Source organism: Bacteroidota bacterium (genome assembly GCA_018266835.1).
GTDB lineage: Bacteria > Bacteroidota > Ignavibacteria > Tepidaquicellales > Tepidaquicellaceae > JAFDZO01.
On sequence record JAFDZP010000002.1, the window covers coordinates 253,761 to 484,446 of the forward strand.

Annotated in this window: 186 protein-coding genes, 3 tRNA genes and 1 other RNA gene (2 of these 190 only partly in view); 69 read left to right on the forward strand and 121 right to left on the reverse strand. The window is 35.0% G+C overall.

From position 1 onward, the window contains the following. Positions 1-230: the final stretch of a 16S rRNA (guanine(527)-N(7))-methyltransferase RsmG gene (rsmG, locus tag JST55_02990; protein ID MBS1492447.1), read on the forward strand. Its footprint begins 394 nt before the window's first position; the window shows 230 of its 624 coding nt (coding positions 395-624); its start codon lies beyond the left edge, outside the window; the stop codon is at positions 228-230. Positions 231-811: 581 nt separating this feature from the next. Here the strand turns inward: rsmG and JST55_02995 are convergent. Beyond that, positions 812-2,662 carry a T9SS type A sorting domain-containing protein gene (locus JST55_02995; GenBank protein MBS1492448.1) on the reverse strand — a complete coding sequence of 617 codons (1,851 nt, stop codon included), beginning with the start codon at positions 2,660-2,662 and terminating at the stop codon, positions 812-814. Positions 2,663-2,838: 176 nt separating this feature from the next. Continuing rightward, positions 2,839-3,756: a T9SS type A sorting domain-containing protein gene (locus JST55_03000; protein ID MBS1492449.1), complete on the reverse strand. Its 918-nt coding sequence runs from the start codon at positions 3,754-3,756 to the stop codon at positions 2,839-2,841. A 538-nt stretch (positions 3,757-4,294) separates the two neighbouring features. On the opposite strand from JST55_03000, the gene JST55_03005 reads away from it, so the two are divergent. Further along, positions 4,295-6,673 carry a carboxypeptidase-like regulatory domain-containing protein gene (locus JST55_03005; GenBank protein ID MBS1492450.1) on the forward strand — a complete coding sequence of 793 codons (2,379 nt, stop codon included), beginning with the start codon at positions 4,295-4,297 and terminating at the stop codon, positions 6,671-6,673. A 179-nt stretch (positions 6,674-6,852) separates the two neighbouring features. Here the strand turns inward: JST55_03005 and JST55_03010 are convergent, their stop codons facing one another. Continuing rightward, the gene (locus tag JST55_03010) at positions 6,853-8,667 is read right to left on the reverse strand and encodes a M20/M25/M40 family metallo-hydrolase (protein MBS1492451.1); all 1,815 of its coding nucleotides are present in this window, start codon (positions 8,665-8,667) and stop codon (positions 6,853-6,855) included. A gap of 126 nt (positions 8,668-8,793) precedes the next feature. Further along, positions 8,794-10,515 (reverse strand): T9SS type A sorting domain-containing protein, encoded by a 1,722-nt coding sequence (locus tag JST55_03015; GenBank protein MBS1492452.1) that lies wholly within the window; start codon positions 10,513-10,515, stop codon positions 8,794-8,796. Positions 10,516-10,808: 293 nt separating this feature from the next. Here JST55_03015 and JST55_03020 point away from each other — a divergent pair, with 293 nt between their 5' ends. Next, entirely contained in the window at positions 10,809-12,578 is a 1,770-nt protein-coding gene (locus tag JST55_03020; protein MBS1492453.1) for a S8 family peptidase, read from the forward strand. Between the two features lie 87 nt (positions 12,579-12,665). Here JST55_03020 and nuoF read toward each other — a convergent pair whose 3' ends face one another. The 8 genes from nuoF to JST55_03060 all read right to left on the reverse strand — a co-directional run bounded on the left by nuoF (position 12,666) and on the right by JST55_03060 (position 20,166). Further along, a complete protein-coding gene (gene nuoF / locus JST55_03025) occupies positions 12,666-14,060 on the reverse strand; it encodes an NADH-quinone oxidoreductase subunit NuoF (GenBank protein ID MBS1492454.1) in 1,395 nt (464 codons plus the stop codon). Between the two features lie 47 nt (positions 14,061-14,107). Next, positions 14,108-14,617, reverse strand: coding sequence for an NAD(P)H-dependent oxidoreductase subunit E (locus JST55_03030; GenBank protein MBS1492455.1), 510 nt, complete (start codon positions 14,615-14,617; stop codon positions 14,108-14,110). A gap of 64 nt (positions 14,618-14,681) precedes the next feature. Beyond that, positions 14,682-15,959, reverse strand: a complete 1,278-nt coding sequence (nuoD, locus tag JST55_03035; protein ID MBS1492456.1) for an NADH dehydrogenase (quinone) subunit D — start codon at positions 15,957-15,959, stop codon at positions 14,682-14,684. A 61-nt stretch (positions 15,960-16,020) separates the two neighbouring features. After that, positions 16,021-16,497 carry an NADH-quinone oxidoreductase subunit C gene (locus tag JST55_03040; GenBank protein MBS1492457.1) on the reverse strand — a complete coding sequence of 159 codons (477 nt, stop codon included), beginning with the start codon at positions 16,495-16,497 and terminating at the stop codon, positions 16,021-16,023. A gap of 45 nt (positions 16,498-16,542) precedes the next feature. Then, on the reverse strand, positions 16,543-17,487 hold the full coding sequence (locus JST55_03045; protein ID MBS1492458.1) for a T9SS type A sorting domain-containing protein: 945 nt from the start codon (positions 17,485-17,487) through the stop codon (positions 16,543-16,545). Positions 17,488-17,497: 10 nt separating this feature from the next. Next, complete coding sequence (locus tag JST55_03050; GenBank protein ID MBS1492459.1) at positions 17,498-17,986, reverse strand: NADH-quinone oxidoreductase subunit B; 489 nt, start codon at positions 17,984-17,986, stop codon at positions 17,498-17,500. After that, the gene (ndhC, locus tag JST55_03055; protein MBS1492460.1) at positions 17,977-18,345 is read right to left on the reverse strand and encodes an NADH-quinone oxidoreductase subunit A; all 369 of its coding nucleotides are present in this window, start codon (positions 18,343-18,345) and stop codon (positions 17,977-17,979) included. The genes JST55_03050 and ndhC overlap by 10 nt, the downstream gene beginning before the upstream one ends. 63 nt (positions 18,346-18,408) lie before the next feature. After that, positions 18,409-20,166, reverse strand: coding sequence for a long-chain fatty acid--CoA ligase (locus tag JST55_03060; protein MBS1492461.1), 1,758 nt, complete (start codon positions 20,164-20,166; stop codon positions 18,409-18,411). A gap of 229 nt (positions 20,167-20,395) precedes the next feature. Between JST55_03060 and JST55_03065 the strand changes: the two genes are divergently transcribed. Continuing rightward, complete coding sequence (locus JST55_03065) at positions 20,396-22,117, forward strand: GIY-YIG nuclease family protein (GenBank protein MBS1492462.1); 1,722 nt, start codon at positions 20,396-20,398, stop codon at positions 22,115-22,117. 2 nt (positions 22,118-22,119) lie between these two features. Here the strand turns inward: JST55_03065 and JST55_03070 are convergent, their stop codons facing one another. Beyond that, positions 22,120-22,332, reverse strand: a complete 213-nt coding sequence (locus JST55_03070; GenBank protein MBS1492463.1) for a hypothetical protein — start codon at positions 22,330-22,332, stop codon at positions 22,120-22,122. Between the two features lie 134 nt (positions 22,333-22,466). Between JST55_03070 and JST55_03075 the strand changes: the two genes are divergently transcribed. Then, positions 22,467-23,549, forward strand: coding sequence for a serine/threonine-protein phosphatase (locus tag JST55_03075; GenBank protein ID MBS1492464.1), 1,083 nt, complete (start codon positions 22,467-22,469; stop codon positions 23,547-23,549). 42 nt (positions 23,550-23,591) lie between these two features. Here JST55_03075 and JST55_03080 read toward each other — a convergent pair whose 3' ends face one another. From JST55_03080 to JST55_03100, 5 genes are all read right to left on the reverse strand, one after another. Continuing rightward, positions 23,592-26,645 carry a T9SS type A sorting domain-containing protein gene (locus JST55_03080; protein MBS1492465.1) on the reverse strand — a complete coding sequence of 1,018 codons (3,054 nt, stop codon included), beginning with the start codon at positions 26,643-26,645 and terminating at the stop codon, positions 23,592-23,594. 415 nt (positions 26,646-27,060) lie between these two features. After that, entirely contained in the window at positions 27,061-28,113 is a 1,053-nt protein-coding gene (locus JST55_03085) for a methylated-DNA--[protein]-cysteine S-methyltransferase (protein ID MBS1492466.1), read from the reverse strand. Positions 28,114-28,267: 154 nt separating this feature from the next. After that, positions 28,268-30,220 carry a molecular chaperone DnaK gene (gene dnaK, locus JST55_03090; protein ID MBS1492467.1) on the reverse strand — a complete coding sequence of 651 codons (1,953 nt, stop codon included), beginning with the start codon at positions 30,218-30,220 and terminating at the stop codon, positions 28,268-28,270. 116 nt (positions 30,221-30,336) lie between these two features. After that, a complete protein-coding gene (locus tag JST55_03095) occupies positions 30,337-30,618 on the reverse strand; it encodes a hypothetical protein (protein MBS1492468.1) in 282 nt (93 codons plus the stop codon). Between the two features lie 228 nt (positions 30,619-30,846). Beyond that, the gene (locus JST55_03100) at positions 30,847-31,293 is read right to left on the reverse strand and encodes an Hsp20/alpha crystallin family protein (GenBank protein MBS1492469.1); all 447 of its coding nucleotides are present in this window, start codon (positions 31,291-31,293) and stop codon (positions 30,847-30,849) included. A 930-nt stretch (positions 31,294-32,223) separates the two neighbouring features. Here JST55_03100 and JST55_03105 point away from each other — a divergent pair. From JST55_03105 to JST55_03120, 4 genes are all read left to right on the forward strand, one after another. Continuing rightward, positions 32,224-33,276 carry a T9SS type A sorting domain-containing protein gene (locus tag JST55_03105; protein ID MBS1492470.1) on the forward strand — a complete coding sequence of 351 codons (1,053 nt, stop codon included), beginning with the start codon at positions 32,224-32,226 and terminating at the stop codon, positions 33,274-33,276. Positions 33,277-33,498: 222 nt separating this feature from the next. Continuing rightward, positions 33,499-34,311: a T9SS type A sorting domain-containing protein gene (locus tag JST55_03110; GenBank protein MBS1492471.1), complete on the forward strand. Its 813-nt coding sequence runs from the start codon at positions 33,499-33,501 to the stop codon at positions 34,309-34,311. Positions 34,312-34,929: 618 nt separating this feature from the next. Then, complete coding sequence (locus JST55_03115; protein ID MBS1492472.1) at positions 34,930-36,426, forward strand: hypothetical protein; 1,497 nt, start codon at positions 34,930-34,932, stop codon at positions 36,424-36,426. Positions 36,427-36,543: 117 nt separating this feature from the next. Further along, positions 36,544-38,496: a tetratricopeptide repeat protein gene (locus JST55_03120; protein MBS1492473.1), complete on the forward strand. Its 1,953-nt coding sequence runs from the start codon at positions 36,544-36,546 to the stop codon at positions 38,494-38,496. Positions 38,497-38,658: 162 nt separating this feature from the next. On the opposite strand, the gene rseP is transcribed toward JST55_03120, so the two are convergent. The 26 genes from rseP to JST55_03250 form a co-directional block, all read right to left on the reverse strand. Continuing rightward, positions 38,659-40,029 carry an RIP metalloprotease RseP gene (gene rseP, locus JST55_03125; GenBank protein ID MBS1492474.1) on the reverse strand — a complete coding sequence of 457 codons (1,371 nt, stop codon included), beginning with the start codon at positions 40,027-40,029 and terminating at the stop codon, positions 38,659-38,661. 69 nt (positions 40,030-40,098) lie between these two features. Further along, complete coding sequence (locus JST55_03130; protein ID MBS1492475.1) at positions 40,099-41,253, reverse strand: 1-deoxy-D-xylulose-5-phosphate reductoisomerase; 1,155 nt, start codon at positions 41,251-41,253, stop codon at positions 40,099-40,101. 76 nt (positions 41,254-41,329) lie between these two features. Continuing rightward, a complete protein-coding gene (locus tag JST55_03135) occupies positions 41,330-41,959 on the reverse strand; it encodes a TlpA family protein disulfide reductase (GenBank protein ID MBS1492476.1) in 630 nt (209 codons plus the stop codon). A gap of 14 nt (positions 41,960-41,973) precedes the next feature. Further along, the gene (locus JST55_03140; protein ID MBS1492477.1) at positions 41,974-42,852 is read right to left on the reverse strand and encodes a hypothetical protein; all 879 of its coding nucleotides are present in this window, start codon (positions 42,850-42,852) and stop codon (positions 41,974-41,976) included. A 127-nt stretch (positions 42,853-42,979) separates the two neighbouring features. Beyond that, a complete protein-coding gene (locus JST55_03145; protein MBS1492478.1) occupies positions 42,980-43,696 on the reverse strand; it encodes a sigma-70 family RNA polymerase sigma factor in 717 nt (238 codons plus the stop codon). 315 nt (positions 43,697-44,011) lie between these two features. Next, positions 44,012-45,802 carry a zf-HC2 domain-containing protein gene (locus tag JST55_03150; protein MBS1492479.1) on the reverse strand — a complete coding sequence of 597 codons (1,791 nt, stop codon included), beginning with the start codon at positions 45,800-45,802 and terminating at the stop codon, positions 44,012-44,014. Further along, positions 45,799-46,332 (reverse strand): RNA polymerase sigma factor, encoded by a 534-nt coding sequence (locus JST55_03155; GenBank protein ID MBS1492480.1) that lies wholly within the window; start codon positions 46,330-46,332, stop codon positions 45,799-45,801. Before JST55_03155 ends, JST55_03150 begins: the two co-directional genes overlap by 4 nt. A 235-nt stretch (positions 46,333-46,567) precedes the next feature. After that, on the reverse strand, positions 46,568-48,118 hold the full coding sequence (locus tag JST55_03160) for an acyl-CoA carboxylase subunit beta (protein MBS1492481.1): 1,551 nt from the start codon (positions 48,116-48,118) through the stop codon (positions 46,568-46,570). 35 nt (positions 48,119-48,153) lie between these two features. Continuing rightward, a complete protein-coding gene (murA, locus tag JST55_03165) occupies positions 48,154-49,464 on the reverse strand; it encodes a UDP-N-acetylglucosamine 1-carboxyvinyltransferase (protein ID MBS1492482.1) in 1,311 nt (436 codons plus the stop codon). A gap of 599 nt (positions 49,465-50,063) precedes the next feature. Continuing rightward, positions 50,064-51,017: an acetyl-CoA carboxylase carboxyltransferase subunit alpha gene (locus JST55_03170; GenBank protein MBS1492483.1), complete on the reverse strand. Its 954-nt coding sequence runs from the start codon at positions 51,015-51,017 to the stop codon at positions 50,064-50,066. A 14-nt stretch (positions 51,018-51,031) separates the two neighbouring features. Further along, the gene (locus tag JST55_03175; GenBank protein MBS1492484.1) at positions 51,032-52,969 is read right to left on the reverse strand and encodes a glycosyltransferase; all 1,938 of its coding nucleotides are present in this window, start codon (positions 52,967-52,969) and stop codon (positions 51,032-51,034) included. A gap of 20 nt (positions 52,970-52,989) precedes the next feature. Further along, positions 52,990-53,712 (reverse strand): polyprenol monophosphomannose synthase, encoded by a 723-nt coding sequence (locus JST55_03180; GenBank protein ID MBS1492485.1) that lies wholly within the window; start codon positions 53,710-53,712, stop codon positions 52,990-52,992. An 8-nt stretch (positions 53,713-53,720) separates the two neighbouring features. After that, positions 53,721-55,097 carry a sugar transferase gene (locus JST55_03185; GenBank protein MBS1492486.1) on the reverse strand — a complete coding sequence of 459 codons (1,377 nt, stop codon included), beginning with the start codon at positions 55,095-55,097 and terminating at the stop codon, positions 53,721-53,723. Between the two features lie 61 nt (positions 55,098-55,158). Further along, positions 55,159-56,154, reverse strand: coding sequence for a glycosyltransferase family 4 protein (locus JST55_03190; GenBank protein MBS1492487.1), 996 nt, complete (start codon positions 56,152-56,154; stop codon positions 55,159-55,161). Then, on the reverse strand, positions 56,154-57,380 hold the full coding sequence (locus tag JST55_03195) for a glycosyltransferase family 4 protein (protein MBS1492488.1): 1,227 nt from the start codon (positions 57,378-57,380) through the stop codon (positions 56,154-56,156). Before JST55_03195 ends, JST55_03190 begins: the two co-directional genes overlap by 1 nt. Before the next feature lie 70 nt (positions 57,381-57,450). After that, entirely contained in the window at positions 57,451-58,191 is a 741-nt protein-coding gene (locus tag JST55_03200; protein MBS1492489.1) for a class I SAM-dependent methyltransferase, read from the reverse strand. A 12-nt stretch (positions 58,192-58,203) separates the two neighbouring features. Continuing rightward, positions 58,204-59,295 (reverse strand): glycosyltransferase, encoded by a 1,092-nt coding sequence (locus JST55_03205; GenBank protein ID MBS1492490.1) that lies wholly within the window; start codon positions 59,293-59,295, stop codon positions 58,204-58,206. Next, complete coding sequence (locus JST55_03210; GenBank protein MBS1492491.1) at positions 59,292-60,095, reverse strand: glycosyltransferase family 2 protein; 804 nt, start codon at positions 60,093-60,095, stop codon at positions 59,292-59,294. The genes JST55_03205 and JST55_03210 overlap by 4 nt, the downstream gene beginning before the upstream one ends. Before the next feature lie 8 nt (positions 60,096-60,103). After that, the gene (locus JST55_03215; GenBank protein MBS1492492.1) at positions 60,104-61,141 is read right to left on the reverse strand and encodes a glycosyltransferase family 4 protein; all 1,038 of its coding nucleotides are present in this window, start codon (positions 61,139-61,141) and stop codon (positions 60,104-60,106) included. A 60-nt stretch (positions 61,142-61,201) separates the two neighbouring features. Beyond that, positions 61,202-62,677 (reverse strand): oligosaccharide flippase family protein, encoded by a 1,476-nt coding sequence (locus JST55_03220; protein MBS1492493.1) that lies wholly within the window; start codon positions 62,675-62,677, stop codon positions 61,202-61,204. Beyond that, on the reverse strand, positions 62,632-63,519 hold the full coding sequence (locus JST55_03225; GenBank protein ID MBS1492494.1) for a glycosyltransferase: 888 nt from the start codon (positions 63,517-63,519) through the stop codon (positions 62,632-62,634). The genes JST55_03220 and JST55_03225 overlap by 46 nt, the downstream gene beginning before the upstream one ends. Next, positions 63,503-64,717, reverse strand: a complete 1,215-nt coding sequence (locus tag JST55_03230; GenBank protein ID MBS1492495.1) for an O-antigen ligase family protein — start codon at positions 64,715-64,717, stop codon at positions 63,503-63,505. Before JST55_03230 ends, JST55_03225 begins: the two co-directional genes overlap by 17 nt. Positions 64,718-64,728: 11 nt before the next feature. Continuing rightward, complete coding sequence (locus tag JST55_03235; protein ID MBS1492496.1) at positions 64,729-65,865, reverse strand: hypothetical protein; 1,137 nt, start codon at positions 65,863-65,865, stop codon at positions 64,729-64,731. Positions 65,866-65,885: 20 nt separating this feature from the next. Next, the gene (locus tag JST55_03240) at positions 65,886-67,583 is read right to left on the reverse strand and encodes an SLBB domain-containing protein (GenBank protein MBS1492497.1); all 1,698 of its coding nucleotides are present in this window, start codon (positions 67,581-67,583) and stop codon (positions 65,886-65,888) included. A gap of 97 nt (positions 67,584-67,680) precedes the next feature. After that, positions 67,681-69,084, reverse strand: a complete 1,404-nt coding sequence (locus tag JST55_03245; GenBank protein MBS1492498.1) for a phosphoglucomutase/phosphomannomutase family protein — start codon at positions 69,082-69,084, stop codon at positions 67,681-67,683. 26 nt (positions 69,085-69,110) lie between these two features. Continuing rightward, positions 69,111-69,527 carry a cobalamin B12-binding domain-containing protein gene (locus JST55_03250; protein ID MBS1492499.1) on the reverse strand — a complete coding sequence of 139 codons (417 nt, stop codon included), beginning with the start codon at positions 69,525-69,527 and terminating at the stop codon, positions 69,111-69,113. A gap of 354 nt (positions 69,528-69,881) precedes the next feature. On the opposite strand from JST55_03250, the gene JST55_03255 reads away from it, so the two are divergent. From JST55_03255 to JST55_03270, 4 genes are all read left to right on the forward strand, one after another. Next, positions 69,882-70,877, forward strand: coding sequence for a hypothetical protein (locus tag JST55_03255; protein ID MBS1492500.1), 996 nt, complete (start codon positions 69,882-69,884; stop codon positions 70,875-70,877). 137 nt (positions 70,878-71,014) lie between these two features. Then, the gene (locus JST55_03260) at positions 71,015-71,590 is read left to right on the forward strand and encodes a sigma-70 family RNA polymerase sigma factor (GenBank protein MBS1492501.1); all 576 of its coding nucleotides are present in this window, start codon (positions 71,015-71,017) and stop codon (positions 71,588-71,590) included. Between the two features lie 15 nt (positions 71,591-71,605). Next, on the forward strand, positions 71,606-72,340 hold the full coding sequence (locus JST55_03265; GenBank protein ID MBS1492502.1) for a hypothetical protein: 735 nt from the start codon (positions 71,606-71,608) through the stop codon (positions 72,338-72,340). 10 nt (positions 72,341-72,350) lie between these two features. Then, positions 72,351-72,803 (forward strand): hypothetical protein, encoded by a 453-nt coding sequence (locus JST55_03270; protein MBS1492503.1) that lies wholly within the window; start codon positions 72,351-72,353, stop codon positions 72,801-72,803. Between the two features lie 5 nt (positions 72,804-72,808). On the opposite strand, the gene JST55_03275 is transcribed toward JST55_03270, so the two are convergent. Both JST55_03275 and JST55_03280 read right to left on the reverse strand, forming a co-directional pair. Beyond that, a complete protein-coding gene (locus tag JST55_03275; GenBank protein MBS1492504.1) occupies positions 72,809-73,210 on the reverse strand; it encodes a tetratricopeptide repeat protein in 402 nt (133 codons plus the stop codon). Between the two features lie 14 nt (positions 73,211-73,224). Further along, positions 73,225-74,439: a T9SS type A sorting domain-containing protein gene (locus JST55_03280; GenBank protein MBS1492505.1), complete on the reverse strand. Its 1,215-nt coding sequence runs from the start codon at positions 74,437-74,439 to the stop codon at positions 73,225-73,227. A 294-nt stretch (positions 74,440-74,733) separates the two neighbouring features. On the opposite strand from JST55_03280, the gene JST55_03285 reads away from it, so the two are divergent. Genes JST55_03285 through JST55_03295 form a run of 3 tightly spaced genes read left to right on the forward strand, consistent with a single transcriptional unit; the run spans position 74,734 to position 77,281 of the window. After that, positions 74,734-75,369, forward strand: a complete 636-nt coding sequence (locus JST55_03285) for an NAAT family transporter (GenBank protein MBS1492506.1) — start codon at positions 74,734-74,736, stop codon at positions 75,367-75,369. 7 nt (positions 75,370-75,376) lie between these two features. Beyond that, positions 75,377-76,498 carry a CapA family protein gene (locus tag JST55_03290; GenBank protein MBS1492507.1) on the forward strand — a complete coding sequence of 374 codons (1,122 nt, stop codon included), beginning with the start codon at positions 75,377-75,379 and terminating at the stop codon, positions 76,496-76,498. A gap of 33 nt (positions 76,499-76,531) precedes the next feature. Beyond that, positions 76,532-77,281 carry a nucleotidyltransferase domain-containing protein gene (locus JST55_03295; GenBank protein ID MBS1492508.1) on the forward strand — a complete coding sequence of 250 codons (750 nt, stop codon included), beginning with the start codon at positions 76,532-76,534 and terminating at the stop codon, positions 77,279-77,281. 44 nt (positions 77,282-77,325) lie between these two features. Here the strand turns inward: JST55_03295 and JST55_03300 are convergent, their stop codons facing one another. Then, positions 77,326-77,718, reverse strand: a complete 393-nt coding sequence (locus tag JST55_03300; protein MBS1492509.1) for a nuclear transport factor 2 family protein — start codon at positions 77,716-77,718, stop codon at positions 77,326-77,328. 88 nt (positions 77,719-77,806) lie between these two features. After that, on the reverse strand, positions 77,807-79,927 hold the full coding sequence (locus JST55_03305) for a BatA and WFA domain-containing protein (GenBank protein MBS1492510.1): 2,121 nt from the start codon (positions 79,925-79,927) through the stop codon (positions 77,807-77,809). Positions 79,928-80,011: 84 nt separating this feature from the next. On the opposite strand from JST55_03305, the gene JST55_03310 reads away from it, so the two are divergent. The 6 genes from JST55_03310 to JST55_03335 all read left to right on the forward strand — a co-directional run bounded on the left by JST55_03310 (position 80,012) and on the right by JST55_03335 (position 91,320). Continuing rightward, the gene (locus tag JST55_03310; protein ID MBS1492511.1) at positions 80,012-80,644 is read left to right on the forward strand and encodes a thiamine diphosphokinase; all 633 of its coding nucleotides are present in this window, start codon (positions 80,012-80,014) and stop codon (positions 80,642-80,644) included. Between the two features lie 5 nt (positions 80,645-80,649). After that, entirely contained in the window at positions 80,650-82,056 is a 1,407-nt protein-coding gene (locus JST55_03315; GenBank protein ID MBS1492512.1) for a sodium:solute symporter family protein, read from the forward strand. Further along, positions 82,057-84,813, forward strand: a complete 2,757-nt coding sequence (locus JST55_03320) for a patatin-like phospholipase family protein (protein MBS1492513.1) — start codon at positions 82,057-82,059, stop codon at positions 84,811-84,813. A 97-nt stretch (positions 84,814-84,910) separates the two neighbouring features. Then, complete coding sequence (locus tag JST55_03325; GenBank protein ID MBS1492514.1) at positions 84,911-87,421, forward strand: SpoIIE family protein phosphatase; 2,511 nt, start codon at positions 84,911-84,913, stop codon at positions 87,419-87,421. A gap of 56 nt (positions 87,422-87,477) precedes the next feature. Then, on the forward strand, positions 87,478-89,982 hold the full coding sequence (locus JST55_03330; protein MBS1492515.1) for a SpoIIE family protein phosphatase: 2,505 nt from the start codon (positions 87,478-87,480) through the stop codon (positions 89,980-89,982). A gap of 45 nt (positions 89,983-90,027) precedes the next feature. Next, on the forward strand, positions 90,028-91,320 hold the full coding sequence (locus JST55_03335; GenBank protein MBS1492516.1) for an adenylosuccinate lyase: 1,293 nt from the start codon (positions 90,028-90,030) through the stop codon (positions 91,318-91,320). 88 nt (positions 91,321-91,408) lie between these two features. On the opposite strand, the gene lexA is transcribed toward JST55_03335, so the two are convergent. From lexA to JST55_03370, 7 genes are all read right to left on the reverse strand, one after another. Continuing rightward, positions 91,409-92,029: a transcriptional repressor LexA gene (gene lexA, locus JST55_03340; GenBank protein MBS1492517.1), complete on the reverse strand. Its 621-nt coding sequence runs from the start codon at positions 92,027-92,029 to the stop codon at positions 91,409-91,411. Positions 92,030-93,063: 1,034 nt separating this feature from the next. Then, positions 93,064-94,161 (reverse strand): hypothetical protein, encoded by a 1,098-nt coding sequence (locus JST55_03345; GenBank protein MBS1492518.1) that lies wholly within the window; start codon positions 94,159-94,161, stop codon positions 93,064-93,066. Positions 94,162-94,305: 144 nt separating this feature from the next. Next, positions 94,306-95,454: a hypothetical protein gene (locus JST55_03350; GenBank protein MBS1492519.1), complete on the reverse strand. Its 1,149-nt coding sequence runs from the start codon at positions 95,452-95,454 to the stop codon at positions 94,306-94,308. A 16-nt stretch (positions 95,455-95,470) separates the two neighbouring features. After that, positions 95,471-96,553, reverse strand: coding sequence for a hypothetical protein (locus tag JST55_03355; GenBank protein MBS1492520.1), 1,083 nt, complete (start codon positions 96,551-96,553; stop codon positions 95,471-95,473). A 30-nt stretch (positions 96,554-96,583) separates the two neighbouring features. Continuing rightward, positions 96,584-97,678 carry a hypothetical protein gene (locus JST55_03360; GenBank protein MBS1492521.1) on the reverse strand — a complete coding sequence of 365 codons (1,095 nt, stop codon included), beginning with the start codon at positions 97,676-97,678 and terminating at the stop codon, positions 96,584-96,586. Between the two features lie 19 nt (positions 97,679-97,697). Then, entirely contained in the window at positions 97,698-98,045 is a 348-nt protein-coding gene (locus JST55_03365; GenBank protein ID MBS1492522.1) for a hypothetical protein, read from the reverse strand. Positions 98,046-98,071: 26 nt separating this feature from the next. Then, positions 98,072-98,800 carry a hypothetical protein gene (locus JST55_03370; protein MBS1492523.1) on the reverse strand — a complete coding sequence of 243 codons (729 nt, stop codon included), beginning with the start codon at positions 98,798-98,800 and terminating at the stop codon, positions 98,072-98,074. Positions 98,801-99,014: 214 nt separating this feature from the next. Between JST55_03370 and JST55_03375 the strand changes: the two genes are divergently transcribed. From JST55_03375 to JST55_03445, 15 genes are all read left to right on the forward strand, one after another. Continuing rightward, complete coding sequence (locus tag JST55_03375; GenBank protein ID MBS1492524.1) at positions 99,015-99,665, forward strand: TetR/AcrR family transcriptional regulator; 651 nt, start codon at positions 99,015-99,017, stop codon at positions 99,663-99,665. Then, positions 99,652-100,614 (forward strand): efflux RND transporter periplasmic adaptor subunit, encoded by a 963-nt coding sequence (locus JST55_03380; protein MBS1492525.1) that lies wholly within the window; start codon positions 99,652-99,654, stop codon positions 100,612-100,614. The genes JST55_03375 and JST55_03380 overlap by 14 nt, the downstream gene beginning before the upstream one ends. Before the next feature lie 4 nt (positions 100,615-100,618). Then, positions 100,619-101,566: an ABC transporter ATP-binding protein gene (locus JST55_03385; protein ID MBS1492526.1), complete on the forward strand. Its 948-nt coding sequence runs from the start codon at positions 100,619-100,621 to the stop codon at positions 101,564-101,566. Beyond that, on the forward strand, positions 101,553-102,512 hold the full coding sequence (locus tag JST55_03390; protein MBS1492527.1) for an ABC transporter ATP-binding protein: 960 nt from the start codon (positions 101,553-101,555) through the stop codon (positions 102,510-102,512). Before JST55_03385 ends, JST55_03390 begins: the two co-directional genes overlap by 14 nt. Further along, positions 102,512-103,645 (forward strand): ABC transporter permease, encoded by a 1,134-nt coding sequence (locus JST55_03395; GenBank protein MBS1492528.1) that lies wholly within the window; start codon positions 102,512-102,514, stop codon positions 103,643-103,645. Before JST55_03390 ends, JST55_03395 begins: the two co-directional genes overlap by 1 nt. Beyond that, entirely contained in the window at positions 103,645-104,775 is a 1,131-nt protein-coding gene (locus tag JST55_03400) for an ABC transporter permease (protein MBS1492529.1), read from the forward strand. Before JST55_03395 ends, JST55_03400 begins: the two co-directional genes overlap by 1 nt. A gap of 12 nt (positions 104,776-104,787) precedes the next feature. After that, entirely contained in the window at positions 104,788-105,294 is a 507-nt protein-coding gene (locus tag JST55_03405) for a GNAT family N-acetyltransferase (protein MBS1492530.1), read from the forward strand. A 328-nt stretch (positions 105,295-105,622) separates the two neighbouring features. Then, a complete protein-coding gene (raiA, locus tag JST55_03410; GenBank protein MBS1492531.1) occupies positions 105,623-105,964 on the forward strand; it encodes a ribosome-associated translation inhibitor RaiA in 342 nt (113 codons plus the stop codon). A gap of 108 nt (positions 105,965-106,072) precedes the next feature. Beyond that, positions 106,073-107,104, forward strand: a complete 1,032-nt coding sequence (locus JST55_03415) for an HPr kinase/phosphorylase (GenBank protein MBS1492532.1) — start codon at positions 106,073-106,075, stop codon at positions 107,102-107,104. A 67-nt stretch (positions 107,105-107,171) separates the two neighbouring features. Beyond that, complete coding sequence (locus tag JST55_03420; GenBank protein MBS1492533.1) at positions 107,172-108,971, forward strand: hypothetical protein; 1,800 nt, start codon at positions 107,172-107,174, stop codon at positions 108,969-108,971. Positions 108,972-109,264: 293 nt separating this feature from the next. Next, on the forward strand, positions 109,265-110,281 hold the full coding sequence (locus tag JST55_03425; GenBank protein MBS1492534.1) for an ABC transporter permease: 1,017 nt from the start codon (positions 109,265-109,267) through the stop codon (positions 110,279-110,281). Positions 110,282-110,310: 29 nt separating this feature from the next. Further along, the gene (locus JST55_03430) at positions 110,311-111,396 is read left to right on the forward strand and encodes an ABC transporter permease (GenBank protein ID MBS1492535.1); all 1,086 of its coding nucleotides are present in this window, start codon (positions 110,311-110,313) and stop codon (positions 111,394-111,396) included. 156 nt (positions 111,397-111,552) lie between these two features. Beyond that, positions 111,553-111,780, forward strand: coding sequence for a DUF2795 domain-containing protein (locus JST55_03435; GenBank protein ID MBS1492536.1), 228 nt, complete (start codon positions 111,553-111,555; stop codon positions 111,778-111,780). 118 nt (positions 111,781-111,898) lie between these two features. Then, positions 111,899-113,953 carry a BamA/TamA family outer membrane protein gene (locus JST55_03440; GenBank protein ID MBS1492537.1) on the forward strand — a complete coding sequence of 685 codons (2,055 nt, stop codon included), beginning with the start codon at positions 111,899-111,901 and terminating at the stop codon, positions 113,951-113,953. A gap of 18 nt (positions 113,954-113,971) precedes the next feature. Then, entirely contained in the window at positions 113,972-115,111 is a 1,140-nt protein-coding gene (locus JST55_03445) for an AAA family ATPase (GenBank protein ID MBS1492538.1), read from the forward strand. On the opposite strand, the gene JST55_03450 is transcribed toward JST55_03445, so the two are convergent. From JST55_03450 to JST55_03485, 8 genes are all read right to left on the reverse strand, one after another. Beyond that, positions 115,101-116,477, reverse strand: a complete 1,377-nt coding sequence (locus JST55_03450; protein ID MBS1492539.1) for an Ig-like domain-containing protein — start codon at positions 116,475-116,477, stop codon at positions 115,101-115,103. The genes JST55_03445 and JST55_03450 overlap by 11 nt on opposite strands. A gap of 17 nt (positions 116,478-116,494) precedes the next feature. Next, positions 116,495-120,649, reverse strand: coding sequence for a HAMP domain-containing protein (locus JST55_03455; GenBank protein MBS1492540.1), 4,155 nt, complete (start codon positions 120,647-120,649; stop codon positions 116,495-116,497). 9 nt (positions 120,650-120,658) lie between these two features. After that, on the reverse strand, positions 120,659-121,129 hold the full coding sequence (locus tag JST55_03460) for a DUF4783 domain-containing protein (GenBank protein MBS1492541.1): 471 nt from the start codon (positions 121,127-121,129) through the stop codon (positions 120,659-120,661). 151 nt (positions 121,130-121,280) lie between these two features. After that, on the reverse strand, positions 121,281-121,775 hold the full coding sequence (locus tag JST55_03465) for a DUF2202 domain-containing protein (protein MBS1492542.1): 495 nt from the start codon (positions 121,773-121,775) through the stop codon (positions 121,281-121,283). 19 nt (positions 121,776-121,794) lie between these two features. Next, complete coding sequence (locus tag JST55_03470; protein ID MBS1492543.1) at positions 121,795-121,947, reverse strand: hypothetical protein; 153 nt, start codon at positions 121,945-121,947, stop codon at positions 121,795-121,797. A 219-nt stretch (positions 121,948-122,166) separates the two neighbouring features. Next, positions 122,167-123,426 (reverse strand): efflux RND transporter periplasmic adaptor subunit, encoded by a 1,260-nt coding sequence (locus JST55_03475; GenBank protein MBS1492544.1) that lies wholly within the window; start codon positions 123,424-123,426, stop codon positions 122,167-122,169. Continuing rightward, on the reverse strand, positions 123,423-127,766 hold the full coding sequence (locus JST55_03480; GenBank protein MBS1492545.1) for a CusA/CzcA family heavy metal efflux RND transporter: 4,344 nt from the start codon (positions 127,764-127,766) through the stop codon (positions 123,423-123,425). The genes JST55_03475 and JST55_03480 overlap by 4 nt, the downstream gene beginning before the upstream one ends. Positions 127,767-128,229: 463 nt before the next feature. After that, positions 128,230-128,301: transfer RNA gene (locus JST55_03485), tRNA-Arg, on the reverse strand. A gap of 377 nt (positions 128,302-128,678) precedes the next feature. On the opposite strand from JST55_03485, the gene JST55_03490 reads away from it, so the two are divergent. Next, positions 128,679-129,104, forward strand: coding sequence for a hypothetical protein (locus tag JST55_03490; protein MBS1492546.1), 426 nt, complete (start codon positions 128,679-128,681; stop codon positions 129,102-129,104). Positions 129,105-129,364: 260 nt separating this feature from the next. On the opposite strand, the gene JST55_03495 is transcribed toward JST55_03490, so the two are convergent. Both JST55_03495 and JST55_03500 read right to left on the reverse strand, forming a co-directional pair. After that, complete coding sequence (locus tag JST55_03495; protein MBS1492547.1) at positions 129,365-130,822, reverse strand: hypothetical protein; 1,458 nt, start codon at positions 130,820-130,822, stop codon at positions 129,365-129,367. Further along, positions 130,819-132,291 (reverse strand): hypothetical protein, encoded by a 1,473-nt coding sequence (locus JST55_03500; protein MBS1492548.1) that lies wholly within the window; start codon positions 132,289-132,291, stop codon positions 130,819-130,821. Before JST55_03500 ends, JST55_03495 begins: the two co-directional genes overlap by 4 nt. 232 nt (positions 132,292-132,523) lie before the next feature. On the opposite strand from JST55_03500, the gene JST55_03505 reads away from it, so the two are divergent. Beyond that, complete coding sequence (locus JST55_03505) at positions 132,524-132,886, forward strand: leucine-rich repeat domain-containing protein (GenBank protein ID MBS1492549.1); 363 nt, start codon at positions 132,524-132,526, stop codon at positions 132,884-132,886. A 77-nt stretch (positions 132,887-132,963) separates the two neighbouring features. Here JST55_03505 and JST55_03510 read toward each other — a convergent pair whose 3' ends face one another. Further along, positions 132,964-134,415: a hypothetical protein gene (locus JST55_03510; GenBank protein MBS1492550.1), complete on the reverse strand. Its 1,452-nt coding sequence runs from the start codon at positions 134,413-134,415 to the stop codon at positions 132,964-132,966. A 185-nt stretch (positions 134,416-134,600) separates the two neighbouring features. On the opposite strand from JST55_03510, the gene JST55_03515 reads away from it, so the two are divergent. Next, positions 134,601-136,448 carry a T9SS type A sorting domain-containing protein gene (locus tag JST55_03515; protein MBS1492551.1) on the forward strand — a complete coding sequence of 616 codons (1,848 nt, stop codon included), beginning with the start codon at positions 134,601-134,603 and terminating at the stop codon, positions 136,446-136,448. Between the two features lie 83 nt (positions 136,449-136,531). Here the strand turns inward: JST55_03515 and JST55_03520 are convergent, their stop codons facing one another. The 20 genes from JST55_03520 to JST55_03615 form a co-directional block, all read right to left on the reverse strand. Next, the gene (locus tag JST55_03520; protein ID MBS1492552.1) at positions 136,532-137,935 is read right to left on the reverse strand and encodes a T9SS type A sorting domain-containing protein; all 1,404 of its coding nucleotides are present in this window, start codon (positions 137,933-137,935) and stop codon (positions 136,532-136,534) included. Positions 137,936-137,997: 62 nt separating this feature from the next. Beyond that, positions 137,998-138,726 carry a phage tail protein gene (locus JST55_03525; GenBank protein ID MBS1492553.1) on the reverse strand — a complete coding sequence of 243 codons (729 nt, stop codon included), beginning with the start codon at positions 138,724-138,726 and terminating at the stop codon, positions 137,998-138,000. A 38-nt stretch (positions 138,727-138,764) separates the two neighbouring features. Beyond that, positions 138,765-139,463 carry a phage tail protein gene (locus JST55_03530; GenBank protein MBS1492554.1) on the reverse strand — a complete coding sequence of 233 codons (699 nt, stop codon included), beginning with the start codon at positions 139,461-139,463 and terminating at the stop codon, positions 138,765-138,767. A 57-nt stretch (positions 139,464-139,520) separates the two neighbouring features. Then, entirely contained in the window at positions 139,521-140,135 is a 615-nt protein-coding gene (locus tag JST55_03535; protein MBS1492555.1) for a phage tail protein, read from the reverse strand. Positions 140,136-140,571: 436 nt separating this feature from the next. Continuing rightward, complete coding sequence (locus JST55_03540; GenBank protein MBS1492556.1) at positions 140,572-142,020, reverse strand: hypothetical protein; 1,449 nt, start codon at positions 142,018-142,020, stop codon at positions 140,572-140,574. An 86-nt stretch (positions 142,021-142,106) separates the two neighbouring features. Then, complete coding sequence (locus JST55_03545; protein MBS1492557.1) at positions 142,107-142,559, reverse strand: DinB family protein; 453 nt, start codon at positions 142,557-142,559, stop codon at positions 142,107-142,109. A 112-nt stretch (positions 142,560-142,671) separates the two neighbouring features. Continuing rightward, the gene (gene ddlA, locus JST55_03550; protein ID MBS1492558.1) at positions 142,672-143,793 is read right to left on the reverse strand and encodes a D-alanine--D-alanine ligase; all 1,122 of its coding nucleotides are present in this window, start codon (positions 143,791-143,793) and stop codon (positions 142,672-142,674) included. A 150-nt stretch (positions 143,794-143,943) separates the two neighbouring features. Then, complete coding sequence (locus JST55_03555; protein ID MBS1492559.1) at positions 143,944-144,801, reverse strand: RNA polymerase sigma factor RpoD/SigA; 858 nt, start codon at positions 144,799-144,801, stop codon at positions 143,944-143,946. 5 nt (positions 144,802-144,806) lie between these two features. Then, positions 144,807-145,235: a hypothetical protein gene (locus JST55_03560; protein MBS1492560.1), complete on the reverse strand. Its 429-nt coding sequence runs from the start codon at positions 145,233-145,235 to the stop codon at positions 144,807-144,809. 9 nt (positions 145,236-145,244) lie between these two features. Further along, a complete protein-coding gene (locus tag JST55_03565) occupies positions 145,245-145,550 on the reverse strand; it encodes a hypothetical protein (GenBank protein ID MBS1492561.1) in 306 nt (101 codons plus the stop codon). Then, positions 145,534-145,830 carry a 50S ribosomal protein L23 gene (rplW, locus tag JST55_03570; protein MBS1492562.1) on the reverse strand — a complete coding sequence of 99 codons (297 nt, stop codon included), beginning with the start codon at positions 145,828-145,830 and terminating at the stop codon, positions 145,534-145,536. Before rplW ends, JST55_03565 begins: the two co-directional genes overlap by 17 nt. A gap of 30 nt (positions 145,831-145,860) precedes the next feature. Beyond that, positions 145,861-146,487, reverse strand: coding sequence for a 50S ribosomal protein L4 (gene rplD, locus JST55_03575; protein ID MBS1492563.1), 627 nt, complete (start codon positions 146,485-146,487; stop codon positions 145,861-145,863). 34 nt (positions 146,488-146,521) lie between these two features. Continuing rightward, positions 146,522-147,139, reverse strand: a complete 618-nt coding sequence (rplC, locus tag JST55_03580; GenBank protein ID MBS1492564.1) for a 50S ribosomal protein L3 — start codon at positions 147,137-147,139, stop codon at positions 146,522-146,524. Positions 147,140-147,229: 90 nt separating this feature from the next. Continuing rightward, a complete protein-coding gene (gene rpsJ, locus JST55_03585; protein ID MBS1492565.1) occupies positions 147,230-147,538 on the reverse strand; it encodes a 30S ribosomal protein S10 in 309 nt (102 codons plus the stop codon). A 78-nt stretch (positions 147,539-147,616) separates the two neighbouring features. Beyond that, a complete protein-coding gene (gene tuf, locus JST55_03590; protein ID MBS1492566.1) occupies positions 147,617-148,849 on the reverse strand; it encodes an elongation factor Tu in 1,233 nt (410 codons plus the stop codon). Positions 148,850-149,001: 152 nt separating this feature from the next. Further along, positions 149,002-149,241 (reverse strand): GIY-YIG nuclease family protein, encoded by a 240-nt coding sequence (locus tag JST55_03595; GenBank protein MBS1492567.1) that lies wholly within the window; start codon positions 149,239-149,241, stop codon positions 149,002-149,004. Between the two features lie 34 nt (positions 149,242-149,275). Continuing rightward, positions 149,276-149,349: transfer RNA gene (locus JST55_03600), tRNA-Ile, on the reverse strand. 270 nt (positions 149,350-149,619) lie between these two features. Next, positions 149,620-151,713, reverse strand: a complete 2,094-nt coding sequence (gene fusA, locus JST55_03605; protein MBS1492568.1) for an elongation factor G — start codon at positions 151,711-151,713, stop codon at positions 149,620-149,622. A 107-nt stretch (positions 151,714-151,820) separates the two neighbouring features. Further along, the gene (rpsG, locus tag JST55_03610; GenBank protein MBS1492569.1) at positions 151,821-152,291 is read right to left on the reverse strand and encodes a 30S ribosomal protein S7; all 471 of its coding nucleotides are present in this window, start codon (positions 152,289-152,291) and stop codon (positions 151,821-151,823) included. Positions 152,292-152,322: 31 nt separating this feature from the next. Beyond that, on the reverse strand, positions 152,323-152,706 hold the full coding sequence (locus tag JST55_03615) for a 30S ribosomal protein S12 (protein MBS1492570.1): 384 nt from the start codon (positions 152,704-152,706) through the stop codon (positions 152,323-152,325). Between the two features lie 529 nt (positions 152,707-153,235). Between JST55_03615 and JST55_03620 the strand changes: the two genes are divergently transcribed. Continuing rightward, entirely contained in the window at positions 153,236-154,699 is a 1,464-nt protein-coding gene (locus JST55_03620; GenBank protein ID MBS1492571.1) for a T9SS type A sorting domain-containing protein, read from the forward strand. 149 nt (positions 154,700-154,848) lie between these two features. Here JST55_03620 and JST55_03625 read toward each other — a convergent pair whose 3' ends face one another. Together JST55_03625 and JST55_03630 are read right to left on the reverse strand one after the other, a co-directional pair. After that, positions 154,849-155,274, reverse strand: a complete 426-nt coding sequence (locus JST55_03625) for an EVE domain-containing protein (GenBank protein ID MBS1492572.1) — start codon at positions 155,272-155,274, stop codon at positions 154,849-154,851. A 155-nt stretch (positions 155,275-155,429) separates the two neighbouring features. Continuing rightward, entirely contained in the window at positions 155,430-157,115 is a 1,686-nt protein-coding gene (locus JST55_03630; protein MBS1492573.1) for a hypothetical protein, read from the reverse strand. 142 nt (positions 157,116-157,257) lie between these two features. Between JST55_03630 and JST55_03635 the strand changes: the two genes are divergently transcribed. Beyond that, positions 157,258-158,181 (forward strand): radical SAM protein, encoded by a 924-nt coding sequence (locus tag JST55_03635; protein MBS1492574.1) that lies wholly within the window; start codon positions 157,258-157,260, stop codon positions 158,179-158,181. Here the strand turns inward: JST55_03635 and JST55_03640 are convergent. From JST55_03640 to JST55_03650, 3 genes are all read right to left on the reverse strand, one after another. Then, a complete protein-coding gene (locus JST55_03640; protein ID MBS1492575.1) occupies positions 158,171-158,773 on the reverse strand; it encodes a YigZ family protein in 603 nt (200 codons plus the stop codon). The genes JST55_03635 and JST55_03640 overlap by 11 nt on opposite strands. A 79-nt stretch (positions 158,774-158,852) precedes the next feature. After that, positions 158,853-159,503, reverse strand: a complete 651-nt coding sequence (locus JST55_03645) for a protein-L-isoaspartate(D-aspartate) O-methyltransferase (GenBank protein ID MBS1492576.1) — start codon at positions 159,501-159,503, stop codon at positions 158,853-158,855. Further along, entirely contained in the window at positions 159,503-160,372 is an 870-nt protein-coding gene (locus JST55_03650; GenBank protein MBS1492577.1) for a TIGR00159 family protein, read from the reverse strand. Before JST55_03650 ends, JST55_03645 begins: the two co-directional genes overlap by 1 nt. 323 nt (positions 160,373-160,695) lie before the next feature. Here JST55_03650 and JST55_03655 point away from each other — a divergent pair, with 323 nt between their 5' ends. Further along, a complete protein-coding gene (locus JST55_03655) occupies positions 160,696-161,565 on the forward strand; it encodes a site-2 protease family protein (GenBank protein ID MBS1492578.1) in 870 nt (289 codons plus the stop codon). Here JST55_03655 and pgeF read toward each other — a convergent pair whose 3' ends face one another. After that, a complete protein-coding gene (gene pgeF, locus JST55_03660; protein MBS1492579.1) occupies positions 161,566-162,312 on the reverse strand; it encodes a peptidoglycan editing factor PgeF in 747 nt (248 codons plus the stop codon). It lies immediately after the preceding gene. Beyond that, positions 162,302-162,718: an aminoacyl-tRNA hydrolase gene (arfB, locus tag JST55_03665; protein MBS1492580.1), complete on the reverse strand. Its 417-nt coding sequence runs from the start codon at positions 162,716-162,718 to the stop codon at positions 162,302-162,304. Before arfB ends, pgeF begins: the two co-directional genes overlap by 11 nt. 191 nt (positions 162,719-162,909) lie before the next feature. Between arfB and JST55_03670 the strand changes: the two genes are divergently transcribed. From JST55_03670 to JST55_03690, 5 genes are all read left to right on the forward strand, one after another. Beyond that, complete coding sequence (locus JST55_03670; protein ID MBS1492581.1) at positions 162,910-163,887, forward strand: PD40 domain-containing protein; 978 nt, start codon at positions 162,910-162,912, stop codon at positions 163,885-163,887. Positions 163,888-163,893: 6 nt separating this feature from the next. Continuing rightward, positions 163,894-164,844 carry a methylenetetrahydrofolate reductase gene (locus tag JST55_03675; GenBank protein ID MBS1492582.1) on the forward strand — a complete coding sequence of 317 codons (951 nt, stop codon included), beginning with the start codon at positions 163,894-163,896 and terminating at the stop codon, positions 164,842-164,844. A 3-nt stretch (positions 164,845-164,847) separates the two neighbouring features. After that, the gene (locus JST55_03680; GenBank protein ID MBS1492583.1) at positions 164,848-165,945 is read left to right on the forward strand and encodes an alpha-hydroxy-acid oxidizing protein; all 1,098 of its coding nucleotides are present in this window, start codon (positions 164,848-164,850) and stop codon (positions 165,943-165,945) included. Positions 165,946-165,963: 18 nt separating this feature from the next. After that, positions 165,964-166,713: a hypothetical protein gene (locus JST55_03685; GenBank protein MBS1492584.1), complete on the forward strand. Its 750-nt coding sequence runs from the start codon at positions 165,964-165,966 to the stop codon at positions 166,711-166,713. Positions 166,714-166,778: 65 nt separating this feature from the next. Continuing rightward, positions 166,779-168,836 carry a M13 family metallopeptidase gene (locus JST55_03690; protein MBS1492585.1) on the forward strand — a complete coding sequence of 686 codons (2,058 nt, stop codon included), beginning with the start codon at positions 166,779-166,781 and terminating at the stop codon, positions 168,834-168,836. Positions 168,837-169,711: 875 nt separating this feature from the next. Here the strand turns inward: JST55_03690 and uvrA are convergent. Beyond that, complete coding sequence (gene uvrA, locus JST55_03695; GenBank protein ID MBS1492586.1) at positions 169,712-172,573, reverse strand: excinuclease ABC subunit UvrA; 2,862 nt, start codon at positions 172,571-172,573, stop codon at positions 169,712-169,714. Positions 172,574-173,016: 443 nt separating this feature from the next. On the opposite strand from uvrA, the gene JST55_03700 reads away from it, so the two are divergent. From JST55_03700 to JST55_03710, 3 genes are read left to right on the forward strand one after another with little or no spacing between them, the layout of a single operon-like run. Further along, positions 173,017-173,628, forward strand: a complete 612-nt coding sequence (locus tag JST55_03700; protein MBS1492587.1) for a hypothetical protein — start codon at positions 173,017-173,019, stop codon at positions 173,626-173,628. Between the two features lie 11 nt (positions 173,629-173,639). Next, on the forward strand, positions 173,640-174,497 hold the full coding sequence (locus tag JST55_03705; GenBank protein MBS1492588.1) for a hypothetical protein: 858 nt from the start codon (positions 173,640-173,642) through the stop codon (positions 174,495-174,497). 23 nt (positions 174,498-174,520) lie between these two features. Continuing rightward, positions 174,521-174,952 (forward strand): ribonuclease HI family protein, encoded by a 432-nt coding sequence (locus JST55_03710; protein MBS1492589.1) that lies wholly within the window; start codon positions 174,521-174,523, stop codon positions 174,950-174,952. Here JST55_03710 and rnpB read toward each other — a convergent pair. Together rnpB and nadA are read right to left on the reverse strand one after the other, a co-directional pair. Further along, positions 174,952-175,343: RNase P RNA component class A (gene rnpB, locus JST55_03715), an RNA gene on the reverse strand. The genes JST55_03710 and rnpB overlap by 1 nt on opposite strands. Before the next feature lie 92 nt (positions 175,344-175,435). Continuing rightward, on the reverse strand, positions 175,436-176,413 hold the full coding sequence (gene nadA, locus JST55_03720) for a quinolinate synthase NadA (protein MBS1492590.1): 978 nt from the start codon (positions 176,411-176,413) through the stop codon (positions 175,436-175,438). 108 nt (positions 176,414-176,521) lie between these two features. Between nadA and JST55_03725 the strand changes: the two genes are divergently transcribed. Beyond that, positions 176,522-177,184: an NTP transferase domain-containing protein gene (locus tag JST55_03725; protein ID MBS1492591.1), complete on the forward strand. Its 663-nt coding sequence runs from the start codon at positions 176,522-176,524 to the stop codon at positions 177,182-177,184. A gap of 3 nt (positions 177,185-177,187) precedes the next feature. On the opposite strand, the gene JST55_03730 is transcribed toward JST55_03725, so the two are convergent. The 3 genes from JST55_03730 to apbC are packed head-to-tail and all read right to left on the reverse strand — an operon-like array spanning position 177,188 to position 178,957. Then, on the reverse strand, positions 177,188-177,421 hold the full coding sequence (locus JST55_03730; GenBank protein ID MBS1492592.1) for a NifU family protein: 234 nt from the start codon (positions 177,419-177,421) through the stop codon (positions 177,188-177,190). A 23-nt stretch (positions 177,422-177,444) separates the two neighbouring features. Then, positions 177,445-177,864, reverse strand: coding sequence for a DUF4878 domain-containing protein (locus tag JST55_03735; GenBank protein MBS1492593.1), 420 nt, complete (start codon positions 177,862-177,864; stop codon positions 177,445-177,447). Between the two features lie 4 nt (positions 177,865-177,868). Further along, complete coding sequence (gene apbC, locus JST55_03740) at positions 177,869-178,957, reverse strand: iron-sulfur cluster carrier protein ApbC (GenBank protein ID MBS1492594.1); 1,089 nt, start codon at positions 178,955-178,957, stop codon at positions 177,869-177,871. 106 nt (positions 178,958-179,063) lie between these two features. Here apbC and JST55_03745 point away from each other — a divergent pair, with 106 nt between their 5' ends. Then, positions 179,064-179,252: a 2-oxoisovalerate dehydrogenase gene (locus JST55_03745; protein ID MBS1492595.1), complete on the forward strand. Its 189-nt coding sequence runs from the start codon at positions 179,064-179,066 to the stop codon at positions 179,250-179,252. A 23-nt stretch (positions 179,253-179,275) separates the two neighbouring features. On the opposite strand, the gene JST55_03750 is transcribed toward JST55_03745, so the two are convergent. Further along, the gene (locus JST55_03750; GenBank protein ID MBS1492596.1) at positions 179,276-179,413 is read right to left on the reverse strand and encodes a hypothetical protein; all 138 of its coding nucleotides are present in this window, start codon (positions 179,411-179,413) and stop codon (positions 179,276-179,278) included. On the opposite strand from JST55_03750, the gene JST55_03755 reads away from it, so the two are divergent. Genes JST55_03755 through JST55_03770 form a run of 4 tightly spaced genes read left to right on the forward strand, consistent with a single transcriptional unit; the run spans position 179,406 to position 181,880 of the window. Next, a complete protein-coding gene (locus JST55_03755; protein MBS1492597.1) occupies positions 179,406-179,936 on the forward strand; it encodes a hypothetical protein in 531 nt (176 codons plus the stop codon). The genes JST55_03750 and JST55_03755 overlap by 8 nt on opposite strands. Positions 179,937-179,948: 12 nt before the next feature. After that, positions 179,949-180,248: a hypothetical protein gene (locus JST55_03760; protein MBS1492598.1), complete on the forward strand. Its 300-nt coding sequence runs from the start codon at positions 179,949-179,951 to the stop codon at positions 180,246-180,248. Between the two features lie 45 nt (positions 180,249-180,293). After that, positions 180,294-181,079, forward strand: a complete 786-nt coding sequence (locus JST55_03765) for an MBL fold metallo-hydrolase (protein MBS1492599.1) — start codon at positions 180,294-180,296, stop codon at positions 181,077-181,079. A 30-nt stretch (positions 181,080-181,109) separates the two neighbouring features. Next, positions 181,110-181,880 carry an inositol monophosphatase gene (locus JST55_03770; GenBank protein MBS1492600.1) on the forward strand — a complete coding sequence of 257 codons (771 nt, stop codon included), beginning with the start codon at positions 181,110-181,112 and terminating at the stop codon, positions 181,878-181,880. A gap of 1 nt (position 181,881) precedes the next feature. On the opposite strand, the gene JST55_03775 is transcribed toward JST55_03770, so the two are convergent. Beyond that, positions 181,882-182,325, reverse strand: coding sequence for a 6,7-dimethyl-8-ribityllumazine synthase (locus tag JST55_03775; GenBank protein MBS1492601.1), 444 nt, complete (start codon positions 182,323-182,325; stop codon positions 181,882-181,884). A 15-nt stretch (positions 182,326-182,340) separates the two neighbouring features. Then, positions 182,341-183,171, reverse strand: coding sequence for a PHP domain-containing protein (locus JST55_03780; protein ID MBS1492602.1), 831 nt, complete (start codon positions 183,169-183,171; stop codon positions 182,341-182,343). Between the two features lie 490 nt (positions 183,172-183,661). Here JST55_03780 and JST55_03785 point away from each other — a divergent pair, with 490 nt between their 5' ends. The 11 genes from JST55_03785 to JST55_03835 all read left to right on the forward strand — a co-directional run bounded on the left by JST55_03785 (position 183,662) and on the right by JST55_03835 (position 196,399). After that, on the forward strand, positions 183,662-185,365 hold the full coding sequence (locus JST55_03785; GenBank protein ID MBS1492603.1) for a hypothetical protein: 1,704 nt from the start codon (positions 183,662-183,664) through the stop codon (positions 185,363-185,365). Between the two features lie 57 nt (positions 185,366-185,422). Continuing rightward, the gene (locus tag JST55_03790; protein MBS1492604.1) at positions 185,423-186,478 is read left to right on the forward strand and encodes a D-alanine--D-alanine ligase; all 1,056 of its coding nucleotides are present in this window, start codon (positions 185,423-185,425) and stop codon (positions 186,476-186,478) included. 198 nt (positions 186,479-186,676) lie between these two features. After that, positions 186,677-187,015 carry a septum formation initiator family protein gene (locus tag JST55_03795; GenBank protein MBS1492605.1) on the forward strand — a complete coding sequence of 113 codons (339 nt, stop codon included), beginning with the start codon at positions 186,677-186,679 and terminating at the stop codon, positions 187,013-187,015. Beyond that, the gene (locus JST55_03800; protein MBS1492606.1) at positions 187,012-188,022 is read left to right on the forward strand and encodes a M42 family metallopeptidase; all 1,011 of its coding nucleotides are present in this window, start codon (positions 187,012-187,014) and stop codon (positions 188,020-188,022) included. Before JST55_03795 ends, JST55_03800 begins: the two co-directional genes overlap by 4 nt. A gap of 318 nt (positions 188,023-188,340) precedes the next feature. Beyond that, positions 188,341-189,339 carry a tryptophan--tRNA ligase gene (gene trpS / locus JST55_03805; protein ID MBS1492607.1) on the forward strand — a complete coding sequence of 333 codons (999 nt, stop codon included), beginning with the start codon at positions 188,341-188,343 and terminating at the stop codon, positions 189,337-189,339. 223 nt (positions 189,340-189,562) lie between these two features. Continuing rightward, a complete protein-coding gene (locus tag JST55_03810; GenBank protein MBS1492608.1) occupies positions 189,563-190,339 on the forward strand; it encodes an isoprenyl transferase in 777 nt (258 codons plus the stop codon). 10 nt (positions 190,340-190,349) lie between these two features. Further along, positions 190,350-192,731 (forward strand): outer membrane protein assembly factor BamA, encoded by a 2,382-nt coding sequence (gene bamA / locus JST55_03815; GenBank protein ID MBS1492609.1) that lies wholly within the window; start codon positions 190,350-190,352, stop codon positions 192,729-192,731. A gap of 44 nt (positions 192,732-192,775) precedes the next feature. Continuing rightward, positions 192,776-193,342: an OmpH family outer membrane protein gene (locus JST55_03820; GenBank protein MBS1492610.1), complete on the forward strand. Its 567-nt coding sequence runs from the start codon at positions 192,776-192,778 to the stop codon at positions 193,340-193,342. Between the two features lie 49 nt (positions 193,343-193,391). Then, entirely contained in the window at positions 193,392-193,916 is a 525-nt protein-coding gene (locus JST55_03825; GenBank protein MBS1492611.1) for an OmpH family outer membrane protein, read from the forward strand. Positions 193,917-193,954: 38 nt separating this feature from the next. Then, positions 193,955-194,989 (forward strand): UDP-3-O-(3-hydroxymyristoyl)glucosamine N-acyltransferase, encoded by a 1,035-nt coding sequence (lpxD, locus tag JST55_03830; GenBank protein MBS1492612.1) that lies wholly within the window; start codon positions 193,955-193,957, stop codon positions 194,987-194,989. A gap of 3 nt (positions 194,990-194,992) precedes the next feature. Then, positions 194,993-196,399 carry a bifunctional UDP-3-O-[3-hydroxymyristoyl] N-acetylglucosamine deacetylase/3-hydroxyacyl-ACP dehydratase gene (locus JST55_03835; GenBank protein MBS1492613.1) on the forward strand — a complete coding sequence of 469 codons (1,407 nt, stop codon included), beginning with the start codon at positions 194,993-194,995 and terminating at the stop codon, positions 196,397-196,399. 80 nt (positions 196,400-196,479) lie between these two features. On the opposite strand, the gene JST55_03840 is transcribed toward JST55_03835, so the two are convergent. From JST55_03840 to JST55_03890, 11 genes are all read right to left on the reverse strand, one after another. Then, complete coding sequence (locus JST55_03840) at positions 196,480-197,697, reverse strand: phosphoglycerate kinase (GenBank protein MBS1492614.1); 1,218 nt, start codon at positions 197,695-197,697, stop codon at positions 196,480-196,482. Between the two features lie 114 nt (positions 197,698-197,811). Next, a complete protein-coding gene (locus tag JST55_03845; GenBank protein MBS1492615.1) occupies positions 197,812-198,240 on the reverse strand; it encodes a hypothetical protein in 429 nt (142 codons plus the stop codon). Positions 198,241-198,471: 231 nt separating this feature from the next. Beyond that, positions 198,472-200,895 carry a T9SS type A sorting domain-containing protein gene (locus JST55_03850; protein MBS1492616.1) on the reverse strand — a complete coding sequence of 808 codons (2,424 nt, stop codon included), beginning with the start codon at positions 200,893-200,895 and terminating at the stop codon, positions 198,472-198,474. Positions 200,896-201,075: 180 nt separating this feature from the next. Continuing rightward, complete coding sequence (locus tag JST55_03855) at positions 201,076-203,541, reverse strand: T9SS type A sorting domain-containing protein (GenBank protein MBS1492617.1); 2,466 nt, start codon at positions 203,539-203,541, stop codon at positions 201,076-201,078. A gap of 217 nt (positions 203,542-203,758) precedes the next feature. After that, the gene (locus JST55_03860; GenBank protein MBS1492618.1) at positions 203,759-205,654 is read right to left on the reverse strand and encodes a choice-of-anchor J domain-containing protein; all 1,896 of its coding nucleotides are present in this window, start codon (positions 205,652-205,654) and stop codon (positions 203,759-203,761) included. A 175-nt stretch (positions 205,655-205,829) separates the two neighbouring features. Continuing rightward, positions 205,830-206,189, reverse strand: coding sequence for a T9SS type A sorting domain-containing protein (locus JST55_03865; protein MBS1492619.1), 360 nt, complete (start codon positions 206,187-206,189; stop codon positions 205,830-205,832). Positions 206,190-208,088: 1,899 nt separating this feature from the next. Beyond that, complete coding sequence (locus JST55_03870; GenBank protein ID MBS1492620.1) at positions 208,089-210,176, reverse strand: T9SS type A sorting domain-containing protein; 2,088 nt, start codon at positions 210,174-210,176, stop codon at positions 208,089-208,091. Between the two features lie 415 nt (positions 210,177-210,591). Then, on the reverse strand, positions 210,592-212,643 hold the full coding sequence (locus tag JST55_03875; GenBank protein ID MBS1492621.1) for a tungsten formylmethanofuran dehydrogenase: 2,052 nt from the start codon (positions 212,641-212,643) through the stop codon (positions 210,592-210,594). Between the two features lie 49 nt (positions 212,644-212,692). Then, on the reverse strand, positions 212,693-214,096 hold the full coding sequence (locus tag JST55_03880; protein ID MBS1492622.1) for a tetratricopeptide repeat protein: 1,404 nt from the start codon (positions 214,094-214,096) through the stop codon (positions 212,693-212,695). 13 nt (positions 214,097-214,109) lie between these two features. After that, a complete protein-coding gene (locus JST55_03885; protein ID MBS1492623.1) occupies positions 214,110-215,501 on the reverse strand; it encodes a tetratricopeptide repeat protein in 1,392 nt (463 codons plus the stop codon). 11 nt (positions 215,502-215,512) lie between these two features. Beyond that, positions 215,513-217,312, reverse strand: a complete 1,800-nt coding sequence (locus tag JST55_03890; protein MBS1492624.1) for a tetratricopeptide repeat-containing sensor histidine kinase — start codon at positions 217,310-217,312, stop codon at positions 215,513-215,515. Between the two features lie 103 nt (positions 217,313-217,415). On the opposite strand from JST55_03890, the gene JST55_03895 reads away from it, so the two are divergent. After that, complete coding sequence (locus tag JST55_03895) at positions 217,416-218,276, forward strand: hypothetical protein (GenBank protein MBS1492625.1); 861 nt, start codon at positions 217,416-217,418, stop codon at positions 218,274-218,276. Positions 218,277-218,322: 46 nt separating this feature from the next. On the opposite strand, the gene msrB is transcribed toward JST55_03895, so the two are convergent. The 8 genes from msrB to glmS all read right to left on the reverse strand — a co-directional run. Further along, the gene (gene msrB, locus JST55_03900) at positions 218,323-218,913 is read right to left on the reverse strand and encodes a peptide-methionine (R)-S-oxide reductase MsrB (protein MBS1492626.1); all 591 of its coding nucleotides are present in this window, start codon (positions 218,911-218,913) and stop codon (positions 218,323-218,325) included. A 597-nt stretch (positions 218,914-219,510) separates the two neighbouring features. Continuing rightward, the gene (locus tag JST55_03905; protein MBS1492627.1) at positions 219,511-219,942 is read right to left on the reverse strand and encodes a VOC family protein; all 432 of its coding nucleotides are present in this window, start codon (positions 219,940-219,942) and stop codon (positions 219,511-219,513) included. 216 nt (positions 219,943-220,158) lie between these two features. Next, entirely contained in the window at positions 220,159-223,068 is a 2,910-nt protein-coding gene (locus tag JST55_03910; GenBank protein ID MBS1492628.1) for a T9SS type A sorting domain-containing protein, read from the reverse strand. A 237-nt stretch (positions 223,069-223,305) separates the two neighbouring features. After that, the gene (locus JST55_03915) at positions 223,306-226,197 is read right to left on the reverse strand and encodes a T9SS type A sorting domain-containing protein (GenBank protein MBS1492629.1); all 2,892 of its coding nucleotides are present in this window, start codon (positions 226,195-226,197) and stop codon (positions 223,306-223,308) included. Positions 226,198-227,152: 955 nt separating this feature from the next. Further along, a tRNA-Lys gene (locus tag JST55_03920) sits at positions 227,153-227,224 on the reverse strand. A gap of 16 nt (positions 227,225-227,240) precedes the next feature. Beyond that, positions 227,241-227,651: an ATP synthase F1 subunit epsilon gene (gene atpC, locus JST55_03925; GenBank protein MBS1492630.1), complete on the reverse strand. Its 411-nt coding sequence runs from the start codon at positions 227,649-227,651 to the stop codon at positions 227,241-227,243. A 50-nt stretch (positions 227,652-227,701) separates the two neighbouring features. Next, positions 227,702-229,117 (reverse strand): F0F1 ATP synthase subunit beta, encoded by a 1,416-nt coding sequence (gene atpD, locus JST55_03930; GenBank protein MBS1492631.1) that lies wholly within the window; start codon positions 229,115-229,117, stop codon positions 227,702-227,704. A 160-nt stretch (positions 229,118-229,277) separates the two neighbouring features. Continuing rightward, positions 229,278-230,686: the 3' portion of a glutamine--fructose-6-phosphate transaminase (isomerizing) gene (glmS, locus tag JST55_03935; protein ID MBS1492632.1), read on the reverse strand. 433 nt of this gene lie beyond the right edge of the window; only the last 1,409 of its 1,842 coding nucleotides appear in the window; the start codon falls outside the window, past its right edge — the gene reads right to left on this strand; the stop codon is at positions 229,278-229,280.

Consider the following 230,686-nt stretch of genomic DNA (forward strand, 5'->3'; position numbering starts at 1 on the left):
ATTATAAACATCAGTTCGATTACGTTACGGCAAAAGCAGTAGCGCCAATAAAGGAAGTTAAAATTTTCGGAGAGGATTTTTTAAAATCCAACGGCAAATATATTTTAATAAAAGGCGGTGATATCTCTGAAGAAGTCAATGCAATGAGAGATAAGCCGAAGATTATTTTATATGAAGGAATGGAAGAGTACGGAGTAGAAGATAAGAAGCTGGTGGTGATAAAGGCGTAACTTTCAGTTATGAGTTATGAATTACGAGTTATGAATTATGGAAGTCACTCATTCAGTAAAACAAAATTCCTCCCTTGAGGGAGGTGGCGAGCGAAGCGAGACGGTGGGTGTTAGTTCAAAACACCCCTCCCCGACTGCGTCGAGACTCCCCTCAAGGGGAGAGTTTTACTGCCCTCTTAATCCTCCTCCTTGTATAAGGAGATACTTTTGCGTTCCAACGCCGGAGCATTGGAACGAGAACGAAATTGACCTGACAGTTCGCCATGGCGAATTAATCCTGTCAGGTCTTTTACATTTAACTCTGACTTAAACCACCCCCTCAGTCCCCCTCCTTGTAAAGGAGGGGGAAGACATATTTTACGTTCCAACGCTGGAGCATTGGAACGAGAACGTAATTGACCTGACAGGATTGAAAACCTGTCAGGTCGTTTACATTATAGACCACCCCCTCAGTCCCCCTCCTTGTAAAGGAGGGGGAAGACATTCGCGATTAATCTATACTTCTTAAACTAAACAAAAAAGGCGGGGGAATCTTACGATTCTCTCCGCCTTTGTTTTAGGGGTAATGAATTAATTTGAACTTATTTTACAAGAAGCATTTTTCTTATTTCAGAGTAATCGCTTGATGTAATTTTGTAGAAGTATGCACCCGATGTATAACCGTTTGCATTCCATGTTACATTGTGAGCGCCTGCTGTTAGTTGATTATTGATAAGCGTAGCAACTTCTCTTCCAAGCATATCAAAAATCTTTACTGTTACAAAATCTGCTTTAGGCAGATTGAAAGATATAATTGTTGACGGATTAAAAGGATTAGGTGTATTCTGTTTAAGAACCAGCTTATCGCTTTGTGTTTGTCCGCCGCCGACTTGTAAGTCGCCTAAGTCTGATGTTGATTTAATGTGCTGTGCAAATACGTCTTCACCGCTTGAACCAAAATTTCTATCATCAACCCATGCTATTACTGCGCCGCTGTTATCATCGCCGCCCATAGTTACTGTTCTGTTGTTGCACATTGTAACTGAGTGTTTATCACCTGAAGAAGTACAAACGCGCGCACCGTTCGGATGTCCTGATACTCCGGGAGTAGTCGGATGCCATTGATGTGAGCCGCCGTAGTTCATTCTCTGGCAATATACACCAAAGTTATTTAAAGTGTGGCCTGTTGTATCTGAATAACCTAACCATGACAGCATAAATCCGCCTATATCGTCGTTAGCGCAAATCTGTGGGTTGTATCTTGGGTCCTGAGCTTTCACTACATCGCATAATATAGCTGCCTGAACACCGTTATGAGTCCATCTTTTGTTTCCGTTAAAATCTACGTTTTGGCAGTAAAGGTTTACGCCTAATCCTGAATCAGGACCTGCATCATAATTTCTGTAATCCTGCCATACCATGTGTATACCTTCCCATGTATCAGCGATACAATTTGGGTTTGTCTGGTCTGCAGTATCTGTACAAACCGGATTACCGTCTGAGTTCCACATATGGTTTCCGTACCAGTCTAATCTTTCGCAATATATATCGTGATTTGGTCTGCCTGTTACAACGTTAGTATCTCTTCTTCCGTCTTCCCATACAATTTCGCATCCTGCTGCTTCATCTGAACAGAGTCTTGGTTTCTTTTGATGTCCTTCAGATTGGTTACAAACTCTTTTTCCGTGTGATGGTGTTGACCAGTGATTTGAACCGTCAGAATTTAAGTGCTGAGCATAAACTTTATGACCGTGTGAAACTCCGTCCCAGCCGCTCCAGCAAACATGAGCGCCGTTGCCGCCATCGGGACACATTTGAACACCTGTACATGTATTAGCATTGAAACCTGAAGCAACAACTCTTAAATATTGTCCGCTTGATAATCCCCATTCGTAATCACCGAATGCATTAAATTTTAATGCGCAAATTCCTGTAGAGAAATTCATTGCAACAATGCAACCTGAACCTGAATGTTGAATTTCAGGGTAAAGTAAACTGTATGAAATTCCGAGAGCTTCAGGAGATGCGTTTACTCCGTTATCAGCCCACATTATTACCCCGTCTCTTCTTACTCTCTGACAATAAACCTGACCTGAACCTGTTCTGTTATCTGCCCAAGCTATGAATGCACCGCCGTTACCGTCAGTACAAACAACCGGATGTCCCTGGTCACCGCTGGCGCCGCAAACTTTTACACCGCCTGCCTGCCATTGATTGACACCGTGCTTATCTATTAATTGAGCGTAGATATCACTGTTGCCATTTCTGTCATCTTCCCAGCAAATAATACCGCCATCGTCCTGATTGCTGCATGATTTAATGTGAGTCTGATGTCCGGAATTGGTACAAACAGGATTGTTTACAAGTGGGTCGGTTGACCACTGAGAAAAGACTTTACTATGCAGGGAGCATAATATAAGTAAAGACAAGACGAGAAGTATTCTTGTTTTCATAAAATGTTTAGAATTTTAAAATTTGTGCCTATAAACTTATAGCCAATAAACTATATTTATTTTGGAAAATCAAGGCATATACAGATGTATTTTTAGCCTTTTTTGTGCAAAATAAAGTGTTCTTACTACGTTATTTTATATTAATTAGATTAAATATAGATAAAAATTTTTAAAATTTATTTTATAACCGTCAGTTTTTTTGTCTGATGAAAATTGGAAGTTGTAAGACTATAAAAATACGTGCCCGAAGATAATGCTGATGCATCAAAGTTAACCTTATAAGAGCCGGCTTCTAAATTTTCATTTACAAGCAATCCCACTTCTCTGCCAAGCATGTCAAAAACTCTTATTGTGGCAAAAGTATTCTGAGGAATATCGAAAGCAATATTAGTAACAGGGTTAAACGGATTCGGATAATTCTGAGATAGTTTATATGAGCGCGGTATATCTGCAGAAATATTTTGAATGCCTACTGAGCCGCCTACATAAATATCATCAAGCTGTACAAATAAGCCGTTCGCATCCTGAAGATTCATAAAATACCTGAAACCGATTGCAATGTTCTGCCCGGTGAACTGAGAGAGGCTATATCTGTATCTCTGAAATTGACCGTATGTTGAGCCAAGGAGCCATTTAATGGTTCCAAGCTTCACAGTAAAATTTTCAGGCAAAGTGTTGGTTGTATTTACCCAGACCTGCATGCTGTCCACGTATGCTTGAGAGCCACCGGTAGCATAAAAAGAAATTGAATCATTAGATGTTGCAAATCTTGGAGTTACCAGCCACGCATCAGAAATATGCACAATATTATTACCCGTTGAATCTACTGAAGAGTACCATGTTACTCCGATAGAACGCTTCCCGCTTCTTGATTTTGTCTTAAACTGTGAATTTACCTGAAAAACTGTAGAGCCGGAATCCCTTACCGTCCAGTTAGATGCACTATATATAGGGAATGCTGCTCTGTTGTATCTTGTCCAGCCGCTCGGAAGTGAGCCGGGATTAGTGGTTTCAAAATTCTGAGCAAGCTTATACTGGGAAAATGTTACAGAAGTTATTACAAATAGAAATAAAATTGTAATTATTTTTTTCATATTAGAGAAGGTTAATCTGAAATTGGCAATAAATCTAATGATTTTATTAGAAAGTTGAAAGATAGTTCTGATCAGTTTCAAGTTACGAGTTTCAAGTTTCAAATTAAGTCGGATTTTGGTCGGAAAATAGTCGGATTCTGCAAAATGGAATCATCACCCCCTTCTCAACGGTAACTATATATGTGTTGGGACAAACTAATTCTCCCCTTAAGGGGAGTCCGACCGCAGGTCGGGAGGGGTGTTTTAACAAACACCCACCGTCGCGCTTCACGAGCCACCTCCCTCAAGGGAGGAATTTTTGGTTCTTGTCCCAACTAGTATATAGTTACCTTCTCAATTACTCTATATATAATATACATTAGTTAAATATTTATTTCAATTTGTTACTTCCTAATACTACTAATAGGGAGATTATAACTTTTTATCCAAAACGGAGTATACAAGAGTACACATGAGTACAGCTTAATCCGTTTTAAATTTCCTGCAGAAGCCTCATATTGTAAAACTCTTAACCCCAAATTAAATGAATTTATACCAGATGAAATTACTTTCAATAGCATTTCTTTTTCTTTTTTCAGGAATGTCTTTTGCGCAGAGCTATAAGGTTTCCGGAAAAATCGTAGATACTAAAAATAATAAAGGTCTTGAGTACGTAACTATCAAAGTTGCCGATACAACTTACGGAACCATCTCCGATAAAGACGGAAATTACTTTATTGCTTTAAACCCCGGCAAGTATAAAATTATTTATTCTTACATCGGATATAAAACTTCTACGGAAGATGTTGAAGTTTACAATGAAGATATAAAAAAAGATATTTATATGGACCCTTCGGGAGTTTTTACAGAACAGATTGAAGTTCTGGGAGAAGACCCCGCTTATGAAATTATAAGGAAAGTTATCAAAACTAAGAAAAGCTTTCAGGAAAACTTAAAGCAATATGAATACGATGCTTATTCAAAATTCGTTATACGTTCAAACCAAAGTGTGGCAGATAAAAAAAGTGATAAAGTAAATGACACAACAACAGATAAAAAGAAGCTGGGTATATTCGGAATTCTGGAATCGGAAACAAAAGGATATTTCCGCAGACCTGACCAGTACAAAGAAATAGTAAAATCAAAAAGAGAAACGGCGAATATTACACGCGGCTTTGCAATTCCTTTAATTGTAAATTTTTATGATGAGAAACTTGATTTCGATGAGTTCAAAGTCCCCGGACCTGTGGCTGATAATGCCTTCGACAACTACGAATATAAACTGCTCGGAACAACAACTCTGGATACAGCTACTGTTTTCAAAATTGAGATGACTAACAACTCAAACATATTCCCTCAGCTTAAAGGAATTTTATATGTACTTGACGGAGACTTTGCTCTGGTAAAAGTTGATCTGACAAACAATGATGCAGCGAAGCTGAGAGCAATTGATAACATAAGGTTCTTTCAGAAGTTTTCCAACTATAAAGATAAGCAGAATAAATCATATTGGCTGCCGACAGATAATCAGATTGAGTTTGAAGGCTCGTTTCTCGGATTTGTAAAATTTGCTGGGAACGCAAACTCAATCGTCTCAAATTATACTCTGAACGAAAAAATCCCTGACGGAATTTTTAATGAAACGGTCGTTCAAGTATTACCGAATGCAAAAAAGGATTCTGTATATTTCTCTCAGAAGCAGCTGATAAGCTCAACGCCTGAAGAGAATAAAGCGTTCAGAGATATTGAAAAAGATGAGAAGAAAAAAGATAAAGAAGTTTCTTTTCAATTGACTCAGTTAAAATTCGGCAAGCATGTTACTTCGCAGCCGCTGCAATATTATTACTTCAACAGAGTAGAAGGCAGCGCACTGAATTTTAATTTGAACTACCGAAGTGATTTTAACAGAACCGGACTTGACGGAAATTACAGCTACGGCTTCGCAGATAAAAAACAAAAATATGAAATAAGATTTTCACAAAGATTTTTGAAGGACAGGACATTAAGCTTTAATGGTTCAGTATTTCAAAAATTAAAAACAACAAATGTTGAGTACGGCGGGCTCGGGCGATTTTACAATACACTCACAAGTTGGTTTGACAGGAACGACGCAGTGGATTATTATTACTCAACAGGTTATGATTTAGGATTAAACTATCTTCCCATTCCGCAGATAAGAATTGGAGTAAATTTTCTTCAGAGCAAGGAAACAACTGCAAACAAAAATACTGACTGGAGCATAAGAAAGCCTGATGAGTTTTACAGAACGAATCCGCCGATAAACGATGCATTCCAGAGAGTAATAGGAGTTAACTTACGCTTAGACCCGAACAAATATAAATTTATAGATTACGGAGACGGAAATGTTTCGAGATTTACAGATACAAGATTTCCTTATCTTGATTTAGGTTTTCAGTATTCTCCGAAAGACATCGGAAGCACTTATGAATACAGAAAGTTCAAAGCAGTTATCAGCGGAAGTAATTATCTGAACTCGCTATTAAATTTAAAATACAGAGTCGGCGCAGAGTACGGCACAGGAGATATTCCGTATCAGAGCTTAATGTTTTTCAATACTGACCCGGGTTTAGCGGGCGGCGGACTTGGATTCAAAGCGTTAAGATATCAGGAATTTCTCGGAGATAAATCTTATTTCGTAAACATAGAGAACAATTTCGGAAAATTTATTTTCGGCAATGTACCAATTCTGAAAAATTTTGATTTCATTGCATTCGTAAACGCAGACAAGATGGAAATAAGCAATAACAATTATCAGCTGGCTTCGTGGAAGAATTTTCTTCAGACTGATGGTACTTACTTAGAAATCGGAGGAGGCGTTGCAAGAATACTTGATATCTTCAGAGTGAACTTAGCAATGAGACTGAACAATATAAACGACAGCCGCTGGCATATAGATTTCGCGCTGGATAATTTCTAAACCTTTTTCATGTCATTCCCGCGAAAGCGGGAATCCAATTTAAAAAAAAAGACTTGTCAGGATTAAAACCTGACAGGTCTTTCTTTTTATAACCACCCCCTCCCCCCTCCTTAGTAAGGAGGGGGAGGACAAAAATATTTTTGATTAACGACCAACAAATAACAAACAACGACTAACTATTATCGGCTTCCGCACACAACCTTCAACGTAACCGTTTCACCGTTTCTCTTCACAACAATTTCAACTTCTTCGTTAGGTTTGTATTCTGCTAAAGCATAAGTGTAATCATAAACATTTTTTATATCGTGTTTGCCGAATTTTATTATAACATCCTTCGCTTGCAAGCCTCCCTTTTCTGCAGGGCTGCCGGCCTTCACTCCCGTAATTTCCATTCCTTCTGCCTGTGATGAATAATCCGGAATCGTTCCGATATAAACTTTTATTCCACCCATTGTCTTGCCTTCGTTGCTGTTCACAACTTTGATAAAGTCAATCTTGCTCGGATAATTTGCCATAGTCAGAGCAATCGTATATGTCATCTTTGTAATCTGCTCTTCACCGTCTGAATTTATTTTATCCCATTTATCGGATGGTTTGTGATAGTCAGGATGATTTCCAGTGAAGAAAAATAATACAGGAATGTTTTGAGAATAAAACGACGCATGGTCAGAAGGACCAAAGCCGTCCGGAGTTTTATTGAGATTAAAATTGTAAGTCTTGTTTACTGAGTCAATCAGGTTGCTCCATAAAGAAGATGTTCCTGTACCTCCTATGTTAAGCTTGTTATCTGATAATCTTCCAACCATGTCAAGATTTATCATAGCAGTTACATTCATATCCGTGAAGAGTTTTGACTTCGTAAAATATGCCGAGCCTAATAAACCGGCTTCTTCTCCATTAAAAAACATAAACACCATTGTTCTTTTTGTAAGCTCTTTATTCGATGCAAACTTCTGAGCAAGCTCAAGCACTGCGCTTGTTCCTGAAGCATTATCATCTGCTCCGCTGTGAATGAGTCTGTCATTGCCTTCATATAACGAACCGTATTGCGCGCCGTAGCCAAGGTGATCTTTATGCGCGCCGATTAACACAACTTCGTTTTTTAATACTGGGTCTGAGCCTTCTATTTTACCGATGATGTTATTGGTTGTAATTTTTTCCTGAATAACGTCGGTTAGAAATTCTGCGTTTGCTCCTTTGAGAACAAATGAGTTTGGCTTGCCTGATTCGTTAATCCCCTTCTCAACATCTTTTAAATTAATTCCGTTAGCCTGCATTATTCCTTCAATGATACTTCTCTTTGCATTGATGACAGGAATACCGGCTCCGCTGAGCGAGTTATCAAAACGTAACTTAGCAAGCTTGTCATCGGGGTCGCCGTCATATCCGCTTATTAAGATCATACCTGCTGCCCCGCCTTCACGCGCAGGGAGAATTTTAAATCTTGTCTGTTCATATTTTGCAAATGGATTGTTATGCGGGTCGCTCGATGGCGGAGTATATCGCATCATTACAACAATTTTTCCTTTTACGTCAATTACATTTCCGTCTTTATCTTTATAGTCATCGTAACCGAGTTCAGTAGCGGTAATTCCGTATCCGACAAAAACCAATTCGCCGCTTGCGACTTTGCTCTCTGAGAATCCGTAAGGAACATACTCATGCCCTTCCTGATATCTTGTCGTTGCGCCGTTCATTGTAGTGTTGAAATAATTTTTTTCGCCGAGCTTCAGCTCAGTAACCATTTCAAACGGTTCAAGATATCCTTTCTCTCCTGCAGGTTTTATTCCGTAGGATTCAAACTCTTTTAAAATATATTTCTCGGCAAGTTTGTCACCATTTGTGCCCGGGAATCTTCCTTCAAGCTCATCTGATGCAAGATATTTTATATGTTTTATTATATCGTCTTTGGATATTTCAGGATTGGTGCCGTCCCTTGGAACAAATCCGACAAAGATTATAAATGTTAAGAGTAAAAATAATTTTGATTTCATTTTATAATTTTGGATTTCATTTACTTTAATAATATCATTGAACGTATTACTGGGAAATAATTGTGTTCAAACCACCCCCTTCCCCCTCCTTGCTAAGGAGGGGGACTGAGGGGGCGGTCAGTAAATTTATTTAATTAATATCATTGAACGTACTTCTGAAAAATCATTTGAAATTAACTTATAGAAGTAAACTCCGCTTGAAAGTGATGAGCCGTCGAATTTAATTTCATATGCTCCGCTGCTTTGTTTTTCATTAACTAACTGCGCAACTTCACTTCCAAGAACATCATAAATTTTTAGCTGAATGTATGCGGAATTTTTTAATTCGTATTTTATTGTTGTAACCGGATTGAACGGATTCGGGTAATTTTGCTTCAACGAAAAATTATTTACGACTTCATATGAAGAAGAATTCACACCGACAAGTCCCCCGTTATTCAGAATTTTCATTGTGTATAAGTTGTAATCACTAAGTCCTGTACGCGTATCTTCAAAGCATATAATTGCTCCGTCATTTGTTTTAACAATTTTAGGACTGTATTGATTTCCGGCTGCGTTGCTTACGAGAATATCATCTGCGCTCCATAATAAATTTCCGTTCGAATCAATTCTCTGCGCATAAATATCATATATTGATGTGCCGGCTCTTCTGTCATCCCATGTAATTATAGAACCAAAATTTCCATCCGATATTCCCCTGTTATTATTTTGAGATAACGGAGCATCACAGATTTGTTTCCCGTCCGCTGTCCATTTCATATTTCCGAGCGAATCAAATCTCTGAGCATAAATATCAATGTTAAACGGAGACGAAGGTCCGTTTCTGAAATCATTCCAGTTAACAATTACTCCGCCTTTCATATCGGTTACAGGATCAGGTCTGTATTGTGATTCAACAGCTGTACAGATTGCTTTACCGTTTGTTCCGAAAACAGGTGTACCTGTACTGTTCATCCTCTGACAAAATATATCTACGCGGGTTGTAATAGAATCCGAATTTCTGTTATCGTTCCATACTATAAATGCTCCGCCCGAATTATCTGCAATGCATCTTTCGTATTGCTGAGTGTAATTTGATGTGCAGAGCGGTATTCCGTTTACCTGCCATACAGCATTTCCCGATGGACCAATCTTTTGACAGTATAAATCGTTCCATGTAATTTTTGAATTCCGCGGGTCTCCCCATACTACAAAAAATCCGTTATCTGATGTTGTGCATCCTTCTATTTCTGATGCATTTCCGTCCTGCTGCGAAACCCATACTCCGTTAGTCCACATTTTATTTCCGTTGCTGTCTAATCTGTTTGCTTTTACTTCGTAATCTGAAGAGCTAATTTCACTCGTCAGGTACGCTATGTAACATCCGCCTGCGTTATCGGCGCAAATTTTTGCCTGTGATTGTCTGTTGCCGTCGTTTACAATTACTTTGCCTGTATCGCTCCATAATTTTGCGCCAGCGCTGGATATTCTTTGCCCCTTGAGAATTGTTCTAGCTGAAACAATATTATCATCCCAAACTATTATTGCTCCGCCTTTGCCGTCAGTACAGATATCGTAATATCTTTCATCTTCATTTATTTTTACTCCTATAGGAATTCCTGTAGAATCTCCCCAGACTCTTACTCCAAATTTATTTACACGCTGAGCGTAAACATCTCTGTTACCTGAAGACTGTGTTCTGTTATCTTCCCAGACAATAATCATTCCGTCGTTTCCGTCGGAGATACATTTCGCTCCAAGCTGATTAAAAGGAGCAATGACTAACGGATTATTTACCGCTGTATTATTTGACCATTGTGAGAAGGCATTTGTAAATAGAAATAAGAACAGGATGAGATATTTATGCATCTGAAAAAAATTTGATTATTCTAAAAATATCCAAACATAATGGATATATAAAGGGAGATTTTATTCAGTACGCTCGTTATCAATAACTTGTCCCGCACTTGATACGGTACCCGTTCATAACGGAATGAATTCCCAACGGGGACGTTGGGAATCAGGGCTTGCAATATAAATGCAGATTTTAGGAATTATTATCAAATTTTGAAGATTATCATAAATACGTATAAAGGTTTTACTCTATATTAATAGTTTGAATTTTGCAAACAATACGCGTAATTTTAGCAAAACTAATAGAAATGAAAAAGTCGTACCTAATTACATCATTCACCATATTTGTAATTGCCTACATTTTCTTCGGTTTCACAAGCCATAACAATTCAAAAATATCTTTTTTTCTGAATAACGAGCTTGCCGCAAGAAACTCAGGCGAAAAATCCTTAGTATGGATTTACTTCAATGATAAAGGAACAAACACTTTACAGGATGCTAAGAACAGCTTATCAAAAGAATCCTTAGCAAGAAGAGAACTCAGAGGAACTATCAATGAAATGGATATTCCTATTTACAACAATTATCTGCAGCAGGTTTTAAATGCAGGAGTTGAAGTAAAACAAAAATCCGACTGGCTAAATGCAATATCAACTTACCTTACAAGAGAACAAATAGATTTAGTAACAAATTTTGATTTCATAAAAAAAGTTGACCTCGTAGCAAAGTTCAAAAAAAGAGCTGACGATATAGAGTTTCAGAGAAATCAGGAATTACCTGTCGTTGAATATAATCCTAACTTAGATAACGGTAACTCAATGAGCTACGGTTCATCCTTATCTCAGATGCAGTTAATCAATGCAGTTACTGCTCAGGATAGCGGATACAACGGAGCAGGAATTGTAATTGCATCATTTGATGCCGGATTTGATAACTTAGGACATCCCTGTTTTGATTCAATAAGAGCAAGAGGCTTGCATACAAAAGATTTTGTAAACGGTGATACAAATGTAGCTAACGGCGGAACAGGAACAGGCGAACACGGTACACAAACACTTTCACTTATCGGTGGGTATAAGCCGGGTAATTTAATTTCACCTGCATACCGCTCAAGATTTTTACTAGCTAAGACAGAAAATACAGCAAGCGAAACTCCTGCTGAAGAAGATAACTGGATAGCCGCAGTTCAGTGGGCAGACGGCTTAGGTGCTGATATAATCTCAAGTTCACTGGGATATATTGATATGGATCCCGGTTCATCACATACTTATGACTGGACATGGATGAACGGAGACAGCACAGTTATTACCAAGGGAGCAAATCACGCGGCTGATATCGGAATCTGTGTAGTTAACTCAGCCGGTAACGAAGGATTTAATGCAACACACAATACTTTAGGCGCGCCATCTGACGGTAATAAAGTTATCTGCGTTGGTTCGGTAAACTCAGATAAAAAACGTTCTTCATTTTCATCTGTTGGACTTACAACACTCGGAGCTATAAAACCAGATATCTGTGCACTTGGAAATGGTAACTATGTAGCTATGCCAAGTTATGGTTCAGGTTCTCCTACAACATACACGACAGGTTCAGGAACATCATTCTCCTGCCCAATGACTGCAGGTGTATGCGCAATGATATTGCAGGCAAACCATAATTTAACTCCTGCTCAGATAAAAACTATTTTGTGCACAAAAGCGGATTCATCATTTGCTCCCGGAAGACAAAGAGGTTACGGATTAATTAATGCATGGGAATCCATCAAGATGGCAAGAACAATGACGAATGTTACCAACCCTTCATCAATTGTTAATGATTATGCATTGGGACAAAATTATCCTAATCCTTTCAACCCTGTAACAAGAATTGAATTCAGCTTGCCTGTTGATGCAAGTGTAAAAATTGTTGTATTCAACTCGGCAGGAAAAAAAGTTAAAGAATTGGTTAACGAAAGAAGAGGCGCAGGAAATTACAATGTTACATTCGATGCAAGCGCATTGAACAGCGGAGTTTATTTCTATGCTTTATACTCAAACGGAATTTTGCTGAACACAAAGAAAATGGTCTTAGTAAAATAAAGAAACTTAGAACTTATATATAAAAGAAAAGCCATCCTAATTTTATTGGGATGGCTTTTTATTTGTATGAAAAAAATTTGATAAATCTTATCCGGAATATCTAACCGATTCATCATTCAAATCTTCCTGAACTTTACCCATCAATGACACTACAACTTCATTTTCATTATTCTGCTTTAAGATGTTGAACCCGTCAGCTTCGTTTCTTACTCCGTGAACTTTATTCAAAATAGGAATGTGAACTGCGTGCTTTGGAATTTTTGCAGCGAACTCATCTCTGAATTTTCTGATTGTCCATTTTACAGGCCATGCTGCCGCATCACCTAGAGCGCAGATTGTATTTCCTTCGATATTTTCTGCAACTGAAATTAATAAATCAAGATCTTCCTGTCTTCCTTCACCTCTGTCGATTCTATCTAATACTCTGAGCATCCAGCCGCAGCCCTCTCTGCAAGGAGTGCACTGTCCGCATGATTCATGATAATAGAACTTTGTAATTCTTTTTAATACTTTCAGTAAATCCGTATCTTCATCCATTACCATTACACCTGCTGTACCTATAGCAGAGCCGATTGCCTTCAATGATTCGTTATCCATCTTCATTGTAAGACATTCCTCTCTTGTGAGAGGAGGCATTGATGAACCGCCCGGAATAACCATTTTAATTTGCTTGCCGTTTTTAACACCGCCGCAGACATCATTAATGATGGTCATTAAAGGTGTACCGGTTTCAAGTTCATAAACACCCGGTTTATTTACATGACCGCTGACACCGAATAACAATGTTCCAGGATGTGCAGGCGCTCCGATTTTTGAGAACCATTCACCGCCGTTTTTTATAATCTCAGGTATATTTGAAAGTGTTTCAATATTATTGATAATTGTAGGACATCCCCATACACCGATTACTGCAGGGAACGGTGGTTTTACTCTCGGATAAGCGCGTTTGCCTTCAAGTGAGTTCATCATTGAAGATTCCTCGCCGCAGATGTATGCTCCTGCTCCGCTATGTATATGAATGTTAACTGAGAAATCTGTTCCGAAAATATTTTTACCAACATATCCTTTTTTGTAAGCATCTGCTAATGCGACTTCCATCATGTTTATCCATCTCCAGTATTCACCTCTGATGTAAACATATGCATCTTTAACTCCAAGAGCGTATGATGAAATCAAAACTCCTTCTAAAAACTGATGCGGATTCTTTTCAAATATTTCTCTATCCTTAAAGCTGCCCGGCTCTGATTCATCGCCGTTGCAGATAAGATATTTCGGCTTATCGTTCTTTGCGAGGAATGACCATTTTAATCCTGTTGGAAAGCATGCGCCGCCTCTGCCTTTTAAATTCGATTTCTTAACTTCATCAACTATTTCCTGCTGGGACATACCGAGAGCTTTTTTCAAAGTCTGGTAGCCGCCGTTTTTTTCATAAACGTCTATCTTGTGAAAATCAGGAATATCTTTTAATATTAATTTAACCATATTAAACTTTTGTGTAAACTTTTTTGCAAAAAGAAATGATTACGGTATTAGTTTTTTGAAGCTTCGCTTCTGAATTTTGAAATCAGCTCATCTACCTGAGGCAGAGTGAGATTTTCATAATACTCTTTATTATTTACCTGAAGCATAGGAGCTGTTCCGCATGAACCGAGACACTCAACTTCTTCAATAGAAAAAATTCCGTCGGAAGTAACTTCTTTATTTTTTATACCGAGCTTATCGCTTACATATTTGAAAAGTTCAGTTCCGCCGCAAAGCATGCACGACACATTTGTGCATATCTGCAGATGATATTTTCCTACAGGCTTTTTGAAGTACATTGTATAAAATGTAGCAACGCCCATCACGTGCTCATATGGGAGCTCAAGAAGCTGGCCGACGTACTTCATGTTATCGGTTGAAATCCATCCTTCTTTTTCCTGTACCATCCAAAGCACGGGCATGATTGCCGACATCTTTGTAGGGTATTTGGAAATATGCTTTTCTACAGTTTTTAACTCTTCGCTATTGAACAAATGATTTGAAATATTTTCGAACATAAAAATTAATTGTGAGAATTGTAAAATTTATTTATCCGCATTTTTTGCAGAATTTTTTGCAGCATTACTTATCTGCTTCACCCATCACAGGGTCAACACCGCCAATAATAACAACTGTATCTGCAATCATGCAGTCCTTCATCATTACAGGCAATGCCTGTAAGTTACAGAAACTTGGAGCGCGGATCTTTGTACGGAACGGATGTCCGCTGCCGTCGCTGATAAAATAAAATCCGAGTTCACCTTTTGATGCTTCAACTGCGGAGTATGACTCCCCTTTAGGAGGATTCGGTCCGAAGTTGATAATCATAAAGTCATGAATAAGCTCTTCCATCTTAGTATAAATTCTTTCTTTCTTAGGAAGAACTTTTTTTGTAGCGTATGCATTGTATGCGCCTTGCGGAATTTTATCAAGACATTGTTTCACAATCTTTGTTGACTCAACCATTTCTTCTACTCTTACATAATATCTTGCGAGACAGTCGCTATCAGGATATGTTGGAATTCTGAAATCTAACTGGTCATAAACTAAATATGGATTATCTCTTCTTACATCTGCTTCAACACCTGCTGCGCGGAGAGTCGGTCCCGTTATTCCGTAGTTGATAATATCTTCTTTTGACATGTATCCGATACCTTCTGTTCTGTTGATGAAAATTTTATTTCTTTCAACAAGGTCACGGCACTCCTGTAAGTATCCGCTGAATTCATCTATAAATTTTCTTATTCCTCTTAAAGCTTCGTCAGAGATATCCTGCGCAACACCGCCAATACGTGTGTATGAAGTTGTAAATCTTGCTCCGCAAATCAGGTCATACATATCAAGAATTTTTTCTCTTTCTCTGATTGCCCATAGGAACGGAGTTAATGCTCCGATATCCATAACCATCGCGCCGAATGCAAGGAGATGCGATTGAATTCTTGCAAGCTCGGAGATAAGGGTTCTGATATATTTTCCTCTTTCAGGAATTTCAAGGTGGATTAACTTTTCAACAGCCTGCGCATAAGCAACATTGTTTGCCATGGGCTGAAGGTAATCTAATCTGTCTGTATGAGGAATAAACTCATGGTAGGTTGATGCTTCTGCAAGCTTTTCATATCCTCTGTGAAGATAGCCAAGCTCAGGTACGCATTTTTTTACGGTTTCTCCATCGAGACTGAGAAGCAAACGCAATACTCCGTGAGTTGCAGGATGCTGCGGACCCATGTTAAGCACCATTTCATTATCTAACGCATCGTCAAAAGTCGCGCTTAAGTCTTCTGATTCCAACGCCTGTAAAATCTGCGTTTTCTTAATATCTTTTTTCTCGTCTTGTAAATCTTTATAAATCGTGTGAGACATTTATTCAATTAATAATTAGTAATGAATAATTAATAATACTATTCTTGTGTGGACAAGTAAATTATTTGTTAGGTAAAGGTATTGAGCCTTCGATTCCCATCAAAGGAAAATCTTTTCTTAGCGGGAAATATTCATAATCTTCCGGCATATAAACTCTTCTTAAGTCAGGATGTCCTGTGAATTTTATTCCGATCATATCATATGCTTCTCTTTCGTACCAGTTTGTTGAAGCCCAAACTGATGTCAGCGATTGTGATTCGGGATTTTTTCCGTCAATTTCAACTCTGATAAATAGTCTTTCTTTAAAAGGAATAGAATAAAGATTATAAATAATCTCAAATCTGTTCTTTTTAGTGAAGCGGTCAACGCCGACTGCATCTCTGCACTGATCAAATTGTAAATCCTGCTTTAAAATATTGCAGACATCTAGAAGATTTTCATTTGGAATTGTAATGGAAGGCGTTCCATTTACATCGGTGTACTGAAGATTAAAATTACTGAGTTTTTCTTTTAGGGTATTAAGTCTTTGTTCAGTCATATAGAAAAGAAAGCCCGCATATTTCAGCGGGCTTTAGGTGAATAATTATTTTACTAAAGTCATTTTCTTTGTTTCGGTGAAATCACTTGTAATGATTTTATAGAAATAGGTACCACTGGCTAAATTTGAAGCATTGAAATCTACACTATAAGAACCGGCAGATTTGTACTCGTTCATTAAGCTCTTTACTTCCTGACCCATCGAATTGTAAATTATCAACTGAACATTACTTGCTTTTGGTAAGCTGAATTTAATGTTAGTAGTTGGGTTGAAAGGATTAGGATAATTTTGCTCAAGAGCAAATTTATCCGGGACATTTGAATTTGTTGGTGTTACACCAACGTTCGGGCTTCCAATCATAACGTCATCTAAATATACTGCGAAACCGTCAACAGCAGCATCTGTATAATATCTGAAACCTACCCAGGCAGTCTGACCGGCTATGAAGTTTAAGCTATATGCTTTTCTTACAAACTGACCATAAGTCGAGCCGGCAGGGAAAGAAATAGAGGCTAATTTATAACTAGGGAAAAATAGAAAATTTTCAGGCATGGAATCAATAATACATACCCAAACTTGCATACTATCAAGATAAGATGCTGAACCGCCGGATACAAAGAATCTTAACGAATCTCCGGCAGTCACGTCTACTCTTTTTGTTACTAACCATGCATCTGAAACTTCGTAAGTTCCTGCATTGGTATCTATTGCAGCATACCATGTAGCACCCATAGATCTCTTGCCTGAATGTGATTTTGAAAGAGCATTAGATAAACCTGGCATAGAATGACCTGAGTCTCTGACTGTCCAGTTTCCCGTTGGGTCAATAGGAAAATTTGCATGGTTCCAGAGGGACCAGCCGCTTGGAAGAGCGCCCGGAATTGTATCAGTGGTTTCGAAACCTTCCTGCAACTTTATCTGCGCAAACGATGTTTGTGAAAAACTTATTACGAACAACATTAAGAAGAGGGAGTAGAGTGCTTTTTTCATTGTAGTTTTTTTAGTTATAAGAAAATGAACTTGTATCTTTGGAACCGACTTTTTCCTGAATCTTTATTAAAGCGTTCAATAAATTATCAGGTCGTGGGGGGCATCCTGCAACGTACACGTCAACAGGTAAAAACTGATCAATGCCCTGAACTACAGAATATGTTCTGTACATTCCGCCAGAAGATGTACAAGCGCCCATTGCAATAACCCATTTCGGGTCAGGCATCTGGTCGTAAATCTTTCTTACTACTTTTGCCATTTTATATGTTACTGTTCCGGCTACTATCATTACATCAGACTGTCTTGGAGAAAATCTGAATACCTCTGAACCGAATCTTGAAATATCAAATCTTGGACCCGCCACTGCCATCATTTCAATAGCACAGCATGATATACCCATCGGCATTGGCCATAGAGCATTCTTTCTTCCCCATTTAATTAATTCATCTATTTTGGATGTTACAAATCCGTCATTGGAAAGTCTTTCTTCTAATCCCATTTTAAAGCCCCTTTTTTAATAACGTAGAAGTACCCTATAAAAAGTATTACTACGAAAACAATTACACTTATAAAAGAATAAACCATTTTAGCAGGTTCAAAGTTCACGAACGACACAGCCCATGGATACAGAAAAACAACTTCTATATCAAACAATATAAACAGAACAGAAACCATGTAGTACTTCACTGAAAATTTGTCTCTGGCAGAACCAACCGGCTCCATTCCGCTTTCATAAGTTGAAAGTTTTTCTCTGTTAGGACGGGTAGGTCCCACTAACCAGGACATATTAACATTAACAACTGCAAATCCTAATGAAATAAATAGGATTATCATTATTGGAATATAGGATTCAATCATAGTTTACAATATATACTTTTTTTCCAATTTTTTTTAGGCAAAATTACGTTATAGTAATATTTTTTATGAAGTTTTATACATTTTTTCAATCAAATCCTTATACTTTTCTTCAACTATCCTTCTTTTTATCTTTAATGTAGGGGTTAACTCATTATCTTCTATAGTAAATGGTTTCTCCAGCAAAGCAAATTTTCTTACTTTTTCATAAGTTGCTAAGTTTTTTTGGACTGAATTGATATCTTTTTCTATCTCTTTTAAAATTTCTTTATTTGAATGAAGTTCTTTCTCATCTTTAAAATCAACTTTTAATTTTGAAGCCAGCATTTTCAAATGCTCAATCTGCGGGACAATTAAAGATGTCACATACATTCTTTCGTTTCCGATTATAAGAATCTGCTCTATATAATTAAGCTGCTTAAGTATTTCTTCAATTTGTGCAGGAGCAATGTACTTCCCTCCTGAAGTTTTGAACAATTCTTTTTTTCTGTCCGTGATTTTTATATATCCTTCGCTATCCATTACTCCTATATCTCCCGTATGAAGCCAGCCGTCAATAATAGTATCACAAGTCTCTTTCGGATGTTTGTAGTAACCTTCCATGATGGATTCACTCTTTACAAGTATTTCACCGTCATCTGCAATTTTTGTTTCTACTCCGTTTAAAGAGGGACCAACTGTACCGGGCTTATTTTTCTCAGGCGGATTTACTGAAATCACAGGTGAGTGTTCCGTCATTCCGTAACCTTCAATTACGGTTATTCCCATATAAATAAAAAACTCTGAGATATTTTTATTCAGCGCACCGCCGCCCGAGCACATAAGTCTTAATGCTCCTCCTGTCTTAGCAGCAATTTTTGAATAAACTAACTTATATGCAATATTCCATTTAATAGAATGCGGCTTGACTTCACGAAGATGAGCCATATTTATTGCCCATGCAGATATTTTCTTTTTAAATCCGGTTAGTGAATTAGGACTATCTGAAATTTTCACATACATTTTTTCAAGCAGGCGCGGAACGCATATCATTATAGTAGGTTTTACTTCAGGCATCTGTGCTGAAATCGTATCAATGTTTTTTGCAAAGTAAATCTCCGCTCCGCTGAAAAAAGCAAGATAATATCCTGCCGTTCTTTCATACGCATGACAATATGGCAGGAAGGAAAGAAATCTATCCTGCTCATTTATCTGCAATACTTTTGTGCAGGCTTTTATATTTGTATAAACATTTTTGTGTGAGAGCATTACTCCCTTGGGATTTCCTGTAGTACCGGAAGTATATATAATAGTGAGCAATTCATTTTCAGAAATCTGAGAAGAAAGTTTTTTTAAATCCTCATTAGCTGCAAAATTTTTTCTGATTGTTTCATAATTAATTGTATCGGGAGCAATATATTCCTCCGGAAGTTTATTAAATGAAACAACCATTTGTAACGAGGGCACTTCATTTTTAATCTTATTTATCTTATCCAGAAGAAATTTATTCATCACAAAAATTATTTTTACTTCTGCGTCGTTGAGAATATATTTTATCTGTTCGGGATTTAACGAAACGTAAGTCGGGACTGAGATTAGCTCTGAAAACATACATGCAAAATCAACCGATGCCCATTCATATCTGTTATCCGATAGAATAGCAACTTTGTCTCCCCTTTTAAGATTATTAAAACTGAAAAAATGAATAAGCGAGGAAATATTTTCCGTGAAAGCTTTATAATCTATGGAAGAATATGAGCCGTTGTCTTCTTTTGTGAAGAATATTTTTTTATTTGGAGGATACTTTTGAGAATTTTCTAAAAATAGATCTGTTAAAGTCTGCATGCGGAAATTTCAGAAAGATTTTAATTTTAAAAAAGGCATTACGTTATTAACCGCAGAGGACACAGATTTTTTACAAGGAGAACACAGAAATTTTTTAAAAAAAATTTATCCATATTTGAATTTTATCGCTCTGTGTTCTCTGCGATATTTCTCTGTGACATCTGTGGTTAAAACCGAAAGCCAAATTTTTTGGAAATTTTTGTTTACAAATATATTACTATATTTATTTATGGGAACGCCTATATACGATACAACATTTGTAGTCTGCGACGTTGAAACAACGGGTGTATCATCCGATTTTAACCGCATTACTGAAATCGGATTGATAAAAATTTATAACGGAGAAGTTATTGATAAATTTACTTCACTTGTAAATCCCAAACAGCATATACCAAGCCAGATTACATATCTCACCGGTATTACCAATGAAGATGTGATGGATAAGCCGACGTTTGAAGAGCTCTCGCCGAAAATTCATAATTTTATATTTGATAAATCGCACACAACTGACGGCGCAGATTCGACACTCTTGTTCACAGGGCATAATGTAGCATTCGATTATAACTTCATCAGAAAGTCATTTGAAAGAACTGGCAATAATTTTCAATTCAATTTAAAAACAATTTGTACCTGCAAACTTGCCAGAAGGCTTCTTAAAAAACTTAAGAGTAAATCACTTTACAATGTTGCCGAATATTTTGAAATAAAAGCAGATAATTTTCACCGGGCATTTGATGATACCCTTGTAACTTCCAAAATTCTTCTCAGGTTTTTAGATATACTTAATGAAGAGTATGAGCTTGAAACAACTGAGGAAGTGCTGCGATTTCAGAATACAAAAATTTACACATCCGTAAACAAGTCCCCTATTCTTAAAAGGATAAAGGCAAACATAAAAGATTTCCCAAGGTTACCGGGAGTTTATTTTATGAAGAGCAGGCACGATGAAATAATTTATATAGGAAAAGCTAAAAATTTAAGAGAACGACTTTCAACTTATTTGAATTCATCCTCTGATCTTCCGCCTAAAGTAAGAAATATGATTCAGGCAGTGCATGCAATTGAATATGAAGTAACGGATTCCGAACTTTCCGCTTTGATAATGGAATCAAAGATGATTAAAAAGCATAAGCCGAGATTTAATACAGCAATAAAGCGATATAGATTTCATCCATTCTTAAAAATTGATATACAGAATGAATACCCGAAGATTGATAAAGTTTATGAGATAGAAAATGACGGAGCAAATTATTACGGACCGTTTTCAAGCGGAAGGACTGTGAACAGAATTTTAAAACAGATAAATGAAAATTATAAACTTCGTAAATGTGAATACAAATTTTTGAGACCTTCAAAAACTCATTCTACCTGTATGTATTTTGATATAGGAAAATGCAACGCTCCTTGTAATTTAGCCCAGTCAAAAAAGGAATATACCGATGAAGTGAAAAATGTTCATAATTTTATCACAGATGAAGGAGAGGAATCAGTTCAGAAATTTTTTGAAAGGCAGATGATAAGGTTTTCAGAGGAGGAAGATTTTGAGAGGGCTGCTTTTTTACGTGACAGATTGAAAGATATTCAAAGGGTAATGAGCTATCAGAAAGTAATTACTTCAGCTATCAACAATAAAAAAATTATTATAAAGCAGAAGTACGGTGATAAAGAGGAGATATTTTTTATCCATAACGGAAAACTGATGAAGACTTACACTATAAACATTGATGAAGTCGCAGATGAAAATTTAATTCTGGATGATATATTTGAAACAACAGATTACCTCTTTTTTTCCTTATCAAAATTTATTAAGCATCGCTTTACGCCTGAAGAACTTGATGAAATAAAAGTAATTTCAAACTGGCTGGCAGTGAACAGAGATAAAAGTATTGTTCTGGAAATTACAGATTCGATGAGCAAAAACGAAATTATAAAATGGATAATGCAAAATTAATCTCAGGCGAGTGGTCTTCCCGACTTCACAATGTGGTAATGCTCAATACGGCGGGAAAGTTTTGCAAATTCTTCTTTTGCCTCTTCAACAGAATTATAAGTCTTAATCTGTTTCATTTGAGAGCTTTTTAAGTTAAATATAATTTTATTATCCACAAGGGAAATAAAATCAATTCTTCTCACAGATATTTCCTGAGAATCGTCGTCTATAATCATAGGGTATTTGGGAATAGGTTAAATTATAAAAAAGTATCTTTAATTTCTATATAAAATGAGATTATAAAAATTCTTCCCAAAAATTATCAATAACTATTTTAATTAAGTTTGCGTATAACTTTTAAAAATTAAGATTGAACATATTCGAAAAAATATACAACCTTTATACAAGCGACCTTACTTCTGAAGAATTTCAAAAACTGGTTACAAAAGATATTCCGGGGCTCTACAAGTTTTATTCCCGTGATATGAAGAAGCCGGATGAGAGCAAGGATAATTTCAAAAGATGGCTTTTGTTCATCCGTAACTTTATTGTTGCTATTCTCAGGAAACTTACTCCTCTCCGCAGGATTTTGTTCTCAATTGCAATATTTATTTTTGCTGCAGGAGTTGTAACCGATAATCCCCAGTGGTACGGATTTTCTATTTATATTTTAGTTTTACTTTTAGTTCTTGAAGTAGCAGATAAAATTATTGCAAAGGATGAAATTTCTATTGCAAGAGAGGTACAGGACTCTATGATTCCTAAATCCGCTCCTGCATATGAAGGATATGATATTGAATGTCACTGCGAAACTGCAAATGATGTTGGAGGTGACTTTATAGATTTTGTTAACCGCAAAGATGAACTGAATAATAAGCTGCTTATCTCTGTCGGAGATATTTCAGGTAAAGGAATGGGAGCAGCGCTTCACATGGTTCACGTCCGGGCAATAATAAGATATGTCGCCGATATAATTCCTGAACCCAAAGATATTATGAAATCTCTTAACAGAGATATTTTAAAAAATTTTAAGAAGGGTTTATTTCTTACTGCAGTATTAGCTGAAATAGATAAAGATAAAATAAAACTCTGCCGGGGAGGACATCCGCCTATTCTATTTTTTAAAAAATCTGAAAACAGATGCGAAGAATTAAAGCCTGCAGGTTCAGCGCTCGGAATGATGAATGAAGATTTGTTTAATAAAACCATTCAGGATATTGAAGTCACTCTTCAAACCGGTGACGTTATTTTTATTTATACTGACGGAATTTTTGAAGCAATGAATTCAAATAAAGATGAATACGGACTTGCAAAAGTTAAAGAAGTATTAAGCTCAAATGCTTATAAAGATGTATCGGATATAAAAAGAATTTTAGTTGATTCAGTTAATAATTTCAGAGGTTTCCATGAAGTGAACGATGATATTACTTTCGCTATAATAAAAAAGAAATAAATCATGAGTGCTTTCTTAAGCACCCATGATTTATTGTACAATTTATTTTACAAACATCATTTTCTTAATTCCGATAAAACTTCCCGCTTCAAGTCTGTAGAAATAAACTCCGGATGCTAATGTAGAAGCATTGAAATCCACGGTGTAATTTCCGGCGTTTCTGAATTCGTTGTTTATCAGTCTTGCAACTTCTTTTCCTGAAATATCATAGATCTTTAACATCACATTTCCATTAGAAGGCAAACTAAATTCAATTTTCGTAGATGGATTGAAAGGATTCGGATAATTTTGTTTTAGAACAAAAGTACTTGGTAATCCTATACTAACTTCACTTGCCAGATTGTAATATTCAAAGTTACCATTATAATCAGTTTGCTTTAATCTGTACTTGTATTTTCCAGACTGCAAATTGTTATCATTGAACGAATAGTTATGCTGAACATTTGAGTTTCCGTTGCCGTTCACAAAACCAATATTATTCCAATCTTCATTTCCGGTTTTTCTTTGAATGTCAAATCCTCTGTTATTAACTTCGCTTCCGGTGCTCCAGGTTAAAGATACATTCGAGCCTGAAATTTGAGAGTTAAAGGCAAGAAGCTCAACCGGTAATGGCGCAGAAATAACAGTGGAAAAACTTCCTCTGCCGTGTGTTGCTGCTACTAATACATTATCGGAAGAACGATAATCGAACATAACAGTTACAACATTTCCGATTGATGTTACTGCTTCCTGTGTCCAGACTGTTGATGCTCCGTTTATATTTAATGTATAGTAAACACCAACTGATGTTGCAAGAAATACATGCAGCTGACTATCTTTATAGAGTATAGTTGCCCATCTGCAAGAAGGTCCATTTGCGCCTGCCAGGTTTCCATCTATATTAGTCCATGTAGAACCCGCATCTGTAGAATACCAGAGTCTTTGCACATTATAGTTACTGAATACAGCAATAACGTTATTTGAATTTGTGGGGTCAATTGCCAGACATGATACAAATCCTGCAGGCATTGCAACTGAATTGAGATTTGCACTTACAGTTGCTGTTGTATTTGCATTATCTATTCTTCTTATAAAACCGCCATCAGTACCGTAATAAACAACATTAGCAGTGTTGGCTTTAGAAACACTTACAGCTGATACCTGATTTCCGGGTACACCGAAATCTGTTCCTGCAAGGTAACTCCAGCCTACTGTTGCAGTACCATTAATAATATTATTATTTCTCCAGATTCCTGTTGTTGTACCGGATGTACCGCCGCCATAATACACGATTGAAGAATTATTAGGATCTAATATATGCGGATTTATGAATGCAGGATTTCCCAACCCTGTTGGCTTCATTGAAACCATATTACTTCCGTCTCTATTAACTCTGTCTAAATCTCCGTTTTGCGATGTTGAATACAATCTGTCATCTGCAAGCGGTGGAATAGAACAGTAACCACCATCACCACTGTTTATTGAGCCCCATGGGTTTGTTAATAAAGCGCTATTAGTAGCCGATGAACCATTATCCTGAAATCCCCCTGCTATCCAGTTTGAACCATTTTCAGGGTCTAAAGAAATTGCATAAAATTGTGTCACATTAAAACTGCCTGAACGTGAAAACCATGTTACAGGATTATCAATAGATACGTTACCTGCTATATCATCTGTTCTTGAAATACCTCCATCATGACCACTGAAATATACCGAACTGCTACCCGGTTTAAAATATCCTATATGAATATCCGGGTGACTATTGGGATATGTTCCGTTTTGTTCCTGAGGCTGATATCCCCCGATTCTTTTTGTATTTGTACTTGTTGCAAAACCATCAGTAGAACGATAAAGATTTACTCCACCTAAAATTACAAAATTCGGATCTGTAGGACTTACCTGCATCGTCAAATCATAACCTCCTTGTGTATCGAATGGCTCGTTGAAGGTTCCCAAATTACCCTGACCAGCCTGAGGAAGATTACCTCCCAAAGCAGTCCAGATTCCACCTGCACCTGTTCCATCACCGCTTACATATTGGTATTTCCAAAGCTGATGTCCGTTAACAGAGTTTGGTTCAGCATTAGGCACATCATGAACAGCAAAGTAAACTATATTTTGATTTGATGGAGCAATTGCTACAACTATTCTTCCAAATGTTGCCGGAAAAGAACCGGGAGTAATATTTGCCCATGTAACTCCGTCAGCAGAACGGTAAATTCCATTCATTGGTCCGCCAACAATGTAACTTCCAGCCGCATAGACAACTCCTGAAGTTGCGCATTTAACATCCGTGTATTCTGAAACAGTAACTGTATTACCCAGTACAGTAGTCCAGTTTGTTCCTCCGTTAGTAGATCTTTGTATTGAACCGATTGTAGCTGCATAAACTTCATCATCAGTAGCATTTGACGCGTCAGTAGCAACGTTCCAAACGTATTGCCAGTTAGAATTAAAACTGCTTGGAGAGCTGCCTGATGTAGATGCAAGTAGATTCCATGTTAACCCGTTATCGATTGATTTAAAAACTCCGTCACCTGTAAAGGCTCCGGCTGCACCAAACTGTCCTGCAGAATTACCTGCACGTTCACCCGTACCCATATACCACTTTCCTGTATTCCCTGTTCTAATATCCTGAGCTATACAAGTTGTGCTATGCAGCTGGGTTAAAGTAGTTCTTTGAGTCCAGTTTACACCTGAATTAGTTGAACGCCAAATCCCGCCTGAAACACCGCCGGCGATTATTATGTTTGTATCGTTAATATCTCCGAGAACGGCTCTTGTTCTTCCGCCAACGTTACTCGGTCCTCTTTCGCTCCAGGTCAAAGCATCAGGGGCATCACCCATTCTTTTGGGGAGACCTGCTGCAAACTCGAGTTCTTTTTGTCTTATGTTGTCCGGAATTCTATTTGTAACTGGATCACGAAGTTTTTTAAACTCCCAGCTAAATCTCGCCTGAGGGTCATCCTCATCGCCAATTGCATACGGTTTATTAAAAGAATTTTCGTTTTCATCGCTTTCAAGAATATTTTTACTTGTGGAGTTTTGCGATAAAAACAAAAATACATTTAAAAAAATAAATCCGGTAAATAGTAAAACCGTGAATAATTTTTTCATGATAAATTTGTTAAAGATAATTTTGAATTTTAAAATTTTAGTTAATACAAATTAAATGTTTTCTATAATAATCGCAGGAAGATAAATTATAAAATTTCCCAAAAATTTTTTAAATTTTAAAAATAAATTCAGCTATTACTATATGAATAATCAATTAAATAAGAGATTTCAATTTTCCTAAATAATACCTGAAATTTATTTGTAATTATTTCCGGTTTAATATATTATCTTTATCAGACTTGAATGATTAATTATATTTTTGTGATTTTTAAAAAATGAATTTCGAAATAGTATACAAACATTCCAAGGAAGATGGAATCCGGGGTGGATGAAGTTTAGTTTGTACTATTACGAAAATAATTATTTGGTTAAAAAAGTTTCAATCAAATAATTATTCATTGTATATAAAATTCATTTAGAAAAGTTTAGATGTGTTTTGCTCTAAGTCCAGTAAGAATTTTTTGCGGTATAATCCTCCGCCGTAGCCTGTAAGTGTTCCGTCTGAACCGATTACTCTGTGACAAGGAATTATGATGGAGATTTTATTCATGCCGTTTGCATTTGCAACTGCACGGACTGCCTTGGGCATTTTTATATTGTTTGCCTGAGTCTGATATGAAACAGTTTTTCCATAGGGAATATTCATTAATTCCTTCCAGACTTTATTCTGGTATTCGGTTCCGGACGGATCAAGCGGAATGTCGAAATCTTTTCTCTTACCCTCAAAATATTCCTTCAACTGCTTATCAAGCTCCTTGAAGAACGGAGATTTCCCCGGAATTACTTTTGCTTTTAATCTTCTCTCCAGTGAAAGGATCTGATTCTGCAGCATCCTTCTATCGACAAATTCCAATAAACAAATTCCTTTATCGGTCGCCGCTGCAAGCATTGGGCCAAGTGGTGTTACAATTCGTTCGGCTGAAACTATATTTTTATATGAAGATTCCGATGGAGAAAATCCTGTTGTCTTCTTGAAGAAATCAGAGAAGCCGCTGAGAGATTCATAACCTGAATCAAATGCAGTCTCAGTAACTTTTTGCCCTTCACGGAGATTTCCGTAAACTTTGTTTAATCTGTTCATTTTATGATATGCTGAAAATGTCATGTTAAGATTTTTTTTGAACCATCTCGTAAGCGTATGAGGATTTATTCCCATGTCAATTAACTTTCTCTGGTTCAATTTTACAAATGGATCTTTTTCAATTTCACTCAAAACCTTTTTCACAAACTCAGGCTTATCGTAGATGTTCAACGGCTTGCATACTTTACATGGGCGGTATCCGAATTTTAAAGCTTCGTCTGCAGTTTTGTAAAACTCAACATTTTCCTGTTTGGGCTTTTTAGCTGTGCACACTGTACGGCAGAAAATTCCTGTAGTCTTTACTGCAATGAAGAACAGGCCATCGTAAGATGTATCTCTATTCATCAGAGCATTATACATTATTTTTGGTGATGGTAACGTTTGCATGATTTAATACTTCGTTGATTATTTATACTATACAAAGATACTATAAATGATTTGGCAGGACAACCGATTTTTGAACAAGGAATTTTTTATCCTATATAAAACACAAAAGGCGTGTTGCCACGCCTCTTATTTAAACATAATTACTATTTTCTAATTATTTCTTGTCTTTATCATCAACTACTTCAAAGTCTGCATTTTCGACTTTTTCACCCGAAGCTTCCGCTCCTGCATTAGGGTTAGGACCTTGTTGTCCTGCGCCTGCATCAGTGCCGGCTCCCGGGTTTTGTGTTGCCTGTGAATACATCTGTGTAGATGCTTCGTTCCATGCAGCATTAAATTCATCGATTGCAGTTTTAAGTGTTGCAGCGTTATCGGTCTTAGCAGCTTCTTTTAGTCTGTCTATAGAAGATTGTATCTTCGATTTTGTAGCATCATCAAGCTTGGCTTCGAATTCTTTCAATTGTCTTTCGCCCTGGAATATCATTCCGTCAGCCTGATTCTTTAAGTCAATCATTTCTTTCTTCTTCAGGTCATCTGCTTCGTGTTCTTTAGCATCTTTCTTCATCTTTTCAATTTCAGCATCGCTCAATCCTGAAGAGTGAGTTATCTTTATTGACTGAGATTTTCCTGAAGCATTATCTTTTGCAGAAACATTTAAGATACCGTTCGCATCAATATCGAATGTAACTTCAACCTGCGGAACGCCTCTTGGTGCAGGTGGAATTCCTTCTAAATGGAATCTGCCTAATGTTCTGTTATCCTGAGCCATTGGTCTCTCGCCCTGCAGAACGTGAATTTCAACACCGGGCTGATTATCACTTGCTGTTGAGAAGATCTGTGACTTCTTAGTTGGGATAGTTGTATTTGCTTCAATAAGTTTAGTCATTACACCGCCAAGGGTTTCAAGACCTAATGATAAAGGAGTTACGTCAAGCAGTAAAACATCTTTTACATCACCTGCAAGAACACCGCCCTGAATTGCAGCGCCGATTGCAACTACTTCATCAGGATTTACGCCTTTGTTCGGCTCTTTACCGAATAAAGCTTTTACTCTGTCCTGTACCATCGGAATTCTTGTTGAACCGCCGACGAGAATAACTTCATCTATTTCTTCAACTTTATAACCTGAATCTTCAATTGCTTTTTTACATGGACCGACTGTTCTTTCTACTAAATTAGAAATTAATGATTCGAACTTAGCTCTTGTAATGGTTTCAAGTAAGAACTTAGGACCTTCAGCAGTTGCTGTAATGTAAGGAAGATTTACTTCAGTTTGTGAGCTAGAAGATAAAGCTTTCTTAGCAGTTTCAGCAGCATCTTTTAATCTTTGCATTGCCATCGGATCTTTTCTTAAATCGATACCTTCTTTTTTCTTGAACTCTTCGGCTAGATAATCAATCAATACGTGGTCAAAGTCATCACCGCCTAAGTGTCCGTCACCGTTTGTAGCTTTTACTTCGAATACACCGTCACCTAATTCAAGGATTGAGATATCGAATGTACCGCCGCCTAAATCATATACCGCTACTTTTTCATTTGCTTTCTTTTTATCAAGACCGTAAGCAAGCGCTGCTGCTGTAGGTTCGTTGATAATTCTTTTTACATCAAGTCCTGCAATTTTACCTGCATCTTTTGTAGCTTGTCTTTGCGAATCATTGAAGTAAGCAGGAACTGTAATAACAGCTTCTGTTACAGGCTGGCCTAAATAATCTTCAGCAGTCTTCTTCATTTTCTGAAGAATCATTGCAGAGATTTCCGGCGGAGAATAAATTTTGTTTTGATTTGTTGCAGGGTCAGTTATTTCAACTCTGGCAACATCGTTTTCGCCTTTGATAACTTTGTAAGGCACTTTACCGATTTCACTGGTAACCTCATCATATCTTCTTCCCATAAATCTCTTTATAGAGAATACAGTGTTATGAGGATTTGTTACAGCTTGTCTTTTTGCCGGGTCGCCGACTAATCTGTCACCTGTTTTGGTGAAAGCAACTACAGAAGGAGTAGTTCTTGCGCCTTCAGCATTTTGAATAACAACGGGGTCATTGCCTTCCATAACGGCTACGCACGAGTTTGTGGTACCAAGGTCAATTCCGATTATTTTACCCATATATTTTTATATTTCCTTTCTTTTTTCTTTTTTAAAAACGCGAATTTGTAAACTAACTAATTGTAAAGTGAATTTAAATGTAAAACCTTGTCAATTTCTTTAACATAGCATATTCTTTAACCGTTTCCATCGTTTATCCTGACTGATATGTACTTTCCTTTTGATTCCATTTTTCTTGATTCACTCTTTTGAATTGCTTCTGAAAGCTCGTTATTAATCTCAATATTAAAATCAATCTCACCTTCAGTATTACTTAAAACTTGCAGTTGGTTATTGTTTGAATCTTCTTCGATGAATGAAGTTACTTCTTGTTTCGGTACTTCCTTATTTCTTATGTCGTATCTGTGGCTGTTAATGCCGATGCCTATTAATAGAATAAGCGTAAAAATTATTTCCATTCGTGTCTCCGGGGTATTCTGGTTAATTGTAAACTACTTTAAATAATAAAAAGGGTGTTCAATTTTACTCAAACACCCTTCTCTTACCTCTTCATCTTTTATTTATCCAACCAAATCTTTTAATCGATAATCTGAATTAATTTCTTTAACGCGGCAGAATCTCTGTGGGTGATTTCCTGCCTTTCCGACCGGTAGCCGGAAGTTATTTACTTAATGGTGATTATTAAATTACTTAATTGTAATTTCTTTTACGAACGGTTTTGCTTCTTCTACCTTTGGTAATAAGATGTGCAATACACCGTCTTTGTAAGCTGCTTCGATATTGTCTTTTTTAATATCGTTTGTTAAGCTGAAAGTTCTTTTGAACTCTCCGTAATATCTTTCGTTTGTTACTGATGTTTTATCTTTGAAAGTTTCATCTTTCTTTTTAGAACCTGAAATTGTTAATGTGTTTTCTTCAAGATTGATCTTTACATCTTCTTTTGAAACACCCGGTAATTCAACTGAAATGTAGAAATTATCTTTATCTTCTACGATTTCTGACTTTGGTGCAAAACCGAAAGTCTTATCAAAATTAAAAGCTACGTCGGATAAATCTTTCCAGTTGAAAAGCTTATCAAAGCCTTCAAAATTTAAAAAGTCTTTGTTTGGTCTGTTGAATTTTACTATGTTCATTTGTATATCTCCTTTATGTTTTTATGTGGTTTTGCTTTATTATAATACAATAGCCGTGCCAAAGCAAAAACCTTGATTTTGAGCTATTTTTAGCATTTTTCTATAAAAATGGATGCAAAAATCTGCAAATTAATGAAAAGAATTACATATTGAGTGAAGAATATTTCAAATTTGTGAAATAATGAGCTGTAAGTTTTTAAGCTAAAATTAATTAATAAATTTTATAATTTTGATGAATTTTTGACGGATTTTTGAACACAGATAATTATGATAAAATATGATGACACAGATTGTAACATTATTGTCACATTTTCGAAACCACTATTTACCTTTCAACCTTCTTACTATTTAAAAATTAAATTGTCACATTATTGTAACATTCTGAGCAAAGCTCAGTCCAGCTTTAGCGGGATTATTTCCCAAACTTCCCTTTTAACCTTCTTACTATTTAAAAATTACATTGTCACATTATTGTAACATTCTGAGCAAAGCTCAGTCCAGCTTTAGCGGGATTATTTCCCAAACTTCCCTTTTCTAACCTTCTTACTATTTAAAAATTACATTGTCACATTATTGTAACATTCTGTGCGAAACTCAGTCCCGTCTTTCTCGTTTTAAGGATAAATAAAATATTGGATTTTCTAAAGTAATATTTATAATTTATAAAATTAAATAGACGGGGAATTTTTAACTTAATTTAAAAAGGAGTCATCAGTGTTAAATCGATACTTTTTTTTTATTGCTCTTTTCTTACTTTCCTCTTGTTACACCATCGGTATTTACTCTCAAATTGTAACAGAAGATCCGAGAGCAACAACTGTTCTTCCAAATGCCTATTCAGGAATAGGCGGGACGGGAGCTTTTACCGGTCCACTGGGTAATACTGCAAGAACATATCAGTGGTTAATAAATGCAAACCAGCTGACCACTATGGTAGGGAATAATATAGTTTCTCTTTCTATGAGAATCCCAACTTCTTCCGTTGCAAATTGGCCAACCGCTGATGTAACTTACAGTAACTTTGATATATATCTTTCACCAAGCAGACCTCCATCCGCCAGGAGTTTAACATTTGATTCAAATATAACAGGTACGAAAGTTCAGGTCCGTTCAGGCAGTTTATTAGTAACAGCAAACTCTTATACTTTCGGCAGCACTCCGAATGCCTTTGGTCCTGCTATAACTTTCACAACACCTTACTTATATTCCGGAGGTGATTTACTAATTGAGCTAAGGCATAGCGGTTTCACCGGTACAACAAGAACAAATGATGCAATAACTACTTCTACATCCGGTTATGCAACTGACTACAGCGCCTGCTGGACGGGAAGCTACACCGGTACTACGGGTTCCCAGGGAAATTTTTGCGTCATCCAATTAAATGATGCAGTTGCGCCTGTCGAACTTTCATCTTTCACTTCAATTACAGTCAGAAATAATGTATCTATTCATTGGACTACTGAATCAGAACACAATAATCCGGGATTCGATATTGAAAGAAAATCAATTGAACAAAATTCACAAAATGATTGGATAAAAATTGCAAATGTTCAGGGATACGGAAATTCTAATGAACCAAAAAACTATACATATTTTGATAACGGTCTACAGTCAGGAAAATATACTTACCGATTAAAACAGATAGATTACAACGGTGGTTTTGAATATTTTACTTTGACAAACAATGTTGAAGTCGGACTGCCGAATGAGTTCAGGCTTTCTCAGAATTATCCGAATCCGTTCAATCCTGTTACAAAAATTAATTATGAAATTCCTTTTGAGAGCAATGTAAGTTTAAAAGTTTATAACATGCTAGGAAAGGAAGTTGCAAATCTAGTAAACAACAGCTTGCAAAAAGCCGGGTTTTACTCTGTGGAGCTAAATGCAAATAATCTGACAAGCGGAACATATTTTTATAAAATTACTGTGGTGGGAAATACAAAAGATTTTACAGCAACCAAAAAAATGCTTTTAATTAAATAATAATCTTAAAAGTTTTTCTTAAATAATAAAACGGAGTCATCAATGTTAAAACGTTACATTTTTTTTCCTATCTTATTTTTGCTTGTAATTTGTTTTAGTTCAGGTGCTTATTCTCAATTAGCAAGCCCTGAAGCCCTCTTCGTTATTCCGAGTACTTATGCAGGCACAGTCGGCACGGCAACTTTTACGGGACCTACAGGTAACACAGCCCGTACTTATCAGATGATTATAAACGCAAACCAGCTTACTGCTTTGGTGGGAACACATATTACTTCAATTACTTTTAGAAATCTTAGCTCATCAACCACTGCCTGGCCTTCTGCTGATGTTACTTTCTCAAATTATGATATATATCTTGCGCCGGGTGTTCCGCCTGCCGAAAGACATTCAACATTCGATTCCAACATTGTAGGCACAAAGACTCAGGTGCGTTCAGGAAGCCTGGTAATTCCGGCAAACTCATACGGTGTAAACGGCACTGCTCCGCATCCGTTCGGCGATCCTCCGATTAATTTTAATACTTCTTATCTTTATACCGGCGGGCATTTAGTTATTGAAATAAGACATACAGGCTTTACAGGTACATCAAGAGCTAATGATGCAATTGGAACTTCTACATCAGGCTATGCAACTAATTTCACTGCAGGATGGCAGGGAAGCTATACCGGTACGGCAGTTACGCAGGGGAACTTCTGCGTTATTCAGATAAATAATTCACCTGTTGCAACAGGAATTACTCCTGTAACTGGAACACCAACTGAATTTAAGTTAATGCAGAACTATCCTAATCCATTTAATCCCGTTACAAAAATTGAATACGCTCTGCCATATGAGAGCAGCGTAAATTTAGTTGTTTATGATTTGCTGGGACGTGAAGTTTCAAATCTTATAAACAATAAATTACAGCCGGCAGGATTTTATTCTGTTGAGTTCAACGGTTCTAATTTAACAAGCGGGACTTATTTTTTCAGAATGACTGCGCAGGGAAAAGAATCAGATTTCGCAACAACAAAGAAAATGATTCTATCTAAATAAATTTTTAAAATTTTCTAATAAATTGACCTGACAGGTTTTTAATCCTGTCAGGTCTTTTTTTTATTCAAAAAAACTTAACAAAATTATAAAATTTTTATCGGAAATTTCAGATTGTAACAGACCTAATAGGTTAATCCGCAACAATGGACTGCCAAGTCTATGAACAATAATATAGTAAAGGGAATTTTATGTAGAAATACAGCGTTCCCTATTCCTACTAATAGGGAAAAAAAGTGAGAAGAGTTTGGAAGAAAATTTATGGAAGTATTATAGCTTTTTCTGAAAAACTGAAATTTATTGTCATCATTAATTGGGTTAGATTTTTAAAAATCAATTTGGTTTAATATTATTTATTTATTACTTCTTTGAAGAAGATAAATTTAAAACAATTCTTACAACCTGAAAGATTACTGAGAACATTAAAGATGAAACCGGTTTTAAAATTTTTTCCTGCATGATTTTTTATTATTTAAATTTTCTATACAAAGATAGAATTGTGCAGCTTTCGGTTCAAAGAGAAAAATTCAACAAATACCGAAAATATTCAATGGCTTTTCATACAAAAAATGGTTAAAATGGATAAATAACTATTTTTTATTTTCCTGAAATACCGAGATAATGATTCCAATAAATACATTTGAGATCTTAAAAACATTCAAAAAAGCCGATTTTAAAAGCTTTAGTGACTTCATTAACTCACCTTATCACAATTCAAATAAAGTACTAATAAAATTATTCGAAGAAATTAAGAAGTTTTCCCCGGAATACTCACATGAAAAACTGACTTATCAGCTTTTATATAAAAAATTATATCCAGGAAAAACTTTCAGTGAAAGAACAATTAAAAACAGACTGACGGAATTCTCTCAGTTATTAAGAAGTTTTCTGGCAAACGAAAGATTAAAATATGATGAGAATGGATACTACAAATTGTTAATTACTGAACTGCAGAAAAGAAAGTGTTTTTCATTATCCAACAAAGTTGTTCTTTCGAATAAGAAAAAATTATCGGAGTCTAAAATATCTCCTGATTATTTTATGCATATGCACGTCCTTGAAGAAGCATTTCATTACAACTCTTTGCAGCTCAGTGAGGTAGAAGTTTATGAACGCATGGAATTCTCTTCGAGAAAAGCAGAGCCCATTATTTCTCATTTCTTTTCCACCTTCTTTGTTCATTTAAGCGAACACATTACATTTAATGAAACAACGAACTTTAATAACAAAAAGAATAATATCTTAAATGAATTTGTAAAAACAATTAATCCTGATAGTTTTATACAATATCTTGAAAGTACGAACAACAAATATTTTCCTTATCTTAAGGCATATTATTTGACATATAGAATTAAAGTAGATGAAGACACTCTTCCTATTTATAAAGAACTCAAATCCATATTTCTAAAACACGGAGCTGAATTTGAAGAGACAGATACATACATGCTATGGGCAGTGCTTTGCGAGACTCTCTACTTAAAGCTAATTCCTGCAGATCTATCATTTAAAAAAGAGGTCTTCGAACTTAATGATTATTTTCTGAAACTTGGAATTTATCCGAACGCAAATGAAGAGTATTTTGTACCGCAGGTCTTTGAAAATATTTTCAGCGCTGCAGTAATTGAAAAAGAATTCGGATGGGCAGAGAAGTTTATTGAAAAGTACGGACCGACACTTCACCCAAACATACAGAATAATCAGGTAAATTATTGTCTTGGAGTACTGAATTTTAAATTAAAAAAATACGAGAAATCACTGGAGCATATAAGCAAAGTAAATTATTCAGATATAATAATGAAAATAAATTTACGCTTTTATACTCTGCTGAATTATATAGAAATGAAGCATTATGAATCTGCTCTTTCACTGATTGACTCGGCAAAACACTTTACTTCATCAAACGAAAAAATACCGAAATATCTGCATGAACACATGAATACATCTTTAAAAATATTCAAAAAAATTATTTTATCTGAAGCAGAAGTAAAAGAACTGGATTATTCTGTTTTAAAAGAAGCTCAGGAAGCAAAAAGATTTTTCCAGAAATCGTACGCTATTGAAAAAATTAAAAGCATACTGGCAAAGCAGGAACGGAAACCAAAACATACTATAATATAATAAATTATTTTGCAGAAATAGGATTTTTAGCGTTTTGTTTTAACCGATGTAATTAGATATATTTGTAATACAAGTTTAAAGAAATTTTTGTAAAAAAGTTTTCAATAGGGGGGAAACTTGAATACAAGTTTTAAAAAACTCGTTAAAGAGCTCAACGTGGGCATTGACGAGCGCAAAAAACTTGAAGAGTACAAAAAAATCATTGCAGAAAAAGTCCATCAAAATGCAAATGAAGCTCTTCAGGAATGTATCACTGCACTAAAATTAGCTGAAGAAATAAACAGCTCCGACTACATTGCTTACTACACACATCAATTAGGCAACTGTTATCACGCCATTTCAGAATACGATAAAGCTGAGGAAAATATTCTCAAGGCCATTGAATTATATACTGAAAGAAATGATACAAAAAATCTTATTGCCTGCAATCTGAATCTTGCTAATGTTTATATTCATAAGAAAAATTATCGGGCAGGATTAAAATACTTAACAGAGAGTTACCGACTCAATCAGATTGAAAATTCACCACTCATCAAGGCAAGACTTCTGAATAATTTCGGAGTTGTTTACATGGATACTGAAAATTTCAAGAAGGCATTGAAATATTTTCTTGAGTGTATCAAAATATCGAAGGAAATTGATAGTTGGTTTGATCTGCAAAGCTGCTATGTTAATATCGGAATGATTTATAAAAAGCAGAAAGATTACAAGAACTCGCTGAAGTATTTCAGCTCCGCCCTTGAATTAAACGGAAAAATAAAAGATAAATACAGAGAGGGCTATATACTTTATAACTATGCAGAAGTTTATTTTGAACAGGGCGAAATGGATAAGGCTTTGAACTTCTCTGATATGAGTCTCAAAAATTTTGAAGAGATTGGTGATAAATCTATGGTTGCAGCTAATTACGTTTTCAAAGGGAAAGTTTTAAACAAACTGGAAAATTTTGACGATGCATTGATAAACTGTAATCTGGGGTTATTGATTTCTAATCAGCTTAACGATGAACGTTCGATTGCAGAGACAAAATTCATTCTTGCAGAACTTCACTATAAAAGCAAAAATATTGAGAAGGCAATCATCCTTGCATATGATAGCATCTTATCTGCATCGAAAACAAATATGAATGACCTGTTGTACTGCAACTATGAATTTTTAAGCAAAGTTTTTTTAGAAAAAGGTGATTATAAAACCTCCTTAGAATACAAGACAAAACAGTTTGAGAAGTATGAAGAGATTCACAAAAAAGAAATAGACAGAATTTCAAACAACTTAATAATGCAGTTTGAAATTGAGAAGCTTGACTACGAAACAAGTAAATTAAAAGAAGAGAAAAATAAGCTAACGATGCTGAATGAAAAACTGGAATCTCTCAACAAAGAGAAAAATGAATTCATCGGAATACTAGCGCATGACTTACGAAATCCATTGGGAGCAATTTATTCTCTGGCTGAAATTTATTTGGGAGACGGAGATGCACTTGACCCTGACCAGAAAGAAATTATGCAGGAAATAAAAATCAGTTCTGATAAAATGCTCAATCTTATTTCAAATCTACTAAACCTGAATGCAATTGATTCAGGCAAGATGGAAGGGAATATCTCAGAAGTAAATCTATCTGATATCGTATCAAGAATTATAAAAGAGAACAGCAAGTCTGCAAATGCAAAAGGCATCAGCATCAGCGTAAGCAAGCCGCATTATGAAATAAAATTCAGTTCATATAAAATTGCAATTGAGCAGATACTAACAAACATTCTTTCTAATGCAATTAAATATACATTCCCAAACAAAAATGTTTTTATAGGAGTGTATGAAAATAAGGAGAACGAGCCTGTTTGCGAAATCATGGATGAAGGTCCCGGCTTTACTGATAGGGACAAGGAGCTTATGTTCCAGAAATTTGCAAAGCTCAGTGCAAAACCTACGGGCGGAGAAAATTCAGTCGGGCTTGGATTATCTATTGTAAAAAAATTAGCTGACCTGACCGGTGCAAGAATTCATGTGGAAAGCACTCACGGGAAAGGTGCAAAGTTCGTAGTTATATTTAAAAATTTTGTAAATGAGTAAAATTGAAAGGACGGAATTCCTCTGAGCTCTCAGAAGAATTCCGTTAAAAGAATTGAGTACTGCTAGTACAGTAATAACGATACAGAATCAATATTGGATTTACCACAAATAAAAAAAGCGGCTGATGCCGCTTTTTTTTATAAAACTTATACTGTAAGAAAATTATTTTATGGAGATAATATCGTTGTATAAAACGAAAATCATAAAGAGAATGAGTATTGCAAAACCGACGTTCTGAATTACTATCTGAACTTTATGCGGAACAGGTTTGCGGACAATTGCCTCGTAAACCAGCATTATAAAATGACCGCCGTCCAAAGCAGGGAAAGGAAGAATGTTAATCACTGCAAGAGAAATTGAAAGCAATGCAAGAAATCCTATGAAGCTTAAGAAACCGCCCTCTGCAGACTGTGCAGATGCCTGAGCAATTTTTACAGGTCCGCCGATTGCCTTTTTAAATGCAACCTCGCCTTTAAATATTTTATAAATTGTTTTGAAGAATAATTCAACTCCGAGATAATACATATCCCCTACTGCTTTTGGGGCAGCAGTGATAACGTTGTATGATTCTTTTTTAATTGGGCCTGTGTATTTACCTGCAATGATAACACCTATTGTAGAGTCTGCAGATGGTGTGATTTTGCAATCTAAAGTCTTGCCGTCGCGCATCCATTTTACATCTACCTCTCTGTTAGCATTAAATCTAATTAAATCCGTAAGCTGTTGTGAATGAGTAATTGGCGTCCCGGCAAACTCAGTTATCACATCTCCTTTTTGTAAACCGCATTTGGCAGCGGGTTTATCACTGACAACATCGTTAATCTCCGCTGAAACATTTCCAACTGCAATACCAAAGTTTCTTTCAGTTAAGTCCCCGACTTTATCTTTCGTAATGTTAATCGTCTGCTTAGTTCCGTTTCTATCTATAACAAATGAAAGCGCTTCACCTAAATTTTCGAAGTACAAATTACTTTGCACTTCTTCCCATGATGCAACAGGATGATTATTAATTGTAATTATTTTATCACCGGGCAGAAGACCTGAAGTCTTTGCAGGAGAATTATTGGAAACATATCCGATTGTTGTTGAATCGGTTATGGTTTTTCCTTTTATAAGTGTGATGGAATAAAAAATCGCGAAGGCAAGCAGGAAGTTCATAATAACACCCGCTGTAATTACTACCATTCTTCTCCATACAGGTTTTGAACGGTATTCCCATGGCTGCGGTTCGGAATCAATAAAATTCTTATCCATACTTTCATCAATCATACCGGCCACTTTTACATAGCCTCCGATTGGAAATGCGCATAAACGGTAATCGGTGTATTCCCCAAGCTTTACATCTTCAGAAAGTTTTCCGAAAGTAAAACCTGTGACCTTATTATAGCCAAACAATCTGTAACCCATACCGAGAGCAAAAATTTCAGCTCTCATGCCCATAAGGCGCGCAGCAGCAAAGTGTCCGAACTCGTGAATAAATACGAGAATTCCGATGACTATTAAGAAATAAAATATAGTGTTAAATAGCTCCATAGTATAATAAAAACAAATAAAACAATTTGAAAATTACATAATTTAAACCACAAATGATATTGAAAAGTCCTACCGGCTTAATGGTATATTAAGTCTTGTTTTTGCATCTATTTCGAAGATATCATCTAAAGTAAAATTATCTATTGGTTCATGTCCGTCAAGACATCTGCGGATGTGCGAAGGTATATCCGTAAAACCAATTTTTCCCTTCAGGAAATAATCTATTGCCACTTCATTGGCAGCGTTCATTACTACAGGATATGTTTCCCCTGAATTTAAAACATCAAATGCTATCTGAAGGCAGTCAAATTTTTTGAAATCAGGTTCCTCAAATGTAAGTGAAGGGTAATTTCTGAAATCCAGCTTAGGAAAATCTGCTTTAACTCTCTTTGGATATGTTAACGCAAACTGAATAGGAATTTTCATATCAGGAATTCCCATCTGTGCTTTTATGGAAGAATCCTCAAACTCAACCATCGAGTGAATTATAGACTGGGGATGAATGACAACTTTAATTTTATCATAAGGAATATCAAACAGCCACTTAGCTTCAATAACTTCCAGACCTTTATTCATCATAGTAGCTGAGTCAATTGTAATCTTTGCTCCCATCTTCCAGTTAGGATGGTTAAGTGCATCTTCTATAGTTGCCTTTTGCATTTCTTCGTAGGACTTTGTTCTGAATGGTCCGCCGGAAGCTGTTAAAATTATTTTTTCAATCGCATTATCTTTTTCTCCGATAAGGCATTGAAGGATTGCTGAGTGCTCGCTGTCAATCGGCAGCAAATCGGTTTTATATTCTTTTAATAACTGATTTACTATACTGCCTGCAACTACAAGAGTTTCTTTATTTGCTAATGCAATTTTCTTTTTTGATTTAATTGCATTGATAACAGGAGCAAGACCTGAAAATCCTACTAGCGCGCACACAAGTGTATCGTAATCATCACGCTTTGATATTTCATTTAGACCGTCCGTACCTGAGAGCACATCCAGTTTATTGAATGAAAATTTTTCTTTAAACTCTTTTGCTTTATTTTCATTGGAAATTACAACTGCATCGGGTGAGAATTCTTTTACCTGCTCAGCAAGTAAATCAATTTGAGAGTTTGTTGAAAGATATTTAACCTTTACGGGATAATTATTTTTATTGAGATTTTTTACGACCTTGAGTGTATTGCAGCCGATTGATCCTGTGGAACCCAGGATTGCGAGATTGGATATATTGTTCAACTATTCGGGGCTAAATAATAAAAAAGCCGGTATTAAAATCAATCACCGGCTCATTAAAATCAAAATATTAATTCAGATATTTCTTTATTGTAGAAGTAAAAGATGCTTCATCTCTTGCTCCTACTATTGTTTCAACAATGTTTCCTTTTTTATCAACAACAAATGTTGTAGGAACTGCTTCAACTTCGCTCTTAGTAGCATCAGAGAATGCTTTTACGAAATCATCGTTAGCATCTAAAATTGTGTATGGAATCGGATAAGATGTTAAGAAATCACCGAGTGCCGGTGATTTTGGATTCTGGAAAACATTAACACCGATTATCTTTACATTTTTATCTTTCATATCCTGAGAAATTTTTGATAAGTCAGGAATTTCTTTTTTGCAAGGTCCGCACCATGTAGCCCATAAGTTAACAAGTACAACGTTTCCTTTTAAATCTGACATTGACATTTTTTTTCCGTTTTCAGTCCATGTAAAATCAGGAGCAACGTTCTTCGCAGAAGAACCTGTTACTGAAGCTACTTTAAAGAATTTTTCACCGGAGGTTTTAGTATCATTGCTTGTATTTGTTTTCGTTTCGGTATTTGTTTTTGGAGTTGTTGTGTTCTCAGATGTGGTGTTTCCGTCTTTCTTTCCGCAGGAAGAGAGAGCTATTGTGAATACTAATGCTAAAGCGATTAAAATATTTTTTTTCATTTTTATATAATAATTTATTTTTTGTAACTGGTTAACACCGAAGCAATCTGCTGGGGTGCGATTTTAGAAACTGAAGAACATACAACTCCGTCTCTGTACCACACAACAATATTGTCGTCCCCTATCGGTGAACAAGGTGTCCAGTTTTGTCCTTTGACAATATCTTCCTTATGGTGGCCTCTTAAAATTAATTTGTCATCCTTCATTACATCAGTCATGCATCCTTCCATAGTATAGATCAATTTGTTACCGCACTTGTGAACAAAATGTACAAGTTTTTGCCCGTTGATTTCATTAAATACACCTCCGACCAATTCTGCATCTTTGATGTCAGGAATAAAAACATTGAAGTCAACTTTATCTTTGAAGAAAGCTGCAAGCTCTGCAGGATTATTTGTAGCATACTGAAGTTTTATTTCTCCTGCATCTACTTTATCAAAAATTCCTCTGGAGACTTCTATAAAATCTTTATCTTTGGGGATTGCATTATTTATGTAATAGGTATACATAAAAAATATAACGACTAACACTGCCAGACTTCCTGCTGCATAATAATATTTTCTCGAAGGAGAAGATAAATTTATTTTGCTTTGGATTGATACCTGTGGAATGTTGAATTGCGGGGTTAACGAAGGATTCTGCGCAGCAGATTTTGACGATGAGATATACTCATCGATTCCCTTGTTGATATTCTGATAAACGTATAAAGGCGTTTCGATATTTTTCAATCTCGCTGAAAAAAGCTCTACAGTTGATTTTTCTAATATGTAACGCGCTCGGTAATCAGGGTTAGAGTTTATTAGACTCTCTACCTGATTTAACTCTTCCCCTGAAAGACGATTTCCCACATAGTCAGTCAGGAGCTCAAGTTGCTGCTCAGTAAATGTAGCCATTAAGTAAAATTTAGTTCAAATAATAATTTGAATTTGATTTTAAAAATTTTTTTAAAAATTGAATGTATATTTTATAAGTATAGCCTGCTCTGGTGTAATGGAACTACTGTAATAATAAAAATCAAAATTACATCAAATTATTATCTACATCATATCCTTTGTTGCGCGCATAATCTGCAAGTTTCATCTGCAATAATTTTCTTCCTCTGTGAAGGCGGCTTCTTACAGTGCCTACCGGGCAATTTAAGAATTCCGCAATTTCTTCATAGCTCAAACCTTCAAGGTCACACAGTATCACAACAGTTTTAAAGTCATCTTGTAATGAGTTTAATGCTGTTAACAATTCATCGTCTAATAAGTTCGAAAAAACTTTTTGCTGTAAATCATTGGAATCAATTTTCTCAGAACGTATACTGTCAAAAAAGTTTTCGACTTCTTCATAATCAACTTTACCCGGCTCCTTCTGAGCTTTGCGGTAGTTGTTGATATATAAATTCTTCATGATTCTAAACAGCCATGCTTTACAATTAGTTCCGCGTTCGAACTTATGAAAAAATCTGAATGCGCGTAAGTATGTCTCCTGCACCAAATCATCTGCGTCAAGCTGATTATTTGTCATTCTGTAAGCATAGTTATGAAGAAGTTTCATATGAGGCATAGCCTCTTTATTAAATTCTTCCCGTAACTTTTCTAAGTCTTCTTTGGATAATGTATTGCTTTGGTCAGCTTCGGAAAATTCATCTAATTCATTTTCGGAATTATCAGAATAATCATCTTTTTCTGTATCTAATGTTGTAGAACGTGTAGATTTCAAATTATAATAAGAGTTTTTAATCTCGTACATAAATTACCTATTATTTGAATTTAATGGAAGGCTATTTTAAGTGAAGAAAACAACATATTAAAACCTGAATACTTGTGTAGATATGTCTTCATAATTGATGCTTTTAATACAACATGCTATATATATTCAGTCAATTACCATACCAAATGAATGTGTGAATTTATGACACTTTTAATACTTTTAATTAAAATGTTTGACAAAATAGTCAGTGAAGGAATATTGCAGGTTGATTTGGCATGATTTCTATACTTAAATAAAAAGTCCGTCACAATTTGTAACGGACTTCGTTTATTTAAACCGTAACTTTAAAAAAAATTAAATTTCTTCCGAGCTATCATCATCGTTATCTTCCGTATCATCTTTTTTCTTATCTTTTTTATCCTTCTTATGCTTTTTATCATCAAACTTAAAATAGAATTTATGCTTGCCGTTTGCTGTATCTATTTTCATATCGTTAAAATTTTCAAGCTCTTTCAGCTGTTCTAAATCTTCTAATCCTTCAATGTTGATATGTAATGAATCAAAGTTGAAATTAAAATTGAACTTATCCGGCGAAAATTCTTTTTTCCATTCCTCCGCTTCTTTCTTCCATTCTTCACCGTGCTTTTTCCATTCCTCTGCATCTTTCTTCCATTCTTCAGCACTCTTTTTCATCTCTTCATCCATCTTGCCTAAATTTTCCTTGAGCTCGATTTTCATTTTCTCCATATCTTTCTTGAATTCTTCGCTGTTGAATTCTTTCATATAAATTTTCATTTCATTGGTATCGGGCATATAGTCATGCATATCTGCAAGCTCAATTTTAAGGTTCTGCATTTCTCTTTTTATATCCTCTGCCATTTTCTTGCCATCAATTTTAATGTTAATTTTCATTTCAGCAAGATCTCTTGATAACTCTTCCATTTCTTTAGCGAGTTCATCTTTATTGAAATTCAATTCAACTTTTAATTTATTGTGCATATTCTCCTTCATATCTTTAAGAGAATTTTCTATATCTTCATCGTCATATTCATCAAGGCTGTCAATATTTATTGTAGGTATTGCCTGTGGAGCAAGTTTGCTGAGTTTATTATAAACTAAATATTTTGTCTTATCATCTACTCTTGGAATAAGATTTAACAGCGAAGAATAATCCTCGGGCATTGCATTGGCAATTGCATAATAAACTGAAGGTGTACCTCCGTTATTGAAATCATAATTGAAAAGTGCATTTTGAAATTCCGGCTTTGAATCTTTTCTGAATGGAATACCTACTCCGTACTCAGGTTTATACAGACAGAATTTTCCGTCAGTTACCACTGATGATTTATTTCCGGACTCAACATTTGCAATTCCGTTATTTACATATATAACTCCGTTTCCTTTATCATCAACTTTGAATGAATACGAACCGCCCTTATCCTGCACTTTCATATTGCTTGACTGAAGTACAAACTTATCTGCCTGTGATGTGGAAGTATTTACTGTTCCGTAAACGACTTCTATTCTGCTAATATTATTATCGGATTGAATAAATCTTACTTTTGTATTCGGCTCAATGCTTACATCACCTACGTTTGCAATTTTGAGAATTACGGATGATACCGAGTCTGTCTGAATCCAGTCGCCTACATTAACTACATCTGACTTCACACCATTTACAAATGCTCCGCCCTTTAAGCTGACAAGTTTCCAGTTAGACATTTCTTCTACTGAATAAACACTCTTTGATGAAAACTTTGCTATTGAAATAGAAACTATCAGTAAAATTACAGCAGCGGAAGCGAACCAGTACCAGTTTCTTCCCATGAAACCGGCAGGCTGTGTTTTTAAAACTTCTTTTTTGTCCTCGTGAAAATCTATTGTGAGAATATTGTTTGAGAGAGGCGTTATTTTAATATCGTTTTTCATTTTTATCTCGTTTTCGATATTTGCAAAAATTTGTTTAGGCGGCAAAATTTCTTTTCTCAGAGATTTTGCTTTTTCTTTTAAAAGAACAAAAGCGGAGTATTCCGATGCGCATTCTTTGCAATCGTCTAAATGCTTCTGAACCAAATTTTTAGTTTCCGGATTTAATTCATTGCTATAGAATTCGTCGAAATATTCCTGAACCTGAGAGCAGTTCATTTTACTAATTCCTCCCTTAAAATTTTTCTTGCTTTATGTAAGTGGGCTTTTGATGTCCCTTCTTCTATATTAAGCATTTGCGAGATTTCTTTGTGTTTGTAACCTTCTATTTCAAATAAAATAAAAATCAGTTTTGCCTGTGAGGGAAGCTTCTGAATGGCTTTCTCCATATCAAGCGAGAAGTCATCATTTGTGTAAGCAATCATTAATGAATTATTAAAGCTTTCACCAATTTTTTTCTCGTAGTTTTTATCCGTGCGAAGCTTCATCAGAAAGCAGTTAATGCATATCCTGTGAAGCCAAGAATAAAAAGCCGAGTCACCTTTAAAAGAACTGATGCTTTCCCACACCTTTATAAATACATCCTGCGTCAGATCATCTGCAATATCATTACTTCCGCACATACGCAGAGCTAAAGAATAAATACGCCCTGAATATTTATCGTATAATGTTTTGAATGCTGTCGTACTGCCCTGCTTGCATTCGTTTATTAATTCTGTATCGGAAATATTATCTGTGATATTTGCCAAAGACGCGGTGTAAATTAAAATGCTGCATCACCGAGTTTATTAGTAAGATGCAGCATAAAGGAAAAAGGTTTACTAGAAATGAAAAATATATTTAATTAAACGGAAGAGAATTCCATTTGTTACAATATATTTTTAAATCAGACTTCTCCTTGCGAAACCCTTGTTTCGCAAGCTAAAATGCCCAAACAGGGGTTTGGGCATTAGATTAAAAAACTAAAAATATTTTAATATAAAATTACAGCGGAATATTTCCGTGTTTCTTCTTAGGATTAGAATCTACCTTATTTTCAGCGATTTTGAAGTATTTTATAAGTTTTTTACGGGTATCTTTAGGTTCAATTATATCGTCAACAAATCCTCTTTCAGCAGCAAGGTAAGGATTAGCAAATTTTTCCGTGTACTCGGCGACTTTTTCATCTAAAGCTTTTACTTTATCTGAAGCCGCATCTATTTCTTTTTTAAAAATAATTTCAGCAGCGCCTTTTGCACCCATTACTGCAATCTCTGCTGTCGGCCATGCTAAGTTGATATCACCGCGAACGTGCTTTGAGTTCATAACGTCATAAGCCCCGCCGTATGCCTTTCGGACAATAACTGTAAGCTTTGGTACCGTTGCTTCGCAGAATGCATAAAGCAATTTTGCACCGTGGCGGATAACACCTCTCCATTCCTGGTCAGTGCCGGGTAAAAATCCCGGTACATCTTCAAATACAAGAAGAGGAATATTAAATGCATCGCAGAAGCGGACAAATCTTGCGCCTTTAATAGACGAGTTCAAATCAAGCACACCTGCTAAAACCAATGGCTGGTTAGCAACAACACCAATTGAACGTCCTCCGATTCTTGCAAAACCGACTATAATATTTTCAGCATATTCTTTATGTACTTCATAGAAGCTGTCCTCATCCACGACTTTTTCAATCAGCTCTTTCATATCATATGGCTTGTTAACGTTATCAGGCAAGAAAGTATTCAGCTCCGGAATTTCGTTATCTATCGGTCCGTCATAATTATAAACCGGAGCGTTATCCATATTGTTAGACGGAATATAAGAGATAAGTTTTCTTATGCTTTGGAAACATTCAACTTCATTTTCACAGGTAAAATGACTTACACCTGATTTCACAGCATGCGTTGCTGCGCCGCCAAGTTCATCAAATGTAACATCTTCATTGGTAACAGTCTTAACTACATTAGGACCTGTAACAAACATATATGAGATTTTATCTACCATGTAAACAAAATCCGTTATAGCAGGAGAGTAAACTGCGCCGCCTGCGCAAGGACCTACTATGGCAGAAATCTGCGGAACAACTCCGCTTGATAAAGTATTGCGTAAAAATATATCAGCATATCCGCCGAGAGATATAACACCTTCTTGAATACGCGCGCCGCCGCTATCGTTAATACCGATAATAGGAGCACCCATTTTCATAGCAAAGTCCATTATCTTGCAGATCTTTTTTGCATAATATTCTGAAAGTGAACCACCGAGGATTGTAAAGTCCTGAGAGAAAACACATACAAGTCTTCCGTCAATTGTACCTGTACCTGTAATAACTCCGTCAGTGAAATATCTTTGCTCCTGAAGTTCAAAATCGTAGGATTGATGTTTTATAAACATATCAGTCTCTTCAAAGGAATCTTTATCCAGTAATAAATCAATGCGTTCGCGTGCAGTTAGCTTCCCTCTTTTATGCTGCTGGTCAATTCTTTTCTGTCCGCCGCCAAGCATTGCTTCGGCACGTTTCTTTTTTAAGTCGTCTATTTTTTGCTGGTTGTTCATGAGTTTTGAATATTAACATTAATAAATAAATACAACTAAACCCTTTTAATATCTGCCCCTATAGATTTTAATTTTAAATCAATATTTTCATATCCCCTGTCTATATATACGGCTCCGTTGATAATAGATTCACCCTTTGCAATAATTGCCGCTACGAGATACGAAAATCCTGCGCGTAAATCAGGAACATTAATGTTTGCTCCATGCAATGGAGTTGGTCCCTTTATTACTGCGCTGTGTAAATAATTTGATGTTGAAAATCTGCATGGTGTTCCGCCGAGACATTGATTGAACAATTCAATATCGGCACCCATTTTTTTAAGCTCGTGAACATATCCGAACCGCTGCTCATAAACCGTTTCGTGAACAATTGAAATACCCGTTGCCTGAGTCATGAGAATTACAAACGGCTGCTGCCAGTCAGTCATGAAGCCGGGATGGACGTTTGTTTCCAGAGCAATTGATTTGAACGGTCCGTCATAAAAAAATCTTACTCCGTTATCTTTCACTTCAAACTTTCCGCCTATGCGTCTAACGTTATTGAGGAATGTAATTATATCTTCCTGTATTGCATTCTCTATAAAGATATCTCCTTTGGATGCAAGTCCGGCAGATGCAAAAGATGCAACCTGATTTCTATCAGGAATAACTGTGTGCACTGCGCCTTCAAGTCTATCGACACCTTCAATAGTAATTCTCCTGTCAGTGCTGAGTTCAATAATTGCACCCATCTTCTGAAGAAATTTAATGAGGTCAATTATTTCAGGTTCGACTGCAGCATTTGTTAAAATTGTTCTGCCCTTTGCAAGAGTACTTGCAATGATAACGTTCTCTGTTGCACCGACACTCGGATAATCTAAATGTATGTTAGCGCCTTTTAATCCGTCAGTCGTTAAATAATAATAGTCATCTTTTATATCTACTTTTGCTCCGAGCTTTTCAAGAGCATCGATATGAAAATTGACAGGGCGAGCGCCGATTTTACAGCCGCCGGGAATTGGTATTTCCGCTTTGCCCGTTCTGTTAAGCAATGGTCCCGCCATAAGAACTGCTATGCGTGTAAGATTTCCTAAATCTTTAGGAATTAAACTTGTTGTAAATTTTTCAGTGTGAATTTTTAAAGTGTCTTCGTGAATAGAAATTTTTGCGCCTAAGTTTTCAACGATAGTTTTATTTATACTTAGATCACTTATCTTATTCGGAGAATTATGTAAAACAGTAGGTTTATCGGAGAGCATCGAAGCTACCATTAACTTCGGAGCTGCGTTTTTGGAACCGCTTACTTTTATATTACCGTGCAGAGGATTCCCACCCTGAACAATAAATTTTGAATTGGAATCTGACATATTTGAAAACTAATAATTTTAACGATGTGATATAAGTTAAAAATTATGTCCATTTTTGTATTCCGTTACGAAGCAGGAGCTTCGTAACCGGTAGAATGCGTTATAAAAATGGAGGCACTATTTTATTGAAAAAACACATAGCGAAACTTACGCCCCCTCGTAAATTCTATGTTAAACTATTGAAAATACAAATTTGAACTTTTAGAAATTTTTATATGAATTTAAAGAATTCATATTTTCAATTTTGAAAACAAAACTTATCTAAAATAGTAATAATAAATTTTAATGTGAAACTATGTTACCTTATCTGTAGTAATAGGGGAATTTTTTCAAAAGGAGCTTGACATGAAAACTTTCGTAACGAGGAGCGGGCGATGTGGAATTAAATTTTTAAAAAGCAGTTTTAAAGACCTGACAGGTTTTTAATCCTGTCAGGTTGATGAAATCAAAATCTCTTAAGAAGTTGAATCAAAAATTTAGAAGTGTTCCGGCTTTAACTTCAATTTAACTTGAAAGAAAGTAATCCTAATAAACAAAAGACCTGACAGGATTAAAAACCTGTCAGGTCTAAATGAAGTGAAAATTTCTTAGCAATCTATTTAATCTTTAAAAAATCCCATATCACCAAACTTCTTCACCCTGTTATCAAGCAGCTTATCTTTTTTAATTTTAGATACCTGCTCAATCTCTTCAAGCAAAGCAGTTTTTAAAATCTGCGCTGCCTGGTTGTGGTCTCGATGTGCCCCGCCTTCAGGTTCTTCAATTATTCTATCAATAATTTTTAAATCAAGCATATCCTGCGATGTGAGCTTTAATGATTCCGCTGCCTGCTCTTTAAAATCCCAGCTGCGCCATAAAATCTGCGAGCATGACTCAGGGGAAATTACTGAGTACCAGCAATATTGAAGCATAAGAACTCTGTCACCAACTCCCATTCCCAAAGCACCGCCTGATGCACCTTCACCTATAATTACAACAATAATCGGTACCTGCAGCTTTGCCATTTCAAAAATATTTCTTGCAATAGCTTCTGCCTGTCCTCTTTCTTCTGCTTCTATTCCGGGGAATGCGCCGGGAGTATCAATTAAAGTAATGACCGGTTTATTAAATTTTTCTGCAAGCTTCATTAATCGTAATGCTTTTCTGTAGCCTTCGGGGTTCGGCATTCCGAAATTTCTGTAAAGATTTGATTTTGTATCACGACCTTTTTGCTGTCCGATTATCATTACAGTCTGATCATTTAGAGAAGCAAATCCGCCTACCACAGCATTATCATCACCGAAGTGTCTGTCACCGTGAAGCTCTACAAAATTATCAGTCATCAGATAAATATAATCTAAAGTATAAGGTCGTTCAGGATGGCGGGCAAGCTGAACAATCTGCCAAGGTGTAAGAGAACTGAATATTTTTTTTCTGGCTTCTTTCAATCTGACTTCAAGCTTGCTTATTTCAACGGATAAATCAAGTGTATCCGACATTTTGCGAAGTTCATCTATTTTCTGCTCCATTTCAACAATGGGACGTTCAAACTCAAGCATGGTATTTGCAGGCATATATTTTAATTTTATTAATTCTTAAAAATAGAAAAGAATGTTTTTAAAAGTATTTCAACATCCAGAGATATAGATTGATTCTTTGCGTAAAACAGATTGTAATTCAAAAGCTCTTCACCTGAAATATTTTCATAGTAATTTAACTGAACAAGTCCAGTTAATCCTTTTTTACCGACATAATCTTTAGTATGGTAGTTCATCCAGATAGGATTTCCTACAAATGAATATTTCCCCGTAAAGACCTGAGGCAGAAGCAATAATTTTGAAACATATTTTGAAAGTCTAATTTTCAAAATATATTTTAAAATAAGAAGAACAGGATAAACCGTGAATAACAGTATTACGGATAAAATAATATCAAACAATCTCTTTAAAAATATATTCAATTTATTGTTAATATTATATTCAATTTCTATTAAAGCCAGATTATCAAGGGCGTTCAGATTTAATTTGGATAATATAAGTTCTTTATCCGACGGTACAATTTTAAACTTTACATTTCTGTTTCTGAAAGACCACATAAGATTCAGAATTTCCAGATTTGAGAAATTTGTTCCTGAAAATATTACTTCATCAATATTTTTAATCTGTATTATTTCTTCTAATTCATCTACTGTGTTTTTTACTGATAAATCCGAATAATAAATCACATTATATTTCGAAATCAGGTTATCTTCAATATCGGATTGTAATCTGGAATCTGAAACAATGAGAAGATTTACTTTACTAAGCAAAATATTTTTAGATTTAAAAAAACCAACCAATCTTCCTACCAGTCTCCAACCGAGCAAACCCGCTACACTTAAGATTGTAGATGTTAAAATTACTTCTCTTGAAAACGCGTACTCTTTGAAGAAATATGTGATGGATGAATTAACGAAAAAACCGATTATGATTGCATAAAAAGTTTTCGTAAAAGAATAAACATTTTTCTTTAAATAAATTCCTTGAATGGTCAGAAGAAAAAGCCAAATCAATACATAGACTGAAATAATAAAGAAGTACTGCTGGTTAGGAAAAATATTGAAGCGCAGTTTAACAGAAATAATAGCAGCTACAAATAAGAATACAGCATCAATAACAGGAAGAGCAAGAAAAGATAAAATTCTGGTTAAGTATGAAATTCCTGAGCGGTAAAAAATACCAAGCTGTAATATTCCTGAAAGAATACGGGAGTATCCTGTAAAATTTTTACGAACGAAGATACTCATTGCTCCGTAAAAATTATTTACATAGGAGAGATTTGTTTTTTTGGTACTTTCCCCCTTGAAATGAATTGTAGTTACCTCGGGATAATAAAAAATCCTGTATCCTGCTTTTTTGATCCGATAACACAAATCCAGATCTTCACCGTACATAAAATAATCTTCATCGAAATATCCTACTTCATCCAGAACTTTTTTAGGAATAAACATAAATGCTCCGCAGATTGCATCTACTTCGTAAGTTTTATCATCGTCTAAATAAGTGAGATTGTATTTACCAAATGCTTTGCTTTTCGGGAAAAGTTTTGAGAGCCCAAGCATTCTTGGAATAGCAACAGAAGGCACAGGAAAACTTCTGCGGCATGCAGAATCTAATTTCCCGTTAGTAAGAATTAATTTGGATGTGACTGCTCCCGTACCAGGATTTTTATTAAGGAAATCTATCATTTTATCAAATGTAGATTCTTCAAGAACTGTATCGGGATTAAGAATTAAAATATATTTTCCTGATGCCTGTTTAAGAGCAATATTGTTTGCTTTAGAGAAGCCGATGTTCTTTTCGTTCTCTATTACAATTGCATCAGGATATTTTTTTTTTACAAGTTCTGCGCTTTTATCAATTGAGTTATTATCTACAACAAAAATTTCAATTTTGTATTTATCGGAGGCAGCTTTATAGATAGAGGATATACAATTATCAAGAAGATCCCTTACGTTGTAATTGACTATGATTATTGAAATATCCATTGAAAGAATTTTGGGGAACGTTATAATTTACCTAACCAGGAACGAATTTTTAATTTCCATACCATGAAGTAAGCTTCGTATACAACCTTACGTGACATTTTAGAGGAGCCTGCTCTTCTGTCAATAAAAATAATCGGTATTTCGGTAATCTTAAAATTATTAAGAGTATAGCGGAACTTCATTTCAATCTGAAACGAATATCCGTTTGAGCGGATGCTATCCAGATTAATTTGAGAGAGAGTTTCTACACGGTAACACATGAATCCGGCAGTAGTATCTCTTACTTTTAATCCCGTTACTAACCTTGTGTAAATATTCGCATAATAACTCAGGAATAATCTTCCAATCGGCCAGTTTATAACTGATACACCATTTATATATCTGGAACCCACAACTAAATCATATCCTTCTTCTATTTTTTCAATAAATCGTGGAAGATATTTAGGGTCATGAGAGAAATCAGCATCCATTTCAAATACATAATCAAAATTATTTGATATAGCATATTTGAAGCCGAAGACATAAGCTGTTCCAAGTCCGTTCTTTTTTTCCCTTTTTAAAATATAAACATTGTTGCTGGGAAAATCCTCTACAAGCTTAGCTGTTCCGTCAGGCGAGTTATCATCAACAACCAGAACATTATATTCATAATTTTCATCCGTGAATTTGAGAACTTCAGGTATGATGTTAAGAATATTTTCAGCCTCGTTGTAAGTCGGTATTATAACTAAAATCTTTTTCACGAAAAAATTTAATGACCTTTCATTAATAATACAACAATTATTGTATTAATCATTATTTTAAAATCCAATTTAAGAGACATGTTTTCTATATAATAAAAATCATACTGCAGCTTTTCTTTTACATCTTCCAATGACGAATCGTATTTATGCTTTATCTGTGCCCAGCCGGTTATTCCCGGTTTGACTGATAATCTTTTATAGTAATAAGGAATTTCATTTTTTAATTTACTGACAAAAAAAGGTCTTTCGGGTCTTGGTCCTACAATACTCATTTCATTCTTTAACACATTTACCAGCTGAGGAATTTCATCTATATACATCTTTCTAAGAATTTTTCCGATGCCCGTTATCCGTGGGTCATCCTCTCCTGACCATTCAGGACCATACTCTTCAGCATTTTGCACCATCGAGCGGAACTTATACATTGTAAATATTTTTTCATTTCTGCCCACTCTTTCCTGTTTATAAAAGACAGGTCCTTTAGTAGTAAGTTTAATCAAAATCATTGATAAAATCAGAAATGGTGAACACAGGACCAAAAGAAAAACTGATAAAAAAATATCAAATATTCGTTTAAACAACTTTGAGCCTGCCGGCATTATCTCCGGCATTACTTCAATCAATGGCACACCATAAATCTGGTTTGTTCTTGCCATGCCGCTTACAATTTCGTACATGTCGGGCATAATCATCAGGTGCACATCATTGCCGGTGCAAAATTTTATAACATCTACCAGCTTTTCTTTTTGCGCAGGTTCAAGAGCAATAAGAATTTCAGAAATTTCCTTCTGTTTTATTGCTACGGAAATATTTTCAATAGAGTTTAAATATTTTTCATCAGAATCTTTTTCTAATGAAATGAATCCGGAAATTTTATATCCCAACTGCGGATATTTTGTAATCATCTCATACAAATTTTCTGCCTTCTCACCTTCACCAACTATCAAAGTATTTCTGAGCCCGATTCCCTTTTGAAGGAGATTTCTTTGGAAACCCCGGATAATTATTCTGCCCCCGCCCGTCATTAAAATTGTAAGAGCCCAGTATATCAGGATAAGAAATCTTGAAATTATCGGTGCATTATTTATTGTATCATCGATAAATATAAGAAAGAATAAAATAAAACAGCCTATTGAAACTGATTTTACAACTGAAGCAAACTCATCGAAACGTGAACGGACAAACCAATACTGGTAAAGTCCGGTAAATGAAAATATAATAAGCCAATATAAATATATAACTGCTAAAGGTACTAAAAACTGAACAGGGTTTGCGTAAGGTATCCATCCTGTTTCAACACGGATTAAGTAATATGCAATCCATGAAAGATTTATGAAAATAAAATCGGAAAAGAAAAGAAATATTTTTTCTAATGTTTTAGACAATAAATTGTGTTAATTCTTAATAAAATATAAAAATTTTACACACAATATCATTCATAAAATATCAGAGATTATTTATTATATTTTTAATCCCGATTTTTCTCTTCTCATAAGAAAAGAAATTTTTTATCCTTTCCGCTCCTTCCCGGCTCAGTTTGGAATGTAAAGTATCATCTTCCAGAAGTTGAATAATTGCATCAGATATTTCTTGCGGGCTGTTGGGATTTACATATAAAGCCGAATCACCTGCTACTTCAGGAACAGCACCCGCTTTACTTGTAACGACCGGTGTTCCGCAAGCCATGCTCTCCGCAATAGCCATTCCAAATCCTTCATAATCTGTCGGCTGAACATATACTTTAGCTTTATGATACAAATTGATTTTTTCTTCGTCAGAAATGCTTCCCGTTAGTTCAACTGAATCTGAAAGATTTAACTGATTAATTTTATCAAATACACTTTGATAACCGTCATCTTCTTTCCTTCCTACAATTACGAGTTTATAATCAGAAAATTTTTCTTTAACAGCAGAAAATGCTTCAAGAATTTCAAGTACTTTTTTACGCTCAACATTAAGCTTTAGTAATCTGGTTACTGTAAGTATAATTTTCTCACGGGGCTTATCTGAAAAAAAATATTTTTCACCGTCAATACAATGATAAAGAAGTTTCAGATTTTTTGGTTTGAAATACTTTTTTAATTCATCAAACTCTATTTGAGAAGTAGCCAGCTGAACATCAGAGAATTTCAAACAGAAGTTAATAAAAAATTTTATCAACAAGGGTCTCGCATGGTATCCTTGCTGTGATTTATCGGAATAGTGAATGTTGCCAATTGTAATGGAAGGTTTTCGCCTCCCAATAGCTTTTAACAAAGGAACAATTCCTGAGCTCCACCACCAGATAAAGAACAAATCACATTGTGCAGGAATATCTTTTTTGTTGCCTGCTAAAATAACTTCATGCCCCAACTCTTTAAGAATTTTAATATCGTTAGAATAGAAATCAACCTGCTCAAATAATTTATTATCCGGAACCCTTGCATAAAAACAAATTCTCATTACGATAATTTTTTAATTACGTTATAGTATTTATCAACTGCTACATTCAAAGCAAAATTTTCTTCAAAGTATTTTCTTGCATTCATGCCCAATTCTTTTTCAAGTGCCGGGTCATTTTTAATCTTCAGAATATAATTGTAAAACTGCTGAGCATCATTTTTTTCTACAATGAATCCGCACTTTGCTTCTTCAATAATTTTGGCAACTTCCGAATCTTTAGAACATAAAGCAATAACGGGTACGCCGGCAGCAAGAGTTGTATATAATTTACTTGGCATTAGCAGTCCTTCCAGATAACTTTCATAAGTAACAACTGAAACAGATGGAGCCGTAAGTGAAAAAGGTAAATCCTTTTTTAGCTGATAAGGTAAGTATGCTATATTAGTTAGATTATACGAAGAAGCTAAATCCTGCAATTTTTTCTTTTTGACACCATCACCGATAAATAAAAATGCAAATTCATTTTCTTTTGTAAGTCTGGCAGTTTCAATAAGTGCTTCTAAATCGTAAGAGGCTCCGATATTTCCCGAGTACATCACTACAAACTTTCCTGATAAATTATTATTTATAAGAAACGAATTTTGCAATTTTTCGACCGGCTTTATAAAATTTCCATCTGCCCAGTTATGAATTACAAAAATTTTATTATCATGGGAGAGTTCATAATTTTTCATCTTTGTCTCAACAACTTTTTTCATAGCTTCGCTTAATACAATTATTTCTGAAGCATTTGATAAAACTTTCTTGTCAAATGCGCTCCAGATCTTAATAAAAATACTTTTTTCAGATACGTAATTTAATTTATAAGCCTTTTCAGGAAATACATCGTGAATGAGATAAATATAATTAATTTTTTTTAGCTTTTTTATGAAGTATCCTACAATAGGCAGAAAGGGAGGATTAGAAACAATTAATAAAGGAGTCTTTGATGATGAAAATAAGAGGTGAAAAAAAATATTTGTAAAAAATGAAATAGAATTTAATAGTTGACCAATTTTTGTATTTTTATTGAGTTTAGTTGTCCATAGCCTGGAAATATTCACATTATGGAATTTTTCCTTTTTTTTTGCTTCAATTTTATAGCTGTATGAGGGAAGCGCAGTAAGAGCTGAAACTTCCAGTCCTTTATCTGCCAGACCAAAAGCTAATTCTCCTAAAAGCTGTCCTGTACTTGCAACATCCGGATAAAAGTATTGCGTTAGTATTCTTATTCCCTCTTTGCTCAAACCGTAAAGTAATTAAAAACATATAATTTAACCAATAAAAGTGAGAAAATTTAGATAAAAAGGGAGTGTATTATTTATTTTTTTTACAAATAAATCCTAATTGATAGCTATACTTTGCAGGTAACAAAGATACAAAAGGTTTAATTATTTTTTTTATTAAATGGTGTTTTTTGGATGAAGATTGTGGACTTAAAAAATGATTGTTATCTACAAGAATATTTTCCACATTTAATCCGTTTTCACTAAGAAATTTTACCCAGTTCTCTTTGCTCTTCATTTGATTTAGAGGCTGCATTATATCTACCAAATGATCTTCTTCGGGTTTGTATCCAAGAATTTCCATAATGTATTTTTCATTTGGTACAAGAATAAAATATCTGCAGTTTTCTTTTCCGACGCGCACCATTTCTTTAACTGCTTTCGCCATATTGGGAACGTGTTCTAAGGAACCATTACAAGTTACGTAGTCAAAAGTTCCTGTATCAAAAGTCAGATTTTCTGCATCTCCCACAGAAAATTTTACTTGAGGAAATTTTTTCAGTGCTTTTTCAATTGCAGTTTCAGAGAAGTCAATTCCGTAAGTATCTAAACCTTTTGATTGTGAATAACCCGCGAAAGTGCCGTCTCCGCAGCCAACATCCAAAAGTTTTCTATTTCCTGTCTGAACATTTAATAGTTTAAAAATTTTTTCAAACCATTTTATCCAGAATTCTGCTACTTTTTCTTTTGAATCATATACAAACCCTTTTTCTATTTCTTCCTTATCACCGTAATAGACTTTGTTATAATATTCTTTTAAATTTTTATCCATAATTATTAATTTTTAAAAATTGTTATAAACTGATGTTATTTCACTAATCATTTTATCTAAACTGTTTTCTTTTATGCAACTGATTCCGTTTGAACTTATACTGTTGTAAAGATCTTTATTTTCAATTAATTCAATTATTGCTTCAGAAGTTTCAGTATAATTTCCCGAAGGTACAACTAATGAGTTTTTTCTGTTTATTAATAAATCCTGTAATCCACCAACATAAGTTGATATAACGGGAATTCCCATTCCCATAGCTTCCTGCACTGCGTAAGTTACTCCTTCAAATCTGGAAGTTAAAATAAATATATCATTACTATCCAGAAATTCCGGAATTTTATCTGTATAAGGTAATATTTTAACGGAATTATTCAGATTTAATTCATTAATTAATTTCAGCAATTCTTCCTTATCTTCTCCTGTTCCTACAATAGATAGTTTCGCATTTTTATATTTTTTAACAACATGGCTCATGCTCCTGATCATAACTTCCTGGTTTTTCTGATATGTTAGTCTCCCTACCGAACAAATATTGATTTCAGAATTTTTTTCAAAATTATTGAAACGATTTTTTGATAATTTCAGTTTTTGAAAATCAATTCTGTTGGAAACAATTCTTATTTTTCCCGAATTGTAATTAAAATATTTTGTTACAATATTTTTATCATGCGTTGATGTTACTAATGTAATATTTGTAAAATATTGTTTAATTTTCTCTTTGAAAACTTTAGAAAAGGAATAATTTTTTATTTCGTCTTCTAAATACAGCCCATGTTTATTTTCTATTTTCATTTTAACTCCTAATAATAAACCTATAACACATGGGATAATTCCGTTGTTTGCATGTATAATATCAAAACCGCTTATATATATATATTTCAATAAATTGCTTGTACCCTTTAGTGAAAAAAAATCCATCTTGCCGTTATTGTAGACATATTGCGGGATTTGAAGATTGCTTAAGACGGTTGAAATAGGTCCTTCTTCCGGAATTGCAACTGTTACTTCAAATTCATTTTTTGAAATGCCTGAGGCTATATCAATAACATATTTTTCGGTACCGTACACCCGATTATTTCCGAGCACCAATAAAACTTTTTTCAAATTAATTCTCTGTCGATTTTAAAAACCCGCATTATTTTGTTGTAAAAAATCCTCAAAGGGTTAAGGATTTTATATAGAATTTTATCTGCATAATGTTTCTGAATATAGTAATCCAGAGATTTGTAAATATGGTCAGATTTTTTAGCGACAACAGAAGAGTGATGCAGACATTTAACTGATGAATCATAAAATATTTTAGCTCCTTCATTCCTCATACGAAGACATAAATCTTCTTCTTCCTTGAATAGAAAGAATTTTTCATCAAATCCGTTTATCTTCTTAAAATACTTACTGTCAAGAAGCATAAATCCCCCGGAAATCCAGGCTACAAAATCAGGATTTTCCCTGTTTATCCAGTGGCTGGCACCAAGATTGTTTTTAATAGCAGCAATAAAGCCTATTGATTCACCATGGTCTCCGATTTGAGGTTTTTTATCAAACCCAATTAATTTAGGGCCAATAACATCAGCCTTATTTTCAGCCATGCTATTAAATAGTCTCTTTATTGTATCAGGTTCAAAAAATAATAAATCGGGATTCAGTATAAGTAAGTATTTTGACTCCGTCATTTTAAACAAGTAATTATGCCCGCCGCCAAATCCTAAGTTTTTAGGGGAATAAAATACTTTTGTGTTTCTGAATTTTTGTTCAACATCATCCAGATTATCATTAGACGCATTATCTAAAATAAAAATCCTGTACTCTTCATTATAATTTTCCAAATCTATCTGAAGAGATTCAAGACATTTAAGCAAATATTCTCTGGTGTTATAATTTACTATTTGAATAAGAAGATGCATTAAAACAATTAGTTTTTAAGTTCACTCAGGAACATTTTTATTGATTTATCCCATGAAAACTCATGAATATATTCCGTGCCTTTTTTTGAAAGCGCAATCCTTAAATCATTTTTTAAAAGGAGTTTTTCTAAATTTTCATAGAGTGACTGAGCATCTCCCGCTTTAAAAAACAAACATGTTTCATTCTCAATATTATATTCTTTATGCCCGTCAATATCACTTGCCACTAATGTACATCCGCAGGCCATTGCCTCAGCAGGAGGTAAAGGAAAACCTTCTATTAAGCTGGGACTTATAAAAATGCTTGCTGAATTATAAATACTCCTTAATTTTTCAATGGACGGAGTTTGAACATAATCGAACCATTCAGGTAAATTATCAGGCCTTCTTTGGACACCGAAAAGCGTAAATTTAATTTCAGGGAATTTTTTTTTCAATTTACTTACAGCTTCTATTCCAAACCTTGATCCTTTTAATTCCAGTTCATGATAAAGCATCAGCATGGAATATTTATCTCTTTTTTCCGGCTCGTTTATTACATAAAAATTATTAAAATCAAAACCATTGGGAATATAAACAGCTTTTTCTCCGATTTTTTCAGCAAATCTTAAAAGCCATTTGGCTATTACAATTTTCTTAAATGGAAACCTCCATGTATCTACTACTTCAGTCTCAGGTCCGTTCCATGTTTCAAGACTCTGCAAGAAATAGAATTTTTTTGAACTTTCAAGTTTCATTTCATTTAAAGCAATTGCAGTTCTCCACGCCGTTGCAATATTTATATCGGCATCAGGTAAATATTTTTCTTTGAGAAGAGGAACCCATTTAAGTTTTACATTTTGTGCAAATTTAAACCAATTCCCCGGGGTATGTGAATTAGAAATTAGTCTGTAAAAATATTTTAATTTGTTTCTGATGAAGAAATAAATTCCTTTTCTTTCCGGTAAATCTGCCGGATGTATCAAATTAACTTGAATACCGTTCTCACTCAACATATTTGCATACTCATACACAATTTTGAATCCGCCAATTGGTTCTTTCTTCAAAAATGGCAGGAGAAAATTAATAGTCATCAAAAAATTAGATTTTTATTTCTTATTAGATTTTTATTTCTTAAAAAAACTTTTTATCTGTTCAAGATTTAAATTTTTGATATTTATATATATCCATATTAAAAAAGTAAGGCTGAATACAATATACTTTAATTCAATTCCACCTATAGAGCTTACAATAAGTGCAACAATAAAAATTAACGAAAAACACAGCAAAGTTAAATTGACTTTCTGAAATTTAAAATTAAGGCTTTTTCTTATAAACAGTAAATTGATAACTAAATGATTGATATTAATTATTAAATAGGATATGCATACTGCTTTGATTCCAATATCCCAGAAAGTATTAATAATCAGAAAAATACCCATATAACTTAAGCTATATAGAACGTCAAAAATAACCCATTGTTTTATTTTAAGACAAGGTACTAACCATATTCCTAAGCTCCAGCTAATTATTTTAAAAAAATCTCCCAAGAGCTGATAGTCAAGAATTGATTCAGCTGAAATAAATTCTTTTGAATACAGTAAATTAATAATAATGCCTTTGAATGCAATGAACACCAGAATGAGAGGAGTGAAAAATATCAATAAAAATCTTATGAGATTATTTGTTTCAAGAACTATATCATCATTATTTTTAAGAGTTGACATTTTGGGGATTGTATATGTCCCCAGAATTCCAAAGAACAGCCCTATATAATTTGTTGAAATAGAGTAAACGCTTTGAAAAATTCCAAGATTTTGAAGACCGAATTTATCGGTAATAATACTTCGCAAGGCTAGGAGAGATAAATTTTGAAAAATAAGCATTATTATCGATGCAACTCCAATCTTGTAAATGCTTTTAAGGATAGCGGGGTCAATTTTTTCAATTTTTTTGAAATCAGGAAAAAGCTGATATTTTTTAAGAATAATAATTCCGTTAAAAAAATTAAAAACAATACCTGCTCCAAAAGCAATAATTGCACCATGAAGACTCCAGAAAATAACCAAAGGAACAAATGCTGCAAGCAAAATAATTGAATTCAAAGAAACAAAAAGAACGTAAAGATTAATTTTCCTTGTTCCCTTTAAATAAGTATCAATTATATTATTAACTACGAAAAGCGGAATGGAAAGAGAAAATAATTTAATATGTAATTCATAATTCTCATTATTAAATAACATATTAGAGATATTGGAAGAAAAAAGTATGATGAGTGATGTAACTGCTATTGCAATTGGTACATTCACAAATACAAAATACCTTAACAAATAAAATATTTTTTCCTTCTTATCTTCATCAAAATACTGAGAAATGAATTTATTTAGCCCTAAAGAACCGATTGGCAAAATAGCAGTAACTAATGAATACAGATTGAATATGCTTGAATAAACTCCAACACCTGTTGTACCGGTAAGCATTGCCAGAAATTTAGTTCTTACCATTCCTGAAACGATACTGGTAAAGGTAGAAAAAGATATTTTCGATACAGATTTTACTAGCTCTTTAATAAAAGACTCCTTCTGCTTTTGAAAACAAATGATAACTTTTTAAAAAAAACACTCACAACACATAAAGATTCAAATAAGATATTTAACAAATCATTCTTTTTAAGATATATTCGTAATAATTCTTTGTGCAGGTTATAAATTGCGGTTAGAGAATTTTTTTTAATTATGAATTCCTTTTCTGTTTTATAATAATTAGTCAGTAGATCTTTAACGGCATTAAGCATCTTAATTCTTTTGGGAATATTATGTGAGGAACTTTCATGAAACCTGTATTTAATAAGCTTCTCTTTTATATAATAAAATTTGAAAGTTTTTGAAATTCGAATCCAAAGTTCATAGTCTTCAGAAGCAAAAAATTTTTGTTCCTCATTAAAATATCCTGTATCAGTAAAAACTTCTTTCTTTGCCATTAATGTAGAAGTTATCACAGGATTAAAGAGAACAAAGTCTTTAAATTCAAAAATTTGCTTGGAATTAAATCCAAGAATTTCTTTTTTAAGAATTTCGCCGTTGGCATCAATAACTGAAGCATTCGAGCAGATAACACTGTATTCAGGAATTAATTTAAGTTGTTTTTCCATTTTGTCCGGCTGCCATATATCATCATCATCACAAAAGCAGATTATTTCTCCGGAAGAATTTTTTATTCCAAGATTTCTTAATCTGCCAATATTATTTATCTTACCAAAATTAAAATATTTTATACGTGAATCTGATTTATTTTTAATATAGGTTTCAGTTCCATCTTCAGAATTGTCATCGATTACTATAATCTCTAAATTTTCATAAGTTTGCGCAGTAATTGAATTAATACATTCCGTCAAATACTTTAATCTATTATATGTAGGAATAACTACGCTAACCAGTTTTTGCATATATAATTTTAATATATCCTAACATCATTAAAAAAAACGGCATAAGAAAATATTCAGGATATGTAATTAATGCTTCGAAAAAATTTTCAATAAAAAGAGCCAAAACAATTGACATAGCTAGGATGAGCTCATTTGAGTATTCACCCCGGGGATTCGATTTATATTTTTTGCTACCATGATAAAAAATTCTTGCTACAATAATAAATACTGTAATGGGAACTAACATACCAAACTGTATTCCCAGAGTTAAAATCCAGTTATGGGGATCAGGAACAATTTCCAGACTACCTAAAAAAACCTTTTCTGTTTTAAATATTTCAATTGCATCATTGACACCGTATCCCCATAAAAACCTGCTTGTACCTGAACTTATCATTTGTATTGCTGAAACGATCAGTAATATTCGAGGCAACGAACTATCAGTTTTAACCTGTGATACATCCGAGAGAAAAAAGAAAGACATTAAAACTGAAAATAAAAATATAAAGATAAATGTTCTTTTAGACTTAAAAAAGAAAAATGTGAGCAAACCCACTACAAACCCTAAAAAGCCGGCTCTGCTGTATGTTAAAAATAAATTAGAAAAAAATAATATCGAAAATAGAATTAACACCGTTATTGTAATTTTTTTCTCATAATATAAATATAAAATAATCGGAAAAATTATTGTGTATATAAATGCATGAGTATTAGGATGCTTGAAAAGACCCAGTGAGTGTCCGGGAAAAATTGAATTTTGTAAAATACCAGTAGATATTCCTATTAATCCCATTAATGCATTAATAATTGAAAATATTAAAACTACCCATAGAAAACTAACTAAAATACTTTTTTCTAATAATTTTTTGGGGATATAAAAAAAGAAGAAATATATATTAATTGGATAGGAAATTAGTTTTAATGCAGCATCAAATTTTAAATTGGGCTCAAGGTTGATCCAAAAACTTGAAATTAAGAATAATAAAATTAAAATTGAAAAAAGGAAAAAATCCGAATTGAAATTTGGCAATTTCAATTTTATGAGCTGCTCGAAGTTTAAAGAACTAATTGCAAAACACACGAAAATTAAAATTTGTATTTCAAAGATGTGAGTGAATAATATACCTCCAATAAATTCAGGTAAATTTAAAATGATCATTAAATTTACAGAAAAAAAAAGAAAAACAAATAAATCGGAGATAACTAAATTTTTCTTCAATTTTATGGAAATTAAGAAATTTTCAGTTTATACAGATTCCACTTTCTTTTAACAATAAAAAATATTAGTGAAAAGAAAAAAGCAATAAATGAAATTAGTAAAATTGTAACAATTCTTTTAGGTTTTACCTTTTTTTCCGGTAAATTAGGATAATCTAGAATTAATACTGAAGGAGTATTTTTTTTCTCTTCAATTTTTGATTGTTCAAAAATTGGCAAAAGAAAACTCATAATTTTATTTTGTATTTCTACATTTCTCTGCAATCTTAAAAAGTTCATTACAACGTCAGGTTTTCCTTTTAATGTCAAACTTGAATTTACATCATTCGAATTGTTAATATCTGAAAGCTGTTTTCTCAGCGCATTTAATTTTTCTTCTTCTGATTTAATTTCCGGTTGATCCGGTGTTAATATTCGCCTGAGTAAATCTAACTTAACTTCTTCCGATTTAATTTCAACTTCTAATTGTATTTCAGATTGAACGGCAGCTTTTACTAATAAATCTGGGGAAAGACCAAATTTATCCTGATAAATTTTTAAACTGTCTTCTGAATTTTTCAAATCCATTTTAGCAAGTTCAAAACGTGATTGAATAAATTCTCTGTTGTTTTTAGCATTTAAGACATTTAAATCCGAATTTATTTTGTTCAGTTGATTAATCATAAATTCGGCTATTTCTTTAGCTCTCTGCGGGTTTTTATCAAAAATGCCAATTTCCATAGTACCGGCCAGCTTATCTTTTTTTATGTCAAGAACATTAGTTTTAAAGTTCTTTACAGCATCTTCTAAGTACTTATATTCCCATTCATCATTTAACTTAAACTTTATAATTGCTTCTTCTATATTCTTCCTGCTAATTAAAATATTTTCATATAAAGCTAATTCTTTTGAACCTGAACTAACGCCGGCCAAATCCCCTAAATCACCAATATCAGGAATCCCTCCGCTACTTAGCAAACTACCTATACCCGAAGCTTTTGTCGCTGTTTTAATTGTCCCGCTCGAGAAAAAAATTGGATCCATTACAAAAAAAACCACTATCGTTGTTAATAGTGCGGCAATTCCCGTTATAATTAAGAGTTTATTCCTATATTCTAGAATTAGCTTATAATAATCAAATAAAGAAAAACTATTTTCTTGAGATTCCAATAATTTAAATTTAGTTAAGTTTATTTAGTACTGTTTTGTATTAAAATGAAAGATGTAATTACTGTACCAACAATTCCAACTATCGTTCCGATTAATGCCATTGTATCTTTAAATGACTCCCTTTGTTTTTTAGGTACATAAACAAAATCTCCGGATTCTACTTTTGTCTGCTCAGGTTTGTACCAGCCGCGGGAATTGAACTTAATAATTCGTGTTTCGCTTTCATCTGCTCCATTACCAAATCCGCCTGCCTGCTGTATGTAATAATCATAATCTTTGCCTTCTACAAATTTTACATATCCTTCATTGTTTACAGTTCCGTAAACATAAACTACATTTTTATTATCGTTAATATATACAATATCATCATCTTCAAGCACAACATTTTGGCTTAAATCATTTTCATTTAACAATTTATTAAAATCTACTATTACACGTCCTCTTCTTGACTTAATATCAATATCAAAATTTTGTTTATCTCTATCAGTAACAATTAAATCATTCGCCCTTTGATTGATATATATTTCATTGGAATCTTTTGCTGAATATTCTTTATCATATTTACGGAATACAATGCATAATGGCAAATAAGCATTTTCTGTAACACCACCAGCCATCTCTATTAAATCTTTTACCGTCGTTGTTTTAAAAGCAATCGGATAGTAACCGGGACGTGGAACTTCCCCTAAAATTAAAGCTGTTACTTTCTTTCTGTAATCTGTACTGTATTTAACAAAAACTCTGTCAAAGTTTTCAAGCATATAATCTTTATCTTTTGCATATGATAATTTAATAACATCAAAACCTTTATTATTCAAATATGGCCTATAAATAATTATACTGTCCTGCTCGGCATAAGAGTCAAATCCTCGGGCAAGACCTATGGCTGTCTCTAAATTATCTCCTGAAGAATATTCGTAGCTACCTGCTAACTGAACAGCTCCGTTTATTGTAATATAATTTTTATCCAGTTGATTCATGGGGATTTTCAACAAATCTCCCTCTAGGAATTGAGGATTAAATTTACTATCTCCTGTAATAAAATACTTGTATAAATCTACTTTTAAAACAGAGCCGTCCTTTCTTGTCAAAGAAATATTTCTCATGGATGTCTGAGTCTGGAAATAATCTACCTGATTTATTCTTTTATTATAAACACTCGTTACGTTTGTGGTATCATAAAATACCCTGCTTACCAGATCACTAACACGCATTACCGGGCTTACTTCGTAAATACCTTGGGAAAGCCCATTAACTTTAACAAGAAAAGTTCTGGGTTGAGTGAGAGTAAAGCTAACATCACTGGAATAATATCTCTTTTTTACAGCTTTTACAACTTTTTCTTTTGCTTCTTTTAAACTCATATTCGCTACCTGAATTTCACCTACCGTGGGGATAATTACTGAGCCTTCTAATGAAACATATAATGGAATCTGTTGATTTACAAAGCCGTACAATCCCAAACTAAATAAATCATTGGGACCTACTATGTATTCATTTGGTTTTATAATACCTTCTACAGGTGTTGTTTTAGAATGCACATTTGCATCTGAAATAGATCCAAATAACTGAGGTGCATCTGCATTTATTTTAGTAGGTGAAGTTGTTGTAGGAGTTGTAGTCTTACCTTGTAACTTATCGAGTGGATTTTCTTTTTGAGAATAGCTGTAGGAATAGCACAATAATAGTGCAAGAACGATTGCAATCTTTAATTTCAAAGTCTGATAATATTTAATTCAAAAAATATAACCGATAATTTCGGTGCTGAAAAAATGTATAAATTTTATATAAAAATTCTCCGGTTCGTTTTTTAAATTAAAGATTAAATTCTTTGATTGCCCTTGTTAGAATTTCTGAGGTTTCATCTTTACCGGTAGTTTCACAATAGAATCTCAATAATGGCTCTGTTCCTGAAGCGCGAACTATCAGCCAGCCGTCTTCAAACATAAACTTGGTACCATCTAATCCGTCAATTGAAATAATTTTCTTACCTGCAATACTATCGCCGACTTTCATTTCCTTGCATTTTGCAAGTGTTGCCTGTTTCTTCTCTTCTGTAGTGCTTACATCGTTTCTTCTATAATAGTAAGAACCAAATTCGTCTTCAAGTTCTTTTTTTAGTTGTGAAATGCTTTTACCGTAAGCAGCCAGCATTTCAAGATATAACATTCCGTTATAAACTCCGTCTCTTTCAGGTAAATGACCTTTTATCCCGATACCGCCGCTTTCCTCCGCGCCAATCATAACATCTTCATTAATCATCAACTGCGATATGTGTTTAAAACCAATCTGCACTGTTTTTAATTCAATACCGTTTTTATCGCAGAATTTTTTTATTAAATCACTGGTTGAAAATCCTCTTACAACTATGCCTCTCATACCTTTTTTCTCATAAAGATATTTCAGAAGAAGAGCGAAAGTTTTCTGAGCATCTAAAAATTTTCCGGTCTCATCTATAATTGCAATTCTGTCAGCATCACCGTCTGTAACTATTCCAATATCAAATTTATCCTGTTTAACTCTTTCACATACTTCTCCAAGATTTTTTTCAACAGGCTCGGGAGCGCTTTTACCAAACCCCGGATTTATTTCACTGTGAATTTCTGTAACGTTAATTAATCTGCTGATTGTTTTTTGTCCTGCGCCGTACATGCAATCATAAATTACATTAAGCTTTGCTGCATCTATAGCTTTTATATCAATCTTTTCTTTTAAATAATTTATATAGTATGCGTCACCGTCAAAGTATTCTACAATGCCTTCAGATAAAAGAGTATCAAGATTTTTTTTAATTTCAACTTCACCAATGTTTTTTAGTTCCGCTTCAATTTTTACAATTTCATCGGGACTCATTGAGCCGCCAAATTCATCTTTCAGCTTAAATCCGTTATACTTGGAAGGATTATGGGAAGCTGTTATCATAATTCCGAATGCCAGATTCAAATCTCTTGATAATAATGACACAGTAGGCGTAGTAACAAACTTATTTACAAGCTTTGTCTTTATCCCTTCATTACCGAATACTTCTGCAACAGCTGCTGCAAATGCATCAGACTGAAATCTTGTATCATAGCCGATTATTATTCCGCTTTTTATCTTAGGATGGTTTTTGAAAACTCTTGCCGTCGCTAAAGCTGCCCTTCTAACATTTGCAAAAGTATATGTATCGCCGATAACAGCTCTCCAGCCGTCGGTTCCGAATTTTACTGGTTCAGACATTATTATGAATTTTATTAGATTTTCTGCTAGTTAGTTCTGTGAGCACTTACCCATTGCTTAACATACTCTATCGTTTCAAAAGTAGGTGTTCCCGGGGTAAATAACTGACCGACTCCCATTTTTTTCAGCTCTTCGATATCAGCATCAGGAATAATTCCTCCGCCGAATAATAAAACATCGTTCATACCCTTATCATCCATGAGCTTTTTGATCTTCGGGAAAATTGTCATGTGAGCGCCGCTCAAAATACTGATGCCGATTGCATCTGCATCTTCCTGCAATGCTGCTTCAACAATTGTTTCCGGTGTCTGTCTTAGCCCTGTATAAATAACCTCTATTCCTGCATCTCTGAAAGCTGCAGCAATTACTTTGGCACCTCTATCGTGCCCGTCAAGCCCCACTTTACCTATTACAACTCTGATTTTTTTAGTCGAATTTTCCATAAATTTTAAATTATATTATTTATAGAATTACTTCAAGACTAAAAGTTTCGCATAATTTAAAAATGCGAAAATAAATTTCTGTTAATACTACTACTTATTTCGACATTATGTAAAGTTGATTTTATTTCTATGTTTTAACAAGTAAATAATTGAACGAAATCCGGCATTTTTTTATAAAAATCGTTAAATATTAATTTTTTATTTTTATGAGCTATTTCTCCTCATTCATCTGCTTTATTTTCTCTGTAAATTCAAAACCTTCCCTCCTCACTTAAACCTTTATTCATTCTATATGTCTCACTTTTAGACGTCTGAAAATTCAATTTAGATTTTCTAACTAAACCTCTTTGAAATATGGATAAATTGATTAAGTCAATGCGACTCTTATTTTTGCCTGCATTCCTGATTATATTGTTAAACATAACAGGCTGTAATAAAAACGATAATGATATCACTTCTGCAAACTCCGGGACGGAAGACGAATATCTCCAGAATGAAGCTATTCAATCAACTGACAGCTCAAACAATGATGACAATGAACTACTCGGCTCACAAATTTCAGATTACTCAGATGACGGCGCGGTTTTCAATAACTCAAATGAACCTCTTACATCTTATGATTCACTTAGATTTTACGGAAGAAGAGTTACATCCGTAACTGTTACAACAACTTTTACCGTAGATACTGATACATTAAAAACTTTACTTGTAAAAAGAACAATATCCGGTAATTTTATTATAAAAGGATATACCGGCGGAGTTCTTGACTCTATTTCAAAACCTTACACTGAAGTACAAAACAGAACAGCTTCTTTTAAAAGAGTTGCAAGAACTGAAGTTCACAGAAGAAACTGGAGACTCTATCAGGTTTCAGCAGTGGACGGGCAGACAACTTCACCTCAGCAGGGAAAATCCAACATTGTGATGAACAAGGTTGAAATTTATAAAAATGATAACCTGCTGCTTACATTGAACGGACCTGATTTTACATCAAATGTATTTACGACCCGATATTTTAACGGAGAAGGAATTTTTAACTGGGGAAGGAACAATAACATTAAAGTGAAGGTATACTTAACAAGCAATCAGTCTGATACCGACCTTGTAGCATTTCACTGGGCAAGAAATTCATTCGGATTCCACAGAGTTGCATTTACTATGACTTCATCAACACCAAACGGCGGAAATTACGACAGAGTTTATGAAAAATCGTTCAATATATACGGTTCACACAGATTTGGAATATTTAACTCGTATATAAGTGCCAATACAAGGAAGTCCTTATGGGATAATAATATCAGCGAATTCTCATCTACTTACATGGGAGCTCCTTATAGAATTTCTTTCTAAGGATTTCATTTTAAAACAAAAACGAAAACGCTGCCTTTTTTACGAGGGCAGCGTCTGATTTTGAAGTATTTTAACATCGATAAGAATTTAGTATTTTAGATTAAACTAAAAAAGTATTGGCTGGCGATTTATTAAATATAGATTCTGATGATATAGAAATTATTGATAGTTTCAAGAAAGGAAATCAACAGGCTTTTAATATTCTTGTTAACAAATATCAAAAAAAGATTTACTGGATTGTAAGAAAGATGGTTCTTGACCACGATGAAGCAAATGATATTACACAGGACATTTTTATCAAGATTCATAGTTCTTTGCATGACTTCCGGGGTGATTCAAAATTTTTCACCTACATTTATAAGATAAGCGTTAACTTTTGTCTTAACCACATTAGTAAAAAGAAAAGAACTTCCAACAAAGAAGTTGATATTGAAGACGAAACATTAGACATAAAAAGCGACGATATGGGTACCGATGAACATTATGATGAAAAACGAAAGCAAAAGCTGTTGAAAGAGGCTATTGAAAATCTTGAAGGACAGCAAAGAGCAGTTTTCAATATGAGATTCTACGATAATTTGAGTTACGAAGAGATAGCAAAAATTCTGAATAAGTCAGTAGGAGGTATGAAAGCTAATTACTTTCATGCAGTGAAAAAAATTGAAGCTTACATAAAAAGCAAAAAAGATATTAAAGAGATTTTCAGTTGTTAAAAAAAATACACACTTATGGAAAACAATCATTTTGACGAGCTGCTTTACAGCCTTCCTGATTACATCTCAGGAGAGCTTGATGATGAAAAGGTAAAAGAAGAAATAGAAGCGAAACTTCTGGTCGACTCATCGTTCAGGGAAGAATACGATTCATTGAAGTCAACAATGAATTTTATACGTGAAGCTGAACCGGAGCCGCCTTCTGAAGTTTATTTCGCTAACTTACAGGCAAATATACTTTCAAAAGTTCACAAAGAAACCGAACCGGAAAGACAAAGTATTTTATCAAGGCTTGTCGGTTACTGGAAAGTTGTTGTGCCTGCGCTTACAGTCTGCGTAGTTCTTATTATTTACTCACAGAATATGAATACTCCCCCGCTTCCTTTAACTGAGAATGTTAAAGTGCAGATGCCTTTACAAAAGCCTTTGAATGAAAAAAGCGGGAATAAAAGTCAGGATACAAGTTCAAAGGATGCAGTTATTACAAATGATAATTCAGATCCTATAGATAATACTTCATCAAATGAATCAAATGAAATAAATTTAAATACATCAAAGCATAAAAGAACCGAATCGATATCCTCAAATGATAATGTTACTCCTGATGAAACCGTGAGTTTAAGTGATGATACAGAAGGCGGAATAATTTTCGGAAGAGAAGACGATACACAGGCGCAGTATGATTATGATAATCTATCCACCGATGACCAGCTTGATATTTTACAAAGCTTAAGAGATAAAAAACTTTAATTTTAACTTTATGAAAAATTTTATCCTAATTGTAACGATCTTCATCATTTCTTTTGGCGCAGCACAGGCGCAGCCGAAGAAAATGACTGAAGAATTAAAAAAAATAAGAAAGCAGAAATATCTGGAAAGTGTAACTATAGATGATGCTACTGCCGATAAGTATTTCGATATTTATGATGCAAACTTTGAAAGCATCATGAAGCTGAATAAGCAGAAGAGAGATGACATGGAATACATCGAAAAAAATACAGATGCATCCGATGTAACTGCTAAGCTTGAAGAAATTCTTGATCTTGACGGAAAAATCCTTGATAAGAAAAAAGAACTCTACTCGCAGATAAAAACTCTCTTAACGCCAAAGCAATTAGCTCAGTCTGTTATTTTTCAAATGAAATTTAACAAAGAGCTTAAGAAGCAGATAGATAAGAGAAAAAAAGGGAAACGACCTGACGGCGAAAGATAATTAAATCACCGGCAATACTGATCCATAGCATCATGCGCTTCTTTTAAACCAAAATTCATAGCTTCCTGAAAGTCAAGGCATGCCTTATCTGATTTTCCGAGACCAAGGTATGCTATACCCCTTCCGTAAAATGCTTCAGCGTAATTGAATTTCAATCTTATACAATCAGAATAATCTTTCACCGCCTCACTGAATTTTTTTGTAGCAAGGTAAACAGTTCCTCTTCCATGATAAGATTTGTAAAAAGTAGAATCTGTTAGAAGTGACTGGTTAAAGCTGGACATGGCAGAATCCATCTGCCCTTTTTGCATAAAATAATTTCCCCTGTTGTAAAGCTCATTTGCAGACTGCGAAAAACTTATCTTACAGAATGATACAAGTATTAATGCAACAAATAAATATTTCATATATTGAAAGTTTTTTATTTTGCTAAAATCATTTTTTGGGTCAACTTACCATCCGGAGTTTCTAACGCATAGAAGTAGATTCCTGTTCCAAATCCGGCCATATTAATTTTTTCATCGTAGCTGCCTGCATTTAAAAATCCTTCTTTTAAAACTTTTATTAACTTTCCTGTTACATCATATAAAGATAATTTCACATCTGAATTTTTATCCAGCGTAAAATTTATATTTGTAGAAGGATTAAACGGATTCGGATAATTCTGATTTAATTTGAACGATGTACTTACCAATGCTGAATTATTTTCAACAGAAACAATCTCGGTTAAATTTCTTTTATAGCAAAACGCATTATCCGTTCCAGCATAAACTACATTAGCTCCCATCGCTAAAGCCCTCACATTTTGATCCAAAAGACCAGTATTAAATTGAACCCATATGTTTCCATTGTTGAATGTGGCAAATACTCCTGCCTGAGTTGCTGCAATAACTTTGTTGCCGGAAGCGGCAAGACCGTTAATAGTAGTATTTGTAAGTCCGTTGTTTATTTGCGTCCAAGAACCGCCGTTATCTGTAGATTTAAAAACACCTGCGCCGTAAGTGCCGCAATAGATATCATTTCCTAAATATGTAAAGCAAGGTACGTATTGATTTATAAGACCTGTGTTAACGGAAGTCCAGCTTGCTCCCTGATTTGTTGAGCGAAACACTCCGCCGCCGTATGTTCCTGCATAAACATCAGAGCCTTTAGTCAGTAATCCTATTACAGTTTGATTTGCCAAACCCGAATTTGACTGTACCCATGTAGTTGCGGGTCCATCACAAATAAAAACTCCGCCGCCGTATGTACCCGTTAAAAGTTTTGTACCGATAACTGTAAAAGCTGATATACTGAAATTTGTAATGCCGCTGTTTGTAGGAGTCCAGTCAGAACTAATGTTCATATTATTATAGAACACCCCTGCATTAGTTCCTATCACTACACTAGTTCCATATAATGTCATTGCATATATCCCATTATCAATTAATCCAGCACCTGAATTTACCCAGGTACCCCCATCATTAGTAGTGTAATTGAATTTGTTATTTGCAGTTCCTACGAATAATTTTCCTGGCACACTTGTTATACATCTTACTTGTGAACCATTTGGACCGTTCATTGATAACCATTGCGTATAGCCTGCTGCAGAACATAAAAACATTATAGTTATAAAAAAGAAAAATATTTTTTTCACTTAGGAGGATTATTTAAACAATACAACAAAATTAACTTTTTTATTTAATTAAATGAATTGAAATAAGCATACTTACATCAATATTTTCACTTGAGGTTTAAACAAGCTTATAAGTATGAGACTTTGGAAAACTTCTAAACCACCCACTAAATCCCCTCCTTGTAAAGGAGGGGGAATTTCACAATTATAATTATATATCATCAAATTCTTTTTAGAAAAATACTATTTATCTTTATCGGAGTAATCAAACTTTTATGTTTAAGGTTTTATTCATATTTTATAAAAAATTTTACAATGCTTGAAATAACCCATTACATAAAAACTTTTATTGCAGTTTTTATTTTAGTAAATCCGCTTGAAGGCATACCGCTTTTCCTGAGTGAAACACAAAATGTTACTCAGGAAAAAAGAATGGCAATTGCTAAAAAGGCGTCGCTTGGAGTTACAGTGATTTTACTATCGTCTTTATTCCTTGGAAGACTTATTCTTGAATTATTCGGAATTGACTTAGCTGCATTTCAGTTATCGGGCGGGATAATAATTTTTATAATTGCGCTTAAGATGGTTTTGACAAGTGATGACAGTTCAAAAAATCCCGGAGAAGATACGCAGACGATTAAAGATCCTGAGAGAATTGCAATTGTTCCGTTGGCGATTCCGCTGCTGGCAGGTCCCGGTTCAATTTCAACAATTATTTTATACGGAAATATGGGTACAAGCATTTCACATTATCTAATTCTTTCAGGAATTATATTTGCGGTGGGACTTGCGACGTGGCTATCATTAAAAGCTGCCGTGCCTATGACAACATTCCTGCATCAGACAGGTGTAAATGTATTAACAAAAATTTCAGGACTGCTTGTAGCCGCCATTGCCGCTGAGATGGCGCTGACAGGATTAATAAAACTGCTGCCTAAACTTCAGCCTTAAACCCCAAATGCAAAAAATATTTTTATTTTGTTTTGTTATTCTTTTTTCTTCATGTGGAAATAAGAGCAGTGAAGAACACATTACAAAAAAACCAGAGCTAACTAAAGATTCATCGTCCACCGAAACAATTACAAAAAAACCATCCGAACAGAATAAAGAGAATTTAATATCTATAATAGCCGTCGGTGATATTATGATGGGTTCTAACTACCCCACCAATGCATCGCTTCCTCCCAACGACGGAAGAGATATTCTAAGCGGAGTTAGCGAAGCTTTGCAGAATGCAGATATAACTCTGGGAAATCTGGAAGGGACACTGCTGAACTCAGGAGGAAAGGCGAAGGACTGCGGAGAGCATTGCCATGCGTTCAGAATGCCGGAGCATTATGCAGAGTATCTTAAAGATGCGGGATTTGATTACATGAATCTTGCAAATAATCACAGCGGAGATTTTGGAGTAATAGGCAGGGAGTCAACAAAAAATACATTGGAGAGCTATGGAATAAAATACGGCGGGCTACAGGATGCAGAGACGAGTGTGATGGAAGTCGGGAGAACAAAAATCGGCTTTGCAGGCTTTGCCCCAAACTGGGGAACATGCGATATAAATAATTTAAGCAAAGCGAAAGAAATTGTAAGCGATTTAAAGAAGGAATGTGATATAGTTGTAGTTTGTTTTCACGGCGGTGCAGAAGGCACGGGCGCCCAGAGAGTAAGAAATGAAACGGAATATTATTTGGGAGAGAAGAGAGGTAACGTAGTTGAGTTCTCACATGGAGTAATAGAAGCAGGAGCGGATCTGGTTCTAGGCAGCGGTCCGCATGTAGCACGGGCAATGGAATTATACGAAGGGAAATTTATTGCATACAGCCTTGGGAATTTTTGCACTTACGGAAAATTCGGATTAGCGGGAGTGCTTGGGCTTGCACCAATACTTAAAGTATATGTTGACGGCAAAGGAAAATTTGTGAAGGGAGAGATAATTTCCGTCCAGCAGAAAGGGAGAGGAATACCGGAGATTGACGAGACGAATAAATCGGCGCAGATTATTTCAAAGCTTACTCAAATGGATTTCACAAACTCAAAAATAAATATTGACGGTGATGGAATAATAACGATAGATAACTGAAACACATTGGAATAAAATTCGTTACGGAGTAATATGGAAAACATAAGAGAAAAAATAGTAAACTCCCTCGTTAAGTTATACGAACCGATAGAAGACGTTTACGCCGTCTGGGAAAACGGCTCTACTGCGTTCAATAGATTAGATGATTACAGTGATATTGACTTAGCTGTTGAATGCGAAAAAGAAATAATTCCCTCACTGATAGAGAAGACAGAAAAGCTGCTGGAAGAGGTTGTAGGTATAGAAGCAAGATATGAGATAAAGCAAAATCCTTTTCCGGGAATGGAGCAGGTGTTTTATAAATTTAAAAATACCTCGCCGTTTTTATTACTTGATATAGGATTTTTAAGACACGGAGAAAATAAAGAAGGATTTATTCAGCCGGAGATTCACGGAGAAGTGAAAGTTCATTTTGATAAAATCGGAATGACGGAAGTGAAGGAGTTAGAGAAAGGTGAATGGGATAAAAAAATGGCTGCAAGAGTGGAGTTAATAAGGAAGCGGCATGAAGTATTTGGTATTATGCCTTTGAAAGAGCTGCCCCGTGAGCAATATGTTGATGCCTTTGCTTTTTACTATGGTTTTTATTTAAATACACTTGTTGAACTGCTCAGGATAAAATATAAACCGTTCCGCTACAACTTTGGCTTAAGATATCTTAAATACGATTTACCGCCTGAAGTTTTTGCAGAAGTAGAACCTTTAGTATTTATGAAAGATCCTGAGGACATGAAAAATAAAATTCACAAAGCTAAGGCGATGATTGAAGAGTTATTAAAATAAAAATATTGAGCATCCAGGCTAAAGTCGGGATGCTCAATATTAAATTACTTCAACGAATTAACTGCATTGTTAGTATCAAAAAAATTTTCGTAAGATATGATTTTACCGTTCTGAATTTCCCACAACATAACCCAATTGCTTTCAAACCTCTTTCCTGTTTCGTTGGCTGTTCCAGAAAAAAAGCCTTTAACTGCAACATTATTTCCACCTTCAATAAATAACTGAGGCTCAAATATATCAAAAGTTAATGCATTTCCCATACCTGTGAAGAATTCCATAACTTCTTTTTTCCCTTTTCTTTTTCCGTTATGGGGAATATCAGGATATCCAGGATCAATCCAGTTTATATCATCGTGCAATGATTCAAGTAATGCCGGAATATTTCCTTTTTGAAAGTTAGAATAAGCTTCTTTAATAAGCTGAATGTTTTTACTCATTTCTATTTTATTTTTATTTTTTGTGAATAAAAATAATACGAACGTACGATAATTTTGGATTTGGAAAATTTTGGATGGGGGAAATCTATTATTCTTGCATAATTTTTCTTGATAGAAAAAGTTCAGCGGCAACGAAAACTAAAGCAAGAATTAAAAAGTATTTCCAGAGCTCAATTCCGAACTTAGCTTCTTTAATTGATTCTTTTACCTGATTAATATCATTAATTACCTTAACATTTTTAAAGGAGCTTTTAAAATATTTTTCAATTTCTTTTGCATCTTCTTTTGCTAAATTGCTTTCATTTGAATTGAAGTTTAACGCGAAGGAATATTTTGAACTGGAAGAATCGCTGAAAGAATATACACCCGGCATTGAAGAAAAATTGCTGTAAGGTAAAGCAATATAAGATGAAGTAATAGAAGGCGTATAATTAATTTTGTTCTTAGCCGGATTTACTGCTGAGCTTACTCTTAAAGACTGATTTAAACTTATCACATTATTCTTTCCTATTGTATAAGCACTTTGATTAACATTTCCTTGGGAATAAAATATACTTCTCACAATCAACGGAACAAAAATACTTTTCATTGGCAAGTCTGACATCTTATCATTTGCAGATACTGCGCTTAATAAAACTCTCCCCTGCCCAACATTATTTTCTGTTAAGAAAGGTCTGTTATTCGAAAGCTCAATTAATGTCACATCTTTCTCTCCCGGAGTAATGAAATAAAAACTTTTAAGCTCGGGAGAATCCAATATAAATTTATCTGAAGTAAAGTTTAATTTTTCATTCTTAAAAATTCCTGAAAGCAGCGGATGCTCAAAATTTACACGGTTAAACTTTATTGATTTATTTGAACTTTCATCAGCATTTATATTACCAAGATGCGCAGAGTTTAACTTTGTAAATAAAGTATTATAAGAATTCAAATCAGCATTTTGTGAAGGGAAAAAGTAAACTGTACCGCCGTTCATTAAATAGTTGGAGAGGCTTTCAATTTCAGCATTTCCAAATTTTTCTATTCCCGATACAAAAACAATATTATAATCAGATATTCTGGTTGGTACAGCGCTTTGCTCACTGATTTCAAAAAGATTACTTTTACTTTTTACAGAATCTGAAAGCAATGACGAAGCGGATTCTACTGCCAGCTTTATAAACTTAGTATCATTACCTATCAGACCAATCTTAAATTTCTCAGGAATATAAAACGAAAAATAAATTTTATTATCGTATTTGATTTCATCGTCCTGCGCATTATCTATTGCAAGCTCAATCATTCCCGAATTATTGCCGGACTTCTCCGCTTTAAAAGTCAGCTCAATTTTTTTGTTTTCTGATGACTGCAGGTCAATAACTTTTTCGCCCTTTAACACAAAACTTGAATCATTTCCTTTGCTGTAAATATTTATTGTTTTATTAGATAGCGCATACTGTGAAAAATTATGCATGTTAACACTTAATTTAACATCTCTTTCCTGCTCAATAATTGCAGATTCTATTTTAAAATCCTCCAGCGCAACATTGTTTACTTCCCTCTTCCCGATATTAACTGCAAATAATGAAAAATCCGATTGTGCGCTTAAACTACTTACATCTGAAAAATTATTTTTCTGGAAGTCGGAAATTATGTAAACATTTCTATTGAGTGATGAAGATTTGTTCAGCAAGTTTTTTGCAAACTCCAGACTTTGCGGTATATTAAAATCTTTATAAGATATCGATATGTTTTTTATTGAGTCCTTGTAATTTGTCTGCGTATTTGTCCAGTAAACGGGAGAAGGTTTCCCAAACTCTGATGATGCAATAATTGTAATTTCATCTGAGGGATTCAGAGTTGAAATAATATCGTTCACTGACACTTTGGATTGCTCAAGGTACTCACCATAAGCATCTTTAGCGGACATGCTGAATGAATTATCAATTATAATTATAGAAGCGCTTGATGTTGAGCTGTTTCCTGCAGCACTTTTATATACAGGATTTGCGAAAGCAAGAACAAGAAACGTTATTACTAAAATTCTGAAGAGCAGCAATAAAAGCTGTTTTAGCTTAATCCGTTTCATCTTGGATTTTTGCAGCTCCTTTAAAAACATTAATGTGCTGAACTCAACTTTCTTTAATTTTCTCAGATTAAAAAAATGTATGATAATCGGGATGGATATGGCAAAAAGGGCGAATAGTATCGATGGATTAAGGAATGTCATTCAGCAATTAAGGCTATAGTATTTGTATTTAAAAAGTTGTTAATAATAGCAATATTTTGTGCAATATTTACGAAAAAATTTTTAATGAAAGCTGTCATATTTTTAAACGGAAGATTACCAAGCACAAAAATCATAAAAAAATTCGTTCATAAAAATACTTTAATTATTGCTGCCGATGGAGGAGCAAATCAAATTAAAGAAATTAAAATCAGCGTTCACGTTATAATCGGTGACTTAGATTCCATCTCCGATGAAAGCAGAAAATATTTTATACGTAAAAAAACAGAGATAATTAAAATAGAAGAACAGGACTCGACTGATTTTGAAAAAGCACTTAAGCATTGCCTTAAGAAAAAAATTAAAGAAGTAACTGTCTTCGGCGCAACGGGAATGAGACCTGACCATACATTGAATAATTTCAGCATACTAAAAAGATTTTATAAAAAACTTAATATATGTCTTATCACTGATGACTTTGCTGCTTTTTATTTGCCTAAGCGTTTCTCCTTTAACTACAAATCCGGAGAAACAGTTTCATTAGTCCCAATGCCAAGTGCTACAGAAATAAAAACCAAAGGATTGGAATTTCCTCTTAATAATGAGACTCTTGAGTTTGGCAAACGGGAGGGAGCGCTTAATAAATCTAATTCGGATAAAGTCAGTATAAGTTTCAAAGAGGGCGACATGCTTATTTTCAGAAAACATTTTCTAGCATAAACTTATTGAGAGTTTCATTTTCCATATACGATTACGCAGTTATAATTTTATACTTTGCAATTTCAATTGTAATAGGGTTAAGAGTAAAATCGGCCGATAAAACAAATGAAGGATATCTTGTTGCAAGCAGAAGAATTACTCTGCCTGCATTTGTTGCCACGCTTGTTTCAACTTTTTACGGGGGGATTTTAGGTGTAGGAGAGTTCACTTACAACTACGGCTTTTCAAGCTGGATAATGAATGCCTTCCCCTATTATTTTTTTATTACGATATTTGCATTTTTCTTAGCTAAGAAAATCAGAAAGAGTTCTTTATATACAATACCGGATAAACTTGATTTGGTTTACGGGAAGGAAGTCAGTATACTAGGAGCGTTCCTTGTTTTTCTGTTGGTAACTCCTGCGCCATATCTGCTTATGCTTGGAATAATATTACAGGTGATAACGGGATGGTCAATACAAGTTTCTATTTTAGTCTGTCTTTTACTATCAATAGTTTATTTATTCAAAGGCGGATTAAAGGCAGATGTAAACGTGAACATATTTGAGTTTGTAATGATGTATGTCGGCTTTGCAGTTATATTACCGTTTTGTTTTTCTAAGATAGGAGGCTTTGGAGTTCTGGCAGATAAATTGCCTGCGGGGCATTTAACTCTTACAGGCGATAATTCATTATCGTATATCTTAGTCTGGTTTTTAATAGGCTCATGGTCATTGGTTGATCCGACTTTTCACCAGAGATGTTATGCTGCTGAGTCGCAATCTACTGCAAAGAAAGGTGTTCTGATCTCATTAATGTTTTGGTTTATATTTGATTTTTTTACAATAACAGTCGGGCTTTATGCAAGAGTATTTTTGCCCGATTTAAAAGAGCCGCCGATGGCTTATCCGTTACTGGCAGATTCTATTTTGCCTATAATTATAAAAGGAGTTTTCTTTACGGGAATGATTGCAACAGTGATGTCAACTTTACATTCGTATATTTTTGTATCGGCAACTACATTTGGCAATGACATTGTTTCAAGAATAAGAAATCAGAAGGATGTGCTTAATAGGTTTTCAAAAATCGGTATTATAGTAACGGCAATTATTTCATTAATAATTTCATTTTACTTTCCTTCAGTGGTACAGATATGGTATTTAATCGGAACTTTATGTATTCCTCCGTTATTAATAAGTATAATAACTTCATATTTTGAAAAGCTTCAGGTAAAATCATTTTATATTTTCAGTTCGATGCTGGCTTCATTTATTATTTCACTGTCTTCATTTCTAATAGGTCAATTTAACATGGTGGACGGAAATCCCGTATATCCGAACGGATGGGAGCCGATGTACCCCGGTTTAATTGCCGGTCTTGGAATTTATTTTATAGGATTGTTAGGAAAGAATTTAAACAAAGCAAAAGTTTAATTGAGAAAGTCATTTATCAAAATATTAATTGTAATTTTTTATATAATCTTGCCTGCAATTTGTTTTGCGCAGGGAGTTCAAATAACTGATACATTAAAATTAGATTACAGAACTAAAGAATCATTAGATACAAACTTATTTAATGTATTCCCAAAGAAAGTAAATAAAACGAAGGTCGGGTTAGTATTAAGCGGCGGAGGCGCAAGAGGAATTTCTCAGCTTGGAGTAATGAGTGTGCTTGATGAGAACAATATTGATATTGACCAGATAACGGGAACAAGTATAGGCGGTGTAACAGGAGGATTATATGCTACGGGTTACGCACCTAAAGATATAAAAGAAATTTTCAAAAATGTTGACTGGGTAACTACATTAAGCCTTACTGATAAATATCAGAGGCAGTATTTATTCTTAGACCAGAAATATATTCAGGATAAAAGTCTGATTTCAATTTCAATAGACGGGTTTACCCCCACATTGCCCTCATCTCTTTCTTCGGGGCAAAAGCTGACGGAACTGATAAACATTCTGATGCTGAATGCGAAATATCATCCGAGAAAAAATTTCAAGGACTTGAAAATCCCGTTGGCTGTGGTTGCAACAGATTTTGACAAAGGTGAAAAAGTGGTTCTGACAGAGGGAAATTTAAGTGAAAGCATAAAGGCTTCTTTCACTTTTCCTCTGTTGTATTCTTCAATAAATATTAAGGGCAAGAATTTGGTAGACGGAGGTTTGACTGCAAATATTCCGGTAAGCGTTTCAAAAGAGTTAGGTGCTGATTATACTATTACTGTGAATTCGACCAGCCCGTTAAGAAAAAGAGAGGAGATAACAAATCCGTTATACACTGCAGACCACATACTTTCTATTACAATGAATCAGCTGAATAATTCTCAGCTGCAGAATTCTAATATTGTTATCACTCCTGAAATAACAGGAACCTCAACATTCGATTTTGATAAGATAGATTATTTATATGAACAGGGAAGAATAGCCGCTCAACAGCAGGTTGGAAAAATTATAGAGGGAATTGACTCTGCTGAAATTGCATCATCAAAGTACTTCAATAATTTTCTCATTAATCCCACATCGAAAATAACTTTAATTGGTGAGCTGCCTGCTAATTTGAATTTTTCAAATGTCATATCAAGTTTTAAAGACTATAAGTTTGTACGATACACTGAAATTGAACATAAATTGAAAATGCTCTATAGGACAGGATATTTCAGCAGCATTGATGCTCAAATAACAGGAGAACCTACGGGGGCAGTAATAAACTTTGTTGCGCATACAAATGATGTACTTGAAAATGTTATCTCAAATAGTTCATATCCTCAGATAACAAATATTATTAATGATTTCAGAATTCTGAATAAGAACTCAACTTTAAATCTTAATGACTGTCATAAATTTTACGAAAAACTTTTGCAGGCATTAAGAGATAATAACCTGAGTCTCGTTGAAATTGAAAAATTTTATTTTAATCATTCTACCAAAACTCTTGAGATATATTTTTCAGACGGTAAAATTAACAATCTGGAAATCACAGGTAACGTAAAATCAAATGAAAATTTAATTCTTCGTGAACTCTCATTTGATAAAGAAGAAGTATTAAGCAAGGATAATCTGGAAAACTCTCTTAAAAATATTATCGGAACAAATTTGTTCAGACAGGTTAGCTTTGATTTTGAATATAACAAAAAGAAGTACCAGCCCGACTTAATGATAAGAGTTGTTGAAAGAAGCTCAAGAAATATCAGAATTTCGGGAAGAGTAGATAACGAAAGAAATCTTCAGGGATTTTTTGATATAAGAGATGAAAACTTGTTTGGAACGGGCTTAGAAACAGGAGCATATTTTGCGGGTGGATTAAGGAATCAGTATTTTGAATTTGAATTCAAATCAAATCAGCTGTTCAAGTCTCCGCTTACATATGATTTATCATATTATACCGGTTTTAAAAACCTTTACGAATATAAAACTATTATAGATAAAGACAACGATACCTACGATAGAACTCAACTCGGAGAATACAGAAATAAAAAGACAGGATACAGTATTCTTGTTGGTCTTCAGGTTGAAAAATTAGGGACAGTTTACGGGCAGTTAGGTTTTGAATATCTGGCAGCAGTAAGTTTAACTCCAACCAATATGCTGAGGGAGGAATATAATACATTGAAGTTGAAGTTCGGAGGCAATTTCGATACGCGTGATGTGTTTCCGTATTCTACAAACGGCTCGCTTATTAATTTCTTTTACGAGACATCTCAAAACAGACTAGGCGCTGATATCAGCTACTCTAAAATATTTTTGAATTACGATTCATATTTTCCTTTAGGAAGGCTGCACACATTAAGACCGAGATTTATTTTCGGTTCAGCTGATAATACTACTCCGCAGCCGGAGTTTTTTACAATCGGAGGAGAAGATTCTTTCTATGGAATGGTTGAGGACGAAAATACAGGAAGACAGATTTTTGAGTTCTCTTTAGAATACAGATTCAAATCTCCCTATAAATTTTTCTTTGATACGTATTTTAAAACCAGATATGATTTAGGCAGGGTCTGGGATAATACAACAGATGTAAAGTTTAAAGACTTACGTCACGGTATTGGAGCATCAATATGTTTTGATACACCTGTCGGAGAGTCCAGTTTCTCAGTCGGAAAAACGTTTCTGATTCAGAAAGGATTGACTCAGGATTCGTTTATTTTCGGTCCTTATACATATTATTTTTCTATTGGTTATAAATTCTAATATTCCCCTCGTTTATTCTTCCAAATATGAAGTTCTTTTTACAACTTAAATAGTTAATTTTCGTATTAACTACCAACAATTCATTATAAAAAACTGAATGCTCTCCGGTAAGCTTTCTGAAAATACCGTAAGAACTGCGCTTATATTAATTACAACTTATTTTGTAATTATGTTTGGCGCAATTATCTTAAAAGCTTATGTGAATCCTCTGGGTATAGATGATTCCGTGAAATCCTATGTCGAAGACGGAAAATATGCCGGTATGTTTTATTTTTACAAAGTTGAAAAAGGCGGGGCATGTGACCAGGCAGGAATTAAACCGGGAGATTTACTTTTAGCAATTAACGGTCAGAGAATTACTGAAATATTTCAAGACCAGTACATACTTAACAGTCTAAAAGCAAACGAAATAGCAGAATATAGTATTATACGAAACGACCAGGAGTTCAAGATAAATGTTAAAGTAAGAAAATACTTCCATCTTTTATTTTATATTTTTTCACTTTTAGGCCTTCTTTTTTTAGTCATAGGGTTTTTAGTAGGGTACTCAACTCCAAAGGAGAAGACTTCCCTGCTCTTCTATTCACTCGGGATGTGCTGTTCTTTAGGTTTTTTAATTTACGGCGGAGTGCAGCTATATGTAAAAACTAACTCATTCCTTTTTTATAATTGTTTCTTTTTCTCTTTGCTGTTCCTTCCTATATTCGTGCATTTTATTGCAAGTTACCCTATTGAATATTCGTACCGTTTCAGGAAGCCTTTGCTTGTATTAAATTATCTTTTCATTTTCATTCTTCAGATTTTATTAAATCTGAATTATGCATATAACTACATTGATTTACCTTCTTTGTTTTATCAGTTCATACAATATATAAATCTGATTTATATCATTGCTGCTCTATTATTGTTTATAAGGTCATTTATAAAAGTTAAAGAGCCTCTGCTAAAGCAATCGTTAAAAACAATTTTATATGGATTTATTATAGGAGGTTTCGGCTTTATATATTATTTTGTTCTGCTCTCATTTATTTACGGAACAGATAACGCTTACAATACAATTTTAAGAATTCCCGCAATTGCTGTGCTTGCCATACCAATTTCTCTTGGATATTCAATATTCAAATACAGAATTCTTGAAACCGAATTTATAATTAAAAAGAGTTTAGTATTTGGAATTGTAACGGCTTTCATAGTCGGATTTTATCTGCTGATAGTATTTCTCATTGATAGTTTTGTTACAGTTTATTTTAATACCAACAAGCAGATTTTAACAATAACTGTAGTTATTATCATTACTTTCACTTTTGATTTTGTTAATAAAAAAGCAAAGGAATTTGTAGATAAAAAACTTTACCGCGAAAGATATAATTACAGACAGTCACTGTTAGAGTTTACTACTGAAATTCAGTATCTGCCAAACATTAAACAGATAATTGAAATATTTGCGCGTATTGTAAAAAGGTCGATGGGTGTGAAAAGAATGGATATTGTGATTAAAAATCTTGATTATTTTCAGCTACTTCAGGAAACAAATTACAAGCAGGACAGACAATTCATTGATGAAGATGATGATATAAGCACAACATATTTGAAATTATTTGATAAGGATAAAAAGTCCAAACTGCTTTACGCAGCACAAATACAGGAACTGAATCTTGACGAGACCGATAAAAAAGTTATTGCCGAAAACGGAATTGTTCTTACAATACCTTTAGTATACGATGATAATCTTATTGGAGCTTTGAACTTCGGACCTAAAGATTCCGGCAAAGCTTATTCTGATGAAGATATAGATTTGCTTGAAACTCTTTCTTCACACTGCGCAGTAGCATTTGAGAACTCAAGGTTATTGAGAGAAGAATTGGAGAAGAAAAAATTGGATGAAGAGCTTTCAATTGCAAAAAATATTCAGGCAGGACTTCTTCCAAAGCTTAATAAAAAAATTGAAGGCTTGGATATAAGCGGGATATCAATTCCTGCAAAAGAAATCGGCGGAGATTTTTATGACTGTATTGAAATGGGAGATGACAGATATTTAATAGTGATAGGCGATGTATCAGGAAAGGGTATTCCTGCAGCTATTTACATGGCGAAAATACAAGCAATGATTCAATATGCATCGGGAATTTATTCTACTCCTTCTGAAATTTTGAAAGAAGTAAACAATTTGATTTACGACGATATGGACAGGAAATCATTTGTTACAATTGAACTTGCAATATTTGATTTAAAGAATGAGAAAGTGAATATCTGCAGAGCAGGACATAATCCTTCTATATCAGTGAAAAAAGATTCAATCAATTTTATTACAAATACCGGTATTGGCATTGGATTAGATAAGGAAAAAATCTTTAATGAAAACCTTACAGAGAGCGAGCTTAAAATTGTAAATGGTGAAATATATGTATTCTACACTGACGGACTGACTGAGGCATTTGATGAAAAAAGAGAACTTTATTCACAAAAAAGATTATTCGAAATTCTTGGAAAGAACAAGGAACTGCCGGCTAATGAAATTACTAAACAATGTATAGACGATATTATATTATTTAGAGGAAGTGCCGAACAAAACGATGATATTACATTACTTGTTGTCAAAACTTCTTAAGCATTTTAGTGTAACCTTTTTGGTTTTATAATGTATATTAAGAGTATAAATTTCTTATGAAATTCTTAAATAAATTTTCAGAGCAAAACCTTCGATATTTCTTCAGTTTTGTAACACTGATTGTATTCTTCCTGTGCTCATACTCATTTTTGGATAATTCTGTTTTTAACAGAATGACAAACGATGACTGTCTGTGGCTGGAAGAAAATAATGGGGTGAGACTTAAAGAAGGTCTGTTGATTACTCAGGTAGTGCCCGGGGGAACAACAGATAAAGCCGGAATAAAAGACGGCGACATCTTGCTTGAAATAAACGGAAAGAAATTTAAGGATACGAAAGAAGCGCAGAGACTAATTAACAGCGCTGAAACAGGTGAAGTAATGACTTATACTGTTCAAAGAGGAAATGAAATTTTGAAATTCTCTTTTCAGGCATATAAGTTTTTTAACTTAGTTCTGATTGTATTGTTTTTACTCAGCCTGGGTTTTTTACTTAACGGATTTGCAGTCGGCTACTCTAAACCAAGAGAAACATCTTCACAGATTTTCTTTTTCATGTCTCTTGCATTTTCATTATCATATATCCCCGGAACTGACCCGTATGGTGAATACAATCCTATCATAATTTACATATATTTTTTGCTAAAGATTATTGGTGGAGCATTTGTAAGCCCGTTATTTGTTCACTTCTTTATTTCATATCCAACAAAAATAGAATTCAACAGAAGAAAACTATTTCTATGGATTATTTATCTCGTTTCAATTTTTGCAACAATTCTTAACCTGAAATACAATTCCTTCTGGCTTTCCTTTAATGTTATCAATGCAATTTACCTGACTTTAGGCGCGCATTATATGATTAGGTCTTACTCCAAAACTGAAAACGCTACGATAAAGAAATCGTTCAAGATAATAATCACCGGATTTTTCATAGGAGTTGCCGGTTTTACTTATCTTTTAATTTATTCACTCATTGCAAAGAAGGCAGCTTTCCTTGTCTCTGCATTATGGTTTTTACCATTCTTACTTGTACTTGCTATTCCGTTGTCATTCAGCTATTCAATCTTTAAATATAAAATTCTTGATACTGAATTTATTATAAAGAAGGGTCTGGTATTCGGAATTCTGACTTCAATAATAGTTTTATTCTATCTTGGAATAGTCTACACTGCCGATTCATTTTTAAGCGGATACATTGGCACTAATAAAAAAATCATAACTTTTACAGCGATAATTGTAATCACTTTTACATTCGACTTCTTCAATAAAAGGGCAAAGGATTTTGTTGATAAGCAGTTTTATAAGGACAGATATAACTACAGAAAGGCACTCCTTGAGTTTTCGCAGGAGCTTCCAAAAATGAAAAGCATAAGACAGGTCCTTGATAAGCTTGGTATTTCTGCAAAGCAGATAATGGGAATAGAAAAACTTAATGTATGGATTTACGATGACCGATATTTAAACATTCTTAAAAAAGAACTCGAACTAAAAGAAGTAAACAAGACCATTACTTTTAAGGATATCTGGCTTGATGAACTGATGACTAAAATTTTCAGAGAAAATTCCGAACCGGTACTACTCTCTGAAATTGAAATTGATGGAATGAACCTGACTGAGCAGGATGTAGAAGCAATCAAAAAAGCAAACATTTATCTGGCTGTTCCGATTTATCTAAAGAATAAATTAATCGGAGCATTAAACTTCAGCAAGAAGCCATCCGGTAAAGAATATTCAGAGGAAGATATTGACCTTCTTAAAACAATCGCATCTCAGACTGCAATTTCATTTGAGAGCTCAAGACTTCAGATAGAAGAACTTGATAAGCAAAAAATTGATGAAGAGCTCGGTGTAGCAAGAAAGATTCAGGAAAGTCTGCTGCCTGACAGAGCCATTAAAATGGAGAGACTGGATCTCGAAGGTACTTCGAGTCCTGCTAAAACAATTGGCGGTGACTTTTATGACCTGATAAAAATAAACGATACAAAACTGCTTGTAATTGTTGCTGACGTATCAGGGAAAGGAATTCCTGCAGCATTGAATTTATCTAAAGTGCAGGCAATGATTCAGTTTTCGACGAAGGTATTTAAATCTCTGAGGGAAATTCTGATGTCAGTTAATAAACAGATTTACAATAAGATTGACAGAAAATCATTTGTAACAATAGCAGCGGGATTATTTGACCTGGAAACAATGACTGTGAAAATCTGCAGAGCAGGACACAACCCAACACTTTTTGCTAATGAAAATGAAGTGAAAGAAATTAATTCAAAAGGCATCGGACTTGGTTTGGATAATGCAAAGCTATTCGATGCAAACTTACAGGAAACTGAATTGAAGTTAAACTCAGGTGATGTTTTCTTATTTTACTCTGACGGATTAACGGAAGCGATGAATGAATTCAAAGAGGAATTCGGATTGCCGAACGTTAAAAGAATACTTAAAGATAACGCTGCTAAAACCTCAATGGATATACAAATGAATCTGATTGACGAAGTGAAGGCATTTAAAGGGCATGCAGAACAGAACGACGACATTACTCTTGTAACAATAAAAATTAAATAGGCTTCTCATACCATGAGTTCAGCCTTATAAAATCTCTCAAACAATATGATTCCGCGTTACTCACGAAAACAGGTCAGTGATATCTGGTCTGATGAAAGCAGATTTAAGATCTGGCTTGATATAGAAATACTTGCATGCGAAGAGCAGGCAAACCTTGGCATTATTCCGAAATCCGCAGTAAAAAACATAAGAGCAAAAGCAAAGTTCAACACACAGAAAGTCCTTAAGATAGAGGAGAAAGTTAAACATGATGTTATAGCTTTTCTTACTAATGTTGCCGAGTACGTAGGGATGGATTCACGGTTTATTCATATGGGAATGACAAGCTCAGATGTTGTTGATACATGCCTCTCTGTTCAGATGAAGCAAGCAGGAGAGATTATACTCAAAGACTTAATCTATGTTCGAGAAAGCTTAAAGAAGAAAGCAAAGAAGTATAAGTATCTTACACAGATTGGAAGAACGCATGGAGTACATGCAGAGCCTATTACACTCGGGCTTAAGTTTGCTTTATGGTACGATGAAATGAACAGGAACATTGATAGAATGAAGAGAGCTATTGATATCATTTCAGTCGGGCAAATCTCGGGAGCAGTTGGAACATATGAACATCTTTCACCTAAAGTTGAAGCATACGTCTGCAAGAAGCTTGGACTTAAGACAACAAAGATATCAACTCAGATATTACAAAGAGACAGACACGCTGAGTACATGAACACATTGGCTTTGATTGGCTCATCCGTTGAGAAGTTTACGACTGAAATAAGGCATCTTCAGAAGACTGAAACGCTCGAGCTTGAAGAGTCATTTTCTAAAGGACAGAAGGGCTCATCGGCTATGCCGCATAAGAAGAATCCCATTACTTGTGAACGTTTATCAGGGATGGCAAGAGTGCTGAGAGGTAATGCATTGGCTTCGATGGAGAACATTGCGCTTTGGCATGAGAGAGATATAAGCCACTCATCTGTGGAAAGGATTGTGGTACCGGACTCAACAATTCTAACAGACTATGTGCTTTATCAATTCAAACAAATTGTTGATAATATAGTAGTTTATAAAGAAAATATTAAAAAGAATTTAAATCTTACTAACGGATTAATTTTTTCTCAGACAGTTTTATTAAAACTTATCGAGAAAAAAATGAAGAGAGAAACTGCATATAAAATTGTACAGGATGTAGCAATGAAATGCTGGAGAGAGAAGATCAGTTTCTTTGAACTGTTAAAGAACGATTCTGAAGTTAAAAAATATTTAACTGAAAAAGAGCTAACCGATATTTTCGACTACTCAAAATCAAAAAAGAATATAGATTTTATTTTTACTCGTGTCGGCTTGTAAAATTTACCACTAAAACTTTAAACCACAAAATCTCACTAAAGAAATCATTAATTTAGTCGGGAAAAAGTCGGGTTTTAAAAAAATACGCTTACGCTACAAAGCCTCTTCTAAGTTCAATTACTTTTCCGATTATACTGAACGGTCTGTTCATAATTGCTTTGTATCTCGGATTAGCTGCCTCTAAATAAGCTTTTATTTTTGTTTTCTTCAAAGTCTTGCATGTTGCTTCGTCATCGAGTAAGGCAATAACGACGTCTCCGTTATCTGCATCGTCCTGCTTACGAACAATCACAATATCTCCGTCATAAATTCCGGCATCTTTCATACTTTCACCTTTTATTCTTAAAGCGAAGTGAATTGTATGCCCCGCTTTATTTTTTTCCATGGTTACATATCCCTGAATATTTTCCTGAGCGAATATCGGCTCGCCTGCTGCAACGTTTCCATAAATCGGAATCATATCTGCCATGTCCTGAGTCTTGTTATCGCCGGGACGCGTAACTTTAAATCCGCGGGCAACATCAGGGTATCTTTTTATAAAGCCTTTTTTCTCAATGGCGAAAACGTGGTCCTGAACTGTGCCTAAAGTGATTTTAAATTCCTCTGCAATTTCCTTCAGTGTCGGAGGAAAAGGATTATCAATAGAGAACTTCTCTATGAAATTAAGGATCAAATCCTGCTTTTCTGTTAGTTTTTTTGCTCGTGCCATATATTATATACTTTATTTAATTAACCTTAAACAAATATGGCTTAAATCTCTTTAAATATCAAGTGATATTTATTATAGGAAACTGAGGGTTATGAAGAGAAAGTTTTTTTGCAGTGAGAATTTCAATTACGTGCAAATTAATTGTAGCATTATTGTTGCATTCTTTAACACAGATTTTTGATACCGCCCCCTCAATCCCCCTCCTTGAAAAGGAGGGGGAAGCTATATAAAAAAGTCGGGAAATAGTCGGATTCCTGAACACTGATTAATATGATTTTTATGATCACTCAGTTGTTACAAAATTGTCGCATTATTGTTGCATTCTTAACCACCCCTCAATCCCCCTCCTTGAAAAGGAGGGGGAAGTTCCTGAAAAAATGAAGAATTCCTTAAAATAGAATAAAATAAAGTTACATTGTTGTCACATTCTGATCAAAGTTCAGTTCCGGCTTTAGCTGGATTGTAACATTATAGTAGCATTTTTCTCAATTTGCAGACCTGACAGGATTAAAAACCTGTCAGGTTAATTTATAAAAAGTCGGGAAATAGTCAGATTCTTTAATACATATTTTGATACCGCCCCCTCAGTCCCTCCCGCCTTTTGGCGGGACAGGCTCTCCTTGAAAAGGAGGGAAAGAATTTGCTAATATAAGATTGTGAGCTACGATCAGTCTTGTCTTTAGCGGGATTGTAACATTATTGTAACATTTTCTCAATCTGCAGACCTGACAGGATTAAAAACCTGTCAGGTCAATTTACAAAATAGTCACATTATTGTCGCATTTTGTTCCTCAACTTTTTTAGATTTAATTCTACCAAATTATTTCTTTCAATTGATGGATTTTTGATGGATTTTTGACGGATTTTTCTGCAAAATAAGGGAAATCATTTTCTTCATTCGGGGGCGTCTGTCCCGATTCCATCGGGACCCACCGTAAGTCCAAAATTGATAAAATCAATTTTGAACTTACGACGGCCGAACCTCCGGTTCGGAGACGCCCCTATCACTTTAAACATATTCCAAAAATTAGATATTAGAACACAGGTACCCAATTGAGATTTATACCTATTGTATTGAAATTTGGATATGGTACTTCGGTATTCAGTCCGCCGTTGTCTCTTCCCGGCTGACGCAAATTTACATAATCGACTTTTATTAATAGAGGAGTTTTCATTTTGAAAATTAAATCTAGCGGAATCTTAACACCTGCTCCATATGTGAACTGTGTAAATTTTGATAAATAATACGAAAGAATTGAATTAGTAAATCCGGCATTTCTTGATACGTATCCCATCCTAAAAAATAAAATATCATATATACAAAATTCACATCCAGCCTTGTAAGTATAATATTTTGCTATATTGAGAATTTTTTCAAATTCAAAATATCCTAAAAAAGAAAATTCTTCTCCATTTTTTTTCAGTCTGTCACCCTTTTGAATAAAATCATAACTGCCTCCTATCCGGAAAATTACAGGAAGATAAACATTGTAGGTAAAATCCAGGTCTGAATAAACATACTTAGAATTTGTAAAATTATTTACAGATAATCCCAATTTGAATTTATGCGATTCAAATTTATTCTGCACCGCGTGTATTTCAAAATTTTTCAACACTCCAAAATCGAATGTAGGAACTAACCCCTTGTTATTGAATTCTCTCACAGGGAAACGGGGATTGTTATCTTCAACCAAATTTATATTAACTCCCGCATAAAAATCTTTTACCATTTCACGTGAAAAATTTAACGTGTAAATATAAGGTTTGTAAATTGTTGAAACAGAATATTCTTCATTGAAATCAAAATGGTATCTGCTTAACCCTATGCTTCCTATTTTATTTAATTTATAGGTAGCTCCGAAGTAATTAAAAAAGGATTGCCGTGAATTATAATACCTCCCTGAAAATGAAGTGTTAATATTTAGACCTTCCGAAAGACCTGAAAGCGCGGGATTATAAAAAGAGCCGAAGTCATTCTGATTATCTGCTACGTGTCCCCTTCCCATTGCTTCAGCTCTTGCGCTCGGCTGCCGGGCAAGAAATAACTCTTCAAGATAACCGTCATATTTATCTGACTGGGAATAAGTAATTCCCGAAACTAATAATAATATTAACACAAGGATTTTTCTCATAACAGTTCAGTATTATATTAATTAACAACATTTGAAATATTAAACAACTAGGACATCTGCAGTTCCCTGGCGTAGCTAAACAATATACTAAGATCATACTAAAAGAAAAAAATGTTACTCCCTATTAGCACGTATAGGTAATTTTTACGGTATGTAATTCAGATTAAATGCATATGTAGTATATGCCTCTCCGTCAGGACTTGCATTACCACGAACCGGAGTTGATAAATGTGCAAAATCAAATTTCAGAACTAAAGAGTTTTTCATATTAAACATTTCACTCAGGGGAATTTTTAATCCCAATCCGAATGAAAAATCAAATTGAGTTTCATCGTTTTTTGAATTTGTATATCCGGATTCATATTGATTATCATTTACACTTGTATTAAAATATCCGGTTCTAATGCTGAAAAAATCTGCAATCAGTAATTCCTCTCCAAATTTATAAATAACATCATATTCAGAATTCACCACATTTTCGTATTCTATGTTAGTAGTTGACTGAATAACGTAAGCGTCTTTTGAAGATTGCTTTGGTCCCAGCTTCACGTTATAGCATGCCCCTAATCTTAAAATTTGCGGGAGGGAATAAGTTTCCGCTTTGGTGCGGTAATTAGTAATTGCCGGTTTGTTTATATTATAAATTGACGCACCTATAATTATTGAGTGCAGACTCTTGTTAACTTTTGTAGGTTCAAATTCAAATTTTTTCAATAAACCGAAATCTAAAGTAAACGCATCTACAGCAGCAGTAGATTTAGGTTTTTCATTACCTACCTGGAAAGGAACAGGAATAATATCAAATCCCATATGAGATGCTCCGAAGTTTACACCTGCATAAAAATTCTTAACTATCTCCCTTGAATAATTTAATCTGTAAATTGAGTTGTAAGTAGCCGGCCTTGTATAACTATAGAAGCGGCGATCTTTGTAATTGTATTCTCCAACATTCAAAAAATATCTGCTGAACGAAATGCTTCCGATTTTTTTATCCGAATATCCCAGCTCAAGATAGTTGAGCTTTATTGTCTCATCAAAATAATAAGGGGATGAAAAAGAGGCGTTGGCAGTAATGCCTTTACTCATAGATGTGAGCGCGGGATTATAGTATGAACCGAAATCTCCCGTCATGGATACAGCTGATGCTTTTCCCATTGCATCCACGCGAGCGCTTGGCTGACGGTTCAAATAAAGTTCGTCCATTGCTCCATTGTATTTTGGAATATCGGAATCAGACTGAGAGTAAGCTAATGAAGAAAATAAAATGAGGGATAATAAACAGAGTGTTTTCATTTTAATAATAAATAATTTACGGTATATAATTTAAACTAACAGAAAGTATTGCATATTTGCCGTAATCATTATATGTGTATCTTGAATATTCGTTCAGGTCATTTTTCATATAATCTACTTTTAATTCCATAGTGTTTTTTGTTAGCAATAGTTTATTGATTGGTATGTTAAGACCTAATCCAAAAGTAATTACAGATTCATCTCTTTCAAATCCGTCATGGATTTTAGAATAAAAATATCCGCCTCTCACAAATAAGATATCCCATAGTGACATCTCTTCACCAAATCTGAACGTTCCGAAATAGTCTGAATTGATTACTTTATCAAATTGTATATGGGTAAAAAACCCAAGCGGATAAGGAACAGCTTGACGTTCTCCCTTTTCAATTTTAAGCTGGTGACTTGCGCCTAATCTGAGTGTTACCGGTAAAGGTGTGAGATATGTATCTCCTACTTTTGAATTTGTAAAATTGGAAATTGACGCGCCAGCCTCAAATATCTGTTTGTTATCTTCTGATTCAATTTCAAATTTTTTTAATACTCCTAAATCCAAAGTAACTCCATCAGCAATAAAAAAATTTCCTTGATAGCCGTTAGCAGTACTCCAATGATAATAATTGTAATAGTGAAATATACCCAGATTGATTCCTGCATAAAAATCTTTGACTATTTCCCTGGAATAATTTACGGTATATACTGCATCGTAATAACTGCCTTTGAGTTGCGCTTTAAAACCCAGATTATCTTCACGTGCCTTACTGAATATGTATGCACTCACTCCAAAGTTTCCAATCTTATCATTTCCGTATGAAACTCCAAAATAATTTATACTGGGCTTACCACTTTCCGATTGCGAATAGGAATAATCTGCATTAAATCCTTTGTTCAGACTTGTCAAGGCTGGATTGTAATAAGAACCAAAATGGCCATCTGAGTTTGCTACAAGTCCCCTTCCCATCGATTCTCCCTTAGCGCTCGGCTGATGATTGATAAACAAATCATCGAGTATTCCTTTATAAAGATTATCATCTATTGTAATGTCCTGAGAGTAACATAAATTTGAGACTATTATTAAAAATAAAATGCAGAGTTTTTTCATTAGAAGAATTAATTTTTTTGATTGCATTTTTTAAAATCCCGGTGTCCAGTTTAATTTAAAGCTAAGCATCTGATACTTTGTAACGTCTTCAGGATATTCAATATAATTATCCGTCGGAACAGGCTTTAAGCTTGCATAGTTTATCGATATATCTACAGGCGATTTCTTTTCCAACAATAAGCTTATTGGAAGATTAAGACCTATACCGTAGTTTATATTATCTTTATCCATTGAAGAATACCCTGCCCTTACAGAAATCAAATCTATTAGTGTTCCTTCTATTCCTATCTTTTGTTCATTATTCCTGTTTGAATTTACCACTGATTCATTTTCCAGATGAACAAGTAAATTCATAAGGCTGAGATTGGAGATTAATTTATTTTTCCTGATATTAATATTGTAACTGAAACCTAAGCGAAAAATCTGCGGCAAAGGAAAATAGTACGCAGGCTCATAATAACTTTCTGCAGGAGTATAAGCTTTGGAATTTGTGATATTATAAAAAGCACCGCCTATTTGAACTCCCTGAAAAACATCGGCATTAATTTTTGAGACAGGTATTTTTATCAATATTCCTGCATCAAGTGAATACAAACTTTTATTTAGACTTTCTAAATACTGTTTTGAATTGTACGGGTTAAAATAATGCGGCTGAACGCTGTTTATATTTATTCCCGCAATGAAATCTTTTGATATATCTCTCGAATAATTGAAAGTATAGATTGTATGGTTATTCTTGTAAAGATATTCATTCTGATCTTCAGGTATCCATGAGCGTTCAACGATCTTATAATTCACATTGTAGCTGCTGACTGAAAAAGTCCCCACTTTTTTAAAATTGTAAGATGCATTCAAAAAATTGTAAGATGTACCTTTGTATCCGGGATATCCCTGAGAAAATGAAGTATTGATGGTAAGTCCTTTATCAAGTGATGTTAATGCCGGATTATAATATGAGCCGAATTCATTTTCAGTGTATGCTGAAAATCCTCCTCCCATCGATGCAGATTTCGGACTCGGCTGCCGGCCGAAATAAAGCTCTTCAAGAAACCAGTGATAATCTGAGGACTGAGCGAATAAAGCACTGCCCGATAAAATCATAAAGAAAATAGCCAGTGTTTTCATGGGTAAATTTATTTTTAAATTAAAAACTTGGAGACCAGTTTAAGTTTATGCTGAATGTTTTGTAATAATCGTATTTATAAAAATATTCATGCCAGTAATAATCCCATTCAGGCTGCTGATTTAAATGGACGTAATCAGCGGATACTGAAAGAGGAAATTTAGTCCTAAATATTTTATCCAAAGGAATTTTCAATCCGAATCCGTAAGTAAAGGGAGTAAAATCAGATGCAAGTTTATATACATAGGTGTTTCCTACATAATAACCGAGCCTTACTGCAAGAAGATCAAACAATATAGTCTCGCTTCCAAGTTTTATAACAACATATCTGTTTGAATTTGTGACAGCTTCAAATTCTAAATGCGCCAAAAAATTCAGCAGCTTGCCTTTATTAATTAGCGGATTACCCGAAACAGATAAATTATAACTTCCTCCCCACTTACTATGGACGGCAAAACAAAATACTCGGGGTCAATTCCACCTCCTGTCGTGTATTGAGCCTTGTTTATGTTATAATAAGCAGCACCCATCTGAAATAAATTAGAAAATTTTTGAGATGAACTGATTACGGGAAATTTGAACAGGAGACCAATATCAATCGGAACACTGTTTTTATCTATATAGGAAGAATAAACAATATTTAAATTTACACCCGCATAAAAATTTTTCAGCATTTCCCTTGAGTAATTCAAAGTATATATGAAATTACGATTTTCAATCACATATTTTTGTTCGACGTATTCCGAACCATTATAAATAAGTGATGTAAATGTGTTGACATTGTAATAGGAATATCTGCTTAAGCCGAAGGTTCCTACATTTCTAAAATTGTATGATGCTCCGTAATAATTGAACTTTGAATTCTCATAATCTTTGTAATCTCCGGAAAAAGATGTATTGAAAGTAAGTCCCTGACTCAGGCTTGTAAGGGCGGGATTGTAATAAGAACCGAAGTCGTTGTTTGTATTTGCTACCAATCCACCTCCCATAGACTGAGCCTTGGCGCTTGGCTGCCGGTCAATATATAGTTCACGGAAGAAATCGTAATAGGCAGGAGTGTAATTTTGTGAATAAGAAATACCTGAGGATAGAATAAGAAACAAAAATAGCCAGACGATTTTCATTTTTTAATTGTGATTAACGGAATAAAACAGATTAAAAAAGTAGAATGTCTGTTATGGGGTTGGTGTTTGTTTATTGGAATTGTATAAATATCTTATGTAGGTATTGTAATTTTTGAAGTAATGTAAATTATACAGCTTTCTATTTAAAATCAACTCAGAATTTGTATAACATTTAATCTTGATATAAAAAATTAGTTTTATTAAATTGGAAACTATGAAGACCAATTTAGTTTCCAGCGATAAATTAAGTATTTCGGAAAAAGATAAGATATTATTCTACTCACAGAATATTTTTTTCAAAGAAGGATTTAATAAGATAACGATTAACGAAATTGCTTCCGGTCTGATGATTAGCAAAAATACCATCTATAAACACTTCCGCTCTAAGGAAGTTCTGCTTCATGAAGTAATACATAACTTTCTAAATAAGACTCAGGAGAGAATCGGTAAGATAGTAAACTTCGAGGAGAATTCCGTATTAAAATTTATTTCACTCCTGAATTTCATGGGCAAAACGCTCAGCACAATCTCTCCTTACTGGATGAACGACTTAAAAATTCACTCGCCTGAGCTTTGGGAAAAAATGGATAACTTCAGAAAAGAAAAAATGTACACCTTCTTATCAAAAATTATTCTTCAGGGACAGAAGGAAGAATTGGTTGCAGAGTTTCCTCCGTCTATAATAATTGAAATTTTTATTACCTCAGTCCGCTCAATCATAAATCCTTATTTTTTAACCACACATAATTTTTCCTATAAAGAAGCCATCGACAGCACATTCGATATTCTTCTCAATGGTATTCTAACAACTAAAGGAAAAAAAGTTTACAGGAATTTTTCAAACCACAATTATGAGATACATTAATATTGCCCTACTACTGTTTGTATTCCTATACGGATGCTCCAAAAAAGAAGATACCGATACTATTACATCAACAGGCACAATTGAAAGCGTAAATGTTACCATCAGTTCCAAAGTCGCAGGACAGATAAGCTCGCTTAACTTCAAAGAAGGCGACAGAGTAAAACAAGGAGATTTGCTTATTGCAATCGACCACGATTTACTCGATATACAACTACGTCAGGCACAGGCAGGGGTTGATTTAGCTCAGGCGCAGTTCAACCTTGTAAAGAACGGCGCAACAAAGAATGATATTAAAATACAGAGTGATTTAGTCGAGCAGGCAAGAATAAATCTTGAAGCGGCAAAAATTGAGCGCGACAGAACAGAAAATTTATACAAAGAAAATTCAATCACAAAGCAGCAATATGATAATGTGCTTTCCAGATATGATTTAGCGGCAGCGCAGTTACAATCCGCAAAAGATAATCTTACAAGAATAAAAAATATTACAAGACCGGAAGATATTGAATCTGCCAGAGCGAATCTCAACAAGGCAATTTCAGCCTATGATTTGCTTAAGCAGAATATAAGTGACTGCAGTGTTTACGCTCCCGTAAACGGAATAATTTCAAAAAAATATGTTGAGCAGGGTGAGATTGTAAATCCGCAGTCATCACTTTTGAAAATCTCAGACTTAGAAACCGTTAATCTAATGATTTACGTCTCTGAAACTGAGCTTGGAAAAGTTAAGCTTAACGAAACTGCTGACATTACAGTTGACTCATACAAAGATAAAGTTTATAAAGGCAAAGTTATTTTTATTTCACCGGAAGCAGAGTTCACTCCGAAAAATATTCAAACTAAAGATGAAAGAACGAAGTTAGTGTTCGGAGTAAAGCTTGAAATTCCAAATCCTCAATTTGATTTAAAGCCGGGAATGCCCGCCGATGCAAAACTATTCGTGAAATGATTCTTTGGAAGAAATAATTAAAATATCGAATCTAAAAAAAGTTTACGGAGATGTTACCGGAATAGATGACATTTCTTTCAGCATTTATAAAAATGAAATGTTCGGCTTCGTGGGTCCCGATGGCGCAGGAAAGACAACGACAATCCGTTTGCTCTGCGGACTTATAAATCCAACCGAAGGCACTGCCGATATAATGGGCTATGACTTACGAAAAGATAAGATGAAGATAAAAAATAATATCGGATACTTATCTCAGAAGTTTAGTTTATATACCGACCTTAGCGTTGACGAAAACATAGAATTTTTTGCAGATATTCATGGAGTAAAGAACTATAAAGAGAGACGGGATGAGTTATTAAAATTTACAAGACTCACTGACTTCAGAAAATTTTTTGCAGGGAAACTTTCCGGCGGTATGAAGCAGAAACTTGCCCTTGCCTGTACACTCATTCACAAACCGAAAATAATTTTCCTTGATGAACCGACTACGGGAGTTGACCCTGTTTCACGCCGTGACTTCTGGAAAATCCTTTCCGACTTAATCAAAGAAGAAATTACAATTATAATTTCCACTCCGTACTTAGATGAAGCTGAACGCTTCAATCGTATAGCTTTATTTGATAATTCAAAGATTTTGAGATTAGATACCCCTGCACACATAAGAGAAGGTCTGAATAAAATTGTAATTGAAATAGTCTGCTCGGATATAAGAAAATCTGATAAAGTTTTAAGAGAAAACACAAATTTTGAAATTCAGACTTTTGGCGACAGATTAAACGTTGTTGCAGATAATTTTGAAAAAGATTTTCCTTTGATAGAATCCATACTTAATAAAAACGGAATCGAAGTTTCCGATAAGAGAATCATTCCCGCATCACTGGAAAATGTTTTCATTCATTTACTAAAGAAACAGCATCAGGAAGAAGAGGTGAGCAAAAATGAGCATCACTAATTCAAATAACAACGGTAACTCAATCGAAGTAAAAAATCTGACAAAGAAGTTTGGCAATTTTACATCGGTTGATAGTGTCTCATTTGATGTCCACAAAAGTGAGATATTCGGATTTCTGGGAGCGAACGGGGCAGGAAAATCTACTACAATAAAAATGTTGTGCGGAATACTTGAACCGACTTCAGGAGATGCAACAGTTGGCGGATTTTCTATAATGACACAATCCGAATCTGTAAAAAGAAATATCGGATATATGTCTCAGAAATTTTCTTTATATAACGACTTGACCATTGAAGAAAATATAAATTTCTTCGGCGGCGTTTACGGTCTCGAAGGCGAAGACTTACTGAAAAGAAAAAAATGGGTGCTAAAAATTGCGAACCTTGAAGGCAAAGAAAAATTACTAACGGGCTCGCTTCCTACTGGAATAAAACAAAGACTTGCATTAGGAACGGCAGTAATTCACTCCCCTACTATTGTCTTTCTTGATGAACCGACAGGCGGAGTTGACCCAATCGAGCGCAGAAATTTCTGGAATCTCATCAATGATTTATCCGCAGAAGGCACAACAGTATTTGTAACGACTCATTATTTAGATGAAGCGGAGTTCTGCAACAGGATTTTATTAATAGATGCGGGAAAAATAATCGCAGGCGGAAGCCCAAAAGAATTAAAAGAAAAATACATAACAACAATAATTTTAGAAATCGAATGCGATAGAACCATTGATGCATTAACATTACTGGAAGATTCTGATTTTTTTGACAGTACTACAATTTTTGGTAACTACATTCACGTAAAGCTGAATGAAAAAACAAGTGAAGATGAAGCAAAAGAATTTATCAAAAAATTACTTGCCGAGAATAATATAAAAGAAAAAAGAACCGATAAGATTTCACCTACGCTTGAAGATGTTTTTATAACTTTGCTTGAAAAGAAAAATTAATGTTTACAAGAATATTTGCCATAGTGAAAAAAGAGTTCAGACAAATCGTCCGCGATAAGCGTTCGCTGATTCTCATTTTTTTCTACCCTGTATTCATGCTTATTTTATTCGGATATGCTCTGAACTTCGATGTTACTCATATTAAAATTGGAGTGTATGATTTAGAAAAATCAGAGTTTTCAAGAGAGTTCATTAAAACATTTAACTCTTCAGAATATTTTGATATAGTAAAATACATCAGCGCTCCCGATGAAGTAAATCAATCACTCGTTGATAAAAGTGTTCAGTGCGTGCTTACAATCCCAGCTGATTTCTCTCAAAAGTTTTATTCTAAAGAAAAGACAAACGTTCAGTTCTTAGTTGACGGTGTTAACGGCAACACTGCTACAATTATAATGAACTACGTCAATGCAGCAACGCTGGGGTTCTCACAAAAAATTTCAGCAGATATTTTTGCAAAGGCAGGCGGTAAAATTACAATGCCTGTGAATATATCAGGCGTTTTCTGGTACAATCCCGATCTGAAAACGACTGAGTTCCTAATCCCGGGTCTTATTGCAACAATTCTTATTGTCATCTGCGTTACACTCACTGCTGTATCGATTGTCCGCGAGAAAGAACAGGGAACAATAGAGCAGATTAATGTCTCCCCCGTTTCTCCGTTGGAGTTAATTCTCGGGAAAATTATTCCGTACATTTTGTTGGCTATACTTATTTCAATTTTAGTTCTAATACTCGGCGCAATTTTATTCGGAGTTCAGATAAAGGGAAGCATCTTGTACATGTTCATAGGGACGTTATTATATCTTATTGCTTGCCTGAGTATGGGAATTTTTGTTTCTACTATTGCTGACTCAATGCAAGTCGCATTTCAGCTCAGCACATTAATATCCCAGCTGCCTACAAATATTTTATCGGGATTTATTTTCCCTATTGAAAGCATGCCGGCACCGATTCAGATTATTACAAATCTCTCCCCTGCTAAATTTTTCCTTGTAATACTCCGTTCAGTAGTTATTAAAGGCACAGGCATAGAAACATTTTGGCAGCAATATATTTACCTGACGATTTTTGCTTTAGCTTTCTTAACAATTGCTATGATTCGCACTGCGAGACAAAGGAGGACTGTGTAATGCAGTTGCTGATTCAATTCATAAAGAAGGAATTAATACAGTTCAGGCGTGATCCGAAGATGTTTGCAGTTGTGTTAGTCTTACCAGTACTGCAGTTAATTATGCTCGGCTACGCCGCTAACTTTGATTTAAATATAGTTCATACAGCCGTACTTGACAGGGATAAATCAGAGGCAAGTCGTGATTTCATTCAGCTCTTTGAAAAATCGGGTTACTTCAATATGGATTATTATGTATCAAGTTATGATGAGCTCACTGACTTACTCGATAAAGGAAAAGTCTTAACTGCCATAGTTATACCTACAGAATACGAAAAGAAAATTAATTCAAACCGGACTGCAAACGTGCAGTTAATCTTCGACGGCTCAGACGGAAACAAAGCAGCAATAGCTGCGGGATATGCTGCGGGAATTGTATCGGGATATTCACAGGATTTATTACTTGAGCGCGCGGAACGAACAGGAAGAAAAACTACTATCATAGGAACAATCACTCCCGAAGTAAGAATATGGTATAACCCCAACCTCACAACACGCACTTACATGCTGCCCGGAATTGTAGGACTTATAATTTTAATCGTTACAACAAGCTTAACATCACTTGCAATTGTTAAGGAGCGTGAGGTTGGTACGCTCGAGCAATTGATTGTCACTCCTGTAAAACCCTATCAGATGATACTCGGCAAATTTATTCCGTTTATAATAATAGGATTTGTATCGTGCACAATTGTGCTTACTGTTATGAGGTTCTGGTTCGGCATTGAAGTGAAGGGCAGCATAGCTTTTTTATTTTTATGTACATTTGTTTATATGCTCTCAACATTGGGACTCGGACTTTTTGTATCCACAATTTCCAAAACTCAGCAGCAGGCAATGATGACTTCTGCATTCGGTGTTTTGCTGCCAATGCTTTTCTTCTCGGGATTTATTTTCCCTATAGAAAACATGCCGAAGATTGTACAGTACATTACCTATGCAATACCGTTAAAATATTACATCATAATGATTCGCGGAATTGTTTTGAAGGGAAATACATTGATGGATTTATGGCAGGACTTATTGATTCTTTTCGGAATAGGAGTTGTCATACTTGCGTTAAGTTCACTCCGCTTCAATAAAAAACTCGATTAGAATTTATAATAAGTGGATATAATAAGATTTTCAGATAACGATTCTGTTGAAGAGCTTACCTCATTGCTGCATGATGCTTACAAAGTACTTGCAGATATGGGGCTGAACTTTGTTGCTACGTATCAGACTGCAGAATACACAAGAAATTTTTTAAAGAACGGTGAGTGCTTTATTATAAAAAATGAAGACGGCAGGATAATAGCGACTGTGATGTATTATAACTCCCCATTCATGAAAGAAAAAGATACTCCTGAATGGTACCTGAACGAGTTCGTTGCATACTTCGGAAAATTTGCAGTTCATCCTGAATATCAGTGCAAAGGAATCGGTGGAAAGATGATGGAATTTATGGAAGAATATGCAAAATCAAAAGACAAGACTGAGCTTGCTCTGGATACTTCGGAGAAAGCACTGCATCTTATAAAACATTATGAAAAGAAAGGATACAGATTTATTCAGCATCACCAATGGGATGTGACTAATTATAGGAGTGTGGTGATGAGCAAAAAGCTGTATTAATTAACAACAGAGCGGTCTTTTTTTTAAACGCAAAGAGCGCAAAGTTATTCGCAAAGACAGCAAAGAAGATAGATAATTAACAAATCGCTTTATAAAATATTCTACAAATTTTAAACTCTGCTTTGCGACTTTTGCGTAAATCTTTGCGTTCTTTGCGTTTAATTAAAGAGTGTTTAATTTGATTAAAATGTTAAAATTCTGAACTTAAAACCGAAAATTTCGTTATAAATTATGTGAAAAATATGCCAAAATAAATTGTTTTTCTAAACATTCTTTTGCATATTCACAGTGAGAATAGTTAATTTCTAACAAATAAAATCGGACAAAAATGAAAGTAAACTTCACTTCCAGACACTTCAAACTCCACGAAACTCTCCAAAACCAAATTAAAGACAAAGTAGAAACGTTAGACAGAAATAGTCACCCGATTATTCATGCTGACGTTATTTTATATTTTGAAAGGTCTGTTAACAGCATTAAAACATGTGAAATAAATGTGAAGATTAAAAATAAAATATTGATAGCAAAGGAGTCATCAGAAGACTTCCTAAAATCCGCAGATAAAGCAGTTGAGAGAATAGATTCACAGCTGTTCAAATATTTTGACAGAAAAAAAAACGGCAAAAAAGAGTCTCTTAAGTATGCCGAATTAGAAGAAGAAGAAGCATAAATTTAATTTCAAATATTATTAAGGCGGATGAACTCCGCCTTATGTTTTTACTACAGAATTTTTTAATTAAGCTTTAAGTTTTTTAATTGAATAATCCCGGATGCATTTATGCATAAATTCAAAGATATAAGAGAAATAAAGAAGGAGTCTATAACAGTAGAATTCTTTTATGAGCAATGTAAGGAAAGATTTAAGCTTGAAAAACTTTCTCCCGGAGCAATTCTGCCGGAAAAAATAATTACCGATAAAGATATTCACCGTCCCGGTCTTGCGCTTGCAGGCTATGTGGACTTATTTACCAATGACAGAGTGCAGATTTTCGGCAACACTGAAATGAAATATTTAAATCAGTTAACTCCCGAAAAAAGAATCGAGACACTCACACAATTTTTTTCATTCAATATTCCATGCGTAATTATTACCAATGATAATCACGCAATACCTGAAATAAAATTTTTAGCAGAGCAGAGCAACACTCCCCTTTTTTGTACCCCATACCCTACAACAAGATTCGCATATTTCATAGCAGATTTTCTTGACGACCAGTTCGCAGTTCAGGCAGCTATACACGGTTCGTTCATTGATGTTTATGGAGTAGGGTTGTTGTTCTATGGTAAATCAGGAATAGGAAAATCAGAAATTGCTCTGGACTTAGTTGAGCGAGGGCACAGACTTGTTGCCGATGATATTGTAATGGTGCTTAAAAAAGGAGAATCTGTTTTAATGGGAGCAGGAACATCGCTCACAAAAAATTTTATGGAAATCCGCGGACTTGGAATAATAGACGTCCGCAGCATATTCGGAATCCGCGCAATAAGATATCAGAAAAGAGTTGAGGTTATAGTAGAGCTTGAGGACTGGGATAAGAATAAGGCGTATGAAAGAACGGGACTTGATTCAAAAAATATTTCACTGCTCGGAATAGATGTAGAGCATGTAAATCTTCCGATTTTTCCGGGGAAGAACATCACGGTAATTGCGGAAGTAATTGCTTTGAATTATCTCTGCAAACATTACGGATATAATGCAGCAGTCAAGTTTCAGGAGAGTCTTGAAGCGCAGATACAAAGTAATTCATTCAAAAGAAATAAAAACGGCTTGGATAGAAGTATAGAATACTTCGAGCACGATTTTGAGTAATCAGTAGTAAGTATTCTCTCGATAAAAATAAATATTCATTAATAGTTTTAGTTAATCAAAAAGAAAAATGAGAAAAATAAATTTCTTAATTGTTCTTGCTCTTCTGGGAGCAATAACCCTCACTTCCTGCGGAAGAAAGAAAACAGAAACAGTTGAAAATAAAAACACTATTAAGCTGATAACACCGCTTGACCCGCCTGATACGAAGGATGCGGTAAACGGTGACTGGGTTGTAAAGCATGAAATGGCAGATGCCGAAAAACTTATGCCGACTGTTACTAACGACGCAACTGCAGCAGAAATAGATGACTTAATTTATGACGGTTTATTAATTGTGAACAGAGAAACTTATCAGATAGAGCCGTTAATCGCAAAAGAACTTCCTGTAATATCCGATGACCATATGTCGTATACTTTCACATTAAAAGAAAATGTTACTTTTTCCGACGGCACTCCTTTAACAGGTGAAGATGTAATTTTTACAATTAAGAGCATAAAGATTCCTTTTGTTGATGCGCAGGCATTAAGAAATTATTTTGATGATGTAAAAAGCGCAGAGCTTGTTGATGGAAACAAATACAAAGTAAAGATTAATATGTCTAAACCTTACTTTAAAACGATTTACACTTTAGGTGAAACAAAAATTACTCCTAAGAAAATTTTAGACCCGCAAAACGTAACTGATAAATTTACCTGGGAAATGATTGCAGAAGCTGCAGCAAATCCTGACCCTAAAAAATATCCTGATATGGGCAAATTTGCTGATTTCATGAACTCACAGGATGTTGCAAGAACTGCAAAATATGTGGTAGGTACAGGTCCTTATAAATTTGAGAGCTGGAAAACAGGGCAATCAATCACTCTCACAAGAAATGAAAACTACTGGAATAAAGCAAATGTACCTAACTATCCCAATAAAGTAGTTTACAAAGTTATTCAGGATCAGAATGCAGCTATCGTTGCTGCAAAGAATAAAGAAGTTGATTATATGTTTGCAATTAATCCTGCTGACTTCTATCAGAACGTAACAAACCCTGAGCAGTTCAATCTTAAGAAAGCAATTGTTCTTGAACCAACTTATGTTTTCATCGCATGGAATAATGCAAAGCCATTGTTCAAAGATAAAAAAGTGAGATGGGCATTAACCTATGCAATCAACAGACAGGATATTATAGATAAAATTTTGTTCAGCGCTGCAGTGCCGATTGAATCACCTGTATTTTACAAGAGTAAGTATGTAAACGATAAGCTTCCTCATATTGATTATAATTTGGAAAAATCGAAACAGCTTCTTGATGAAGCAGGATGGAAAGATTCTGACGGCGACGGTATAAGAGACAAAATTGTCGATGGAAAGAAAATGGATTTCAAGTTCACATTCATGAACAACAACAATCCTAAGAGAAAGAAAGTAATGCTTATTGTAATTGAAGGGTTGAAACAAATCGGAATTCAGGCAGACTTACAGGAATATGAGTGGTCGGTATTTTTGGATAAACAAAAGAAACATGAATACGATGCAGGTTACGGGGCTTGGCAATTATCTGTGACACCGGAAGATCCTTATCAGATCTGGCACTCATCACAGGCAGAAGGTGAAGGAAGCAATTACATCAGCTATAAGAATCCTGAAGCAGATAAGATTCTCGAAGAGAACAGAATTACATTCGATGAAACAAAACGTAAAGAATTACTTGATAAATGGCAGCAGATTATTTATGATGACCAGCCTGTTACATTTATGTGGACTGAGACATCCAGATATTTCTATAGCGATAGATTCAGAAACACCAGATGGTATGCATATCCTGCATCAGGTCTGGTAAATGAATGGTGGACTCCGACAGCTAAGCAAAGATATCAGTAGGAGTTTGTTAAGTATTTTCATTATGTCCCAAACAGGGGTTTGGGACATAGAAATTTAAATAATATAATATTTGATTTTATTTCAGATTCGTCTCCGTCCCAAACCCCTGTTTGGGACGGCTCACTAAAAGAATCTAACCCCGTTCTGACAAGGATGGGGTTACTTTTTTAGACCTGCAAAAAAATATCAGAATTCAAATTTGGTATTAGAATCTGTTATCTTTTTGCTTTATATTTGTGGATTATAAGTAACCTTCAGCAGAAAACAATTTTTATCATTAAAATAATCTTCTAATGACACAATACGTCATAAAAAGAATTCTTCTTTTTATTCCCACCCTTATAATTATTACGATTATTACATTTTGTGTCTGCCGTCTTGCACCCGGAGATCCGACTGAAATGAAAATGGGTAATACAGGAGAAACTCAGAAGTCCGATGCAAAAAACCAGATTAACGAAACAACAAAAAAATATTACAGGCAGAAGTTCGGTCTTGATAAACCGCTTTATCAGCAGTATTTCATCTGGATGGGTAATATGCTTCAGGGCGATTTCGGAAATTCATTTAAGGATAACAGACCTGTTATAGAAAAAATTGTAGAGAGAATTCCGATTACATTAGGAATGAACATTGTTTCATTCTTCCTTATATATTTAATTGCAGTTCCTATAGGTATATACAGCGCCACAAAGCAGTATTCATTGGGAGACAGGGTAACAACAATACTGATGTTTATCTTATACTCACTGCCAAATTTCTGGCTGGGGACACTTGCAATTGTTTTTCTCTGTAACGTTGAGTACATAAAAATCTTCCCGACTTCAGGAATGACTTCAAACAACTATGACCAGCTATCGGGAATAGCAAAATTATGGGATGTTGCGATGCACTTTGTGCTTCCAATTATTGTGCTTTCAATAGGAAGCTTTGCATTTATTTCACGACAGATGAGAAGCTCAATGCTTGAAGTTATAAGACAGGATTATATAAGAACAGCCCGCGCAAAAGGTTTATCTGAAAGAAAAGTTATACTTAAGCACGCATTAAGAAATTCATTGATTCCGATTCTTACTTTACTTGGCGGACTTTTACCTGCAATGGTCGGCGGAAGTTTTATTATTGAAACAATTTTCTCAATTCCCGGTGTTGGCCAGCTTGCAACACAGGCAATTTTTGACAGAGACTACCCTATCATTATGGCTGAGTTATTTTTAGTTTCGTTCCTTACAGTTATCGGAATATTGCTTGTAGATATTTTATATTCAATAGTTGATCCGAGAATTGCATTCAATCAAAAATCTGCTTAATAAATTTTATATAAAATTTTATTTACAAAATGAGTTTACAGGAAGAAAATAGTGAACCGCAAGGTTTAACAGAAGACCAGATAAAATCTCAGAAAGAAGTTGACTCAACTTACTGGTCATTTGTAAAGCATCAGTTCAAAAAAAATAAACCCGCAGTTGTATCGTTATACATTGTATTATTGCTTGTGATTTTAGCTGTCTTCGCAGACTTTTTAGCGTACAGCAAACCAATTTATACTTCATATAATGGGCAGACATATTTTCCGGTATTCAAAGATTATGCCGTATCAATGGGACTTACAAAATGGGACCCGCCGGAGCTCATTAACGTAAACTGGAAAACACTTGATGACCAGGGAAAACTCGGCACTACGATCTGGCCATTGATTACACCTTACGGTCCGGGTGAAGTTGATTTATCGAATGTTCTTTCAAAACCAACAAGTACACATTTATTAGGAACTGACCCTATCGGCAGGGATTTAGTCGCAGGACTTATACACGGCTCGCGGATTTCTTTATCTGTAGGTTTTGTTGCCGCAGGTTTAGCTGTGCTTATAGGTGTGCTTTTAGGCAGTCTGGCTGGGTTTTATGGAGGAACAGTGGATATTCTTATTATGAGATTTGTGGAAATTATGACGAATATGCCAATTTTCTTTTTGATTATAGTAATTGTTGCGATTTACGGTTCAAGTATATGGTACATTATGGCAGCTATCGGTCTAACAGGCTGGACAACAGATGCTAAGCTTATTAGAGGTGAAATTCTTAAAGTAAGAAATATGGAATATGTAACGGCTGCTAATTCAGTCGGTCTGCCGAATATGAGAATATTATTCAGACATATTTTGCCCAATGCCATTGCTCCGGTTCTGGTATCGGGTGCATTTGCAGTTGCATCAGCTATTTTAATTGAAGCATCTTTAAGTTTTCTTGGATTTGGTGTAAAAGCAACAACGGTAACATGGGGTTCATTGATCAATTCTGCCAGAGAGGCTTCAAATGCCTGGTGGCTTGCAATATTCCCCGGATTTATGATATTCTTATCTGTTGTGGCATATAACTTGATAGGAGAAGGGTTAAGGGACGCTTTAGACCCGCGACTAAGAGATTAGTATATATTGAAACTTTTAAGCAAAAATTCAGTTAATTGAATTGAAAGCAGTTAACAAAAGTTTACAAAATATTTTTAATATTTTAGTTTGAAGTAACGAAATTTTTCGTTAATTTTGCTAAAATTCATTTATTAACATTTTAAGGAGGAACATAAAATGGTTTGGACGCTTGAACTTGCTTCCTATCTTGACGACGCACCATGGCCAGCTAACAAATCAGAACTTATTGATTACGCTACCAGATCCGGTGCTCCGCAAGAGGTCGTCGAAAATCTGGAAGATCTTGAAGACCATGACGAACCGTACGAAAGCATAGAAGAAATTTGGCTTGATTATCCTACAGACGAGGACTTTTTCTACGACGAAGAAGCTAAGGATTTTTAAAGAAATTTCGAACTATATTTTTTAAAGCCCAATAATTATTTTATTATTGGGCTTTTTTTGTTATTAAGAGTTATTAATTTTGTGATATAGCCTTATAAATTCAACTTTTCTCCCCATAATGAGTTTAAGAAAATATCTGATTCTTTTTTTCGTATTCATTGCTTACTTATGCGTATATTCACAGGAAAATGAACAAGATCCCGGCACTCCGAAAAATTACAATATAAAGCTTCAGGAAGTTGAGTTCCAATTTAACGGCACTCAAACCTTTGACGAATCACTGCTTGAAGGAATTATAAGCATTCCCAAAAGTGACGGTTTTCTTACATCGGAATTTTACACTGACTCAAAACGAATTCAAAAATTTTATTTCGATAACGGCTTCTTAGATGCAAAGGTGGATACCTCATCAAGAATGGGAGATGACAGCACTAAAATAATTGCAATTTTTAATATCAGTGAAAAAGAAAGATACAGAATAAACAGAGTAATTTATAATGGAATTGAGAATGTAACTTCCGATATGCATTCACTTCTTAGTGCAAATACTATTCTCAGGGAAGGAAAACACTATAATAAAACAGATGTACAGCTTGAGATTTCCAGAATTCTGACACTGCTTGTAAATAACGGATATGCACTGGCTCAGGCAGATGTCCCCGATATAGTAAAATTCATTTCCAAAGACAGCACGCTTACCAATAAAGTAGATATAATATTAAATTTCACTCCGCGCTCAAAATTCAATTTCGGTAAGACATCTATTACTTTAATCAATAATATATATGATATTGAAGCAAATGATTTACGCAGAGAGCTTCAATATAGTGAAGGTGAAGTTTACAGCAAAGAAAAACTTGTAAGCAGTGAAAACAGAATTTCAAAAATTGCAATTTTTGAGAACGGAAGGATTCAGATTGATAAAATTGATTCGGTAAAGCAGATAATTGATTTAAAAATTAATGCAATTGTAACAAATAAATATGAGCTTAAACCGGAAATTTTCGGGTTTGATATTGACGGAAGATTTTACGGCGGCGCCGGTTTAACATTTATAAACAAATATTTCTTCGGAGGCGGCAGAGTATTTACTGCAGGAGTAAAAGCTTTGTTACATGATTTTGATTATTATCGTTATGAAGGCCTCATGACATTGTATCAGCCTCATTTGTTTGACAACGACAAAATAACAGGCACAGATAACTTTGGTATAACAAGCCAGAACAAAGCAGATATAAATGATCAAAGGTATAATATTACCAGTGTAAAAAATCTTGCAAGCATGAAATATGAACTACGTTCATTTACATATTTTAACAATCTTCTTTTGGACTGGAAACTCGGGAATGAAAGATTATCTTATTACGATAATCTGCTGGTTATAACTCCTGAAAATGATACACTATTAAAACTGAACCAACCTGTAATTAATATTTTCACATCCTCCATTGGTTTTTCTTTAATTCATAATCAGGTAGATAACTTACAATTCCCAACTACGGGTTCTTATGCCGCATATTCATTTGAAGAAACAGGCTTACTCGGACTTCTGGTAAAAAGTTTGTTTAATACATCTACTTCAAGTTATTTTAAGCTTACTACGCAGAATAAAGTATTCTGGGATATAAGCAAAGAAAATACGGGTACATCCGTTCTCGGTACAAAAATTATTATAGGGAATATTTTTCAATACGGAGATAATAAATATTTAGTTGATACTATAAATATAGATGACCAGTTAGTACCAAATGAATCCAATTTTACGATTGGCGGCAGCGCAACATTAAGAGGTTGGCGCGCAGGAAGACTTGCTGCAAATGTTGACCCTGAAATCGGGGGAGGATTTATAATTGACGGCAGCTTTGAACACAGAACAAAACCTTTTGCTAAATCCAAAAATACATTGATAAGAGATTTAGGATTTGCTTCTTTTCTTGACTATGGAAACATCTGGGATAGTTACAAAAGTTTCAGGTTAGATCATATTGCTTTGGCAGTCGGCGCAGGTATCAGATACTATACTATTGTTGGTGCTTTCCGTTTTGATTTAGGTTTTAAATTATATGACCCCGGCGCACCTGAAAAACAGTGGCTTTTTCAAAATGATATAGGTACAATTTTTAAAAGCGGTGAAAAAATGCAGATTCAATTCGGAATCGGAAATACTTTTTAAGAAATACATTTTAATATTATGTGGTCAAATTTAATAGGACAGGAAAGAGTAAAAAATATTTTTAAGAGTATTCTCGCAAGCGATAGAATTTCTCATGCTTATATTTTTTACGGAAAACCGGGAGTAGGTAAAGATGCTGCTGCAATTGAGTTTGCCAAGTATCTTAACTGCGAAAATCGGGACCCTGAAAAAGGACCTTGTGATGTTTGCAAGAACTGTAAAGATATTCAAAGTTTAAAATCTATGCTTTTGAAATTCATTACCGCTTTACCAACAGGAAAAGATGATGATGAAAATTCAGTATTGCAATCATTAGAAAAAGCAGATTATGAAAGCTATCTGAGTGAGATAGAAAGTAAATCTGAAAATCCTTATCATAAAATTTCACTAGAGAAAGCAAATTTTATCAGGATAAGTTCAATAAGAGAAATAAAAGATCTAATTTATCTGACAGGAGCTGAAAATAGGACAAAAGTTTTTCTCATTTCAGATGCCGATAATATGAATCCTCAAAGCGCGAATGCGTTGTTAAAAATTCTTGAAGAACCGCCGAAAAATTCTTTATTAATTTTAACGACATCAAAATTAAATTCACTGCTTCCTACTATTATAGGAAGGTGTCAGAAAATTCATTTCGACAGCATAAGTAAAAGCAATCTTGTAAAATATATTAAAGATTTAAAGCCTGAACTTGGAGAAACGCAGTTAAATTTTTATTCAGAGCTTGCTGACGGGAGCGTTTCAAAAGCTCAGAGCATTCTTGAAGGAAATTATGATGAACTGAGAAAAAAAGTTTTAGTGTTACTCAGAAATCTTGTGACGATGAATACTATCAAAGCAGGATTTGATATTGATTTCATTACGGGAAAGAAAGATAAGGAAAGGGTGAGACAGTTTTTAATTCTGATGCAGATATGGATAAGAGATGTTCTTTATAAACGAAGCGGGGCTGAAGAGCTGATAATTAATAAAGATGAGCTGGACAGCATTTCAAAATTTGCTATGAGATATGACAGCGACTATTTTGATATAATAAATCTGCTGGAAAATTCAATCAATGATATAGACTATAATGTAAATTTGGAGCTGATGCTTTTTAATTTATTTGTTAAGATAAGAGAGCTGATTTTAGCAGGAGAAATAAAAGTTAAAACGTAATATTAACGTTATCCGTATTCCACATTCCTTTAGCCTTCAATGTTTTATCGTATACAAAAAAAGGTTCTGAAGGTTCATAAGGATAGTACTTTCCCGCATCATACTTACCCGAACCATTCATATCAATAAAAGCAAAAAGCATATACTCCCCTTCCGGAACATTCTCAAATTTAAAGACACCGGGACCGGTTTTATTCATCGAATATCTATAAGATGAATTAATTTTATTTATAAGCTGAATGACAATATTTGCCCGGGTATTTAAAGTATCTTTTATAAGAACACTTCCTGAAATTGTACCCACCTGATTTTCAGAGACTGATTTAAAGTTTCGCCTGAAATCCAAAGTAGAAGTTTTAAGTATGAATAAATAGGATTTCCCCTGTTTCAAATTTTCAGAAGGAAATACCTGAAGTAAAGAATCATTAATCCAGTTGAAAGCAAGTTTTATATTTGCATTTGATGAAGAGTCAGTAAGCTTCAAGTTATCTGCAATATCCAACTTGTTAATTTTTTTATTTTTAAAGTAAAAATAAAAACGTGAATCTACCGGTACACCTGATGCATTATTATCAATAGATGTAAAAACAATATTAAGTGAATCAGATTTTAGCGTTTGATAAAATTCTTTCCCGATTACTCCTGTTTCAAAGCTTTTGAAAAGAAAATTGTTTCCTGATTGTCTGATTGAATCTGAGACAATCACATCTGAAGGAAGCACAGCAATTTTTTCCACATCTTTATTATACAAAGAATTCCTGTCATCATCATTAAAGGCATAAAGCCTGTATTTACCGTTAGGTAAATTCATTAGTGAATAATTTCCGTTTTCATCAGGTTGAGTTGCATAGTCCGGTTTTAATGTATCCGGTTTCACAAAACTTTCATTTGCAGAGGTTAGGATGTAAGCCGTAATAAGCATCCTGTCATAAGTATCCGCAACAATTTTACCTGAGATACTGCCTTTATCTATCTTATCCCCTGTGGAAAATGCCAGATTGATAGGCGAACTTAAAGCATTCCCGCCGTTTACATCCTTAAAGTCTTTAGTAATAACAATAGAATAAGTTTTATTTTTATCAAAACCATCTTCATAAATAACCTCTACATCCTTTGCTCCCCAGTCAAACTTAGGTCTTCCTTTTGGGAGCGGAGAAATTCTAAAGGCATCTTCAAAGCTTCTTCTGTTAACGTATTCATCAAAATAAAATCTTATAGAATTACCTCTGTACATTACGGTATTATTAGCAGGAGAAGTTTTCAGAATTTTTGGAGCATCCTTATCGTCATCTCCTCCCGAAGGAGGCTGCTGGTTCGCGCACGATATGAAATAAATTCCAAAGAAAACTGCACACGTTACTTTCAATATTTTAGCAGCTAATCTCAACTATTTTCCCGGAAAGTTTTTGAAAAATTAATTCGAACTTTTGTACCCTTACCCTTTGCACTCTCGTAATCGATATTAGCATTCATATTATCTAAAGATTTTTTTGTAATAGATAATCCAAGCCCCATACCTGATGACTTTGTTGAAAAGTTTGGTTCAAAAAGTTTCTGCATTATATCGTTATCCATTCCTTCTCCATTATCTTCAATTACAACATTTACAAAACTCTTATCTTCTGATGTAATAATTTTTACCCAACCCTCTTTATCGATTGACTGCACTGCATTCTTGATTATATTCTGGAACACTCTGTTCATTTCCTGCTTATCGCCTGTAACTTCACTAAGATTATCCTTTAAAGAAATATCGAAAGTAATACCCGGAAATTTTTCATAGAGTGAGATAACATCGTATATAACATCGTTAATATTTACTTTTTCATATTTTCTCTGCGGAAGTTTTGCGAAGTTTGAAAACTCAGTTGCAATTTTATTCAGCTTATCAATTTCGTTCAGCATTATATCTTTTGTTTTGGTAAGAGTAATTTCAAACTCCTCGTCAGTTTTCTTTCGAAGGTATAAGTCATAAAGATGCTGGACGGATAACTTCATAGGTGTCAGAGGATTTTTAATCTCATGTGCAACTCTTCGAGCAATATCACGCCATGCAGCTTCCCTCTCCGCTTTTTTTAATTTTTCTTTTGATGATTCAAGCTCGCGCGTCATCCGGTTGAACGAATCTATAAGGCTGCCGAATTCATCCTTGCTATCAAGCTTGATTTCAATATTCGTTTCTCCTCTGGAAAGTTTATCAGTGGCAAGCTTTAAAATAGAAATAGGGCGCGTAATTCTTTCTACAAAGAAAGTGATAAACAATAATAGAATGATAATAACAATAATGTATATACCGAAAATAAATGTAAGAGATTCTGTAAGCTCTTCATTTATTTCATTCTGCCTGTAAACAGTCTGTGAAGAAATAATAGCCCTGACGTTATTATTTTTATCTAGTATAGGAGTGTATCCCGCATAAAATGAAAAGCCCGGCAAATCAAGATTTTTAAAATAAATATCTTTCTTCTCGTAATTAAGATTATAATAAGCACCTCCGTCAATTCTGTTATCAAGTAAATCTGATTTAAATAATTCTTCATTCGTCGTTGAAAACAATTTTAGCCCTGTATAAAGATTAAAATTTTTATCGGAGCGGGATAGACTTTTGTTTAGTATTGTTTTTTCTTTTTGCTTTAAACTGTCTGCTATTCTCTCATTCAGAAAATTCTGATTGTTATTTTTGAAGCTCTCTGCGATTAAATTTAAATCAGATTTTATCTGATTCTCAAATGATATATCATACTTATTTTTTATATAACCGCGAGTATAAATTGCGAGAAGTATAATTGGAATAACTGAAACAATTATAAATGATGTAAGGAGCTTCTCTCTGAAATTGAACACAATAAGATTTCTGGATGCGACGTAATACAGAAAATAAAGAAAGCTGATCAATCCGTATATCATCACAATAAACAATACAAATTTTAAATAAAAATACAAAATAAGATATGCATCGTTTCTTTTAATACTTATAGAATAAATTTTTTCATAATCGTCCGGTGTATTGACCAGAGTATAAAATGTACGATATTTTTCATTGTTAAATGTTTCATAGCGCCATACTGACTTATTATCTTTATTCCTTACAAAATCTTTAAAACTCTCGATTGACTTCGTATTTCCTTTGGATATTTCCGGGTCAGTAGAGCTTACAAACTCATCATCTATATATTCAGTGATTACCGGAGTAGAAATTAACTTATCGAATAAATTATCTTTTGTATAATTCTTAAAAATTTGAAACGAGGACTGCACAAGAAGATTTTTCGGTTCATACTGTACTGTTACTACTGCATATCCTGTTTTTTTAGCAAACTCAGTGTTACGTAAATCAATTTTTTCGAGAGTAACAATTCCCGAGTAATATTTATTCTCAGTGTTTTTGAAAACAGAAAACTTATTTTTTATTTTGGATGAATCATCCTCAGAAGACCTTACAAATTCTTCCAGAGTGGTACCGTTATAATCAGGTTCTTCAGAGTAAACACTATCTGCTGAAGCAATTGTATCTTTAACAGGAGAGACTGAACCATACTTTGAAAGACGTGAAGATTTTTTTATAAAATTAATGACTGAATCTACATTAAGGCTGTTATAATTAATATTAAAATCAGTAACGAGATTATAATTTGTATCCAGCAGTAATACTGAAGAATTGAAATTTTCTGAGCTTAATTTGCTATCCGCCCAAATCGAAAAAGCAAGGTTAGAAGTATTATTGATTTTGCTTGTAAGTAAATTTTCTGCATCCTTGTTCTCAACAATTTTGTTTAATTCAGTTGTGATTAAGAATAGAATTCTGTCATTATCATCTCCTGCAAGCTTATTTCCAATAAGCTCTACAAATCTGGTTTCCTGAACAGTAAGCTTTTCAAGAAGTATATAGGGAATTGAAATTAAACTGATTAGCACAAGCAAAGAAATATTAGCATAGGAGAAAATTCGGAATTCCCTTTTAAGCAAAATATTTCTGCATAAAAAATAAGAGAAGAGAAATATTGAAGAGATTATCAGCAATCTTTGATATACAGACACCGGGAAATCCGCAAACATTAATTCTATCAGCTGGCTTACCAGTACAAAAAGTATAAAAAGAAAAACCAGAAAGTATTTTCTAACAATTTTATTTGTAATTAAGTCGAACTTTATAACTGAATAAAACTCGTTGACAACGAGTATAGTTAGGAATATGAACGCCGTGATACCGCAAAGAAAAATTGAGATGAGAATGAAGATAAGGCCGGCATCCGGAATCAAACTTGTCTTATCAAGAAACTTCAGATTAGAATCAAATACAACACTCTGAACTATTATCCCAAGAATATAAATTATGCCGAAGAAAAAAATAATCTGAAGAAACAGTTCAAAATATATCCAGATTAAATTTCCCGGTTTTCTTCCGTTATCTTTATAATGTTTGAATATATTTTGGAAAACATAAAACCCCCATATCAAGCCAAGCACTGAGCTTATTAATAAATCACCGGCTGATTTTACAATTCCTTTTCCGAATGTCGAAGCATAATATGCAGGAGAAAATAAATCAGATTCAAGCAATACAGATGGGAAACCAATTTTAAGCCATAAAAACCTAATTAGAACAAGAAACACGAGCAGACAAGCTGACTTTAACCAAATTGAATTGAACTTTGCTAGCAGCTCTAAAATTATAACAAGTGAAATCAGAGAAAGAAGAAAAATTGTCAGGGAATTTATTTTATCATTCAGAGTATTTATTTCAGAAAAATAATTCTCCTGATTATATTCAGGCAGCGCAATTTTCCCTATTATTGTTCCGTCTAATCCTTTTAAATCAAATACAACAGCGGATTTATTTGAAACCGTATCGTTAATAATTTTCCCCGTAATTTCATCGGCAGCAATTATATCAGGAGTCACCTTATATTTTTCTTCTACTTCACTTGAAAGCCCATCATAAGTAATAAATTTATTTTTGATTTGAAATTTATTATCAATTAGTCTTGCTGTAGTTGAAACACCGATTATTGTGTTTGTATCCTGTAAATCTCTTATCGGCATATAAACAACCAGATAGGTGTAGAAACTAATTTCTTTTATGATTGAAAAACTTTTGCCTGTCAATGCTTTTTGCAGACTGAAGGTTTTTGGAGAAATTTCCCTGCCTTCAAATGCAATAAGCTCTAAAGGTTTGTTGTATATCTCAATCTGATATGGTGAGCCGGGAAATTTTTTCAGAAATTCATCAAATACTTTTTTATTTTCACCTGACTGAATCGTTTTTCTGATTTCTGTATTCGAAGAAATTTTCCTTGCCTCTGTAATTGTTTCATCAGATAATTTTTGAAACGAGTTAAGGATGTAGTTTATTTTTTCATTATTTTTTCCCGTTAAAACATCCGGATTATTGCTGTTTGAAGTAAGTATCAGCCTGAAAGTGAGGTTAGATGCTAGGTTCCAGAACAAAAGTAAAAAAGCGATTAAAATTAAAAATTTTAACCGCCTTCCAAATTTATTGTTCAGCGAAGTATTAATCTGTGAAAGATTTTTCAGCATTACATATTGTCAGTTAATCATAATTTGGTCAATGAACCATTCATCTCTATAGAATTTCAGAGATATAGATACTTCCAGTTCATTTTTATTCCCGTTGATAGAATATTTATACTTTCCCATTGCAAAAGCATAAGTGTTATATCGCGTGGAGCGCTTAAATGAAAAAGAAGTCACTCTGAAGTAATCCATGAAGTCAGTTAAAATCAATTCAGCTTGTGATGAGCTGTAATAGCCTTTTTCGTTACTTATAATATTTAAATAGACCTGTTCATCAAAGTATCTGCTTATACCTGAGACTTGCTGATAACTTAATCCGCTTCCTATATCTTTGAAAGTTTTTTTACATAGAGCATACTTCTGACGTGTAAAGTCATCTTTATATTTTTTTTCTTTCCACCAGCTATCCTGAGCAGAGGCGCTGTTTAACAGAAGAAAAGAAAAACAGATTAGGATTAAGACAAAAAGAGGATTTCGGGACATATATACTAATTGATTAATTATAATGTTTTTATCAAATGTTTTAAATGATTAAATTTTAACTTAAATAATGGAAAAAAGTTCATAATAAAACAAAAAAGGCCACCGAAAAAATTCCGGTGACCTTGGTTGGTAAACAAAAGGAAATACTAAATTACTTACACTTTTCAAGTGCGGGTATGTTCCTATTAATTGTAATATCTCTCAGGTCTTCAAAAACTGTTTTCAGAAAAGTATTAGATACATTCAAAAGAAATTTTTTATACATCTCTACATTTTCTTTTTCATACTTCAGACCCGTTGCGCATGCTTCATCTGAAGTGGAAGGCAATACTATATCTGAAAAATCAAGATTTTTTGGAGTTTCCAAATCATACTTATTGAATACAGTTTCCAAAGCGCTCATGTGATTTTGCTCTGAGTTCATTATTTTTGCAAACGCACCTGCATCAGGAAATTTTTCATATGCTTTTTTGAAGAAATACTGGTCTCTGCATTCATCTTTGTATGCAGCATTAAGAAATTCTATTTCTTCAGGTGATAAATTATTTCCTGAGTAAAAAATTGTTTTTGCTCCAAGAGAGTTAAAAGGAATAAAAATTACTGCTAAAAAAATTATTAATGCGAAGTATTTAATTAAGGTTTTCATAAAAACCTCCGGTAGAGGGTTAGAAGTTAATTGTGTTGTTGTAGGGTAATTTTACCCAGAAAATATTGGCTCTGATATCAAGACTTGCAACCGGTGTGTCAGGGTCATCGGAATTCACATCGTTCAGTAAGAACAGTGAATCCGCTTTGTGATGTATGACGCTTTTGTTCATATCATATTGGTTAAGTTCTCTATAACAAACTTAAATACTTTTACAGTCTTATTGTATGATTTACATCATAAGAAAAAATATATTTTTGAAAATTCGGAATGAATATTGTTTGTGCGATTTGCACATAGCAAAACAATAATCAGTTAAGTAGACTATAAAAATACTTTTACTTTCTTCAAAAAAATCATATAAATAAGATTTTTTTTCCATTTTTATTAATTAATGGTCGTGCTCTCCTAACTCGCCTTTTTTCATTTCCGAACGCAGATAAAATGCTCCGGTTGTAACGACTTCATTGTCTTCCTCCATTTTATCAATCGGAAATATCTCAATGTACTTATCATCTTCAACTCCCGTTCTTACATTTATTTTCTTGAAAACAATTTTGTCACCACTCTTATGCTCTTCACTTTTATGTATATCGTTCTTATGCCCATCCTCTTCATGTTCATGCTCAGCTTTTTCATTAGTTCTTACAAAAATATATTTTGACTCTCCTTCTTCTATTAAAGAAGATTTGGAAACTGCTTTTACGTTATTTTCCTCTATCAATATTTTAGCTGTTACAAACATATTGGGCAGTAGTTTATTATCCTTATTTTTTATCAGAACTCTGACTTTTACCGTGCGGCTTGCATCATCAAAAATTGAATTGATGTTCGCTATATTGCCTTCAAATACTTCATCTCCATAGGTAGATGTTTCAATTTTTACTTTTTGACCTTTCGATATTTTAGATAAATCTTTTTCAAAAATATTTAAATCAACATATACAGTTGAAGTATTCACAATATGAAACATCTCCGTTGACGGTTCAACAAACTGCCCTATCGTGATCATCTTTGAAACAACATTTCCTGAGATAGGTGAAACTATAGAATAAAACCTCTGAACATTAACAGTTGTATCTTCATCAAGATTATCGAAACGGTTTTTATTAATCTTATAACTTGATAATCTTTGCTCAAGCGACCTCATATTGGTAACTGCTCTTTTATAATTTGCCTCTAACTCTGCTATAGTTTTCCTGGAAGTGATATCACTAATTCTTTTTTGCCTGTCTAATTCCTGCTTTGCATATTCAACATCATTTTTTGCTGATATGTAGTCTGTCTGAATGCTAACAAGGTCAATATTTTCAACTGTTGCAAGAACCTGACCTGCTCTTACATTAGCCCCCTCTTTAACATTAACTGATTTTATTCTGCCGCTTATTATCCCGCCAACTTTAGATTCCTGTTCCTGATTTATCTTCACTTCCCCTGTAACTTTTATATATCCTGAAATATTCATATCTGTTATCGGTGAAACCTCTATTCCCATTAATTTAATCTGCTCTTTTGAAAGTGAAACCTCTGTTTTATTTTCTTCTTCATGATGATGCTCTTCTTTTTTTTCCTCTGAAGCTTCCTGTTTTTTCCCGCAGGATATAAATACTCCTAATGTTAGAAATATTATTACGATTTTTATATGTCTCATTTTAAAACTCTCCCTGTAATCTTTTCTAAATTAATTATTGAAATTTTTAAATTATACCGGTTACCGGCATACGCTGCTTGTACATCCATATAAGTTCTTAAAGCTTGTAAGAAATCATTATAAGATGCAGTGCCTTCATCATAACTCCTTTTTGTAGCATCCATAATCTGTCGTGCTTCATCCAGTACACCATTATTTATAAAGTCAGCTTGTCGTTTGCTGTTTGAAAAATCATCAAACGCATTTTTTACATCTGATTTCAATCTTCTTAATGTGAAGTCTTCTTCCGATTGCATTATTTTTTTTTCAACCTTAGCCTCGCTTATCTCTCCTGAATTCTCCAGCCAGAACCAAACGGGAATGCCAAGCCCGACTTCAAATCCATAGTAACCGCTCTCACTTCCTAATTTCAGATTGTAATATTTCAGTGAAATATTCGGCAGCAATAAAGACTTTGCGAGAGAAATTTTATTTTCCGCTCTCTCCTTTTTCAATCTGCTTAAAATCAGCTCCGGATTATTTTGCAAAGCACTTCTTAACATTTCATCAAGCCGAACATCATATAAACGAGCAGCTGTATCCATTTCAATTTTTATTTCAGAAACATCAGCATTCAATAATAACTGCAGCTCTGAAAAAGATTTTTTCAAATCATTTTCAATATTTTTCAGTTCGTTTTCCGTTTTTGACTTATTAACTTTTGCATTCAAAACATCAAGCGAAGTTGTAAACCCTGCATCAAGTTTTCGTTCTGCTGTTTTTAAAAATTCATCGCTGATTTTTACATTTTCCTTAGCTATCTGTATCAATGAACTATGCAGCATTGCTGTGTAATAAGCTATTTTTATCTCCGCCGTAACTGAATTTATTTTATTCTGAAGTTCTGCTTTTGCAATTTCTATCTGAACTGACTGAACATCCGAACGCATGAAGTAAACAGACGGAAACTCAAGTTCCTGCGTTATTCCAATCTTTCTGCTTTCAAAATTTTCAATACCTCCTTTAACTCCTTCGTATTCTAAAAATAATTGCGGTTTTGGGATATTAACAGATTTTTTAAGCCCCGCTTCTTCTTTCTCAATATTCAGACGGAGTGCTTCAATTTCGCTATTTCTCTTTATACCCATTTCAATATATTTATCTATATCATTTATCTGTGCAAACGAAATTGACGGTAATAAAATAAACAAAAGGAAAATAGTCGCTTTTATGTGTGAGCTCATTTTAAAATTACTTTTCTTATTAAAGATTGAGTAAAGCAACGGAAGAACAATCAAAGTAAGGAGAGTGGAAGAAATCAATCCCCCAATAACCACCGTTGCAAGCGGCTTCTGCACTTCAGCCCCTGCCCCTGTAGAAATTGCCATAGGAATAAATCCAAGTGATGCGACAAGAGCTGTCATTAAAATTGGCCGCAGTCTCGCAGAAGTCCCTAATATTATTCTCTCGTGAACATCTTTCACACCTTCTTTTTCAAGTTTATTAAAGTGCGCTATCATTACTATTCCATTTAATACTGCTACACCGAAGAGAGCGATGAATCCTACTCCTGCGGAAATGCTGAACGGAATATCTCTTATAACCAAAGCAAAAATACCTCCGACAATTGCGAACGGAATTCCGCTGAAAACAAGCAGCCCCTGCTTAACCGAATTAAAAGTTACGAAGAGTAAAGCAAAAATAAAAAACAATGAAACCGGAACAGCTACATACAATCTTTGCTTTGCACTTTCCAAATTCTTAAATTGACCGCCGTACTCTAATGAATATCCGGGAGGCATTTTTAAATTATCTTTTATTTTAACCTGAAGTTCATTCACAAAGCTTTCAATATCTCTGCCCCTTACATTACACTGAGCAACGATTCTTCTTTTTCCGTTATCTCTTGTAATCTCCGCAGGTCCCTCATCAATGTTTATATCCGCTAATTCATTCAAAGGAATCTTTGCTCCATTGGAAGAATTGACAAGAATATTTTTTATCTGCTCCATATCTTTCCTGTAATCCTGTTGATACTTAATTACCAGATCGAATTTTTTGTCACCTTCAAAGACAACTCCCGCAGTTTTTCCCGCCAAACCTGTTTCTATTATTTCATTTACCTCGCTTATGTTAATTCCATATCTGGCAATCTTATCTCTTTTAATTTTTATTTGAAGCTGAGGTAAACCTTCTAACTGCTGAACCGAGACATCTTCTGCTCCTACTATTCCTGAGATAATTTTAGCAGCATCACTTCCTGCTTTTGATAACTCAGACAAATCTTCTCCGAATATTTTCACAGCAATATCTCCTTTTGCCCCGGAAATCAGCTCGTTAAATCTTAGCTCGATTGGTTGAGTAAATGATAACCCGATTCCCGGAACAACTGACAACTCCTTATGCATCATTTCAACAAGTTCTTCTTTATTTATATTTTTTCTCCACTCCTCTTTTGGTTTTAACATTACCAATACATCACTAAATTCTACTCCCATCGGGTCAGTTGCAATTTCAGCAGCGCCTGTTTTAGTTACAACTGTTTTAACTTCAGGGAATTTTGATACTAATATCTGTTCACAGATTGTACCTATCCTTTTTGATTCTTTCAAAGATACTCCGGGTAATCTTGCAATCTGATATGCTACATCCCCTTCATCAAGTTTCGGAATAAACTCCCCTCCCAACCTAAAAAAAAGTACAATACTGAATGCCAAAGCTATCACAGCAGAAATAATAACCAATGTTTTTCTTTTTAAAGCAAATTTTAAAGAAGGGAGATATAATCCTTTAATAAAGTTTATTATTTTGTCGGCAATAGTTTCTTTCTCCTTCTGATCCCTTTTTAGAATTAAATCACTCATCATAGGAACATATGTAAGCGATAACAGCAAAGCCCCTATTAATGCAAACCCAACTGTAAACGCCATTGGCTTGAACATTTTCCCTTCGATGCCTCCTAATGCAAATATAGGCAGGTAAACAACGATGATAATTAATATTCCGAAAATCGCAGATTTTATTATTCCGGTGGTAGATTTGAATATCGTGTCCTGCATTTCATCTTTATGCAGAGGTCTTTGGTGCTTATGAATTGAATGTGATATTGCCACGATAATACTCTCTACAATGATAACAGCGCCATCAACGATTAATCCGAAATCAATCGCTCCCAACGACATTAAATTTCCTGAAACCCCGAACAAGTTCATCATTATAAGCGCAAAGAGCATTGAAAGCGGAATTACGGAAGCGACTATAAATCCGGCTCGTAGATTTCCAAGCAAAAGCACTAAAACAAATATTACTATAATTGCGCCTTCAGCTAAATTTTTTTCTACCGTTACAATTGCTCTATCAACCAAATCCTCTCTATTGTAGAATTCGTCAACAGTAACACCTTCAGGCAGTGTAGTTTTTATCTCTTCAATTTTTTTATGAACAGTATTTGCAACTTCTCGTGAGTTTGCGCCCTTGAGCATCATAACAATTCCTGCTACAACTTCACCTTTTCCATCCTGTGTGACAGCTCCGTATCTTATCCCTCCGGCTTCTTCAACCTCTGCTATTTGATTTAAATATACAGGAATTCCATGTTCGCTTTTTATTACTATATTATTAATATCATCTTTATTTTCTATAATCCCAATTCCTCTAATAGAATATTGTTCTGAGTTGTGTTCAATAAATGAACCGCCGACATTGGAATTATTTTTATTTACAGCATCAAAAACTTCGTGCATTGAAATATTATAAGAGCGCAAAGCATCAGCATTCACCAATATCTGATATTGCTTTTCATATCCTCCAAAACTATTTACCTCTGCAACGCCTGCTGTTCCGAGTAACTGTCTTTTGACTATCCAATCCTGAATAGTCCGAAGTTCCATATCAGAAAATGTTGTATCACCTTTTCTTTCCGGTCTCACTACATACTGATAGACTTCTCCAAGACCTGTGCTTATCGGCGCCATCTCAGGTGTTCCTAGTCCCTGCGGGATATTCTCTTCTGCCTCTTTTAATTTCTGAAAAATTAAATTTCTCGCAAAATATATATCGACATTATCATCAAACACAGCCGTAACAACTGAAACACCTAATTTTGAAATTGAACGCAGCTCAACCAATTTTGGAGTATTAGAAAGCGATATTTCTATAGGGTAAGTAATGAAGCGCTCTATTTCAGTTGCAGAAAGAGTTGGGCTTGCAGTGATAATTTGAATTTGATTATTTGTAATATCGGGGACTGCATCAATCGGTAAATTGATGGCAGAACTTACTCCGAATATTATTAAGAGCAGGACTAAAAATCCTACAACTATTTTTTGCTTTATAGAAAAAGCTATTAGTTTATCAATCATAATTTATTTTAAATAATAAAACAGCGGGACCTTGAAATACAAAATCCTGCAAGATTAAATTTTTATTTAATAAAATAAATTAAGCTTGTGGAGGGCGGAAAGGAGTATTTATATTATGAAATTCGTAAGTGTTTTTATCCGAGAAATAAAATATTTCAGAATGACTGTTAAAAAATATTGGCAGGTGTGTAACTAAAATGCTGTTGTTTAGGATAAGGCAATGACTGCAGTCATCATTTGTTTCTTTTGATTCGTTGCAATCGTCCGAATGGCATTCTGTTTTTATTATAGCAAACCCGTCGCATTTAACCACTAAGTTAAATGAAAATGCAAATAGACTGATAAGAATTGTTATATGTAATAGTATTTTTGACAATGAATGAAATAAACATATAAATTCCCGGGTCTGATTGCAAGGGAAATTTCATTTTCTTAATTTAATGAAATTAAGAAAGATTTCTTGTACCCCCAAGAGGATTCGAACCTCTAATATCTGATCCGTAGTCAGAAGGTTTATCCATTAGCCTATGGGGGCAATTGGAAAAGTAGTAAAATAGCTTAATTTACCGAGCTTTTAAAGTCAAATTTTCAATTTTTAAACAACTGAAAAATTAAAATATACATAACCATCCATACTATTTTCAAATAAATCTTATTACAATTTTTTGCTATTATATTGCGAATACATGCATATTTTAAAATAATTTTGTTCTTTTTTAAATTTTTAGCTCTAACAAATTGCTTATTTTTTGCAACAATCATTTTTATAACAATTTTCTGCAATTTCGGACAAATATTATACGTTTTTATAATTTAAAATAGTTTTGTCTCTAACAATTTTTCTATGTTTTGTTTGTTAAGATAAAATTCAACAGCTAATTTTGAATAACTCAATAATCAATCCCCCAGATTATGAATAAAAATATTTTAACAGCTTTTTCAGTGATTAGTTTACTAATATATTCAAATGCTTTTACACAGGAAAACCCTTCAGCAAAGAGTTCCGGATTTTATTTTGATGTCCAAAATCCTGAATCAGTTTCTGAACTGGATTTAAGCTCTAAAGATATTTATATGTTGCCGCAGGAAATTTTTGAAATGAAAAATATTGAATGTTTAGACCTGAGTAATAATAATTTGTCTGAACTGCCTGATGAAATTATGCAACTACAAAATTTAAAAATACTTAAGCTCAACGGAAATAAAATCTATTGGATGCCTGATGCAATTTCACGCTTAAAATTTTTGAAGGAAATTTATCTTGATTACTTTATATGGGGATACAGACTTGCTGAATTGAAGTCACTTACAAATGCAAAAATAATTTTAACAGATTAATTCTATACAATTTTGGGAGAACGCTTTTAAAACCTTTCCGGGCTGTGAATTTGTACATCAATCGCCAGAGTTAAAAAGGTCCGGAAAGGCCAGAAAGCTTATCAAAAAATTTAAAAAAGTTTACCTCAAATTTTTCTCATAACTGCAAAAAATTTATTAACAATCACACTTCTTTTCTCCTTCAAATTCCGGTGTTTCATTGCCAATTTTAGAAACGCCGGAATACCTTTCCCTGAATTAAAAATCAGTTCTTATTAATTTCAACATTTCATTAGTTCATCGGCTTTGCTTTCAAGCCACAATTTATTTCTTATTGCTTTGCAATCGGTTATTCCTTTTTTACATTCTTCAATATCTATGTTCTTTCCTGATTTTTTATTTAATAAGATTCTGTAAAATTTTAAAAAATTTGAATTTAGCTCAAGGCGGTTATCCGAAATTATATCTGTTCGAAGCAGATACTGCCTGAATGCCTCAGACTGTGAAAATGCAGATTCAATATAATTCAGCTCATAATAATTCATAAGCTTTAGCAGCTTTATATCTGTTTTAAAAAGTAGATTATCTTTTTTAACTCTTGAAAGAATTTCAAGCGATTCGATGAATTGCCCCAGTTCAAACAAAATGCGGGCATTGTAGAAATTATAAAAATCTTCTTTTATTGCTTCCGACAGTTTATTCTTATTTTCCTCCAGAAAATTAAAAGCCCACTGAGATTCCTGTACGTTTAAAGCCGTCAGAATATAATTACTGAATTCAACAGGGTGTATAATTCCATTTGTTTCCGTATACCATTTTTTACTTACTCCTTCTTTTACAAGTTCAAATAATCGTCTGTGCATATTTATATCATCGGGCTTTAGATTCAATTTAATAATATTCTGAAGCCAGATAAAAAAGTACTTCTGCATTTTAGGGGGAATATCATTTTTAACTGCACAGAATAAATTATAAGCTCTTTCAAAATTACCAGAAATATCATCATCTGCATTTTCTTCTGCAAGGAAAAGATAATAATATAATTCTATTTCACCGAAATAAGGATTATTATTTTCTTTAAAAGCTTCAATCAGTTTTTTAACATCGGAACTCCTGAAAAAAGTAAAAACTATATTATTTTCCATTAAAAGATTGTAAGACCTTTCCAGACTGCGAAAACTTGTCTGCTTCAGGAAAAACTCCTTAAGCAAAAATATCATTAATGCTTCTGAGCTTGAGTTCATTAACTTAAGCATTTCTTCGGTGCCTGAAATAGAAGTGTCATTTAATTTTTCGCTTTCCAGCAAAAAGCTATTCAGACACTTTTTATAGAGAGTGTGCTCTTTTAAATCGTTTGCCTTATAAACTTTTTCGTAATGTTTATTATATAGCTTTTCAATTCCCCTGTTTTGTAATTCAGTTAAAAGCGCAAAGTCATATTCAAAAGAATTTTCATAACTGATATATCTTAGAAATTTTTCTGCCAGGCTCCCTAAATCAGACAATAAATTTCTGACAGTTCCGTCATTAAATTTTTTTCCGGGATACAGTTTTTTATAAATTTTTTCTGAAGTTAATTTCAGATTATTAAACTCCGGATAGTAAGGTTTTAACACATTAAAAACCTGCAGTAAGTCTTTTGATCTGTTGAAATAAGGAGAAGCTATGAACGTGGAAAATTTTTCCAATTCCGGTACAGTCAATGAAGAAAGAATTTGAATAGCTTTTAAATGTTTCATGACGGTAAAATATTACTTATTTCCTCAAATTTTTCAAGCAGCCATACTTTATTTCTTATAACATCGCATTCTTTAAGTTCCTTTTTGACGAATGAAATATCCGTTTCTTTCCCGGATTTATTCTTTAGAAGTACTAAATAGTATTTTAAAAAATTAGAGCTTAATTCTTTTCTTCCTGTATAAGCTTCATCATTTCTGATTATCATTTGCTTAAAAGCTTCGGCATGGGCAAAAGCTGATTCTAATTCTCCAAGCTCGTAAAAATTAATCAGCTTCAAAATTTTAGAAGCCGCTTTGAATGTATCGTCATCTTTGCTGACTTTCAAAAGGATTTCGTTCGATTCTATATATTTTTTATCAAGAGAAAGAAATTTAGCCTTATAGTATGTATAAATGTCATTTTTAGCAATAGCATCATCATCAACTGCATCAATTTGATTTTCCCAAAAGTCTTTTGCCCATTCAATTTCATTGGCAGCTATGGCATCATGAATAATCTGAGAGTACATAAAGCCCGGCATTTTTCCTTTAGAGTCAAGCGCTAATCCTTTTTCAATCATTTCCTTTTCCACCTGAAATTTTATTGTACTTAAGTGTTTATCATCTGCCTTTATATACATATTAATAATATTAATAACCCATACATATATCCTTATCTGTGACTGTTTACCCATACTGTTTATTTGCTCATTAAATATCTTGTAAGCCTCCTCAAAATTATTATAAAAGTTGCCGTCTTTATTCTGGGCAACCTTAGCAAGATAGTATGGAAGTTTTATATCATCGTAATAAGCGCTTTTACTGTCTTTCATTCTGTTAACAATTGATTCGATATCTGAAAATTCAAAAAACGTTTCGACAATATCAAACTCTTTCTGCCCCTTATACCAATCTGCAACCTTTACGTGGCATGACTGCGCCAGCAAAAACTCATTGAGAAAAAAAGAAAATAATGCTTCAGACACTGATTTTCGCAGACTCTCGTTTAAATTAATATTTATTCTCTGTTCGTAGAGCAACATTTCCGACTCAATAAAACATTTATTCAAATTTTTTCTGTATAATGCATCTTCTTTTATTTCATTTCTTTCATAATACTTATTATAATTTTTTAAAAATTCTTTTTCCAGATATCTGGCATTCGTTTCTTCTAAAATTTTATGTCCGAACTCAAAAGTATTCTCATAATTCACATATCCTAAAAATTTTTCTGCAAGACTGCCTAAATCCGAGAACAAGTTTCTTATAGTGCCTTCTGCATATAATTTTCCGGGATATAACTTTTTATAGATTTTTTCATAATCAAGTTTAGGATGGCTGAATTCAGGATAGTATTTCTTTATTTCAAAAAAAAGATTTAAGACATCTTTTGAACGGTTGAAGTACGGCGATTGAACAAATTTATCAAATTCGGCAAATTCTTCTTTTGTCAAAGATGATAAAATACGAATAGCTTTTACTTGTATCATTTTTTGGGGGATTTTTGCTACAATTTAGCTAATATAATTAACTGTTATTTATTAATTTACGTCACATTATGGGATAATTTTATTCCATTTTTTAATGAAAAACTGTAAAAAATGTTTTTGCTTTGAGTGTCTATCAATCGTAATTTTATGCAAAAATTATTTATAATAAAATCTAATTAAGAATATGAAAAAAATTATTATACCAATCTTTATTTTAATCTCCCTGATCATAATGAACTCTACAGCTGCATCCGGTGCCTGTTTATCTGAGTTAAAATTTTCACGAAGCTTTAGTTCACAGGATCTTGATTTCAGCGGTAAAGGAATGAAAGAGTTTCCTAAAGAAGTGCTTGGCATGACAGATGTGAAAACATTAGACTTAAGTGATAATAAACTGACAAATATCCCTTCCGAAATTCAGAATCTGAAATACCTTACTGTATTAAAACTGAACGGAAATAAAATCTATGAACTGCCTTCTGTTGTTTCAAAATTAAAATTCCTTAAAGAAATTTATCTTGATAGAGAAATCTGGCAATACAGATTGAATGAAGTGAAAAAAATTACTGCAGCTAGAATTATTTTAGTAGGGTAAGAAATTATTTAGAACTACACAATTCGTTCCGGAGCCGTTTGTTCCCGCTTTCGGTCTTCGGAACAAGAATTGTGCTTTTAACTCAACTCTTCAAATTTTTCTAACAGCCAGTCTTTATTCCTTATTATCGCACAATCCAATAACTCTTTTTTGAAATGAGAAATATCATCTTCTGCTCCCGATTTTTTCTTTAACAAAATTAAATAGTACTTTAGAAAATTTGTACATTTTTCTCTATAAATACCATTAGCGGTCTCATTTCTTATATTATACTGTTTTAAAGTCTCAGCCTGAGAGAAACCTGCCTCTGTAAAGCCAAGTTCAAAATAATTTATCATCCGTAGAACTTTAGAATCAATTTTAAATAAAATATCTTCCTTATCTATTTTGAGCAGCGCCTCATTCGATTCTATATATTTTTTCTGTCTCGATAAAATTTTTGCTTTGTAGTAATTATAAAAATCACTTTTGGCATCTTCGGCAATCAGATTAATTTTGTTTTCAAGAAAGTCAGATGCCCAATCCAATTCCTTAACTAATATTGCCCCGTGAATAAGATTAACAAACACAAATGCGCTCATTTTGCCCGTTTCATCTAATGCAATTTCTTTAGCAACCATTTCTTTCCCGGTTTGAAATAATACCTGTAATAATTCCTTATCATCAATTTTTGCGTGAGTATTTATAAGATTTCGTAACCAGATATACATTCTGTATTGGGCTTGTTTTGTCATTTTATCAATGCGTTCCTTGAATAACTTATACGATCTTTCAAAATTAAAAAAAAAATTCCCGTCTTTATTTTGCGTTGTAAGAAAAAATGAATAATATAATTCAATATCTTTATAATGAGGACTATTATTTTTCTTCAAACCGCTTATTAACTTAGCAACATCCACGCAGTCAAAAAATAATTTTACAATATCATATTTCCCCGATTGCTCATTTGAGGAAACCCTGGCAATATAACTTGAGTGCTCGAATATAAACTCTGCAAAGAAAAAAGCAAATAATGGTTCATTGAGATTATTTCGCGAATAATTTTTTGGTTTAATTTTTCTTCTGTCATTAAATAGATCTAACTCTGTAACTAGATGATACTTATTAAGATTTTTTTTGTAAAAACTGTCTTCTATTAACTCATTCTCATCATACAAATTATTGTAATTTTTATTAAACTCTTTATCAAGATATCTTGCATTTGTTTCGCTTAGTAATTTCAATCCAAAGTCAAAAGAGCCTTCATGGTTTATAAATCCTAAAAATCTTTCTGCAAGATTACCTAAATCTGTAAAAAGATTTCTGATAGTTCCTTCGTTAAATGTTTTTCCGGGATAAAGTTTTTTATAAATATTTTCATTCGTAAGCTTAGGGCTTTCAAATATCGGATAGTATTTATTTACAGCGTAAAATAATTTTGTAAGGTCTTTTGAACGGTTAAAAAATGGAGAATTAATGAATCTATCAAACTCAGCAAACTCCTCTTTAGATAAAGTTGATAAAATACGGAAAGCCTTAATTTGATTCATTCTTTTGTGTGGTTTAGGGGTTAAACTGCAAGACTTCTAATATTATAATTAACAATATTTTATACGAAAAACTCCTAAATATATTGTACTTTATTTGGTTAAAAGTTAAAAAAATTGTTTTTGCAGATTAGCACTGTTCCCCGTATTTTAATCAAAATTTTTGATTAAAAAAATCTTAAAAGAATATGAAAATTTTTTTAATATTTGCCGCAACCATGTTTGTAATACTAAATTCCTCTGCTCAATTATTTTCTCAACAAAATAAATCGGTGGGAATTTCAAAAACAGAAGTGATAAATACACCTGCTGAGAATACTAAAATTTCTGAAATCACTAAGAATTTAAAAATTGCCAGAACGAATGGTGATATATCTACAAAAGAATTTTGGGAAAAAAAACTTAATGAAATAACTAAACCTCAAATAATTGAAATACCTCAAAATATATTTGTCGGTAAGAGAGAAACTGGAAATGAAAATATAACAAATGATTTCTTAAGTGTTTCTAAATTGGGAAACTGGTGGGGTAATGCTCTGGCAATATCTTATGACAGAGTTAAGGGAGATATATACGCTGCAATCGGACAAATTTCAAATGTTAATCCAATACCGGAAGCTGATACACTACGAATATTAAAATCTACAAATAACGGGTTGAGTTTTTCTCTTATTTATACTTTTACTATGCCGGGAAACTTTCGTATTCCTCAAAACAGTTTAGATATGGAGGTAATTTCTAATGGCGATTCATCTTTTGCTTTTATAGGAATTTCATATACTTTGGGTGGATTGTATAACTCCGGAATAATTCGAGTCAGGCAGGATGGAAATCTTGCAAGCTTTGGTTTGCTTCAAGGCAGCATTACTAACAAATTTTATAATGCAAGAATAACCAGCGATAACGCATACTATACAAATAGTACATATATTTATTTTTCAGCTACATTAGATTCTACCGTTTCAGGAAACCGAAGAGTTAAATCAAAATTATATCGTATAGACTCGCCATTTTCTACACCTTTGAGAATTATATCTGCCTATCAGGATAATTCAAACGGTCAATATGGATATTATATTGACGGTATAGCTCCTTCAAATGCAGAGTTTGAATCAGACATTGCATTTGTTAATACTGCGGGAGATTCAGACCAAGTTTATACTGTAACCGTTGTACGCGGAGTTGCAGGTTCCTTCAATGATGGGGCTTCACTTTATTTTACAAAAAGTGATAACTACGGTAGAACTGTGCCAACATTATTCAGCCAAACCGAATCAGGCTCATACTTAAAGAAAAGTCCGCGAATTGCAGCAACAGGATATCGCAATAGTTCGTTAGTTGTATTTACAAGAAGACTTTTTCAAAACGGTGATTGGGATCCGTTTAACTTTTACTGCTCAAATATTAATGCGCCTGTTCCTTCATTTACAGGTACTTACATCAGCGGAACCACTGATACTACAGTTGCCATTTCAGTTGCAGCAAAATACAGGTCAAATGGTACTTATTTATTTGGATATTGCAATAGAACCTTTCAAGGCTATAGTGGTAATATATTCATTAACCTTTTTACATCCGGTGTATATGGAGGTAGTGTTCAGGTAAATAATACTACTGCCGCAGGAGAAAGAGGTTTACCCGACGTTACATTTAGAAATGTAAACAATGATTCTTGTCTCTCGTTGTGGGCAGGTTATGATGGATTTGGTGTTTATTTAACCAGAGGATGCAGTGGACCATTTATAGGTATTAACAATCAAAGTTCAATTGCTGATAATTTCATGTTAGAACAAAACTATCCCAATCCATTTAACCCGGTTACAAATATAAAATTTGATATTCGAAAAAGCGGATTTGTAAGTTTAAAAGTATTTGATATCCTGGGTAATGAAGTTGAAAATCTTGTTAATGAAAACAAAACTGCCGGAAGTTATTCAGTTACTTTTGATGGAAGTAAACTCGCTAGCGGAGTTTATTATTACAGGATGGAATCAGGAGATTATACGGAAACCAAACGAATGTCACTACTTAAATAATAGTTTCATTACAACACAATTCGTTCCGAAGCCGTTTGTTCCCGCTTTCGGTCTTCGGAAAACGAATTGTGAAATTCATGAAATCACTTTATCACAATCATCTTCTTCATTGCTGAAAAGCTTCCTGCATTCAATCTAAAAAAATAACTTCCCGATGAAATTGATGATGCATCAAATGAATATTTGTAATAACCTGACTGCAATGCCTGGCTGACAATAGTAGAAACTTCCCTTCCTGTAACATCGAACACTTTCAGCTCAACGTAAATATTTTGCGGCAGTTCAAATTCTATATTTGTTACAGGATTAAAGGGATTAGGATAATTTTGTGATAAGCTATATTGATTCGGAACTCCTACGTTTACCTCATTTGCTAAATTATAATATTTAAAGTTGCCGTTGTAATCTACTTGCTTAAGCCTATATGAAAAATTACCCACAGGTAAATTTTTATCTTCATATTTATAATTATGAATGTTGTTTGAATTTCCCGAGCCGTTTACAAAGCCGATTTCTTTAAATTCGCCAATAGATTTTCTTTCAACCACAAATCCTTTATTATTTAACTCTGAAATTGTGCTCCATACTAACTTTACTGAATTTTTATTGACTGCTGAATTAAAATTAGTAAGCTCTACAGGAACTGCTGAAAGCCAATTAATTGCAACTCCCTGCGGATATGGAATACCGGTTATCAATTGAGTAATAGAAGTACCGCCCGTTGTTGCGCGTTTTATATCCTGTGTCGAATTGTCTGTCCAGTATAAATAATTATTTAAAGCATCTATAACTATTCCTCTCGGGTTTCCTGTCAATCCTGTTATTATATCTACTTTAGTTACCGGAAGAGTAGCTACATTTCCCTTTTGAATTGCATCTGCACCTGAATCAATCCAGTATATGCAATTATCAATTGAGTTAAATGCTATTCCCCAGACTTGACTTAACGAAGTGGCAACATCTTCAATACTACTTCCGTCAAAATTGCAGCGCATAATTTTTTTCATGCCTACTCCGTTATCTGCAAAATATACTTTTGCGTTCAGAGCATCATACGCAACAAAACCGGGAGAAACTAATCCTGTTGAAACAATATCTGTTATACCTGTTCCGGTAAGCGTTGACCTCTGTATTTTTTTAGTAGAATTATCAGCCCAGTACATTCTGTTATTTGCAGCGTCAATTGCTATCCCGCGCGGTCCTATAATTCCGTCCGCATTTGAAAGCAGAGGAGTTACAGTAGTTGATACTAGATTTATCTTAGAAATAGTTGATGCAGCAAAATCAGTCCAGTACATATCGTTTGAAGTATTATCAACAGTCAATGCATAGCCTGAAGCAATCCCTGTTAATACATCAGTAGTTGTACCTGAACCGTCTATAGGGTGCTCCTGAAGCTTTCCTGCTGAACCATCAGTCCAATAAATAAACTGACAGAAAACAGGAGATGATACCAATATTAAAAATATAATAAAATATTTTTTCATAACTCTTATTATTCAATTAATAAAATTGTAAAAAACTTTATAAGAAATTTCTTATTCATAATTCAGCTTCCCGTAGGAAAAACTCCCTGAACTGCTATACAAAAATTAATAGTAAGAAAAGGCTGCAGATTTGTATGCCCCTGATTAGAACCCGTCACTCCCAAAGACCCGGAAGGCAATGTAGAATTTGCAGTGTTTGAATACGAATCAATCCCATCAGCATTTTGCGCTATAAAATTACCTGCAGGGCTTCCTGATGTACCGCTGGATGTAGTAACATTTATTGTATGTGAATGAGAAGGTATTTGTTGTGAAGTCAATACAACCGTTTCATTGCCTCCGCTTTGTCCAATAACATAACTACTTAGACCAGAGCCCTGCCCCTGATGCATAGGTACCCTTCCTCTTAAATCAGGCAAGCCAAAATTTGAAACGCCGTCTCCCCCGTAAGTTGTGCCAATTAGAATAAACAATGCTTCGTTGCCCATGATTGGTAATAATGCGCCGTTAGCATATACATAGTTTACTGGATAAAAACCGAATCCTGCCATCAGAATGCTTCCCAGAAATGGCTCAGAACCTCCCTGCGGAATGTAGTCTTCAATAATTTCACCGTTACGTTTTACATATATATAACCTGTTTTGGATTTTGCAGCAAATATATTATCGGGCTTTGCCACCACTGAAGCTCCAAAAAGAGCCGCAAGTGATTTCAGCATAAAATTTCTTCTGCCGTTATGGTTATTAGCAGTAGAAATATTATGAGTATTTTTCTTCTTAAAAAAGTTCATATTCTATTTTGAAATTTCAAAAATTATTTTTATAATTTTTATGGTGCCGGAAAGATTCCATACAAAGCGATACAATAATTCATAGTAAGATAAGGCTGCATATTTGTATGTGCCTGATTTCCGCCGATAGAAGAAACTGCAGCGGAGTTCATTGTAGTGTTCGAAGAACTTCCAAATGATTTTACACCTTCTGCATATTGTGATATATAACCTGCAGAAGGATCCGTATTGCTGCCTGTTCCCGCATAAGCCGCCAGTGTATGATTGTGAGGCGGTATCTGCGTTGAATTCAAAGTTACTGTTTCAACTCCCGTGGTATCTCCAAAGATATAATTAGAAAGACCCGGCCCCTGTCCCTGATGTACCGGTATCCTTCCCCGTAAATCAGGCAGATTAAATGTAGTTGTTCCGTTCCCCCCGAATGTGGTCCCTAAAAGAGTAAAGAGTGTATCATAATCTGCAATATTTAATGTCTGCCCGTTGCATAGCATCCATCCATTAGGAGCGAACGGAAATGCGCAGAGACCTATTTCTCCTATATAAGGGTCAGGACCGGCGGATGGCTTATAATTATTAATTATCTCACCGTTTTGCTTTAAATACAAAAATCCTGTTTTGGATTTTATAGCAAAAAGATCTTCTGCTTTAGTGAGAATAGTAGCTCCAAATAAAGCAGCAAGTGCCTTAGTTATAAAATTTCTTCTCTTTTGTTTTGAATTATCATGAAGAGGTTTCATGAAATATTTATTATTGAATAGACCCATATAATTATTTTAAATTTCGTAAATAAAAAATTAACCGTGAGCCGGAAAAATTCCCTGCATAGCTATACAAAAATTTAATACAAGAATCGGCTGAATATTATTATGCGAATTGCCCGTACCTGTACTTGATATTATCCCTGAGTTCAAACTGCTTCCTGCAGAAGCATTGAATGAATTTATCCCTTCTGCATTTGCCGCAATATATTTCCCTGAAGGATTTGGCGATGAGCCAATTCCTGTATTTACTCCAATAGAATGATTATGCGCAGGAAGCTCTGATTCAATTAAAGTAACACCTTCACTGCCTGCTGCTTCACCCATTAAATAATTTGAGAGACCTAAACCTTGTCCTTGAGAAAGCGGTACCCTTCCTCTTAAGTCAGGCAAGGCAAACGTAGATGTTCCGTTCCCGCCATAATAATTTCCAAGCAATGAGAATAAAGCGCCATACGAAAAAATAGAAAAGATCTGGCCATTGCATTGAGCCCAGTTGTGAGGCGCAAAATTAAAAGCAAAAATTGTAATCTGTCCTAAGTAAGGAGAGGAATCTCCCAATGGTTGATAATCATTTATAACTTCTCCGTTTTTCTTTACATATACATAACCTGTTTTTGAATCCCTGGAAAACACTTCAGTTGCGTTCATAAGCGCTGCAGCGCCGAATGCACCGGCTATGGATTTCCGGATAAAGCTTCTCCTTTTATTCTCACTCTCCTCATTTTTAACGGGATTGAGAATTTTTTTCCTGAAAAAATTCATGAGCTGAAATTTATTTTATATAGAAATTAATTTATGACAATATATAGAAGAAAGAAAAATTAATTTATCTTCAGAGAAGGAAATACGATGGATTTTTCTTTCATTAACAATTGTTCATTTGGGATAAACGGAGCAATGAAAGATATAGGGGGAAAATATATGTGGAACAGTTAAAAGAATTTATAAAAAGTTTTTGAAATAAAAAACACGAATTTTTGAATTTACTAAAAAATAATTTTTAAATTAACGTTTCTTAATAAAAGTGATGGCACATGTTTAGCAAATCAGATCAGACAAAATTCGGTTTTAAATCAAATTTTTTTTATAATGTGTTAAGTTTAGAGATAATCCAAGGAGCAAATCTCGTAAATTTCTTAACTTTTTCAAATTCATTGTGAATAACTTCATTAGAAATTTGATCTCCGGATTTAGCTTTAAGTATAAGTCTGTATATTTTAAGAAAATTCAGATTGAATATTTTTATATCCTCAGATATAAATTTATTTTTCTTCAGATGCTGACTTGCTGCTCCAGCAAACGAAAAGGCAGAATCATAGAATGCAAGTTCGTATAAATTTAATAGTCTAAGAATTTTTATATCAAGCTTAATCATTGCGTGGTTTGATGCGGACTTCGCGAGTTCTATATTTGATTTTTCAAAGTCTCGTAAATAATGATAAATTCTAGCCATGTACAAATAATAAAAATCTTTTTTAATACTTTCATCCAGATATACACCTTTTGTTTCCAGAAAGTTTTTTGCCCAGTCATATTTTTTCACTACCAATGCCGTATCTATAATCGATTTAAAATCCGAAGCACTTAATCTATGCTTCCACTTTGTATTCAAAAATTTATCTGCAAAATCTTTCCTTATTTCAAATAATAAATTCAACATGGCTTTCTGATGGAACTCGCAATTATTATCAATTACTGATGTAATTCTTCTGTATATAATGTATAGCTCATGCCTTGTGTACCGCTTTTGATATTTCTTGATTAGAAAATATGCTTCACTGATGGCTCTCTCGAATTCATCTCCCGTCAACTTTTCAGCTGAGTTCAGTTTGTATTCAATCTCTAATTCTTCCGCTTCTTTGAATTTATTTTTCTTAAGAAAGTCTATTACACCTTTCAGTTCTATTGAATCCAGAATTTTTTGCGGAAGTTGTTCCCCTTTGAATGTGTTATATCTGTATTGAAGCCTTTTTAAATCAGTGACTTTTTCTGAAATTGATTTTAAGAAAAAAACAAATAAATCAACGGTATTATCTGTTTCAAAGTTATTTTTGTACTCAGTAGCCTGTCTTTGAGTAAATGAAATCATTTCGCGCTTCAGCAGATATGAGTTTAGATTTTTCAGTTCAATCCAGGGATCTTTTTCATTTGCTTCATAAAAGCTCTTATAATTTTTTATAAATAGTTTTTCGAGTGATTTTTCTTTCAGCGCTTTTAAAACATTCAGTCTGAATTCAGCTGACTCCTCATATTTTATAAAACCTATATATTTCTGAGCAAGCTTACCCAGGTCAGAGAGTAAATTTCTTACTGTTCCTTCTTTGTATTCTCTGTGCGGATAAAGTTTTTTATAAATTTTTTTAAAATCTAATGATTTACTGTGAAACTCAGGATAATATTTCCGGATTAGCTTAAAAAAATTGATTAACTCGGAAGATGAGTTGAAATAAGGGGATGATATAAAACTGCCGAATCTGTTAAACTCCTCGGGAGTAAAAGTTGATAAGATTGTGAATGATTTTGACTGAATCATTTGGGGTTAACAATACTGTTCATCAAAATAAAAAAAAATTATATAAACAAAAAACCCGGAATCATTTCACAATTCCGGGTTTACTCTTATACATGCTGCATTTTTCTTATAAGACTTATCTGTCCCCGATGATTTATTTCGTCTTCAAAGACATGAAACCAATCGAAGTAATAATTATTTGTAAATGTATCAGAAAGTTTATTTGGCTTTAATAACCACTCATCATCACGCTTGGAAAACTCCTCAAAAGTTTTTGCCCTGACTTTCTTTAATTCATCAAGATAATATTCTAAAGGATTTCCTTTTATTTTTTCTCTGCCCAACGGACCTAAGTCCATGGCCGGTTTAATCGGTTGCATATCTTCTTCTGTTATCATTCTGCCTTCAAAAGTCCATACCTGATACCATTTATCAACAGCAGCAATATGAGCAAGCAAAGCTCCGATAGAATTAGACGTTTCGCTGAACTGATAATCAAGCTGCTCTGTAGTTAAACCCTTTACGCTTCGCAGTGTAGTCATCCGTGCATAGTTCATCATAGTTATAAGGTGGCTTATTGCCGGGGTAAACCCTTCTACTGTTTGTATAACGTAAGGATTTTCAAATGTGACTTCTTTCATTGGGGAAATTTTTTGTTTTACAATAATATTCTCATTTGAATGAGGTTTGTAATTTTTGTTCTTTTTTAAATCTATCCATTGCAAGTTCGATTAATTTATCTATTAACTCACTATAAGATATTCCGCTTGCCTCCCAGAGTTTTGGATACATGCTTATTTTTGTAAAGCCCGGCATCGTATTAATTTCATTCACAAAGATTTCATCTTTTTCAGTTACAAAAAAATCTACACGTGCTAACCCTTCGCACTCTAAAGCCCTAAAGACATTAACAGACAAATCCTGGATTCTATGGGCCATTTCTTCGGATAACTTCGCGGGAATTTCTAATATGGCTCCGCTTTCATCAATATATTTTGCTTCATAAGAATAGAAATCATGATTTGAAATTATCTCTCCGGGAACTGATGCTATAGGATTATCATTTCCCAAAACCGAACATTCAATTTCACGTCCGGGAATAAATTCTTCAAATAATATTTTTCTGTCATACTTAAATGCGTCTTGCACAGCAGCTTCAAAATCCTCTTCAGACTTTACTTTATTGATTCCAACAGATGAACCCATATTGGCAGGTTTAACAAAAAAAGGCAGCCCGATTTTATTCACAACTTCCATAAAAGCCGGTAAAGAATTTTCTCTGCCTGTTAAAAACTTTCCTATATTAATGCCTGCATCACGAAGAAGCCTTTTAGTAATCTCCTTATCCATCCCGACTGCCGAACCGAGAACCCCTGCTCCCACAAACGGAATTCCCGCAAGCTTTAACAAGCCCTGCATAGTCCCGTCTTCACCAAAAGGTCCGTGCAATATCGGGAAAGCTATATCAATTCTTATATCATTTTTCTTGTCAATTTTATTTGTTCCTAAATTTGTTAATGAACCTTTGCTTTCAGGAGCTAAAGCTACCTCTTCTATTTTTTCATTGTTCAGTTTAATCAGCTTAGGGTCTGTTACATTTAATAAGAATTTAGATTCATCATTTAAAAACCATTTTCCGGTCTTATCTATTCCTATTAATATTGCCTCATACTTATTTTTATCAAGTGCATCAATTACATTTTTAGCCGATTGTAATGACACTTCATGCTCTGCAGATTTGCCTCCGAAAATTATTCCCACTCTTATCTTTTTTAATAAAGAATCATCCTTCATAACTTTATTTTATTTTTTCCTGAAAGAAACTTTTTTCAATTTACTCAAATCACTAAAACAAAAAACCCGAAATCGTTTTCACAATTTCGGGTTTAAACTTTACGTTCCGACGCTGGAGCATCGGAACGAGAAATATATATTTAGAATTCTTTACTGTCCTAAGTAAGCTTTAAGACCTTTGCTTCTTGAAGCCTGTCTTAATCTTCTTATCGCTTTTTCTTTTATCTGTCTTACTCTTTCTCTGGTGAGCTTGTATTTATCACCGATCTCTTCAAGTGTAAGCGGATTTTCTTTTTCGAGTCCATAGTATAATTTCACAACTTCTTTTTCTCTCTGAGAAAGCGTATCTAAAGCTCTTTCAATTTCAATTCTGAGCGAGTCTTTTAATAACTCAGTATCAGGCTGCTTCTCTTTCTTATCCGGCATTATATCGATAAGCTTTGTATCTTCGCCGTGAATAGAAGGAGCGTCCATTGAAACGTGTCCGCCTGAGTTCTTCAGAGTTTCCTGTACTTCGTAAACTGACATATCGAGCTGCTCTGCAATTTCAAGAACGTTCGGCGCTCTTTCATTTGCCTGTTCAAGCTCGCTGATTGTTTTTGCAATCTTGCTCTTCTGCTGAACGATGTTAAGCGGCAATCTTACAACTCTTGACTGTTCTGCCAATGCCTGTAAAATTGACTGCCTTATCCACCATACTGCATAGGAGATAAATTTAAATCCTCTTGTTTCATCGAATTTCTTAGCTGCTTTAATAAGCCCGAGGTTACCTTCATTGATTAAATCATTCAATGATAAGCCCTGATTCTGGTATTGTTTCGCTACTGATACTACGAATCTTAGATTCGCCTTTACAAGAAGATCGAGCGCTTTCTTATCACCTTTTTTTATTCTTTTTGCGCAGTCAATTTCCTGATCTACGGTTAAAGGTGTTGTTTTGCTGATCTCTTTTAAATAAATATCAGTGGATTGGTTTTCCCTGCTTGTATATTGTTTGCCTAATTTCATTTAAATTAAATTGGCTTTTTAAAAATTGCTTGTGGAGAATTATTTTTTAGTATTTCCTGCGGTTTTATAAATTTTATTCCGTATTTTTCTGAATATTCACTGCTCATATTTGTAAACGAAACAATCGGAAGTTTAGTTTCGATTAGTATCGTCGTTACACATGCATCCCGGTAGTTCATATTATCTTTAAGAAGCTTTCCGATTGTGTGAGAGTACTTATAAGGTATTCCCAGAACTCCCGAGCCGAAGAACGCCTGCTTTGCATTTTCTTCCTCCTGCTTAGAGCTGCACTTTGCGAAAACTTCCGAAGCATTAATGACTGATGTATAACAGTCAAATAAGCTCAGACATTTTAAAAGAACTGAATCTTCATCGCCCTGAAGATGCTTAAGGTAGACATCGGTATCAAGAAAAACTTCGAATTCACTTTTCATTTTTCTTACTTAACCTTTCTTAAAAGAGCCGAAAGAATTTAGCAATAAAAAAGTAGAATTTTCATCCAGATTTAATTTCTTTGATAAAAATTCTACTTGTGAACTCTTGTTATCAGCAATTTGTATTTTGCTTTGAGAATTATTTTGTTTCTTCACAGAAAGAACGATAAGCTCAACGTCTTCATCAGTTCCGATATTGTTATCATCATTATCTTTTCGTATTTCATCATAACATCCGGCTAATTCTTCTTTATTAAAAAGAAGCTCGCCTTTGCTGTTCAGCTTTGCTCTGACTCTATTAAGCTTCTGTGCCAAAGAAGTCTATTTTATCTTCTTTATGCAGAGTAACGAATGCTTTTTTCTTATCAGAACGGAATCCTTCGAATCTTCCTTTTTTAGTGAACTGAGATTTAGCTTTACCCTTCGCAACGGAAGTGGTAACGCCTAAAACTCTCACTTTGAATCTTTTTTCAACAGCTCTTGCGATTTCGATTTTATTCGAATCTTTTGCTACTTCAAAAACATATTTATTAAGATTCTCAGAAAGTGAAGTATTTTTTTCTGTGATTAACGGTTTTATTAAAATTGATTTCATATCTTAAACTTAAAATGTGTTCCTAAATTTTTATGACAAACTTTTGCACAAAGAATCTACTGCTGATTTTTGCATAACAATCATTTTGTTGTCAAGCAATTCATATGTTGCAGCTAAATCAGAAATAATTACGCTGCACTTCGGCATGTTTCTTCCTGATTTGTAAACGTTATCATTTTTTCCGCCGAGAAGTAACAATGTCTTTGTAGAATCGAGCTTCAGAGCTTTTAAAATATTGTTCAGTTGTGATGTTTTAGGTGCGTCAAAAGAAAAATCTTCAACAATCATTATTTGATTTTCTTTTGCCTTCATGCTAAGCGCGCTTTTTCTTGCAAGCCTTGCTGCCTTTTTAGGCAAGCCAAGCTTGTAGGTATGTGGCTTAGGACCGTGAATGTTACCACCGCCCGGCATTAAAGGTGAACGGTTAGTTCCTCTTCTTGCGCCGCCTGTACCTTTTTGTCTGAACGGTTTTTTACCGCCGCCGCGTACTTCTGCTCTTTGCTTTGTCTTTGCAGTACCTTGTCTCTGGTTAGAGAGATAAGTTCTTACTGCCATATAAATCAAATGCTGATTTGGCTCGACTTCAAAAATGTCTGAAGGTAATGTTACTTTCTCGCTTGATTGAGAACCGTCGAGTTTATATACGTTAAGTTCCATAATTTTTATAAATGATTGCTATTGCGTGATAAAATTATTTGTAGATTTCAACAAATCCGGATTTTGTACCGGGAACAGCTCCTTTAACTAAGATAAGATTAGAGTCTGCAAAAATTTTAATAACTTTTAAATTTCTTACAGTAATCCTGTCTCCGCCTGTTCTTCCTGCCATTCTCTGTCCTTTAAAAACTCTTGAAGGATAAGATGATGCGCCGATGGAACCAGGGGCTCTTTGTCTATCTGACTGACCGTGTGTTCTTTGACCGCCTGAGAAGCCGTGTCTTTTCATAACACCCTGAAAACCTTTACCTTTTGAAGTGCCGGTTACTTTTACAGTATCGCCTTCATTGAATATATTAACTTTGACCTGTTCACCTGCTTTAACATCTGCAAGTGAGAAGTCTCTGATTTCTTTTGTAAATCTTAATGCCGGTACGTTTAATTTCTTAAACTTTCCTTGCATAGGTTTATTAACAGTCTTTTCTCTTCTTTCACCAAAACCCAACTGTACTGATTCGTAGCCGTCTGTTTCTTTTGTTTTTATCTGTGTAACGTAACAAGGACCAGCTTCGATGACTGTAACCGGAACAGCATTACCATTTTCCTGGTAATAAGTAGTCATTCCGATTTTTTTTCCTAAAATTCCTATCATTGGTATTATATTTAATACTTGGTAGTATCCTTAATTTGAAAATAATTGGCAGAGCGCTTTTTTAACTAATAAAAGCAAAAATAAAAAAGCTTATACTTTGATCTCGATATCTACACCGCCGGGAGGATCAAGTTTTGTAAGAGCGTCGATTGTTTTATTTGAAGAATTCAAAATATCAATCAGTCTCTTATGCGAGCGTGTTTCAAATTGCTCTCTTGATTTTTTATCCACGTGTGGTGAACGGTTGACAGTATAAGTGTTTTTCTTGGTTGGAAGTGGAATTGGTCCGCTTACAACTGCGCCTGTTGATTTAATCGTTTTGATTATTCTTTCTGTCCATTTATCTAATAAATTATGATCGTAAGATCTTAACTTTATTCTGATTTTTTGAGCTGCCAATTTAATTGATTTAAATTTTACAAAATAAAACCGCAGACTTAAAGTCTGCGGCTGATTTTATCTGATTACTGTGTAATTTTATTCGAGAATTTTTGTAACAACACCTGCACCTACTGTACGTCCGCCTTCTCTGATAGCGAATTTCAATCCGTCTTCCATAGCGATTGGTGAAATTAACTCGATTGTTAATTTATCCATGTTATCACCAGGCATAACCATCTGTACATTTTCAGGTAAGTGAACTACACCTGTTACGTCAGTTGTTCTGAAATAGAACTGAGGTCTGTAGTTTGTTGAGAAAGGAGTGTGTCTTCCCCCTTCTTCTTTCGACAATACGTAAACCTGAGCTTCGAATTTTTTGTGAGGAGTAATAGATCCTGTTTTTGCAAGAACCATACCTCTTTCGATTTCTTTCTTATCAACACCTCTTAATAAAAGTCCGCAGTTGAAACCTGCAGTTGCTTCGTCCAATTCTTTATTGAACATTTCAGCACCTGTAACAACTGTTTTCTTCTTTGCACCAAGTCCGATAAGTTCTACTTCTTCACCGACTTTTACTTTACCTCTTTCAATTCTTCCTGTTGCTACTGTACCTCTACCTGTGATAGAGAATACGTCTTCAACCGGCATCAAGAATTCTTTATCAACGTCTCTCTTTGGCTCAGGAATGTAGTTATCAACTGCATCCATTAAATCAAAGATTGGTTTGTATCTTTCGTCATCTAACGGTGCATCTGATACACCGGCTTCCATAGCTTTTAAAGCGGAACCTCTAACGATTGGTACTTCATCGCCCGGGAATCCGTTTGCAGTCATGATGTCTCTTAATTCTGATTCAACAACTTCTAATAATAATTCAGCGTCTTCTTCTGTTTTTTCCTGTTCTCTGATTATATCAACTTTATTTAAGAATACAACAAGTGCAGGTACACCTACTTGTCTTGCAAGTAAGATATGCTCTCTTGTTTGAGGCATAGCACCGTCAGTTGCAGCAACTACTAAAATAGCGCCGTCCATCTGAGCAGCACCTGTAATCATGTTCTTAATGTAGTCAGCGTGACCGGGACAGTCTACGTGTGCATAGTGTCTTTTTTCTGTTTGATATTCTACGTGAGCTGTTGCAATCGTAATACCTCTTGCTTTTTCTTCCGGAGCTTTATCAATTTCGTCAAATTTCTTAATTTTGCCGCCGAATTTCTTCGAAAGCGTCATTGTTATTGCAGCGGTCAAAGTGGTCTTACCATGGTCAACGTGACCAATTGTACCTATATTGACGTGCGGCTTGGATATATCAAATTTCTCTTTAGCCATTTTATAATTTCTCCTTTAATGAGATTTTTTGTTTTAATAAATAATTTTATGTGTCCAATGGGAATATTTCCATATTCCGGAAGATTCTTTTTAAAATATAATGTGGGTCAGGGAGGAATTTATTCCCGCCTTGGCGCTGAAAGCGCCACGCTCTAACCATCTAATGAGTCTAAAAATCTTTTACAGCCTCTTGCTTTAATTTTATTTTCAAGCTTTAAGGCATCTGTTTTACTTTCAAATTCAAAAAATTTAATGAGCTCCCAATCTTTTGATTGCCTGGTAAAATTCGTTTTACCTGAATTATGTTCACTAAGTCTTTTTACTACATCTGAAGTAGAACCCGTATAATACTTGTTTAATATTTTACTGTATAAAATATAAGTATAATACATTTTAAACTAATGAAATGGTACCCAGTATATAATGTGGGTCAGGGAGGAATTGAACCTCCCACCTCGTGCTTATAAGGCACGCGCTCTAACCATCTGAGCTACTGACCCAGACCGGGAATTTCATATCCGGAAAACTTTTTCATGATATGAAATTTTATAGAACGTTTTATCGTGTCTAATTGACGAGTTCGATTCCGACTTGCATCAGAACTGACCCTGAAACTTATTTTAAAGAACTTTTTTTAATTCTGAATTATAAATTATGAATTCTGAATTAAATTTTATCAAATCCTACTAAATCAAGACTGATAAATACAACTTATTTTAAAAAACGTTGGTAAGGCTAATTTTGAATTCATAATTCAGAATTCATAATTATTAAGCTACTGCTTCTTTACCTTTAACTTTTTCAATTATCTGTTCAGATACTGATTTCGGAGCTTCATCATAATGTGCGAACTGCATTGAGTAAATTGCGCGGCCTTGTGTCATGCTTCTTAATGTTGTTGCATAACCGAACATTTCAGAAAGCGGCACTGTTGCCTTGATAACCTGTGCATCGTTTCTTTGTGACATACCTTCAATCTTACCTCTTCTTGAGCTTAAGTCACCCATTACGTCACCCATGTAATCGTCCGGAGTTACAACTTCAACATCCATAATAGGCTCAAGTAAAACAGGACTTGCTTTTCTTGCAGCTTCTTTGAATGCCATAGAGCCGGCAATCTTAAATGCCATTTCCGATGAGTCAACATCGTGGAATGAACCGTCAAATAATCTGATCTTGATATCCTCAACAGGGTAACCTGCAAGCACACCGTTTTTCATAGCTTCAATAATACCTTCAGATACAGGTTTAATAAATTCTTTCGGAATTGTACCGCCAACGATTGCGTTTTCGAATACATATCCTTTACCTTTTTCATTTGGCTCAACATCAATCCATACGTGACCGAACTGACCTTTACCGCCTGACTGTCTTACGAATTTACCTTCCTGTGTAACTTTCTTCTTAATTGTTTCTTTGTAAGCAACCTGTGGTTTACCTACGTTAGCTTCAACTTTGAACTCTCTTTTTAATCTGTCAACAATAATTTCCAAATGTAACTCACCCATACCTGCGATAATTGTCTGACCTGTTTCTTCGTTTGAAGATACTCTGAATGTCGGATCCTCATCGGAAAGTTTTCCGAGTGATTCACCAAGTTTATCCTGGTCAGCTTTTGTTTTCGGCTCGATAGCAATAGAGATAACAGGTTCTGGGAATGTAATCTTCTCAAGAATGATTGGATCTGATTCATCTGATAATGTATCACCTGTCTTTGTATATTTTAATCCTACCGCTGCTGCGATATCACCTGCATATACTTCTTTTATATCTTCTCTGCTGTTAGCGTGCATCTGAAGAATTCTTGAAAGTCTTTCTTTTTTGCCTGCGTTTGAATTATATAAGTAGCTTCCTGCTTCTGCTTTACCTGAGTAAACTCTGAAGAAGGTTAATTTACCTACATAAGGGTCAGTCATAATTTTGAAAGCCAATGCTGAGAATTTTTCATCGTCGCTTACTTTTCTTGTAATATGGTCATCTGTATATAAGTGATGTCCTTCGATATCACCGACATCTAATGGTGAAGGAAGAAGTTCAACAACTTTATCCAGTAAATTCTGAACGCCTTTGTTTTTGAATGAAGAACCGCAGATAACAGGAACAATTTTAATATCAATTGTAGCTGTTCTCAAAGCTGCTAAAATTTCAGCTTCTGTTATTGGTTCCTGATTTAAATATTTTTCAATAAGCTTATCATCTACATCGGCAACTGCCTCTAATAATGCGGCTCTTGCTGTTTCTGCGCCTGCTCTTAAAGCATCAGGAATTTCACCATCTTTGAATGTAAGACCCATTGTTTCCATATCGAAAACTCTGGCTTTCATTGTGATAAGATCAATAATTCCGTTGAACATATCGCCTTCTCCCATAGGAAGAGTGATAGGCACAGCATTAGCTTTTAATCTGTCCTTCATCATATCAATCGCATTCTGGAAATTAGCACCGGTTCTGTCCATCTTGTTCACGAATGCAATTCTTGGTACTTTATACTTATCCATTTGTCTCCAAACGGTTTCTGACTGCGGTTCTACACCGCCTACAGAACAGAATAAAGCAACAGCGCCGTCAAGAACTCTTAATGAACGCTCTACCTCGGCTGTGAAATCCACGTGGCCGGGTGTATCTATAATATTAATTCTGTGATTATTCCATGAACATGTAGTGGCAGCTGAGGTAATTGTGATACCTCTTTCTTTTTCCTGTTCCATCCAGTCCATCGTTGCAGCACCTTCGTGCACTTCACCTATTCTGTGAGAACGACCTGTATAATAAAGTATTCTTTCAGTTGTTGTTGTCTTACCGGCATCAATGTGAGCACTGATTCCGATATTTCTTGTCTTTTCTAATGAGACTTGTCTTGGCATTTTTGCAGTTACTGTTTTTTAAATTTTAACAAATATTACAACATTTATATCTTCTATAAGTAAAAGTGAAATCCTGATATTGTTTTATTACAAGGGGAGAATATCTATTACCACTTGAAGTGGGCAAAAGCTTTATTAGCTTCAGCCATTTTATGAACATCTTCTTTCTTCTTTACTGAACTACCTTCACCAACTGATGCTGCCATTAATTCATTGGCAAGTTTAAGAGGCATTGATTTTTCGTTTCTTCCTCTTGTGTAGGTCAAAAGCCATTTAATAGCAAGAGCAACTCTTCTGTCAGGTCTTACTTCTGTAGGAACCTGGTAGTTAGCGCCGCCGACTCTTCTTGAACGGACTTCAATTGAAGGCTGTGTATTGTTGATAGCTTTTCTGAAAACATCAACAGGCTCGCCTTTTGTTTTTTCCGCAATAATATCGAAAGCTTTGTACATGATTTTCTGAGCAACTTGTTTCTTGCCGTCTTCCATCAATGCGTTGATGAATCTTCCGATTAAAATATCATTGTATTTTAAATCCGGGATTCTGAGTCTTTTCTCAGCTCTTTTTCTTCTCATTATTTGTTGAGTATATTAAAAATTTAAGATTAAATTATTTTGCGCCTTCTTTAGCTTTTTTAGCACCGTATTTTGAACGGGCTTTTTTTCTATTGGCTACACCTGCTGTATCTAACGCGCCTCTGATAATGTGATATCTTACGCCCGGCAGATCTTTTACTCTACCGCCTCTGATGAGAACGATTGAGTGTTCCTGCAAGTTATGACCTTCACCCGGAATGTAAGCTGTTACTTCAATTCCGTTTGTAAGTCTTACTCTCGCTACTTTTCTAAGTGCGGAGTTTGGTTTCTTTGGTGTAGAGGTATATACTCTTGTACATACACCGCGTTTCTGAGGACAAGAATCCATCGCCGGAGCTTTTGATTTCACCGTGATTTTGTTTCTTCCTTTACGTATTAATTGATTAATTGTAGGCACTTTATGCTAAAAACCTTTCTTACAAAATTTTCAAAAATTGGGAAAACTCTAAGATACATAGAATAGAGACTATAGTCAATAAACTAAAGAATGCACTTTTTGAGCAATTATATATGGAGCGGTCCAGGCCGGACATCCTGATAATTTCACTTTCCAGATAATAAAGCGGACTTGGCCGGTTCATTACCCACGTACTACGGAAAGCTTATTTCACTGTAATCAACAAATATAGTGATTATCAAATTCAAATGAAAGACACTGTTTTAGTTGTATTAGCAACTACTTCCCAACGTCCCCGTTGGGAAGTACAATACTGAAACAACATTCCCAATCCGCCGCGGCGGATTGGGAATGAGGATAAGGGGCGGGTTCAAAAGTCCGCTATTTCGGATTGCTCTCCTGACCAACAACCACAAGAATAAGACAAAATCACCGCTTCATAAGTTCCAATTGTGTATTGTTCCTTATTATAATTTGATTTAATTTACTGATATAACTATACCTTTACAGTGAATCTATTAAAATTGAAATGGTAAAATTTCTTGTAATATTGGTATTTTTCCTCTTACAAATAAATACATCATCGGCACAATGGATAAGTCAGTTTAATACGTCAAATTGCATGGCAATAAATTCCATTAATTATTTAGATACTTTAATAGGAATAAGTACCGGCTTTAACGCAACTTCGTCAGAGGGAAGAATTTTTTATACGTCAAATGGAGGTTCTAACTGGAATCTTGCAATGATTCCGGATTCCACAAACACAATTATAGGTTCAAAAATTATTTCTCCAAACTTATTTTATGCTTGTGGTAACGTAAAACAAAATGTCCCTAATAATGCGCTGAGAACAATCGTGCGACCTCTTCCAGTAGGTTTTAAAGAAATTTTTGCCGGTGGATCAGCTTATAGAGGCGTGTTTTTAATAAGTACAAATTATGGTGCTTCTTGGAGAACCCAAGGAATTACCCCAAACAGTATTGAGTATTTTACAACGATAGATTTTCTTAACGGAAATTATGGATTTGCTAATTGTAGTATTGGAAACTTAAGCCCTATTGGGGCTATAGTAAAAACTACAAACGCCGGACAAAACTGGGAATTTATGAATCTACCTTCCGATGCTTGGTATATGACTTCAATTAAATTAATTGATTCATTAAACATAATATCAGTTGGCTCTAGATATACTGATCCTTCGTATTCGGGAATTATCTTGAAATCCACGGATGCTGGAAATACCTGGACATATCAAATATTTCCAGATGTGAGTATTTTTAACTCCATAAGTTTTATAAATACTAATACCGGAATTGTAGTTGGAAATACAAATCCAAGCGTAAATGCACAATATGGGGGCTCTATGTATAAAACTACCAATAGAGGAGAAAGCTGGTTTAGCATCTCTTCGTCTATTTCCGATACGACATTTCTACGAGCTGTAAAATTTCTACCTAACGGATTAGGAATAATTAGCGGGAATAAATTACGTTATACTAATTCGGGTATGCAGTTTGATAAAATTGTAATTCTTAAATCAACTGATTATGGGACAACTTGGAATAGAACTTTTATTGCTGATAATACAAAAGTGCCTAATGGGTTGGAATTAGCTAATACTCGAAAATACTTTGTTGGAGGTGGTAACTTAACAAACTCTGCAACAATTTATTTAACAAGTAATGGCGGAGAAACTTTTATAAACAATAATTCAAATGAAATACCTAAAAAATTTTTATTACAGCAAAACTACCCAAACCCATTCAACCCCTCTACAATTATCAATTATCAGTTAACAATTAACAGCTATGTAATTTTGAATGTCTATGATGTAAACGGAAGATTAGTAAAAGAGCTTGTGAATGAAAAACAAAGCGCGGGAAACTACTCAATCAATTTTGACGGAAGCGGACTGCCCTCAGGCACATACATTTACCGCCTGCAGGCAGATGATTTTTCAGAGACGAAAAAAATGGTGCTGCTGAAATAACGGGCGTTATTCGTTTATAGTTATTTGATGTTCGTTGCTCGTTGTATCAAGGAAAATTTCCCTGTTTCCCAGCATCCTCGTTGGGAAACTCAAATTGAAATAAATGTTCCCAATAATGTTACTTTCTACTTTATACTTACTACTTAATACTAAGAAAGCATCAAAGCAGATATCAGCTCAAAATCATGCTCCGGTATCTCAAAAAATCCGAAGCGGAAAATAAATCCCCATGATTTTTTGTTCTTTATAAATTCAAGCTGTTCAATCAAAGGACGAATCTCAACTTCCTTTGATTTCTTAAATTTGATATTTCGCCGGAATGGCTCAAAATCGCCTGACATTTGGACTTTTTCGATGTTTTCATCGGGAATTTCGCCGATTGCAACGAATTTCTGATAAGGAGCCTTATCGTTCATTCCCTGTTTTGAGGCATAGAACAAAACCCAGTCCCATTTGCTTATTCGTTTCAATGGAGCTTCTTTGCCGTGGTTTGCCTGCATGAAGGAGCCTTCGACGCCTTTCATGATATGGTCTTTGCAGGCAACAACAACCCAGTATTTAGGAGAATTCTGCATTGCTCAAAAATTTCCTTTTTTAAGAAAAAAGATAATGATTTCGTTCAATTATGTAGTTGTTAATTCAGTAAGATAAAATCGACTTTACATAATCTGGAAATAAGCAATTGGATTAACATATAATTATTTTCACTCTTCGGAATTTCGCGAAACTTTTAGTATTCCAGGTTAAATTTCAAATAAGCAAATGATACATCGGAAAAAGTGTCCTTGGTAATATTGCTCATTCCAATATAATTATAGACTAAATGGAAATTAAAGCCGGTAATCGGCTCGTATTTTAAATCCATTGCATAGACATTAGTGTTTACTCGTTCCCCGTCAAGGAAGTACATATCTTCAGGGTCAATATCATATCTGTAAGTCTGGAATACATCTCCGCCTACGTTCTTTACAAGATTGCCGTTTGCATCAAGTATGTTGTTGCCTTTTCTGATTTTTTTGAAAAGAAGATTTAATTGCAGCCTATCGGAAAAATTGTAGATAGCATTTATACTTAGCTGGTCGGCATTTGGTCCTATGGAGTTACCGAGAATTTCAGTGTAAGATGTATATGTGTTTTTAGGATTAACATGTGTATAAACAAATGGCCTTATTTTTGTGTATTCAAAAATCAATGAAAGATTTCTTATGTTTGCAGGCTCATATAAATATGTGCCAAGCTGGTATCCGATTTTATTACTGTACCTGTTAAGATTCGAAAGCTGTCCAATGAAATCTTCATCCATCAGAAAGTTTGCCTGGAACTGAATGTTCTTTAAAAAATGAGTCTGGAAATCAAAAAATATCAATCCGTTATCTCTATCCTGTAAAGAGTGCTCTACAAACTTATAAAATATGAGCGGGTTCAGGTATCCTAAATCAAGAGGGCGTGAATAAATAACCATATCTCCCATACCTATATCAAACAGCTTCGGGAAAGAAAGTTTCAGCATGTTTGCCGCCCAGTATTTGGAATAGTTTGAATCAAGGTCCCTGTGAAACTCACCTACTGTTGAAGCAGTAATGGAAGTAAAATTTATAATACCATATTTGAAATTGAATTTGATAAAATCCATATCTGGACCGTTACCGGAGAGAGCTAAACGCTCTCCGTAACCAAAGCCGAATTTCAGCTGCTCGCGTCCGATTTGCGCTGAGATATCCATTCCTTCCATAGGAGAAGTTTTGTATCGAAGATATCCCCCGTTGAAATCGTAGCTCTGAATGTTATCATAGTTTTCAAGAAATTTATAATCGTTCTTTAAACGCGGGTCAACTCGTATTGCAAGCGTCGGTGATTTTGAAATTGCCCCTTTCTGAAACATTAAGTTGTAGCCGAGGTGGTTAAAAACTGTACCCTGAAATCTGAAGCCGCCATCGAACAGATATGAAACGGAGTCACTGTATGGTTTGAACTCTTTTGCAAAAACAAGATTACCGAATAAATCTACATACAAATTGTTTTCATCTTTTTCATAGGTATAAATGTACTTTTTCTTATCTGAAAATATATCCTTGACGCGCTTTGAAAATTTGCCGTCACCGTCAAAAAACTGAGTTGTGTTTTCAGACGTTCTTTCTTCGGGGAGAAATTCCAGTTTGTACTTAGCAAGAAGTTGTCTTTCAACTTTAGAAAGCTCATCAGATTTGGAATCTATCTCATAAAGGAAATCTCTTACATTCTGACGTGATAGGTTCGGATCATCATCGTTAATTGTTCCAATGACTTGCTTGACTGACATTATCTTAAGGTAATCATAAACAGGATTTGACAGAGGAATATTATCTTCCTGCGAATAGCCCGGGTTACAGATAAAAAAAAGTATAATTATAGATAGAAGGGATATTAACTTGTTCAAATTGGATTTTTAGTTTTGCTTTATTATAGTAAGTTTGAATCACATTTTTAATGCACATTATTTGGCAGAATTGTTTGAACCATCATACATAAAATTATATAAATCGGGTGAGCTTTCAAGAAGAGCAGAAGTGCTGAAGCAAATGCTTGCTGACTGTAACATCTGCCCGAAGGACTGTAAAGTTAACCGTCTGGAGAATAAAATTGCAGCATGCTACTCGGGATTTAAACCTGTTGTTTCTGCACACTGCGTTCACTTTGGTGAAGAGCCAGTACTTGTAGGAATGAAAGAACACGGCAATGAGAACGGAGTTGGCAATATCTTCTTCGGCAACTGTAATCTCCGCTGTGTTTACTGTCAGAATTATGAAATCTCGCAGAACCATAAGCTTGAAATAAAAAATGAAGTAAGCATTGAACGCCTTGCCGAAATGATGCTAGAGCTTCAAAGCAAAAATGTAAACGCTATAGGATTTGTATCCCCTACTCACTTCGTTCCGCAGATTGTACTGGCGCTTGAGCTTGCAGTCCCTATGGGATTAAAACTGCCCTTGGTGTATAATACGAACTGCTATGACTCTGTTGAAGTAATAAAATTGCTTGATGGAATAATAGATGTATATCTGCCCGATTTGAAATATGCAGATAACGAATACGGATATAAATATTCAAAGATTAAAAATTATGTAGAGCACTCACGCGCAGCAATAGTTGAAATGCATAGACAAACAGGAAGCGAAGTAATAATGGAAAATAATTTAATGAAGCGCGGACTTATAATAAGGCATTTGATTCTTCCCAATGATTTAGCAGGAAGCTATGACACATTAAAATTTATTGCAGAGCTTGATAATAATATTCACCTCTCAATAATGTCGCAGTATTATCCTACGCATAAAGCGTTAACGATTGATTTGCTTTCAAGAAACATAAGAGAAAGAGAGTATGATAAAGTATTGGACTGGATGGACGAGCTGAATTTACAGAACGGCTACCTGCAGGAATTTGAAAGTGAAAATTATTACCGACCAAACTTTGCCGATAGAATTGAGCCGTTTAAGAGATAGATACGCTTGCATTCGTCAATTTCCCAAGCTCATCTTTAAACTTATCAATCTTAGAAACGATAACAGAGCACTCAAGTTTTACTTTATCATCTGAAGTATTCGATGTAATTATTATTTGTTCTTTCTCTAAGAAATTCATAACTGCTCCAATGTATTTATAATCGAATTCGATTTTAAAATCTTCTGTAATTTGTTTAGTAATGATTTCGGAATTTTGTACTGCAAGCTCCGATGCTTCAAAAATTGCGCGGCGAAGTCCGCCAACACCGAGCTTCACACCCCCAAAGTAGCGGGTTACAATTAAAAGAACATTAGTCAGTTCAAATTTATCTATTACTTCCATAATAGGTTTACCGGCGGAACCTGAAGGCTCGCCGTCATCTGAGTAACGGAAATTGTTTTCATCAAGGCCAAGACGATAAGCATAGGGATGATGTGCAGCATCATAATACTTCTTCTTCGCAGCTATTAATGTTTGGTTTACATCCTCTGAATTTGAGACAGGATAAATCTGAGATATAAATTTTGATTTGGAGACTTTCAGTTCCGCTTCAGCGGGTAAGAGAATTGTTTTATAAGAATCAATTATCATTTTTCGTTACTTGTTATTCGTAACTCGTTGTTCGTATTGATTGACGATAAACGACAAACAAATAACGAAGAACGACAAATCACTTCCATGCATCTTCACCGACTAAAGGAACAAACTTAAACTCGGCATATTTTTTTATTGAGTACTCAGGCTTACCGTCTTTGCCTTCGGATTTTTTTATAACAACCATCTGCTGCAGCTTCTGATCGCCGATTGGAATTACCATTATGCCTTCGTTCTTTAATTGCAGAGTTAACTGTTTTGGTATCTTCGGACTGCCGGCAGTAACTATGATTCTATCATACGGCGCAAATTCTTTCCAGCCAACTGTGCCGTCATCTAATTTCATTGTGATGTGATAATCCATTTTCTCAAATCTTTTAGCCGTGTTTTCAAAGAGATCAGATACTCTTTCAATAGAGTAAACCTTCGCACCCATCTCACATAAGACTGCTGCCTGATATCCTGAGCCGGTTCCAATTTCAAGGACTTTGTCTCCGGGTCTTACATCTAAAAGCTCCGTCATGTAAGCAACAGTGTACGGCTGTGAAATTGTTTGTCCCCCGCTGATGGGTAGAGCAGAGTTATCGTAAGCGTATCTTTTCATTTCGGAAGATACAAATAGCTCGCGTTTAACTTTGCCGATTGCTTCAAGTACTTTTTTATCTTTTATCCCGTGCCTTATGAGTATGCTAACTAATTCTTTCCTTTTCTGCGAGTGTAAATCCATCACTTTTCTTCTTCTTCCTTTTTTGCTTCAGTCTTCTTTTCACCCGGAATTGTAACAGACTTCTCTGCATCGTCAAAAATTGTCCTTACAGATTTTGCCATGCTTGTTTTTGCAATAGTGTTGTTCAGTATATCTGTAAGTTCATTCTTATCTTTTACTCTTCTTATTTTACCGTCTTCTGCAACTGAAATAACCTGTCTTTCTTCTGAAAGAATTAAACAGATTGCATCGGACTCTTCCGTTATTCCTACACCTGCTCTGTGTCTTGTTCCGTAATTTCTTACACCTAACTTAGATACATCTGCCAAAGGAAGTGTGCACCTTGCCGCTTCTATTTTATTATTGTTAATAATTACTGCTCCGTCATGCAGCGGAGATTTTGGATTGAATATTGAAATGAGAAGTTCTTTATTAATTTTTGAGTCAAGTTTTTCACCCGTTTCAACAACGTTCTGTAAACCCGTAGTTCGTGTTATTACTATCAATGCTCCCCAGCCTTTGTCTTTCATTTCCATTAAGGAGTCTACTATCTCCGCAATATATTCGCTTGTATTTGCGCGTGTGAAAATTCTTGTGAATCGTGTTTTACCTATGATAAGAAGCAGTCTTCTTATTTCCGGCTGGAATAAAATAATGAAGGCAATTACCCAGATATCCGTAACTCTGCCAAGAAGCCAGCCCAATGCCTGAAAGTTTAAAGCCTGTGCAAGAATGGAAATCCCGACGATAAAAACCAACGCAATAAAGATCTGTGCAGCGATAGTTCCTTTCATTACATTGAATAAACGGTAAAAGATATAGGAGACAATTATAATGTCAATTATATCAATAAGCTTTACCGTTACGAAACCAATGCTGAATAATTCCATATTTTCAAGTTACTCAATTAAATATTTTTTTTCAGTGTAAAGAATTGTTTTGCAGTAATTCATTTTTAATGAACTAATTAACTGCATTCTTCGTAGTAACATTAACAAGCACTTCTTTTTAAATTGATTAATTTTTATAGTAATGTATTTTGTACAAGATGGAAAACAAAGAGAACCAGGATTTAAATAACACAGACGAGCTTAACAGGTTAGCATTTGAAGAAGAATTCAGAAGTAGATTTCCTGACTTCGAAGTAAAAAAGAAAAAAGACAACTATCTTTTACACATTGGACTTTTTGTTTTAACTTTTATCACTACAACAATGGGCGGAGTTTTCTGGGGAGGAAGAGACCCTTACGACCCGCAGAATTTCACTCTCGGCCTTACATACTCAATCCTTATTTTATTTATAATTTCCGCTCACGAGTTCGGTCATTACTTCGCTGCTAAAATACATAAAGTTGATGTAACGCTTCCATATTATATTCCTTTTCCATTTTTGTTTTTGAATCCGTTTGGAACCATGGGTGCTGTTATCAGAATGCGGTCAAGAGCATCGACACGAAAGGCATTATTTGATATCGGCTCAGCAGGTCCTATAGCGGGATGGATTGCATCAGTTATTATTCTTATAATCGGTTTCACTACATTGCCATCGATAGAATATTTGTTCAAAATTCATCCTGACTATGCTATGAAAGGCGTGTTGGTTGAGGGCGAATCATTTGGTTATAATATTCTATTCTGGACTTTTGAAAGATTATTTGCTTCGCCATCCGGATTTATGCCTCCGATGAATGAAGTCTATCATTATCCCTTTTTATGTGCAGGATGGTTTGGTTTACTTATCACTGCTCTTAATATGATGCCTGCAGGTCAGCTGGACGGAGGCCATATTTCATATACAATGTTCGGCAGTAAAAACTCAACTATCATAGGACATATTGTAGTGGGAATATTGTTTATCATGGGTGTTTTAGGTCTTCTTCCTTTGCTTGAAATTAATATTGAGATTGGTTCACTAAACTGGTTAGTCTGGGCTTTGCTAATAACATTCGCGATAAAAATAAAACACCCGCCTACTGTGGACCACGACCCTGAGCCGTTAAATAAAACAAGAATGGCAATCGGCTGGTTTACTTATTTGATTTTAATTTTATCATTCACTCCCGTACCGATTTATTTAAAATAATTATCTCATTCCAATTACTCCTAACATTCTTCCCGTTAATCCTTTTTCTCTCCTGTGAGAATGAAATAATTCTTTATCCCTGAATGTACAGTATTCCGTAATTTCAATGTTCTCTTTCTTTAATCCTGCGCTTATTAATTGCTCATAAATATCTTTCTTTAAATCCATATAATATTTCCCCTCAACAATTTTATAACTAGTGGGATTGAACATCTCAGCAACTTCTTTGCTCACTTCGTAATTCTCGACAGATATTCCCGGACCTATGTATGCAATCATTTCTGCAGGCTCTACATTATATTCACTTACGATTCTATCAACTACCTTTTGTGAAATTTTGTATTCAGTCCCTTTCCATCCCGAGTGAATTCCTGCAGCAACTTTTTTATCTGGCGAATATAAAAACACCGGAATGCAGTCAGCAATACTTATTGCAAGATACAGATTTTTCTCATTGGTAATTAATGCATCACTGTCCTGAATAAAACATGATTCACTTACTACATTAATATTATCTGAATGTATCTGCTTCTGCATCACTACTCTATTTAATGGGATCTCTAAAGACTGAAAGAATCTTTTTCTGTTTTCAAGAACGTTCTCTTCTTTATCACCGACACTTAATCCAAGATTCAAATAGTAAGGCGCAGGTGATACTCCCCCGTCCTTTGTGCTTATGGCAATTAAAAGTTCAGGATATTTTTTTATTATATCAGGTCTTACAACATTCATGAGACTAATCGTCATTAAACTTTTTAAAATTACGGCTCTTCTTTTTCTCTGAAATAACTTTCTTCACCTGCAGCCTTTGCTCTTTCTTCGCTTTGGATGGCTTTGTCGCTTTGCGGGGCTTTTCCTTCTTTAAAGCTCCTTCAAGAAGTTCATATAATTTTTCAATGGCAATTTCTTTATTCATTAATTGGGAGCGGGATTCCTGGGATTGTAATATCAGCTTACCTTCTTTTGAAATCCGGTTCGCTAATTTTTGATTTATTACAAATTTCTCTTCATCGGTTAACAACTCTGAATTATTGACATCAAAAACGAGTTCAATTTTAGTAGAGACCTTATTTACATTCTGTCCGCCTTTACCGGAAGAACGTGATGCTTTTATTTCTATTTCCTTAGTAAAGTCTCTTTCTTTAATATTCATCTGCAAAATAAATTTCGATTTTTTAATATAAAAATAATAAAAATCAAAAGAATTAGAAGATTTAACGTATATAAATTGCTATAAGTAAGCTTGGAACTTTAATGTTATAATTTAGTTTAATTCTATAAATAATTTTTGCCCCACTCGTTTATATCTTTCAAAAGTAAATCAATCTAACTATTTTAAAAACTATGAAAAAAATAATTTTATCTTGCCTAATAATTTTATTGGGCAGCATCAATTTATTTGCGCAAAGCAATAAAGTTGTTTACACATCGAATCAGTCAAGCAATGGTTACCTCCAAATCTTTACGATGAATGATGACGGCTCAGATAAGAAGCAGATAATTACAATGGAAGTGAATTGTGTTAATCCAAAGTGGTCGCATGACGGAACTAAGATTGTTTTTGCAACAACTGACGAACAGGTTTATTTAATTGACAATATTGAAACAGGCGATTACCGTTTCATGTGGAAAGGTATCACACCTGCATTTACACAGACAGACGATGAAATAATTTTCATTTCAGATTACGAAGGAGTTAATTCAATTTACGCACTCGGACTTGAAGAAACAGAACCATTCCTCTTATCAGACGGTAATTACTCGAATCAGGCAATTCTTTCCGCTAATGGAAATTATATGATTTATTCTGCTATTCAGGATGGCGGAAAATCTATTATGCTGAGAGATTTGAACGATACGACTGATAATCCGACCAGAAAAATCAGTGTGAATAAAGATGCAAACCTTGAACCCGATATTTCACCTGATGAAACAAAATATGTTTATGCCGGATTTGATATGAACCTCAATGGTACAATCTATCTATATGAAAACGGAAAAGAACGCGCTCTTACAAAAGATATTCCAAGTGCAACTCAACCGAAATTTTCTCCTGACGGAAGCAAGATTGCTTTTGCAGTTATAAAAGGTGAAAGAGTAAAGTTGTACACTATGAATGCCGACGGTACCAACAAAAAAGACTTAGGTATTAAAGGTGGTGACCTGGGACTTTTCAAATGGGCAGATAACAATAGAATAATTTATGATGCCGAAACCGAAAGTGAACAATATAGTATTGGAATAGTAGATATTTCTACCGGCGATATCAAACTAATTGCAACCACCGGATTCAATCTCCACCCCGATATTTTGAATCAATAATCTTTAATGAAAGTTACAGAGCACTTAGCAAAAGCAAAAAATCCGTTAATAAGTTATGAAATTATTCCGCCTCGCAGAGGCGGAGATATTCAGCAATTATTCAAAGTTGTTGACGAGCTTATAAAACACAATCCGCCATTCATAGATGTTACTTCACATGCTGCTGAAATGCACTACGAAGAAACACCATCAGGTATTCGTAAAAAAGTCAAACGTAAAAGACCCGGAACAATAGGCATCAGTGTTGCTATCAAAAATAAATATAATATCGATACAGTTCCTCATATCCTTTGCAAGGGATTTACGAAAGAAGAGACTGAAGATGCACTCATAGAACTCAATTATTTAGGAATTGAAAATGTTCTGGCACTTCGTGGTGACGATACAGGTTATACAAAACCGATTCCTGAAGGCCGTTCATGCAATGAAAATTCTATAGATTTGATAGAGCAGATAAACAGAATGAACGAAGGCAAGTATCTGGAAGAAGATTTACTTGATGCCAGCAGAACGAATTTTTGTATTGGTATCGGCGGCTACCCTGAAAAACATTTTGAATCTCCAAATATAAAACTCGATGTTTCCGTTACAAAGAAAAAAATTGATGCAGGCGCTCATTATATAGTAACGCAGATGTGTTTTAATAATAATCACTATTTTGATTACGTTGCCAAATGCAGAGCCGAAGGCATTACCGCTCCTATTATTCCCGGTTTAAAAATAATTTCAAATAAAGGGCATCTTACAAATCTTCCTAAGAACTTCTATATTGATATCCCTGAAGACCTTTCATCAGAAATTTTTGAAGCTAAGAATGAACATGTTCTCGATATCGGAGTAGAATGGGCAGCCAAGCAAGTTGAAGAGTTACTCAATAACGGCGCACCTGCAATTCACTTCTACATAATGCAATATGTAAAACCTATACAGCTGCTTTTCAAAAAACTGAAATTATGATGTATGGACTTTACAAATCTTTTTGAGTACGAAAACCACGCCTGCACTAAATTACATAAAACAGCATTCGATTATTATTCAAGCGGCGCTCACGATGAAATTACATTAAGAGATAATCGCGAAGCATATAACAGAATACAAATACATTACAAAGTTTTAATAGATGTAAGTAAAAGAGATGCTTCAACGGAAGTTCTCGGTCAGAAGATTTCTTTCCCGCTTATAATCGCTCCCACAGCGTTTCATAAAATGGCTAATGATGAAGGTGAATGCGCAGTAGCAAAGGCTGCTATGAATGTCGATACTATCATGTGCCTCTCTACATTATCTAATACAAAAGTTGAAGAAGTTAGTAAAAGCTGTAAGTCAAATTTCTGGTTTCAGCTATATGTGTTCAGAGATAAATCAGTAACTGAAAAACTTGTCCGCAGAGTTGAACAAGCAGGCGCAAAAGCAATTGTTGTTACGGTCGATGCACCTTTACTTGGAACGCGTGAGAAGGATGTTAAAAACAAATTTCAATTACCGCAGGGACTTTCAGTTATAAACTTAATGCCTGATAATAAAGAAGAATTACCCCAAGAAGGTGTTGATAACAAACCTGACTCCGGACTCTCCCTATACTTCAACGAAATGCTTGACCAATCCCTTAACTGGAAAGATATAGAATGGCTTACTTCCATTACAAAGCTTCCAATTATTTTAAAAGGTATAGTTCGTCCCGATGATGCCCTACGGGCAATTGAACACGGAGCAAAAGGTATTGTTGTATCAAATCACGGCGGAAGACAACTTGATACATCTCCTGCTACTATTGAAGTCCTTCCTTCTATAGCTGAAGCAGTTGATAACAGAATAGAAGTCTTGGTTGACGGCGGCATAAGAAGAGGAACCGATATTTTAAAAGCAGTTGCGCTCGGTGCAAAAGCAGTATTAGTCGGACGTCCTGTTTTATGGGGACTTGCATGTAACGGCTCTGACGGAGTTTCATCTGTACTTTCATTACTTAAAAAAGAATTCGACCTTGCCATGGCTTTATCAGGAACTCCGACTGTAAAAGATATTACACGCGACTTAGTATCTCTACCGTTTAAAAAATAATCTTTTGCAAACAATTTTATGTCTGATTCATTCAGAATAATACTCACCTTTTTTCTTGCTGTCATTTTCTTTTTTGTTCACGCATTCAGCGGTGCATACTTCACCAATTTAACCAGACGGAAATATTTCTGGCTGTCATTCTCGGGGGGCATTTCAGTTTCGTATGTATTCATTCATGTTTTTCCCGAGCTCAGTGATGCGCAGAATGATATATCGCAGCTGCATACCTCTATTATAGATTATTTTGACTATCACATTTATCTTATTTCTTTAATTGGATTTATATTATTTTATGGATTGGAATCCGCTGCAATGGTTTCCAGAAAGAAAAATATACGTTACAACAATAAAGACTACGCCGAAGGAAATGTATTCCTTGTTCATCTGGTAACATTTGCAATTTATAATTTTCAGATTGGTTACTTCCTTTTACATAGGGAAACACCGGGATTAAAATCATTACTGTTCTTTTTTGTAGCGATGGCAACACACATGATGATTAATGATTATTCTTTAAGAAATCATTTCAAACATTTTTATTTACGCTCCGGCAGATGGATATTATCTTCTGCTGTTTTTCTGGGCTGGCTCTGCGGAGTATTTTTTGATGTACCCAAATTAGTTCTATCTATAATGTTTGCCTTTATTGCAGGCGGCATGATACTCAACATAATTAAAGAAGAACTTCCTGACGAAAGACAAAGCAAGTTTTTCGGCTTCGCATCTGGCTGCGCAGTTTATTCAGTTCTTCTGTTAGTAATAGATTAATTTCTATAAAGAAATCCCCAACCGATATTTTATTACATACAACTTTGCTTAAACTTAAAATGAAAATGAGAAACATTTCACTTCTTCTTTCTTTATTTGTATTATTTGTAATCAACTCGTCTGTATTTTCGCAGGATGATGATAAACCTAAACAGTTAAAAGGTTTTTCAGTGGAATATATGGATCAATCCGTAAAACCGGGTGATGACTTTTATAAATATGTTAACGGCACTTGGCTGAAAAATAATCCCGTTCCTCCGCAGTACAGCCGCTGGGGAGCTTTCTCTGAAATAACTGTAAACAACGATAAAATTATAAAAGAGATTCTTGAAGAAGCAGCTAAGGGAACTGCTCCTCAGGGAAGCAACACTCAAAAAATCGGTGACCTTTACTTCACTGCAATGGATACTGCAAGAATTGAAGCCGATAAATTCAATCCTTTAATTCCCTACTTCAATAAAATAGATGCCGTTAAATCCACTGATGACCTGATCAAAACAATTGCCTTCCTTCAGATGAACGGAATCGGAAATTCATTCGGAGTATTTGCCGGCCAGGATGATAAGAATAGCTCTAACATTATTCCCAACTTTAATCAGGGCGGCATTACACTCTTCGATAGAGATTATTACTTAAAAGAAGATGACCGCTCAAAAGATATAAGAGCAAAATATGTTGACCACACTGCTAAAATGTTTATGCTTACAGGTATAGATGAAGCAACTTCAAGAAACTACGCTGAAAGAATTTTAGCATTCGAGACCGAATGGGCTACGAACTTTATGCCGAGAGTTTCCATGAGAAATCCTGATTCTACATATCATAAAATGACCATCGAAGATTTCAGAGCAATGACTCCGAACATAAACTGGACAAATTATTTCATAGAAGTTGCTGCAGACCCGTCCATCTTTGATAACGGAATTAACGTAGGCACTCCGAGATTCTATGCATTCCTCAATGATAAATTCGGCAAAGGTCCGGTCATACTAGACGACTGGAAAATCTATCTCAAGTGGAGATTGATTTCCGGAACGGCTGATTATCTTAGCTCTGATTTTACCAATGAAGATTTTGAGTTTTTCTCAAAATATCTCTCGGGCGTTCAGGTACAACAGCCCAGATGGAGAGAAGCACTGGGATTTGTAAACGGAACCATGGCTGAAGCACTTGGAAAATTATATGTTGATAAAGCATTCAGTCCCGCTGCAAAAGAGAAAGTAAATAATATGGTAAAGAACATTCTTGCTACTCTGAAAGAAACAATCGGAGAGCTTGACTGGATGAGCGCTGCAACAAAAGAAAAAGCCTATAAGAAACTCAGCACTTTCAGAGTGAAGATGGGCTACCCGGATAAGTGGAAAGATTTTTCTGCACTTGATATAAACCGCAGCAACACACTCTTTGAAAATATGATGAACGCACGCAGATTCAATTACAGACGCAACATGAATAAGATCGGCAAGCCTGTTGACCGCGAAGAGTGGGGCATGTTCCCGCACTTGGTAAACGCTTCTTATAACTCTTCAAAGAACGATATCACTTTCCCTGCAGGAATTTTACAGCCGCCTTTCTTTGATCCGAATGCAGATGATGCTCTGAACTATGGAGGCATCGGCGGAGTTATCGGCCACGAAATTACTCACGGCTTTGATGACTCAGGCAGAAAGTACGATGCTGACGGAAACCTTACTGACTGGTGGACTGAAGAAGACGCAAAGAACTATACAATGAGAGCCGATAAAGTCGTTGAGCAGTTCAATGAATATGTTGCAGTGGATACTTCACACGTTAATGGTCAATTGACACTCGGCGAAAATATTGCCGACCTTGGCGGAATGGTGATAGCTTATAAATCATTCCTTAAAACTCTTAAAGGCAACGAACCGAAGATTGACGGATTCACTCCGCAGCAGAGATTCTTCCTTGCATGGGCAACGGTTTGGAGAGATAACATGACTGACCAGGAGCAAAGACTTAGATTAAAGACGGACTCACACTCGCCCGGTAAATTCAGAGGATATGCAAATCTGACCAATTTTCAGCCGTTTTATGATGCATTTGGCATAAAAGATACTGACCCGATTGCAAGACCGAAGGATAAGAGAGTAAGAATCTGGTAAAATAGATTATATAAGCAGTTTTTAAAGCCCTGCATGCAAATACAGGGCTTTTTTTATGCCCAAAATCTGCCATAAAACAAAAAAGCAGGTCATTTGACCTGCTTCCTGTATCTCTCATTGTCCCCCTAAAACAAAAAGAGAATCTTATGTAAATTTAACCCTATTTATGTAGTTTGATTATGAGATTCAAACTTATACAAAATTGAAAAAAACGGGATTAAATGTCAAGTGAAAATGTTGTAATTTTTTTGGACAACATTTTCAGCATTTTTAAGAAACAGCTCAATATATTATTTAATCAATATTTTAAGGCAATATTAATTTATTGTAAAGAACGAAATAAATTTAATTATTTTTAATATTTAAATAGTGCATTATTGTTACATTTTCATTCAGTTTCAAGTTACGAGTTTAAAGTTTCAAATTTTCCAATTTTGATGAATTTTTGACGGGTTTTGTTTGCAAAATAAGATAATGAATTAGAAGTTACGAGTTATGAATTATGAGCTAATTGTAACATTATTGTCACATTTTCATTCAATTTCAAGTTACGAGTTCCAAATTTCAAAATTTTTCTATTTTGATGAATTTTTGACGGATTTTTCTGTTCATTGATAATTGTTAACTGCCAATTGAAATTGTCACATTATTGTCACATTTTATTTCCATAAAACGCAAAAGACCTGTCAGGATTAATTCGCCACGGCGAACTGACAGGTCAATTTTACACTTCTCTAAAATAATAATTTAAAATCAGATGGGCAAATTGTTTTGTCCTATTAGTAGGTATAGGCTTATTTCGTTACGAAGCTGGAGCATCGTAACGAGGAATGTTTTTATTTTCTAAGACTAACAACTGACAACCGATAACTAACTTACTTCATCTCCTCTTTCAGATACTTCGCCGTATAACCGACATTCAAAAATTTCTTTACAATATCTTCCGGAGTGCCTTCTGCAATTATCTGTCCTCCGCCGTTGCCGCCTTCGGGTCCCAGATCAATTATCCAGTCAGCAGATTTTATCACATCAAGATTATGTTCAATCACAATTACAGTGTTTCCTTTATCGGTAAGCTTGTTCAATACATCAAGAAGCATTCTAATATCTTCAAAGTGAAGCCCTGTAGTAGGCTCATCAAGAATATAAACCGTTCTTCCTGTCTGGACTTTAGAAAGCTCAGTTGCAAGCTTTACTCTCTGCGCTTCTCCGCCTGAAAGCGTTGTTGCCTGCTGGCCAAGCCTTATATATCCAAGACCAACATCAAACAATGTCTTCAGTTTTCTTTTTAAAGTAGGGACCTGTTCAAAAAATGCGACTGCATCTTCCACTGTCATTTCAAGCACATCGGCAATCGACTTACCTTTATATTTTACTTCAAGAGTTTCCTTGCTGTACCTTCTTCCGTTGCAGACATCGCACGTTACATATACATCTGGCAGAAAATTCATTTCAATTTTTTTCAATCCGTCGCCTTCGCATGCTTCGCATCTTCCGCCGCCATTCTCTGCTTTTACATTGAACGAAAATCTTCCGACCTTATATCCTCTTATTTTTGAATCAGGCAGCGATGCAAATATATCTCTCACGAATGTAAACAGTCCCGTATATGTTGCGGGATTGCTTCTCGGAGTTCTTCCTATCGGCGTCTGGTCAATTTCAATTATCTTATCTACAACTTTCACCGGCCACTTTTCTCCCGGTATTGTCATCCCGTCAATTGATTTATAAGGCAATGACGGCTCAGGTGTTTTATAAAATTTCTTTGAGAGCAGTCTGTACAGCGTTTCGTTTATCAGTGAAGATTTTCCCGAACCGCTTACGCCCGTCACACAGATAAATTTTCCTAAAGGAATTTTAAGCGTAACGTTCTTTAAATTATTTCCCGTTGCGCCTTTAAGCGTTATAAAATTTCCCGTTCCTTTTCTTCTTTCTTTCGGGACTTCAATTTTCATCTTGCCGGATAAATACTGACCCGTAATAGAATTTCCATTCAGACTGAACGGACTTCCAAATGCAGTTATCTCTCCGCCATGCTCACCTGCTCTCGGACCTAAGTCAACAACAAAATCAGATGCCTCAATCATTTCCTTATCGTGCTCAACAACTATAACTGAGTTACCTATATCTCTTAATTTTTTTAACGAATCAATCAACTTAATATTATCTCTCTGATGTAATCCGATTGAAGGTTCATCAAGAATGTATAATACACCTGTAAGCTGCGAACCTATTTGCGTTGCAAGACGAATTCTCTGCGCCTCGCCGCCCGATAAAGTTTTTGCGCTTCTATCCAATGTTAAATATTCAAGTCCTACATTCAGTAAAAAATCCAGACGTGATTTTATTTCTTTTAATATCTGCGTTGCAACGATCATCTTTCTTTCATCAAGCTTCACAACATCAAAGTATGCGCGTGAATCTGCAATCGACATTGTTGTAATATCGTGAATATTTTTATTATCTATTTTTACCCATAAAGAATCTTCCTTCAGTCTTCCACCGCCGCATGTTTTACATTTGGAGGTCGTCATAAAGCTTTCAGCCCAGTTGCGGATATGCTCCGATGTAGAATCGTTTGCAAAGTGCTGAATATAATTTATAAGTCCGTTGAATTTATGCGAGTATGAATTTGTCTTTCCGTTCGAATCGGTATGAAGATATTTTATTTTATCTTTCGTGCCTGCAAGAAGACTTGCTTTCAAATCTTTAGAAAGCTTGCTAACCGGAGTATCGAAGTCAGCGCCGTTTAATTCAAACAAACCTTTAACAATAGAAAAAATCCATGTCGGCTTTGGCTTTCCAAGTGGAGCAATACCGCCTGCATTCACTGTCAACTCATCATCAGGGAATATTTTCTCTACATCTAGCTCCTTTTTCTCACCGAGTCCGTAGCAATCTACGCACCATCCGTAAGGCGAGTTAAACGAAAATGAATTAGGCGCAGGCTCAGAAAAGCTTCTGCCCGTTTCAGGATCAGATAACTTCTCGTTAAAAAATCTGTCGTTCTTTCCGTCGTTTACAATTACAACTCCTTCACCGTGACGAAGACCTGTTTCAAGTGATTCGTAAATTCTTGTTTTGGATTTTTCGTTAACAACAACTCTATCAATTACAATTTCAATATCGTGAATTTTAAATCTTTCTATCTGCATCTTCGGAACGATGTCTTTTATCTCGCCATCTATTCTAACTTTGGTAAATCCTTCTTTTGAAATCTCCTCGAAGAGTTCGCGGTAATGTCCTTTTCTTCCTTTAACAACGGGAGCAAGAATGGAAATTTTTGTTCCGTCTTTTAATTCAAAAACTCTTTCAATTATCTGGTCTAATGTCTGGCGGACTACTGCTTTACCTGTATCAGGAGAGTATTGCGTTCCGCATCTTGCATAAAGAAGACGAAGGAAATCATATATCTCAGTAACAGTACCTACGGTTGAGCGCGGATTCTGCGAGATAGTTTTTTGCTCGATGGAGATTGCAGGGGAAAGTCCTTCGATTTTATCAACATCGGGACGTTCGATTCCGCCGATGAACTGACGCGCATAAGCAGAAAGTGTTTCCATAAATCTGCGCTGGCCTTCAGCGTAAATTGTATCGAAGGCAAGAGAAGATTTTCCCGAGCCTGAAAGTCCCGTGAATACAACGAGACTATCGCGGGGAATTTCTAAATCTATATTTTTTAAATTGTGGACGCGCGCGCCCTTTATAACTATTTTATCTAAATGAGACTCTGACATTAAATATAAGTATAAGAACTAATCAAAATGGTGAACATCAAAAATACACTTAATTTATTAAGGTTACAATTGCAAAATAAATTCTTCTCCTACTTTGAGATTATTTTATTAGAACACAGATAATTATGATTTTTTATGATTACACAGATGAAAAAATGAACTAATCAGTGTATTCATAGCTATCATGTTTATCTGTGTTCTAACTTAAGAACAGCGGCGGGAATAAATTAATTCAATATTAAACCTGTGTTATGCTAATAACAACTATTTACCTTGTTTTTAAAGCACTTCATAAGTAATTTTACTCACAATGGTTAAACGAATTACATATTTCATAACCTGTTAAAATTTTAGAAAAGTGTCCGCCCGAAAAGCGACACTTTTTTTTTGCTCCCTTTTTATTAAAAATTAATTTGTAATAAGTTTATCATCTCTTCGTTTTAATGAAAAAAGAAATTGTATTAAGGAACTATGTAAAAAAGTTTTTCAGAGCAGATGAAATAAAAGAAGCAAAGATATCCGGATACAAATACAAAACAACAAATAAAATTACCGTAAAAATTCCCCTGAAATTCCTTGATAAACTTGCGTTTGAGATGTCAAATGCAGGAGCGGGAATTATTGGCAATTACGAACATTGTTCTTTCAGAATTAACGGAGCAGGTACTTTCAAGCCGGCAAAAAAAGCAAATCCTTTTTCCGGGAATAAAAATAGGATTAACTTTGTTGAAGAAGTAAAGCTTGAAATGAGATGTGAAGATGAAAATTTAGATAACGTGATTGATGCGATTTATGAATTTCATCCGTATGAGGAACCTGACTATGATATTACTCAGATAAAGTTCAGAAGTAAGATTCCCGAATCGATGCTGATCACTCTGAAGAAATCAATTACCGCTGAAGACTTATTTAAAAGAATTAATAAGAATATAAAGAGTTTCGAAAACAAGAAAAAAGTTTTAACTTTGCTTATCACCACAGGCAATGAACCACATAACTTAAATGCAGATGCAGTAATATCTGCCGGTGAGTTTATAAAACTAAAATTAAAATAATAAAACATATCATGTCAGATTTAGTAAACAAAAACGAGATGAACGAAGACGGCGGCTTGAACGACGAAGCTTCCGCCGATACAACTCCATCGGTAATACTTGAATACTTCGAAGAAGATTCAGATGTAAAAAAACCTAAAGTGACAGAAAAGCTTATGACCTTCTACAAGCTTTCAAAAATCGATAAAGAGCTTTTTGAAATTGAAGAAGAGAAAGGCGATCTTCCCGAAGTTATTAAAAATCTGAAGGAGAAAATTGCTTCAATTGAAAAGGAAGTTTCGGACAGACAAAAACGTGTCATCGATCTAAACACCACCAAAGATAAACTCACCGCAAGCAACAAGAAAACCGAAGAACGCATCACAAAGTACGAAGAGCAGAAATTCTCAGCAAAGAACAACAAAGATTACGATGACATAATGAAAACAATCGATGCCGGACTAGAGGAAATGGAAGGCTTCGAGAAAAAAATGAAAGATATTACGAATGAAATTAAGAACGAAGTAGATGCAACTAACGAACTTACATCAAGAGTTGAAGGAATGAAAACTGATTTAACGGAGAAAGAAGAAGTTTTACATGAGCTTGATGAGAACTACAAATCCGAAGAAGATGAAATGAAAAAAGATTACAATGTGCTTCTGAAAAATCTTAACGCAGAAGATAAGGCATTGTACACAAGATTAAAAAAGATGTTCAAAGGCGAAGTAATCGCTATTGTAAGAAAAGGTAACTGCACAGGATGTTATAACTCTATTCCTCCGCAAAAAGTTATTGAAATAGCGACTGCGGAAAAAGTTTACACATGCGAATCATGCGGAAGAATTTTAATTTCCGAAGAAGTTCTTAAAAACAACATCGACGCTTAATCATTATTAACAATTAAGTATTGGTGAAAAAAATAAAAGTTTTTACAGACGCTACAGCTAAAGGCAATCCGGGACCTTCGGGTCTCGGAATTGTTATCAAAGACGAATCCGACGAAATCCTCCTCACACACAAAGAATACATAGGCAAAGCAACAAACAATCAGGGCGAGTACACTGCCCTGCTCAAATCATTAACACTGCTCAAAAATCTAAATGCAGATTACGACTTCGTAGAATTTTACTCCGATAGTTTATTAATGGTAAGCCAGTTAACAGGTAAATATAAAATTAAGGATAAGTATCTTATGAGAAATGCTATGAACTTCTGGGAAGGAATAAACAAACTGGGAAAGAAACATTCAATCACATACATTCCGCGTGAGCAGAATGCTATTGCCGATAAGCTTGCGAACGAAGCAACACGCGAAGGCATGCTAGCCGAATCACAAAAATAAATCTCCCCTATTTAATAAGCCGGATTCTGTAAACGCACACTGGCGAGTGACAATCATTTATCTTAATTAAAACATTACTGTAATAATTTTTTGCGGCCTACCCCGGAAGCAATTTAAACGAGCGCTGTTTATGCTTCCTATACTTGGCCTTGCTCCGGATGAGTTTGTCAATCCGACAATTGCCCGCCGGATGGCAGCTCTTACCCTGCCGTTTCACCCTTACCTTGAGATAAACTCAGGGCGGTCTTCTTTTCTGTAACACTTCCTGTAAAAAATACTTACGTAAGTTTTACCCCGGACTTTCTCCGGGCATCCGCGCTCTCATGGAGTCCGGACTTTCCTCACTTCTCTGTAAGAATACAAAGTATGCGCGATTGTCTAAAATAGAGGAGAAAAATTTTCGAAAATTTTAAAGAACGTTATAGAATTAAAATTATTTTTTCTTTCACTTATTACTTTATACTTGTTACCTGCTACTTTTTACTACCTGCTCATTTCAAGCATTCGTTTTAATGGAGTTAGGGCTTTTCTCATCAAACCCTCACTCATTGTTATCTCAGGCTTCCTACCTTTCATACATAAATATAATTTTTCAAGCGTGTTCAGTTTCATATAAGGGCATTCATTGCAGTTACAGCTGTTTTCAGGCGGCGCAGGAATATATTTTTTGCCCGGCGCTTTTAATTCCATCTGGTGAATTATTCCGGGCTCTGTTGCAACAATAAATTCATTGCCTGAATCCTGTATTACATAATTAAGTAATGCGCTTGTTGAGCCTATAAAATCTGCATGTTTTAAAATCGTATCTTCACATTCAGGGTGAGCTATTATTTTTGCGTTCGGATTTTCAAATTTCAGCTTAGTAATTTTTCTATCGCTGAAAGTCTCGTGCACGATACATGCTCCCTGCCATAACTTCATTTCTCTTCCCGTCTGCTTCATTATGTAGCGGCCGAGATTTCTATCGGGAGCGAAGATAATTCCCTGCTCCTTCGGTATCTGTTCAACAATTTTAACTGCGTTAGATGAAGTGCATATTATATCTGATATTGCCTTCACTTCCGCTGAACAGTTTATGTATGAAATTAATATATGGTCAGGATATTTGTCCTTGAATTTCTGTAGTAAAGGCGCAGGGCATCCTTCTGCAAGCGAGCAGCCTGCGTTTAAATCAGGAAGCAAAACAAGTTTGTTGGGATTTAAAATCTTTGCCGTCTCAGCCATGAAATGCACCCCAGCAAATACAATCACATCTGCATCGGTTTTCTCTGCAGCCTGTGCAAGCTGGAGACTATCACCAATGTAATCAGCAAGGTCCTGTATATCATCATCCTGATAATAATGCGCGAGGATGACTGCATTCATTTTTTTCTTCAGCGCTTTTATCTCAGCGACTAAATCGATATTCAAATCAATCGATTGAATGCCTTCAATTTCTAATTTATTATTTGTTTCTATCATAATTGTAAGAACAAATTTACATAGAATAAAATTTATATATAATACAATTGATCAATTGATTAAAATTAATTCCCTTAAATTTAAATCAGTATTAATTTAAATTATATTATGAAGGCATTGATACTCTCGGCAGGACTAGGCACAAGACTAAAACCGCTAACCGATACAACTCCAAAACCGTTAATACCATACAAAGGTAAACCTCTTATTGTTCACCAGATTGAAAAGCTTAGAACTTTTGGGATCAGTGAGATTATTGTGAATGTTCATCACCTTAAAGATAAGATGATTGAATTTTTTAACTATAATAAGTTTGGCGTTAAAATAAATTTATCTATAGAAGAGGAAATTCTCGGAACAGGCGGAGGGATTATAAATGCCGAAAAATATTTGAAAGATGAGTCATTTTTTCTTGTTACTAATTCGGACATAATTACCGGAATTGATTTAAGGAAGTTTACAAAGAATTATTCAATCAGTCATCTTGCAGTCTTAGCCGTGCAAAACAGAAAAACTTCAAGGTATCTGAGCTTTGATAACAGAATGCATCTGAAGGGAAGAGCAGATGAAAATTCACAGGATGATAATAAATATGCATTCAATGGAACGCAAGTAATATCAAATAAAATTTTTAAACTCGGATACAAACCGGAGTTTAAGGATATAATAGATATTTATATTGAGTCAGTTAATAAAAGATTGACGATTAAAGGTTTTAATGTCGGTAATGCAGAGTTTAAAGATATAGGTAAGCCGGAAAATTTAGTATAAAATTTATACAACCTGCTCAACACGTTTCACCCATGGTAATTCTTTCATAAGTACACGTTCAACTCCTGCGCGCAGAGTCATCTGACTCATAGGGCAGCCGAGACATGAGCCGAGCAAGCGCAATTCAACTATACTCTCATCTTTAATATTCACAACTTCAACATCGCCTCCGTCAATTTGCAGGTAAGGTCTTATTCGTTTTAGTACTTCTTCAATTTGTGCCAGATTGATTTCCATTTTGTAAATTATAACTTTAAAAATTATTCAACTAACTTCATCATTTCCTTATTTGTTCGAACCAAGTCATACTTCCATGCGCCTTCTTTTATCGAGTAAACTTCGAAAGTTTTACCTGATGTAAATTTCAAAGAGACCTGAGCGTTATCGCCTTCCTTCTTCTCATTTACAACGTCAAAATCTTCATATAGATTTCCGAGTGACTTCGGATTTTTGAAATCGTTTATAAATGCTTCCTTCCCTGAAATGTTTCTTGCCTTTGCAGTAGTCTCAAATTGTTTTTGAGATTCAGCCGAAAGATAATTCCACGCTTTCTCTGTGCTTCCTTCTTTGACAGCCTTCACAAAATCTTTTATTGAGTTAGCCGGAGAATCTGAGCCGCCGGAGTTTCCGCAGCCACTTAATAACATTGCAAATCCAATAAGTACTAATAAGTATTTCATATCTTTAAATATTGATTTCAAGTTCTGGCATTTCGCTTTCTTTAGCGTTGAACATATTTACTTCTAATACAAGCTTTGAAGCGATGTCATTATAAATTTTTGCCGTTTCAGAATCAGGTGATTTTAATACAATCGGAACTCCTGCATCACCGCCTTCTCTTATTGCTGTGTTAATTGGAATTTCTCCAAGCAAAGGAATCTTATATTCATCACTCATTTTTTTACCGCCGCCTTCTCCGAATATAAATTCCTTCTTTCCGTCTGCGTGTTTAAAGTAGCTCATGTTTTCTATTATTCCCAATGTGGGAACGTTTACTTTTTCAAACATAACATATCCTTTGCGCGCATCTGCAAGAGAAATATCCTGCGGAGTTGTAACCATCACTGCCCCCGTAAGTGGAATCGTTTGGCTTAATGTCAGCTGAATATCACCTGTTCCCGGAGGCATATCGAATAATAAATAATCAAGCTCACCCCAAACAACTTCCGTCATAAACTGACGAAGCGCGCTTGAAGCCATAGGTCCACGCCAAACAACAGCAGTTCCCTCTTCCATTAAAAATCCGATTGACATAAGTTTCACTCCATGAGCATCAACAGGAAGCATTTTATTCTTCTCACCTTCTTTAACTAAGTATGGCTTCTCTTTTGTTCCAAACATAAGAGGAATTGAAGGACCGTAAATATCGGCATCAATTAATCCCACCTTCGCACCTTTTTGTGCAAGAGCAACTGCAAGATTTACTGCAACTGTTGATTTCCCTACTCCGCCTTTACCTGAAGCAACGGCAATAGTATTTTTTATATTGGGAAGAATGGATGCTTTTTTATCGTTGCGATGATTTGTAATTCCAAGTGAAAAATTTACCGTTACATTTTCTATTTCACTGAATGCAGATTTGATTGCATTTGATATCTGAGTTTTTACAGATTCAAGATTTTTATTCAGCGGATCGGATATTCCTAAATTTACAATTAAGTTCTTTCCGTTAATTGAGATGCCTTTATAAAATCCTAAAGTGATGTAATCTTTTTTAAGAAAAGGTTCGTTAATAGCAGCTAATATGCTTTTTATGTTTTGTTCTGTTATCATTATTTTTTGTTGAACTATCAAAGTAAGAATATCTGTTAAGTTATTAAATGGAATTCGTAAGCACATATTAACTGAAAATTTAATAATTTTTCTTTATCTTATATTTATGAAAGCAAATGAAATTATATTCCTGGTTGAAGAATCTTTAGAAGGTGGATATGAAGCAAAAGCCATTGGTGAATCAATATTTACTGAAGCTGAGTCCATTGAGAAATTAAAATCTAATATTAAAGAAGCCGTACATTGTCATTTTGATAATCCAAATTTTTCCCACAAAGTAGTTTTCCATTCATAATTCTGAATTCATCATTCATAATTCTAAACTCTTTTCCATTTCTTAAGAACTTCATTTTCACTAAATTTACCTTTTACATCATACTTGCTGAATAAAACATCTAAAATAGCTTTATTAGTTCTTGTCATCGCAGCCATTTTCTGGCTGGGAGCAGTGAACATTCGATTCTTCATTGGCAATCAGCTTTTGAATTACGACGAGTTCAATTTCAGAACAAGCATTCCCCCTGATGAAGAGAATCAGATCTTCCAGGCAATTGCAAACTGCTCACTGACTATCATGATTTTTTATCCGATAGCTCTGCTTGCTGCAATTGTCTTTATAAAAAACTGCAAGATAAAGCTTAAAGAAAATCCATGGCTATTGATGAGCTGCATTTTGTTTTTTGCATTCGTTCCTGTTGAGCTTTACACTTCATATCTTGATTTAAAATTCATTTTATTATTCAACACCAGACCGCCAAATCACGATATACTTTTAAAGTTATTCGGTGCGCGTATAGGATTTTTAAAAGGCGTTCCGTGGATTGCAGTTCTATCTTACTATACTATTATAGGCATTACAATTTTTCAGCCGCTGAAAAAATCACGCGAGCAGCTTGAATACGAAAAAAATAAAGCCAAAGAACACTCCTACAAATATATTTTCCACGAGGAAGATGATTTGATAATTGATGAAAAATAATCTACAGTACAAATGTCACTCATAAAAAAACAACCCGTAAAAAAAACAGACGAGAAAAAAGACGTAACCATAAATGAACTCATCGAGCTTCTTAACAATATGGGCTACAGAGTCCGTATTGAAAAAGGAACTTTCAAGGGCGGATTTTGCTTATTAAGAGAAGAGAAGATTTTCCTCTTGAAGAAAGACCTTGAACAGGATAAGAAAATCAGCATCCTTGCAAGCAACATCGCTGAAATAGGTGTTGAAGATATTTTTATAAAACCAAACCTTAGAGAGCTGATTGAAAATGCTTCAACCGAAGAAGGTTAAAGAAGATTAATACACAGAGGATTAATTATACATGAATAATTTACTATGAAAGTTACACTGCTCGGCACAGGCACATCACAAGGAATACCGGTAATAGGCTGCCCCTGCGCAACATGCCACTCATCAAATCCCAAAGATAAACGCTTACGAGTTTCAGCTTACATTGAAGTCCCCGGATACGGAATTAACAACGACACTCTCAAAATTTTAATTGATACTTCCTCGGACTTCCGTCAACAAATGCTTACAAATAAGTTTGATGATGTTGATGTTGTTTTATTTACTCATCATCACATTGACCACATAGGGGGAATGGATGACTTACGCCAAATCAATCAGCAGAAGAAAAAGAAGATTGATATCTACGGCAACAAGCTTACTCTTGATGAAATAAAAACAACATTCAGATATGTACTCGATGAAAGATTACAAAGGCACAACTCAGTCCCGCTTATAAATTTTAACTATATTGATTTAAATCCTTTCAAGATTAACGGACTGGAAATTATTCCTATAGAATTTTACCACGGTAATCTTCCTATATACGGATACAGAATCGGTAACTTTGCTTACATAACTGACGCAAGCATGATTCCTGAATCTGAATTTGCCAAGCTGCAAAATCTTGATGTACTCGTGCTTAATGCATTAAGACACAGACCGCATCCTACGCATTTTAATCTTGAGCAGGCAGTTGAAGTCGCTAGAAGATTAAAACCGAAGCAGACATATTTTACACATATCACTCACGATATGGCTCACGAAGAAACAAATAAAACTCTACCGCCGGAAATACAACTTGGTTACGACGGCTTATCATTCAACTTATAATGTGAAATTTAACATTACGACATTTTACCTATGAAAAATACATTACATAAAGCCATAACAGAAGCAGGAAAGATTTTAAAAGAGAACTTTGAAGGCTCTTTTAAAATCGAAAGTAAAGATATGATTGCAAATCTTGTAACTGAGATTGATAAGAAATCAGAGGCAAAAATAATTGAAATTATAAAGAACGACTTCCCTCTGCATAATATTTTATCGGAGGAAATAGGGGCGCTTACACAGGAATCAAATTACAAATGGATAATTGATCCGATCGACGGAACTATAAACTTTGCTCATGCAATTCCGATAACTTGTATCTCTATAGGACTCGAGAAAGACGGTGAAGTTATCATGGGAGCAGTTTATAATCCCATGATGAACGAACTCTTCTTCGCTGAAAAAGGTCAGGGTTCTTACTATAACGACAGACGAATTCATGTATCAAAAGAAAGCAACTTTGCAAAGTCATTGCTTGTAACAGGTTTCCCCTATGACTCAAGCCGCAATCCTCATAAGCCGGCAGAAGTATTCAATCGTATTGTTTACGCTGATATTCCTGTAAGAAGACTCGGCTCTGCAGCGCTTGATTTATGCTGGACTGCAATGGGACGCTTCGAAGGATTCTGGGAATACAATCTCAACGCATGGGATGTTGCAGCGGGATGTATAATACTGACTGAAGCAGGCGGAAAACTTTCCGACTTCGAGGGCAAACCTCTTTCAATATACAATAAGGAAATTTTAGCAACTAACGGATTGATACATGAAGAGCTGAGAAAAATTATTAAGAACGAAAAGTAAGTTAACTTATCGTCTCACTTAGTTCTAATATTTCTATAACAGCAGAAGCAGCTTCATAGCCTTTGTTGTCTTTTCCTTCGAGGCTTCTTTCATAAGCCTGCTGGGGAGTAAGAGTTGTAAGCACTCCAAAGCCAACCGGAATTTCAAACTCAACGGATAAATTCATAAGTGTATGTGAGAGCGGCTCGCAGATATATTCAAAATGAGCAGTCTCGCCTTTTATCACGCAGCCAAGAGTTACAATGCCGTCGTACTTAGTAAGGTTGCAAAGCTTCTTTACAATCAGAGGAATTTCATAGGCCCCGGGCACAAAAAACACATCGATATTTTTTTCATCAAATCCCTTTTGTATTAGAGCAGATTTTGCTCCTTTAAGCAGAGCCATAATTATCGGCTCGTTATATTTGCTGATTACAATTCCTATTTTCTTTTGTGAAAAGTCCATGCTGTTTATTATATATTATGCTACTTTTTTAGGGAGCATAGCTCTCATTTTATCTATCTCTTTTTCGGAGATATAATATTTTCCCATATTACCCGCATCATTTTTTCTTCCGCCGTGAAAATCAGAGCCGCCCGATGTTAATAAATTAAACTTCGAAGCAATCTCTTTATATTTTTTGGTATCCGTTGCAGTGTGTGACGGGTGAATAACTTCAATGCCGTCAAGTCCCGCTGATTTAAAAATCTTTATCTCTTCTTCGTTAAAATATTTTGCAGGATGAGCAAGGAATGATAATCCCCCTGCTTCTTTTATTACTTTAAAAACTCTGTCGTAGTTTGGTCTTACTTTTTTCACATCGGCAACTTTATCATCGCCTATGTATTTTGAAAAAGCATCAAAGAAGCTTTTTACAAATCCCTGCTTCACAAGTGCATTTGCAATGTGAGGACGACCGATTGAAACCGTAGTCTTCAGATCTTCTTTTGCGTCATCATAGGTAATCGTGCTGCCAAGCTCATTGAGCTTTGTTATGATTTTCTTTATGCGCAAGATGCGCTCTTCCTGAATTTCGGTCAGAAGCTCTTTCATAACGGGAGCATTAGGGTCAATGAAATATCCGAGGATGTGCATTTCGCGATTCATGTATTCGCCGCTTATTTCAACTCCGGGGATGACTTCGATGTCCTCTTTCAGTCCCGTGCGGATAGCCTCCTTCAGTCCCCCAATATTATCGTGGTCAGTGATGCTTATTATCTTAGTACCCGTTTTCTGGATTTTCTTAACTATTTCAAAAGGCGAGAAGAAGCCGTCGGAGTAGTAAGTATGTAAGTGTAGATCTACCTTCATTTATCAAATGTACAACATAACTGAAACTTGATTGTGATTAAAGTCGGAAAATAGTCGGGTTTTTTGAATTTCAAATTTCATATTTAAATAGTCGGGTTTTGGTCGGCCTCTTATTTCTCCGTTATTGTAAAAACAGTAATTCTTATTTTTAATTTGAAAAAAGTCGGGAAAAAGTCGGGTTTCTGCAAAATAAGAAATCGTATCCAGGCCTGACAGGTTTTCAATCCTGTCAGGTCTGCTGTATACAAAATAATTCGCCAAGGCGAATCACATTTTATTCAGGCAACCACCCCTACCCCCCTCCTTCGTAAGGAGGGGGAAAACATAAATTGTTTTTAGTCCACGGCTTGAAAGCCGTGGCAATTCACCATATATAATTTACATCAATTGAAGATAAAACGGAAGTGTGGTTTACCTATTAGTAGGTATGGGTCAAATTTTATAAATTATTTTAAATATTTATTCGTAAATTAGTAGAATAGTTATTGACATGAAACTTCTTAGATTTATTACATATTCAGATTTCAAATTTTGTAGAAATTATAAAAGAGCATCTCTTGATGTATTTTTAAAAAATATACCTAAGGCATATCTTCTTCAATTTACAGCTTCCTTAGGATATAGATTGCTTTATAGAGAAAATAGTTTTGATATAAATAATGATACACTAATAACACTTTTTTTTAAACAAAAAAGGTTGTTAAAAAAATATTCTCGAGTCATAAATAAAATTCGGAAAGATGAGAAAATCGATGCAATCATTTTTACTCCTATAGCAAATCTTAAAATTCAACAATATGCAATTTTCAAAGGAAACGAAAAGAAAAAATTGAAAATTACAAAAAAGATCTTAAGAAACTTATTTAAAGCATATTTATACATTAATGAAACTTATAATGAGAAAATGAACCAGACTGTAGAAAAGCTAGAAGACAAAAGTAGAATAAACAAATTAATATTTGGTTATGTTACAATGCTTTTCCCACAAATTGAATTAGTAAATTCTGATGTGTTAGATTCATATTGTCAGTTCTTCAAAGGAATTTTTTTCTTTAAATATTTAAGTGAGTCAAGCTTAAAAGATTTTATTCCTCTATTTTTAAAATCAAAAGGATTTTCGACTTGGCCCGAATATATGAAAGTAGTTAATAGTATTAATATGTCTCAAACCAATTTAGATAAATATGTAAGTCAAGACAAAGCAACCTATATAATAACTTTTGCTACCGATCTAGAAAAAGAAATTAATTTTATGGCTAATTTAGATGTACGGTTGATAGATTTAAAAGATTACAAATATGATGATGATGATTTCAAAATATTAAGAAATTTTCCGGTTTTTAGATTAACTCAACATACTTTTGCTTTTTTAAATTTTAAATTATTCCAAGATAAGTTATTCCATAGTATACTGTTTGATTTTCACAAAATTTATAAAGAAACCAAAAAAAGCATATCTTTACCTAAATTTAAACAGCAATATTATTCCAAACATTTTATTGAAGAGTATTTATTAAGATATTTACTATTAAATTGTTTTCGTGGAAAATTTAATGTTAATAAAAGTACTGCTTATAATGATTTTGAGTGTTCAGATTATTACTTAGATAGTTTTAACAATTTAATTTTGATTGAATGCAAAGACATTCTGGTAAGTGAACAAATCAAAAATTCTTTTGATCCACCGTCAATAATTGAATATATAAATAAAATACTTGTAGAAGACAGTGGCGTAACACAAATAGTGAATGTTTTAAAAAAAATAGATTCAGGAAACTCCAGAGAAGTTCCTATTGATAACATTTTAAATAAATTTAATAAAGTTTTTGTATATCCTGTAATAATTTATACAGATAAAGCATTAGATTGCAATGGTATAAATTATCATTTAAATTCAATTTTTATGAAAGAGATTGCAAAAATAAACTTCAATAAAATCGAAGTAAAAAATTTAATTCTTATCAATATTAATACATTTATTAAATATTTTGAGTTATTTAAGAAAAAAAGATTTAATTTTTTGGATTACTTAAAAATTTATATTAAATATTTAAAAACGGATGATTCGGAATTGGCTGATTTTAATTCTATTTTCATCAGAGAGGTTGATAAGTTAAAAAAGAAAGTAAAAGTAACATACACACCTATTTTAGGAGAGTTTTGGAAAAATAATGATATTAAAATAGATTTATAAACTTCCCCCTCTTTCTTCATTTAATTATTGATTATTTTTAAGTAAATTCAATCTTTTATATCCGAAATATTGAACATAATTCTTATAACGGGAGGACCATCTGCCGAGCGCGATGTTGCCCTCTCTTCAAGCAGAAGTATATTAAAATCTTTAAGAGAACTCGGTCATAATGTAAAAGTTATTGACCCCGTCTATGGCGATGAATCTGTAAGCGAAGAAAAAATTTTTGAAGATAAGGTCAGCGGTGAATATCCTTCAGCTGAAAAACTTCTTGAAATAAGACGAACAGCCGATAGAAATATTTTACGATGCTTTAACTCTGATTTGTTTAATGATACAGATTTTGTTTTCTTAGGACTTCACGGAAAGTTCGGTGAGGACGGAAAGATACAGTCGCTGTTGGATTTGCGTCACATTAAATATACGGGTTCCGATTATTTTGCATCTGCGCTGGCATTTAATAAGGAAGTCGCGAAAATAATTTTCAGCAATAATAATATCCCAACTCCGCGATGGATGTTCTCACTTTCAGAGGAAGAAGCGCTTAGCGAGGAATTTTTAAAGAAGATTATTAAACAATTAGGTTTTCCTATCGTAGTTAAACCAGATGATGACGGCAGCAGTGTTGGCATAACAATTTTAAAGAACGAAAACGATTACGAAGCATATTCTATAGCAGTTCAGTTAGCATTTAACTACTCAGATAAAGTTCTTTTTGAAAAATATGTCGAGGGTAAAGAGTTAACGGTTAGCATCTTAGGAGATGAAGCATATCCTGTAGTTGAAATAAGACCTAAGAACGGAATCTACGATTACGAGCATAAGTACACGAAAGGCATGACGGAATATTTCTGTCCGGCAGAATTAACAGAATCCGAAACGAAAAGAATTCAGCATCTTGCGCTGACTGCTCACAGAGCGCTTGGCTGCAAGGTATATTCGAGAGTGGACTTTCTGCAATCGAATTACGATAAAGAGTTTTATTGCTTAGAAGTAAATACATTGCCGGGCATGACAGAGACTTCGTTAGTCCCGAAATCTGCGAAGGCAAAGGGAATGGAGTTTACACAATTGATTGATAAGCTGATAAAGTTATCGGTGGAGAAGTATTAGAAACAAAAGTTTCCCCCTCCTTACTAAGGAGGGGGATTAAGGGGGCGGTTAAAGGTAAGAGCAAATTTTGTTTGCAAGTTCTCATTAACCCCTCCCTGTCCCTCCCCTTAGTAAGGGGAGGGAAGAAAGACATTTGAATGGATTCGTATCAAGTGCGGGACTACAACAGGGTTGTAAAATAAATCTTCTTATCTTCTTATGGAAACTAAACCTGAAAAAGACGGTTTGCTAAAAATCGTTATGAGGTTTATAAAGTACAACAAGAAAGTAGTCTTGTTTTTAATTGTTCTTGGAACGCTATTGGTATTTGCATCAATCGGGAACAAAGGATTGATTTCAAGACTTAGAATGGAAAGCGAACGCAAGGCGCTTGAAGTCCAGCTGAAAGAAGAGCAGCAAAAGACAAAGGACTTACAAAAAGATATTGAAGATTTAAAAAGCTCAGATAAAAAAATTGAACAGACTGCCCGCGAGAAATACGGCATGACGAAAGAGAATGAGACCATCTACAAAATTTTAATCGACAGCACTAAATGAAAAATGTTGTAAGCACTTTAAAAGAAATTCTGGCAATACATTCACCGACCGGCTACACAATTGAAGTTATAAATCATATTGAATCTCTTTTTAAGGATTCAAAGCTGCACATAAAAAAAACAAATAAGGGTTCGCTGCTTGTTTCGTTTACGGAAAATCCGGAGCTTGTTATTACAGGGCACATTGATACGCTCGGAGCAATGGTAAAGGAAATTAATAAAGACGGCACACTTGTAATTACTGAGCTTGGAAGCTATCCTTTGAATTCATTTGAAGGCGAGTATGTTACAATAAGAAACTCAAAAGGTAAATTTTTCAGAGGAACGTTTTTGCTGAACAATCCTGCTTCTCACGTAAACAGAAAAGTGGGAACCGATGCAAGGTCACTTGAAAATATGTCAGTCAGAATAGATGCTCTCGTATGCGATGATGAACAGGTTAGAAAATTAGGAATTGAAGTCGGCGATTTTATTTTTTACGATACAAGATTTGAAACAACAGATACGGGATTTGTGAAGTCAAGATTTTTAGATGACAAGGCATGCGCAGCAGTAATGATTGAGCTGATTAAAGAATATGCGAAGTCAGGCAAAGCTAAGAATGTAGGATTTTATTTTTCGAATTATGAAGAAGTAGGGCACGGCTCATGCGTGGGCATTCCCTCTTCAACAAAGGAACTGCTTGTACTCGATATGGCTGTAGTGGGTGACGGATGCACAGGCCAGGAAGATGCTGTTTCGATTTGCGTGAAGGATTCATCGGGTCCTTATGATTTCACAGTAAATGAAAAACTTCGTAAGCTTGCGGAGAAAAATAAAATAAATCACGTAATAGATATATATCCCTATTACAACTCTGACGGAAGCGCAGCAGTGCGTTCCGGTTATGATGTTAAAGTAGGGTTAATCGGTCCCGGAGTATCAGCTTCGCACGGAGTAGAACGCACTCACGAAAAGGGACTTGAGGCAACATACAAACTAACAAAAGCATATATAGAAAATTTTTAAAAGTTTTTCCACATTAAATTCAGATGACTCACCTTTATTGTAAATATAAGGCCTGTCATCTTTTTTTATATAAGAAAAGTTTCGATAATGTTTCCCCCTCCTTACTAAGGAGAGCTTGTCCCGCACTTGATGCGGGAGGGCGGTTAAAGGAAAGAGCAATTTTTGTCTGCAAGTTCCCATTAACCCCTCCCTGACCCTCCCCTTAGTAAGGGGAGGGGAGAAGAACTTTATAAGTTAACCACCCCCTACCCCCTCCTTGAAAAGGAGGGGGGTGAAAGACAATTTGTTTTGAAGGGGAACATGTATAAAAAAATTTAAATGTCTGAACAAAAGAAAATAATTTTATCTGGAATGAGGCCGACGGGAGCCCTGCACATTGGGCACTACGTAGGCGCGCTTGAAAACTGGATAACATTGCAGAATGATTATCAGAACTATCATCTGATAGCTGATTATCATACGCTCACAACTTCTCTTGATACAGAGAATGTTTACAAAGATTCGATTGATATGGTAATTGACTGGATTGCATGCGGAATTGACCCGGAGAAGTCCCCTATTTTCAGACAGTCAAAAATAAAACAGCATACTGAGCTTCATCTGATTTTTTCTATGCTGATTACGAAGAATAGATTAGAAAAAAATCCTACACTGAAGGAACAGATACGTGATTTAAAAATGCAGTCTGTATCATATGGACATCTTGGCTACCCTGTATTGCAGTCAGCAGATATTTTATTGTACAAAGGTAATGCAGTTCCCGTCGGCGAAGACCAGGTGCCGCACGTAGAAATTACGAGACACATTGCAGAGCATTTTAATCAGGCATTTGAACTTAACGGAAAGAAAATTTTTCCGATACCTGAACCTAAGATTACGAAGTTTGCAAGACTGCCCGGACTTGACGGCAAGGCAAAGATGAGCAAGTCGCTCGGCAACGGAATTTTACTTTCAGATTCACATGATGAAATAAAAGCAAAGATGAAGAAGGCATTTACCGACCCGGCAAAGCTTAGAAAAGGCGACCCGGGTAATCCCGATATATGTTTAGTTTACTTGTATCATCAGAAATTTAATCCCGAAGAAGAGCCGGAAATAAGAGAAGGATGTCAAAGCGGAACTTTAGGGTGTTTTGATTGTAAAATGAAGTGTGCGGATAAGATAGCAGGACACTTCGCGCCCGTCCGTGAAAAAAGAGCAGAGCTTGAAAAAGATTTAAGTAAAGTTCTTGAAATAGTTGAAGACGGTGAAACACGAGCAAGAAAAGTCGCAGAAGAAACGATGATTGAAGTAAGAGAAGCGATGAAATTCGGTTAGTTTTAATTAACCACATCCCGCTAAAGCGGGACAGGAATTACACGGATTATTTTTACAGATTACACAGATTTTTTTAAAATATATTACAGATTTTGATTATACATAGATAGACTCTGTGTTCTTTGTGAGTAAAATCTGTGAAATCTGTGGTAAATTTAACAGAATTGTAATTTGATTTAGTATAAGCAATATTTGTTATTCCGCAGAAAATTTCCTTTGAAAATTGGCTAAAAACGCAGAAAAAGATAAACAATTACAGGAAGAATTAAAGAAAAACGGCGAAATCCCCAAACATGTTGCAATCATTATGGACGGCAACGGAAGATGGGCGAAATCAAAGGGCTATAACAGGGTGTTCGGGCATAAGGAAGGTGTTAATTCTGCAAGAGATATTGTTGAAGCATGCGTTGAGTTAGGCGGTATTAAATACCTGACTCTTTATACTTTCTCAACAGAAAACTGGAAGAGACCGAAGAATGAAGTTTCAGTCCTGATGACATTACTGATTAAAGCAATCAGAGGCGAGACAGAGAGGCTCCATCAAAACGGGGTAAGACTTATTGCATCGGGAAATCTTGCAACGCTTCCTGATAAAGTTATGGCCGAGCTGAACGACTGTATGGAATATACAAAGCATAATAAAAGATTAACTCTCAATCTTGCTTTGAGTTATAGCGGAAGATGGGATATAGTTAATGCAGTTAAGAACATAGCAAAAGATTACAAGAACGGAAAAATAACACAGACAGATATTAACGATGAATTATTTTCGGATTACCTTGTAACAAAATCAATTCCGGACCCTGATTTAATGATACGCACAGGCGGCGATTACAGGATAAGTAATTTTTTATTATGGCAGCTGGCCTACTCTGAAATTTATATAGATACAATTTACTGGCCGGATTTCAAAAGAAACAGTTTTTACAAAGCAATAGCAGAATATCAAAAACGCGAACGAAGATTCGGTCTTGTAAGCGAACAAATACAAAAGAAATAAACAAAACTTAATGCTCAACCACAGAAAAGTATTTTTATATTTATTATCGTTATTCATTTTTTCTTCCCTCTTATTTTCAGCTGAAAATATTTACTCGCAAACAGGCCCGCCTGTATATAAAATTGTAAGTATAAACACCAAGGGTAACAAAAATTACGATTCAAAAACAATTGTTTCATACACAGGTCTTCAGGTCGGACAGGAAATAGGAGTTCCGTCAGAAGAAACAAGAGATGCAGTAAAGAAGTTATGGAATCTCGGCTTATTTTCAGATATTAAAATTTACATAGATAAAAAATTCGGTACAGATGCTTACTTAGTTGTTGAAGTTGCAGAGTATCCAAGAATAGAATCTATAGAAATCACCGGCAACGATGATATGAGTACAAAGGATTTAGAATCCAAAATTAATTTAGTTAAGGGTGAAGTTATAACCGATCAGAAACTTAAAGATGTAGAATACAATCTCGGGAAATACTATGCAGATGAGGGTTATGCGCTTGCTACAATAAAGACCGATATGCTTGTATCTGCCAGCAATGAAGCAAGAATAAGAGTAAAGATAAATGAGGGCAAGAGCTTAACAGTAAGAAATATCAATTTTCAGGGAAACACCATCAAGTCAGGTGACCTGAAAGATGCCATGAAGGAAACTTCCGAAAAAGTGTGGTGGAAATTCTGGGAAGGCGCTAAGTTTGATAAGAAAAAATTTGAAGAAGATAAAAAATCCATTATTAATCTCTACAAAGAAAAAGGATACAAGGATGCAACTATAGTTGATAACGGGTTGAAGGACGAACTGAAGATAGATGCCGCAAAAGAAAATGTTAACATTTTAATTAAAATTGACGAGGGTAAAAAGTTTTATATAAACAACATAAAGTTTGAAGGAAATAAGCTATACAGTGATTCTCTTTTAAAAGGAAAGTTAGGCCTTAAAAAAGGTGACGTTTACAACATAAAAAAATTACAGCAGAATATTTTTAACAATGAGTCTGAAACAGACATTAGCTCAACATACCTCGATAACGGGTATCTTGCATTCAATGCTGATATAGACGAAAAAGTTGTCGGTGATAATAAAGTAGATTTAAAAATAAAAATAACTGAGAATAATCCTTTCAAATTTGGACTGGTAAACTTTGACGGCAACGATAAAACAAAAGATAAGGTTTTAAGAAGAGAATTGTACTCTATTCCCGGAGATTTTTTTACAAAGAGCTCTGTAAAAAGAAGTATGGAACAGTTAAGAGCGCTGAACTATTTCAATCCTGAAAAACTGAATTACGATATTTCTTTGGCAAACGATTCCACCGTGAATATGAAATACATTGTTGAAGAACGTTCAAGCGACCAGTTCAATGCTTCAGTCGGTTACAGCGGAAGTTTTGGTATTACAGGTTCATTAGGACTTACATTTAATAACTTTGATATTGCAGAACCTCTTTCAGGCGGTGCCGGACAGATTTTAAACTTCAACTGGCAGTTTGGTGAAGGCGGTACTTACAGAACTTTCTCTATCGGATTTACTGAACCTTGGCTTTACAATACACCCACATCACTCGGTGTGAATTTATATGATACGAGACAAAATTATTCGTATGACATCCGTGAAACAGGAGCATATGTAACAATAGGAAGAAGATTAAAATGGCCCGATGATTTCTTCAGAGTTGATTATCAGGTTAAGTATCAGAAAACAGATGTAATAAACGGTGATAATTATTATCAGACAGGTGTAAGAGACCAGATTGCACTTAAACAGATTTTAACACGTTCATCTGTGTTTGATCCTGTCTTCCCTACTTCGGGTACAAAGTTTCAGTTATCGACTGAGTTATCAGGCGGACCTTTCTTACCAGGTAACACAGAATACATAAAAAATATTTTTACTATCGATGCATATGAAGCACTAACACGAGACAGAAAATTAGTTTTATATTCAAACTTCAATTTCTCTTTTATTAATTCACTCGCAGACGATAAATATTTGCCGCCAACTGAAGTATTCTACATGGGCGGTAACGGTTTAACATACAACACAATTTCACTAAGAGGTTACGATGATAGAAACGTAGGACCAAAATCAACAAGCAATAGTCCTATCGGAGGTAAAGTCGCAGTAAAATACTCAGCAGAGTTAAGATACGCATTATCATTAGATCCTCTGCCGATTTTTATTCTTGCATTTGCTGATGCAGGTAACGTATGGGGAGATATTAAAAAAACTGACCCGTTTGATTTAAGACGTTCAGTCGGATTTGGTACAAGACTTTTATTGCCGGCAGTTGGTTTGGTAGGATTTGACTTCGGTTACGGCTTTGACAGACTTATTGAAGACAAGCAGGACCCGAAATGGTTATTCCACTTCCAGTTTGGAAGAGGATTTTAATTTTAATTTTAATAATTTAATAAATACTTAAGGAGAATTATTCTTTGAAAACATCAGTAATAAAAATGGCATTTGCCTTCGCCGCATTGTTAATTTTAATAGGAGCGGGAAAATCTTACTCTCAGGCAAAAGTAGCATTTGTGGATAGCGAAGTTATATTGAAGCAGTTACCTGAATCGCAAAAAATTCAGAAAGACATGGAAGCTATGCAGAAAGTTTATCTTGATACAATAGCTGCCAAAGAAAATGATTTGAAGACACAGGCTGAAAACTTCAAAGCAAAATACGAAGATGCTCAGAAGAAAGTTGAATCAGGTCAGATTAAAGGTGAAGCTGAACTAAAAGCCCTTAATGAAGAAATGCAAAATCTTCAAAGAGAAATTCAGACAAACGGTGAGGCTTTAGATAATTACAAACAAAAAGTTCAGAACGATTTGCTTTCAAAACAGCAGGAGCTTTTTAAACCGGTAAGAGATAAAGTTACAAAAGCAATCGAAGATGTTGCAAAAGATATGAAAATAAATTTTGTATTTGATAAAGCTAACGGAGCTTTAATTTACGGAGATAAAGAATCAGATATTACCTTTAAAGTTTTAGATAAACTAAAATAATTTTTTTATTTGAATCTATATATCCTGTTTTAAAAATTAAAATATTACCATGGCTAAATTAAAAATTGTTTTATTTTTTATAGTTGTATTGATAGGATACTCATCCCTCGCTTCTGCTCAGACAAAGGTAGGATATATAGATTCAAAAAAAATTATTGATGCTATGCAGGAATCAAGAGATGCCAAGACAAGACTTGATAACCAGGTAACAGAATGGCAGCTTGAGCTTACAAGATTGCAGGACAGCTTAAAAATTATTAAGGATGATTACGATAAGAAAAAACTGATTCTGACTGACGCATTAAAAACTCAGTTTGAAACCGATATAAAGAGACTTGATGATGCAATTACAAATTTTAAAGTTCAGAAGTTCGGCGAGAATGGCGAATACTTCCAGAAGCAGGTTGAGTTTATGAAACCTGTTCAGGATAGAATTTTTCTTGCTATAGAAAAAGTTGCCAAGGAAGACGGCTTTGATTATGTTTTCGATAGAAGCAGTGAAATACTTCTTTTATATGTAAACGAGAAATACGATTTAACTGCAAAGGTACAAAAAATTGTTGAAGGCAAATAAATTGCTTTATATTTAAGTGTTCTACTCAAAAGTTATAAATGAAACTATCAGAGATTGCAAAAATATTAAATGCTGATTTCGATAAATCGAAAGACATTGAAATAAAAAGAATCTCAAAGATAGAAACTTCCGAATTAGGCGATATTTCTTTTATCGCTAATCCCCAATACGAAAAATATTATCAGACTACAAATGCTTCGGCATTGATCGTTAACAAAGATTTCACTCCGGAAATTTTAAGAGATGAAATTACTTTGTTAAAAGTTGATGACTCCTATAACTCATTTGTGAAAATTCTTGATGAGTTTTCCAATGGATTTACCTCAGATAAAACCGGCATTTCTGATAAAGCATCAATAGAAAAAAATTGTATTTTAGGCAAAGATATTTTTATTGATGACTTTGTATCAATCGGTGATAACTGCACCATTGGAAATAATGTGAAAATTTTTTCCAACTGCTCGATTGGTGATAACGTAAAAATTTCAGATGGCACTACAATTTACTCAGGAGTTACAATTTATAACGATTGTGAGATTGGAAAGAACAATATAATTCATTCCAATACAGTAATAGGAAGTGACGGCTTCGGTCAGGCAAGACAGAATGACGGTTCATTCAAAAAAATTCCGCAGATTGGAAATGTTGTTACTGAGGAAGATGTTGAAATAGGAAGCAACTGTTCAATAGACAGAGCGACTTTAGGAGAAACGAGAATATGCAAAGGTGTAAAGCTGGATAATCAGATACAAATAGCGCACAATGTTATCATAGGAGAAAATACAGTTATTGCAGCGCAGACAGGTGTTGCAGGCTCAACTAAAATCGGCAAGAGATGTATGATTGGCGGGCAGGCAGGAATAGTAGGACATATAGAAATTTGTGATGATGTAATCATCGGCGCTTCAGTAGGAGTATCAAAATCTATTACTAAACCCGGTGTTTATTTAGGATACAGAGCTAAGCCGCAGTCAGAAGATTTGAAACAGGAAGTAAGAATAAGAAATCTCGATAAGCTCGAAAAAAGAATTAAAGAACTGGAAACAATTATAAAAAATTTTACCCCAAAATAAGAGATGTTTGAAAAACAACGAACAATAAAAAATGCGATTACACTTTCCGGTGTTGGATTACACACTGGAAATAAATCGAACATGACTTTCAAACCTGCTCCCGAAGATTTCGGAATCAGATTTAAAAGAACTGACATAGAAAATTCACCTGAAATTCCGGCAGATGTTGACCACGTAACGGATTTATCACGTGGAACAACAATCTCTGTTGACGGAGTAGAAGTGCATACAGTTGAGCACGTGCTTGCCGCAATTATGGGATGTGAAGTTGATAATCTTTTGATTGAGCTGGATTCAAACGAAGTACCTATTATGGATGGCAGCGCAAAAGCTTACGTTGAGACTTTACAGAAAGCAGAGTTTGTTGAGCAGAGCGCAAACAAAGATTATTTAATAATTGAAGATACAGTTCACTATCAGGATACAAAGAACAATGTTGATATAGTTGCGCTTCCTTTGAAAGATGACTTCAGAGTTTCGGTAATGATTGATTTTAACAACCCTGCTTTAGGCGTTCAGCATACGGGATTGTTCAGCATGCAGAAAGAGTTTGCAGAGGAGTTTGCTCCATCCAGAACATTTTGCTTCTTAAGCGAAGTCGAAATGCTGAGAGCAAATAATCTTATCAAGGGGGGCGATATTGATAATGCAATAGTAATAATGGATATGGATTTATCTGATGAAGATTTTGAAAGCATGAAGAAAAGATTAGGCATTGAAAAAAGTGTTATCATGGGTTCAAACGGAATTTTAAACAACAAAGATTTAAGATATAAAAACGAACCTGCAAGACATAAGCTTCTGGATTTAATCGGTGACATGGCTTTAATCGGTGCTCCTATTAAAGGTCAGATACTTGCAGCACGTCCCGGGCACAGAGCAAACGTTGAGTTTACAAAAATGCTGCGCAAGCTTTATCTTCAAAAGAAGCTTGAGAAGAAATATCAGATGATGAAGTCAGCAAAAGGTGTTTATGATATTGAAGCTATCTTAAAAATTCTTCCTCACAGATATCCGTTTGTAATGGTTGATAAAATCATTGAGATTGAAATGGGAAAAAGAATTGTCGGAGTAAAAAATGTAACTATAAATGAGCCGTTCTTTCAGGGACATTTCCCGGGAAAACCTGTTATGCCCGGCGTTATGATAATAGAAGCAATGGCTCAGACAGGATGTATTTTAATTTTGAATGAAATCGGCGATACATCAAATAAGCTTGGTTACTTTGCATCAATTAAAGATGCTAAGATGAAAAAACCTGTTGTACCCGGTGACCAGTTAGTGATTGAAATGGAACTGCTTTATTTCAGAAGCGGTATATGCAAGCTGAAAGGTAAGGCTTACAAAGGATACGTCGGCGGCGAAGTCGCATGTGAAGCAGAAATTACTGCTGCAGTTGTAGATAGATAAAAATTAAATCAATTTTGTATAAATAAAAAAGGCTATGAAAAATTTTCATAGCCTTTTCTTTTTATATAGAAAATAATTTGTTATTTATTGGTTAATGCTTCAACTCCCGGAAGTTTTTTGCCTTCTAAGAATTCAAGTGATGCTCCGCCGCCTGTTGATACGTGTGAAACTTTTTCATCCAGTCCTGCTTTTGCAATTGCGCTGGCTGAGTCTCCCCCGCCGATAATTGTTATTGCGCCTTTATCCGTTGCATCAGCTAAAGCTTTAGCAATTTGGAATGTTCCTTTTGCAAAGTTATCCATTTCGAATACTCCCATAGGTCCGTTCCAGATAATCGTTTTTGAATTTGAAATTTCGTCGCTGAAAGTTTTTATTGTATCAGGCCCGATATCCATTCCCATCCATTCGTTATGGTCATCAGGCAAAGCATCTGCTTTAAATACTTTTGATTCGGCAGTATTCTCAAATTTATCTGCGTAAACAACATCAGTTGGAAGTAATAATTTTTTATTCGATGACTTCGCTTTTTCAATCAACTCTTTTGCAAGTTCAACTTTATCTTCTTCTAAAAGCGATTTGCCGATATTATATCCCAAAGCTTTATAGAATGTAAACATCATCCCTCCGCCGATTAAAATCGAATCAGCCTTTGTCATTAAATTTTGTATAACGTCTATCTTCCCTGAAATCTTCGAACCGCCTAATATAGCACACAAAGGTTTTTGCGGATTATCAATAGCATCGGCAAGATAATTCAGTTCTTTTTCCATCAGATATCCTGCTGCGCATTCCTTAATGTAATGAGTAACGCCTTCAGTTGAAGCATGTGCTCTGTGTGCAGTGCCGAACGCATCGTTTACATATATATCACCATAAGATGCGAGCTTTTTTGCAAACTCTGCATCATTTTTTTCTTCCTCTTTATAGTATCTTAAATTTTCAAGTAATAATATATCACCGTCTTTCATTTCATTAATCATCTTGGGAACGTTTTCTCCTATACAATCATCAGCAAAAAATATTTTTCTTTGTAACTGATTTGATAAAAATTCGGCTACCACATCTAGTGAGTACTTCGGATTTTTTTCTCCTTTTGGTCTGCCAAGGTGACTCATGAGTATGCACTTTCCGCCGCGTGTGCAGATTGCAGCAATTGTGGAAAGAGATTCCATTATTCTTTTCGGGTCGGTAATTTCGCGGTTTGCGTCAAGCGGGACATTAAAATCAACTCTTACAAGTATTCTGTTTCCTTTAATTTTCTTTTGTTCGATTAAGTCGTTAATAGTGAGTTTGTTCATAGAAGTGTGTTGAAATTATGAAAATTAAAAATACTTATTCTAAAAAAGAAAATATATGGAGAAATGAATGAAAACCAAAGCCTGCGGTGAATTTCCGCAGGCTTACTATTAAAATCAGATATGATTTACCTGGATTGAAACCCTTACGCCGGAACCTGAGTTATAAAAATTCTTATAACCGTAATAATCTAAAAATCCATCTCTAATTGTATAAGCATACGCAGTATAATTTACTTGTGAGAGCGATAACGATTGAATAATGAACCTGCCGTCAGGATCTGTTACGCCAATTGTTTTAATAAAAGTTTCTCCCTGATAAATATCAATGTATGCCTTACAAACAGCCGGAGAAATTCCTACAGGTGTTAATTTCCAGACATAAAATTCCAGATCTGCGGCCCGGGTATTTTCTGAAATGTTTTCAGCTGCAGGTAAAGTTAAATCCCGGGAATTTTCTATGGGATTTGAGCATCCCGAAACCAACAAAACAAAAACTAAGAAAGAGGTAAGGGTTAGGGATAAGATGTAATGAAAAGTTTTCATATTCACTCCTAAAATAGTTTGTAACAATAATAGAGAATTCAAAAGTAAAATTACTTTTGCCGTTACTTATGAGAGTTATATGAGAGTGTTATAGATTGAAGGTTAATTTTGAGAGTAAGGGAAACACCGAATATAAATTATGAGAGTTATACAACAAGAGGATATTACCAATTGCGGATAAAAGCGGGGCTTTGCAGATATATTGTAATACGAAGTAAAAATTTAAAAGTTTTACTTTATTAACACCATTCTTTTAATGTCTCTGAAATCAATTGTTTCTAACTGATAGAAATATACTCCTGAAGATAATTTTGAAGCATCAAAACTGAATTCGTACCGGTCAGGCTCAAGCTGACTATTAACCAGAATTGAAACTTCTCTTCCTACTACATCAAATATTTTTAATGTAACAAATGACTGCTTAGGAATTGAGAAACTTATTTTTGTAACAGGATTAAACGGGTTCGGATAATTTTGTGATAACTTATATTCATTTGGAATTGAACCTGCAACAGGTGTTACACCCACAAAAAGAAAAGACTGTATGTTATCAATGAATACATTGTTTCCATAGCTGCTGTAAGCAGTAAACTTTACTTTGTTCGTTCCTAAAGGAAGCGGTAGAATTTTCGTTGCCCACTCACCATTTGAAGGAGCAGTGTATTCTCCGCTGCCTGATGCAGTTGTTAAATTATTAGAGCTGTTAATTCCCACCTGGGGTGTTTGCGTTGCAAATAAAGTTTTAAGTGAAATCCAGCTTGCACCATTGTCAGTTGATGTAAACACTCCGACTGAATCATTTGCCAATATGCCGCCGCCATCAACATAAAACCTGTATGCATAATCAAATTTTATATAATATGGTCCAGCTCCTATAGGAGGAAATTGATTGCTGATTAAAGACTGTGTTGTCCCAAAATCTGCAGACCAGAATTTAAACCTTGCTGACCCTGCACCTGTTCCAAAAGCGCTTGGTGTTTCCCTTGACCAGTATAATGCTCCTGCGTATTCCAGGCTCCAATATAAAGGCGGAAAATTTGTCTCAGCAAACGGCTGGTTTAACTGCAGAAGACCTGTGCGTTTAAATGTTATCTGCCTGTCAGGAGCTGTTGAATTTAATGAATCTCCCAAAGCATATGCTCTTGCTCTCCAGACTCCCGTAGATGAATCTCCGGCAGCTATACCTAAGCCTGATAGAATACTATCCAGACGTGAAACTCTTATCGAGCAATTAGTATCCAATCCTGAATTATCTGAAGTCAATTTTATTGTCGGAGGTTCTGAGTAAGTTCCGGAGTTTTTAAATAACCATTTGTAAGTTACGCCCGGACCTGATTTTCTCCATGAAAAAGTTATCAAACTTGTATCAACAGGCGAAGTTAAAATTGTTAGAGGACTCACAGGACTAACTAACGCAAATGGTGAGAGTGAAGCCTGCTGCCTTCTTAATGTGATTGTACGCGGTCCGTTGGTCGCTTTTATAGAATCTGTTCCGGGAGCACCAGCTCCTTTATATGCCCACACATCCCACTGACCGGCTGCAGAATCTGTTGCAGAGCCGTTATTGGTAAACCCGTTCGAAGCAAGAATATTATCTAATGCACCTAATGTTGTACTTATTGAATTTGTTGTTGAAGAAATAATTATTCTTCTCGGGGGAACTGCAGGGTTTCCAAAAATAAATTTGTACGAAGCTCCTGCCCCAGATGTATCCCATGATATAGTCACAGGTGTTGAAGAACCCGCTACTGTAACTATCCTTACATCAGATAAAGGCGACTGAAGATTGAATGCATTTAACTGTCTGTTTACAGCCGGTGGAATAATGAACGCATCGATTTCATTTCCTGATGAACCGAAATTACCTATGAGAGTTACTGACCCGTTTGAAGTATTGCATCGATATAATTTTCCTGCATCAGTATATGCGGCTAAAAAAAGTGAATCAGTCTCGGGGTCAAATGCCATTCCCTGAGCATAATTTATTGTGATTCCAAGGGCACCAATTAAAGTAGCTGCACCTGTAGTTTTGTTAATTAAATTAAGCGATGAAGTAGTTACATCGCAGCTGTACATTGCTCCTGAATTGTTTATTGCTATATCTATTGGAAATGTACTTCCAGTCATTGATGCTGCCTGAGTAGTAAGCGCACCGGTTGCAAGGTTAACTGTATATAATCTTCCTGACGCACCATCTGTTGATACTACATACATTACACTTGTATTTTTATCCCAAGCCATACCCGTAACAATATGGCCCGTACCAAGTCCTGATAGAGGCGCTATAGTACTTATGTTACCTGAAGCTGTGTCTATAGTAACCAGGTTTCCTGCGCCGGGTGCCGTGTATTCTAATGCGTAATAAATTCCTGATGTACTTCTCGCTGCTCCGAAAAGGGACCTCGATGAAGAAAAAAGCATGGTAAGACTTCCCGGTGTATTTAAAAATGATTTTACTACCCCTGTAGAACCATTTAATGCATCACCAAACCATCTACTCATATAACTCTGAACTGATGCGGATGGTTCTATATTAATTTGTTTACCCGGATTTGGATCTCTTAGAGCTGAATATATATTTTTATTCTGGGAAAATGAAATTCCGGAAATTGAAAGGACTATGACTGTAAGTAATAATATCGTAAAAATTCTCATAGAGCTATAACTTAGGGGTATTTAGGTAAATAATAGCGAAGAAAATATTAAATCTCAATCTAATATCCCTGTGCTAATATCTCTGTGCAAAAATACCTGTGTAAATATTTCTATGCCAAAATAAAAAAGCCCGTGCGTTCTTCACACACGGGCTTTACTAAAAATATATTTAAAGAATAATTACTTCACAAGCATCATTCTCTTTACATCGGTGAAATCAGCTGCTTGCAGCTTGTAGAAATATACACCTGATGCTAAAGTTGAAGCGTTGAAATCAACTGAATATACATTTGGAGTCATTTCCTGATTTACTAAAGTTACAACTTCTCTTCCGAGCATATCATAAATCTTTAATGTTACAAATGATTGTTTTGGAATTGAGAAATTGATCTTTGTTGTCGGGTTGAACGGATTTGGATAGTTCTGGTTCAACTCAAATTTATCAGGTGTTAAAGAAATAGGAGTACTGATTCCTGATATTCCGCCTGAAGTAACGTTATCAATATATAAGTTATTACCGTATGCGCTCTTTGCAATAAATCTAACTTTATTGGTTCCCACAGGCATTGCATAATATTTATTTGCCCACTGAGCTGCAGTTGGTGTAAATTGTGATGTAGATGAAACTGTTGACATTATAGGTGTAGAGTTTGAACCTGATGTCAAAGAAGTAGACTGATACATACCTACTAATCTTGTCCAGGTTGTACCTGCATCTGTTGAAGTTTCGATTACGCATGAATCAATTGCAGTAGCTGAATAATAAGCTGCGGCAACATCAAATTTTAAATAGTTAAGATTTGCAACTACAGGTGGAAATGTATTTGATGTTAATGTTTGCGGACCTGTTGTAGCAGTTGCTGTCCAGAAATCATATTTAGCTGAAGCTGTACTTCCTGTAGCACCGGTTGTTGCTCTTGTCCAGTATTGTGTTCCTGCACCGTCTAATGTCCAGAATAATGGCGGGAAAGCAGCATCTTCAAAAGTTTGATTCAATGGAAGCAATCCAACTCTTCTTAAAGTAATTTGTCTGTCAGGTGCAGTTGAGTTTAAAGAGTCTGTTGAATATGCTCTTACTCTCCATGTTCCTGTTACGGAATCTCCGGGAGCTACACCCAATGTTGCAAGTAAGCTATCTGCCTGAGAATTTCTTAATGTAAGTGTTGTTCCAAGTCCTGCGTTATCTGCAAGTAATCTTACTGTTGCAGGATCTGAATATGTTGCACCTTGTTTAAAGAGCCATCTGTATGTTGCACCTACGCCGGCTGAACCCCATGAAATTGTTACAGGTGATGGATCAGCAGGAGATGTAATGATTGTGATACCTGATGCAGGAGCAGTTAAAGCAAATGGAGACAATGTAACTTGTTGTCTTCTTAAAGTAATTGCTCTTGGTCCGTTTGTTGATTTTAATGAATCGGCACCTGAAGCTCCGGGACCTTTATATGCCCAAACATCCCATTGACCAACAGCTGAATCGGATGCAGAACCGTTATTTGTAAATCCGTTAGCTGCAAGAAGTATATCTAATGCACCTAAAGTTGTTGTAATAGAATTTGTTGTACCAGAAGGAATTGTAAATCTTCTTGGTGTTGTTGTCGGATTACCAAATACAAATCTGTATGTTGCACCTGTTGCTGATGTATCCCATGTAATTGTTACAGGAGTTGATGAGCCCGGTACAGTTACAATTCTTGCTCCTGCTGTAGGAGTTTGTAAATTGAACGGACTTAAAGGAGGAGCAACTGAACTTCCAAGGTCAATAATAATTACTCTATCAGGAGTACCTTGAACTAATCCGACCCATGTTCTCTTGCCGGGAACCAAATTTGTAACAACTTCACCGCCGCCTGATGCAAGCGGAGCACCTGTTGTTAATGGAACTGTAATATTAATTGGAGACCCAATTTGAGCGAGTGTAACAGCATTGTATTGTACTAATGCTGTACCTGTATTGGATGTTGGTGTCTGGTCTGTTCCAATCCATAGATAAGGACCTGTTGGGTTTGAATCATAACCAACTGAATATAAACCTGAAGCTGGTGTTGTAATTGACGCACCCGGAATGTTCACTCCGTTTGTATCAACGCATACTAACGGACCTGTGAAGGATGTTGTTCCTACCCAGAAACCGTTTCTTACAGGATCCCAGCAAAGTGCTCTTAAAGTTGCTGCACCACTGCATGTGATTGTCTTTACTACAGTTTTAGTAGCAGTATCAACACCGAAAATCTGGTTCGTTGTATTTACACCCCAGAGAAGACCTTTTGCAAAAGCCATATCTCTGAATGAACCTGTAGAGCCTGAAACAGTAAAAGAGTCTATTAATGTCCAGTTAGCTCTGATTCTGTAAAATTTATTTGCATTGAATTGGCTGATGATATAATATGAACCTGTCCACACAACTCCATAGGAAACTGCGTTTCCGGGTGTAAGAGAGTCAACATTATAATTTCCAATCAAGTCGCCAATGGCATCAAGATAGCTGCTATTAACCACCGGCTTCGAAGACGTAATACCGCTAACGAGAGAAGAAGGGTTAACGTCATTTAAAACTGAAGGTCTGATTTTACTATCCTGAGAATTTGCATTTAAAGCAAAAGCCAAAAAAGCAAACAACAATAAAAAAGTTTTTGAAAATTTCATAAATTTTCCTTTCTTAGTTTTAATTTGGTTTAGATGGGGTTTAATAAAATTGAGTATTTATTTTTTTTAATGCAATAGTAAAAAAAAGTTAAATTTTACTAACTGATTTTTTTTTAAAATTTGAATTAACAACAGCCTTTTATTAAAGGGTAAAAAAAAAGCCCTGCAAGCTCTTCGCCTGCAGGGCTTTCAAAATATATTTAATAAGAACTTCTTCTTATTTAATTAAGGACATTTTCTTTACTTCAGAGAAATTACCTGCTTCGAGTTTATAGAAATAAACGCCTGAAGCTAAGTTTGAAGCATTGAAATTATAATTATGTTGTCCTGCATTCAGGTTACCATTTACTAATGTGGCAACTTCCTTACCAAGCATATTGTAAACTTTCAGAGTTACAAATCCGTTTTGTGGAATTGCAAAGCTGATGCTTGTTGTCGGGTTGAATGGGTTAGGATAGTTTTGTGATAATGAATAGTTATCAACAACTGTATTTGGATTTGTTACACCAGATGCTGTACCGCCGTATTTAGAAATACCACCCAATGATTTTACAGCATATAAATATGGACTTCCTGTTCTTGCTGTTGTAATGTGATAGTAGTTTCCACCTGCTGGTGAAGTATAAGCTACTGTCCAAGCTGCACCATTGTTTGTTGTAACGTTAACTGTTGTTGCTTGTCTGGTCATGAATACTTTTGTATTGGAAGGTGTAATACCACTAATGTTACCTGTGCCGATAGATGTCATTGCTGACCAGCTGGTACCGCCGTTTGTTGTTGTGTTTAACTCAGCACCGCCTAAATAACCATTGGTTGGGCTTGAGAAATATAAAGAATAACCGTTAGCCTGGATAGCTGTACCTGCTGTCCAGCTTGTTCCAAAGTTAGTTGTTTTGTAAACGTTTGTGGTGTTTGTACCGATCCAGACATTATCACCAAGACCTGTCATAGCATTGTTCCAGCCGGCAGCAGTTGTTGTAATGTTTTGACCTGTTGAATCCCAGTTAGCGCCGCCGTTTGTTGTTCTCCAAACTTGTAATCTGCCGCCTACAGGGTCACCATACATAATACCGTTGTTAGCATCTTTGAAATAGAAACCGTCCATGAAACCACCGGTTTGTGTGAATACTTGTGTCCAGTTTGTACCGCCGTTTGTTGTTCTGTAAACAAATGTAGCACTAGCTGAAGATGAAGTTGTGATAGCAGTTGTTGCGCTGATACCCCAGATACAATACTGGTCATTTGCATCAGGAGATGTAACTGCTGCCCATGTACCGCCGTTTGTTGTTCTTAAAACTTTACCACCTGCACCGGCAATCCAGGCATTGTTTATGTCAGGAGCTGAAACAGAATATAAAGCTGTTGTAACACCTGATGTTTGTTCGTACCATGTTGTAGGATCAGGAGCAGGAGCTGCTGTTCTTTCAATTGTAATCATATCAAGAGAAATGATATTACTATTGTTACCTGATGGTCCGCCACCAACAACGCAATATCTGATTGCAAATCTTCCGTTAGCTGATGCTGTAGGAGCTCTGAAACCTTTTCTTGAATAGTTACCTGAGATGTCTGTTAAGAATCTACCTAATTCTGTCCAGCTGCCTTCAGGTACTGAATCGTTAGCAGAGTACATTACTCTGATTGAATCCGGATAAGGATTTGCTGCCGGTGATCTTTGGAAGAAATATAATGAGTCACCTGCTTGAATACCACCGGCTAATCTTGGAAGAACTAACCAGCTATCAATGTTGTTTGTTCCTGTAACTACGTTATAGTTTGCATAAACGCATCCTGTTGCAGGACCATTATATGCAGGAATTGTTGTACCGTCACCTTGGAACCACGTAGCTGTAAGACCTTGTGCGCCCGTACCTCTGTAGTATGGTTTGTATCCTCTTGCTTTTAATGATGTTGTATCGTTAGCACCATTTAAGCTGTCAACATATACAACTGTTCCAGCTGAAAAAACTTGTGGATATACATGTTGTGCGTTATCGTAATTCTCAGGAGCAGTTTTAGACACACCCGGTTCATTTGAACCAATGTTAAAGCCTAAAAATATTCCTAACGATAAAACTAGTACAATAAAAGTTGGAATGAGTTTTGATTTCATTTTAATCCTTTTTCCTTTTTTGATTAAATAAATAGTAAAAATAATGTTACGTTAAATTGTCGTTTTTAATTTCATTTGTCAATGAAAAAAAAGTTATATTCTAAACTGTTTTCAATAAAAAAGCCTATCCAACTATTACAGTTGAATAGGCTTTTAAAACTATAACAAATGATTATTATTTTACAAGCATCATTTTCTTTGTTTCAGCAAAGTTGTTTGATTCAAGTCTGTAGAAGTAAACACCGCTTGAAAGAGCAGCAGCATTGAATTCAACAGAATAACTTCCTGTTGTCATGTTTCTGTTTAACAAGGTTGTTATTTCTTTACCCGAAATATCATAAACTTTCAGCGTTACAAATCCATTTTGTGGAATTGAGAAGCTAATTAAAGTTGAAGGGTTGAATGGATTTGGATAGTTTTGGCTTAAAGAATATTCTTTAGCAATTGTACTGTTAAGCGATGGAATAACTGTTATTCCGCCGGCATTTGAGTTACAGAATGCTAATAATGTAGCCAAAGTTCTTCTTAAGCCCATTCCTAATGAATTAGCAGCGCTGCCGCCTGTGTTCTGATAGTATCTTGGATCCTGGAAGCAGGTTACTACGTTGTAGTTTGGCTGTACTCTTCCTATTGCAGCAAGTGTATCAGCTGCTGTATGTCCGGTGTATCCTAAAATCGGAACACTTCCGTTTGTTGTTGATGCCCCGTCAGGATAATAGTTATTTGCATTTGCAATACTATCTGTTACTGAAGGAGTTGTTGTGTTAAATACTATTTTTAGTGTGGCTGAAGCATTGTCAACTCTGTATATAATACCGAGTGCGTTTGCGAAATCTGCATCAAGGCCTGCGCTTCCTGTTCTTTGGTAATTATATGCTTCATCACCACCCATTAAAATAAGATTTTTCTTGTTGGCAGGCGTACCTGAGTTTAACCAGTTCATTAAGTTTACTCTTGCTGCTCTTCCAAGGTATCTGGTAGTAATTGTATTGAATGCAACTTCTGCTACGATAATTGTTTTATATGAGCTTAAGTTAGCCGGTAAAGTTGAGTTTGTGTCGAAAGTTGCAACATCAAAAGTTGAGATTAATGATGGTAAATATTTTACAAGTGAATCTCTGTTTGCTTTTGTTGTTGTTGCACCGCCTAATACTGTATCATGAACTAATACTAAAGTTGTTGGTGTTGGTGGTGCAGGCAGATCACCTAAATCTACTACGAAAACTCTGTCAGGTGTTCCTTGTACTAATCCGACCCATGTTTTCTTTCCGGGAACAAGATTTGTAACAACTTCACCGCCGCCTGATGCTAATGGTGCGCCTGTTGTAAGAGGAACTGTGATATTTAACGGTGAACCAACCACAGCTAATGTACCTGCATTGTATTTTACTAATGCTGTACCTGTTGTTGATGTTGGTGTCTGGTCTGTACCTATCCAGATAAATGAAGTTGCTTGTGAACCGTTGTTTTCATAACCTGCAGAATATAAACCTGATGCAGGTGTTGTGATTGATGCACCCGGAATATTTACACCGTTTGTATCAACGCATACTAATGGACCTGTGAATGATGTTGTTCCTACCCAGAAACCATTTCTGTATGGGTCCCAAGTTAAAGCTCTTAATGTAGCTGCGCCACTGCATGTGATAGTTTTTACCACTGTTTTGGTGGCAGTATCAACACCAAAGATCTGGTTAGTTGTGTTTACACCCCAGAGTAAGCCTTTTGCAAAAGCCATATCTCTGAATGAACCTGTGCTACCTGTAACTGTGAAAGAGTCAATTCTTGTCCAAGCTCCGGTAAATCTATAAAATTTATTAGCATTGAACTGACTGACGATATAGTATGAACCTGTCCATACAACACCGTAAGCAACTGCACTTCCTGGTGTCAGAGAGTCCACATTGTGGTTTCTTAAAAGATCTCCGACAGCTTCTACAGAATTTGCATTAACATGACCCTTGATGTAGTGAGAGGACGACCAAGGATTAACTTCCGTAGAAATTGAACTAGAGTTATCTTGAGCAAATGCATTGAATGCAAAAGCAAGTAACATTACAGACAAGAAAGTAATTTTTCTCATTGTGTATTTTTATTTTGGTTAAATAAGTTTGTAAAAATGTTTTTTATTATAAACAAAAATAGTCCACCCCGAATAAATCAGAATGGACTTCTATTAAAAAAATTTATATAATATTAGAGTATAGTATTTACGTACCAGTAAATTCACCTATGGATTCCTTTCTTGAGTACTTATTTTAGAGGTACTACAATTTTAGAAAAAAATAGGTATAAAGCAATAGTAAAAAAGAGATTTTGAATTTTAGAAGAAAGCCTTTTTTTATAATAATTTTATTTAAAATCAATAAAAAAACCCGTACCGGATAAACCGGAACGGGCTTCTTAATTAATTAATACTGATTAAATCGTTTTCTTATTTCACTAACATCATTTTCTTTGTTTCAACAAAGTTGTCTGATTCCAGTCTGTAGAAGTAAACTCCGCTTGATAAGAATGCGCCGTTAAAATCTACTGAGTAGCTTCCTACCGTCATATTCTTGTTTACAAGTGTCATAACTTCTTTACCTGAAAGATCATAAACTTTCAACGATACAAAACCGTTTTGCGGAATTGCAAAAGTAATTTTTGTTGTCGGGTTGAAAGGATTAGGATAGTTTTGTGATAAAGCATATTTATCTGCAATTGTGCTGACTATAGGAGTAGTATTTGTAATAGTTCCTCCGTTAAGTTTTGCATATCCGATTAAAGCTGCTAACCATGGTTTTAAATCACCATTTACAAAATATCTCGGGTCCTGGAATGATGTTACTGCAAAATAACCTGTAGTACCTTTTGACACTGCAGCAACTGTATCTAATACTGAATGGTTGCCATATTTATAAACAGGTGAACTTCCTAATGTAGGTGAAACTCCGTCAGGATAGTATCCTGCATCGCTAGGTGTCAACAAATTTCTGGTATTGCCGATATCAGTCAAAATACCGGTGATAGTTCCCGGTGAAGGCATACCGGAATCTACTCTGTAAATAAATCCACAATATCCTCTTGAGAATGCTGTGTCCGTATTTGTTTGTCCTGACTGGTCATAATTATAACCCTGGTCACCGCCGATAGAAATTAAAGCTTTTTTATCTGCAGGTGTACCTGAAGCTAACCATGCTTTAATATCAGTTCTGGCGCTTGTACCAAGAGCCAATGCTCCGCTGTTATCGTAGCTAGTTTCAACAAGAATTATTGTCTTATAACCTGACAAGTTTGGTAATACTGTAGCAGCAGTAAAATAACTTACATCATAACCTGAAATCAGGCTCGGTAAATATTTCATAACTGAATCTCTGTCTGCTTTTCTCTTTGCTAAACCGCCTGAAACCGTTGAATCATGGAACAATACCAATGTTGAATTTGAAGGAGGAGGAGGAGCTGACAATGTATCTGTAAATACTAATGTATTTCCTGATAAAGCCGGACCTGATGTTACACCACCGCCTATAACATACTTCCAAATACCGCTGTTGTATCTTACAGAACCGCTGGCATAAGCAAGCATAATTGAAGGCATGTTTGTCTGAGCAGTCCAGGTATTTGCACCCGGGCTGTATACATATGTTTCCTGTGAACCGGTGAATCCTGTTGAAGCACCGCCTGAAACAATAACACCTTTATTGCCCCAGGTTTGAGCATTCCATCTGTATCTGACACCTGCAGGATAATTAGCTCCTGTAGTCCATGTAATTTGACTTCTGTCTGATTGATTGATAACACCTCTGTATGTTACTGCTGTTACTGCTACTGATTCATTAAGACCGCCGACATATACGATTGTATCGCCTGCCATTGCAAGCGCACCGTCGCCTCTTCCTAAAGGAAGACTTGTTGCTGTTCTCCATGAATTTGTCTTTGCATTATACATGAATACAGAAGTTCTTGTAACACCGTTTGCTCCGTAACCGCCGACCAGATAAATCAAGCTATCCTGATATCCAACTGCTTTTACATACCACATACTGTCAGGTGCATTTGCTCCTGTTGACCATGTATTTGCATTAATGTTATACTTATACAAAGTCATGTTTGAAGCAGTACCATTAAGACCGTCTAAACAGTAAATTGTATCGCCTAATTTTGCAGAACCCATAAGTCTTCTTCCTTGCGGTAATGGAGCCATTTGTGACCATGAATTAGCTGCGATATTATATCTGTATGTATTTACGCCGGCTGCTGTACCTGCACCTGTGGAGTCTCCACCGAATACATATACAAAACCTGAATCATTTCTTACATGACCTACACCGCCATGATAATATCTGGCGCTTGGTAAAGCACTTCCAGATACCCATGCTCCGGTCATATCATATTGATTGTTCACCACTGGTATAGGTGACGTTGTGTTTAAAGCTTCTGCTATCGATGTAGCAGTGTTGCCGCCATTAGAATAATAAAATCCTAATGAAAGGACTACAAGTAGTCCTAAAGGCAGAAAAAATGGAATGACTTTTTTCATTTTTTTCCTCGTTAAGTTAGTTAGTTAGTATTTCTTTTTGAATATAATTATCCTATGCAGATAAAAATTTAATTCATCTGCTTGAGATTTAAAATTAAATTGAGAGTGGTAAAATTCCTTAGAGGTTAAGGTCTAACATTTAAAGCATGGGGTAAAACTTATACTTCATAATTGCAAATACTTCTACTGTAACACAGAAAAATACAAATAGTTACATTTCCATGTCACAAATTTACAATGAGATGAAATAAAATTTCTTAGAGTTTGAGGTCAGGTTTAAATTTAAAAGCGGGGTGACTTTTTATACCAAATTAAACCTATGACAACATCAATTATTTGATATTTTTTGTCAAGAGAAAAATAGAGCCATTTAAATCAATCGAATGAGCATTTGAATGAGCTTTATTGTACAATGTCAAGAGTTTAAAACTCTTTTAATAACAACTCCCACTTTATCAGCACTTGGTAATACGGCTGCTTCAAGTCCTGAGTTCAAAGCAATTGCGGGAACGTTCAACGCACCTACTACTTCAACAGGTGCATCTAAATATTTAAAACATTCTTTTGATATTCTTCCTGCAAGGGATTCTGCAAATGAATTTAATGAGGGCTCTTCTGTTACGACTATACATTTATTATGTTTCATCACAGATGTATGCATCGCTTCCTCATCTATAGGATTAAGTGTTCTTAAATCTAAAATTTCTATCTGTCCCGGAAAATTCTTTGAAGCATTCAATGCCCAGTGTACTCCCATACCATATGTAATAATTACAAGCGATTCGCCGTTATCAATTTTTTCCTGCTCAGCATGCTGAACAATCCTTGCCTTGCCGAACGGTATTATATAATCTTCATCGGGCTCAACTGTCATTGCATGAGATGTACCCGGAACTTTGCTCCAGTATAATCCTTTGTGTTCAAACATAACTACAGGGTTTGGATCAAGATATGCTGACTTCAATAAACCCTTTAAGTCAGCGCCGTTGGAAGGGTAAGCAATTTTAATTCCTCTGATAGGAAGCAAGCTTGATTCAATACATCCTGAATGATACGGTCCGCCTGAGCCGTACGCTCCTATAGGAATTCTTATCACACAACCCACGGGATATTTCCCCATTGATAAATAACATGACTTGGATAATTCAACGTGTAATTGATTTACTCCTGCAAATGCATAATCAGCAAACTGAATTTCAACAATCGGCTTTAATCCAACAGCGCTCATTCCTGCTGTCGAACCTACTATATATGCTTCTTGTATCGGTGTATTGAATACTCTGTGGTCTCCGTACTTCTGTGCAAGCGTCGCAGCCTCTCTGAATACTCCGCCTAATCTTTTTCCGACATCCTGACCGTACAGTAATGCATAAGAATCACTTTTCATAATTTCATCTACTGCATGCAGCGCGCAGTCAACCATTACAATCGGCTCTCTTCCATCCGGTTCTCTTTCGCCAAGTTCTTCAGTTACAGTTGTAGGAGCGAACTCATGGTCAGTAACAGTTGCCGGGTCAGGGTCAGGTGACTTCACAGCCTTATCAAATTCTTTCTGAATTTTTTTCATCGCTTCTTTTTCAACTGAGTCAAGAGTCTCTAATTTTGCTCCGCGTGAAATAAGAAGTTTTTTTAATTTCGGGAACGGGTCAATCGCTTCATGCTTTTTCAGATCTTCTTCTGTTCTGTACCATTCTTTTCTTACGCCTGATGTGTGATGCCCGAGTAATGGTACCTCTGCATGCACTAATATCGATGCTCTGTTATTTCTTACGTAATCAATTGCTTCAGTCATTTTTTCATAGGATTCTACAAAGTCAGAACCGTTTATCTGCATTCTCTCCATGCCTTTAAATCCTGCAGCGTAATCATACGCATTCATAGCATACATTTCATCTCCGCTGGCAGATATTCCCCAGTGATTATCCTGCACTAAATAAATTATCGGAAGTTTTTTTAATACTGCCATCTGAAATGCCTCTGCAACTTCTCCCTCTGTAACAGAACCATCACCAAGGGAGCAAAGTACTATCGGCATTTTTTCTTTATCTAACTTCCCTTCCGCTTCTAAATAAGAAACTGCATGAGCCATGCCTGTTGCAGGAATTGCCTGCATGCCCGTTGCGCTTGACTGATGCGGAATTTTAGGGAAACCGGGTTTATTAATCGAAGGATGCGAGTAATAAGTTCTTCCACCTGAAAAAGGGTCATCCCTTTTTGCAAGAAGCTGAAGCATTAATTCATAGGGAGAAAATCCAAGTCCCAGTAAAAATGATTCGTCCCTGTAATATAAACTTAAATAGTCTGATTCTTTTATCTGAAATGCGGCAGCAAGCTGAATTGCCTCGTGTCCGCGTGATGTTGAATGCACAAATTTGCATATCTGCCTGTTTGCATCATAAGTCTCTGCCATTGCTCTGGCATCGCACATTAAGCTGTAGGCTTTGAGAAGGATATCGTTATTTACCATTTACAAAATTCCTTAGTATAAGGAAAATTTACAATTCAAAACGGAGGGATTATTTTACTGATTCGGATTCGTTTATTGCCAGCAGGTTGGAAATAATTCCCTGCATTTGACTGGTATCTTCGAGAATATCAGTAAGATTTTGTATTCGCGAATTTGTATCCACTCTTTTAATTATTTCTAATTTATTTCCTATTTTCTCAAGAGGGAGTCTTAAATCCTTTCCGGCAACGTTAAGAAAATAATTTTTTTCACTATTCAGCTTTACAAGTTCGTCATTTAAAGATTTCAAATGACTGTTCTTTCGTGAAAGAATTTCCGTCTCTTTCTTTGTAATATCTACTTTGTGCAGAATATTCAGCTTCCGGATTTTATCTTCAATTAATGTTTTAATCCTTTCCAAATCAAGTTCAGCATATTTCCTCTGATACTCCAATGCAGTTTTATAATTTTTTTTCTTTAAGTAATATTTTGCAAAATGGAAATGAATCTGCATTACCAGTCTTTTGAGTCCAAGCTTTTCTGATATAACATTTGCTTCACGAAGCCATTCTACTGCCTCTTCATCTTTGCCTAATGCTAAAAGCGCAAGAGATAAATTAATAAGCGTATCACATTTATCAATATTATTTCCCGTGCTTTCATAATACCCGATACACTTATGAAAAATTTCGATTGCCTCATCCGCTCTTTCCACATTGATATAAGAGAGACCTATATTCTGGAGAATCCTGTGCTCCAGGAACGGGTCTCTTTCAAGTTCGGAATTAAATTCTAATGCAGCAAAGTAATACTTAAGCGCTTTATTGTAATACTTCTGAGTGATTTCCTGTTCATCCAAATTATCAACTAAAAATTCTCTTTCAGCAGCGATATTATTGTTAGTTAAAGCAATGTTGTACAGAGAGTAGATAATTCCGTTAACATCGCGTATATCTTTTTTAATTTTTATTGCAAGCTTATAATACTCAAGAGCAGAATCAAATTCCTTTGCAAGCAGATAACAATTACCTATAGAATTTAAAGCGTCAGCTTCTCCCTTAAGCTGATTAGTCCTGTTATAAGCATCTACTGATTTAAAAAATGCTTCAATCTCATTCGTATAATCTCCGATATTCCAGTAACAAATTCCTATCTGCTGGCACACTTGTGCAGTAAGATGTAAGTCATTCGTTTCATCGGCAATTTTCTCTGCTTCACTTAACAATGGAATTGCGGAAGAATAATTTTCCTGCCTTGTATACATTAATCCCAAAACAAATTTAGCCCGGGCAATTCCTTTACTGTAGTTAATCAGATTGGCCATCTCCAGAGCATTTTCAGAGCAATATTTACATTCTTCATAAAGTTTTGTACGACAAAAATGTTCTGCTACCTGATTTATTCCGTCAATTTTTTCTCTGGCTTCTTCCGGCGGGAGTGTTCTGATGTCAGTATCTAAGTGAAGGTTTATCATTACATAGCTTGTATTAGTTATTTAATGATTCTGTCTCGTTTATTGTCAGTAATTCGGAAATGATTTTTTCCATGTGAGAAGATTCTTTCAGAATGGAATTTAGCGGCTCAACAGAATTACTCAAACTGCTTTTTTTTATAAAACCAGTGTGCCCGGATATTTTTTCCAAAGGTTGCTTTAAATCAATTGCAGCAAGATTAAGAAAATAATTTTTATCTCGGTTTAGTTTCAGAAGCTCTTCATGCTTCAATTTTAGTTTTTCATTTTTTTCGGTTAATGCTTCTGCATGTTTTCTGGCAATATCAACTTTATGAAGCACATTCAGTTTTCTTATGTTATTATCGGTTAATGTTTTGTTACGTTCAAGATCAAGTTCCGTGCGCTTTCTGGCATAAAACAATGCCGATTTATAATCTCCTGTTGTCTTGTACATTTCTGCTAAGCTTCTATAAAGATTTATACTATGTCTGTTTGAATGAAGCCTCTCAGCTATTTTCAGAGCTTCAAAAAAATATTCTTCAGCTTTTTTCCATTTTTTCATCCTGACATGTATTATCCCCAGATAAATTACCGTATCACATTTATCAATATCGTTGTTAGTTTTTGTAAAGTAATCCACACAGTCTAAAAGTATTTCAGATGCTTTTTCAGACTCACCGCAGTTAGAATAATTCAACGCAATGTTCTGCAAAATTCTCTTTTCAAGGAAAATATCTTTTTCCAGCTTCTTGTTGAACTCCAATGCTTCCGAATAATACTTCAGAGATTTTCTATAATGCATCTGCGCAAGCTCACTGCCATCCGATAAGGTGAATGCAGCAATGTTGTTATGAATAAGCGCAATATTATAGAGGGAAAAAATTATTCCTCTAATATCTTTTATTTTTCTTTTGATGTTCAAAGACATCTTGTGATACTCAAGACTTGAGTCATAGTCTCCGGTTTCAACAAAATAATTGCCTATTGAGTTAAGACAGTTAGCTTCATCCTTTACAGATTTTATTTGCCTGTATAAATCCAGTGCTTTGAAAAAGCATTCACTCTCATTTTGATAATCTCCGATATTCCAGTATGCAAGCCCCAGCTGATAACATGTCACGGCCGAGCTTTTTAAATCTTTAATAATATCAAATAATTTTTCTGCTTCAATTAAATTCTGAATAGAGGAAAAATAATCTTCCGACATAAAGTTTATTTTTCCTATTACGTACTTCGCTTTTCCGATACCTTTAGAATAATTGATTGTCAGGGAAAGTTCTAAAGCTTTCTCAGCACAATATTTGGAATCCTCATAATTTTTTATTGAATGGAAATGGTCGGCTATCTTATTAATCCCGTCAATTTTTTTATGAGCTTCTTCTATTGGAAGAGATATTATATCAATATTTAAATGAAGGTCTATCATTCAATATGAGTTCAGAATTCAAGGGTGAAAGTTGTACCGCTTCCGTAAACAGACTTGAAAGAAATATTTCCGCCGAGCATTTCGGTTAACTTCTTAACTATGGAAAGACCGAGACCGGTTGAGTTTTCTCCTGCTGTAGGTTTATTGGAAATCTTCGCAAATTTTTTAAAAACTTTTTCCTGCTCTTCTTCTTTTATACCAAGTCCGGTATCAATAATCTGAACTTTAAAATTGTTCACTGCATCAGATAAAATAATCCAAACGTTTTTATTTTTATCGGAATATTTAATCGCATTGGAAATTAAGTTTTCCAGAATTTCAGTTAGAGCTGTTTCATCTGTAAGAAAAAACATTTCTCCTGTTTTATTCTCATACTCTAAAATAATATTTTTTTCTTCTGCAATATGTTTGAAATGAGAAACTATTTCTAAAACCAGAGAAGAAATATTGACAAATTTTAAATTTAGTTTGTACTCACCTGACTCGATTGCATTTACGTCAAGAAGATTGCTTAATATCATTTTCATTCTGTCAGTTACCGATTCTATTCTTTGAATTACAGATTCAAATTTTTCCGGAGTAACTTTATTGATATTTTTAATTAGTGCCGAAGCCGCCAATGAAATTCCGTTAAGCGGATTTTTTAAATCGTGAACAGCTATCCCTAAAAATTCATTTTTTTCTTCATGCAATGCCCGCAGCGCATTATTCAATGCATCAAGCTCTTCATTTTTTTCATGCAGAATCTCAGCTTCCTTTTTAGCAACATCAACTTTGTGCGCAACGTTAAGATATTTTACTTTTAAATCCGAAAAATCTTTTGTTGCCTGTGTTTCAAGCTTGTAATAATTTTCAAAAACTTCGTAAGCTTTTTCATATTCTTCTAACGATTCATATGTATAAGAAAGATGGTAATAAATTTTGTTCTGGAGTTTTTTCGAATTTATTCTAAGAGCAATATCCAGGGCTGTTTCCTGATGAATCAGAGCAGCTTCAAATTCATTCAAATGAAAATAAGCATTACCAATTAGGAGTTCAGTGTGCGCCATTGTAGATTCATCCTTATTCTCCGTAACAATTTCCATACACTTTGAATAATAATCCAAAGCTTTATGATAATCTTTTTGCTTCAGGTAAACTGATGCTATGTTGTTATAAGTTTTTGCAAGGGCATCATTATTCTTAACAAGATTAATATTCATTTCAAGGCTTTCATTCATCAGTTTCAGAGCATCATCAAGCCTGTTCAGATTTGAATACAAAAATCCGAGATTACTTTTCATTGAGCAAATATCGGAAGGATTACCTACTTCATTAGCGAGCGCCATTGCAGTTTCTGCATACTCAAGCGAATTATTAAAATCTTCCATCCAGCTATAACAGTTGGAAATATTGTTTAAAAACTGTGATTCGAGTTTTTTATTATTAAGCTCCCTTGAAATTTTTAGTCCCGAAAAATAATTTGTAAGCGCGCTTGAAAAATCTCCGAGATTTGATAATGCAATTCCAAGGATATTCAGGCAGGATGCTTCTTCACGTTTGATTTCTAATGCAGATGTAATTTGAAGGGCGTCAGTTATATTTTCCACCACTACGTCAAAATGACCTCGCTGCATCGATATCTTTGCAAGACCTAAATGCGCTTTATACAATGAATCGGCGTCGTGAATTTCTTCAGCATAATTTTTCGCTTCAGTATATAATTTTTCTGCTTCTTCTAATTGCGAAGAAGTATAGTTGTTAAAAGCGATTGCAAGAAATTCCCGTAATTTCTCGGCTGTCGGTATTACTTTTTCTTCTATGGGTGACATGGATAACTAAAGATAGAATTATTTTGCAGATTTTGAAATGAAATATATAGTATTGAATTTTATTGGTAATCAATTATTAGAGAAAAAAATGCTACTTTGTAATATGAAAAAATTATTGTTTTTATTTGTTATTTCGGTTGTTTTGAGCTCATGCAAAGTGCAAACAAATTACACTTACAAAGGAGTCGATGATATCGCCGGAGTTTACAAGGTTTTCATGGGTAAAATCGATAGTCTTGAAATCTATATCGTTGACGGAGAGCTTGTAAGAAGAGAAATATATCCCGATTTTATTTTTGGCGGCAACGAACAGCGCTACCCTTTTGTTCCTCATAATGAAATCTGGATTGATAATTCCATTCCTAACAGAGAATATACCACAACGCTCAAACATGAAATAAATGAAATGACTTTAATGCGTGATAAGCAATGGACTTACATTCAGGCGCATGATTCATCATTGATGCTTGAAGTTCAGCTGCGAAACGGATTCAGAGAGGAAAGTCTTACTCATGAAAAATCATTACCTGAAGTTTCTCCGACTGATACGGATTCACTTAAACAAATAAAAACACTGCCTGATAAAATTAAACTGAAAGATATTTATATTGAGAGAAGAGAGAGCAAAGGGAATCCTTACAATGTCTGGCTTGTTGACGGTGATAAAATAAGAAGAGAAATTTATCCCGATTTCGGCTTTGACGGCGACGCGAATGATTACAACTTCATTCCTGAAAATGAAATATGGATTGACGGAAACGTTTCCTGCGAGGAGTATATTTACCTATTAACTGAAGAAAAGAGTTCGATAGAATTGCTTGATGCGGGAGAAGATTATGATGTGGAGACAAAGAAAACAGGAATGAAAGTAAATGAGCTCAGAGCTAAAATTTACAATGACCTCTCACGTAAATTTGTAAAGATTGACAGAAATAATTTAACGCGGGATAAGGGTGTAAAATAAAATTTCTCGCTTCCGGAGTGGAAACTCCGGAAGAAATATTCCAAAACTATTTTGAAGCTGTTTTGTTTTTTGTATCGCTATCAGCAACAAAATCCAGTACGATAGAATTCATGCAATATCTTTTATAAGTCGGCGGAGGACCGTCATCGAAAATATGCCCCAGATGAGAGTTACACCTTCCGCATAATACTTCCGTCCGTTCCATTCCTATAGATTTATCTTCCTGATAAATAACACTGGTTTTGCGGACTGTTTCAAAAAAGCTTGGCCATCCGCAAGTGCTTCCGAATTTTGCATCTGAGCGGAAAAGTTCGTTGCCGCACACTGCGCAGTAATATGTACCTAATCCGGTTGAGTTCCAGAACTTCCCGGTAAAAGCTTCTTCAGTCGCTTTATTTCGTGCTACCTGATAAATACTGTCCGGCAATACTTTTTTCCAGTCTGCATCACTTATGTTTAATATATTCGTATCCGTTCTTGAGTAATAAGGGTTAGCAGGCTTATCTGACTTTGAAATTTCTCTGCTTTCTTTTTGTATCAATGTATCCATGCCCTGCGCAACTTTTTTATCCATAGTTTTTCCGCACCCGTAAAGAAGAACTAACAACAGGAAAGGTATTACTAATATTTTTTTCATTATAAATTTATTGTGTGGTTTTATTATAAAACTGATTTTTGGCTTATATCGTTCATACGATTTTTTTTTTCTTATAGATTTTTAATGCATGGTGTATTGGGGCGCCCCGCGTCCCGACATCCGTCGGGACACTGCGAATTATAATTTTTGCTTTAGCAAAAATTAAAACTCGCAGTCCGGCCTTTCAGGCCGGGCGGGGACGCCCTGTGGAAGGTCAGTAAAAATTTTTACATAATAAATTTGAAACTATATCTTTTGCATCAATGTTTATTTTGTAAGCAGGAAAATATTTAAAAGATATTGCTTTTAAAAATCAAAAAATTTAATTTATCTGCACTCAGTTATTTTACTGGAAAAAACTAAATGGGAAACCGGAAAGGAGTAATGTATGATAGTAAACAATTTTTTGACGGAGGCGCGTCTCTAACTATCATGTTTGTTAACGTAGATTTTAACAAGAGTTTTTGATATAAGAGGGGAAGGTGTAGAATTGTCTTTGAACAGATTAGTTTCTGTTCTTTGCCGCGCTAAACCTCAGGAATTCAATCAGCCCCGCAGGTGAGACTCCCGCGGGGCTTTTTTATTTTTGCTCAACGTTTACATCTTCTTCTTTTTCATACCTTCTTTCAGTTCTTCTTCACTCACATCTTTTATATGAGTTGCAATCCACCATACATTCCCTGAAAAATCTTTTACTGCGCCAGAGCGGTCACCGTAGAACATATCCTCGGGCTCCTGAACTGACTCTCCGCCTTCGCTCACTGCCTGCTTGTACATAGCATCAACGTCTTCTACGTACAAATAAAACATTGCCTGATTTGGTTTGTGACCTTGCGGAGCATCACCAACCATAACAAGCGAATCACCAATGCTTATTTCAGCATTTAATACTTTTCCGTTTGTTTCGTGAATATTGTTTACCTTAGCACTAAATGCCTTCTCCAAAAATTCTATAAATTTATGACATCCATCTACAAGTATGTAGGGTGTAACGGTATGATAACCCTGCGGGATTGGTTTAACTGACATAATTTAAAATTTAAATTCAGAAATTATTTTTAAAAATGAAGGAAGGTTAAAGTGGTTGCTTCTTTTACAAAAACCAACTGTTCAAAATTTAAAAAAGTTCTTAAATTTTACGCGCTAATTTAGAAGAAGAGAAGATGCAGAATAACTCAATAAATGATACCGCCCCCTCAGTCCCCCTCCTTATAAAGGAGGGGGAAGGAATGGTAAGTGAATTTTTTATTTAACAAGTATCATCTTCTTCACATCACTGAAGTTTGCTGATGTAAGCTTATAAAAATATGTTCCGCTTGAAAGTGATGATGCATTGAAATCAACAGCGTAATATCCTGCCTGCTGAACTTCATTCACAAGCTGTTTAACTTCTCTTCCAGAGATATCAAATATTTTCAGAGTAACAAAACTGTTAATTGCTAATTGATAATTGATAATTGTTGTCGGATTAAATGGATTGGGATAATTCTGCATCAATGCAAATTTATTTGGCACTCCGATAACAACTTCATTTTGTAAATCATAATATTTATAATTTCCATTGTAATCAATTTGCTTCAGTCTGTAGTTATATCTTCCGCTGTTAAGTCCGTTATCTGTGAATGAATAATTTCTTGCCGTATTGGAATTTCCTGCACCGGTTACAAATCCGACCTTTGTCCATCCTGTTCCGAATGAATTTCTTTCTATCTCAAATCCTAAATTATTTTCTTCGCTCACTGTACTCCAGTTCAGCATAACATTATTTCCGTTCACATTTGATGTGAAAGATGCAAGTTCAACGGGTAATGCATAAACTGCAGTGTTTAAATAAACTGAAATTGAACTGCTGTTACCATCGGCGCAAATTAAATCTTTCTTACCATCTAAGTTAAAATCTGATGCTGCAACTCCCAGAGGTCCGCTGCCTGCAGCGTAGTCTGTCTTATTGTTAAAAACCGGAGTTGACGAGCCGGGGGTTGTATTATTTAAATACACAGAGCAATAATCTGTGCCGCCGGAAGCATTAGTATATCCTAAATCAATTTTACCGTCACCGTTAAAATCTCCAGTGCAAATATAGTTGGCAGTCCGAGTTGTTGCAAAATCTGTTTTTGCAGAAAATGTTGGAGTCGTTGCTCCCAATGTAGTTGTGTTAAGAAAAACTGAAATCACTGAGGCGTTACCACAGGCAATATCAAGTCTTCCGTCGCCATTAAAATCTCCCGAACTAAGACCATATGCATTTCCTGTAACAGCAAAATCTGTCTTAGCAGTAAATGTAGGTGTTGATGCGCCGGGTGTTGTTGTATTAATGTATACTGAAATATTATTACCATCTCTGTTACCAACTATTATATCAGCCTTACCATCACCGTTAAGATCTGCAGCAACAATTTTATTCGGAGATGTACCGGTTGTAAAAGTTGTTTTAGCCGTAAATGATGGTGTGGTAGAGCCGGGAGTTGTTGTATTAAGTAGAACGGACATTGAAGTATTATTCATATCTGTGCATGCCAAATCCGGTAATCCGTCGCCGTTAAAATCTGCTGCGACTAAATAATTTGCTGCATTAGTAGCAGCAAAATCTGTCTTAGCTGTAAATGTTGGTGTTGATGCGCCCGGTGTGGTCGTATTAATATATACTGAAATAAGAGAAGGACCATAATTGATGCAGGCTAAATCGGGTTTACCATCGCCATTGAAATCGGCACTCCAGATACCTATTACAAATTGGTTAGCAGCAAAAGTTGTAGCTGATGAAAAAGAAGGTGTAGATGCACCCGGAACAATTGTATTCAATGATACTGAAATAGTAGAAGAGCCATAGTTGGTACAGGCAAAATCAGGTTTACCGTCACCATTAAAATCCCCGGAGCAAACATCTTGTGGAGCTCCTGTTGTAGATAAAACTGTCTGTGCAGAAAATGATGGTGCATTAGTGCTTAAATCTGTTGTATTTATAAAAACTGAAATACTGTTTCCTGTTCCGGTATTACAAGCAACATCCGGTTTGCCGTCACCGTTAAAATCTGCTACAATGGGGAAATATGGCTGTGAGGCAGTTGTATTATCTGTTCTTGCAAGTAAAGTTAATGATGATGCATTCGGAGCAGTATTATTTAAAAATACTGAAAACTGCGCTGCACCTCTCGATGCGCTTAAAATATCAGGTTTACCATCACAATTCAAATCGCCCACTCCGACTCCGAATGGAGTTGAGCCTACAGCCAAATCTGTTTTCGCTGTAAACGAAGGAGTTGCCGAACCTGTTGTTGTTGTATTTAAAAAATATGAAGCAGATGAAGAGCCTCTGTTTGCGCAGACGATATCAGGCTTACCATCAAGATTAAAATCAGCTATTGCCACTGACCATACAGTAGTACCTGCAGTAAAGTCTGCTCTTGTTCCAAAAGTAGGGGTTGAAGAGCCGACCGTTGTTGTATTAAAGAATACTGAAACCGATGCTGCGGTGTTATTAGGTACTACAACATCCGGTAAACCGTCTCCGTTTAAATCTGCCACTGCCAAGTGTGTTGGGCCGGCAGGAGTAGCGAATGCAGTCATTGCTCCGAATGTCGGAGTAGATGCTCCGGGCGTTGTTGTGTTTATGAACACTCCTATTGTGTTTGCTAACTGATTTGCAACTACTATATCTAGCTTGCCGTCTCCGTTCATATCTTTCAATACAACTGAGTATGGATTTGTACCTGTGGCAAAATCTGTTTTTGCAGACATTGTCGGAGTTGAAGCTCCGGGTGTAGTTGTATTAAGAAAAACAGATGCAGTAGCACTTGTAGTATTAACTGCAACCAGATCTAACAATCCGTCACCATTTATATCTCCGGCTGAAACGCTATGCGGAGCAGTGCCCGTAGCAAAATCTGTCTGAGCAGAAAAAGAAGGTGTAGAAGAATTAATAGCTGTAGTGTTTAATAAAATTGAGATGCCGTTTAAATTCTGATTAGCAGTTACTAAGTCCTGCTTGCCGTCGCTGTTTATATCAACAGGAATCATAAACATAGCGCCTGCGCTGGATGTTATTGTAATATCCGTTTTCGTTGTAAAAGTTACCTGCGCGAATGTTCTTTCTGTAAAGAAGCATAAAACAATAAGCGCAATGAATAACTTAACAAAAGTAAGTTTTTTGTTCATTGGGGAAAAGTGTGAATTAGTTTTTAATGATTAATATTGGTGTGACCTCGTTTAGACGAAAAATATCATTTTCAGAGTAGTATTACAATTATAAAATTTTGATGAAAATAATTCAGAAAGGTTTGCATTGAGCTGCATAAAATAAAAAGCCTCTCCTAAAATAAAGAAGAGGCATTCACTTTACGAACTTTACAAACTTTACGAACTTTACAAACTTTACAAACCTTTAAAAACTTTTTACTTAATCACCACCATCTTCTTCACATCACTAAAATTATCAGTGGTAAGTTTATAAAAATATGTTCCGCTGGAAAGTCCTGCTGAATTGAAACTAACTGTATAATATCCCGCTGTCTGATTTTCATTTATTACGTTCATAACTTCCTTTCCTGTTACATCATAAACTTTAAGACTTACAAAGCTGTTAACTGCTAATTGATAATTGATAATTGTAGCAGGATTAAACGGATTCGGATAATTCTGCATTAATGCAAACTTAGTTGGGATTCCTATCACAACTTCATTCTGCAATTCATAATATTTGTAATTTCCGTTGTAGTCTATTTGTTTCAATCTGTAAGAATATCTACCGGTATTCAATCCTTTATCAATAAAAGAATAGCTTTGTGGTGCGTTCACTGTTCCATTACCTGCCGCAAAACCTATTTTGCTCCAATCTCCTCCGAAGAAACTTCTTTCAATATCAAAGCCTGAATTATTCTCTTCCATAACTGTGTTCCAGTTCAATGTAACGCTGTTATTAACTACTGTTGATGTGAAAGATGAAATCTCAACCGGCAGAGGCAGTATTGATGTTGAAAGAAATACGGAGTAATAATTTGAACCTGTATATGCTACAGCTATATCCTTCTTAAAATCTCCGTTAAAATCTGTAACAACTAATCCGCATGGTCCGGTTTGAGTAGCCATATCAGTTTTTGGCGCAAATGAAGGAGTTAGTGAACCGGGAGTAGTATTATTCAATGATATTGAAATAGTATTAGACTGAAAATTTGATACAACTAAATCTATCAATCCGTCATTATTAATATCTCCGCTCGTGACAAAAACCGGCTGAATGCCGGTAACAAAATTTACCGCTGAAGAAAAAGAACAAGTCATTGTTCCCGGTGCGGTGTTATTCATTAAAACGGAAATATTGTTATCAGTTTGATTTGATACTGCAATGTCGGGCTTGCCGTCTCCGTTAAAATCCGCCACAGTTAGTGAAACAGCTCCGCTGCCTGCGGAAAAATCTAATTTGGGAAGAAATGAAACTGGACTCCCCGCAGGAGTATTATTTATAAAAACTGAAACGTTATTCGATGACTGGTTTACCACTGCAAAATCGGGTTTGCCGTCGAAATTAAAGTCACCTGTTTGAACGCAGCTTGGTCCGTTCCCCGTTACAAAATCTGTTTTAGGTAAAAATGAAGGAGTTGTTACTCCCAATGCTGTATTATTTATTAAAACAGAAGCTGTATTTGAAATATTATTAGCAGCAACTAAATCAGGCTTACCGTCCAGATTAAAATCTGCAGCATCTGCCCATGAGGGTCCGCTGCCAACTGTAAAATCATTCTTAGTTGAAAATACTCCTAACGCGCCGCCGGGAACAACATTGTTTCCAAAAACAGAAACTGATGAAGAATTACTGTTAGCAGCAGCTAAGTCCGGTTTGCCGTCCATATTAAAATCTGCCGAAACAACTGAATTAGGAATATCTCCTGTGAAAAAATTCCTGCGCTCGGAAAAAAGAGGATTCATAGAACCCACTCCCGCTTTATTAATTTGTACAACTACACAATTATAACTCGGGCTCACGGTTGCTATATCTTTTTTTCCGTCCATATTAAAATCCTGAGATGTAATGTATGATTGATACTCGGCAAAAGTAAAATCTTTTCTGGTGCTGAACGAAGGTGTAGCAGTGCCCAGTGTCGATGTATTAAGATACAAAACCGCAGTAGTATTCGTTCCAAGAATATCCATTTTTCCATCACCGTTAAAATCAGCATAACATATCCACGTAACACCTCCTTGAGGAATATCAAATCTTGTATGAAAATAAGGAATAAATGAACCTGCAGCCATTGTATCAAGAAAAATAGACATTGAATGGCACGCTGTCAGCATATCCGGTTTTCCGTCGTTATTAATATCCCCTACTTCAAATTGAAATGCATCGCCCGCATTTACAAAATCTTTTTTTGCTGTAAAAGTTGGCGTAGATGAACCCGGCGTAGTTGTGTTAATAAGAACAGCCAGCACAATTGTAGGCACGTGAATCATATTCGTAGCGGCTATATCAAGCTTACCGTCTCCGTTAAAATCTGCCAGCCTTGTTACAGCTGTTCCTGAATCTGTAGGGAAATTTGTTGCTGCTGAAAAGGTTGGAGTAAAAGCTCCCGCCGCTGTGGTGTTTATAAAAGTTGAAAGAAATGTTTGCCCGTAAATAGGAACTACTAAGTCCGGCTTACCGTCATTATTAATGTCTCCAACTGCATGATCGTAAGGTGCCTCTCCCGTAGGAATTGCAATAACTAAAAAGGTTGCAATTGTATCTCCCGAAGTCATCATATTTGTGAATATAGTTACTGAATTACCTAGCTCATTGCAAACGGAAAAATCCAGTTTACCATCCTGGTTAAAGTCTCCTGTTTTAATTCCTTTAGGGAATGTTCCTGATATAAAATCCTGTTTTACAGTGAAGGAAGGAGTCAATGAGCCGGAGGGTGTTTTATTAAAAAAGAGCGAAATAGTTGCAGCATTTGTATTTGCCGTTACAATGTCCGGTTTACCGTCTGCATTAAAATCACCTGCTATAAGATGCTGTGAATAAGCCCCTGCACGAAAGGGAACTCCGGCTGTAAATGTTGGAGTAAAAGAACCTGTGACAGTTGTATTAAGACATACCCGAACATCGTTTCCGCCAAATTCACCTACTGCAAAATCCGGCTTACCGTCAGTGTTGAAATCTGCTACAACAGTTCCCCACGGAGCCCAACCAAGCGGAAAACTTGTAGGAGAAGAAAATGTTAACTGGGCAGGTGTATCATTAATGATTAAAATTGAAAATAAAAGAAGAATAAGAAGGAAAAATTTTAATGTGTAAGCTTGGTTTTTCATAAGCGCTCCTTAAAAATGTAAATCATTTTTTAAGGCACCCAAGCTTGCCGTATAGCATCAGTAATCGAAAAAAACGTGAATAGAATTTATATTAAAGTTATACTTACTGAACGGTAAGAACAATTTAGAAATATTTCTCCGGTTTTATACACAATAAAAATTTCTACTTATATAAAAATAATTCCCTATACCTTCAAATAGGGAACATTCGATTGAAATAATAAAAAATGATTTGTATTATGCTTAAGTAATAAAGCAAACTTTTTCTGCTTTCAATGTACTCGTTGGGAAGCTAACATAATATACATTCCCAGCGGGGAGGTTGGGAATGAGGTATAACTTTACCGCCGTTGTTGGTCTCCTGACCAACAACCACGAGAATGTGTGTGCCTTGCAGGATGGTTGTTGGTGAAAACACCAACAACGGTGGATTGAACGGCTGAATGATGGTCGATACACAAGTCCCCCTCCTTACCAAGGAGGGGGCAGGGGGTGGTTTAACGCACTGCTTGTCATTCCCGCGAAAGCGGGAATCCAATCATGTTATTGCAACTCCGTTGTTGGTCTCCTGACCAACAACACCTGCTTGTCATTCCCGCGAAAGCGGGAATCCAATCATGTTAGATTATTACAATAATGTGAAAATTATGATGTTGTTAGTCCCCTGCTCAGTAACTATGTGCTTGTGATTTAAAATATAAAAAATGTTTACCTATTAGTACTAATGGGTAACACTGCATTTTTTTAATTGACAGATTTTTGTACGTTGCAAAGTACTTTTTTGATGGGAAAAACAGACAGAAAAATTCGAAAAGTCCTGTATTAGAATAACAGTATTTTAGAGGAAAACTTACGAGGGGGCGTAAAATTTATAATTAAGAAATCAGTAGTTTATTGGGGGCAGAATTGACATAAAAAAAGCCCTTCAGATTTTAATCTAAAGGGCTTAGATGAGTGAGACCGGGTGGATTCGAACCACCGACCTACGGCTTAAAAGGCAGTTGCTCTACCGCTGAGCTACGGTCCCATCTTACAACTAAAAATTATTTATTGGATGCTAATTTTATGCGGTTCTTAGCTCTTTCAGCTTCAATTTTAGCAATTTGCTTCTGGTGATACATGTTTTCAGCGTTCAGAATTTCTTCGGCGCGCCGAAGAGCTTGTTCAGCTCTTTCAACATTGATTTCTTCCTGAGATTCAACAGCATCTGCTAAAATAATAACAGTGTTATTATTTACCTCAAGAATACCTGAGCTGATTGCAAAGAATTGAGTTCTGCCTTCTTCAGTTACAATTTTAATTGTTCCGATTTTTAAGGAGGAAATTAAAGGAGCATGTCTGTATAAAACCTGGAAACCGCCAAGCTCTCCGGGTGCAGTAACTGAAGTTACTTTACCTGAGAAAACGGTCTTTACAGGGCTGACAATATCTAACTGAATTAATTTATCTGACATTAAAAATAAAGTCTAATCTAAAATTTGTTACTTGAGTCTTTTAAAAGATCTTATTGCATTGATTTAGCTTTTTCAACAGCTTCTTCAATTGTACCTACCATGTAGAATGCGTTCTCAGGTAAGTGATCATATTCACCGTTTACGATAGCTTTAAAGCTCTTAATGGTTTCTTCAACTTTTACATATTTACCCGGGATGTTTGTGAACTGTTCAGCAACAGAGAAAGGCTGTGATAAGAACTTCTGTATCTTTCTTGCTCTTGCTACAGTCATTTTATCTTCGTCTGATAATTCGTCGATACCGAGAATGTTAATGATGTCCTGTAAATCTTTATATGTCTGTAAAATTTTCTTTACGCTTTGTGCAACATTATAATGCTCTTCACCTACAACTAACGGATCAAGAATTCTTGATGTAGATGTAAGCGGATCCACAGCAGGGTAAATACCAAGCTCGGAGATTTTTCTTGAAAGCTCTGTTGTAGCATCTAAGTGAGCGAATGCTGTTGCAGGAGCCGGATCAGTATAGTCATCAGCAGGTACGTAGATAGCCTGGATAGATGTAATAGAACCGTCTTTTGTAGATGTAATTCTTTCCTGTAAGGCACCCATCTCAGAAGCTAAAGTAGGCTGGTAACCTACAGCTGAAGGCATACGTCCAAGAAGAGCGGATACCTCAGAACCTGCCTGAGTAAATCTGAAAATGTTATCTACGAATAAAAGTACGTCTTTATGCTGTTCGTCTCTGAAGTACTCTGCAACTGTTAAAGCTGTCAAAGCAACCCGTTGTCTTGCTCCCGGAGGCTCGTTCATCTGACCGAATACAAGTGCAGTGTTTTTAATAACGCCTGACTCGGACATTTCTAAGTATAAATCGTTTCCTTCTCTTGTTCTTTCACCAACACCTGCGAATACTGAGTAACCGCCGTGATGTTTTGCGATATTGTGGATTAACTCCTGGATAATAACTGTTTTTCCTACCCCTGCACCGCCGAAGAGACCGGTCTTTCCGCCCTTTGTATAAGGCTCAAGAAGGTCAATAACTTTAATACCTGTTTCAAACATTTCTTTCTGTGTGGAAAGATTTTTGAAAGAAGGTGCGGGTCTGTGGATTGGGTAAGTTTTCTTTGAATTTATTGGTCCTTTACCGTCAATTTCGTTTCCTGTTACATTAATAAGTCTTCCTAATACTTCGTCTCCAACCGGAACTGTTATTGGCTCACCCTGATCAACTGCTTCCATTCCTCTTACAAGTCCGTCTGTGCTATCCATCGCAACTGCTCTTACCTGAGATTCCCCTAAATGCTGCTGAACCTCGCAAACGAGAATATCTTCAACACCTTCAGTGGTTTTTCTTGGTATATGGAGCGCATTATAAATAGATGGCAATTCACCACCGGCAAAATCTAAGTCGACAACCGGTCCGATAACCTGGATTACCTTACCAATATTTTTATTTATAGCCATTAAATTAAAGTGAAAATTTTAACGATAAACACAAATATAGCCATTTTACGTGAAAGATAAAAGAGGAAAAAAGCGGGATTTATCTTCTATTTTCTGAATAAAACAAAAAATCCCCTTTTCAATAAAGAAAAGAGGATTTTTATCCGTTACAAAATGAATATTATTCCACGGTAACTGACTTTGCCAGATTTCTCGGCTGGTCAACGTTACATCCTCTGGCAGTTGCTATATAATAAGATAGGAACTGTAAAGGAATACTATTAATAATAGGCTGTAATAAGTCGTGAGTTTTAGGTACTCTTAATACATAATCAGAGTAATCCGCAATGTTATCATCGTCTTCAGTTGCGATTGTAATTATCTTTCCTTTTCTTGCTCTTACTTCTTCAATGTTTGAAATCACTTTGTCGTATGTTGCATCTTTAGTTGCAATGAATACAACCGGCATGTTTTCATCAATTAAAGCAATAGGTCCGTGCTTCATTTCCGCCGCAGGATATCCTTCTGCGTGGATGTATGAAATTTCTTTGAGCTTCAGTGCGCCTTCAAGAGCTACAGGGAAATTCAATCCTCTTCCGAGATATAAGAAGTTCTTCGCATCTTTAAATTCTTCAGCTATGTATTTGAAATAATCTTTCTTATCTATTAGCTGTTTCATTTTATATGGAAGAAGCTCAATCTCTGCTCCGATTTTTTTCATTTCATCCTCTGATATCGTTCCCTTTTCTCTTGCAATCATCATAGTCAAAAGAACAAGTGACATCAACTGACATGTAAATGCCTTTGTTGAAGCAACTCCGATTTCCGGTCCCGCGTGAATGTAAGTACCGGCATCAACTTCGCGTGCAATTGTGCTTCCTACAACGTTGACTAATCCTAATGTTGTTGCGCCGTGTTTCTTTGCTTCTCTCATTGCAGCAAGTGTATCTGCAGTTTCACCGCTTTGGGAAATAAGAATCACTACGTCATCCTGTCTTATAATAGGATTTCTGTATCTGAACTCAGATGCATATTCAACTTCTGTTGGAATTCTGCAATATGTTTCGAGCATATACTCGCCTACTAAACCTGCATGCCATGCAGTACCGCATGCAGTTATAATAACTCTCTTTGCATTGAAAATTTTATCTTTTATAGATGCTAATCCGCCGAGCTTTACTTCGCCGGTATCAAATTTGATTCTTCCTCTGTAAGTGTTCTGAACTATATCAGGCTGCTCACAGATTTCTTTTAACATAAAATGGTCGTAACCGCTCTTTTCAATCTGCTCTAAATCGTATTCAATTTCCTGAACTTCCCTGTGAATATCTTCGTCATCGATTGTTTTTAACTTTATTCCATTCCTTCTTAATACTGCATACTCACCGTCTTCTAAGTAAATAACGTTCTTTGTATGAGCAATAATAGCAGATGCATCAGATGAAACGATAATTTCATCCTGTCCTACTCCGAACATCAAAGGAGAACCTTTTCTTGCGACTATAATTTTACCTGGGTCTTCAGTGCATAAGCAAGCGATACCATAAGTACCGTCAACTTCACAAAGTGAAAGACGAACTGCTACTTCAA

Excerpts from the sequence above, each read along its gene's own strand:
- JST55_03560 (MBS1492560.1), bottom strand. The coding sequence starts at position 145,235 with ATGAAAAGTGAATTCGAAGTTTTTCTTGATACCGATGTCTACCTTAAG.
- JST55_03255 (MBS1492500.1), top strand. The coding sequence starts at position 69,882 with ATGGATAAATTGATTAAGTCAATGCGACTCTTATTTTTGCCTGCATTC.
- JST55_03490 (MBS1492546.1), top strand. The coding sequence starts at position 128,679 with ATGAATAAAAATATTTTAACAGCTTTTTCAGTGATTAGTTTACTAATA.
- JST55_03100 (MBS1492469.1), bottom strand. The coding sequence starts at position 31,293 with ATGAACATAGTAAAATTCAACAGACCAAACAAAGACTTTTTAAATTTT.
- raiA (MBS1492531.1), top strand. The coding sequence starts at position 105,623 with ATGAAAGTAAACTTCACTTCCAGACACTTCAAACTCCACGAAACTCTC.
- JST55_03545 (MBS1492557.1), bottom strand. The coding sequence starts at position 142,559 with ATGATGAACTATGCACGGATGACTACACTGCGAAGCGTAAAGGGTTTA.
- atpC (MBS1492630.1), bottom strand. The coding sequence starts at position 227,651 with ATGTCAGATAAATTAATTCAGTTAGATATTGTCAGCCCTGTAAAGACC.
- JST55_03095 (MBS1492468.1), bottom strand. The coding sequence starts at position 30,618 with ATGGAAATAATTTTTACGCTTATTCTATTAATAGGCATCGGCATTAAC.
- JST55_03440 (MBS1492537.1), top strand. The coding sequence starts at position 111,899 with ATGAGTTTAAGAAAATATCTGATTCTTTTTTTCGTATTCATTGCTTAC.
- JST55_03390 (MBS1492527.1), top strand. The coding sequence starts at position 101,553 with ATGAGCATCACTAATTCAAATAACAACGGTAACTCAATCGAAGTAAAA.
- rplC (MBS1492564.1), bottom strand. The coding sequence starts at position 147,139 with ATGATAGGAATTTTAGGAAAAAAAATCGGAATGACTACTTATTACCAG.
- JST55_03225 (MBS1492494.1), bottom strand. The coding sequence starts at position 63,519 with ATGCAAAAACTGGTTAGCGTAGTTATTCCTACATATAATAGATTAAAG.
- JST55_03005 (MBS1492450.1), top strand. The coding sequence starts at position 4,295 with ATGAAATTACTTTCAATAGCATTTCTTTTTCTTTTTTCAGGAATGTCT.
- atpD (MBS1492631.1), bottom strand. The coding sequence starts at position 229,117 with ATGGCTATAAATAAAAATATTGGTAAGGTAATCCAGGTTATCGGACCG.
- JST55_03835 (MBS1492613.1), top strand. The coding sequence starts at position 194,993 with ATGTTTGAAAAACAACGAACAATAAAAAATGCGATTACACTTTCCGGT.
- uvrA (MBS1492586.1), bottom strand. The coding sequence starts at position 172,573 with ATGTCAGAGTCTCATTTAGATAAAATAGTTATAAAGGGCGCGCGCGTC.
- JST55_03160 (MBS1492481.1), bottom strand. The coding sequence starts at position 48,118 with ATGAACAACCAGCAAAAAATAGACGACTTAAAAAAGAAACGTGCCGAA.
- dnaK (MBS1492467.1), bottom strand. The coding sequence starts at position 30,220 with ATGGGTAAAATAATCGGAATTGACCTTGGTACCACAAACTCGTGCGTA.
- JST55_03420 (MBS1492533.1), top strand. The coding sequence starts at position 107,172 with ATGAGAAAAATAAATTTCTTAATTGTTCTTGCTCTTCTGGGAGCAATA.
- arfB (MBS1492580.1), bottom strand. The coding sequence starts at position 162,718 with ATGAATATTAAAGAAAGAGACTTTACTAAGGAAATAGAAATAAAAGCA.
- pgeF (MBS1492579.1), bottom strand. The coding sequence starts at position 162,312 with ATGACGATTAGTCTCATGAATGTTGTAAGACCTGATATAATAAAAAAA.
- JST55_03885 (MBS1492623.1), bottom strand. The coding sequence starts at position 215,501 with ATGATAGACCTTCATTTAAATATTGATATAATATCTCTTCCAATAGAA.
- JST55_03650 (MBS1492577.1), bottom strand. The coding sequence starts at position 160,372 with ATGGAATTATTCAGCATTGGTTTCGTAACGGTAAAGCTTATTGATATA.
- JST55_03380 (MBS1492525.1), top strand. The coding sequence starts at position 99,652 with ATGAGATACATTAATATTGCCCTACTACTGTTTGTATTCCTATACGGA.
- trpS (MBS1492607.1), top strand. The coding sequence starts at position 188,341 with ATGTCTGAACAAAAGAAAATAATTTTATCTGGAATGAGGCCGACGGGA.
- JST55_03760 (MBS1492598.1), top strand. The coding sequence starts at position 179,949 with ATGTCACTCATAAAAAAACAACCCGTAAAAAAAACAGACGAGAAAAAA.
- JST55_03110 (MBS1492471.1), top strand. The coding sequence starts at position 33,499 with ATGATTATAAACGCAAACCAGCTTACTGCTTTGGTGGGAACACATATT.
- nadA (MBS1492590.1), bottom strand. The coding sequence starts at position 176,413 with ATGATAGAAACAAATAATAAATTAGAAATTGAAGGCATTCAATCGATT.
- JST55_03200 (MBS1492489.1), bottom strand. The coding sequence starts at position 58,191 with ATGGATAAAAATTTAAAAGAATATTATAACAAAGTCTATTACGGTGAT.
- JST55_03445 (MBS1492538.1), top strand. The coding sequence starts at position 113,972 with ATGTGGTCAAATTTAATAGGACAGGAAAGAGTAAAAAATATTTTTAAG.
- JST55_03785 (MBS1492603.1), top strand. The coding sequence starts at position 183,662 with ATGAAACTTCTTAGATTTATTACATATTCAGATTTCAAATTTTGTAGA.
- JST55_03305 (MBS1492510.1), bottom strand. The coding sequence starts at position 79,927 with ATGACATTCCTTAATCCATCGATACTATTCGCCCTTTTTGCCATATCC.
- JST55_03350 (MBS1492519.1), bottom strand. The coding sequence starts at position 95,454 with ATGAAAACACTCTGTTTATTATCCCTCATTTTATTTTCTTCATTAGCT.
- JST55_03045 (MBS1492458.1), bottom strand. The coding sequence starts at position 17,487 with ATGAAAAAAGCACTCTACTCCCTCTTCTTAATGTTGTTCGTAATAAGT.
- JST55_02995 (MBS1492448.1), bottom strand. The coding sequence starts at position 2,662 with ATGAAAACAAGAATACTTCTCGTCTTGTCTTTACTTATATTATGCTCC.
- JST55_03860 (MBS1492618.1), bottom strand. The coding sequence starts at position 205,654 with ATGAAATCAAAACTCATTCCAACTTTTATTGTACTAGTTTTATCGTTA.
- JST55_03480 (MBS1492545.1), bottom strand. The coding sequence starts at position 127,766 with ATGATTGATAAACTAATAGCTTTTTCTATAAAGCAAAAAATAGTTGTA.
- JST55_03635 (MBS1492574.1), top strand. The coding sequence starts at position 157,258 with ATGCTTGCTGACTGTAACATCTGCCCGAAGGACTGTAAAGTTAACCGT.
- rplD (MBS1492563.1), bottom strand. The coding sequence starts at position 146,487 with ATGGAACTTAACGTATATAAACTCGACGGTTCTCAATCAAGCGAGAAA.
- JST55_03065 (MBS1492462.1), top strand. The coding sequence starts at position 20,396 with ATGGGAACGCCTATATACGATACAACATTTGTAGTCTGCGACGTTGAA.
- JST55_03735 (MBS1492593.1), bottom strand. The coding sequence starts at position 177,864 with ATGAAATACTTATTAGTACTTATTGGATTTGCAATGTTATTAAGTGGC.
- JST55_03265 (MBS1492502.1), top strand. The coding sequence starts at position 71,606 with ATGGAAAACAATCATTTTGACGAGCTGCTTTACAGCCTTCCTGATTAC.
- JST55_03475 (MBS1492544.1), bottom strand. The coding sequence starts at position 123,426 with ATGAGACATATAAAAATCGTAATAATATTTCTAACATTAGGAGTATTT.
- fusA (MBS1492568.1), bottom strand. The coding sequence starts at position 151,713 with ATGCCAAGACAAGTCTCATTAGAAAAGACAAGAAATATCGGAATCAGT.
- JST55_03310 (MBS1492511.1), top strand. The coding sequence starts at position 80,012 with ATGAAAGCTGTCATATTTTTAAACGGAAGATTACCAAGCACAAAAATC.
- JST55_03145 (MBS1492478.1), bottom strand. The coding sequence starts at position 43,696 with ATGTACGAGATTAAAAACTCTTATTATAATTTGAAATCTACACGTTCT.
- JST55_03415 (MBS1492532.1), top strand. The coding sequence starts at position 106,073 with ATGCATAAATTCAAAGATATAAGAGAAATAAAGAAGGAGTCTATAACA.
- JST55_03775 (MBS1492601.1), bottom strand. The coding sequence starts at position 182,325 with ATGGACTTTTCACAAAAGAAAATAGGAATTGTAATCAGCAAATATAAC.
- lpxD (MBS1492612.1), top strand. The coding sequence starts at position 193,955 with ATGAAACTATCAGAGATTGCAAAAATATTAAATGCTGATTTCGATAAA.
- JST55_03875 (MBS1492621.1), bottom strand. The coding sequence starts at position 212,643 with ATGGTAAATAACGATATCCTTCTCAAAGCCTACAGCTTAATGTGCGAT.
- tuf (MBS1492566.1), bottom strand. The coding sequence starts at position 148,849 with ATGGCTAAAGAGAAATTTGATATATCCAAGCCGCACGTCAATATAGGT.
- JST55_03040 (MBS1492457.1), bottom strand. The coding sequence starts at position 16,497 with ATGACTGAACAAAGACTTAATACCCTAAAAGAAAAACTCAGTAATTTT.
- apbC (MBS1492594.1), bottom strand. The coding sequence starts at position 178,957 with ATGATAACAGAACAAAACATAAAAAGCATATTAGCTGCTATTAACGAA.
- JST55_03690 (MBS1492585.1), top strand. The coding sequence starts at position 166,779 with ATGAGAAACATTTCACTTCTTCTTTCTTTATTTGTATTATTTGTAATC.
- JST55_03190 (MBS1492487.1), bottom strand. The coding sequence starts at position 56,154 with ATGAGAATTTGTTTTTATGCAAGGGTTCCGGATAATAAATTATTTGAG.
- JST55_03460 (MBS1492541.1), bottom strand. The coding sequence starts at position 121,129 with ATGTCCCGAAATCCTCTTTTTGTCTTAATCCTAATCTGTTTTTCTTTT.
- JST55_03000 (MBS1492449.1), bottom strand. The coding sequence starts at position 3,756 with ATGAAAAAAATAATTACAATTTTATTTCTATTTGTAATAACTTCTGTA.
- JST55_03700 (MBS1492587.1), top strand. The coding sequence starts at position 173,017 with ATGAAAAAAGAAATTGTATTAAGGAACTATGTAAAAAAGTTTTTCAGA.
- JST55_03140 (MBS1492477.1), bottom strand. The coding sequence starts at position 42,852 with ATGGCTACATTTACTGAGCAGCAACTTGAGCTCCTGACTGACTATGTG.
- JST55_03395 (MBS1492528.1), top strand. The coding sequence starts at position 102,512 with ATGTTTACAAGAATATTTGCCATAGTGAAAAAAGAGTTCAGACAAATC.
- JST55_03910 (MBS1492628.1), bottom strand. The coding sequence starts at position 223,068 with ATGAACAAAAAACTTACTTTTGTTAAGTTATTCATTGCGCTTATTGTT.
- JST55_03360 (MBS1492521.1), bottom strand. The coding sequence starts at position 97,678 with ATGAAAACACTGGCTATTTTCTTTATGATTTTATCGGGCAGTGCTTTA.
- murA (MBS1492482.1), bottom strand. The coding sequence starts at position 49,464 with ATGTCAGATTCCAATTCAAAATTTATTGTTCAGGGTGGGAATCCTCTG.
- msrB (MBS1492626.1), bottom strand. The coding sequence starts at position 218,913 with ATGAAAAAAATATTAGTAATACCTTTCCTGTTGTTAGTTCTTCTTTAC.
- JST55_03170 (MBS1492483.1), bottom strand. The coding sequence starts at position 51,017 with ATGCCTGCAAATACCATGCTTGAGTTTGAACGTCCCATTGTTGAAATG.
- JST55_03510 (MBS1492550.1), bottom strand. The coding sequence starts at position 134,415 with ATGAATCAAATTAAGGCTTTCCGTATTTTATCAACTTTATCTAAAGAG.
- JST55_03115 (MBS1492472.1), top strand. The coding sequence starts at position 34,930 with ATGATTCCAATAAATACATTTGAGATCTTAAAAACATTCAAAAAAGCC.
- JST55_03800 (MBS1492606.1), top strand. The coding sequence starts at position 187,012 with ATGAAAAATGTTGTAAGCACTTTAAAAGAAATTCTGGCAATACATTCA.
- nuoD (MBS1492456.1), bottom strand. The coding sequence starts at position 15,959 with ATGTCTCACACGATTTATAAAGATTTACAAGACGAGAAAAAAGATATT.
- JST55_03275 (MBS1492504.1), bottom strand. The coding sequence starts at position 73,210 with ATGAAATATTTATTTGTTGCATTAATACTTGTATCATTCTGTAAGATA.
- rseP (MBS1492474.1), bottom strand. The coding sequence starts at position 40,029 with ATGGAGCTATTTAACACTATATTTTATTTCTTAATAGTCATCGGAATT.
- JST55_03355 (MBS1492520.1), bottom strand. The coding sequence starts at position 96,553 with ATGAAAAAACTCTGCATTTTATTTTTAATAATAGTCTCAAATTTATGT.
- bamA (MBS1492609.1), top strand. The coding sequence starts at position 190,350 with ATGCTCAACCACAGAAAAGTATTTTTATATTTATTATCGTTATTCATT.
- JST55_03085 (MBS1492466.1), bottom strand. The coding sequence starts at position 28,113 with ATGCAAACGTTACCATCACCAAAAATAATGTATAATGCTCTGATGAAT.
- JST55_03895 (MBS1492625.1), top strand. The coding sequence starts at position 217,416 with ATGAAAAAATTATTGTTTTTATTTGTTATTTCGGTTGTTTTGAGCTCA.
- JST55_03470 (MBS1492543.1), bottom strand. The coding sequence starts at position 121,947 with ATGAACAAAAGCGTCATACATCACAAAGCGGATTCACTGTTCTTACTG.
- ddlA (MBS1492558.1), bottom strand. The coding sequence starts at position 143,793 with ATGAAGGATGATTCTTTATTAAAAAAGATAAGAGTGGGAATAATTTTC.
- JST55_03625 (MBS1492572.1), bottom strand. The coding sequence starts at position 155,274 with ATGCAGAATTCTCCTAAATACTGGGTTGTTGTTGCCTGCAAAGACCAT.
- JST55_03455 (MBS1492540.1), bottom strand. The coding sequence starts at position 120,649 with ATGCTGAAAAATCTTTCACAGATTAATACTTCGCTGAACAATAAATTT.
- JST55_03880 (MBS1492622.1), bottom strand. The coding sequence starts at position 214,096 with ATGATAAACCTTCACTTAGATACTGACATCAGAACACTCCCGCCGGAA.
- JST55_03495 (MBS1492547.1), bottom strand. The coding sequence starts at position 130,822 with ATGAAACATTTAAAAGCTATTCAAATTCTTTCTTCATTGACTGTACCG.
- JST55_03400 (MBS1492529.1), top strand. The coding sequence starts at position 103,645 with ATGCAGTTGCTGATTCAATTCATAAAGAAGGAATTAATACAGTTCAGG.
- JST55_03745 (MBS1492595.1), top strand. The coding sequence starts at position 179,064 with ATGAAAGCAAATGAAATTATATTCCTGGTTGAAGAATCTTTAGAAGGT.
- JST55_03210 (MBS1492491.1), bottom strand. The coding sequence starts at position 60,095 with ATGCATCTTCTTATTCAAATAGTAAATTATAACACCAGAGAATATTTG.
- JST55_03515 (MBS1492551.1), top strand. The coding sequence starts at position 134,601 with ATGAAAATTTTTTTAATATTTGCCGCAACCATGTTTGTAATACTAAAT.
- JST55_03555 (MBS1492559.1), bottom strand. The coding sequence starts at position 144,801 with ATGAAATTAGGCAAACAATATACAAGCAGGGAAAACCAATCCACTGAT.
- JST55_03030 (MBS1492455.1), bottom strand. The coding sequence starts at position 14,617 with ATGTTCGAAAATATTTCAAATCATTTGTTCAATAGCGAAGAGTTAAAA.
- JST55_03730 (MBS1492592.1), bottom strand. The coding sequence starts at position 177,421 with ATGGAAATCAATCTGGCACAAATTGAAGAAGTACTAAAACGAATAAGA.
- JST55_03765 (MBS1492599.1), top strand. The coding sequence starts at position 180,294 with ATGAAAGTTACACTGCTCGGCACAGGCACATCACAAGGAATACCGGTA.
- JST55_03850 (MBS1492616.1), bottom strand. The coding sequence starts at position 200,895 with ATGAGAATTTTTACGATATTATTACTTACAGTCATAGTCCTTTCAATT.
- JST55_03430 (MBS1492535.1), top strand. The coding sequence starts at position 110,311 with ATGAGTTTACAGGAAGAAAATAGTGAACCGCAAGGTTTAACAGAAGAC.
- JST55_03620 (MBS1492571.1), top strand. The coding sequence starts at position 153,236 with ATGGTAAAATTTCTTGTAATATTGGTATTTTTCCTCTTACAAATAAAT.
- JST55_03845 (MBS1492615.1), bottom strand. The coding sequence starts at position 198,240 with ATGAAAACTTTTCATTACATCTTATCCCTAACCCTTACCTCTTTCTTA.
- JST55_03370 (MBS1492523.1), bottom strand. The coding sequence starts at position 98,800 with ATGAAAATCGTCTGGCTATTTTTGTTTCTTATTCTATCCTCAGGTATT.
- JST55_03010 (MBS1492451.1), bottom strand. The coding sequence starts at position 8,667 with ATGAAATCAAAATTATTTTTACTCTTAACATTTATAATCTTTGTCGGA.
- JST55_03270 (MBS1492503.1), top strand. The coding sequence starts at position 72,351 with ATGAAAAATTTTATCCTAATTGTAACGATCTTCATCATTTCTTTTGGC.
- JST55_03750 (MBS1492596.1), bottom strand. The coding sequence starts at position 179,413 with ATGTTCACTGCTCCCAGCCAGAAAATGGCTGCGATGACAAGAACTAAT.
- JST55_03290 (MBS1492507.1), top strand. The coding sequence starts at position 75,377 with ATGCAAAAAATATTTTTATTTTGTTTTGTTATTCTTTTTTCTTCATGT.
- JST55_03375 (MBS1492524.1), top strand. The coding sequence starts at position 99,015 with ATGAAGACCAATTTAGTTTCCAGCGATAAATTAAGTATTTCGGAAAAA.
- JST55_03905 (MBS1492627.1), bottom strand. The coding sequence starts at position 219,942 with ATGTCAGTTAAACCAATCCCGCAGGGTTATCATACCGTTACACCCTAC.
- JST55_03870 (MBS1492620.1), bottom strand. The coding sequence starts at position 210,176 with ATGAAAAAAGTCATTCCATTTTTTCTGCCTTTAGGACTACTTGTAGTC.
- JST55_03505 (MBS1492549.1), top strand. The coding sequence starts at position 132,524 with ATGAACTCTACAGCTGCATCCGGTGCCTGTTTATCTGAGTTAAAATTT.
- JST55_03425 (MBS1492534.1), top strand. The coding sequence starts at position 109,265 with ATGACACAATACGTCATAAAAAGAATTCTTCTTTTTATTCCCACCCTT.
- JST55_03335 (MBS1492516.1), top strand. The coding sequence starts at position 90,028 with ATGATTCCGCGTTACTCACGAAAACAGGTCAGTGATATCTGGTCTGAT.
- JST55_03645 (MBS1492576.1), bottom strand. The coding sequence starts at position 159,503 with ATGGATTTACACTCGCAGAAAAGGAAAGAATTAGTTAGCATACTCATA.
- lexA (MBS1492517.1), bottom strand. The coding sequence starts at position 92,029 with ATGGCACGAGCAAAAAAACTAACAGAAAAGCAGGATTTGATCCTTAAT.
- rplW (MBS1492562.1), bottom strand. The coding sequence starts at position 145,830 with ATGAAATCAATTTTAATAAAACCGTTAATCACAGAAAAAAATACTTCA.
- JST55_03245 (MBS1492498.1), bottom strand. The coding sequence starts at position 69,084 with ATGTCTGAACCAGTAAAATTCGGAACCGACGGCTGGAGAGCTGTTATC.
- JST55_03060 (MBS1492461.1), bottom strand. The coding sequence starts at position 20,166 with ATGCAGACTTTAACAGATCTATTTTTAGAAAATTCTCAAAAGTATCCT.
- JST55_03330 (MBS1492515.1), top strand. The coding sequence starts at position 87,478 with ATGAAATTCTTAAATAAATTTTCAGAGCAAAACCTTCGATATTTCTTC.
- JST55_03670 (MBS1492581.1), top strand. The coding sequence starts at position 162,910 with ATGAAAAAAATAATTTTATCTTGCCTAATAATTTTATTGGGCAGCATC.
- JST55_03135 (MBS1492476.1), bottom strand. The coding sequence starts at position 41,959 with ATGAAAAAAAATATTTTAATCGCTTTAGCATTAGTATTCACAATAGCT.
- JST55_03675 (MBS1492582.1), top strand. The coding sequence starts at position 163,894 with ATGAAAGTTACAGAGCACTTAGCAAAAGCAAAAAATCCGTTAATAAGT.
- JST55_03525 (MBS1492553.1), bottom strand. The coding sequence starts at position 138,726 with ATGAACTTTTTTAAGAAGAAAAATACTCATAATATTTCTACTGCTAAT.
- JST55_03595 (MBS1492567.1), bottom strand. The coding sequence starts at position 149,241 with ATGTATTATACTTATATTTTATACAGTAAAATATTAAACAAGTATTAT.
- JST55_03250 (MBS1492499.1), bottom strand. The coding sequence starts at position 69,527 with ATGGAAAATTCGACTAAAAAAATCAGAGTTGTAATAGGTAAAGTGGGG.
- JST55_03435 (MBS1492536.1), top strand. The coding sequence starts at position 111,553 with ATGGTTTGGACGCTTGAACTTGCTTCCTATCTTGACGACGCACCATGG.
- JST55_03655 (MBS1492578.1), top strand. The coding sequence starts at position 160,696 with ATGGGCGGAGTTTTCTGGGGAGGAAGAGACCCTTACGACCCGCAGAAT.
- JST55_03465 (MBS1492542.1), bottom strand. The coding sequence starts at position 121,775 with ATGAAAACCTTAATTAAATACTTCGCATTAATAATTTTTTTAGCAGTA.
- JST55_03530 (MBS1492554.1), bottom strand. The coding sequence starts at position 139,463 with ATGAAACCTCTTCATGATAATTCAAAACAAAAGAGAAGAAATTTTATA.
- JST55_03840 (MBS1492614.1), bottom strand. The coding sequence starts at position 197,697 with ATGAACAAACTCACTATTAACGACTTAATCGAACAAAAGAAAATTAAA.
- JST55_03175 (MBS1492484.1), bottom strand. The coding sequence starts at position 52,969 with ATGGATATTTCAATAATCATAGTCAATTACAACGTAAGGGATCTTCTT.
- JST55_03285 (MBS1492506.1), top strand. The coding sequence starts at position 74,734 with ATGCTTGAAATAACCCATTACATAAAAACTTTTATTGCAGTTTTTATT.
- JST55_03770 (MBS1492600.1), top strand. The coding sequence starts at position 181,110 with ATGAAAAATACATTACATAAAGCCATAACAGAAGCAGGAAAGATTTTA.
- JST55_03855 (MBS1492617.1), bottom strand. The coding sequence starts at position 203,541 with ATGAAATTTTCAAAAACTTTTTTATTGTTGTTTGCTTTTTTGGCTTTT.
- JST55_03015 (MBS1492452.1), bottom strand. The coding sequence starts at position 10,515 with ATGCATAAATATCTCATCCTGTTCTTATTTCTATTTACAAATGCCTTC.
- JST55_03825 (MBS1492611.1), top strand. The coding sequence starts at position 193,392 with ATGGCTAAATTAAAAATTGTTTTATTTTTTATAGTTGTATTGATAGGA.
- JST55_03540 (MBS1492556.1), bottom strand. The coding sequence starts at position 142,020 with ATGATTCAGTCAAAATCATTCACAATCTTATCAACTTTTACTCCCGAG.
- JST55_03915 (MBS1492629.1), bottom strand. The coding sequence starts at position 226,197 with ATGAAAAACCAAGCTTACACATTAAAATTTTTCCTTCTTATTCTTCTT.
- JST55_03795 (MBS1492605.1), top strand. The coding sequence starts at position 186,677 with ATGGAAACTAAACCTGAAAAAGACGGTTTGCTAAAAATCGTTATGAGG.
- ndhC (MBS1492460.1), bottom strand. The coding sequence starts at position 18,345 with ATGATTGAATCCTATATTCCAATAATGATAATCCTATTTATTTCATTA.
- JST55_03325 (MBS1492514.1), top strand. The coding sequence starts at position 84,911 with ATGCTCTCCGGTAAGCTTTCTGAAAATACCGTAAGAACTGCGCTTATA.
- JST55_03345 (MBS1492518.1), bottom strand. The coding sequence starts at position 94,161 with ATGAGAAAAATCCTTGTGTTAATATTATTATTAGTTTCGGGAATTACT.
- JST55_03680 (MBS1492583.1), top strand. The coding sequence starts at position 164,848 with ATGGACTTTACAAATCTTTTTGAGTACGAAAACCACGCCTGCACTAAA.
- JST55_03865 (MBS1492619.1), bottom strand. The coding sequence starts at position 206,189 with ATGGGCTTAAGAAGAACTTTGGCTACATTATTAGCATTCTGTAACTCA.
- JST55_03640 (MBS1492575.1), bottom strand. The coding sequence starts at position 158,773 with ATGATAATTGATTCTTATAAAACAATTCTCTTACCCGCTGAAGCGGAA.
- JST55_03705 (MBS1492588.1), top strand. The coding sequence starts at position 173,640 with ATGTCAGATTTAGTAAACAAAAACGAGATGAACGAAGACGGCGGCTTG.
- JST55_03020 (MBS1492453.1), top strand. The coding sequence starts at position 10,809 with ATGAAAAAGTCGTACCTAATTACATCATTCACCATATTTGTAATTGCC.
- JST55_03080 (MBS1492465.1), bottom strand. The coding sequence starts at position 26,645 with ATGAAAAAATTATTCACGGTTTTACTATTTACCGGATTTATTTTTTTA.
- JST55_03890 (MBS1492624.1), bottom strand. The coding sequence starts at position 217,312 with ATGTCACCCATAGAAGAAAAAGTAATACCGACAGCCGAGAAATTACGG.
- JST55_03520 (MBS1492552.1), bottom strand. The coding sequence starts at position 137,935 with ATGAAAAAATATTTTATTATATTTTTAATATTGGTATCATCTCCTGTT.
- JST55_03150 (MBS1492479.1), bottom strand. The coding sequence starts at position 45,802 with ATGAACTGCTCTCAGGTTCAGGAATATTTCGACGAATTCTATAGCAAT.
- JST55_03050 (MBS1492459.1), bottom strand. The coding sequence starts at position 17,986 with ATGGGATTAGAAGAAAGACTTTCCAATGACGGATTTGTAACATCCAAA.
- nuoF (MBS1492454.1), bottom strand. The coding sequence starts at position 14,060 with ATGGTTAAATTAATATTAAAAGATATTCCTGATTTTCACAAGATAGAC.
- JST55_03300 (MBS1492509.1), bottom strand. The coding sequence starts at position 77,718 with ATGAGTAAAAACATTCAGCTTATTAAAGAAGCTTATTCTAACTTTCAA.
- JST55_03295 (MBS1492508.1), top strand. The coding sequence starts at position 76,532 with ATGGAAAACATAAGAGAAAAAATAGTAAACTCCCTCGTTAAGTTATAC.
- JST55_03070 (MBS1492463.1), bottom strand. The coding sequence starts at position 22,332 with ATGATTATAGACGACGATTCTCAGGAAATATCTGTGAGAAGAATTGAT.
- JST55_03725 (MBS1492591.1), top strand. The coding sequence starts at position 176,522 with ATGAAGGCATTGATACTCTCGGCAGGACTAGGCACAAGACTAAAACCG.
- JST55_03500 (MBS1492548.1), bottom strand. The coding sequence starts at position 132,291 with ATGATACAAGTAAAAGCTATTCGTATTTTATCATCTTTGACAAAAGAA.
- JST55_03780 (MBS1492602.1), bottom strand. The coding sequence starts at position 183,171 with ATGAAGGTAGATCTACACTTACATACTTACTACTCCGACGGCTTCTTC.
- JST55_03685 (MBS1492584.1), top strand. The coding sequence starts at position 165,964 with ATGTCTGATTCATTCAGAATAATACTCACCTTTTTTCTTGCTGTCATT.
- JST55_03535 (MBS1492555.1), bottom strand. The coding sequence starts at position 140,135 with ATGAACGCAACTGAAGTGTTTTCCAGGGATTCAAAAACAGGTTATGTA.
- JST55_03105 (MBS1492470.1), top strand. The coding sequence starts at position 32,224 with ATGGTAGGGAATAATATAGTTTCTCTTTCTATGAGAATCCCAACTTCT.